This window comes from Buttiauxella ferragutiae (genome assembly GCF_022637515.1).
Classification (GTDB): domain Bacteria; phylum Pseudomonadota; class Gammaproteobacteria; order Enterobacterales; family Enterobacteriaceae; genus Buttiauxella; species Buttiauxella ferragutiae.
This window is the reverse complement of the sequence record NZ_CP093332.1, coordinates 1,384,116-1,614,801: the sequence shown is the minus strand read 5'-3', so window position 1 is coordinate 1,614,801 and position 230,686 is coordinate 1,384,116. Positions and strand designations below refer to the sequence as shown.

The 230,686-nt window shown below is 50.8% G+C and carries 206 protein-coding genes, 13 tRNA genes, 2 other RNA genes and 6 pseudogenes (1 of these 227 running past the window's edge); 77 read left to right on the top strand and 150 right to left on the bottom strand.

All coding sequences use genetic code 11. From position 1 onward, the window contains the following. The first annotated feature begins 165 nt into the window (after window positions 1-165). Window positions 166-1,347, top strand: a complete 1,182-nt coding sequence (gene setB, locus MNO13_RS07375) for a sugar efflux transporter SetB (RefSeq protein WP_064544979.1) — start codon at window positions 166-168, stop codon at window positions 1,345-1,347. Window positions 1,348-1,360: 13 nt separating this feature from the next. On the opposite strand, the gene MNO13_RS07370 is transcribed toward setB, so the two are convergent. Further along, complete coding sequence (locus MNO13_RS07370; protein ID WP_241939692.1) at window positions 1,361-2,968, bottom strand: ABC transporter substrate-binding protein; 1,608 nt, start codon at window positions 2,966-2,968, stop codon at window positions 1,361-1,363. A 138-nt stretch (window positions 2,969-3,106) separates the two neighbouring features. Beyond that, window positions 3,107-3,361, bottom strand: a complete 255-nt coding sequence (locus MNO13_RS07365; RefSeq protein WP_241939691.1) for a YkgJ family cysteine cluster protein — start codon at window positions 3,359-3,361, stop codon at window positions 3,107-3,109. A 166-nt stretch (window positions 3,362-3,527) separates the two neighbouring features. On the opposite strand from MNO13_RS07365, the gene yeiP reads away from it, so the two are divergent. Next, window positions 3,528-4,100 (top strand): elongation factor P-like protein YeiP, encoded by a 573-nt coding sequence (gene yeiP / locus MNO13_RS07360; protein WP_064544972.1) that lies wholly within the window; start codon window positions 3,528-3,530, stop codon window positions 4,098-4,100. A gap of 113 nt (window positions 4,101-4,213) precedes the next feature. Here the strand turns inward: yeiP and uxuA are convergent, their stop codons facing one another. Next, entirely contained in the window at window positions 4,214-5,407 is a 1,194-nt protein-coding gene (uxuA, locus tag MNO13_RS07355; RefSeq protein ID WP_064544970.1) for a mannonate dehydratase, read from the bottom strand. Between the two features lie 208 nt (window positions 5,408-5,615). Between uxuA and MNO13_RS07350 the strand changes: the two genes are divergently transcribed. The 9 genes from MNO13_RS07350 to yejF all read left to right on the top strand — a co-directional run bounded on the left by MNO13_RS07350 (window position 5,616) and on the right by yejF (window position 17,435). Next, window positions 5,616-7,079, top strand: a complete 1,464-nt coding sequence (locus MNO13_RS07350) for a mannitol dehydrogenase family protein (RefSeq protein ID WP_121815215.1) — start codon at window positions 5,616-5,618, stop codon at window positions 7,077-7,079. 132 nt (window positions 7,080-7,211) lie between these two features. Beyond that, window positions 7,212-8,192: a CobW family GTP-binding protein gene (locus MNO13_RS07345; protein WP_133521939.1), complete on the top strand. Its 981-nt coding sequence runs from the start codon at window positions 7,212-7,214 to the stop codon at window positions 8,190-8,192. Between the two features lie 42 nt (window positions 8,193-8,234). Further along, the gene (locus tag MNO13_RS07340) at window positions 8,235-8,942 is read left to right on the top strand and encodes a phosphatase PAP2 family protein (RefSeq protein ID WP_064544964.1); all 708 of its coding nucleotides are present in this window, start codon (window positions 8,235-8,237) and stop codon (window positions 8,940-8,942) included. Window positions 8,943-9,363: 421 nt separating this feature from the next. After that, complete coding sequence (gene mepS / locus MNO13_RS07335; protein WP_064544962.1) at window positions 9,364-9,930, top strand: bifunctional murein DD-endopeptidase/murein LD-carboxypeptidase; 567 nt, start codon at window positions 9,364-9,366, stop codon at window positions 9,928-9,930. A 242-nt stretch (window positions 9,931-10,172) separates the two neighbouring features. Next, window positions 10,173-11,750, top strand: a complete 1,578-nt coding sequence (locus MNO13_RS07330; protein WP_064544960.1) for a cyclic di-GMP phosphodiesterase — start codon at window positions 10,173-10,175, stop codon at window positions 11,748-11,750. A gap of 157 nt (window positions 11,751-11,907) precedes the next feature. After that, complete coding sequence (locus MNO13_RS07325; RefSeq protein ID WP_241939690.1) at window positions 11,908-13,716, top strand: extracellular solute-binding protein; 1,809 nt, start codon at window positions 11,908-11,910, stop codon at window positions 13,714-13,716. A gap of 8 nt (window positions 13,717-13,724) precedes the next feature. Continuing rightward, window positions 13,725-14,822: a microcin C ABC transporter permease YejB gene (locus MNO13_RS07320; RefSeq protein ID WP_064544956.1), complete on the top strand. Its 1,098-nt coding sequence runs from the start codon at window positions 13,725-13,727 to the stop codon at window positions 14,820-14,822. Next, window positions 14,819-15,844, top strand: a complete 1,026-nt coding sequence (locus MNO13_RS07315) for a microcin C ABC transporter permease (protein ID WP_121815211.1) — start codon at window positions 14,819-14,821, stop codon at window positions 15,842-15,844. Before MNO13_RS07320 ends, MNO13_RS07315 begins: the two co-directional genes overlap by 4 nt. 1 nt (window position 15,845) lies before the next feature. Continuing rightward, the gene (gene yejF / locus MNO13_RS07310; protein ID WP_241939689.1) at window positions 15,846-17,435 is read left to right on the top strand and encodes a microcin C ABC transporter ATP-binding protein YejF; all 1,590 of its coding nucleotides are present in this window, start codon (window positions 15,846-15,848) and stop codon (window positions 17,433-17,435) included. A gap of 16 nt (window positions 17,436-17,451) precedes the next feature. Here yejF and MNO13_RS07305 read toward each other — a convergent pair whose 3' ends face one another. The 3 genes from MNO13_RS07305 to rsuA form a co-directional block, all read right to left on the bottom strand. Next, entirely contained in the window at window positions 17,452-17,796 is a 345-nt protein-coding gene (locus MNO13_RS07305; RefSeq protein WP_064544949.1) for a YejG family protein, read from the bottom strand. Window positions 17,797-18,137: 341 nt separating this feature from the next. Next, on the bottom strand, window positions 18,138-19,340 hold the full coding sequence (locus tag MNO13_RS07300) for a Bcr/CflA family multidrug efflux MFS transporter (protein ID WP_064544947.1): 1,203 nt from the start codon (window positions 19,338-19,340) through the stop codon (window positions 18,138-18,140). Window positions 19,341-19,355: 15 nt separating this feature from the next. Next, on the bottom strand, window positions 19,356-20,063 hold the full coding sequence (gene rsuA / locus MNO13_RS07295; RefSeq protein ID WP_064544945.1) for a 16S rRNA pseudouridine(516) synthase RsuA: 708 nt from the start codon (window positions 20,061-20,063) through the stop codon (window positions 19,356-19,358). Between the two features lie 188 nt (window positions 20,064-20,251). Here rsuA and radD point away from each other — a divergent pair, with 188 nt between their 5' ends. Both radD and rplY read left to right on the top strand, forming a co-directional pair. Next, entirely contained in the window at window positions 20,252-22,012 is a 1,761-nt protein-coding gene (radD, locus tag MNO13_RS07290) for a DNA repair helicase RadD (RefSeq protein WP_241939688.1), read from the top strand. A 126-nt stretch (window positions 22,013-22,138) separates the two neighbouring features. After that, window positions 22,139-22,423 carry a 50S ribosomal protein L25 gene (gene rplY / locus MNO13_RS07285; RefSeq protein WP_064544941.1) on the top strand — a complete coding sequence of 95 codons (285 nt, stop codon included), beginning with the start codon at window positions 22,139-22,141 and terminating at the stop codon, window positions 22,421-22,423. Window positions 22,424-22,472: 49 nt separating this feature from the next. Here the strand turns inward: rplY and yejK are convergent, their stop codons facing one another. Beyond that, window positions 22,473-23,480 carry a nucleoid-associated protein YejK gene (yejK, locus tag MNO13_RS07280; RefSeq protein ID WP_064544939.1) on the bottom strand — a complete coding sequence of 336 codons (1,008 nt, stop codon included), beginning with the start codon at window positions 23,478-23,480 and terminating at the stop codon, window positions 22,473-22,475. Window positions 23,481-23,616: 136 nt separating this feature from the next. On the opposite strand from yejK, the gene MNO13_RS07275 reads away from it, so the two are divergent. The 3 genes from MNO13_RS07275 to MNO13_RS07265 all read left to right on the top strand — a co-directional run bounded on the left by MNO13_RS07275 (window position 23,617) and on the right by MNO13_RS07265 (window position 25,778). Continuing rightward, window positions 23,617-23,844, top strand: a complete 228-nt coding sequence (locus MNO13_RS07275) for a YejL family protein (protein WP_064544937.1) — start codon at window positions 23,617-23,619, stop codon at window positions 23,842-23,844. 19 nt (window positions 23,845-23,863) lie between these two features. Beyond that, window positions 23,864-25,627 carry an LPS biosynthesis-modulating metalloenzyme YejM gene (yejM, locus tag MNO13_RS07270; RefSeq protein WP_064544935.1) on the top strand — a complete coding sequence of 588 codons (1,764 nt, stop codon included), beginning with the start codon at window positions 23,864-23,866 and terminating at the stop codon, window positions 25,625-25,627. Window positions 25,628-25,701: 74 nt separating this feature from the next. Continuing rightward, window positions 25,702-25,778 (top strand) — tRNA-Pro (locus MNO13_RS07265). Between the two features lie 77 nt (window positions 25,779-25,855). On the opposite strand, the gene rcnR is transcribed toward MNO13_RS07265, so the two are convergent. After that, window positions 25,856-26,128, bottom strand: a complete 273-nt coding sequence (rcnR, locus tag MNO13_RS07260) for a Ni(II)/Co(II)-binding transcriptional repressor RcnR (protein WP_064544933.1) — start codon at window positions 26,126-26,128, stop codon at window positions 25,856-25,858. Between the two features lie 125 nt (window positions 26,129-26,253). Here rcnR and MNO13_RS07255 point away from each other — a divergent pair, with 125 nt between their 5' ends. After that, entirely contained in the window at window positions 26,254-27,354 is a 1,101-nt protein-coding gene (locus tag MNO13_RS07255) for a nickel/cobalt efflux protein RcnA (RefSeq protein ID WP_064544931.1), read from the top strand. A 79-nt stretch (window positions 27,355-27,433) separates the two neighbouring features. On the opposite strand, the gene MNO13_RS07250 is transcribed toward MNO13_RS07255, so the two are convergent. After that, window positions 27,434-28,702 carry a Y-family DNA polymerase gene (locus tag MNO13_RS07250; RefSeq protein ID WP_241939687.1) on the bottom strand — a complete coding sequence of 423 codons (1,269 nt, stop codon included), beginning with the start codon at window positions 28,700-28,702 and terminating at the stop codon, window positions 27,434-27,436. A 2-nt stretch (window positions 28,703-28,704) separates the two neighbouring features. Beyond that, window positions 28,705-29,055: a translesion error-prone DNA polymerase V autoproteolytic subunit gene (gene umuD / locus MNO13_RS07245; RefSeq protein WP_064544926.1), complete on the bottom strand. Its 351-nt coding sequence runs from the start codon at window positions 29,053-29,055 to the stop codon at window positions 28,705-28,707. 257 nt (window positions 29,056-29,312) lie between these two features. Between umuD and MNO13_RS07240 the strand changes: the two genes are divergently transcribed. Further along, window positions 29,313-30,593, top strand: coding sequence for a DUF445 domain-containing protein (locus tag MNO13_RS07240; RefSeq protein ID WP_064544924.1), 1,281 nt, complete (start codon window positions 29,313-29,315; stop codon window positions 30,591-30,593). 57 nt (window positions 30,594-30,650) lie between these two features. Here MNO13_RS07240 and MNO13_RS07235 read toward each other — a convergent pair whose 3' ends face one another. Continuing rightward, window positions 30,651-30,800 carry an AcrZ family multidrug efflux pump-associated protein gene (locus MNO13_RS07235; protein ID WP_064544922.1) on the bottom strand — a complete coding sequence of 50 codons (150 nt, stop codon included), beginning with the start codon at window positions 30,798-30,800 and terminating at the stop codon, window positions 30,651-30,653. Between the two features lie 128 nt (window positions 30,801-30,928). On the opposite strand from MNO13_RS07235, the gene modE reads away from it, so the two are divergent. The 11 genes and pseudogenes from modE to gpmA all read left to right on the top strand — a co-directional run bounded on the left by modE (window position 30,929) and on the right by gpmA (window position 41,093). After that, complete coding sequence (gene modE, locus MNO13_RS07230) at window positions 30,929-31,720, top strand: molybdenum-dependent transcriptional regulator (protein ID WP_064544920.1); 792 nt, start codon at window positions 30,929-30,931, stop codon at window positions 31,718-31,720. Between the two features lie 76 nt (window positions 31,721-31,796). After that, window positions 31,797-33,278, top strand: coding sequence for a molybdate ABC transporter ATP-binding protein ModF (gene modF / locus MNO13_RS07225; RefSeq protein ID WP_064544917.1), 1,482 nt, complete (start codon window positions 31,797-31,799; stop codon window positions 33,276-33,278). 482 nt (window positions 33,279-33,760) lie between these two features. Beyond that, window positions 33,761-33,883, top strand: a complete 123-nt coding sequence (locus MNO13_RS24315; RefSeq protein WP_277881150.1) for a hypothetical protein — start codon at window positions 33,761-33,763, stop codon at window positions 33,881-33,883. Between the two features lie 189 nt (window positions 33,884-34,072). Further along, a pseudogene (locus tag MNO13_RS24310) lies at window positions 34,073-34,213 on the top strand (bacteriophage T4 gp5 trimerisation domain-containing protein); the annotation flags it as partial. Between the two features lie 503 nt (window positions 34,214-34,716). Beyond that, window positions 34,717-34,965 (top strand): annotated as a pseudogene (locus tag MNO13_RS07220) (type VI secretion system PAAR protein); the annotation flags it as partial. Between the two features lie 148 nt (window positions 34,966-35,113). After that, on the top strand, window positions 35,114-35,656 hold the full coding sequence (locus MNO13_RS07215) for a M949_RS01915 family surface polysaccharide biosynthesis protein (protein ID WP_241939686.1): 543 nt from the start codon (window positions 35,114-35,116) through the stop codon (window positions 35,654-35,656). Window positions 35,657-35,873: 217 nt separating this feature from the next. Beyond that, window positions 35,874-36,890, top strand: coding sequence for a UDP-glucose 4-epimerase GalE (gene galE / locus MNO13_RS07210; RefSeq protein ID WP_064544914.1), 1,017 nt, complete (start codon window positions 35,874-35,876; stop codon window positions 36,888-36,890). A 9-nt stretch (window positions 36,891-36,899) separates the two neighbouring features. Then, a complete protein-coding gene (galT, locus tag MNO13_RS07205; RefSeq protein WP_064544913.1) occupies window positions 36,900-37,946 on the top strand; it encodes a galactose-1-phosphate uridylyltransferase in 1,047 nt (348 codons plus the stop codon). A gap of 2 nt (window positions 37,947-37,948) precedes the next feature. After that, the gene (gene galK, locus MNO13_RS07200; RefSeq protein WP_064544911.1) at window positions 37,949-39,097 is read left to right on the top strand and encodes a galactokinase; all 1,149 of its coding nucleotides are present in this window, start codon (window positions 37,949-37,951) and stop codon (window positions 39,095-39,097) included. Then, window positions 39,091-40,131, top strand: a complete 1,041-nt coding sequence (galM, locus tag MNO13_RS07195; RefSeq protein WP_064544909.1) for a galactose-1-epimerase — start codon at window positions 39,091-39,093, stop codon at window positions 40,129-40,131. Before galK ends, galM begins: the two co-directional genes overlap by 7 nt. A gap of 209 nt (window positions 40,132-40,340) precedes the next feature. After that, window positions 40,341-41,093: a 2,3-diphosphoglycerate-dependent phosphoglycerate mutase gene (gene gpmA / locus MNO13_RS07190; protein ID WP_133521945.1), complete on the top strand. Its 753-nt coding sequence runs from the start codon at window positions 40,341-40,343 to the stop codon at window positions 41,091-41,093. 63 nt (window positions 41,094-41,156) lie between these two features. Here gpmA and aroG read toward each other — a convergent pair whose 3' ends face one another. Beyond that, complete coding sequence (gene aroG, locus MNO13_RS07185) at window positions 41,157-42,209, bottom strand: 3-deoxy-7-phosphoheptulonate synthase AroG (RefSeq protein ID WP_064544904.1); 1,053 nt, start codon at window positions 42,207-42,209, stop codon at window positions 41,157-41,159. Window positions 42,210-42,529: 320 nt separating this feature from the next. Between aroG and MNO13_RS07180 the strand changes: the two genes are divergently transcribed. Both MNO13_RS07180 and zitB read left to right on the top strand, forming a co-directional pair. Further along, window positions 42,530-42,907: a YbgS-like family protein gene (locus MNO13_RS07180; protein ID WP_064545107.1), complete on the top strand. Its 378-nt coding sequence runs from the start codon at window positions 42,530-42,532 to the stop codon at window positions 42,905-42,907. 123 nt (window positions 42,908-43,030) lie between these two features. Further along, on the top strand, window positions 43,031-43,963 hold the full coding sequence (zitB, locus tag MNO13_RS07175) for a CDF family zinc transporter ZitB (RefSeq protein ID WP_064544902.1): 933 nt from the start codon (window positions 43,031-43,033) through the stop codon (window positions 43,961-43,963). Here the strand turns inward: zitB and pnuC are convergent, their stop codons facing one another. The 22 genes from pnuC to mngA form a co-directional block, all read right to left on the bottom strand. After that, a complete protein-coding gene (gene pnuC / locus MNO13_RS07170) occupies window positions 43,964-44,680 on the bottom strand; it encodes a nicotinamide riboside transporter PnuC (protein ID WP_121815202.1) in 717 nt (238 codons plus the stop codon). A gap of 24 nt (window positions 44,681-44,704) precedes the next feature. Next, on the bottom strand, window positions 44,705-45,766 hold the full coding sequence (nadA, locus tag MNO13_RS07165) for a quinolinate synthase NadA (RefSeq protein WP_241939685.1): 1,062 nt from the start codon (window positions 45,764-45,766) through the stop codon (window positions 44,705-44,707). A gap of 167 nt (window positions 45,767-45,933) precedes the next feature. Next, window positions 45,934-46,070, bottom strand: a non-coding RNA gene (locus MNO13_RS07160) — RtT sRNA. A gap of 31 nt (window positions 46,071-46,101) precedes the next feature. Then, window positions 46,102-46,177, bottom strand: a tRNA-Lys gene (locus MNO13_RS07155). 3 nt (window positions 46,178-46,180) lie between these two features. Next, window positions 46,181-46,256 (bottom strand) — tRNA-Val (locus tag MNO13_RS07150). A gap of 24 nt (window positions 46,257-46,280) precedes the next feature. Next, a non-coding RNA gene (locus MNO13_RS07145) (RtT sRNA) lies at window positions 46,281-46,407 on the bottom strand. A 16-nt stretch (window positions 46,408-46,423) separates the two neighbouring features. After that, window positions 46,424-46,499 (bottom strand) — tRNA-Lys (locus MNO13_RS07140). Between the two features lie 64 nt (window positions 46,500-46,563). Then, window positions 46,564-46,639: transfer RNA gene (locus tag MNO13_RS07135), tRNA-Lys, on the bottom strand. A 63-nt stretch (window positions 46,640-46,702) separates the two neighbouring features. Next, a tRNA-Lys gene (locus MNO13_RS07130) sits at window positions 46,703-46,778 on the bottom strand. 164 nt (window positions 46,779-46,942) lie between these two features. Next, entirely contained in the window at window positions 46,943-47,740 is a 798-nt protein-coding gene (cpoB, locus tag MNO13_RS07125) for a cell division protein CpoB (RefSeq protein WP_064544888.1), read from the bottom strand. 9 nt (window positions 47,741-47,749) lie between these two features. Continuing rightward, window positions 47,750-48,271 carry a peptidoglycan-associated lipoprotein Pal gene (gene pal, locus MNO13_RS07120; RefSeq protein ID WP_064544887.1) on the bottom strand — a complete coding sequence of 174 codons (522 nt, stop codon included), beginning with the start codon at window positions 48,269-48,271 and terminating at the stop codon, window positions 47,750-47,752. 26 nt (window positions 48,272-48,297) lie between these two features. Beyond that, a complete protein-coding gene (gene tolB / locus MNO13_RS07115) occupies window positions 48,298-49,590 on the bottom strand; it encodes a Tol-Pal system beta propeller repeat protein TolB (protein ID WP_064544885.1) in 1,293 nt (430 codons plus the stop codon). 131 nt (window positions 49,591-49,721) lie between these two features. Then, window positions 49,722-51,002, bottom strand: coding sequence for a cell envelope integrity protein TolA (gene tolA / locus MNO13_RS07110; RefSeq protein WP_241939684.1), 1,281 nt, complete (start codon window positions 51,000-51,002; stop codon window positions 49,722-49,724). Between the two features lie 28 nt (window positions 51,003-51,030). After that, a complete protein-coding gene (tolR, locus tag MNO13_RS07105) occupies window positions 51,031-51,462 on the bottom strand; it encodes a colicin uptake protein TolR (protein ID WP_064544880.1) in 432 nt (143 codons plus the stop codon). 10 nt (window positions 51,463-51,472) lie between these two features. Then, on the bottom strand, window positions 51,473-52,159 hold the full coding sequence (gene tolQ / locus MNO13_RS07100; protein ID WP_072009447.1) for a Tol-Pal system protein TolQ: 687 nt from the start codon (window positions 52,157-52,159) through the stop codon (window positions 51,473-51,475). Continuing rightward, window positions 52,156-52,560: a tol-pal system-associated acyl-CoA thioesterase gene (gene ybgC / locus MNO13_RS07095; RefSeq protein WP_064544878.1), complete on the bottom strand. Its 405-nt coding sequence runs from the start codon at window positions 52,558-52,560 to the stop codon at window positions 52,156-52,158. Before ybgC ends, tolQ begins: the two co-directional genes overlap by 4 nt. 147 nt (window positions 52,561-52,707) lie before the next feature. Then, window positions 52,708-53,001, bottom strand: a complete 294-nt coding sequence (gene ybgE, locus MNO13_RS07090; protein ID WP_133521948.1) for a cyd operon protein YbgE — start codon at window positions 52,999-53,001, stop codon at window positions 52,708-52,710. Beyond that, on the bottom strand, window positions 53,001-53,114 hold the full coding sequence (gene cydX, locus MNO13_RS07085; protein ID WP_064544874.1) for a cytochrome bd-I oxidase subunit CydX: 114 nt from the start codon (window positions 53,112-53,114) through the stop codon (window positions 53,001-53,003). The genes ybgE and cydX overlap by 1 nt, the downstream gene beginning before the upstream one ends. 14 nt (window positions 53,115-53,128) lie before the next feature. Then, window positions 53,129-54,268, bottom strand: a complete 1,140-nt coding sequence (gene cydB, locus MNO13_RS07080) for a cytochrome d ubiquinol oxidase subunit II (protein WP_064544872.1) — start codon at window positions 54,266-54,268, stop codon at window positions 53,129-53,131. A 15-nt stretch (window positions 54,269-54,283) separates the two neighbouring features. Then, on the bottom strand, window positions 54,284-55,852 hold the full coding sequence (gene cydA / locus MNO13_RS07075) for a cytochrome ubiquinol oxidase subunit I (RefSeq protein ID WP_064544870.1): 1,569 nt from the start codon (window positions 55,850-55,852) through the stop codon (window positions 54,284-54,286). A 719-nt stretch (window positions 55,853-56,571) separates the two neighbouring features. After that, on the bottom strand, window positions 56,572-59,214 hold the full coding sequence (gene mngB, locus MNO13_RS07070; RefSeq protein WP_241939683.1) for a mannosylglycerate hydrolase: 2,643 nt from the start codon (window positions 59,212-59,214) through the stop codon (window positions 56,572-56,574). Window positions 59,215-59,239: 25 nt separating this feature from the next. After that, a complete protein-coding gene (gene mngA, locus MNO13_RS07065) occupies window positions 59,240-61,159 on the bottom strand; it encodes a PTS 2-O-a-mannosyl-D-glycerate transporter subunit IIABC (RefSeq protein ID WP_241939682.1) in 1,920 nt (639 codons plus the stop codon). Window positions 61,160-61,343: 184 nt separating this feature from the next. On the opposite strand from mngA, the gene MNO13_RS07060 reads away from it, so the two are divergent. Beyond that, on the top strand, window positions 61,344-62,060 hold the full coding sequence (locus MNO13_RS07060) for a GntR family transcriptional regulator (protein WP_167558320.1): 717 nt from the start codon (window positions 61,344-61,346) through the stop codon (window positions 62,058-62,060). A gap of 678 nt (window positions 62,061-62,738) precedes the next feature. Here MNO13_RS07060 and sucD read toward each other — a convergent pair. From sucD to sdhC, 8 genes are all read right to left on the bottom strand, one after another. Continuing rightward, window positions 62,739-63,611, bottom strand: coding sequence for a succinate--CoA ligase subunit alpha (gene sucD / locus MNO13_RS07055; RefSeq protein WP_064544863.1), 873 nt, complete (start codon window positions 63,609-63,611; stop codon window positions 62,739-62,741). Beyond that, entirely contained in the window at window positions 63,611-64,777 is a 1,167-nt protein-coding gene (sucC, locus tag MNO13_RS07050) for an ADP-forming succinate--CoA ligase subunit beta (RefSeq protein ID WP_064544861.1), read from the bottom strand. The genes sucD and sucC overlap by 1 nt, the downstream gene beginning before the upstream one ends. A 133-nt stretch (window positions 64,778-64,910) precedes the next feature. After that, entirely contained in the window at window positions 64,911-66,137 is a 1,227-nt protein-coding gene (gene odhB / locus MNO13_RS07045) for a 2-oxoglutarate dehydrogenase complex dihydrolipoyllysine-residue succinyltransferase (RefSeq protein WP_064544859.1), read from the bottom strand. 14 nt (window positions 66,138-66,151) lie between these two features. Further along, window positions 66,152-68,959, bottom strand: coding sequence for a 2-oxoglutarate dehydrogenase E1 component (gene sucA, locus MNO13_RS07040; RefSeq protein ID WP_064544857.1), 2,808 nt, complete (start codon window positions 68,957-68,959; stop codon window positions 66,152-66,154). A gap of 275 nt (window positions 68,960-69,234) precedes the next feature. After that, on the bottom strand, window positions 69,235-69,951 hold the full coding sequence (locus tag MNO13_RS07035; RefSeq protein WP_121815193.1) for a succinate dehydrogenase iron-sulfur subunit: 717 nt from the start codon (window positions 69,949-69,951) through the stop codon (window positions 69,235-69,237). Window positions 69,952-69,966: 15 nt separating this feature from the next. Further along, entirely contained in the window at window positions 69,967-71,733 is a 1,767-nt protein-coding gene (gene sdhA / locus MNO13_RS07030) for a succinate dehydrogenase flavoprotein subunit (RefSeq protein ID WP_121815192.1), read from the bottom strand. Continuing rightward, entirely contained in the window at window positions 71,733-72,080 is a 348-nt protein-coding gene (sdhD, locus tag MNO13_RS07025) for a succinate dehydrogenase membrane anchor subunit (RefSeq protein ID WP_064544851.1), read from the bottom strand. Before sdhD ends, sdhA begins: the two co-directional genes overlap by 1 nt. After that, window positions 72,074-72,478 carry a succinate dehydrogenase cytochrome b556 subunit gene (gene sdhC, locus MNO13_RS07020; protein WP_064544849.1) on the bottom strand — a complete coding sequence of 135 codons (405 nt, stop codon included), beginning with the start codon at window positions 72,476-72,478 and terminating at the stop codon, window positions 72,074-72,076. The genes sdhD and sdhC overlap by 7 nt, the downstream gene beginning before the upstream one ends. A 278-nt stretch (window positions 72,479-72,756) precedes the next feature. Between sdhC and MNO13_RS24445 the strand changes: the two genes are divergently transcribed. Together MNO13_RS24445 and MNO13_RS07015 are read left to right on the top strand one after the other, a co-directional pair. Next, window positions 72,757-72,915, top strand: coding sequence for a hypothetical protein (locus MNO13_RS24445; RefSeq protein WP_422387208.1), 159 nt, complete (start codon window positions 72,757-72,759; stop codon window positions 72,913-72,915). Between the two features lie 205 nt (window positions 72,916-73,120). Continuing rightward, a complete protein-coding gene (locus tag MNO13_RS07015; RefSeq protein ID WP_064544847.1) occupies window positions 73,121-74,407 on the top strand; it encodes a citrate synthase in 1,287 nt (428 codons plus the stop codon). Between the two features lie 116 nt (window positions 74,408-74,523). On the opposite strand, the gene MNO13_RS07010 is transcribed toward MNO13_RS07015, so the two are convergent. The 7 genes from MNO13_RS07010 to MNO13_RS06980 all read right to left on the bottom strand — a co-directional run bounded on the left by MNO13_RS07010 (window position 74,524) and on the right by MNO13_RS06980 (window position 80,697). Further along, window positions 74,524-75,051 (bottom strand): hypothetical protein, encoded by a 528-nt coding sequence (locus MNO13_RS07010; RefSeq protein WP_237932419.1) that lies wholly within the window; start codon window positions 75,049-75,051, stop codon window positions 74,524-74,526. 92 nt (window positions 75,052-75,143) lie between these two features. Continuing rightward, window positions 75,144-75,935 (bottom strand): endonuclease VIII, encoded by a 792-nt coding sequence (gene nei, locus MNO13_RS07005; RefSeq protein WP_241939681.1) that lies wholly within the window; start codon window positions 75,933-75,935, stop codon window positions 75,144-75,146. 17 nt (window positions 75,936-75,952) lie between these two features. After that, window positions 75,953-76,885, bottom strand: coding sequence for a 5-oxoprolinase subunit PxpC (gene pxpC / locus MNO13_RS07000; protein WP_064544844.1), 933 nt, complete (start codon window positions 76,883-76,885; stop codon window positions 75,953-75,955). After that, the gene (gene pxpB / locus MNO13_RS06995) at window positions 76,879-77,535 is read right to left on the bottom strand and encodes a 5-oxoprolinase subunit PxpB (protein WP_121815190.1); all 657 of its coding nucleotides are present in this window, start codon (window positions 77,533-77,535) and stop codon (window positions 76,879-76,881) included. The genes pxpC and pxpB overlap by 7 nt, the downstream gene beginning before the upstream one ends. Window positions 77,536-77,555: 20 nt before the next feature. Continuing rightward, entirely contained in the window at window positions 77,556-78,299 is a 744-nt protein-coding gene (locus MNO13_RS06990; protein ID WP_064544840.1) for a type 2 GTP cyclohydrolase I, read from the bottom strand. A gap of 10 nt (window positions 78,300-78,309) precedes the next feature. Continuing rightward, entirely contained in the window at window positions 78,310-79,728 is a 1,419-nt protein-coding gene (gene phrB / locus MNO13_RS06985) for a deoxyribodipyrimidine photo-lyase (protein ID WP_241939680.1), read from the bottom strand. A gap of 12 nt (window positions 79,729-79,740) precedes the next feature. Further along, window positions 79,741-80,697 (bottom strand): YbgA family protein, encoded by a 957-nt coding sequence (locus tag MNO13_RS06980; protein ID WP_241939679.1) that lies wholly within the window; start codon window positions 80,695-80,697, stop codon window positions 79,741-79,743. A 382-nt stretch (window positions 80,698-81,079) separates the two neighbouring features. Here MNO13_RS06980 and MNO13_RS06975 point away from each other — a divergent pair, with 382 nt between their 5' ends. Then, the gene (locus MNO13_RS06975; RefSeq protein ID WP_064544834.1) at window positions 81,080-82,867 is read left to right on the top strand and encodes a methyl-accepting chemotaxis protein; all 1,788 of its coding nucleotides are present in this window, start codon (window positions 81,080-81,082) and stop codon (window positions 82,865-82,867) included. 126 nt (window positions 82,868-82,993) lie between these two features. On the opposite strand, the gene nuoN is transcribed toward MNO13_RS06975, so the two are convergent. From nuoN to lrhA, 14 genes are all read right to left on the bottom strand, one after another. Beyond that, window positions 82,994-84,451: an NADH-quinone oxidoreductase subunit NuoN gene (gene nuoN / locus MNO13_RS06970; RefSeq protein ID WP_064544832.1), complete on the bottom strand. Its 1,458-nt coding sequence runs from the start codon at window positions 84,449-84,451 to the stop codon at window positions 82,994-82,996. Window positions 84,452-84,457: 6 nt separating this feature from the next. Next, entirely contained in the window at window positions 84,458-85,987 is a 1,530-nt protein-coding gene (gene nuoM, locus MNO13_RS06965) for an NADH-quinone oxidoreductase subunit M (RefSeq protein WP_064544830.1), read from the bottom strand. 129 nt (window positions 85,988-86,116) lie between these two features. Next, window positions 86,117-87,958, bottom strand: a complete 1,842-nt coding sequence (nuoL, locus tag MNO13_RS06960; RefSeq protein WP_121815186.1) for an NADH-quinone oxidoreductase subunit L — start codon at window positions 87,956-87,958, stop codon at window positions 86,117-86,119. Further along, a complete protein-coding gene (nuoK, locus tag MNO13_RS06955; RefSeq protein WP_034458791.1) occupies window positions 87,955-88,257 on the bottom strand; it encodes an NADH-quinone oxidoreductase subunit NuoK in 303 nt (100 codons plus the stop codon). The genes nuoL and nuoK overlap by 4 nt, the downstream gene beginning before the upstream one ends. Continuing rightward, window positions 88,254-88,811: an NADH-quinone oxidoreductase subunit J gene (nuoJ, locus tag MNO13_RS06950; protein WP_064544827.1), complete on the bottom strand. Its 558-nt coding sequence runs from the start codon at window positions 88,809-88,811 to the stop codon at window positions 88,254-88,256. Before nuoJ ends, nuoK begins: the two co-directional genes overlap by 4 nt. A gap of 12 nt (window positions 88,812-88,823) precedes the next feature. After that, window positions 88,824-89,366, bottom strand: a complete 543-nt coding sequence (gene nuoI, locus MNO13_RS06945; RefSeq protein WP_064544825.1) for an NADH-quinone oxidoreductase subunit NuoI — start codon at window positions 89,364-89,366, stop codon at window positions 88,824-88,826. Window positions 89,367-89,380: 14 nt separating this feature from the next. Further along, window positions 89,381-90,358, bottom strand: coding sequence for an NADH-quinone oxidoreductase subunit NuoH (gene nuoH / locus MNO13_RS06940; protein ID WP_064512669.1), 978 nt, complete (start codon window positions 90,356-90,358; stop codon window positions 89,381-89,383). Continuing rightward, the gene (gene nuoG / locus MNO13_RS06935; RefSeq protein ID WP_133521958.1) at window positions 90,355-93,078 is read right to left on the bottom strand and encodes an NADH-quinone oxidoreductase subunit NuoG; all 2,724 of its coding nucleotides are present in this window, start codon (window positions 93,076-93,078) and stop codon (window positions 90,355-90,357) included. The genes nuoH and nuoG overlap by 4 nt, the downstream gene beginning before the upstream one ends. 202 nt (window positions 93,079-93,280) lie before the next feature. Next, window positions 93,281-94,621, bottom strand: coding sequence for an NADH-quinone oxidoreductase subunit NuoF (gene nuoF, locus MNO13_RS06930; RefSeq protein ID WP_133521959.1), 1,341 nt, complete (start codon window positions 94,619-94,621; stop codon window positions 93,281-93,283). Next, window positions 94,618-95,118: an NADH-quinone oxidoreductase subunit NuoE gene (gene nuoE, locus MNO13_RS06925; RefSeq protein WP_064544821.1), complete on the bottom strand. Its 501-nt coding sequence runs from the start codon at window positions 95,116-95,118 to the stop codon at window positions 94,618-94,620. The genes nuoF and nuoE overlap by 4 nt, the downstream gene beginning before the upstream one ends. Window positions 95,119-95,120: 2 nt before the next feature. Next, the gene (nuoC, locus tag MNO13_RS06920) at window positions 95,121-96,932 is read right to left on the bottom strand and encodes an NADH-quinone oxidoreductase subunit C/D (protein WP_121815184.1); all 1,812 of its coding nucleotides are present in this window, start codon (window positions 96,930-96,932) and stop codon (window positions 95,121-95,123) included. Between the two features lie 89 nt (window positions 96,933-97,021). After that, a complete protein-coding gene (nuoB, locus tag MNO13_RS06915; protein WP_034458804.1) occupies window positions 97,022-97,696 on the bottom strand; it encodes an NADH-quinone oxidoreductase subunit NuoB in 675 nt (224 codons plus the stop codon). 15 nt (window positions 97,697-97,711) lie between these two features. Then, window positions 97,712-98,158 carry an NADH-quinone oxidoreductase subunit NuoA gene (gene nuoA / locus MNO13_RS06910; RefSeq protein ID WP_064544817.1) on the bottom strand — a complete coding sequence of 149 codons (447 nt, stop codon included), beginning with the start codon at window positions 98,156-98,158 and terminating at the stop codon, window positions 97,712-97,714. 747 nt (window positions 98,159-98,905) lie between these two features. After that, window positions 98,906-99,841 (bottom strand): transcriptional regulator LrhA, encoded by a 936-nt coding sequence (gene lrhA, locus MNO13_RS06905; RefSeq protein WP_064544815.1) that lies wholly within the window; start codon window positions 99,839-99,841, stop codon window positions 98,906-98,908. 1,010 nt (window positions 99,842-100,851) lie between these two features. Between lrhA and alaA the strand changes: the two genes are divergently transcribed. Continuing rightward, the gene (gene alaA / locus MNO13_RS06900; protein ID WP_064544813.1) at window positions 100,852-102,066 is read left to right on the top strand and encodes an alanine transaminase AlaA; all 1,215 of its coding nucleotides are present in this window, start codon (window positions 100,852-100,854) and stop codon (window positions 102,064-102,066) included. A gap of 80 nt (window positions 102,067-102,146) precedes the next feature. Further along, window positions 102,147-102,746 (top strand): 5'-deoxynucleotidase, encoded by a 600-nt coding sequence (gene yfbR, locus MNO13_RS06895; protein WP_064544811.1) that lies wholly within the window; start codon window positions 102,147-102,149, stop codon window positions 102,744-102,746. A 570-nt stretch (window positions 102,747-103,316) separates the two neighbouring features. On the opposite strand, the gene MNO13_RS06890 is transcribed toward yfbR, so the two are convergent. The 4 genes from MNO13_RS06890 to yfbV form a co-directional block, all read right to left on the bottom strand. Then, window positions 103,317-105,149, bottom strand: coding sequence for an SLC13 family permease (locus MNO13_RS06890; RefSeq protein WP_064544809.1), 1,833 nt, complete (start codon window positions 105,147-105,149; stop codon window positions 103,317-103,319). 81 nt (window positions 105,150-105,230) lie between these two features. Continuing rightward, window positions 105,231-105,911, bottom strand: coding sequence for a sugar phosphatase (locus MNO13_RS06885; protein ID WP_121815183.1), 681 nt, complete (start codon window positions 105,909-105,911; stop codon window positions 105,231-105,233). Then, window positions 105,904-106,398: a YfbU family protein gene (locus MNO13_RS06880; protein ID WP_064544804.1), complete on the bottom strand. Its 495-nt coding sequence runs from the start codon at window positions 106,396-106,398 to the stop codon at window positions 105,904-105,906. The genes MNO13_RS06885 and MNO13_RS06880 overlap by 8 nt, the downstream gene beginning before the upstream one ends. Before the next feature lie 72 nt (window positions 106,399-106,470). After that, on the bottom strand, window positions 106,471-106,926 hold the full coding sequence (gene yfbV, locus MNO13_RS06875) for a terminus macrodomain insulation protein YfbV (protein ID WP_064544802.1): 456 nt from the start codon (window positions 106,924-106,926) through the stop codon (window positions 106,471-106,473). Between the two features lie 337 nt (window positions 106,927-107,263). Between yfbV and ackA the strand changes: the two genes are divergently transcribed. The 3 genes from ackA to MNO13_RS06860 all read left to right on the top strand — a co-directional run bounded on the left by ackA (window position 107,264) and on the right by MNO13_RS06860 (window position 111,629). Continuing rightward, window positions 107,264-108,466 (top strand): acetate kinase, encoded by a 1,203-nt coding sequence (ackA, locus tag MNO13_RS06870; RefSeq protein WP_121815181.1) that lies wholly within the window; start codon window positions 107,264-107,266, stop codon window positions 108,464-108,466. A gap of 134 nt (window positions 108,467-108,600) precedes the next feature. Then, the gene (gene pta, locus MNO13_RS06865; protein ID WP_064544798.1) at window positions 108,601-110,742 is read left to right on the top strand and encodes a phosphate acetyltransferase; all 2,142 of its coding nucleotides are present in this window, start codon (window positions 108,601-108,603) and stop codon (window positions 110,740-110,742) included. Window positions 110,743-111,239: 497 nt separating this feature from the next. Next, window positions 111,240-111,629 (top strand): hypothetical protein, encoded by a 390-nt coding sequence (locus tag MNO13_RS06860; RefSeq protein WP_241939678.1) that lies wholly within the window; start codon window positions 111,240-111,242, stop codon window positions 111,627-111,629. Window positions 111,630-111,762: 133 nt separating this feature from the next. Here MNO13_RS06860 and yfcD read toward each other — a convergent pair whose 3' ends face one another. The 3 genes from yfcD to yfcF all read right to left on the bottom strand — a co-directional run bounded on the left by yfcD (window position 111,763) and on the right by yfcF (window position 113,678). Then, the gene (gene yfcD, locus MNO13_RS06855) at window positions 111,763-112,308 is read right to left on the bottom strand and encodes an NUDIX hydrolase YfcD (protein ID WP_064544792.1); all 546 of its coding nucleotides are present in this window, start codon (window positions 112,306-112,308) and stop codon (window positions 111,763-111,765) included. 117 nt (window positions 112,309-112,425) lie between these two features. After that, window positions 112,426-112,977 (bottom strand): phosphodiesterase, encoded by a 552-nt coding sequence (gene yfcE / locus MNO13_RS06850; protein WP_064544790.1) that lies wholly within the window; start codon window positions 112,975-112,977, stop codon window positions 112,426-112,428. A gap of 56 nt (window positions 112,978-113,033) precedes the next feature. Then, window positions 113,034-113,678 carry a glutathione transferase gene (gene yfcF / locus MNO13_RS06845; protein ID WP_064544787.1) on the bottom strand — a complete coding sequence of 215 codons (645 nt, stop codon included), beginning with the start codon at window positions 113,676-113,678 and terminating at the stop codon, window positions 113,034-113,036. 150 nt (window positions 113,679-113,828) lie between these two features. On the opposite strand from yfcF, the gene yfcG reads away from it, so the two are divergent. The 3 genes from yfcG to MNO13_RS06830 all read left to right on the top strand — a co-directional run bounded on the left by yfcG (window position 113,829) and on the right by MNO13_RS06830 (window position 115,834). Further along, entirely contained in the window at window positions 113,829-114,458 is a 630-nt protein-coding gene (yfcG, locus tag MNO13_RS06840; protein ID WP_241939677.1) for a GSH-dependent disulfide bond oxidoreductase, read from the top strand. A gap of 91 nt (window positions 114,459-114,549) precedes the next feature. Then, a complete protein-coding gene (folX, locus tag MNO13_RS06835) occupies window positions 114,550-114,924 on the top strand; it encodes a dihydroneopterin triphosphate 2'-epimerase (RefSeq protein ID WP_064544783.1) in 375 nt (124 codons plus the stop codon). Between the two features lie 16 nt (window positions 114,925-114,940). Then, entirely contained in the window at window positions 114,941-115,834 is an 894-nt protein-coding gene (locus MNO13_RS06830) for a TIGR01777 family oxidoreductase (RefSeq protein WP_064544781.1), read from the top strand. Window positions 115,835-115,912: 78 nt separating this feature from the next. Here MNO13_RS06830 and hisP read toward each other — a convergent pair whose 3' ends face one another. The 15 genes from hisP to pdxB all read right to left on the bottom strand — a co-directional run bounded on the left by hisP (window position 115,913) and on the right by pdxB (window position 130,903). Beyond that, on the bottom strand, window positions 115,913-116,686 hold the full coding sequence (hisP, locus tag MNO13_RS06825; RefSeq protein ID WP_034497324.1) for a histidine ABC transporter ATP-binding protein HisP: 774 nt from the start codon (window positions 116,684-116,686) through the stop codon (window positions 115,913-115,915). A gap of 10 nt (window positions 116,687-116,696) precedes the next feature. Further along, window positions 116,697-117,413, bottom strand: a complete 717-nt coding sequence (locus tag MNO13_RS06820) for an ABC transporter permease (RefSeq protein ID WP_064544779.1) — start codon at window positions 117,411-117,413, stop codon at window positions 116,697-116,699. Beyond that, window positions 117,410-118,096, bottom strand: a complete 687-nt coding sequence (locus tag MNO13_RS06815; protein ID WP_064544777.1) for a histidine ABC transporter permease HisQ — start codon at window positions 118,094-118,096, stop codon at window positions 117,410-117,412. Before MNO13_RS06815 ends, MNO13_RS06820 begins: the two co-directional genes overlap by 4 nt. A gap of 74 nt (window positions 118,097-118,170) precedes the next feature. Then, window positions 118,171-118,953 carry a histidine ABC transporter substrate-binding protein HisJ gene (gene hisJ / locus MNO13_RS06810; protein ID WP_064544775.1) on the bottom strand — a complete coding sequence of 261 codons (783 nt, stop codon included), beginning with the start codon at window positions 118,951-118,953 and terminating at the stop codon, window positions 118,171-118,173. A 327-nt stretch (window positions 118,954-119,280) separates the two neighbouring features. Continuing rightward, window positions 119,281-120,063 carry a lysine/arginine/ornithine ABC transporter substrate-binding protein ArgT gene (gene argT / locus MNO13_RS06805; protein ID WP_241939676.1) on the bottom strand — a complete coding sequence of 261 codons (783 nt, stop codon included), beginning with the start codon at window positions 120,061-120,063 and terminating at the stop codon, window positions 119,281-119,283. Window positions 120,064-120,358: 295 nt separating this feature from the next. After that, the gene (locus MNO13_RS06800; protein ID WP_064544771.1) at window positions 120,359-120,928 is read right to left on the bottom strand and encodes a UbiX family flavin prenyltransferase; all 570 of its coding nucleotides are present in this window, start codon (window positions 120,926-120,928) and stop codon (window positions 120,359-120,361) included. Between the two features lie 839 nt (window positions 120,929-121,767). After that, complete coding sequence (gene purF / locus MNO13_RS06795; RefSeq protein ID WP_064544769.1) at window positions 121,768-123,285, bottom strand: amidophosphoribosyltransferase; 1,518 nt, start codon at window positions 123,283-123,285, stop codon at window positions 121,768-121,770. A 39-nt stretch (window positions 123,286-123,324) separates the two neighbouring features. Continuing rightward, on the bottom strand, window positions 123,325-123,810 hold the full coding sequence (cvpA, locus tag MNO13_RS06790; RefSeq protein ID WP_064544767.1) for a colicin V production protein: 486 nt from the start codon (window positions 123,808-123,810) through the stop codon (window positions 123,325-123,327). A gap of 268 nt (window positions 123,811-124,078) precedes the next feature. Beyond that, a complete protein-coding gene (gene dedD, locus MNO13_RS06785) occupies window positions 124,079-124,807 on the bottom strand; it encodes a cell division protein DedD (RefSeq protein WP_121815179.1) in 729 nt (242 codons plus the stop codon). Continuing rightward, the gene (gene folC / locus MNO13_RS06780) at window positions 124,797-126,065 is read right to left on the bottom strand and encodes a bifunctional tetrahydrofolate synthase/dihydrofolate synthase (RefSeq protein ID WP_241939675.1); all 1,269 of its coding nucleotides are present in this window, start codon (window positions 126,063-126,065) and stop codon (window positions 124,797-124,799) included. The genes dedD and folC overlap by 11 nt, the downstream gene beginning before the upstream one ends. Before the next feature lie 66 nt (window positions 126,066-126,131). Beyond that, entirely contained in the window at window positions 126,132-127,052 is a 921-nt protein-coding gene (gene accD / locus MNO13_RS06775; protein ID WP_064544761.1) for an acetyl-CoA carboxylase, carboxyltransferase subunit beta, read from the bottom strand. Between the two features lie 138 nt (window positions 127,053-127,190). Beyond that, window positions 127,191-127,850: a DedA family protein gene (locus tag MNO13_RS06770; protein WP_064544758.1), complete on the bottom strand. Its 660-nt coding sequence runs from the start codon at window positions 127,848-127,850 to the stop codon at window positions 127,191-127,193. 24 nt (window positions 127,851-127,874) lie between these two features. Further along, a complete protein-coding gene (truA, locus tag MNO13_RS06765) occupies window positions 127,875-128,690 on the bottom strand; it encodes a tRNA pseudouridine(38-40) synthase TruA (RefSeq protein WP_064544755.1) in 816 nt (271 codons plus the stop codon). Beyond that, a complete protein-coding gene (locus MNO13_RS06760) occupies window positions 128,690-129,703 on the bottom strand; it encodes an aspartate-semialdehyde dehydrogenase (protein ID WP_133521967.1) in 1,014 nt (337 codons plus the stop codon). Before MNO13_RS06760 ends, truA begins: the two co-directional genes overlap by 1 nt. A gap of 69 nt (window positions 129,704-129,772) precedes the next feature. Then, window positions 129,773-130,903 carry a 4-phosphoerythronate dehydrogenase PdxB gene (gene pdxB, locus MNO13_RS06755; RefSeq protein WP_064544751.1) on the bottom strand — a complete coding sequence of 377 codons (1,131 nt, stop codon included), beginning with the start codon at window positions 130,901-130,903 and terminating at the stop codon, window positions 129,773-129,775. A 104-nt stretch (window positions 130,904-131,007) separates the two neighbouring features. Between pdxB and flk the strand changes: the two genes are divergently transcribed. Continuing rightward, window positions 131,008-132,012 (top strand): flagella biosynthesis regulator Flk, encoded by a 1,005-nt coding sequence (gene flk, locus MNO13_RS06750; protein ID WP_064544748.1) that lies wholly within the window; start codon window positions 131,008-131,010, stop codon window positions 132,010-132,012. A gap of 41 nt (window positions 132,013-132,053) precedes the next feature. Here flk and MNO13_RS24440 read toward each other — a convergent pair. The 10 genes and pseudogenes from MNO13_RS24440 to fabB all read right to left on the bottom strand — a co-directional run. Continuing rightward, a pseudogene (locus tag MNO13_RS24440) lies at window positions 132,054-132,206 on the bottom strand (hypothetical protein); the annotation flags it as partial. A gap of 37 nt (window positions 132,207-132,243) precedes the next feature. Next, a complete protein-coding gene (locus tag MNO13_RS06740; protein ID WP_241939674.1) occupies window positions 132,244-132,642 on the bottom strand; it encodes a type IV secretion protein Rhs in 399 nt (132 codons plus the stop codon). Window positions 132,643-132,653: 11 nt separating this feature from the next. Continuing rightward, window positions 132,654-133,465 (bottom strand): annotated as a pseudogene (locus tag MNO13_RS06735) (RHS repeat-associated core domain-containing protein); the annotation flags it as partial. 30 nt (window positions 133,466-133,495) lie between these two features. Next, entirely contained in the window at window positions 133,496-133,930 is a 435-nt protein-coding gene (locus MNO13_RS06730; protein WP_241939673.1) for a hypothetical protein, read from the bottom strand. A 1-nt stretch (window position 133,931) separates the two neighbouring features. Then, window positions 133,932-134,729 (bottom strand): annotated as a pseudogene (locus MNO13_RS06725) (RHS repeat-associated core domain-containing protein); the annotation flags it as partial. Between the two features lie 30 nt (window positions 134,730-134,759). After that, window positions 134,760-135,212: a sugar tyrosine-protein kinase gene (locus MNO13_RS06720; protein WP_133521969.1), complete on the bottom strand. Its 453-nt coding sequence runs from the start codon at window positions 135,210-135,212 to the stop codon at window positions 134,760-134,762. Between the two features lie 2 nt (window positions 135,213-135,214). Further along, window positions 135,215-139,426, bottom strand: a complete 4,212-nt coding sequence (locus MNO13_RS06715) for an RHS element core protein (protein WP_241939672.1) — start codon at window positions 139,424-139,426, stop codon at window positions 135,215-135,217. A 56-nt stretch (window positions 139,427-139,482) separates the two neighbouring features. Beyond that, complete coding sequence (locus MNO13_RS06710; protein ID WP_241939671.1) at window positions 139,483-141,591, bottom strand: type VI secretion system Vgr family protein; 2,109 nt, start codon at window positions 141,589-141,591, stop codon at window positions 139,483-139,485. A gap of 469 nt (window positions 141,592-142,060) precedes the next feature. After that, window positions 142,061-143,242: an MFS transporter gene (locus MNO13_RS06705; protein WP_121815170.1), complete on the bottom strand. Its 1,182-nt coding sequence runs from the start codon at window positions 143,240-143,242 to the stop codon at window positions 142,061-142,063. Between the two features lie 231 nt (window positions 143,243-143,473). Then, window positions 143,474-144,691: a beta-ketoacyl-ACP synthase I gene (gene fabB, locus MNO13_RS06700; protein WP_064544726.1), complete on the bottom strand. Its 1,218-nt coding sequence runs from the start codon at window positions 144,689-144,691 to the stop codon at window positions 143,474-143,476. A 157-nt stretch (window positions 144,692-144,848) separates the two neighbouring features. On the opposite strand from fabB, the gene mnmC reads away from it, so the two are divergent. After that, complete coding sequence (gene mnmC / locus MNO13_RS06695; RefSeq protein WP_241939670.1) at window positions 144,849-146,849, top strand: bifunctional tRNA (5-methylaminomethyl-2-thiouridine)(34)-methyltransferase MnmC2/FAD-dependent 5-carboxymethylaminomethyl-2-thiouridine(34) oxidoreductase MnmC1; 2,001 nt, start codon at window positions 144,849-144,851, stop codon at window positions 146,847-146,849. Window positions 146,850-146,955: 106 nt separating this feature from the next. On the opposite strand, the gene MNO13_RS06690 is transcribed toward mnmC, so the two are convergent. The 6 genes from MNO13_RS06690 to prmB form a co-directional block, all read right to left on the bottom strand. Beyond that, window positions 146,956-147,231 carry a YfcL family protein gene (locus tag MNO13_RS06690; RefSeq protein WP_237932059.1) on the bottom strand — a complete coding sequence of 92 codons (276 nt, stop codon included), beginning with the start codon at window positions 147,229-147,231 and terminating at the stop codon, window positions 146,956-146,958. 26 nt (window positions 147,232-147,257) lie between these two features. Next, a complete protein-coding gene (locus MNO13_RS06685) occupies window positions 147,258-147,812 on the bottom strand; it encodes an elongation factor P hydroxylase (RefSeq protein ID WP_277881157.1) in 555 nt (184 codons plus the stop codon). A gap of 16 nt (window positions 147,813-147,828) precedes the next feature. Further along, entirely contained in the window at window positions 147,829-148,626 is a 798-nt protein-coding gene (locus tag MNO13_RS06680; protein ID WP_121815168.1) for a sulfite exporter TauE/SafE family protein, read from the bottom strand. 11 nt (window positions 148,627-148,637) lie between these two features. Further along, on the bottom strand, window positions 148,638-149,462 hold the full coding sequence (mepA, locus tag MNO13_RS06675) for a penicillin-insensitive murein endopeptidase (RefSeq protein WP_121815167.1): 825 nt from the start codon (window positions 149,460-149,462) through the stop codon (window positions 148,638-148,640). A 4-nt stretch (window positions 149,463-149,466) separates the two neighbouring features. Continuing rightward, a complete protein-coding gene (gene aroC / locus MNO13_RS06670) occupies window positions 149,467-150,552 on the bottom strand; it encodes a chorismate synthase (RefSeq protein ID WP_064544718.1) in 1,086 nt (361 codons plus the stop codon). Between the two features lie 79 nt (window positions 150,553-150,631). Further along, window positions 150,632-151,564, bottom strand: a complete 933-nt coding sequence (gene prmB, locus MNO13_RS06665) for a 50S ribosomal protein L3 N(5)-glutamine methyltransferase (RefSeq protein ID WP_064544717.1) — start codon at window positions 151,562-151,564, stop codon at window positions 150,632-150,634. Window positions 151,565-151,734: 170 nt separating this feature from the next. On the opposite strand from prmB, the gene smrB reads away from it, so the two are divergent. Then, window positions 151,735-152,286 carry an endonuclease SmrB gene (gene smrB, locus MNO13_RS06660; protein WP_121815757.1) on the top strand — a complete coding sequence of 184 codons (552 nt, stop codon included), beginning with the start codon at window positions 151,735-151,737 and terminating at the stop codon, window positions 152,284-152,286. Between the two features lie 150 nt (window positions 152,287-152,436). Here the strand turns inward: smrB and sixA are convergent, their stop codons facing one another. The 4 genes from sixA to MNO13_RS06640 form a co-directional block, all read right to left on the bottom strand. Next, window positions 152,437-152,925 (bottom strand): phosphohistidine phosphatase SixA, encoded by a 489-nt coding sequence (gene sixA / locus MNO13_RS06655; protein WP_064544715.1) that lies wholly within the window; start codon window positions 152,923-152,925, stop codon window positions 152,437-152,439. A gap of 221 nt (window positions 152,926-153,146) precedes the next feature. Next, a complete protein-coding gene (gene fadJ / locus MNO13_RS06650; RefSeq protein ID WP_241939669.1) occupies window positions 153,147-155,270 on the bottom strand; it encodes a fatty acid oxidation complex subunit alpha FadJ in 2,124 nt (707 codons plus the stop codon). Further along, on the bottom strand, window positions 155,270-156,580 hold the full coding sequence (gene fadI, locus MNO13_RS06645) for an acetyl-CoA C-acyltransferase FadI (RefSeq protein WP_133521975.1): 1,311 nt from the start codon (window positions 156,578-156,580) through the stop codon (window positions 155,270-155,272). Before fadI ends, fadJ begins: the two co-directional genes overlap by 1 nt. 281 nt (window positions 156,581-156,861) lie before the next feature. Further along, complete coding sequence (locus MNO13_RS06640) at window positions 156,862-157,146, bottom strand: YfcZ/YiiS family protein (RefSeq protein WP_064544709.1); 285 nt, start codon at window positions 157,144-157,146, stop codon at window positions 156,862-156,864. A gap of 375 nt (window positions 157,147-157,521) precedes the next feature. Here MNO13_RS06640 and fadL point away from each other — a divergent pair, with 375 nt between their 5' ends. Both fadL and MNO13_RS06630 read left to right on the top strand, forming a co-directional pair. Next, the gene (fadL, locus tag MNO13_RS06635) at window positions 157,522-158,844 is read left to right on the top strand and encodes a long-chain fatty acid transporter FadL (RefSeq protein WP_064544706.1); all 1,323 of its coding nucleotides are present in this window, start codon (window positions 157,522-157,524) and stop codon (window positions 158,842-158,844) included. 107 nt (window positions 158,845-158,951) lie between these two features. Next, window positions 158,952-160,188, top strand: a pseudogene (locus MNO13_RS06630) (IS3 family transposase). A gap of 28 nt (window positions 160,189-160,216) precedes the next feature. On the opposite strand, the gene mlaA reads toward MNO13_RS06630, so the two are convergent. The 9 genes from mlaA to ccmA all read right to left on the bottom strand — a co-directional run bounded on the left by mlaA (window position 160,217) and on the right by ccmA (window position 167,375). Further along, window positions 160,217-160,975, bottom strand: coding sequence for a phospholipid-binding lipoprotein MlaA (gene mlaA, locus MNO13_RS06625; RefSeq protein ID WP_064544704.1), 759 nt, complete (start codon window positions 160,973-160,975; stop codon window positions 160,217-160,219). Between the two features lie 13 nt (window positions 160,976-160,988). Then, the gene (locus MNO13_RS06620; RefSeq protein WP_064544703.1) at window positions 160,989-162,071 is read right to left on the bottom strand and encodes a cytochrome c-type biogenesis protein CcmH; all 1,083 of its coding nucleotides are present in this window, start codon (window positions 162,069-162,071) and stop codon (window positions 160,989-160,991) included. Continuing rightward, on the bottom strand, window positions 162,068-162,625 hold the full coding sequence (gene dsbE, locus MNO13_RS06615) for a thiol:disulfide interchange protein DsbE (protein ID WP_064544701.1): 558 nt from the start codon (window positions 162,623-162,625) through the stop codon (window positions 162,068-162,070). Before dsbE ends, MNO13_RS06620 begins: the two co-directional genes overlap by 4 nt. Beyond that, window positions 162,622-164,574, bottom strand: a complete 1,953-nt coding sequence (locus tag MNO13_RS06610) for a heme lyase CcmF/NrfE family subunit (RefSeq protein WP_064544699.1) — start codon at window positions 164,572-164,574, stop codon at window positions 162,622-162,624. Before MNO13_RS06610 ends, dsbE begins: the two co-directional genes overlap by 4 nt. Further along, on the bottom strand, window positions 164,571-165,050 hold the full coding sequence (ccmE, locus tag MNO13_RS06605) for a cytochrome c maturation protein CcmE (protein WP_064544697.1): 480 nt from the start codon (window positions 165,048-165,050) through the stop codon (window positions 164,571-164,573). The genes MNO13_RS06610 and ccmE overlap by 4 nt, the downstream gene beginning before the upstream one ends. Then, window positions 165,047-165,259 carry a heme exporter protein CcmD gene (gene ccmD, locus MNO13_RS06600; RefSeq protein WP_133521976.1) on the bottom strand — a complete coding sequence of 71 codons (213 nt, stop codon included), beginning with the start codon at window positions 165,257-165,259 and terminating at the stop codon, window positions 165,047-165,049. The genes ccmE and ccmD overlap by 4 nt, the downstream gene beginning before the upstream one ends. Continuing rightward, window positions 165,256-165,993, bottom strand: coding sequence for a heme ABC transporter permease (locus MNO13_RS06595; protein ID WP_064544693.1), 738 nt, complete (start codon window positions 165,991-165,993; stop codon window positions 165,256-165,258). Before MNO13_RS06595 ends, ccmD begins: the two co-directional genes overlap by 4 nt. 117 nt (window positions 165,994-166,110) lie before the next feature. Continuing rightward, a complete protein-coding gene (ccmB, locus tag MNO13_RS06590; RefSeq protein WP_237931618.1) occupies window positions 166,111-166,770 on the bottom strand; it encodes a heme exporter protein CcmB in 660 nt (219 codons plus the stop codon). After that, complete coding sequence (gene ccmA, locus MNO13_RS06585) at window positions 166,767-167,375, bottom strand: cytochrome c biogenesis heme-transporting ATPase CcmA (RefSeq protein ID WP_237931616.1); 609 nt, start codon at window positions 167,373-167,375, stop codon at window positions 166,767-166,769. The genes ccmB and ccmA overlap by 4 nt, the downstream gene beginning before the upstream one ends. Window positions 167,376-167,580: 205 nt before the next feature. On the opposite strand from ccmA, the gene MNO13_RS06580 reads away from it, so the two are divergent. The 3 genes from MNO13_RS06580 (at window position 167,581) to MNO13_RS24305 (ending at window position 169,907) form a co-directional block, all read left to right on the top strand. Continuing rightward, complete coding sequence (locus tag MNO13_RS06580) at window positions 167,581-168,534, top strand: formate/nitrite transporter family protein (RefSeq protein WP_121815159.1); 954 nt, start codon at window positions 167,581-167,583, stop codon at window positions 168,532-168,534. 202 nt (window positions 168,535-168,736) lie between these two features. Then, window positions 168,737-168,811 (top strand) — tRNA-Arg (locus MNO13_RS06575). A 517-nt stretch (window positions 168,812-169,328) separates the two neighbouring features. Next, window positions 169,329-169,907 carry a GNAT family N-acetyltransferase gene (locus tag MNO13_RS24305; RefSeq protein ID WP_277881147.1) on the top strand — a complete coding sequence of 193 codons (579 nt, stop codon included), beginning with the start codon at window positions 169,329-169,331 and terminating at the stop codon, window positions 169,905-169,907. Between the two features lie 149 nt (window positions 169,908-170,056). On the opposite strand, the gene MNO13_RS06560 is transcribed toward MNO13_RS24305, so the two are convergent. Together MNO13_RS06560 and MNO13_RS06555 are read right to left on the bottom strand one after the other, a co-directional pair. Beyond that, complete coding sequence (locus tag MNO13_RS06560) at window positions 170,057-170,512, bottom strand: type II 3-dehydroquinate dehydratase (RefSeq protein WP_064544685.1); 456 nt, start codon at window positions 170,510-170,512, stop codon at window positions 170,057-170,059. Then, the gene (locus MNO13_RS06555; RefSeq protein ID WP_064544683.1) at window positions 170,509-171,882 is read right to left on the bottom strand and encodes an MFS transporter; all 1,374 of its coding nucleotides are present in this window, start codon (window positions 171,880-171,882) and stop codon (window positions 170,509-170,511) included. The genes MNO13_RS06560 and MNO13_RS06555 overlap by 4 nt, the downstream gene beginning before the upstream one ends. Window positions 171,883-172,050: 168 nt before the next feature. Here MNO13_RS06555 and MNO13_RS06550 point away from each other — a divergent pair, with 168 nt between their 5' ends. Further along, window positions 172,051-172,977 carry a LysR family transcriptional regulator gene (locus MNO13_RS06550; protein WP_064544681.1) on the top strand — a complete coding sequence of 309 codons (927 nt, stop codon included), beginning with the start codon at window positions 172,051-172,053 and terminating at the stop codon, window positions 172,975-172,977. A gap of 23 nt (window positions 172,978-173,000) precedes the next feature. Here MNO13_RS06550 and MNO13_RS24435 read toward each other — a convergent pair whose 3' ends face one another. Continuing rightward, window positions 173,001-173,231 carry a hypothetical protein gene (locus tag MNO13_RS24435; protein ID WP_064544679.1) on the bottom strand — a complete coding sequence of 77 codons (231 nt, stop codon included), beginning with the start codon at window positions 173,229-173,231 and terminating at the stop codon, window positions 173,001-173,003. Between the two features lie 248 nt (window positions 173,232-173,479). Between MNO13_RS24435 and MNO13_RS06545 the strand changes: the two genes are divergently transcribed. After that, on the top strand, window positions 173,480-174,019 hold the full coding sequence (locus MNO13_RS06545; protein WP_064544677.1) for a DUF2058 domain-containing protein: 540 nt from the start codon (window positions 173,480-173,482) through the stop codon (window positions 174,017-174,019). Window positions 174,020-174,481: 462 nt separating this feature from the next. Beyond that, window positions 174,482-174,913, top strand: a complete 432-nt coding sequence (locus MNO13_RS06540; protein WP_237932701.1) for a hypothetical protein — start codon at window positions 174,482-174,484, stop codon at window positions 174,911-174,913. A 111-nt stretch (window positions 174,914-175,024) separates the two neighbouring features. Here MNO13_RS06540 and catA read toward each other — a convergent pair whose 3' ends face one another. The 13 genes from catA to MNO13_RS06475 all read right to left on the bottom strand — a co-directional run bounded on the left by catA (window position 175,025) and on the right by MNO13_RS06475 (window position 186,482). Beyond that, the gene (catA, locus tag MNO13_RS06535) at window positions 175,025-175,951 is read right to left on the bottom strand and encodes a catechol 1,2-dioxygenase (protein ID WP_232886254.1); all 927 of its coding nucleotides are present in this window, start codon (window positions 175,949-175,951) and stop codon (window positions 175,025-175,027) included. 33 nt (window positions 175,952-175,984) lie between these two features. Next, window positions 175,985-177,100, bottom strand: coding sequence for a muconate/chloromuconate family cycloisomerase (locus tag MNO13_RS06530; protein ID WP_241939668.1), 1,116 nt, complete (start codon window positions 177,098-177,100; stop codon window positions 175,985-175,987). Beyond that, window positions 177,084-178,424, bottom strand: coding sequence for an MFS transporter (locus tag MNO13_RS06525; RefSeq protein ID WP_064544670.1), 1,341 nt, complete (start codon window positions 178,422-178,424; stop codon window positions 177,084-177,086). The genes MNO13_RS06530 and MNO13_RS06525 overlap by 17 nt, the downstream gene beginning before the upstream one ends. Before the next feature lie 44 nt (window positions 178,425-178,468). After that, window positions 178,469-178,963 (bottom strand): flavin reductase, encoded by a 495-nt coding sequence (locus MNO13_RS06520; protein WP_064544667.1) that lies wholly within the window; start codon window positions 178,961-178,963, stop codon window positions 178,469-178,471. Between the two features lie 10 nt (window positions 178,964-178,973). After that, window positions 178,974-179,906 carry a PDR/VanB family oxidoreductase gene (locus MNO13_RS06515; protein ID WP_232886256.1) on the bottom strand — a complete coding sequence of 311 codons (933 nt, stop codon included), beginning with the start codon at window positions 179,904-179,906 and terminating at the stop codon, window positions 178,974-178,976. 9 nt (window positions 179,907-179,915) lie between these two features. Beyond that, window positions 179,916-180,656 (bottom strand): SDR family NAD(P)-dependent oxidoreductase, encoded by a 741-nt coding sequence (locus tag MNO13_RS06510; protein ID WP_232886257.1) that lies wholly within the window; start codon window positions 180,654-180,656, stop codon window positions 179,916-179,918. A gap of 10 nt (window positions 180,657-180,666) precedes the next feature. Continuing rightward, a complete protein-coding gene (locus tag MNO13_RS06505; protein WP_338423832.1) occupies window positions 180,667-181,146 on the bottom strand; it encodes an aromatic-ring-hydroxylating dioxygenase subunit beta in 480 nt (159 codons plus the stop codon). 3 nt (window positions 181,147-181,149) lie between these two features. Continuing rightward, window positions 181,150-182,460: an aromatic ring-hydroxylating oxygenase subunit alpha gene (locus tag MNO13_RS06500; protein ID WP_064544661.1), complete on the bottom strand. Its 1,311-nt coding sequence runs from the start codon at window positions 182,458-182,460 to the stop codon at window positions 181,150-181,152. A 28-nt stretch (window positions 182,461-182,488) separates the two neighbouring features. Beyond that, window positions 182,489-183,004 carry a nuclear transport factor 2 family protein gene (locus MNO13_RS06495; protein ID WP_238392787.1) on the bottom strand — a complete coding sequence of 172 codons (516 nt, stop codon included), beginning with the start codon at window positions 183,002-183,004 and terminating at the stop codon, window positions 182,489-182,491. Between the two features lie 8 nt (window positions 183,005-183,012). After that, entirely contained in the window at window positions 183,013-183,372 is a 360-nt protein-coding gene (locus MNO13_RS06490) for a hypothetical protein (protein WP_064544657.1), read from the bottom strand. A 22-nt stretch (window positions 183,373-183,394) separates the two neighbouring features. Then, window positions 183,395-184,522, bottom strand: coding sequence for an acyl-CoA dehydrogenase family protein (locus MNO13_RS06485; protein ID WP_064544655.1), 1,128 nt, complete (start codon window positions 184,520-184,522; stop codon window positions 183,395-183,397). A 42-nt stretch (window positions 184,523-184,564) separates the two neighbouring features. Next, the gene (locus MNO13_RS06480) at window positions 184,565-185,686 is read right to left on the bottom strand and encodes an amidase (protein ID WP_241940045.1); all 1,122 of its coding nucleotides are present in this window, start codon (window positions 185,684-185,686) and stop codon (window positions 184,565-184,567) included. 331 nt (window positions 185,687-186,017) lie between these two features. Next, window positions 186,018-186,482 carry a MarR family winged helix-turn-helix transcriptional regulator gene (locus MNO13_RS06475; RefSeq protein WP_064544651.1) on the bottom strand — a complete coding sequence of 155 codons (465 nt, stop codon included), beginning with the start codon at window positions 186,480-186,482 and terminating at the stop codon, window positions 186,018-186,020. A gap of 299 nt (window positions 186,483-186,781) precedes the next feature. On the opposite strand from MNO13_RS06475, the gene hpaX reads away from it, so the two are divergent. From hpaX to MNO13_RS06460, 3 genes are all read left to right on the top strand, one after another. After that, window positions 186,782-188,170: a 4-hydroxyphenylacetate permease gene (gene hpaX / locus MNO13_RS06470; RefSeq protein ID WP_133521984.1), complete on the top strand. Its 1,389-nt coding sequence runs from the start codon at window positions 186,782-186,784 to the stop codon at window positions 188,168-188,170. A 260-nt stretch (window positions 188,171-188,430) separates the two neighbouring features. Further along, window positions 188,431-189,231 carry a MipA/OmpV family protein gene (locus MNO13_RS06465; protein WP_064544730.1) on the top strand — a complete coding sequence of 267 codons (801 nt, stop codon included), beginning with the start codon at window positions 188,431-188,433 and terminating at the stop codon, window positions 189,229-189,231. A 4-nt stretch (window positions 189,232-189,235) separates the two neighbouring features. Further along, on the top strand, window positions 189,236-190,129 hold the full coding sequence (locus tag MNO13_RS06460) for a LysR family transcriptional regulator (protein ID WP_064544648.1): 894 nt from the start codon (window positions 189,236-189,238) through the stop codon (window positions 190,127-190,129). A gap of 61 nt (window positions 190,130-190,190) precedes the next feature. Here the strand turns inward: MNO13_RS06460 and MNO13_RS06455 are convergent, their stop codons facing one another. The 5 genes from MNO13_RS06455 to MNO13_RS06435 all read right to left on the bottom strand — a co-directional run bounded on the left by MNO13_RS06455 (window position 190,191) and on the right by MNO13_RS06435 (window position 194,718). Next, window positions 190,191-191,180 carry an aldo/keto reductase gene (locus MNO13_RS06455; RefSeq protein ID WP_241939666.1) on the bottom strand — a complete coding sequence of 330 codons (990 nt, stop codon included), beginning with the start codon at window positions 191,178-191,180 and terminating at the stop codon, window positions 190,191-190,193. A 26-nt stretch (window positions 191,181-191,206) separates the two neighbouring features. Continuing rightward, entirely contained in the window at window positions 191,207-192,058 is an 852-nt protein-coding gene (locus MNO13_RS06450) for an aldo/keto reductase (protein ID WP_121815141.1), read from the bottom strand. A gap of 119 nt (window positions 192,059-192,177) precedes the next feature. Then, window positions 192,178-192,624 carry a DUF421 domain-containing protein gene (locus MNO13_RS06445; RefSeq protein ID WP_064544641.1) on the bottom strand — a complete coding sequence of 149 codons (447 nt, stop codon included), beginning with the start codon at window positions 192,622-192,624 and terminating at the stop codon, window positions 192,178-192,180. A 12-nt stretch (window positions 192,625-192,636) separates the two neighbouring features. Beyond that, window positions 192,637-193,143, bottom strand: coding sequence for a hypothetical protein (locus MNO13_RS06440; protein WP_241939665.1), 507 nt, complete (start codon window positions 193,141-193,143; stop codon window positions 192,637-192,639). 75 nt (window positions 193,144-193,218) lie between these two features. Then, complete coding sequence (locus MNO13_RS06435; protein ID WP_241939664.1) at window positions 193,219-194,718, bottom strand: MDR family MFS transporter; 1,500 nt, start codon at window positions 194,716-194,718, stop codon at window positions 193,219-193,221. Window positions 194,719-195,037: 319 nt separating this feature from the next. Between MNO13_RS06435 and MNO13_RS06430 the strand changes: the two genes are divergently transcribed. Together MNO13_RS06430 and ypdK are read left to right on the top strand one after the other, a co-directional pair. Further along, window positions 195,038-195,229, top strand: a complete 192-nt coding sequence (locus MNO13_RS06430; protein WP_064544635.1) for a hypothetical protein — start codon at window positions 195,038-195,040, stop codon at window positions 195,227-195,229. Window positions 195,230-195,584: 355 nt separating this feature from the next. Beyond that, window positions 195,585-195,647: a membrane protein YpdK gene (ypdK, locus tag MNO13_RS24430; RefSeq protein WP_154152584.1), complete on the top strand. Its 63-nt coding sequence runs from the start codon at window positions 195,585-195,587 to the stop codon at window positions 195,645-195,647. Window positions 195,648-195,698: 51 nt separating this feature from the next. On the opposite strand, the gene alaC is transcribed toward ypdK, so the two are convergent. Continuing rightward, a complete protein-coding gene (gene alaC, locus MNO13_RS06425; protein WP_241939663.1) occupies window positions 195,699-196,904 on the bottom strand; it encodes an alanine transaminase in 1,206 nt (401 codons plus the stop codon). A gap of 241 nt (window positions 196,905-197,145) precedes the next feature. Here alaC and MNO13_RS06420 point away from each other — a divergent pair, with 241 nt between their 5' ends. The 3 genes from MNO13_RS06420 to MNO13_RS06410 all read left to right on the top strand — a co-directional run bounded on the left by MNO13_RS06420 (window position 197,146) and on the right by MNO13_RS06410 (window position 201,618). Further along, window positions 197,146-198,387 carry a DUF1479 domain-containing protein gene (locus MNO13_RS06420; RefSeq protein WP_241939662.1) on the top strand — a complete coding sequence of 414 codons (1,242 nt, stop codon included), beginning with the start codon at window positions 197,146-197,148 and terminating at the stop codon, window positions 198,385-198,387. 796 nt (window positions 198,388-199,183) lie between these two features. Next, window positions 199,184-200,890: a sensor histidine kinase gene (locus tag MNO13_RS06415; protein ID WP_232886266.1), complete on the top strand. Its 1,707-nt coding sequence runs from the start codon at window positions 199,184-199,186 to the stop codon at window positions 200,888-200,890. Continuing rightward, window positions 200,887-201,618, top strand: a complete 732-nt coding sequence (locus MNO13_RS06410) for a LytR/AlgR family response regulator transcription factor (RefSeq protein WP_064544627.1) — start codon at window positions 200,887-200,889, stop codon at window positions 201,616-201,618. The genes MNO13_RS06415 and MNO13_RS06410 overlap by 4 nt, the downstream gene beginning before the upstream one ends. Before the next feature lie 30 nt (window positions 201,619-201,648). Here MNO13_RS06410 and glk read toward each other — a convergent pair whose 3' ends face one another. Continuing rightward, window positions 201,649-202,614, bottom strand: a complete 966-nt coding sequence (gene glk / locus MNO13_RS06405) for a glucokinase (protein ID WP_064544626.1) — start codon at window positions 202,612-202,614, stop codon at window positions 201,649-201,651. A gap of 220 nt (window positions 202,615-202,834) precedes the next feature. On the opposite strand from glk, the gene MNO13_RS06400 reads away from it, so the two are divergent. After that, a complete protein-coding gene (locus MNO13_RS06400) occupies window positions 202,835-204,067 on the top strand; it encodes an ion channel protein (RefSeq protein WP_121815138.1) in 1,233 nt (410 codons plus the stop codon). A gap of 63 nt (window positions 204,068-204,130) precedes the next feature. Here the strand turns inward: MNO13_RS06400 and MNO13_RS06395 are convergent, their stop codons facing one another. Beyond that, the gene (locus MNO13_RS06395; RefSeq protein ID WP_241939661.1) at window positions 204,131-205,789 is read right to left on the bottom strand and encodes an alpha-keto acid decarboxylase family protein; all 1,659 of its coding nucleotides are present in this window, start codon (window positions 205,787-205,789) and stop codon (window positions 204,131-204,133) included. A 182-nt stretch (window positions 205,790-205,971) separates the two neighbouring features. Here MNO13_RS06395 and mgrA point away from each other — a divergent pair, with 182 nt between their 5' ends. After that, complete coding sequence (mgrA, locus tag MNO13_RS06390; protein ID WP_241939660.1) at window positions 205,972-206,961, top strand: L-glyceraldehyde 3-phosphate reductase; 990 nt, start codon at window positions 205,972-205,974, stop codon at window positions 206,959-206,961. A 152-nt stretch (window positions 206,962-207,113) separates the two neighbouring features. Beyond that, window positions 207,114-207,470: a DUF2502 domain-containing protein gene (locus MNO13_RS06385; RefSeq protein WP_064544618.1), complete on the top strand. Its 357-nt coding sequence runs from the start codon at window positions 207,114-207,116 to the stop codon at window positions 207,468-207,470. 41 nt (window positions 207,471-207,511) lie between these two features. Here MNO13_RS06385 and MNO13_RS06380 read toward each other — a convergent pair whose 3' ends face one another. Next, a complete protein-coding gene (locus tag MNO13_RS06380; protein WP_064544616.1) occupies window positions 207,512-208,750 on the bottom strand; it encodes an Nramp family divalent metal transporter in 1,239 nt (412 codons plus the stop codon). Next, on the bottom strand, window positions 208,743-208,820 hold the full coding sequence (locus tag MNO13_RS24425) for a hypothetical protein (RefSeq protein WP_422387212.1): 78 nt from the start codon (window positions 208,818-208,820) through the stop codon (window positions 208,743-208,745). Before MNO13_RS24425 ends, MNO13_RS06380 begins: the two co-directional genes overlap by 8 nt. Window positions 208,821-209,100: 280 nt before the next feature. Between MNO13_RS24425 and MNO13_RS06375 the strand changes: the two genes are divergently transcribed. After that, window positions 209,101-210,288 carry a NupC/NupG family nucleoside CNT transporter gene (locus MNO13_RS06375; protein ID WP_064544614.1) on the top strand — a complete coding sequence of 396 codons (1,188 nt, stop codon included), beginning with the start codon at window positions 209,101-209,103 and terminating at the stop codon, window positions 210,286-210,288. Between the two features lie 44 nt (window positions 210,289-210,332). On the opposite strand, the gene MNO13_RS06370 is transcribed toward MNO13_RS06375, so the two are convergent. The 4 genes from MNO13_RS06370 to MNO13_RS06355 form a co-directional block, all read right to left on the bottom strand. Then, a complete protein-coding gene (locus MNO13_RS06370) occupies window positions 210,333-211,973 on the bottom strand; it encodes a diguanylate cyclase (protein WP_133521993.1) in 1,641 nt (546 codons plus the stop codon). A 41-nt stretch (window positions 211,974-212,014) separates the two neighbouring features. Next, window positions 212,015-214,207 (bottom strand): EAL domain-containing protein, encoded by a 2,193-nt coding sequence (locus tag MNO13_RS06365; RefSeq protein WP_241939659.1) that lies wholly within the window; start codon window positions 214,205-214,207, stop codon window positions 212,015-212,017. A 263-nt stretch (window positions 214,208-214,470) separates the two neighbouring features. After that, window positions 214,471-214,546: transfer RNA gene (locus MNO13_RS06360), tRNA-Ala, on the bottom strand. A 48-nt stretch (window positions 214,547-214,594) separates the two neighbouring features. Next, window positions 214,595-214,670: transfer RNA gene (locus MNO13_RS06355), tRNA-Ala, on the bottom strand. A 221-nt stretch (window positions 214,671-214,891) separates the two neighbouring features. Here MNO13_RS06355 and MNO13_RS06350 point away from each other — a divergent pair. Further along, on the top strand, window positions 214,892-215,245 hold the full coding sequence (locus MNO13_RS06350) for a YfeC-like transcriptional regulator (protein WP_064544608.1): 354 nt from the start codon (window positions 214,892-214,894) through the stop codon (window positions 215,243-215,245). Between the two features lie 65 nt (window positions 215,246-215,310). Here MNO13_RS06350 and gltX read toward each other — a convergent pair whose 3' ends face one another. Continuing rightward, window positions 215,311-216,726: a glutamate--tRNA ligase gene (gene gltX / locus MNO13_RS06345; protein WP_064544606.1), complete on the bottom strand. Its 1,416-nt coding sequence runs from the start codon at window positions 216,724-216,726 to the stop codon at window positions 215,311-215,313. Between the two features lie 260 nt (window positions 216,727-216,986). Here gltX and MNO13_RS06340 point away from each other — a divergent pair. The 4 genes from MNO13_RS06340 (at window position 216,987) to MNO13_RS06325 (ending at window position 217,387) form a co-directional block, all read left to right on the top strand. After that, window positions 216,987-217,062: transfer RNA gene (locus tag MNO13_RS06340), tRNA-Val, on the top strand. A gap of 61 nt (window positions 217,063-217,123) precedes the next feature. Continuing rightward, window positions 217,124-217,199 (top strand) — tRNA-Val (locus MNO13_RS06335). A 33-nt stretch (window positions 217,200-217,232) separates the two neighbouring features. Beyond that, window positions 217,233-217,308, top strand: a tRNA-Val gene (locus tag MNO13_RS06330). Window positions 217,309-217,311: 3 nt separating this feature from the next. Continuing rightward, window positions 217,312-217,387 (top strand) — tRNA-Lys (locus MNO13_RS06325). A gap of 119 nt (window positions 217,388-217,506) precedes the next feature. Here MNO13_RS06325 and MNO13_RS06320 read toward each other — a convergent pair. Beyond that, window positions 217,507-218,445, bottom strand: coding sequence for a LysR family transcriptional regulator (locus MNO13_RS06320; RefSeq protein WP_241939658.1), 939 nt, complete (start codon window positions 218,443-218,445; stop codon window positions 217,507-217,509). Window positions 218,446-218,535: 90 nt separating this feature from the next. Between MNO13_RS06320 and MNO13_RS06315 the strand changes: the two genes are divergently transcribed. Next, window positions 218,536-219,525, top strand: a complete 990-nt coding sequence (locus MNO13_RS06315) for a bile acid:sodium symporter family protein (RefSeq protein WP_064544596.1) — start codon at window positions 218,536-218,538, stop codon at window positions 219,523-219,525. Here MNO13_RS06315 and MNO13_RS06310 read toward each other — a convergent pair whose 3' ends face one another. The 3 genes from MNO13_RS06310 to zipA all read right to left on the bottom strand — a co-directional run bounded on the left by MNO13_RS06310 (window position 219,526) and on the right by zipA (window position 222,840). After that, the gene (locus MNO13_RS06310) at window positions 219,526-219,741 is read right to left on the bottom strand and encodes a DUF3820 family protein (protein ID WP_034459012.1); all 216 of its coding nucleotides are present in this window, start codon (window positions 219,739-219,741) and stop codon (window positions 219,526-219,528) included. It lies immediately after the preceding gene. A 1-nt stretch (window position 219,742) separates the two neighbouring features. After that, a complete protein-coding gene (gene ligA, locus MNO13_RS06305; protein ID WP_241939657.1) occupies window positions 219,743-221,761 on the bottom strand; it encodes an NAD-dependent DNA ligase LigA in 2,019 nt (672 codons plus the stop codon). Window positions 221,762-221,829: 68 nt separating this feature from the next. Beyond that, window positions 221,830-222,840: a cell division protein ZipA gene (gene zipA / locus MNO13_RS06300; RefSeq protein WP_064544592.1), complete on the bottom strand. Its 1,011-nt coding sequence runs from the start codon at window positions 222,838-222,840 to the stop codon at window positions 221,830-221,832. A 231-nt stretch (window positions 222,841-223,071) separates the two neighbouring features. Between zipA and cysZ the strand changes: the two genes are divergently transcribed. The 5 genes from cysZ (at window position 223,072) to crr (ending at window position 227,944) form a co-directional block, all read left to right on the top strand. Beyond that, window positions 223,072-223,833: a sulfate transporter CysZ gene (cysZ, locus tag MNO13_RS06295; protein ID WP_064544590.1), complete on the top strand. Its 762-nt coding sequence runs from the start codon at window positions 223,072-223,074 to the stop codon at window positions 223,831-223,833. Window positions 223,834-223,997: 164 nt separating this feature from the next. Continuing rightward, window positions 223,998-224,969: a cysteine synthase A gene (gene cysK / locus MNO13_RS06290; protein ID WP_064544589.1), complete on the top strand. Its 972-nt coding sequence runs from the start codon at window positions 223,998-224,000 to the stop codon at window positions 224,967-224,969. A 395-nt stretch (window positions 224,970-225,364) separates the two neighbouring features. Next, entirely contained in the window at window positions 225,365-225,622 is a 258-nt protein-coding gene (gene ptsH, locus MNO13_RS06285) for a phosphocarrier protein Hpr (RefSeq protein ID WP_034459025.1), read from the top strand. A gap of 44 nt (window positions 225,623-225,666) precedes the next feature. Beyond that, entirely contained in the window at window positions 225,667-227,394 is a 1,728-nt protein-coding gene (gene ptsI / locus MNO13_RS06280; protein ID WP_064544588.1) for a phosphoenolpyruvate-protein phosphotransferase PtsI, read from the top strand. 40 nt (window positions 227,395-227,434) lie between these two features. Then, the gene (gene crr / locus MNO13_RS06275; protein ID WP_034459029.1) at window positions 227,435-227,944 is read left to right on the top strand and encodes a PTS glucose transporter subunit IIA; all 510 of its coding nucleotides are present in this window, start codon (window positions 227,435-227,437) and stop codon (window positions 227,942-227,944) included. Window positions 227,945-228,037: 93 nt separating this feature from the next. Here crr and MNO13_RS06270 read toward each other — a convergent pair whose 3' ends face one another. Next, window positions 228,038-230,686, bottom strand: partial view of an alpha-L-rhamnosidase gene (locus MNO13_RS06270; RefSeq protein ID WP_241939656.1) — the 3' portion only. The gene runs 6 nt beyond the window's last position; the window shows 2,649 of its 2,655 coding nt (coding positions 7-2,655); its start codon lies beyond the right edge, outside the window — the gene reads right to left on this strand; it ends in the stop codon at window positions 228,038-228,040.

The window sequence follows — 230,686 nt, the reverse complement described above, 5'->3', positions numbered from 1 at the left end:
CAACGACACGGTACGTTCAGCACTCAATGTAGAAACTTCAGCTTTTGCTGAACCTAAACAGGAACAGCGTTTTAACTTTTCGGGCTGCTTTTGATTTGAACAACTGTTTATTTCCTGACAAGGCGCGTAAACTCCGCGCGTTCATTGATAAGCGACACTGAGAGCATGCAAAACTCCCCGATAGCAGCAACCCGCAAGCCCCTTGATATCACTTCTTCTGCCTTTTTGATTGTAGCTTTTTTGACCGGAATTGCGGGTGCATTACAAACCCCGACTCTGAGCCTGTTTCTGACTGAAGAAGTTCATGTCCGTCCGGCGATGGTAGGTTTCTTTTTTACCGGCAGCGCGGTTATCGGTATTTTGGTCAGCCAGTTTCTTGCTGGCCGCTCCGATCGCAAAGGCGATCGTAAATCGCTCATTTTTGTTTGCTGTTTATTGGGCGCTTTAGCCTGCGTGCTGTTTGCCTGGAACCGTAACTATTTCGTGTTGCTGTTTGTCGGGGTTTTCCTCAGTAGCTTTGGCTCTACCGCGAACCCACAAATGTTTGCCCTGGCGCGCGAACATGCAGACCGCACTGGTCGCGAGGCCGTGATGTTCAGCTCTATTTTGCGTGCGCAGGTATCGCTCGCCTGGGTTATTGGCCCGCCAATCGCTTACGCACTGGCTCTTGGGTTTGGCTTTACCGCGATGTATCTCAGTGCCGCACTGGCGTTTGTGGTGTGCAGTGTGATGGTGCGAATGCTGTTACCGTCGATGCGCAAAGAATTGGCAGTGAAAACCACCACACTTGAAGCCCCCCGCCGTAACCGTCGTGACGCCTTACTGCTGTTTGTTGCTTGCACCATGATGTGGGGCTGTAACAGCCTGTACATCATTAATATGCCGCTTTACATCATTCATGAATTACATCTGCCGGAGAAACTAGCGGGTGTGATGATGGGGACAGCCGCCGGGCTTGAGATCCCAACGATGCTGATTGCCGGTTACTACGCCAAACGCTTCGGTAAGCGCTTCCTGATGCGTATTGCAGGCGTTGCAGGACTGCTGTTTTACATTGGTATGCTAACGCTGCATAACGAATTTATGCTGCTGGCTTTGCAGCTGCTGAACGCGATTTTCATCGGCATTTTGGCGGGTATCGGCATGCTCTATTTTCAGGATTTAATGCCAGGCCAGGCAGGAGCTGCAACCACGCTGTATACCAATACCACGCGTGTCGGCTGGATTATTGCCGGGTCGATGGCCGGTGTGGTAGCTGAAATCTGGAACTACCACACCGTGTTTTATATCGCGCTGGGCATGATTGGCATCACAGCCTGGTGCATGGTACGCATCAAAGACATTTAGCCTGGTCGCTTATTTAGTGCTGCTTGATATACAGCTCCTTGCTATAGACGTAATCCTGCGGGTTATGCAGTGGGAAACCGCCGACATAAGGCTTTAGCACTTTGATCATTGGCTGATAATACAGCGGGATAAGCGGAGCTTGTTGATTGATTCTGCGTTCGGCTTCGGCGTACAACTCGTTGCGTTTTTTGGCATCAGTGCTGCTGGCAGCCTGCGTAATCAGTTGATTATACTGAGCATCCTGCCAGTGCCCGACATTTTCAGGGTTGTTTGCCAGTAGCGTATTCAAAAAGGTAGAAGGTTCGTTATAAGTAGCATCCCAGGACTGACGCGATAACATAAAATCCCCGCTCCGCCGGGAATCGAGATAGGTTTTCCACTCCATGTTACGCAGAGTGACGTTAGCTCGTAGATTTTTCTGCCAAATTGAAGCCAACGCTATCGCCGTTTTTTCATGCAGATCGTATTTGTTGTAAAAAATCTCAAACGACAGTGGATGCTCTGCATCATATCCAGCCTCCTTTAACAACGCTTGTGCCTCGGCGATACGCGTTCGCATGGGTTGCGACAGATCGGGTAATGCAGGAGGCATGAAATCCGCGACCTGAGCAGGCGTCAAAGTTGTAGCAGGCACGCGCAGACCTAGCACTTTTTCAGCAATCAGCTCCCGGTCTGCTGTCAGGTATAACGCACGGCGGACTCGCACATCGTTAAACGGTGCTTTCATGGTATTGAAGGTGTAAAACTCGGTATTCAGGCGTGGAAGAGTCAGCAACTCTTGTGGCGTTTGTCGTTGAATCGCAGAGATTTGCTGGGCGGGAACCCAGGTTAAATCAACATCCCCAGCCCGGTAGCGGTTATAACCTGAAACAGCATTGTCGATGACCAGATACTCAACCTGCTCCAGCACTGTTTTCTGATTATTCCAGTAATGTGGATTACGTTTCGCGATAATTTTCTCATTCACTATCCAGCGCTCCAACACGAACGCCCCGTTGGTCACAATATTCTCTGGCCGCGTCCAACGGTCGCCATACTGTGCCACCTGGCGGTGCGGTACCGGGAATGTCGTGGGCCATGCCAGCATGGAAATAAACCATGGCGTAGCCTGGTCGAGCTTGATCTCCAGCGTATGTTGGTCCACAGCACGGATACCCAGTTCCTGAGGAGCGAGTTTTCCGCTGACAATCTGTTGGGCATTAACAACGTGTGCCGCGGCTAAATAGTCAGCAAAGGGGCTGGCAATCGCCGGGTTAACTGCCCGCTGCCAGCCGGTGACAAAATCTTGCGCCGTCAGCGCCGATCCGTCTGACCACGTTAGCCCGGGGCGTAAGCTGAAAATGTAAGTTTTTCCATCGTCACTTTTTTGCCAACTCTGTGCCTGCGCGGGTTGGGGATTCCCTTCGCCATCCAGCCATATCAGCCCTTCAAAAAGATCCAGTGCCACCTGCGCGGCAGTATTTTCCTCCACTCTTTGCGGATCAATGCTGTTCGGATCGCTGTGATTGTTATAGCGGAAAATTTGCTGGGGGGAGAGCACGGTTCCTGGTGGGATTTCAGCGGCCTGCAGAGGCAGCACTGCCATCAGGCTGACCAGCCATAACAGTAGATTTTTACTCATGGTATTTCCTTTTCCCAATGATTGATTCCTGCTGATAGATTCAGACAGGCAAAGGCAAGGAATTTATATCATGATCAACATGTTAAATATTTGACCCTATTCTGGTTATGGTAGAATAAACGGCCAGGATATGGGCCGTTAAGGGGCCGTCGCCGCTTCGAGATATATCAGATAATCCATGGCTTGCTGGCGCGTGGTGCCACACATTTCACGCGTGGATTGCAGACTGGCGCAGACCTTCGGCCTGAGCGGAGAAAGAAAAATTTTACAACGCATGTCAGCGCCAAGTTGAATGCAGGATGTATTGGCCGGCTTGCCATGCGGCATGCCAGGGATTGGGCTTGATACGGAAGGCGCGGTACAACATGCGCCGCAATCGGGACGACAGTCCATCTGCAATGCTCCGGTGGGCTGACAAGGATCTGGACTGTAGCAGTAGTCACGTGGCTTTACTATGTGCATTTATCGGCTTTCAGCAGTGAATCCGCTTGCCTGAAACTCGCCCCGCGAGTAATTTGTCGCAATATTTTCGACTCTCAATTTTTTACAGGAAACATCGATGGCAAGAGCTAACGAAGTCAAAAAAGGTATGGTACTGAATTACAACGGCAAACTGCTGATTGTTAAAGATATTGATATTCAGGCACCGAGCGCACGTGGCGCTGCAACCCTCTATAAAATGCGTTTTTCTGATGTCCGTACTGGCCAGAAAGTTGAAGAGCGCTTTAAAGGTGACGATATCGTCGACACCATTACCCTGACCCGCCGTTACGTTGATTTCTCTTACATCGATGGCAACGAATACGTGTTCATGGATAAAGAAGATTACACCCCGTATATCTTCTCTAAAGATCAGATTGAAGACGAGTTGCAGTTCATTCCAGAAGGCGGCATGCCAGACATGCAGGTTCTGACCTGGGATGGCCAACTGCTGGCACTTGAACTGCCACAGACTGTGGATCTGGAAATTGTTGAAACCGCACCAGGCATCAAAGGCGCGTCAGCAAGCTCCCGTACCAAGCCCGCAACGATGTCGACTGGCCTGGTGATTCAGGTTCCAGAATATATGGTGACCGGTGAAAAGATCCGCATCCATATCGCTGAAAAGCGTTCTATGGGTCGTGCAGATTAATTGCTGTTTAGAATGCAAAAACGCGCCAATTGGCGCGTTTTTTTATGTCTGTAAAACCCCCTCATCCCGACCTTCACCCTGAGGGAGAAGGAGACAATCAGGGTATTTTCAGCTTACTTCAGCAAGTCCGGGAACAGGGTCTGTTTCAGAGCCAGTTCCACACCGCGTACTTCAGCCAGACCTTTCAGGCGGCCAATTGCTGAATAACCAGGGTTGGTTTTCTTGTGCAGGTCGTCAAGCATCTGGTGGCCGTGATCCGGACGCATTGGGATCGGACGCACATCACCGGCATTTTTACGACGCTGTTCTTCAGTCAGAATCGCTTTCACCACCGCAACCATGTTCACATCACCTTGCAGGTGCGCGCCTTCATGGAAGGTTTTCGGGTTATCTTCGCGGCAAGTTGCGCGCAGATGGGTAAAGTGAATGCGATCGCCGAAGGTTTCAATCATCCGCACCAGGTCGTTATCAGCGCGAACGCCATAAGAACCGGTACACATGGTGAAGCCGTTATAAATGCTGTTGACGGTTTCTTTCAGCCACTGCATATCTTCAATGGTAGAAACGATACGCGGCAAGCCAAGAATTGGACGCGGTGGATCGTCCGGGTGAACTGCCAGACGCACGCCAACTTCTTCTGCTACGGCAACAATCGCACGCAGGAAGTACGCCATGTTTTCGCGTAATTGATCTTTGCTGATGCCGTCATATTCCGCCAGACGCGCACGGAATTGGTCCAGGGTGTAACCCTCTTCCGCACCGGGTAAACCGGCAATGATATTGCGGGTCAGTTTTTCTTTTTCGGCATCAGACATATTGTTGAAGTAGTCCAGCGCCTGACGCTGCTCTTCTTCGCTGTAATCCGCTTCAGCGCCTTTGCGCTTCAGGATGTGCAGCTCAAATGCCGCAAAGGCAATCTGGTCAAAACGCAGGGCTTTTGAGCCATCTGGCAATTCATATTCCAGGTCGGTGCGCGTCCAGTCCAGAATTGGCATGAAGTTGTAGCACACGGTGTCGATGCCACATTCTGCCAGGTTACGAATGCTTTGTTGGTAGTTTGCGATATGCTTATCGTAGTCACCGGAGTGAGTTTTAATTTCTTCGTGCACCGGGATACTTTCTACTACAGACCAGGTCAGCCCTTTCGCTGCCAACACGGCTTGACGCTCTTTAATGTCAGCAACCGGCCACACTTCGCCATTTGGGATGTGATGCAGAGCAGTAACGACACCGGTCGCGCCCGCTTGACGCACATCATCCAGAGATACCGGGTCTTTTGGGCCATACCAACGCCATGTTTGTTCCATCGACAGTTCCTCAGTTAAGTTGTCATACCAATTATAAATGCTGTATTGACTACTACCATACCGGATTCTTCTTTTCGGTCAATTTTTGCGGTGATATTGGTTGATCCAGCTCACATTAAAGGGATAAAGCCAGCACACCAATTTAATTTGTTGTCATATAACTTTAGACTGCGCAATGTTACTAATTCGTTAATCAGGATTTACAATTATGAATACAATTGCTTCGGTCACGCTCCCCGCCAGCGTTCAGCAGCCACGCTATGATCGCAAAGCGTTAAAAACCCGCATCGTCCATTTTGGTTTTGGCGCATTTCATCGTGCACATCAGGCGCTGTTAACCGATCGGGTACTCAATAAATTGGCGGGCGATTGGGGCATTTGTGAAATTAGCTTGTTCAGTGGCGACAAACTGATGAGCGCGCTGCGGGCCCAGGATCATTTATATACCGTGCTGGAAAAAGGCCGTGACGGTAACCAGGCAATTATTATTGGTGCGGTGAATGAGTGCCTGAACGCAAAACTTGATGGCCTTGATGCAATCATTGAGAAGTTCTGCGAACCGCAGGTGGCGATTGTTTCCCTGACTGTGACTGAAAAGGGTTATTGCATCGACCCGGCGACCGGAAAACTCGACAATAGTAACGAACGAATTATTCACGATTTGCAAAATCCTGCCGAGCCCCATTCTGCACCAGGCATTCTGGTGGAAGCACTTAATCGCCGTCGCGAGCGCGGGTTGTGTCCCTTTACCGTACTTTCCTGCGACAACATTCCCGACAACGGCCATGTCGTTCGCAACGCGGTGATTGGCATGGCAGAAACGCGCAGCCAGGAGTTAGCCGACTGGATCCGTGAGCACGTGACCTTCCCAAGCACCATGGTCGACAGAATTGTCCCTGCGGCAACGCCGGAATCACTGCAAGAAATCACCGATGCCTTAGGCGTAGAAGATCCGTGTGCGATTTCAGGCGAACCGTTTATCCAGTGGGTGATTGAAGATAACTTTGTCGCTGGCCGCCCGGCATGGGAAGAAGTGGGTGTTGAGATGGTCGACGACGTGATGCCATGGGAACAAATGAAGCTGCGCATGCTTAACGGCAGCCACTCTTTCCTCGCGTATCTCGGCTATCTGGCGGGCTATCAGCACGTCAATGATTGTATGGCTGATAACAATTTCCGCCTGGCTGCGCATCGCTTAATGATGCAGGAACAAGCGCCGACACTGCGCGTGACTGGCGTCGATTTGCAGCAGTATGCACATAAGTTACTCGACCGTTTCGAAAACCCGGCGCTGAAACATCGCACGTGGCAAATCGCGATGGACGGTAGCCAGAAACTGCCGCAACGTATGCTGGAAAGTGTGCGCTGGCATCTCCAGCAAGGTGATGAATGGCCTTGTCTTGCACTGGGCATCGCAGGCTGGATGCGTTATGTCAGCGGCACTGATGACGCTGGCAATGAGATTGATATTCGTGATCCGCTGGCCGGAAAAATAAAAATGCTGGTTGAAGGCAGCACTGCTGAAGAACGGGTACTCGCCCTACTCAACCTGCATGAAATCTTTGGTAGCGACCTGCCTGTTGATGAACAATTTGTTGCCCGTATCCAAATTGCGTGGAGCGAATTATGCAACCTCGGCGCGCGCGAAGCAGTAGCAAAACTGGTCGATTAATTTAACGATCTATGCCCTTAAACGCGCTGAACAAGGAAGCGAGGCGCGTTCAGTCTTCCTTTTTTCATCAATATTGTTCAGGATTGTGATCATTCAATCACGTAAGGTTTACTAAACCTGTCCGGAGCACCTGTGACTAAAACCAACCTTATTACCGGCTTTCTCGGTAGCGGCAAAACCACCACCATTCTGCATTTGCTGGCCAATAAACCTGAGCATGAAAAATGGGCTGTGCTGGTGAACGAATTTGGCGAAGTCGGCATCGATGGTGCATTGTTAGCTGACAGTGGCGCATTGTTAAAAGAAATCCCCGGCGGTTGCATGTGTTGCGTGAATGGTTTGCCAATGCAAGTTGGCCTGAACACGTTGCTACGCCAGGGTAAACCCGACCGTTTGCTGATTGAACCAACCGGCCTCGGGCATCCCAAACAAATCCTTGATATGCTGACCGCTGAAGTTTACCAACCGTGGATAGAGCTCAACGCCACGCTCTGCTTGCTGGATCCTCGCCAATTGCTTGATGAACGCGCAATTAATAATGATAACTTCCGCGATCAGCTGGCTGCCGCCGATATTATTATTGCCAATAAAGAAGACCGGGCCTGCGATGAAAGCCGCAATGCATTGGCCGAATGGCAACAGCGCGAAGCTGCGGGGCGTGAAATTATTGCAGCGAGTAACGGCAACATCGACATCCGTCTTCTCGATAGACCACGTATAAATCTCCGCGAGCTTCCTTCCAGCCCTGAACACAGTCACAGCCACGCCGCATCAAAGGGGCTTGCCGCGTTAAGCCTGCCGGAGCATCAACGCTGGCGACGCAGCATTAATAGTGGCCAGGGTTATGTTGGTTGCGGTTGGATTTTTGATGCCGATACACTTTTTGACACTGTCGGGATTCTGGAATGGGCCAGACTTGCCCCCGTCGACCGCGTGAAAGGTGTGCTGCGAATTGCGGAAGGTCTGGTGCGCATTAACCGCCAGGGACTTGATTTCCATATTGAAACGCAAAATGTCGCACCACCGGACAGCCGCATCGAGTTAATTCATAGCGGTGAAGTTGACTGGAACGCACTGCAAACTTCCCTGTTGAAGTTACGTTTAAGTTTGTAAGTCTACCCTTTCGCCCTTTGTTAAAATGCCTCGTGATATTGTATGAAAAATCTTCGATTATCGGCAATCCTGGCGCTGAACGCGCTGGGTTTAGCCCTATTTTTTAGTTGGTATCTACCCCCAGGCCACGGCTATTGGTTCGTAATCGATTCAAACATTTTCCATTTCTTTAACCAGGCGCTGGTTAAGAGCCATACCTTTTTGTTACTTGTTGCTGTGACCAATAATCGGGTGTTTGATGGTATTTCGTTATTAGCGATGGGTTCACTGTTTTTCAGCTTCTGGCGTAAAGAATCAGCCACCGGTCGCCGCCGCATGTTCATCATGGGGATTGTGATGCTATTTTGCGCAGTGATTATTAATCAGCTCGGCCATTTGATTCCGGAATCTCACGTCAGCCCTTCGCTGTATTTCACCGATATTTATCGCGTCAGTGAATTGCTGCATTTCCCGACGAAGGATGCTTCCAAAGACAGTTTCCCTGGCGATCACGGGTTAATGTTGCTGATTTTCACTGGCTTCATGCTGCGCTATTTCGGCAAAAAAGCGTTTGGTATTGCCGTTATTATTTTCCTGATTTTCATGATGCCACGCATGATGATTGGCGCACATTGGTTTACTGATATCTTCGTAGGCTCGCTCTCTATTGCGCTTGTTTGTTTGCCATGGGTGCTATTAACCCCAATAAGCGACGGGTTAATTAGTCTGTTGGATCGCTATTTACCGGAACGCTCCAATACAAATAATTAACATCTGAAAAACACGAATGAATCCCAATCATCAGAGAATGGAATGAACTCTGATGATTTTTCATCTCGCCATCAAAAAAGGCTAATATTTAACCTTTACATTTCCCCACAAAAATGAAGTGATTGCACATATAAACACCAATTACGATTAACAAATGAGCAATATTCTTTATCGTTTATTAACATCACAATTTCTTATAAAAAATCAGTGAAAACCACTCGCCACGTCTGTGTTGATAGGGTACCCTCGGATACGTTTTGTGCTTAAAGCCAAATCATTCTCAGTGTGAATAAATTTGTGCGTCATGCCACAGTTTTGCGTATAAGCAATTGTTTCATGGCGTTCAGGTAATTAGTCTCGTCACGTTGGCATTTTGCATAACGATATTTATCGTTAAGGACTTCAAGGGATAACAAACATAATGGTCAAATCTCAGCCTATTTTGAGATATATCTTGCGGGCGATTCCCGCAATTGCTGTGGCAGTAATGCTGTCAGCATGTAGTTCGACAAACACCGCAAATATGCATTCTGAGACGCATGCAGTCGGCAATAAAGATGGTTTTTTACTGCAAGCTTCTCAGGATGAATTCGAAGAGATGGTCCGTAATGTAGATGTGAAAACACGTCTCATGGATCAATATGCAAGCTGGAAAGGCGTTCGTTATCGTCTTGGCGGCAGCAATAAAAGCGGTATTGATTGTTCAGCATTTGTACAACGCACATTCCGCGAACAATTTGGTTTAGAGTTGCCTCGTTCAACTTCTGAACAACAGGACTCAGGTAAATCGATTTCACGTAATAAATTACGTACTGGTGATTTAGTTCTGTTCCGTGCAGGTTCGACCGGTCGACATGTTGGTATTTATATCGGCAACAATCAGTTTGTACATGCTTCCACCAGCAGTGGTGTGACGATTTCAAGCATGGACGAACCGTACTGGAAGAAGCGTTATAACGAAGCCCGACGCGTACTGAGCCGCAGTTGATGCGGTTCTTGCAGACAGTTAATCCCTTGGCTGTTTGCAAGAAAACAATTCGACGAGACAAGAAGCGCTGCCCAGGCAGCGTTTTTTATTGTCTGAAATTCAGTAAGTTCTAACAGTAAACGATTCCAAAATGATCATAATTTCCGTTAGAAACTTTATGACGCAATGGCAGTTTTTGCGTTATAGTCCAAAAAAACGCAAATAAACCATAAGTCTCTTGCGCTTGCAGGAACCCGTTATCCATGTTTTCGAAGAATATATTTTCACGCTACTTTACCTCTATCCGGCAAATTGCCGCCTTCAGTATTTTGGCGGGTATCCTTGCTGCGCTATTGATTGGTGGAATAACCAGCCTCACGCTACACAGTAAGCGTGAAGCCAGTTATGACATGCTGACGCAAGATATACGTGACTATCTAAGCCGCTTTTTCAATGAACTTCAGTCCACCACCAGCAGTATCCAGCCGTTAACGCTTTCTGATTGCCATCAAGTTGCGGGTGAACTCACCTCGCGAGCCGCCTTTAACGCCAACGTCCGCGCCTTTGTGTTAGTGCGAAATGGTGAAGCTTACTGCTCTTCCGCAACGGGCAGCATGCTGATGGATATGCACCAAATCGTCCCTGACATCGATCTTAATCAAAGCGTCGATATTGATATCCTGCACGGCACGCCAATGATGCCCGGCAAACCGACAGTTACCGCATGGTTTAAAAACCCGGTGATTGCTGGCCGCGGCGTTTTCGCTACTCTGAATGTTGACCTCACGCCTTATTTATTATTCAGCACTCGTCAAAGCGATTTGGTTTCGATGGCGATTATCGTCGGCAATAAAGCACTAACCACGCAATCCAACAACGTAATGAATGTGTCAGAGTTGCCAACGCACCCTACACGCATCATTACTCTTCAGAATTACCCCATCAAATTAGCGCTATATGGTGAAACCTGGCCTGCTGAAGACATTCAAATATCCATTCTTACAGGTTTAGTTTTCGGCATACTGAGCAGTGCGTTATGTGCCTGGTTGCTTACTGTGCGCCTACGTTCAGGAAAAGAGATTCTGACCGGCATTAAACGCGGGCAATTCTCTGTGGTGTATCAACCCGTCGTGAATGCCAAAGAGCTTAAGATGTCCGGGGTTGAAGTGTTGATGCGCTGGAACCATCCTATTGCCGGCCCCATTCCTCCAGATGCATTTATCGCCTTTGCAGAAGCCCAGCAATTGATTGTTCCCCTCACCCGCCACTTGTTTGAACTGATCGCGCGGGATGCCAAAAAACTCCAGCATGTTTTACCGCCCGGTGCACGACTTGGTATCAATCTCGCGCCCAGCCATTTGCACTCGCCAACCTTCAAAGAAGATATTCAAGCTTTTGCCGCCTCGATGCCCCCTCATCACTTCCAGTTGATTTTTGAAATCACCGAACGCGATATGGTTAAAGAAAATGAAGCCAGTTGCCTGTTTACCTGGATGCACGAGCAGGGATATGAAATTGCTGTCGATGATTTTGGAACAGGACACAGTGCACTAATCTATCTCGAACGCTTTAAACTGGACTATCTCAAGATTGATCGTGGCTTTGTTAACTCGATCGGCTTTGAAACCGTCACCTCTCCGGTGCTCGACGCCGTGCTTACTCTGGCACGTAAACTCAGTATGACCACCGTCGCCGAAGGGGTTGAAACCCGTGAGCAAGCCAAATGGTTGATTGACCAGGGGGTGAATTACTTACAGGGTTACTACTTCTCCCGCCCTCTCACCTTTGAGCAATTGCAGGAATGGGAAGGCCAGCAAAAAGAGTACCAAGAGCTTACATAAGAAAGGACAGCACAGATGCAGCTTGAAGTCTGACGGGTATAACTTATGATTCATCATCATGAAGTTATTATGCGGTGGCGTGTTACCTGAGAATTGATATTATTTTGGGATAAAATAATGAGGTAATATCTCCGCTCTGACAAGGATAGGCCCATAGATGTTTGCCCGCGCCTTTGCTTTGCTAAGCCTTTGCCTGATTGCGACCTCAAGCCAGGCTGAAAACATCAAGGAAAGCTATTCCTTCGCCGTGTTAGGTGAACCTAAGTACGCCATTAACTTCACGCAGTTTGATTACGTCAACCCCGCAGCCCCAAAGGGCGGAAACATCACACTGTCGGCGATTGGCACCTTTGATAACTTCAACCGTTATGCGCTACGCGGCAATCCTGGCGTGCGTACCGAATCCTTGTACGACACGCTTTTTACCACCTCAGATGATGAGCCTGGCAGCTATTACCCGTTAATCGGTGAAATGGCGCGCTATCCCAGCAATTTTGCCTGGGCTGAAATTGAAATTAATCCCCGCGCACGTTTTCATGATGGGACGCCCATCAAAGCCAGCGATGTCGCTTTCACTTTCAATAAATTCATGACTGAAGGTGTGCCGCAGTTTCGCCTGATTTATAAGGGCGCAAAAGTTAAAGCCATCGCGCCGTTAACGGTGCGCATCGAGCTGGCGGACCCCAGTAAAGAACGGATGCTGGGGCTATTCTCGCTCCCGGTGTTCCCTGAAAAATTCTGGAAAGATCATAAGCTCAGCGACCCGCTTTCTGCTCCTCCGCTGGCCAGTGGCCCTTATAAAATAACGGCATGGCGCATGGGGCAATATATTACCTACTCCCGCGTCAGAGACTATTGGGCTGCCAATTTACCGGTAAACCGTGGTCGCTGGAATTTCGACTCCATCCGTTACGACTACTACCTTGATGATAATGTCGCTTTTGAAGCTTTTAAGGCCGGAGCCTACGATTTTCACATCGAAGCAAGCGCAAAGAATTGGGCGACACGCTATACCGGAAAGAACTTTACGAATCATTTCATTATAAAAGAAGAACGGCCCAACGATGCCGCTCAGGACACACGCTGGCTGGCATTTAATATCCAGCGCCCGATCTTCGAAGACCGAAAAGTCCGCGAAGCGATTGGCCTGGCGTTCGATTTTGAATGGATGAATAAAGCGCTGTTTTATGGGGCCTACAATCGGGCGAATAGTTATTTCCAGAACACAGAATATGCCGCGCGGGATTACCCGAATGCCGATGAATTGACGATCCTGGCCCCCATGAAAGAGGACTTACCGCCAGAGGTGTTTACCACTATCTACAACCCACCAAAATCCCGCGGTGATGGCTTTGACCGTGACAACCTGCTCAAAGCGCTGAACTTGTTGAAAGATGCTGGGTGGGAACTCAAAGACCAGAAGCTCATCAATATGAAAACTGGGAAACCGTTTAGCTTCGAGTTGTTGATTGGCACCACCGGCAACACCCAGTGGGTTTTACCGTTCCAGCATAATTTACAACGCCTGGGGATCACAATGGAGGTGCGTCAGGTGGATAACTCGCAGCTCACCAATCGCCTGCGCAGCCGTGACTACGACATGATGCCGAGGGTTTACAGCGCCATGCCTTACCCTAGTGCGGATGTGCAAATTTCATGGGCCTCAGAATACATCGACTCCTCTTACAATGCGCCGGGAGTAAAAAGCCCGGTAGTCGATAAACTGGTCTCTCAAATTGTGGCGCATCAAGGTGACAAACAAAAACTGCTGCCATTGGGGCGTGCACTGGATCGTGTGTTGACATGGAATAATTACATGATTCCGATGTGGTACATGGCAGCAGACCGCTTCGCCTGGTGGGGAAAACTCTCCAAACCTGCCATCCATCCGTTATACACAACCGGCTTTGACACCTGGTGGTATGACGTCAATAAAGCCACTCAATTACCAGAAAACCGGCGTTAAGGGAACCCATGGGAAGTTATCTGTTACGTCGCTTGCTGCTGATAATCCCGACACTGTGGGCGATTATCACCATCAATTTTTTCATCGTACAGATTGCACCTGGTGGCCCAGTGGATCAGGCTATCGCAGCGATTCAATTTGGCCGCGACGCAGGGGTCCCGGGTTTGACGACGGATAACATGGGGAGCGGTCATGCTCGAGTCGGTGTGGGTAACGTTGGCGACAGCCAGTACCGTGGCGCGCGTGGCCTCGACCCGGAAGTGATTGCTGAAATCACTCACCGCTACGGTTTCGATAAACCGATTCATGAACGCTACTTCAAAATGCTCGGCGATTATCTGCGTTTTGACTTCGGCGACAGTCTGTTCCGCAGCGCTTCGGTTTTGCATCTGATCAAAGAAAGCTTGCCGGTTTCTATCTCGATTGGTTTGTGGAGCACCTTAATTATCTACATGGTGTCGATCCCACTGGGGATCCGCAAAGCCGTTAGCAACGGCAGCAGTTTTGATATCTGGAGCAGTACATTAATTATTATTGGTTACGCCATCCCCGCATTCCTGTTCGCTATCTTGCTGATTGTTTTGTTTGCTGGTGGGAGTTACCTGGATTGGTTCCCGCTGCGTGGCCTGGTATCGACAAATTTCGATACCCTGCCGTGGTATGGCAAAATCATTGATTATCTCTGGCACATCACATTACCAGTATTGGCAACAGTGGTGGGTGGCTTTGCGACCTTGACGATGCTGACGAAAAACTCGTTCCTTGATGAAATTCGCAAGCAGTATGTGGTCACTGCACGAGCCAAAGGGTTGGATGAAAGTAAAATTCTCTACCGCCATGTGTTCCGCAACGCGATGCTGCTGGTGATTGCAGGTTTTCCTGCCACGTTCATCAGTATGTTTTTTACCGGCTCGCTGCTTATCGAAGTGATGTTCTCACTAAACGGGCTGGGTTTATTGGGCTATGACTCCACCATTTCCCGCGACTACCCGGTGATGTTTGGCACCTTATACATTTTTACCTTAATAGGTTTGCTGCTCAATATTCTGAGCGATATCACTTACACGCTGGTTGATCCGCGTATTGATTTCGAGGGCCGTGGATGAGCCATTTAAGTCCTGTCAATCAAGCCCGCTGGGCACGGTTTCGGCAAAATAAGCGCGGCTATTGGTCACTATGGATTTTCACGTTTCTCTTTTTGCTCACGTTAGGTTCCGAACTGATAGCCAACGATCGCCCGTTGATTGTGCATTATCAGGAACGGCTTTATTTCCCGTTTATCGCCAGCTACAGCGAAAGCGATTTCGGCGGCCCTCTGGCAACACCTGCCGATTATCAGGATCCGTGGCTTACGCAGCAGCTGAGTCAAAAAGGGTGGGTGCTGTGGGCACCGATCCGCTTTGGCTACAATGCGATTAACTTTGCCACTTCTGTCCCCTTTCCTTCACCACCGAGTAGCCAAAACTGGCTGGGGACGGATGCCAACGGCGGAGATGTGCTGGCGCGGATCCTCTATGGCACCCGCATTTCTATCCTGTTCGGGCTGATGCTGACACTGTTTTCCAGTGTCATTGGGATACTTGCCGGTGCGGTTCAGGGCTATTACGGCGGGCGTGTGGATTTGTGGGGCCAGCGGTTTATCGAGGTTTGGTCAGGCATGCCGACGCTATTTCTGATAATCCTGCTTTCAAGCGTTATCCAGCCGAATTTCTGGTGGCTACTCGGCATTACCGTACTGTTTGGCTGGATGAGTCTGGTCGGCGTGGTGCGCGCTGAATTTTTAAGGACCCGAAACTTTGATTACATTCGTGCCGCTCAGGCGATGGGTGTGAGTGACTGGTCGATAATCACGCGCCATATGTTGCCAAACGCCATGGTCGCCACGCTGACATTCCTGCCATTTATTCTGTGCGGTTCGATTACCACCCTCACCTCACTGGATTTCCTCGGCTTTGGGCTACCGCTTGGCTCACCGTCACTCGGTGAGCTGTTGTTGCAGGGGAAAAATAATCTTCAGGCTCCGTGGCTTGGCATCACTGCATTCCTCTCGTTGGCCATCTTGCTGACACTCCTTATTTTTATCGGTGAAGCAGTGCGCGACGCCTTCGACCCGAGCAAGGTGTACTGATATGACAACCCCGCTGCTTTCCATCAGTCATCTGTCTGTCGCTTTCCGTAGCGGCGATACCGTCCGGCAAGTGGTGGACGATTTATCCCTTGAGGTGAATGCCGGTGAAACGCTGGCGCTAGTTGGGGAATCGGGTTCCGGAAAAAGCGTTACCGCGTTATCGGTGCTGCGTTTATTGCCAGCCCCTCCGGTTGTCTACCCTGCGGGTGAGATTTTCTTTAAGGGTCAGGAGCTACTCCACGCACCTGAACGCACACTTCGCGGTGTGCGTGGCAATAAAATCGCCATGATTTTTCAGGAACCAATGGTTTCGCTCAATCCACTTCACAATATTGAAAAGCAGCTATATGAAGTGTTATCGCTGCATCGTGGCATGCGCCGTGAAGCCGCTCGCGCGGAAATGCTGACCTGCCTGGATAGAGTAGGGATTCGTAACGCGGCAAACCGTTTATCCGATTTCCCCCACCAGCTTTCCGGCGGAGAACGCCAGCGCGTGATGATTGCCATGGCGTTGTTAACCCGCCCGGAATTGCTGATTGCCGACGAACCGACAACGGCGCTGGATGTCACGGTGCAGGCTCAAATTCTGCAATTACTGAAAGAGCTCAAGCAAGAGCTGAATATGGGACTGCTGTTCATCACCCATAATCTGAATATCGTCAAAAAGCTGGCGGATAACGTCGCCGTAATGCGTAACGGAAAATGTGTTGAGCAAAACTCGACGATGAGATTGTTAGCCTCACCGCAGCATCCTTACACCCAACAATTGCTAGCCGCAGAACCAGGGGGAAACCCGCGACCCGTCGATGAAACCAGCACGCCACTGTTAACGGTTCGTGATTTACAGGTTGCCTTCCCGATTCGCCGTGGGCTACTCAGGAAAACCGTCGGCCACCACTATGGGATTAAAAATCTGAGCTTTGCGCTGCGCGCGGGTGAAAGCATCGGTCTGGTTGGGGAATCCGGTTCGGGGAAAAGCACCACGGGGCTTGCGCTGTTGCGCCTGATCCACTCCAGCGGAGAGATCTGGTTTGACGGAAAACCGCTGCACTCTCTCAATCGCAAAAAGCTGCTACCACTGCGTAACCGCATCCAGGTCGTCTTTCAGGACCCAAATTCGTCGCTTAATCCACGGCTCGATGTTTTGCAGATCATTGAAGAGGGTTTGCGCGTCCATCAGCCTGCGTTAAGTGCAGCCGAACGTGAGCAGAAAGTGAGCGTTGCCATGCAGGAAGTGGGGTTAGATCCACAAACGATGCATCGCTATCCAGCAGAATTTTCTGGCGGGCAAAGACAGCGGATTGCGATTGCCAGAGCGCTCATTTTACAACCGGAATTGATGATTCTTGATGAACCGACATCATCTCTGGATCGTTCGGTACAAGCGCAAATTCTGGCACTGCTGAAGTCGTTACAAGAGAAGCATCAGTTGGCCTACATTTTTATCAGCCATGATTTGCGCGTGGTGAAATCGTTATGCCATCAGATTGTGGTATTGCGACAGGGAGAGGTGGTCGAGCAAGGAGCCTGCCAGCAAATTTTTGCTGCACCCCAGGCGGAATACACACGCCAGTTACTTGCACTTGCCTGACTCGCAGATTTTAGAGTCAAAAAGGATTCGCGCTGGAGAAAGACTCAGCAATAGCAACACCAAAATTTTTCAGTCGGCAAGTTGCTGCAAGCTCATCCTGACGATTCACAAATAAGCACGGCTCACCTTCACATTCCACGACCGAAGAATCTACTTCGATATCTCGCAATGCGAGGCTTAATTTATGCATTGTTGGCCATGCAGAATCGCTGTTATCGCTCAACAATTTGAGACCAATCAGGCAATTTTCAGCGCTCTGCCCGCTTTGCGGAATCGGTTCAACTCGGGAACCTGCAAAACCCGCCAACCAACGATAGCGGTGTGGTAAGCGATGAACGATGGAAAGTTGTAACGTATTCACTGTGGTATCCCCAAAAGAATCCAAAATTATTTCACAAACGATTTACATAAAAGGTTAACACAATGTTGATGTTTTGTGTGTAAACAACCTCGAAACCGCTTACATCCGTTGTAATTATTTGTCTACCATTTCATATTTAACGTTTAATTTTTGTGGTGCTGCACACGTTTCGGCGCTATATGTAACGCTTTCCACGATGTAACTCAACCTTTTTAACCACAAAGCTGTGACTTTTTATTGTCGATGCGTTTACATTTGAGAAACAAATTGTAGGCGCTTATGGGAGAATTTCGTTGATTTGGATTAAAGAACGGGTATCTGGCGATACCCGTTTTTGGACTTTAGGATTTTGTCGCGGCGAGTCGAGGACGGCTGGCGTAGAGATAAAAAACGATTGAGCATGTGGCGCACACCGCAATCGACCAAATCATTGGCCATGCGGAGTTAAAGCTTGCGATTGATAACAGCGCGCCGGTTAACGCACCAATACCAAAACGGAACGTGCCAGCCAGCGACGACGCCGTTCCTGCCATATGTGGGAATTCATCGAGAATAACCGCCATCGCATTTGACGACACCATCGAAACACAGCCAACAAACACCGCAATGCCCAACACCATTGACCAAAAACCTAGCCCCAGCCCGGTGCTTAGCACCAGCCAAATTGCCATGGCAAATTGCACGAACAACCCGAAGCGGAACATCGCCAGTGGGCCAAAACGGCGCACAAAGCGACTGTTAATCAGGGTCATCACAATCAAGAACACGATGTTAAGCGCGAAGTAATAACCAAAGTGCTGCGGCGCAACGTGATTGAGTTCGATGTAAACAAACGGCCCAGCGCTCAAAAATGAGAACATCGCCGCAAAGCTAAAACCACTTGCCAGCATATAGCTCAAAACGCGTTTGTGGCGGAACAAAGTCGCGAAGTTGCCTATCGTGGTGCGCAAATGGAACTTCTGACGCCGCTCAACCGGCAACGTTTCATGAATCATGAAGAAGATCATCGCCGATGCCAGCAGAGCCGCTAACGCCAGAATCCAGAAGATAGCGTGCCAGCTAAACCACACCAGCACTGCCCCGCCAACCATTGGCGCAACCAGCGGCGCAATGGTGGTTATCAGCATGACGAATGACATCATGCGCGAGAACTCTTCTTTCGGGTAAATATCGCGCATCAGCGCGTTAATCACCACACTGGCCGCTGCCGCTGACAGACCATGCAGAAAACGCATGGCAATCAGATGGTCAATCGTTTGGGAGAGCGCGCAAGCAATCGCCGCCGCCGCAAAGATTAGCGTACCGCCAAGCACCACCGGCTTACGCCCAATGCTGTCCGCCATCGGGCCATAAAAGAGCTGGCCTATCGCGAAACCAAGAATATAAGTACTCAGCGTCATTTGCGCGCTGCCTGCTGGCACGCCAAATTCCGAGGCGATGACCGGCAAAGCCGGTAAGTACATATCGATTGATAGCGGCATCAACATGGCCAGCAGGCCAAGGATAACCACGATACCAATTGACGAATTTTGCTTACTACTCAACGCATCCTCCCGGAATCAACGCGGCGGCATGCCTACGCTGGCAATTTCTTCTTCGGTTAATGGGCGATATTCACCCGGTGCAAGATCCGCATCCATCGCGATGGCGCCAATGCGTTCACGGTGCAAACCAACCACATGGTTACCCACGGCGGCAAACATACGTTTTACCTGGTGATAACGCCCTTCGCTGATGGTCAAACGCACTTCCAGCGGAGTAATCACTTCAAGTACCGCAGGCAGCGTCAAATCTTTTTCATTATGCAGTTGAACACCCGCGGTGAATTGTTCTGCTGTGTCATCGGAAACTGGATTCTCAAGCGTCACCAGATAGGTTTTTTCACAATGATGGCGCGGAGAAGTAATACGGTGTGACCATTGGCCATCGTCGGTCATCAGCACCAGTCCGGTGGTGTCAATATCCAGACGCCCGGCGGCATGCAGTTTGTGCGCCATTGGCTCATCAAGGAAATACAGCACGGTTGGATGGTCCGGATCTTCGGTGGAACAAACGTAACCCTGTGGCTTATTCAGCATAAAATAGCGAGGGCCGTTTTGCTGGGTCAACGAGCGTCCGTCGAACTCAACCTGATGTTCAGGGTTCAGTTTGAAAGAGGCATCACGCACCACTTCGCCATCAATAGTGACACGGCTGGCACGGATTTCACGGCCAGAAATAGCGCGGCTCACGCCAAGCTGCTGAGAGATAAATTTATCGAGTCGCATTAAAATATTGCCTGTTTCATAGAGGTGCCAGCACAAAACGGCTGACAGGGCATTCGCCCATTTTATAAGGGTATAAATCGTTTGCCTGTTAATTAGTTTGCCAGTATAGCGGGATAGAAAAGTCTCTCAAGGTAAAACCCCGATTCATGCCATAATTGAGCGCGTTATTTCCCTAAATCAGAGTCACGATGTCTTTTACACTCCGCCCCTACCAACAAGAAGCCGTTGAGGCCACCCTCGCCCATTTCCGCAAACACATCACACCAGCGGTGATTGTATTGCCGACGGGTGCGGGAAAAAGCCTGGTGATTGCTGAGCTTGCCCGAGTCGCTCGCGGACGGGTGCTGGTGCTGGCACACGTCAAAGAACTCGTGGCGCAAAACCATGCGAAATATCGTGCACTTGGTCTGGAAGCCGACATTTTTGCCGCGGGTCTGCAACGTAAAGAGAGCCACGGCAAAGTTGTTTTCGGTAGCGTACAGTCAGTGGCGCGCAATCTTGAGCAATTCCACGGCGAGTTTTCATTACTTATTGTCGATGAATGCCACCGTATTGGTGATTCTGACGATAGCCAATATCAGCAAATCCTCACCCATTTACGCACCGCCAATCCTAAGCTACGCCTGTTGGGGTTGACCGCTACACCTTACCGTCTGGGGAAAGGCTGGATTTATCATTTTCACTATCACGGTATGGTGCGCGGCAACGAAAATGCGCTGTTCCGCGACTGCATTTACGAATTACCGCTGCGCTACATGATTAAGCACGGCTATTTAACACCGCCGGAACGCCTGGATATGCCGGTGGTGCAGTACGATTTCAGCCGTTTACAGTCGCAATCCAATGGTTTGTTCAGCGAAGCGGATCTTAACCGCGAGCTCAAACAGCAAAAACGGATTACGCCGCACATCATCAGCCAGATTATAGAATTTGCCGCCGACAGGCGCGGTGTGATGGTTTTTGCCGCAACCGTTGAACACGCCAAAGAAGTCACGGCTCTGTTACCCGTAAATGATGCGGCACTGATTACCGCAGATACCCCAGGCCCTGCCCGCGATACATTAATAGAAGCGTTTAAAAACCAGCAATTCCGTTTTCTGGTCAACGTTTCAGTGCTTACTACCGGATTTGACGCACCGCATGTCGATTTAATTGCCATTCTGCGCCCAACGGAATCGGTCAGTCTTTATCAGCAAATTGTCGGTCGCGGGTTGCGCCTGGCGCCCGGTAAAAAGGATTGTTTGATTCTGGACTACGCCGGGAATCCTCATGATTTGTTCACACCGGAAGTGGGTGCGGCGAAAGGCAAAAGCGACAATGTGCCGGTACAAGTTTTTTGCCCTTCCTGTGGTTTTGCCAACACCTTCTGGGGAAAAACCACCAGCGACGGCAAATTGATTGAGCACTTTGGTCGCCGCTGCCAGGGCTGGTTTGAAGATGATGACGGTACGCGCGAACAGTGCGATTACCGTTTCCGCTTTAAAAATTGCCCGCAATGTAACGCGGAAAATGATATTGCCGCGCGGCGCTGCCACCAGTGCGCGAGTGTTCTGGTCGACCCGGACGATATGTTAAAAGCCGCGCTGAAATTAAAAGACGCGCTGGTTCTGCGCTGCGGCGGCATGACGCTGCAACACGGTGGCGATGAAAAAGGCGACTGGCTGAAGATTACCTATTTTGATGAAGACGGCGCCGATGTCAGCGAACGGTTCCGCCTGCAAACACCCGCCCAGCGTATGGCGTTTGAACAGCTGTTTATTCGCCCTCACAGCCGTGCGCCTGGCGTGCCGCTGCGCTGGATAAACGCCGCCGATGTGGTCGCTCAGCAATCAGCGCTTCGCCACCCGGACTTTGTCGTGGCACGCAAGAACGGAAACTTCTGGAACGTGCGGGAAAAGGTATTTGATTACGAAGGACGCTTCCGTCGCGCGAATGAATTGCGTGGCTAAAGGTTCTTTTCATTGAAGCCAGAGCCAGATATGGCTATAATCCCGCCCGCTTTTGCATCCGCAAAGCAGAACGTTTACCTGTTGCTGGGTCGCCTGTAACAGGATTATTTAAGAGAGAAACAGTTAATGTTTACTATCAATGCAGTAGAACGCAAAGAGCAGGGCAAGGGTGCGAGCCGCCGCCTGCGTGCAGCTAACAAATTCCCGGCAATCATCTATGGTGGTTCCGAAGCTGCGATCTCTATCGAACTGGATCACGACAACGTAATGAACCTGCAAACTAAACCAGGTTTCTACGAAGAAGTTCTGACTCTGGTTGTAGACGGTAAAGAAGTTAAGGTTAAAGTTCAGGCTGTTCAGCGTCACCCGTTCAAGCCAAAACTGAACCACATCGACTTCGTTCGCGCTTAATCGCGAATTTAGCTCGAAAAAAAACCCGCTTCGGCGGGTTTTTTTATGACTATTTGCCAGAGCTGCGACGCTGTAACTGATCGCGCAGATTAGGCGGCGTGCCTTTAATGGTCAGCGTATCGGTCGCAGGATCCCAATAAATGCGCTCGCCCAATAACATGGCGTCAAAGCTAATCGTTAACCCACCACCGCTACCGGCGAATTTGGTTAACTGGCGCAGCGTACTGCGGTCGGCCGGGAAACTCTCTTCAAGTTCATAGCCTTTATCCGCGGTGAACTGCTGGAAGTTTTTGTCATCGACAGCCCATGGTAACTCATCCGCAAGCGAAGAAAGTTCAATCTCTTCACCTGCCTGAAGTTGCTCGTTGCAGTAAGCATAAACCTGCTGACGCGCGGCCTGACGATCGTTTTTATCCAGTTGCGCTTCGTTGGTAAAGTCGTCCAGCGCTTGCAACAAACCTTTGTTCTGCGCTTTGGCGTTTAAACCTTCGCTGGCTCCCAGGAAATCCATGAAGAAATCGGCAACTTTGCGCCCGACTCGCCCTTTCAGGAAAGTCAGGTAACGAGTCGATTCCGGATTGGTTTCCCATTCGGTCAAATCAATACGCGCCACGATATCGGCGTGGTTGATGTCCAGATGGTGCGTGGAACTGATATCCAGCTCTTCGTTGACGCGCATGCTGCTTAAATTATTAAGCACGGCGACCAGTAAATATTCCACCGCCAAATAACGGTATTGGCAAAACAGCACAATGCCGCCATCAGCAAACGGATATTTGGCCAGTTCATCACGCAAGCGACCGGTCGCTGCACGGCTGAACGCCAGGAAATCCTCGTCGCCTTTACGCTGTGAACGTAACGCTTCGGCTAATTCACTCTCTTCGCTGAACAGGCCATATGCTTTATTTTTCGCACTGTAGACACGGTGCAATTCGGCCATCATTTCTTCTACGGCGCCGTTCGTTGCCAACAGAGAATCGCGCAGCACAACTTCAAGTGTCTCTTCGCCGCGCTTGATCAACTGGTGTAAGGCAATCTGGTTGATATCCAGACTCATGATAAACTCTCCTTTTAGACTCGGCGGTATTCAACCATTGCCGGAAGCCTTGTGCAATAGAAGATAAAAAAGCAGAAAACCAAGTCTTCCTACGGTAAGATAACGCCCTTTCCTGAATCTAACTGATTGTTAATTTATGCCACAAATATCCCGTTATAGTGACGAACGCGTCGAAGAACTGTTGAGTGAACTGGCTAGCGTACTGGAAAAGCACCAAACGCCAACCGATCTTTCCCTGATGGTGCTGGGAAATATGGTCACCAACCTGATTAATACCAGCGTGGCTTCAGCTCAACGCCGCTCGCTGGCTCGCTCTTTCGCAGAGGCGTTGCAAGCCTCCGTGAGCGAAGACAAAGCTCAATAAGGGATTCTAGTTACACGTTATGGTGACTAACCGTCAGCGCTACCGCGAAAAAGTTTCCCAGATGGTCAGTTGGGGACATTGGTTCGCCCTGTTCAATATCCTGCTGGCAACGCTGCTGGGTAGCCGCTATCTGTTTGTCGCCGACTGGCCGACAACGCTCACGGGTCGTATTTATTCCTGGCTGAGTGTTATCGGCCATTTCAGTTTTGTGGTTTTCGCCACCTATTTGCTGATCCTCTTCCCGCTGACATTCATTGTCATGTCGCAACGTTTGATGCGATTTTTCTCGGCAGCACTTGCCACCGCTGGCATGACGCTGCTACTCATCGACAGTGAAGTCTTTACTCGCTTCCATCTCCACCTTAATCCGATTGTCTGGGAACTGGTGATTAACCCCGACCAGAGTGAGATGGCGCGTGACTGGCAGCTGATGTTTATCAGCGTGCCGGTGATTTTATTGATAGAGATGCTGTTTGCAACCTGGAGCTGGCAAAAACTGCGCAGCCTCGGGCGGCGCAAGCATTATGCTAAACCCGTCGTTACGCTGTTTTTTGTCGCCTTCTTTAGCAGCCACATTATGTATATCTGGGCGGATGCGAACTTCTATCGCCCGATTACTATGCAGCGCGCCAACCTGCCGCTCTCTTACCCGATGACGGCCCGCCGATTCCTTGAAAAACATGGCCTGCTGGATGCGAAAGAGTACCAGCGTCGCCTCGTGGAACAGGGTAATCCTGAAGCCGTTTCGGTACAGTATCCGCTGAGTGACCTGCAATTCCGCGATATGGGAACGGGCAATAATGTCTTGCTGATCACCGTCGACGGCCTGAATGCCGAAAGTGTGCAGAAAACTCTGCCGAATCTGAGCCAGTTCGCCAGCAACAATATTAACTTCACTCAGCATATGAGCGCGGGTAATGGCACCGATAACGGCATCTTTGGCCTGTTCTACGGTATCTCACCGGCCTATATGGACGGTGTTTTATCTGCCCGCGTCCCTGCCGCATTAATTACTGCATTGAACCAGCAGGGCTATCAATTGGGGCTTTTCGCCTCCGATGGCTTCGACTCTTCAATGTATCGCCAGGCGTTGTTGTCCGACTTCTCTTTGCCTTCTGCGCAAAGCCAGTCTGACACACAAACCGCCTCGCAATGGATTAACTGGCTGACGCAATACGCATCTGATGACAACCGCTGGTTCTCCTGGGTTGCCTTTAATGGCACAAACATCACGGCAGACAGTAATCAGCAAGCCTTTACTCGTCGCTATTCTCGCGCAGCAGGCAACGTTGATGAGCAAATTAAGCGCGTACTTGACGCACTTGATGCGGCCGGGAAACTCCAGAATACGGTAGTGATTATTACCGCAGGTCACGGTGTGCCGCTGGGTCAAGAGCAGGATTCCTTCGCCTGGTCACGCTCACGCATTCAGGTGCCACTGGTTATCCATTGGCCTGGTACTCCGGCACAAACCATCGCCAAACTCACCGATCATCAGGATGTGATGACCACGCTGATGCAGCGCCTGCTACACGTCAAAAACCCGGCAAATGAGTACTCACAGGGTGAAGACCTGTTTGCAGCAACTCGACGCAATAACTGGGTCGTGGGTGCTGACAATAACAGCCTCGCGATTACGTTACCGACCATGACGCTGGTGCTGGATAACAACGGCAACTATCGGATGTACAATTTGAAAGGCGAAGCGATTAAAGAAACCAAGCCGCAGCTGGGATTATTACTGCAAGTACTGACCGACGAGAAACGCTTCATCGCCAATTGATTGCTTATTTATTAGCCAGTTAGCAAAAAGCTGGCTTGCAAACAATCATGAAATAAGTAGTATTATTTGGCAGTCGGCACGTAGCGCAGCCTGGTAGCGCACTGTCATGGGGTGTCAGGGGTCGGAGGTTCAAATCCTCTCGTGCCGACCAGAATACTTTGATAGGTCAAGGGGTTAATCGAAAGATTAGCCCCTTTTCTTTATCTGCAATACTTCCGGCAACCAGGGTCACTTAATATAGGAATCCAGCACTTTCAATATCACCTCAAGATCTTCCTCGCGCTTCACCTCGTCACTCTCATGAACAATGTGTTCAGCAAGATGACCTTTGATCACCTCTCGCATTAAACCGTTAACTGCGCCACGTATAGCCGCAATCTGTTGTAGTACGGCGGCGCATTCATGCGGTTCATCAAGCATTTTTTTTAGTGCTACAACCTGGCCCTGAATTTTATTTGTACGTGCTTTTAGTTTTTGTTTATCCCGGATGGTATGCGACATACAAAGGCCTCAATAAGTGAAGTACAGATAAGATTGTATCATTGCCAATCTACTGGGGGGTAGTATTCGGTACTGGGGGGGAGTAGAATCGCAGCGCTTATAATAAATGACTAAGAAACATTCTCATGAACGATTTCTCAACACTGATTCAGCAAGGTAACGCCTGGTTTTTCATCCCCAGCGCGATTTTACTAGGCGCATTACATGGCCTTGAACCCGGTCATTCCAAAACTATGATGGCGGCTTTCATCATTGCGATTAAAGGGAGTATCAAGCAGGCTGTGATGCTGGGAGTGGCAGCGACCGTTTCGCACACCGCTATCGTCTGGCTAATCGCGTTTGGTGGGATGTATCTCAGCAAGCAGTTTACCGCTGAATCTGTTGAACCATGGTTACAGTTAATCTCCGCGTTTATTATTCTGGGAACAGCAATCTGGATGTTCTGGCGCACCTGGAAAGGAGAACAACTCTGGAAACTTGAGCAACAGACAGAGCACCACTCGCATGATGAATCCAGAATCATCAATACGGGTCACGGGCGCGTTGAGCTTTCAATTTTTGAGGAAAATCAGCCCCCGCAATGGCGTTTACGCACGTTGTCTGGCAACAAATGGCAAGCGAATGAGGTTTCACTGACAACTCATCGTGGTGCAGGAACATTTTCGCAAGTGTTCGATTTTGTTGATAAAGGCGACTTCTTAGAATCTAAGCACCCTATCCCTGAGCCCCACAACTTTACTGTTCGCCTGTCTTTAGGTCATCAAGGCCATGTGCATGATTACAACGTCGCGTTTCATGAACACGATCATTCAGCACTGGAAGGCCTGGATGTGGGCTCTAAAGAGTATCAGGACGCGCACGAACTGGCCCATGCGAACGACATTAAACGCCGCTTTACCGGCCAGGAAGTGACAAACTGGCAAATATTATTATTCGGACTCACTGGCGGCTTAATTCCCTGCCCTGCTGCTATTACCGTGCTACTTATTTGTATCCAGTTAAAGGCATTCACTCTGGGAGCGGCAATGGTGGTCTGTTTCAGTATTGGCCTTGCATTAACTCTGGTCACTGTAGGTGTTGCCGCTGCGGTGAGCGTGCAACAAGCAACGAAACGCTGGAGCGGTTTTAGCACCATAGCCAGAAGAGCGCCTTATTTCTCAAGCGCCCTGATAGCAATGGTTGGCCTGTATATGGGCATACACGGTTACGCCGGGATCACAAACTGATGTTGATCGGGAAAAACGTTTTGCTCGCCACAACGCTTTTCCACTTACCTGAAGGACGTTGTCTAATGCCAGCTATGCCCTATTTGACCATCCGCAAATCTGACCAACGCGTGGTATAGCGCGGCGAAAGCATCGCTCTTTTCATTTTCCACGGTTGCTCAATTCCTTGCCCTGCAAAATAGAGCGCTCCTTTACCTGCCTTCTTATTAATACTGTCTATCGCCTGCATCAGTGCTTCGCTATTGACCCTTGGCGGGTTTTCATCGAACAGATTGAGCTGCGCAACCCCCTGGCTAAAAAAGTCGCAGAGCATAATCCCGGCTTTTTGATAGTGATAGCCGTTTCTCCAGATAACGTTCAGGCAACGTGTAGCCGCGGCGATAATATCGCGGGTGTCCTGCGTGGGGGTTAGCAGTTTGACCGTAGCCCGGTTGCTGTAGTAGGGCTCATTGACTGAGAAAGGTGACGTTTTGACAAAAGCAGAAATGTGGCGGCAATACTGGTGCTCGGCTCTGAGTTTTTCTGCGGCGCGCACTGCATAACTGCAAATCGCCTGACGCATGTATTCGTACTCCGTCACCCGTTCACCAAACGAGCGAGAACAGATAATTTCTTGTTTCGTCGGCATAAACTCTTCAAACCCCAGACACGATTCCCCCCGTAGTTCGCGTACCGTGCGCTCAAGCACCACACTGAAATGTTTGCGGATAAAACGCGTGTCAGTCTCCGCCAATTGCAACGTATTCTTGATCCCCATCGCGTCGAGTTTTTTACTGATTCGACGGCCAACTCCCCAAACTTCATTAACCGGTAATTTCGCCATCAGTTTGCGCTGGTGTTCAACACTGGATAGGTCAACCACGCCATCCGTTTGCAGTTGCCACCGCTTAGCCGCGTAATTGGCTAGCTTAGCCAGTGTTTTTGTCTGGGCTATCCCCACACCAACAGTTAAATGCGTACGCTGTAAAAGAGTGGTACGTATTTCTCGGCCAAATTCCGCTAGATTGAGACAATGGCTTACGCCCGAAAAATCACAGAACGCTTCGTCAATAGAGTAAATCTCCACGCGTGGGCAAATTTCTTCCAGCGTCGTCATAACCCTTTCAGACATATCAGCGTACAGCTCGTAATTGCTGCTGAAAACAATAACCCCATTTTGCCGGAAGAGCTCTCTGTGCTTAAAGTAAGCGCCCCCCATTTGTACACCACAGTTTTTGGCCTCGGCGTTACGAGCAATAACGCATCCATCGTTGTTGCTTAAAACAACCACCGGTTTACCTTTCAGATCCGGCCTGAATATGGTTTCACAACTGGCGTAAAAACTATTCACATCAACCAGGGCAAACATTATTAGCTCATCGACTTCACGATGAAAGTGACAACACCGAATACCTCAAGCGCCTCATCAGTACCGAGGTGAATAGGTTTGCAGCCACGATTGCGTGGAATTAATTGCCTGGAGGGCCGGAGTTGTAATTGCCTGACAAAAAACTCACCGTTAATCGCCGCAATCACAATATCGCCATGCGCCGCCGTTCGCGCACTGTCGACCACCAGTAAATCGCCATTAGCGATGCCGCCCTCAATCATCGAATCGTCAGAGGCCCGCATGTAATAGGTGGCAGGATGCTTCATCAGCAATTGGTAAATATCAATGCTCTGTTCTGCATAATCCTGCGCCGGTGATGGAAATCCCCCCATAGTCATGCCCCCGATGTCGTTGATTGACAATAATTAATAGAAACAAACGGAGCCATAAATCCCCACCAACAAATACTGTATATAAACACAGTATTATTTAAATAAGCATCCCGATCAAGTTGCTTACAGGAAGATTCTTATAACAAACTGAAGTCGCGGAAAATTTAGGTGGTAAAAATAAGCGCGCTTCTCTACGGAAGAAATCACCATACAAACTTGCCCTACCGCTTCCGCCCTCACCGTTCTATGCTTAGCGAATGGAGAAAATAGCTGAACTAAAACGTACCAAGCGCCTTGCGCTGTCCTTACTGCTGGTTGCCGCTGTAACGTTTGTGGCCACCCTCTTTTTGCCACCGGGATTTTGGGTTAGCGGTTTAAAAGCTATCGCCGAAGCGGCCATGGTGGGCGCACTGGCTGACTGGTTTGCCGTTGCAGCACTGTTTCATCGCGTACCGATTCCCTTTATCTCCCGCCATACGGCGATTATCCCGCGCAATAAAGACAGAATTGGCGAGAATCTGGGTATCTTCGTGCAAGAAAAGTTCCTCGATACCCAATCCCTTATTGCGCTAATTCGTCGCCATGAACCGGCACAGATGATTGGCCAGTGGTTCAGCAAACCCGACAACGCACAGCGTGTCGGGCAACATCTGTTGCAAGTGATGAGCGGTTTTTTAGACCTGACGGATGACACCCGTATTCAGCGTTTAATCCGCCAGGCCGTTCACAAGGCCATCGATAAAGTCGATTTGACACATTCAAGTGCCCTGCTGCTGGAAAGCCTGACTAAAAATAACCGCCATCAGGAACTGCTCGACTCGGTTATTGCCCAGATGCTGACGCTGATAAAACGTGAAAGCACGCGGGCTTTTATTGCCCGCCAGATTGTACGTTGGCTGGAAACAGAGCATCCACGTAAGGCCAAACTCCTGCCAACAGAATGGCTGGGGGAACATAGCGCCGATCTGGTTTCCAGTGCAGTTAATTCGTTTCTGGATGACGTGAGCCATGATCAGGGGCATCAGATCCGCCAGGCTTTTGATCGCGCGACGTTAAAGCTCATCGACAATCTTAAAAACTCGCCACAAATGGCTGAAAAAGCCGACAGCATCAAAAATTATCTGAAAGAAGATGAGGCGTTCAATCGCTATCTGGGCGAACTGTGGGGGGATTTGCGCCAATGGCTGAAAGTGGACGTCAATTCTGAAGATTCGCGCGTGAAGCAGCGAATTGCAGAGGCCGGGCAGTGGTTGGGCGAAACGCTGATTGCTGACAGTGCGCTACGCACTTCACTGAATGAGCATCTGGAGCAGGCAGTGCAAAAAATGGCACCGGAGTTCGCCATCTTCCTGACTCGCCATATTAGCGACACGGTCAAAAGCTGGGATGCTCAGGATATGTCACGGCAAATTGAACTGAATATCGGTAAGGATTTACAGTTTATCCGCATTAACGGCACGCTGGTTGGCGGTTCAATCGGGTTGGTGTTGTACCTGCTGTCGCAGATACCTGCGGCGCTACCGTTGCTGAATTTATGAAGGGAAGATAAAAAAGCAAACGCCCGCTGATGCGGGCGTTAGGGAAATCTTAGAAAATCAATGGTGTTGTTTCGGCTGGTCGTTGTGACCGACTTTTGAGAAGACGTTAAAGACTTCACCCAATCCATAGATAAGACCGAGGATCACCGCCATAACGATTGGCACCATGACCACGGCAAACACCAAGCTTTTTAGTAACTCTAACATGGATGCCTCCAACAAAAGTGAGAACGAGTATTCTAACGACCTGACAGAAAAACGCACTCTCCTTTTGTGCCATTTGCTCATCCCGCCGCAATAGAAGAAAATGACGTTTTTACTATTGCGGAGCGGTTATGCAGGCTGAAATTTTACTCACGCTGAAACTCCAACAGCGGCTGTTCGCCGATCCACGTCGTATCGCGCTGCTTAAACAAATACAACATACCGGCTCAATTAGCCAGGGTGCCAAACTCGCAGGTATTAGCTACAAAAGTGCCTGGGATGCTATCAACGAGATGAATCAGTTAAGCGACGAGACATTAGTTGAGCGAGCGACCGGCGGTAAAGGCGGCGGTGGTGCAATATTGACGCGTTACGGCGAACGCCTGATTCAGTTGTATGAATTGCTCGCGCAGATCCAGCAAAAAGCGTTCGATGTGCTGCGTGATGACGCATTACCGCTCGATAGCCTGCTCGCCGCGATTTCCCGCTTTTCTTTGCAAACCAGCGCCCGTAACCAGCTTTTCGGCACCGTATTGCATCGCGATAGCGAACAAGTGCAGCAACATGTCGATATTTTACTGGCGGATGGTGCCACACGTTTGCAAGCCGCCATTACGCGCCAGAGCGCCGAACGCCTGGGTTTGAGCGAAGGCAAAGAAGTGCTGGTGTTAATTAAAGCGCCGTGGGTTGAAATCACTACGGATCCTCAACGCGCCAGCGGCGCCGATAACCAACTCACTGGCATTATCAGCAATATTCAGCAAGGTGGCGAACAGAGCGAAGTTCTGGTGCGATTGCCGGACGGACAAACGCTGTGCGCCACGGTTCCTAATAGCGTGGTAGAAATTCAGAGTCTGGTAGAAGGTGCTAAAGTCATAGCATTTTTTAATGCCGATCGCGTGATTATCGCCACTCTGTGCTAAAACCAAACGGTGAATTGACAACAACACAGGCAATCCGTAAATCTGAGTTTAATCACTGCAAAAACTGGGATGGTATATGTCTGTGTTGCAAATATCGCAAGGGGTCTTCCACCTTAGCGACACCCGAACTCTTGCCCTCAATGATTTAACCATTAACGCCGGTGAAAGCTGGGCGTTTGTCGGCGCCAACGGTAGCGGAAAATCAGCGCTGGCCCGCGCACTTGCAGGATCCCTGCCCGTGCAAAAAGGCGAGCGCCAGTGCTCGTTTGCCCGTATTGCTCACCTTTCGTTTGAACAACTACAAAAGTTAGTTAGCGATGAATGGCAGCGTAATAACACTGATTTGTTGAGCCCTGACGAAGACGATACCGGCCGCACCACGGCAGAAATTATTCAGGATGAAATTAAAGATGAAGCTCGCTGCCAGAAACTGGCGCAACTGTTTGGTATTACTCCGTTATTAACCCGCCGTTTTAAGTACCTTTCGACCGGTGAAACGCGCAAAACGCTGCTCTGTCAGGCGCTGATGCCGCAACCTGATTTGCTTATTCTTGATGAGCCGTTTGACGGGCTGGATGTGCAGTCCCGTGAGCAACTCGCTGGGTTATTAGGTGAACTGAGCACCCAGGGCTACACCGTGGTGCTGGTACTTAACCGCTTCGATGAAATTCCTGATTTTGTGCAATTTGCGGGCGTGCTGGCCGATTGTGCGCTGATTGAAGTAGGCAAAAAGCAAAAACTGCTCGAACAAGCGCTGATTGCACAACTGGCCCATAGTGAAAAACTGGTGGGCGTCGCACTGCCGGAAGCAGACGACCCGAGTGCTCGCTACACACTTCCTGTGGATCAGGCGCGTATTATTCTGCGTGACGGCGTGGTGGAATATAACGACAGGCCAATCCTGCACAAACTGTCCTGGACGGTAAATCCTGGCGAACACTGGCAAATAGTCGGCCCAAATGGCGCAGGTAAATCGACGTTATTAAGCCTGGTGACCGGCGATCATCCTCAAGGTTACAGCAACGATCTGACTCTGTTTGGCCGCCGTCGTGGCAGCGGTGAAACCATCTGGGACATCAAAAAGCATATCGGGTATGTCAGCAGTAATCTGCATCTTGATTACCGTGTTAGTACCACGGTGCGCAACGTGGTGCTTTCCGGCTATTTTGATTCGATTGGCATTTACCAGGCTGTTTCTGACCGCCAGCAAAAACTGGCTCGCCAATGGCTGAACATGCTCGGTATGGACAACGCCATTGCCGACGCACCGTTCCATAGCCTTTCCTGGGGCCAACAGCGCCTTGCATTGATCGCTCGGGCGTTAGTGAAACACCCGACGGTCTTAATCCTCGACGAACCTCTGCAAGGGCTGGATCCGCTGAATCGCCAGCTAGTACGCCGTTTCATTGATATTCTGATTGGTGAAGGGGAAACCCAGTTGCTGTTTGTCTCTCACCACGCCGAAGACGCGCCAGAGTGCATCACTAAACGGCTCACTTTTGTGGCTGATGGCGAGGAATATCGCTATCAAATTGACGATTTAGCACCAGCTCAATAACACGACAGGATGATCTTTAAGGTTATGAGCGCGACATGATCCATACAACAAAACACCGGAAACAACTGTTCCGGTGGAAGTAAAAATGGTGTATTGCTTTCGCTATTAAGGCCCGACTTATATTTTCATATCCGCATTAAATATTTTTAAAATCTTTTTGCGAACCGGATAGAAGTATTCCCAGTTTAAAATAGGCACCAGAATCAGCACTCATCATGAAAAATAAAAACACGACAGAAATGAAATAATCAAGCAATGGTAAATATCATATTTACCCACAATTAAATACCAACAGTCAGAAATCAAATAATTAAAAATAAACACTGACTTCTGCCTGTATTTATTTAAACATGTATTTTAGCCTGGGTTTAAATCTGACCTAGCGTTTTTCACGGGAGATGGCAGACGCCGGAAACTTCGGCGGTAGCGTGCCTGAACACAGGCATCTGCCTGTTTTTCCCGCATATATCAGGGAGGTAAATATGTCATTAAAAGGTCTTCGCTTTACCCTGAGCATCGACGGCATCATTGATATGACCGTGGCGGTGACGAAATTCAGTCTGTACCAGCATTTTTCCACCCCCTTCACCCAGGAGGCAGGGTGAGAGCATGAAAAGTATGTTTTTTGTACATCCATAAGTGAAGGATAAATTACAGTCAAATAACGTGTGTTTTATGTGAAAAATTCAATATTTTAGATTTAATTTCCTGCTAAATTTTACATGGAAATACTTTGTTATTATTAAATTCGTAAAGTAATGTTTGAATTATAGTTATCATGGCCTTTCCCTGGGGTGTATATCCATGCACAGAAGAACATGGATACCGAGGTGCTCAACAACCGCACCACCGATGTAAAGGTTGACCACATCGAAACGATTGGTAATAACCAGAGCATTACCGTCGGGCTGGAGCAGACGGTGACGGTAGGTACCCTGGCGATTTAAATCTCGATGAATGGCTTGAAATGCACCCTAGAAAAGGTTTGGCATTTACTACGAAAATTAATGATTATCTTTACTTCATGTCTGGAAAGAGGGATTACAATATCAAATCATCTGACTTCATTATTGTTACCGATAATGGTTTATAGAAAAATCCATTAATAAAATTTTATTTTCCATTTCCCCTCTGATTCGTGGCAATGTCAGATAAGAGAAAATATTCATTTTGTATCTCATAAAAATTAAATATGCGAATCTGATTATGTATCTGATGAATTGAAATCCTTCATGTAACGATTCTATTTTACAGGTAAAAATGGGAATTATAGTTTTGAAATCAGAACCAACGAAGTCAGTATTGTCATAAATGGAGATCATCTTCATTCGCTGTATGACAAAAGTTTAAACAACGGGTTGCCAGCGGATTGAGAATATAACTCCGTATTCTAATCAGAAATAAACCGAAAAATCGCAGATAAATGTAGGAATCACATATGCCTTTCGCCGCAAAACTCACCGACAAAGGAACCCAGCACGATGGTTATCATGAAACCGTCATTACTGCAGGTTCACCAACAGTATTGATTGACGGATTACCTGCCGCTCGTCTGGGAGACCCACTGACTCCCCATGATAAACCCGAATACCCTCTTCATCCCCGTAAAATAGCCAGCGGTTCAGGTGCCGTGTTTATTGATGGTTTGCCCGCTGCCAGAACCGGTGATGCTATTGACTGTGGCGGTGACGAGTTTCAGTCTGTATTTAAGGCAACATTTTATCTTCCAGTAAGTTACAAAGGAAAGTATGAAGTTAAGATTTCCAAAAACATCGAAAACTATAATACTCAAGATAATCGAGTTCGTTAATATAATGCATTAATCAGGAATTTATATGAAAAAGAACACTCTTATAGTTATCATATTTTGTCTTACGTGGCCTGTACTTAATGCTTTTGCAAGTGATGCAGTAGATGTTAAATATAAAATCAACTGGCGTAGTGGAAGTGAGAATTATCAGTCAATGGCTATAGTGAAAAAAAATGAGTTAATGGTTTATAGCGATAACTTAAATAAAAAGACCAGACTTTGGTCTTTCAAAGATGGTGTTTATGATTGTCCTGTAGATGTTGTTTTAGAAGTGGTTGAAAAATCTCTTGAAGCAGTTGATTTGTTTAAAAACGGAGATAGCGTGGTTTTGTTCGCCTACCGGATAGGTTGTGTAGGAGATCCTAGCCCAGTTGACTTTAATTATTTTGCTTATTACAAGGGTGTTCAATACTCTCTCCGCGGTTCGGAAACTATTATTTTTGACGGGCAGCCAATGCTTCGTGATGATGATAAAGGGCCTCAACCAGATTCAAATCTTAAAAATCAGCCATTGATTTATAAATACATGTTGAGTAAGTGGTCACAGATTTCCACCACTCAAAATTAAAAATATCTTGCCCTGCGGGGCAGAGGGATTAGCGCAGCGACTTTCGGATAACCCGCAGCACCCTCGCTATGACCATTTGATTTATAATCATTTTTTCAGCTAATGATTGTCGATGAAACATTAGTGTAAGCGATTCCACTAATTTAGCGCATGTCACACTTTTGACATCTCTGTTATGCTATGTTTATTACATACCATACGCGTAATGGAGCGAAAAATGAGAGTATTGGTAACAGGTGGTAGCGGTTACATTGGCAGTCATACCTGTGTACAACTGCTACAAAATGGCCACGACGTAGTCATTCTGGATAATCTGTGCAACAGCAAACGCAGCGTTCTGCCAGTGATTGAACGCCTCAGCGGTAAACACCCTATGTTCATTGATGGTGATATTCGCGATGAAGCGCTACTGGCAGAAATTTTCCACGATCACCAGATTGATGCCGTGATCCATTTTGCTGGCCTGAAAGCGGTCGGCGAATCGGTTAACAAACCGCTGGAATACTACGACAACAACGTGACCGGCACGTTACGCCTGATTTCAGCGATGCGCGCCGCCAATGTCACCAATTTCATCTTCAGTTCTTCCGCGACAGTTTATGGCGACCAGCCGCAAATCCCTTACGTTGAAAGCTTCCCAACCGGCACGCCTGCCAGCCCATATGGCCGCAGCAAGTTAATGGTTGAACAGATTCTGGCTGACTTACAAAAGGCCCAGCCGAACTGGAGCGTGGCGCTATTGCGTTACTTCAACCCGGTCGGTGCGCATCCATCTGGTGATATGGGTGAAGACCCGCAAGGTATCCCAAACAATCTGATGCCATACATCGCACAGGTTGCGGTAGGACGCCGTGATTCACTGGCGGTCTTCGGGAATGATTATCCAACCGAAGACGGCACTGGCGTTCGCGACTACATTCACGTTATGGATCTCGCTGAAGGCCACGTTGCCGCCATGCAAACACTGCAAGGCAAGCCTGGCGTGCATATCTATAACCTCGGCGCAGGCATTGGTAGCAGCGTGTTGGATGTGATCAATGCTTTCAGCACCGCTTGCGGAAAACCGGTGAATTATCACTTCGCCCCGCGTCGAGATGGCGATCTCCCAGCTTACTGGGCAGATGCCACCAAAGCCGATCAACAACTTAACTGGCGTGTCAGCCGTACTCTGCAAGAAATGGCAGATGATACCTGGCGCTGGCAGTCTCGCCACCCTCAAGGTTATCCAGACTAAGGAAATGTGATGGAGCAGTTTAACCCGGTGGATCATCCACATCGCCGTTTTAACCCACTGACAGGACAATGGATTCTGGTGTCCCCGCACCGCGCTAAGCGCCCGTGGCAAGGGGCGCAGGAAACTCCGTCCAATGAAACTTTACCGGCCCACGATCCGGATTGCTTCTTGTGCCCAGGCAACACACGCGTTACTGGTGACAAAAATCCGCAATATACCGGCACTTTTGTTTTTACTAATGATTTTGCCGCGTTGATGACGGATACCCCAGATGCACCAGCGAGCAACGACCCACTTTTACGTTGTGAAAGCGCTCGCGGCACCAGCCGGGTTATCTGTTTCTCACCAGATCACAGTAAAACCCTGCCACAGCTTTCCGTAAATGCGCTGGAAGAAGTGGTGAAAACCTGGCAAGAACAGACTGCGGATTTAGGCAAAACTTACCCGTGGGTGCAGGTTTTTGAGAATAAAGGCGCGGCGATGGGCTGCTCCAACCCGCATCCGCACGGCCAGGTTTGGGCGAACAGTTTCCTGCCTAATGAAGTGGCGCGTGAAGATGTATTGCAGCGCGAATACTTTGCAGAAAATGGCTCGCCAATGCTGGTCGATTACGCACAACGCGAGCTTAAAGATGGCAGCCGCACAGTCGTCGAAACTGAACACTGGATTGCAGTAGTGCCTTACTGGGCCGCCTGGCCGTTTGAAACGCTACTGCTGCCGAAAACTCATGTACTGCGTATCACTGACCTGACGGCTGAACAGAGCAGTGATTTAGCACTCGCGCTGAAAAAACTGACCAGCCGTTATGACAACCTTTTCCAGTGCTCATTCCCTTATTCCATGGGTTGGCACGGCGCACCGTTTAATGACGAGGAAAATGGTCACTGGCAGTTGCATGCTCACTTCTATCCACCACTATTGCGTAGCGCAACCGTGCGTAAATTTATGGTCGGCTATGAAATGCTGGCTGAAACCCAACGTGATTTAACCGCAGAGCAAGCCGCAGAACGCTTGCGTGCCGTTTCCGATATTCACTTTCGCCAATCCGGAGAATAAAAATGAGTCTGAAAGATAACACCCAACACCTCTTCGCCGAACACTTTGGTTATCCGGCAACCCATACTATTCAGGCTCCTGGCCGCGTTAACCTGATTGGCGAGCACACCGATTACAACGACGGTTTTGTGCTTCCTTGTGCTATCGATTACCAGACGGTCATTAGCTGTGCAAAACGTGATGACCGCATGGTACGCGTGATCGCCGCGGATTATGACAATCAAAGCGACGAGTTTTCACTCGACAAACCGATTCTGAGCCACGACACGCAGCAATGGTCCAACTATGTTCGCGGTGTGGTTAAGCATCTGCAAAAGCGTGATAAAAACTTTGCCGGCGCCGATTTAGTGATCAGCGGCAACGTGCCACAAGGTGCGGGCTTGAGTTCATCGGCATCGCTGGAAGTCGCAGTGGGTACCGTGTTCCAGAAGCTTTATCATCTGGCGCTGGACGGCTCGCAAATTGCCCTAAATGGCCAGGAAGCAGAGAACCAGTTCGTCGGCTGTAACTGCGGCATTATGGATCAGCTGATTTCTGCGTTAGGTAAAAAAGATCATGCGTTGCTGATTGATTGCCGCACGCTGGGTACCAAAGCGGTTTCGATGCCAAAAGGCGTGGCCGTGGTCATCATCAACAGTAACTTCAAACGCACGCTGGTGGGCAGCGAATACAATACCCGCCGCCAGCAATGCGAAACCGGCGCGCGCTTCTTTACGCAGAAAGCGCTGCGTGATGTTGAGTTGTCAAAATTCAACGCTGTGGCACATGAACTTGATCCGGTTGTCGCTAAGCGTGTGCGCCATGTCCTGACCGAAAATATTCGTACCGTAGAAGCTGCCGATGCGCTGGCAAAAGGCGATTTGCAACGTATGGGCGAACTGATGGCTGAATCTCACGCGTCAATGCGCGATGATTTCGAAATCACCGTGCCACAAATCGATACGTTAGTTGAAATCGTGAAAGCCACAATCGGTGATAAAGGCGGCGTGCGTATGACAGGTGGCGGCTTCGGCGGTTGTATCGTTGCATTGATCCCGGAAGATTTGGTTCCTGCGGTACAACAAGCGGTCGCCAAACAGTACGAAGCCAAAACCGGCATAAAAGAAACCTTTTATGTCTGCAAACCTTCGGAGGGCGCGGGCCAATGCTAAAAGAAACACCACAGCTTGCACCGGACGGGCAACCGTTCCGTATCTCCACCCTGCGCAACAGCGCGGGGTTGGTTGTCTCAGTCATGGATTGGGGCGCTACCCTGTTGTCGTGTCGTGTGCCGATGAAAGACGGAAGCGTACGCGAAACGCTGCTTGGCTGCGAAACACCGGAAGATTATCTGAATCAGTCAGCTTATCTGGGAGCAACTGTCGGGCGCTACGCAAACCGGATTGCCAACAGCCAGTTTGAGCGCGATGGCGTCACCATCAACGTGACAGCAAACCAGGGCGCACATCAGCTACATGGCGGGCCAGATGGCTTCGACAAACGTCGCTGGCGTATTGTGCGCCAGAACGAACATGAAGTGCTGTACACTCTCGATTCACAAGATGGCGATCAAGGCTTCCCTGGCGAATTACGTGCAACCGCGCGTTATGCTCTCACCGAAGATAACTGCATTACTGTTGAGTTCCGCGCCAAAACCAGCAAAGCATGCCCGGTGAACCTGACCAATCACGCCTACTTTAATCTCGACGGTAAGCAGAACGATATTCGTCAACATCGCCTGCAACTGCTGGCCGATAGCTACTTGCCAGTCGATAGCAACGGTATTCCACAGGCCGGGCTTAAAGATGTGGCAGGTACCAGCTTTGATTTCCGCACAGTGAAAACCATCGCTGATGATTTCCTGTCTGATAACGACCAGGTGCTGGTTAAAGGCTACGATCATGCGTTCTTGTTACAAGCACAGGGCGATGCCAGCCTGCCAGCAGCACACCTTTGGTCGAGCGACAATCAACTGCAAATGACGGTCTACACCACCGCACCGGCATTGCAGTTTTACAGCGGGAATTATCTGGACGGTACACCGGCAAGGGAACAAGGAACGTACAATGCGTACCAGGGCCTGGCGCTGGAAAGCGAATTCCTGCCAGACAGCCCTAATCATCCGGAATGGCCACAACCTGATTGCTGGTTACAGCCACATGAAGAGTACTTAAGCATTACGGAATACGAGTTCATTCCACTCTAAGTGCCTTGCCCTCCTCCACGGAGGGCAATTCTTCTGCGAATCGCTGGATTTCCCGCCGTTTAGCGACAAAAATATAACAACCATTCACATCCAACTTACACTCCACACTCTTTTTCGCTATGTTAAACGTTTAGCATTGCCGCTCGCCCCTTTGCGGCAATATAATGATAATCGTTATCATTAATCACAGGCTCATTAAGGAGTAAACTATGGCTGTTACTAAGCTGGTTCTGGTTCGTCACGGTGAAAGCCAGTGGAACAACGAAAACCGCTTCACCGGTTGGTATGACGTTGATCTGTCTGAGAAAGGTCAAACTGAAGCGAAAGCAGCAGGTAAGTTGCTGAAAGACGAAGGCTACTCTTTCGACTTTGCTTACACTTCTGTGCTGAAACGTGCCATCCATACTCTGTGGAACATCCTCGATGAACTGGACCAGGCCTGGTTGCCAGTTGAAAAATCCTGGAAGCTGAATGAGCGTCATTACGGGGCGCTGCAGGGTCTGAACAAAGCAGAAACCGCAGAAAAATACGGCGATGAGCAAGTTAAACAATGGCGTCGTGGCTTTGCGATAACACCTCCAGAATTGACGCGTGATGACGAACGCTTCCCAGGCCATGACCCACGTTATGCAAGCCTGACCGATAAAGAGCTGCCGGTAACTGAAAGCCTGGCGTTAACTATCGAGCGCGTAATCCCTTACTGGAATGAAACCATTCTGCCACGCATGAAAAGCGGCGAGCGCGTGATTGTTGCCGCACACGGTAACTCCCTGCGTGCCTTGGTTAAATTCCTTGATAACCTGGGCGAAGACGAAATTCTTGAGCTGAATATCCCAACTGGCGTACCGTTGGTGTATGAGTTTGACGAGAACTTCAAACCGCTGAAGCGCTACTATCTGGGCAATGCTGATGAAATCGCAGCAAAAGCCGCAGCGGTAGCAAACCAGGGTAAAGCGAAGTAATTCGTTAGATGTGAAAAAGGCGTGGTGAAAACCACGCCTTTTTTATTGTTACTGCGTCAAGACTTAGCCGCGACGCGTTTTCACTGCATCAGCCAACTGGCGCAACACAACTTCAGTATCTTCCCAGCCGATACAAGCATCGGTCACGCTCTTGCCGTAGACCAATGGTTCGCCGCTTTCCAGGTTCTGATTGCCTTCAATAAGGTGACTTTCGATCATCACACCGGTGATGGCTTTATCGCCACCAGCGATTTGCTGGCAAACATCGGCGCCAACTTCCATTTGTTTCTTAAACTGCTTGCTGCTGTTGGCATGACTGAAATCGATCATCACCTGTGCAGGCAGGCCTGCCTTCACTAAATCCGCTTTAACCTGAGCGACGTGCTCCGCGCTGTAGTTTGGCTCTTTACCGCCGCGCAGAATGATATGGCAGTCACCATTTCCGCTGGTCGTCACAATGGCAGAATGACCCCATTTCGTCACAGACAGGAAGCTGTGTGGCGCGCCAGCGGCATTAATAGCATCAATCGCCACTTTCATCGTGCCGTCGGTACCATTTTTGAAGCCGACCGGACATGACAGACCCGACGCCAGTTCACGGTGAACCTGAGATTCTGTGGTTCGTGCGCCAATAGCCCCCCAGCTCATCAAGTCCGCCAGATACTGCGGAGTAATCATATCCAAGAACTCACCCGCTGCTGGCAGGCCGGAGTCATTGATATCTAACAACAGCTTACGAGCAATGCGCAGGCCATCGTTGATTTGGAAACTGTTATCCATTTGCGGATCGTTGATGAGGCCTTTCCAGCCCACCGTCGTGCGTGGTTTTTCGAAGTAAACACGCATAACGATTTCCAGCTCACCTTGCAGTTCTTCACGCAATGTCAGTAAACGCGCGCCATACTCTTTCGCCGCTTTGATATCGTGAATGGAGCAAGGGCCGATGACAACCAGCAGACGATCATCATTTCCTTTAAGGATTTTATGAATCGCTTTGCGCGCGCCAGATACCGTTGCAGCTGCTTTTTCAGTGGCAGGGAATTTTTCGAGCAGCGCTACTGGAGGCAAAAGTTCGTTGATTTCTTTGATGCGTAAGTCGTCGTTCTGATAATTCATGATATTTCCGGAAATGGCCTTTAGATTTAGCTTAGTTGCAATCCCTTCAATCTATCGCTTCAAGCCTGAAGTGTAAACGGGCTTTTACACTTCAGGCAGAATATTCCTGAAAACGACCTAAAAGCGGTCAATAAATGGTAAAAGCTCGGTATGACGCTACAATTTTTAATTGTTAACACCAAAAAGTATCATTTTGGCAAAATTGTATTCTGATTAGATTATTAAAGTTGGCAGGTATCACCGATAGAAATAATTTAATCCGAATAGGACCTGTGCACTGTTGGAAGAAGTTATCCAGCAATAACGACCATAACAGGAGCATCATGATGAATAAATTAACCACTCTTTTCCTGACAGCAACCCTCACTCTTGCCAGCGGCGCAGCTTTGGCTGCCGACACCAGCGGCATGAATAACGGCCAGGCTAATGCTGGCGCTGAAGCAGGCCAGGTTGCACCTGGCGCGAATCAGAACATAGCCCCGAAAGGCGTTGATAACAGCAATATCAACAATAGCGGCACCATGCTCCATCCAAATGGCTCAACCAGTAATAGCGGTTTGACCAGTGATGGAATGAGCAAGGATGAAATTCATAAAAATTCGATGTGTAAAGACGGTAAATGCCCGGATACCAACCAAAAGGTTGAAACCGGCAGCGGCAATGATGTGAACAGCAAAGTGGACGGGACTTCACAGTAAAATCAGCCAGCTGAAAAAACCAGGGGAGCTTAGGCTCTCCTTTTTTATAGGTTTTATTCAATAAGTTGATCAGCTTTAGTGGTTATAATTAGCGCATTGTTGCTTTTCAAATACTGAGAAATCATGGCGCATACACATCAACATTCTTCGGGTGATTCCAACTCCAAACGTCTGTTCTGGGCATTTTCCATCACGGCGCTATTTATGGTGGCGGAAGTCATCGGTGGGGTGATATCAGGGTCACTTGCCTTACTTGCTGATGCAGGGCATATGCTGACTGATGCGGCAGCGCTGCTGGTCGCGCTAATGGCGGTGAAATTTGCCCGTCGTCCGCCGAATGCCCGTCATACCTTCGGTTGGCTGAGGCTGACCACGCTTGCCGCATTTGTGAATGCGATTGCCTTAGTGGTGATAACGATCTTGATCGTCTGGGAGGCGATAGAGCGTTTTTATCAGCCGCAGCCGATTGCTGGCTGGACCATGCTGATCATCGCTTTTGCCGGGTTACTGGCGAATCTATTTTCGTTCTGGATTTTGCATCGCGGAAATGAAGAAAAAAATATCAACGTGCGTGCTGCTGCTCTGCACGTTATGGGAGATTTGTTAGGTTCGGTGGGAGCTATCGCTGCGGCGCTTATTATTTTGTGGACCGGTTGGACGCCAATTGACCCTATTCTCTCAATACTGGTGTCATGCCTGGTGTTGCGCAGCGCGTGGAATTTACTAAAAGAGAGCGTTAATGAGTTGCTCGAAGGCGCACCAAACGCCATTGATATCCCCGTTTTGCAGCGCAAGTTAATCAGAACGATTCCCGAAGTCCGCAACGTTCACCACGTGCATATCTGGCTGGTCGGTGAAAAACCGTTAATGACGTTGCATGTTCAGGTGGTGCCACCGCACGATCACGACGCCCTGCTGGAACGCATCCACCATTTTCTGAAAGATGAATATCAGATTGAACATGCCACGGTACAAATGGAGTATCAGGTTTGCCACGGTCAGGACTGTGATTTACATGAGCATGACCATCACGGCCATGCTCATCACCACCACTAATTAAGACAGTGCGCGTGAGCCGCGTTCACGCGCGCTGTTGATCCACATGCGGCTACCGTTGAGCGCAATAAACGTCAGAATCAAATATTCGAGTGACATCGCATAGACGCCTTGCAAGGCAAAGATAACCACACTGATCATGTTAATGATTACCCACAGCAGCCAGTTTTCGACGTATTTGCGGGTCATCAGAATCATCGCCACAATCGACAGTACCATCATGCAGGAGTCCCAGAATGGGAACGCATCGGGCTGAAGCTCTGGCATCGTCACATTCAGGCCCATGGCCTGCATCGCGGTAACCGCAGTTCGGGTCAGGACAGCAAAGACCGGATCGATAAATACCGTCATCAACCCAATCGCCCCCACACAAATTGCAATCCAGGCAAATGCTTTGGGCAGAGGTAACCAACGAATATGGAGAGCGGTTTGATTTTCACTCGTCTGTCTCGACCAGGCATACCAACCGTAAATATTAGCCGCAAAGAAAAACAACTGTAGTAACAGGCTTGCGTAGAGTTGGATTTGGAAGAAAATAATCGCAAATAGCGTAACGTTAATTAAACCGAATGCGTAATTGCTGATTTTTTCTAAACTAGCCAACCAGATACATAGCAAACCCGCCACGGTTCCAATCGCTTCAATCCACGATAAATCATACCCACCCGTTCCGATGGGAATGTGGACCAAAATATTCTGCGTGCTTAAAAAATCCATATTCGCTCCTTGGGGTTAAATTCCTTACGCGTTACCCTTAATATTACGTCGTAATTCAGCAGCAAAATCGAGCATTCGATTTAAAGGCACCAGTGCGCCCTCACGCAACGCAGCATCAACATGAATCTCATGTTCTGCTCCACCCTGCTCCAGCCCTTCAGCGATGGCTTTAAGGCCGTTCATCGCCATCCACGGGCAATGTGCACAAGTACGACAGGTTGCGCCTTCACCTGCGGTAGGCGCTTCAAACAATTCTTTATCCGGACATTCCTGCTGCATTTTGTAGAAAATACCGCGGTCAGTGGCCACGATCAGTTGTTTATTTGGCAATGTTTGAGCGGCGGCGATGAGCTGACTGGTTGAACCGACAGCATCTGCCAAATCCACTATGGCTTGCGGCGATTCGGGGTGTACCAGAATAGCGGCATCCGGATAGAGTGCTTTCATGCGCGTTAGCGCCTGGGTTTTAAACTCGTCATGTACAATACATGCCCCCTGCCAACACAACACGTCTGCGCCAGTTTGCTTCTGTACATAACTTCCCAGATGTTTATCCGGTGCCCAAATAATTTTCTCGCCAAGACTGTCGAGATGCTCAATTAATTCGACTGCAATACTCGATGTCACGACCCAATCAGCACGCGCTTTTACCGCTGCGGAAGTATTAGCATAGACCACCACTGTGCGATCAGGATGTTGATCGCAGAAGGCGTTAAATTCTTCGATTGGGCAGCCGAGATCCAAAGAGCACTCGGCGTTCAGCGTTGGCATCAGGATAGTTTTTTCTGGGCTCAGGATTTTCGCGGTTTCACCCATGAAGCGAACCCCTGCCACCAACAACGTGGTAGCAGGATGATTTGCTCCAAAACGTGCCATCTCGAGGGAGTCAGAAATGCAACCGCCAGTCTCTTCAGCCAGAGCCTGGATTTCGGGGTCGGTATAGTAGTGAGCCACCATCACAGCATTCCGCTCTTTCAGCAGACGCTTGATTTTCTCACGGTAAAATTGCTTTTCATCCGCGCTCAAAGGCTGTGGTTTAGGTGGGAAGGGATAAATTGCTGTTTCTGGATCGAACATTACGCTCATAGTGCTTTCTCGTTTGCCTGACTTAACCAAATTAGCACTATTCTGATAAAGACTGACCAGAAATGGCTAAGGTTGTTTTATATGCTAAACAAGATAGCGAATTATAGGTGAATTGTCGTGGGGAATTTATTTTCAACTCGGAATTGCAGATAGCAAAAAGGCGCCTTTGGTGGGGCGTGCAGGATATCACTCGCCTTATCCAGAGACTCGCCCTTCGGGTCACCGCAAGCGGTGATGCAAAATCGTTCCCGACGATTTTGTCGAACCTGCAGCAGGTTCAAATCCTGCCCGAATCGCGTATAGCAGAAAGGCGCCTTTAGGGCGCCTTTCTACATTGGTGGGGCGTGCAGGATTCGAACCTGCGACCAATTGATTAAAAGTCAACTGCTCTACCAACTGAGCTAACGCCCCGAATGGTGGGTGATGACGGGCTCGAACCGCCGACCCCCTCCGTGTAAAGGAGGTGCTCTACCAACTGAGCTAATCACCCAAACTTCGGTACTACTTTAAAAATTGGTGGGGCGTGCAGGATGACTCGGCCTTTGGCCTCACCCTTCGGGTCGTTGCTAAAACAACGCTGTTTCGCTTTCGCTCAACTCGAACCTGCTGCAGGTTCAAACCCTTCACGACTCACTGACTTCGCACTACATCCATAATTGGTGGGGCGTGCAGGATTCGAACCTGCGACCAATTGATTAAAAGTCAACTGCTCTACCAACTGAGCTAACGCCCCGCAATGCGGTTTACTACTTCTTCAAACTCTTCACGACTCACTGACTTCGCACTACATCCATAATTGGTGGGGCGTGCAGGATTCGAACCTGCGACCAATTGATTAAAAGTCAACTGCTCTACCAACTGAGCTAACGCCCCGCAATGCGGTTTACTGCTTCTTCAAACTCTTCACGATTCACTTACTTCGTACTGCTTCGAAATTGGTGGGGCGTGCAGGATTCGAACCTGCGACCAATTGATTAAAAGTCAACTGCTCTACCAACTGAGCTAACGCCCCAATTTCGTGTCACTTTCGGTTTGTTTGATATCCCTTGGCAACGGCGGCATATATTACTGATTTAAGATTTTGACGCAACAAGAATTTCGATCAAGATCACCTAATGGCTCGCGTTTCGTTCGGCTTGACCAGAAAAACAGCAATATCTGGTCAGGCCGCACTCACTACATCGCATTCAGACGTTTTTGCGCCTGCTTTGCGCCGTCGGTATTTGGGAACTGTTTGATCACTTGTTGGTAGACAGCTTTCGCTTTGGCGGTATCGCCTTTGTCTTGCATGATCACACCGACTTTAAACATTGCATCCGGGGCCTTAGGAGATTTTGGGTAATTTTTCACCACAGAGGCAAAATAAAACGCCGCATCATCCTTTTTCCCCTTGTTGTAATTCAACTGACCGAGCCAGTAATTAGCATTTGGCTGATAAGTTGAATCTGGGTACTTCTTAATAAAACTTTGAAATGCCGCGATAGCTTCGTCCTGGCGGGACTTATCCTGCACCATGGCAATAGCTGCATTGTAGTCACTGTTAGCGTCACCACCTTGCGCAGGGGCTGCTGCTGCAGGTGTCTGAGCTGCCGCACCGGCATCAGGTGTTGCCGCTGCAGCGGCACCCTGATCGGTACTGCCTGCCGCTTGTCCTGCCGCAGCACCACTGCCGAGGCTGTCTATCTGCAATAAAATTTGCTTCTGACGCTCCACAACCTGATTCAACTGGTACTGGTTTTCCTGAATTTGACCACGCAGGGAATCAATATCATTTTGGTTATCAGAGAGTTGTTGCTGAAGTTGGGTTAAGAGTTGACTGTGAGCGTTAGAAATACGCTCGAGTTGAGTGACACGGTCTTCGACCGAGCCTGAGCCGACACTACTGATTGGCGCCTGAGCAGTAGCGGCCCAAGGGGCCGCTATGCCAACCAGTAACGACAGACTCAACAAGTGATGTCTGAGGTTACTGTTCATACTGTTCTCTTAGTAAACCAGAACGGCACGACGGTTTTTAGCGTAAGCCGCTTCGTCATGACCCAGTACTGCTGGTTTTTCTTTACCGTAAGAAACGATGGAGATCTGGTCTGCAGAAACGCCTTTACCTTGCAGGTACATCTTAACAGCGCTAGCACGACGCTCACCCAGGGAAATGTTGTATTCCGGAGTACCACGTTCGTCCGCATGACCTTCTACAGTCACTTTGTAAGATGGGTTGCTACGCAGGAAGTTAGCGTGCGCATCCAGCATTGCAGCGAATTCAGAAGAAACATCATATTTGTCCAGACCGAAGTATACGATGTTGTTCTGTTGCAGCTGTTGCATCTGCAGGCGAGCCTGTTCTTCAGATGACATGTTGCCATTGCTACCGTTAGCGTCCATACCAGTGCCGGCGCCCAGCATACCTTCGCCGCTCTCGTTGTTGGCGCTCTTGTTAGAACTACACGCAGCGATTGCCATAACAGGCAGTGCCAGCATCAGCCCTTTCAGCACTTTGTTCAGTTGCATTTCTTTGATCCTTTAATATTTTATTATCACAGATACGGCGACCAGGCAGGGAATTTAACCTGACCATCGGTTGCCGGAAGACGCGCTTTGAAACGCCCATCTGTTGAGACCAGATTCAGCACAGATCCCATCCCCTGAGAAGAGCTGTAGATTACCATCGTGCCGTTAGGTGCCAGACTTGGCGTTTCATCCAGGAACGTTGACGATAAAGTTTGTACGCCACCCGCTACCAGATCCTGTTTGGCGATATGTTGTTGCCCACCATTGGAGCTCACCATCACCATAAACTTACCGTCGGAACTCACATCTGAATCCTGGTTCTGAGAACCTTCCCAGGAAATACGTTGTGGAGCACCGCCATTTACATTCACTTTGTAAATCTGAGGACGACCAGCCTGATCGGAGGTGTAAGCCAGGTTCTGGCTATCCGGGAACCAGGTTGGTTCAGTGTTATTGCTACGTCCATCAGTCACCTGACGAATCTGGCCAGAGCCAATATCCATTACATACAGGTTCAAGCTACCGGTTTTCGACAATGCGAACGCCAGTTTGCTGCCATCTGGAGAGAAGGCTGGCGCACCGTTATGACGTGGGAAAGAAGCTACCTGACGCACTGCGCCATTTGCCAGAGTCTGGATAACCAGCGCTGAACGGCCACTTTCAAACGTTACATAAGCCAGTTTGCTACCATCTGGAGACCAGGCTGGTGACATCAACGGCTGCGGAGAACGGTGAACCACAAACTGGTTGTAGCCATCGTAATCAGACACGCGCAGTTCGTATGGGAACTGGCCGCCGTTAGTCTGCACAACGTAAGCGATACGCGTACGGAATGCACCTTTGATACCTGAAAGCTTCTCAAACACTTCGTCGCTGGCGGTATGACCGGCATAGCGAAGCCACTGTTTGTTCACTTTGTAGGAGTTCTGAGCCAGTACAGTACCCGGTGCGCCAGAGGTATCAACCAACTGGTAAGCAACGGTATAGCTGCCATCACCGTTTGGTGTGACCTGGCCGACGACAACGGCATCAATACCCAGAGCGGTCCACGCTGCCGGTTGCACTTCCTGGGCGGAGCCAGGCTGCTGCGGTAAACGTGAACGATCCAATGGATTGAATTTGCCACTGTTACGTAAATCAGCAGCAACGATGCCACCAATATCTTCTGGTGCAGCACCTGGGCCTGCCCATTTGAACGGCGCAACACCAATTGGACGTGCTGAGTCAACCCCTTGGGTTATCTCAATACGAACTTCTGCGTGCAGTACTGCTGCCCACAGCATTAAAAAACTTAATGCAACTCGAAATGCCTGCTTCATCATATCTCCCTTATCTGGACCCACAGCCCACGATAATTTAGCAGAATGTTAACAAACTCAAATACACAAAACTACCAAAACTCTGTGACACAGCCTGGTTAGTTTTCCCCACTTTCGCGAGGAAAATTTTACTATGGCTTAAAGTCGATAGGCGCGTTTTTGAAAACTTCATAAACGTCCTGGCTAGGCGGTTTCGGAATCTTCGCCAGTCGTGCCGCCGCAATGGCAGCCTGACAAAGTGCCGGATCGCCACCTTCTGATTTGATATCAAGTAATAGGCCATCAGGAGCCAGTTTTATGCGCAATGTGCAAGTCTTGCCGCTAAAGGCAGGATCCTGGTAAAACTTGCTTTCAATTGCTGCTTTTATCTGCCCTGCGTAACCATTGATCTCAGCACCAGTAGCGCCATTTTTTTTATTATTCCCTTTTCCGGCAGCCGCAGCGCTATTACCTTGCGCCCCAGCACCCGTTTTCGGTGCATTCTTACCTGAGCTCAGGTCGCCGAACAGATCGTCAACGCCTGCAGCTGCTGCTTTATCGGCAGCGGCCTTATCAGAAGCTGCTTTTTTCTTAGCATCCGCAGCGGCTTTCTTATCAGAAGCGGCTTTTGCAGCAGCAGCCTTTTCAGCCGCGGCTTTATCCGACGCCGCTTTTTCTGCAGCGGCAGTTGCTGCAGCTTCTTTTTTGGCAGCCTCAGCAGCGGCTTTCTTCTCTGCATCTTGCTGAGCTTTCTTCTCTGCATCTTGCTGAGCTTTCTTCGCTGCTTCTTCCGCAGTTTTCTTCTCAGCTTCTTGCTGCGCTTTTTTAGCCGCAGCCACAGCTACTGCAGCAGCTTTCTTCTCAGCATCAGCCGCTTTTTTAGCAGCCTCTTCAGTCGCTTTCTTCTGTGCATCCGCAGCCGCTTTCTTCGCTGCGTCTTCCGCAACCTTCGCCTGAGCATCAGCTTGAGCTTTGGCATCTGCTTTAGCTTTCGCTGCCGCGGCTTCTGCTTGTTTCTGTTGCTCTTGCGCTTCTTTGGCTGCTTCTTGCGCTTGTTTCTGCTGTTCTGTTTGCTGCTTCGCTTGTTCCTGCGCTTCCAGGCGTTCTTTCTCCAGAGCTTTCAGACGCTGTTGTTCAGCAGCCTGTTTTTCCTGAAGTTCTTCAGCCTGTTGTTGCGCTTGTTTCTCGCGTTGCTCTGCTGCACGTTTGCTACTCGCCTGCTGTTGCTGTTCACGATTGTACTGCTGAACAACTGCACCTGGGTCGACCATGACCGCGTCAATAGCCGAACCCCCACCGCCACCAGCACTACTGGCGTCGATGTTCTCGTCAAACGAACTCCAAATCAGGACTGCAACCAAAATGATATGCAGGATCACTGAGACGATTATCGCGCGCTTGAGCTTATCGTTTTCTATGGTTGCCTTTGACACTATCGGTTCCCAAATATCGCGAGATGGATCAGATTGGCTGCGTCATCAGACCGACGGATTTCACCCCTGCACTATGCAGCAGGTTAAGCGCCTTGATGATTTCCTCGTAAGGAACATCTTTAGCACCACCGATCAAAAAGACCGTTTTTGGATTTGCCTGTAAACGACGTTGTGCTTCCGCAACAACCTGCTCAGACGGCAACTGGTCCATACGATCTTTCTCAACCACCACGCTGTACTGCCCTACCCCGGACACTTCAATAATGACCGGCGGTTCATCATTACTGCTTACCGTTTGCGAATCTGTCGCATCAGGTAAATCAACCTCAACGCTTTGCGTGATAATAGGAGCCGTTGCCATAAAAATGAGCAACAACACTAACAGCACGTCTAGCAGAGGAACGATGTTAATTTCGGACTTTAATTCCCGACGACCACGCCCACGTCCACGTCTGGCCATGACTTACCCCTTACTGCTTATCGCTGCTGGTAAAAGCCTGACGGTGCAGGATAGCCGTGAACTCTTCCATGAAGTTGTCGTAATTCAATTCCAGTTTGTTCACACGTTGGTTCAGGCGGTTATACGCCATAACCGCAGGGATTGCAGCAAACAGGCCGATTGCGGTTGCAATCAGAGCTTCTGCGATACCTGGCGCAACCATCTGTAGGGTTGCTTGTTTTACCGCACCGAGTGCGATAAAGGCATGCATGATCCCCCAAACCGTACCAAACAGGCCGATGTATGGGCTGATGGAACCGACCGTTCCGAGGAATGGAATGTGCGTTTCAAGCGTTTCCAGCTCACGGCTCATGGAAATACGCATGGCACGAGATGCCCCTTCGACGACCGCTTCCGGCGCATGTGTGTTAGCACGGTGCAGTCGGGCAAACTCTTTAAAGCCTGAATAGAAAATTTGTTCAGAGCCAGCAAGATTGTCACGGCGGCCCTGGCTTTCTTGATAAAGACGGGACAATTCAATGCCCGACCAGAACTTATCTTCAAACGCTTCTGCTTCACGAGTAGCAGCATTGAGGATTCGCGTACGCTGAATAATGATTGCCCATGATGCAATGGAAAAACCAATCAAAATCAACATGATAAATTTGACCAGAAGGCTAGCCTTCAGGAACAAATCAAGGATATTCATGTCAGTCACTGCTTGAACTCCGCGACAATAGACTTGGGAAGCGCACGAGGCTTCATTGAGAGAAGATCAACACAAACGATCAGGACCTCAGCTTCATTGAGTACCCTGCCATCGGCATTGACTATTCGCTGCGTAAACACCAAAGATGTGCCACGCATTGATGTAATTTCACTTTGGATTTCGAGTAAATCGTCGAGTCGGGCAGGCGCAAGATAATCCACTGTCATCTTGCGTACGACGAAGGCGATGCTCGCTGCCAACAAATCCTGCTGGTTAAAGTGGTGTTGGCGCAGCATCTCTGTGCGTGCTCTTTCATAAAAAGCAACATAACTGGCGTGGTATACCACACCACCGGCGTCAGTATCTTCGTAGTAGACACGAACCGGCCATCGAAACAACGTTGTACTCACTTTACATCCCGGTAATGCAATTAAACGTTGCTACTATACGCAAGAGGATGGGGGTTGGGAATGGGTAGCACTAAACGTTAGGTAAATATTTATGGGCTTGTTAATGCCCATAAATATTAAGGAAAAATCTTAGCGGTTAAAGAAGCATCAGAAGAAGAAAATAGCCAATCCGGCCAGCAAAACTAATTGCGCAGGTAACGGGCTAAAAACGCCCTGCCACAGCACTTTGCGCGGGCGAAAGCCCACGCCATGTATCACACCGGTGCACACCGCCCACATCAGCAAAAAACCATGCCAGATTTCCAGACCACTGGTTTTCGCTGCGAAACGTGACGGGTCCCAAAACATACATCCGGCCAGAACTAATGCCATGATCAAGGAAAGAGCCCTTAAAGGGCTCTTATCCATTACCGCATACAACTTTGCGATAATTCCGTCCATTAATGTTCTTCTTTACCCGCTTTAGCAGCTTCTACGTGCTCAAGTGCCAGGGCGGTAATGATGCCGAAAGCACAAGCCAGCAGCGTCCCCAGAATCCATGCAAAGTACCACATAATCAGCTCCTTACTTAGTACAGAGAGTGGGTGTTGCTTTCGATATGCTCTTTGGTGATTCGACCGAACATTTTCCAGTAACACCAGATGGTGTAGATGAGAACGATCGGCACAAATACCGCAGCAACAAAGGTCATCACGTTCAGCGTCAGCTGGCTGGATGTTGCATCCCACATGGTCAGGCTAGCGTTCAGCATGGTGCTCGAAGGCATCACGAACGGGAACATCGCCACACCAGCAGTCAGAATCACACAAGCCAGAGTCAGTGAGGAGAACAGGAATGCCATCGCACCTTTCTCCAGACGGGACATCAACACAGTCAACAGCGGCAATACCACACCCAATGCAGGGATGAGCCACAGAATCGGCATGTTATTGAAGTTCACCATCCAGGCACCCGCCTGACGTGCCACTTCTTTAGTCAACGGATTCGATGCTGCGTGGTGGTTCAACTCTGAAGTCACAACGTAGCCATCGATACCGTAGATTACCCAAACACCCGCCAGTGCAAAGCACACCATCATCACCAGCGCTGAGATTTGCGCCGCCGCTTTGGTACGCAGATGTAGTTCACCTACGGTACGCATTTGCAGGTAAGTTGCCCCCTGAGCAAGAATCATCGATACGCTCACGACACCTGCCAACAGGCCAAACGGATTCAGCAACTGGAAGAAGTTACCGGTGTAGTACAGGCGCAGATATTCATCAACGTGGAACGGCACGCCTTGCAGCAAGTTGCCGAACGCCACACCGATAACCAACGGCGGCACGAAGCTACCGATGAAAATGCCCCAGTCCCACATACCACGCCAGCGCATGTCTTCAATCTTCGAACGGTAGTCAAAACCTACCGGACGGAAGAACAATGAAGCCAGCACCAGAATCATCGCTACATAGAAGCCGGAGAACGCAGCCGCGTAAACCATCGGCCAGGCAGCAAATAGCGCACCACCTGCGGTAATGAGCCATACCTGGTTACCGTCCCAGTGAGGGGCGATGGAGTTCACCATGATGCGGCGTTCAACGTCATTACGGCCAATGATGCGGGACAGCATACCTACGCCCATATCAAAGCCATCGGTGACTGCAAAACCAATCAGCAGAATGCCAACCAGCAGCCACCAGATAAAACGCAATACTTCATAATCGATCATTTGACGACTCCTGTCTTAGCGTGCCGGCTGAGAAGCCACATTGGACTGCTCAAAGTGATAGCGACCTGTTTTCAGACTGCTCGGCCCAAGGCGAGCAAATTTGAACATCAGGAACAGTTCCGCCACCATAAACAGCGTGTAAAGGCCGCAAATCAGTACCATGGAGAAGATCAGATCGCCCACGGTCAGAGAGGAGTTGGCAACCGCAGTCGGCAATACCTCACCAACAGCCCATGGCTGACGACCGTATTCAGCAACAAACCAGCCAGATTCAATCGCAATCCACGGCAGTGGGATACCATACAGCGCAGCGCGCAGCAGCCACGTTTTCGAGCCGATGGCATTACGCGTTACGGTCCAGAAGGAAGCCGCAATGATGAACAGCATCAGGAAGCCACAACCCACCATGATACGGAATGCAAAGTACAGCGGAGCAACACGTGGAATCGAGTCTTTGGTTGCTTTCTGAATCTGATCTTCCGTCGCATCAGCAACATTCGGGGTATAGCGTTTCAGCAGCAAGCCATAACCCAGGTCTTTCTTGACGGACTCAAAGTTATCGCGAACGGCCTGGTCTTTCGAACCAGCTCGAAGTTGTTCCAGCAGGCTATAAGCCTTCATGCCATTACGAATACGCTCTTCGTGTTGCACCATAAGGTCTTTCAGACCGATAACCGGTGTATCCACTGAACGAGTGGCAATGATGCCCAGCGCGTAAGGAATTTGAATTGCGAAGTGGTTTTCTTGCTTATCCTGATCCGGGATACCAAACAGCGTAAAGGCTGCCGGAGCTGGTTGAGTTTCCCACTCGGCTTCAATGGCAGCCAGCTTGGTTTTCTGCACATCACCCATTTCGTAACCAGACTCATCACCCAGCACGATAACAGACAGGATTGCCGCCATACCGAAGCTTGCAGCGATGGCAAATGAACGTTTCGCAAATGCGACGTCACGGCCTTTGAGCAAGTAGTAAGAACTGACACCGAGGATGAACATCGCACCGCACACGTAGCCAGAAGCCACGGTGTGAACGAATTTAACCTGAGCAACCGGGTTCAGTACCAGTTCGGAGAAGCTCACCATCTCCATACGCATGGTTTCGAAATTGAAGTCGGAAGCAATTGGGTTCTGCATCCAGCCGTTGGCGACCAGAATCCACAGAGCAGAAAGGTTGGAGCCAAGAGCCACCAGCCAGGTTACCGCCATGTGTTGAACTTTACCCAGGCGATCCCAACCAAAGAAGAACAGACCTACAAAGGTGGATTCAAGGAAGAACGCCATCAGACCTTCGATGGCCAGCGGGGCACCAAAAATGTCACCCACGTAGTGTGAGTAGTAAGACCAGTTTGTGCCGAACTGGAACTCCATGGTTAAACCAGTGGCCACACCCAAAGCAAAGTTGATACCAAACAACTTGCCCCAGAACTTGGTCATATCTTTATAAATTTGCTTACCTGACAGAACGTACACGGTTTCCATAATGGCCAACAGGAACGCCATACCGAGCGTTAGTGGCACAAACAGAAAGTGGTACATCGCGGTCAAGGCAAACTGTAAGCGCGACAGTTCGACAATATCAAACATCTTGACTCCTTGCTCTTCGCATGAAGACTCCGACCGTGGTTCGCCGTAGGGAAAACCACAACGCATGCCCTAATACAAAAACATTCGCTTCCAGACTTCATCCCTTCGTCATTTTATTTACATGTAACGAAGAAAGATGAAAGGTTACAAACACGTTAATAAAAACCAAAAATAATCCGCAAATATATTACCCTGCAATTTCCCTACGATAAACAGGTAATTGCTTAGTGTTATTTACGTTTCTCGACAGTGATCAATTTATAGCGAAAATGTCGTCTTACCGCCATCTTGATCTGCAACAATTTACGCCCTTTCCCACACCATTTGCTAGTTTTACATATTGATCTAGCGCAATTTTCCCTTCTTTTGTTAATTTAGTTTCTCATTGAGCTTAATGGTAAACCTATTGTTAATGATGTGTTTTATAAAACGCACTGTCGTTAATGAAAGGATGATATCTATAAACAAAAGTTATTTATTTGAAGTCAGGTTTGGAAATTAAACTTTCACGAAGTAGTGACGTATTGTGTTAATCACCTCACGGTATTTCTCTGAATTCGTTTCTTTTCTGGCTTGAAATTAACAAATATTTCACCTTTAATAATTATTAATTTAACAAAACATTATTTTTGATAGGGTTAGCAGGTCGTGATGAAGTCAAAAAAAACAAAAAAGCCACGTAAAAACGTGGCTTTAAAACACCGATGATGACAATGAAACTATCTTGAGCGGTCTGGTGCCAGGCTAAATGTGCGTGACTGGCAAGGTTGAAGCCGCGCAAAGTGCCCTGCCCTTTCTGATTGTTGTTGCAGCGGATTTTCATCCATTCCTGTTTCCATCCACCCCACGACAGGCAGTGTGCAAGCCACCATGCCTTCCCCACAATGCTGCTCATCAGGGTTAAAAATACGCATAATCAACTCATCACGATCTTCGGCTTTTTTGAGTGCACTGAGCATACAACCGACTGAAGGCATCGTAAGCAGGCTAAATGTGCCCGGTGTGGAAAAATCTACCCGGTTAAGCTTCATCGCATCAAACGGAATTTTGTTATAGCACTGAACCGGTGTCAGCCAGGTACGAGCGTGCTGAGCAATGCCCGCAGTCGTTGGCGAACCGCAAAATGCCATCAGGCTAAAGCGACAACATAATTTTCCGCGCAGTTGTGAATCTGGCGTCGGCAGTTTGATGCCTGATGGCCTTCCAGGGCGTAATACCAGTTCTTCTTTACCTAATACTCCCACCGAACGGAATAACGTCAGTGCGAAAGTGTCTTTTCTCTCACCGACGATTTCAAATTCACGCAGCCCGTCAGTAAACAGAGCCACTCCATTCTTACCGTCATGCAATGCAGCGTAATTCAACAAATTCCACACCGGGATTGGCGCTTCTTTCCAGCCTTCCTCCTGCCAGTTTTGCATTGCCACATCCTCTACCGGACGCGTGATAGTGCCGAACTGGTTATCCGCCAGCACCGTTGACGAGGCAAATGGCGTTGGGATCAGGACTCGCACACGATGATCGCAGGCCTGGTTATCAAGGCACATTTCGATATCAATGCGGCGGCTGTGATGCGCCAGCGTAACGTGGCATTCCACATCCAGATAACCGCTAGTTTGCCGTTGAGCCCGTTGTTGCAGATTATCAGGCAGCACCATGCGCAATTTCAGCGTTGCGATGCTTTGCCAGGCTTCATGCTTCACCTCACACTGGTGAGCACTCTCTGTCGAGTAAATCAGCCACTCCTCTTTGGCAGGTGAGTAATCGTACTCATCGCCATCATCTGACCCCTCTTCCAGCTGCAAAACCTGGTCGTAACTCAGCCCGCTTTGCTTATCGGTAATATGCAGCGTGCCGTTTTGATTGAGATTGATACGATAGAAATTGTTTTCCAGCAGCGCTTCACCCACTTCAGGCAGTACACGTTGCAGTCCTGGTTTTTGCCCTTCAACATACAACGTGCAATACCCCATCGCTGGCAGTACCTGGTTAAGCTGAATATCGTATTCCATGAAGGGATCGTAATTGCCGTAATGGACGATTTGCCTGTCGACCAGGCCTGGGTCAATTTCCCGCGCTTCGCGAATGAAGTACTCCACTTCATTGCCATGTTCATCTTTCAGGGAAAACTCACGGGCACGGATACGAATCGTGGTGTTAATCACCTCTTCGCGTGGATAAGGCATCATGTTGAAAAATGTCAGCTTATCGGCACTTGTTGTCGGCATATTGTCGACAATTTTACGCATATAAAAACGAATCAAATTTTCAGCCATGTCGTCCGCCAGCACAAAGCGGGTCATGATTTCCTGATGCACCTTATCACTACAGCAGCAACCGATGCTGTCGTGAGCGTGGTTTTTGAGGATCTCTTTCCACATTTTCTCCAGCAGGCCATGGTGGTACTCAAAACCTAGTGACCAAGCGATAGACGCCAGCGGCTCAAGAATATTGACGATTTTGTTTTCAATCTGCGCATGAGCAATTTTGATATCCATGCGAGTAGAGCTGATAGTGCGGTGCACTCGCATGTACTTACCATCAATGAACTCCCCTTCCAGCGTGGCAAGTTTGTCGCGTAACGCTTCAATTTTTTCGAATACGTCTTCATAGCGGCTCATGACAAATTCACGTTGCGGGTAAATCTCGCGCAGTTTATCGATAACCGCGAAGATATTTTGTTGCAGTGGCATTTGGTCATGCCCGTTTGGCAGCAAGATTTCCTGCGTGGCGGAAGCGTTTTCCAGCACCTCAAAATAACTGTCGAGGCGTTTACGCAGGCCGACTTCATCTTCTGGCAAATATTTACCAATCGCATAACCTAACGGCAGTACCTGAGTGACCACTTCACTGCCGTCTTTGCTTTTCCATAAGAATTCGGTTCGGTCTGTTCCGTGACGCTCGGAACAACCTCGCCAGAACATCGCGCGTTTAATACCAAAACCGTTAAAAATATGCGGCAGTTGTGCCGACATGCCAAACGAATCGGGCAAATAACCAATCTTCATCGACTCGCCAAACGCCATGCAATCACGCATGCCGTACATCAGGTTGCGCACAATCGACTCGCCAGAAACGATGGTGGTGTCAGTTTGCGTATACCACGGGCCGATAATCAGCTTGCCCGCTTCTACCATCGCTTTAACACGTGCTTTATTTTCCGGCTTAATCGCGAAGTAATCTTCCAGTACCGCCGTTTGTCCATCGAGCACGTAATATTTATAGTCAGGGTCACACTCAAGGCGTGCCAGAATCTCCTCCATGTTATTAATCAACAGGATGCGGGATTCCTCAGTGGTGAAATACCATTCACGGTCCCAATGCATATGGGGAGTAATATGAACACGAGATACAGCTTTCATTCTTGTTTGCCTTACTTCTGAGTGATTACGATAGAGCGCTTTCTGGGGAATATTTGCCCTGCTTAACGGCGTGCTTACGCCACAAAATCAATACCGATGTTGAAATGACCGTGCCAACCAATGCCGCACCGAACCATCCCGCAGCGGCAGTCAGGCCACTGAAGTCACCGGAATGCAGCAGGAATAAAGAAAAGATGCCCGCACCCGGCGTCGATAAGCCAATATTCATCGCACCAACCATCGCACCAGTGACTACCGATCCCACCAGGAATGAACCAATCACACGGATCGGATCTTCAATTGCCATTGGGATCGCGCCTTCGGTGATCCCTGCCAGCCCGAGCAGCCAGGTTGATTTACCGGTTTCAATCTCAAAATCTTTGAAAAGACGAGGAGCGATTAACGTAGAAGCGGTGACCGTAAAGGCCGATACCATTTTAACCGAGGCGAAAATGGCGTATGGGCCAAACACGCCGTTCGCCATCGCGCCGAGACAAAATGCGTATGAAGCCTTATTCACCGGGCCGCCGAGGTCAAACGAACACATAAAGCCGATAATTGCGCCCAGCAATAAGGCATTGCTGCCGGATAATCCGTTCAACCAGTGGGTGAGCGAAGTGTTGAGCCACGCAACAGGTTCGCCAATGACAAACAGCATCAGGCTGCCCGCGACCAGCGTGCCAATCACCGGATAGAGATAGAAGGTTAAAAAGCCGTTGAAGTTAGGGCTGAGGCGAATGTGTTTTTTCACCCAGCGCATCAGGTAGCCTGCGATTAAGCCACCCACTACCCCACCGAGAAAACCAGAACCAATCATGTTGGCCGCAAGGCCCGCTGCAAAACCAGGCCCGAGCGCGGGTTTATCAGCCAAAGAGTAAGCGGTATAAGCCGCCAGAACCGGCACCATCAGCGTGCCCAGCATTCCACCGCCAAGTTTGCGGTACATCCACAACCACGAGTTTTCGAGTTCGAACAAATGCTGCAAACCAAAAATCTGCGCCAGCAAAACAGCGACCGCTAACACGGTGCCTCCCGCAACAATCAGCGGAACGGCAAAAGAAATGCCGCTGAGTAGCGCCTGCTTTAACTCAGTTTTAAAACCTGGTGCAGATTGCGTTTCATCTTGCTGTTGCAGGCGTTCATCAGAAATGGGTTCCAGCGCCAGCGCCTGCTGCAAAATGCGCTCGGCGTGTTTAATCGGTTCGGCAACAGGGGTACGAATAGCAGGAATACCTTTGAAGCGTTCGGCTTCTTTAATTGCCACTTCTGCCGCAAACACGCAGGCATGTGCCTGATTAATCTGCCGGGCCGTTAAGCGCCCTTCAACGCCGTTCGCCCCTTGCTTTTCGACGTAAACATTGATGCCAAGCTTACGCCCGGCTTTTTCCAGATATTCAGCCGCCATATAAGTATGAGCAATCCCTGCCGGACAAGCGGTTACACAAACAATGGTCGGGCGTGTCGTATCTTCATCCCGCGCCACAATTTCTGGCTCACTATTTAGCAACGCCATAAACTCATTCACCGTCGTGGCACGCATCGCTTTCTCGCGCACCTCGTCATCCACCAATGCAGTGGTCAACGCGGTCAGAAGCTGCATATGTGTTGATCCAGCCTCCCCTTCAGGGATTGCCAGCAAGAAGATCATCTGTACCGATTCCGGCCCATCGATTCCTTCCCAGTCAATCGGTGACGTCAGCGTCGCGGCAGCAAAAGCCGCTTCTTTTACGGCATTCGTTTTACCGTGAGGGACTGCCAGCCCTTCGCCCAAAGCGGTTGGACCTTGCGCTTCTCGGGAAAATACTTCGGCCAGGAATTGCTCCAGATTATGTAATTTCCCCAATGCCGCCAGTTGGCCTGCCATGGCACGAATCGCATCATCACGGCTGTTAAACGTGGTTTGCAGCGTGATCAAATCCGGGTGAGTTAACGCCGTCAGCTTCATTATTTCCTCGTCGGGAATGAGTTTTGATGTTGCGCAGTGTATCGATATAAATAATACCTTTATGTGATCAATTTAACTTTATCGATAATTTGTATTTAATTTGTATTAATACTTATCGATTAACAGCTGCCATGATTGGGGCTATCATCTGGTGAGATTTCTAACGTTCTAAGAGGACTATGTGGTGGGTAAAAAACCGATGTACCGTCAGATTGCCGATGCTATCCGCTTGCAGGTGGAAAACGGTGAATTGAAAGCGGGTGACGCACTGCCCACAGAATCAGCGCTTCAGGCACAGTTTGCGGTGAGCCGGGTGACTGTCCGTCAGGCGCTCAAACAACTCACCGAACAGCAAATCATCGAGAGCATTCAAGGCAGCGGTTCATACGTTAAAGAGGAAAAGGTCAATTACGACATTTACCAGTTGACCAGCCTCTATGAAAAACTGGCCGACAGAAATGTCGAAACCCACAGCGAAGTGCAGATTTTTGAAGTTGCTAAAGCGGATGACATTCTGGCCGCCCACCTGCAACTGGCGGTCGACGACAAAGTCTGGCATGTGAAACGCGTGCGTTTCATTAAACAGAAACCCGTTACGCTGGAAGAAACCTGGATGCCACTCACGCTGTTCCCCGATCTCACCTGGGAGGTGATGGAGAATTCGAAATATCACTTCATCGAGAACGTGAAGAAGATGGTTATCGACCGCAGCGAACAAGAGATAATTCCGGTGATGCCATCTGAAGACGTCGTTAAAGCGTTGGGAGTTGATGCCAGCAAACCGGTTCTGGAAAAGGTGTCGCGTGGCTATTTAAGGGACGGACGGGTGTTTGAGTTCAGCCGTAACGTATTCAAAAGTGACGATTACAAATTTACGTTAGTGGCGCGGCGTAAGCATTAAATTTGTTAAAGCCCTTCCACTTATTTCCCTCATATTATTTCCCTCATAGCATCATTGAATTCACTACATCAAATGGTGCTATAAACAGCAATCAGTGAGCAAGAGCGCATTCGTATGCAAACTGTGGAATCGATTTGGGTCTGAATGACTTCATCACTCAAAGAGTGGCAATGCTGAAAATAACAATGATGATATTGCGTTTAATTCACAACACGAATCCCTTCATCACACCTATCCATGAAATCAATTAATTAATTGATATATAGAATATATATTTACACGCCCTCTGATTTTCAACCTAAAAAGTTGATGTCTTTCACATAATAAAAAACCAGACAGATTATTCTTCTCCCCCTGTTCACGGTGTTTATTCTTTGCCCGCTACGGCGTTGATGTCGTCCGCAGGCAAGCGCCTGAAGCCAATCAATTTTCAGTTCATGTAAACAAAAGGATTTGTATATGACCGGTAAACCCGCGGCACGGATGGGTGACATGACGGCAACAGCCGCGCTGGAATTGAGATCATGACCGAGTTTTAATGACTCGTTCATACGAACGAAATATGCCAATCATAAAAAAGGCCACTCAATAGAGCGGCCAACCATGTCGAACATTATCCCCTTCCCATTTGAAACTACAGCTTCAACTGCTTAGGGGATTTACTCTTATTTCTTTTACTTACTGAGGCAAAATAGCTTTCAGTGCGTCGCCGATGTCAGCCAGGCTGCGAACGGTTTTCACGCCAGCGGCTTCCAGTGCTGCGAATTTCTCATCCGCGGTACCTTTACCACCTGCAATGATTGCCCCCGCGTGACCCATACGCTTGCCTTTCGGCGCAGTCACACCTGCGATGTAACCAACAACTGGCTTGGTGACATGCTCTTTGATGTAAGCAGCAGCTTCTTCTTCGGCACTACCACCGATCTCACCGATCATCACGATAGCTTCAGTTTTCGGATCTTCCTCGAACATCTTCAGGATATCGATGAAGTTAGATCCAGGGATTGGGTCACCACCGATGCCCACACAAGTGGACTGGCCCAGACCGATATCAGTAGTCTGTTTAACCGCTTCATAAGTCAGCGTACCAGAGCGGGAAACGATGCCCACTTTGCCTGGCAGATGGATGTGACCTGGCATGATACCGATTTTGCACTCGCCTGGGGTGATAACGCCTGGGCAGTTTGGCCCAATCATGCGCACGCCTGCTTCGTCCAGTTTCACTTTCACAGTCAGCATATCCAGCGTCGGGATGCCTTCTGTGATGGTGATAATCAGCTTAATGCCTGCATCGATAGCTTCCAGAATGGAGTCTTTGCAGAACGGAGCTGGAACGTAGATTACCGTTGCAGTTGCACCAGTAGCTTCTACTGCTTCGCGTACGGTGTTAAATACTGGCAGACCCAGATGCTCGGTGCCGCCTTTACCTGGCGTTACACCGCCAACCATTTGCGTACCGTATGCAATCGCCTGCTCGGAGTGGAAAGTCCCCTGGCTGCCGGTGAAACCCTGGCAAATCACCTTGGTGTTTTTATCGATCAAAATGGACATTATTTCCCCTCCACGGCAGCAACAACCTGCTGTGCTGCATCCGTCAGACTTTTCGCTGCAATAATATTCAGGCCACTATCTGCCAGTTTCTTCGCACCCAGTTCCGCGTTGTTACCTTCCAGACGTACTACCACTGGAACGTTAACACCCACTTCTGCAACCGCGCCGATGATGCCGTCTGCGATCAGGTCGCAACGCACGATACCGCCGAAGATGTTAACCAGAACGGCTTTCACTTTGTCGTCAGACAGAATGATTTTGAATGCTTCGGTTACGCGCTCTTTCGTTGCGCCGCCGCCAACGTCCAGGAAGTTAGCTGGTTCGCCGCCGTGCAGTTTAACGATGTCCATGGTGCCCATTGCCAGGCCTGCACCGTTAACCATGCAACCGATGTTACCATCAAGCGCAACGTAGTTCAGTTCCCACTGTGCAGCCTGAGATTCACGTGCATCTTCCTGGCTTGGGTCACGCATTTCACGCAGCTCTGGCTGGCGGAACAGTGCGTTACCATCGGCACCCAGCTTGCCATCAAGACAAATCAGGTCACCCTGCCTGGTGATAACCAGCGGGTTGATTTCAATCAGCGCCAGGTCGCGCTCAAGGAAGATGTTCGCCAGACCCATAAAGATTTTGGTGAACTGCTGAACTTGCTTACCTTCCAGACCCAGTTTGAACGCCAGTTCACGGCCCTGGTAAGGCATTGGGCCTGCCAGCGGATCCAGGGCAACTTTGTGGATCAGGTGCGGGGTTTCTTCCGCAACTTTCTCAATTTCAACGCCACCTTCGGTGGACGCCATAAACACTACGCGACGGGAACTACGATCAACCACCGCGCCAAGATACAGTTCTTTATCAATGTCAGTTGCAGCTTCAACCAGAATCTGGTGAACCGGCTGGCCGCCTGCATCTGTTTGATAGGTCACCAGGCGTTTGCCCAGCCAGTGTTCAGCAAAAGTACGGATGTCTTCTTTGCTGTTAACCACTTTCACGCCACCCGCTTTACCGCGGCCACCAGCATGAACCTGACATTTTACTACCCACGGGCCTGCACCAATTTTGGATGCCGCTTCTTCCGCTTCACGCGGTGTGTTACAGGCGTAACCGACTGGAGCCGGTAGGCCATATCGAGCAAACAACTGTTTCGCCTGATACTCGTGTAAGTTCATGAGTTCTATCCATCCTTCATAAAAACATGTAGGTCAGTTGTCGCAATTCTCATCGGATGACGCTTCGCTTATCCGACCTACAAGGCAGGTGATAATTGTAGGCCCGGTAGCTTTAACTACCGGGCGTAGGGTACTAAACGTCCAGCAGCAGACGAGTTGGGTCTTCCAGCAGCTCTTTAATTGCCACCAGGTAGCCCACAGACTCGCGGCCATCGATCAGACGGTGATCGTAAGACAGTGCCAGATACATCATTGGCAGGATCTCAACTTTACCGTCGACCGCCATTGGTCGGTCTTTAATAGCGTGCATGCCGAGGATCGCGCTCTGCGGCGGGTTGATGATCGGCGTAGACATCAGTGAACCAAACACACCACCGTTGGTGATGGTGAAGTTACCGCCGGTCAAATCTTCCACGGTCAGCTTGCCGTCACGGCCTTTAACAGCCAGTTCTTTAATACGTTTTTCGATGTCAGCCATACCCAGGGTATCAACATCACGCAGTACTGGCGTTACCAGACCACGCGGTGTGGAAACCGCGATGCTCACGTCGAAATAGTTGTGGTAAACCACGTCTTCGCCATCGATAGAAGCGTTAACTTCTGGGTAGCGTTTCAGTGCTTCAACCACCGCTTTGATGTAGAAGGACATGAAGCCCAGACGTACACCGTGGCGTTTTTCGAAAGATTCACCGTACTGCTTACGCAGTTCCATGATTGGCTTCATGTTCACTTCGTTAAACGTGGTGAGCATGGCGGTGGAGTTTTTCGCTTCCAGCAAACGCTCAGCAACACGCTTACGCAGGCGAGTCATCGGCACGCGTTTTTCGCTGCGGCCAGCCAGTGGAGCAACCGGTGCTTTAGTTTCTGCCGCCGCTTTAGCTTGAGCAGGTTGAGCTGATTTCGCCTGAGTCAGATGTTTATCAACATCTTCACGGGTGATACGACCACCGACACCGCTACCTTTAATGGCATTAGCGTCCAGGGAATGCTCGGCAATCAGGCGGCGAATCGCCGGGCTGAGTGCGTCATTGCTCTGCTCTTCCAAAGAAGCCTGCTGGCGCTGTGCCGGAGTAGACTCTTTGGTTTCAGCTTTCGCAGAAGTCTCTTTACCAGAGCTGTTGCCTTCACGCAGGCGGCCAAGGATTTGACGAGAGGTTACGGTTGTCCCTTCATCTTCCAGTACAGCATCCAGAACACCATCTGCAGACGCCGGTACTTCCAGTACCACTTTGTCAGTTTCGATTTCTACCAGCACTTCGTCACGGGTAACGGTGTCACCCGGTTTTTTATGCCAGGTTGCAACTGTCGCATCGGCAACGGACTCAGGCAGGTCAGGAACTAGAATATCTACGCTACTCATTTTTTATCCTTTAATTAATCGACGTTCAGCGCGTCATTAACCAGATCTTGCTGCTGTTTCTGGTGAACGGACAAGTACCCTACCGCAGGTGATGCGGAGGCTGGGCGACCTGCATAACGCAGGGCTGATCCAAATGGAACGACTTCACGGAAGTGATGCTGGCTGCAGTACCATGCGCCCTGGTTAAGCGGCTCTTCCTGGCACCAGACAAAATCATGTACGTGAGCAAATGGTTTCAATGCTTCCTGCACCGCCTGGTGCGGGAATGGATACAACTGTTCGATGCGCACAATTGCGACATCTTTTTGATCATTCTTACGACGCTGTTCCAGCAAATCGTAATAAACCTTACCAGAACACATTACCACGCGTTTCACGCCTGCCGGGTCCAGCTCGTCAACTTCGCCAATCGCTGGCAGGAAGCTGCCGTTAGCCAGTTCATCCATAGTGGAAACGGCCAGTGGGTGGCGCAGTAAAGATTTCGGTGACATGACGACCAGAGGACGACGCATCCCGCGCAGCGCCTGACGACGCAGCATGTGGTAAACCTGCGCTGGAGTAGAAGGCACGCAAACCTGCATGTTTTGCTCTGCACACAGTTGGAGATAACGCTCAAGACGTGCGGATGAGTGTTCCGGGCCCTGGCCTTCGTAACCGTGCGGCAGCAACATCACCAGGCCACACATACGGCCCCATTTCTGCTCGCCAGAACTAATGAACTGGTCGATAACAACCTGAGCACCGTTAGCGAAGTCGCCAAACTGAGCTTCCCAGATAGTCAGCGTACGTGGTTCCGCCGTGGCATAACCGTATTCAAACGCCAGTACCGCTTCTTCAGACAGGACGGAGTCCCAAACTTTGAACTGGCCCTGGCTGTTGTGAACGTGTTGCAGTGGGGTGTAAGTCGAACCGTTAGTCTGGTTGTGAATCACAGCGTGACGGTGGAAGAAGGTTCCACGGCCAACGTCTTCGCCAGACAGACGCACAGAAACACCTTCATCAACCAGGGTTGCATACGCCAGGTTTTCAGCCGCGCCCCAATCGAATTTCTTGGCGCCGTTAGCCATTTCCATGCGGTCGCTGTAGATTTTCGCCACACGTGACTGCATTTCCACGGTTTCAGGCGCGCTGCTAATACGCTTAGCCAGCTCCTGTAAACGCTTCATTTCTACCTTGTTCGGATAGCTCTCATCCCACTCGTGGTTGAGGTATGGCGACCAGGTAAAGGAATGCATGTTCATCGGGCGGTATTCTTTCACCACACATTCGCCAGCATCCAGCGCGTCACGATAGAGATTCACCATTTCGGTAGCATCTTCTAACGTGGCCAGCTTTTGCTGCTCCAGACGGTCTGCGTAGATTTTACGTGGCGTCGGGTGTTTCTTGATTTTCTGGTACATCACTGGCTGAGTGGCACTTGGCTCATCAGCTTCGTTATGACCATGGCGACGGTAGCAAACCAGGTCGATAAACACGTCGCGCTTAAAGGTGTTACGGAAATCCAGTGCCAGACGGGTGACAAACGCCACCGCTTCAGGGTCATCAGCATTCACGTGGAAAATCGGTGCCATCACCATCTTACCGATATCAGTACAGTACGGTGTAGAACGCGCATCCAGCGGGTTGGACGTGGTGAAACCAATCTGGTTGTTGATAACGATGCGAACAGTACCGCCCACTTCGTAACCACGCGCTTTGGACATGTTCAGGGTTTCCTGAACTACGCCCTGCCCGGCTACCGCTGCGTCACCGTGAATGGTGATTGGCAGAACCTGATTAATACCTGGTTTTTCCAGACGATCCAGACGCGCACGCACTGAACCGATAACCACAGGGCTGACGATTTCAAGGTGCGATGGGTTAAACGCCAGCGCCAGGTGAACCAGGCCACCTTCGGTTTCAACGTCAGATGAGAAGCCCATGTGGTACTTCACATCACCGGTGCCGAGGTGCTCTTTATGTTTACCCGCGAACTCGTCGAACAGTTCCTGTGGTTTTTTACCCAGCACGTTGATGAGCACGTTCAGGCGGCCACGGTGTGCCATGCCCAGAACCACTTCACGTGTGCCGCTCTTACCCGCATGGCGGATCATCTCTTTGAGCATTGGCACCAGTGCGTCACCGCCTTCCAGCGAGAAGCGTTTAGCTCCTGGGAATTTCGCGCCCAGGTAACGCTCAAGGCCTTCTGCTGCGGTCAGTTCGCTCAGGAAGCGTTTTTTCTCTTCAACAGTAAATGTTGAGTGACCGACAACCGATTCAATACGCTGCTGAATCCAGCGTTTCTCTTCGGTGCTGGTGATGTGCATATATTCCGCACCGATTGAACCGCCGTAAGTCTGTTCGAGCGCATCAATCAGGTCAGCCAGCTTCATGGTTTCTTTGCCGCTGGCAAAAGAACCCACGTTGAAGGTTTCCTGAAGATCAGCATCAGTCAGATTATGGAAGGCTGGGTCCAGATCGGGAACCGCATCCTGCTTCCACAGGCCAAGCGGGTCAAGATTTGCAGCTTGATGCCCGCGGAAACGCCAGGCGTTGATCAGCTGCAACACTTTGACTTGCTTAACGTCAGTGTCAGGGTCGGTAATTGCGGTGGAATAACGTGAGGCATCCTTCGCCAGACGACGGAAATAATCACGTGTTTTGGAATGGAATTGATCCGGTCTGGCCCCGGTTCCAGGTAATTGCTGGAACATTGAGCGCCAGTGCGCATCAACAGAGTCAGGATCGGTTAAGAAGTCTTCATAGAGCTGCTCTATCCAGGACTGGTTTGCACCTGCCAGGTAAGAGGAATCCAGCCAGGCTTTCATTTCGCCGTTCTGCATCGTGATCCCTTAAGCATTTATATGCTTATTTCGCCGTGAATAACTATTACGTACAGAATACAGAAGTTGTACGCATTACCGGGGTTCACAACAACGAGCCATTAACTTGTCAGGCAGCTCGCGAAGGAACCTTTAAAAACTGTCGCAACAGGGCAGTTTTTAAAGATTTCCTGCATTTTTATTACTCCCTCTCCCTCAGGGAGAGGGTCGGGGTGAAGGCTGTGTTCAGCATCGATTGCCCTCACCCTAACCCTCTCCCCCAGGAGAGGGGACTATCATGCGCTTCTTTGCAGCAACATCGACTTAATGTGGCCGATGGCTTTCGTCGGGTTCAGCCCCTTAGGACAAACACTGACGCAGTTCATGATGCCATGACAGCGGAATACGCTGAAAGCATCACTGATACCGTCAAGACGACTGGCGGTTTCAGTATCACGGCTATCGATCAGGAAACGATATGCCGCCAGTAAACCTGCAGGCCCGATGAACTTATCTGGGTTCCACCAGAAGGACGGACAGGAAGTCGAGCAACATGCGCAAAGAATACACTCGTACAGGCCGTCCAGTTTTTCACGCTGCTCAGGTGACTGTAAATGCTCACGAGCAGGTGGATTTTGTCCATTATTCAACAGGTAAGGCTTAATCTTCTCATATTGAGCATAGAATTGTCCCATGTCCACCACCAGATCTCTCACAACTGGCAATCCAGGTAGTGGCCGGATCACAATCTTTTGCTTTCCATTACCTAATGCGGAGATTGGGGTGATACAGGCCAGACCATTTTTGCCATTCATGTTCACACCATCGGAGCCACAAACCCCTTCACGGCATGAACGACGAAACGACAACGACGGATCTTTTTCTTTCAACTGCATCAGCGCGTCAAGCAACATCATGTCGCGCCCTTCTTCCCCTTCCAGGGTGTACTCCTGCATACGCGGAGCATCGTCAACATCCGGGTTGTAGCGATAAATAGAGAATTCGAGTTTCATCACTTTGCTCCGCTATTAATAAGTACGCACTTTCGGCGGGAATGCCGGACGCAGTTTCGGTTGCATGTTGACCTCACGGCGCGTCATGCTTTCCGACTCAGGCAAATACAAGCTGTGGCACAGCCAGTTCGCATCGTCACGGTCCGGATAGTCGAAGCGGCTATGTGCGCCACGGCTTTCGGTGCGGAAGTTAGCGGAAACAGCGGTAGCAAAAGCGGTTTCCATCAGGTTATCCAGCTCCAGGCACTCAACACGCTGGGTGTTGAACTCGCTTGAAGTGTCATCCAGACGGGCATTTTTCAGGCGTTCGCGGATGAGTTTCAGTTGCTCAAGGCCTTTCGCCATCGCATCACCTTCACGGAATACCGAGAAGTTATGCTGCATACATTCCTGAAGCGCTTTGCGGATTTGCACGGGATCTTCACCGTCACGGTTGTTGTTCCAGCGGTTCAGGCGTTCCAGAGCGACATTAATTTCGTCTTCGCTGGCATCACGCAGTTCGCCTTGCTCAGCGATACACTCCAGCAGATGCAGACCAGCTGCACGACCAAACACCACCAGATCCAGCAGCGAGTTACCGCCCAGACGGTTAGCACCGTGAACCGATACGCAGGCAATTTCACCTACCGCAAACAGGCCCGGAATGACGACGTCTTCGCCCTGCTCGTTCACCGTCAGTGCCTGACCAGTCACTTTGGTTGGAACGCCGCCCATCATGTAGTGGCAAGTTGGGATAACCGGAATCGGTTCTTTAACCGGGTCAACGTGTGCAAAGGTACGCGAAAGCTCAAGGATACCCGGCAGACGAGATTCCAGAACTTCTTTACCCAGGTGGTCGAGTTTCAGTTTAGCGTGTGGACCCCATGGGCCATCGCAACCGCGACCTTCACGGATTTCAATCATGATGGAACGCGCAACAACGTCACGGCCCGCCAGGTCTTTGGCGTTTGGCGCATAACGCTCCATGAAACGCTCGCCGTGTTTGTTCAGCAGATAACCGCCTTCACCACGGCAACCTTCTGTGACCAGTACACCTGCGCCAGCAATGCCGGTTGGGTGGAACTGCCACATTTCCATATCTTGTACTGGCACGCCTGCACGCAGCGCCATGCCAACACCGTCACCGGTATTAATGTGCGCGTTAGTGGTGGACTGATAAATACGGCCCGCACCACCGGTTGCCAGAATGGTCGCTTTCGCTTTGAAGTACACCACTTCGCCGGTTTCGATACACAGCGCGGTAGTACCGACCACAGCGCCATCGGCGTTTTTCACCAGATCAAGCGCATACCATTCGGAGAAGATCGTGGTTTTGTTTTTCAGGTTTTGTTGATACAGCGTGTGCAACAGTGCGTGACCGGTACGGTCAGCCGCAGCCGCTGTACGTGCCGCTTGCTCGCCGCCGAAGTTTTTCGACTGGCCACCAAACGGACGCTGGTAAATAGTGCCATCATCAAGACGGGAGAACGGCAGACCCATGTGCTCCAGTTCCAGAATCGCTTCCGGGCCGGTTTTGCACATATATTCAATGGCGTCCTGGTCACCGATGTAATCGGAACCTTTTACCGTGTCATACATATGCCATTCCCAGTTGTCTTCGTGGGTATTACCGAGTGCTACGGTAATACCACCCTGCGCAGACACGGTATGGGAACGGGTTGGGAAAACTTTGGACAGTAAGGCGCAAGTTTGGCCTGACTGGGAGATTTGCAATGCGGCGCGCATACCTGCACCACCCGCACCGACAACAACTGCATCAAACTCTCTGACCGGTAACTTCATTACACACCCCACACCACAACGAATCCATAAATGACGTAAACCAACAGTGCAACAACAATCAGCAGTTGCAGCCCAAGGCGAATCGCCACTGGTTTAACGTAGTCGGTCAACACCTGCCACATGCCAATCCAGGCATGGATCAAAATCGAGAACAATGTCAGCAGGGTGAACACTTTGGTGAAGGCGGAGCCGAAGAAGCCACTCCAGACCTCGTAGGTTAAATCGCCAGCGGTGGCGAAGAACCCAATCATATAAATGATGTACAGGGTGATTACGATGGCGGATGCACGAACCAGAATATAGTCATGCACACCATTGCGACCCAATGCGGAGGCATTGCTTACCATACGAGGACTCCTGCGAGAAGTGAAAGCACGACAGTAATAACAAAGGAAATCATCGCGGATCGTTTGCCCGCTATCAGGGTTTCTTCCAGCAAACCGGTGTCCATCATGATGTGGCGAATACCCACAACAACGTGATAAGCCAGTGCTGTGAGGATGCCCCACATAATGAATTTAACAAAGAAGCTGCCCATTATTGCTGACGCAACAAGGAAGCCTTCTGGAGACGAGAGTGACTGGCCTAACAACCACAGTAGGATGCCTACAGCCACAAAGGTGATCACGCCGGATACACGATGGAGGATGGAAGCGATTGCAGTGACGGGGAACCTCATTGTAGTGAGATCGAGGTTTACAGGTCTTTCTTTTTTCGCATTTTTTATCATGAATAGCGCCCACATGCTGTTCTTATTGTTTCCTTCCTCCGGGTCTGCAGGCGGGGTCAGACAGCGTGAACTTTCTATAACTGTGCGTCATGCAAAAACAGCTACATCCAGATGCCAAAAAACTGGCTACAACGCTGGGTGGCTCCCGGTGGCAGGGTATTCCGGAGACCTGGCGGCAGTATAGGCGCTTCACAAATTCATTACAATTAACCTACATATAGTTTGAAGGGTTTTAGTCGGAACAGTGAGCAGGATCACGATAACAACATTATTTTAAATTTTAATCATCTGATTTGACAAAAGTTAAACATTATTGTTACAAACGGAGCCAGAAAAGCCGTATAATTCGTAAAAGTTATAGGGTCAGCCTTTCACCTGATAATAAGTTATGTAACAGTGTGTCAGTCTTGACCCAGTCAATTAGGACGGTTATTAGTGGTATACAGGTTTGAATGATATGGACTGCTAACACCTTGATTTGCTGATTTTTCGCCTGCGTGGCATATGTTACCTGCAAGCGCCCATCGCTCTGTACCCTGGCAGTACACAATCAAAACAGAGCCACGAGCGAACAAAAAACGGGTAACGAACACGATGTGTTTGAACGCAAATCAGGTATCCCGCAGTCTGATAAAATGAGGCGCTAAGGAGACCGTAATGGCTGATAAGAAAGCAACTCTCACCTACAACGGTGATGATGCTCTGGAACTGAATGTGCTAAAAGGCACACTCGGCCAGGATGTAATTGATATTCGTAGTCTTGGTTCTAAAGGTGTGTTTACTTTTGACCCGGGTTTCACCTCTACGGCTTCATGTGAGTCAAAAATCACCTTTATCGACGGTGATGAAGGCATCTTGTTGCACCGTGGTTTCCCAATCGATCAGTTGGCAACCCACTCCAATTATCTGGAAGTCTGCTATATCCTGCTGAACGGCGAAAAACCGACTCAGGAACAATACGAAGAATTCAAAACTACCGTTACCCGTCACACCATGATCCACGAACAAATCACCCGTTTGTTCCACGGTTTCCGTCGTGACTCCCATCCGATGGCGGTAATGTGTGGTGTAACCGGCGCGCTGGCTGCGTTTTACCATGACTCCATGGACGTGAATAACCCACGCCACCGTGAGATCGCCGCGTTCCGTCTGCTGTCCAAAATGCCAACGATGGCAGCAATGTGTTACAAATATTCTATTGGCCAGCCGTTCGTTTATCCACGTAACGACCTGTCCTACTCCGGTAACTTCCTGAACATGATGTTCTCCACGCCGTGCGAGAAATACGAAGTTAACCCGATTCTTGAGCGCGCAATGGACCGTATTCTGATCCTGCACGCCGACCACGAGCAAAACGCCTCTACTTCTACCGTCCGTACCGCAGGCTCTTCTGGCGCTAACCCGTTCGCCTGTATTGCTGCCGGTATCGCATCCCTGTGGGGGCCAGCACACGGTGGTGCTAACGAAGCTGCACTGAAAATGCTCGAAGAAATCAGCAGCGTTGAGCACATTCCAGAATTCATCCGTCGCGCGAAAGACAAAAATGACTCTTTCCGCCTGATGGGCTTTGGTCACCGCGTGTACAAAAACTACGACCCGCGTGCCACTGTAATGCGTGAAACCTGCCATGAAGTTCTCAAAGAGCTGAATCTGAAAGATAACAGCCTGCTGGAAGTGGCGATGGAGCTTGAGCATATCGCGCTTAACGACCCGTACTTCATCGAGAAGAAACTCTACCCGAACGTGGACTTCTACTCAGGCATTATCTTGAAAGCAATGGGTATTCCATCGTCCATGTTTACCGTTATCTTCGCGATGGCGCGTACCGTTGGCTGGATTGCTCACTGGAACGAAATGCATGATGACGGCATTAAAATTGCCCGCCCACGTCAGTTGTATACTGGCTACGCGCAGCGTGATTTCGAATCTGATTTGAAAAAATAAGTTCGATGCTGGAAACAAAAACGCGCCAATCGGCGCGTTTTTTTTATGCTTAAAACCGCTGGCATCCCCATGTTTTACATGGGCTTTGTCTTTTCGGCGCGGGGAGTTGGCCAGCATTATACCTGCGGCGTTTCCGGCGTTACTACTGGCGCAGCAGGTGCTTCAGCTTGCGCCGGTTCGGCAGTGACTGGGGCTTCAATTTGCTGCGGCATAACCGGAACGGGTTCTGCGGGAATCGATTCTGACTTCGGTTGCGGAACCGGGGTTGCGGCACGGACGATAAATATCGGTTTGCCGTTCGTAACAGAATAGGTCACATGGCTGATAACATCGCGCGATGACGACACTTCGACAGGCGCTATGGTCACACGGCCAATCAGCGTACGGGCATAGCCGCCGACTTTGTGTTTGCCCTCTGGAAGTTGTACCTCAAGGCTCTCACCCGTCCCCAGCACACCGGCATCCTTGTTATCAATGGTCACGTGTATAGCGGTGCCATCGTCGGTTTTTGTCGGGATATGCGTCACGGTCACCCGCGAGGAGCCGAAATCAAATGCTGGCGCCGGGTCGGTGCTTTTCGATTTTGCACACCCTGTCAGGGCTAAAACGGCTGCCACGGCAGCAATGGCGAAACGATAACTCATAGTGCAACATCTTCCTTTAAGACTTTTTTGTGATCTGCATCTCAATATACTCGATTTCCGCCCTATGAAATAAACGCAATCTTCAGGATTCTTTAATGCTGGCAGCCAGGGCACCAATAAAACGGCCTCGAAGAGAGCATAGTTTTCTCGATTACCCCACCGCAGCGTCCGCATTTCTCCCCTGCCCGATGAAAAACCTTGAAGCTGAAAATCGCCCCATGGTGTTTGTTTTCATCCACAGTGCCACGCGTGTTGTATGAAAACCGTGGAATATCCAGCAGCGCGTAAGACAGTTTTTCGAGTTGTTCAGGGGTTAAATCCTGTGCTTTATGATGCGCCAGTAACCCAACGGCCCAGAGAATTTCAACCCGCAGGTAGTTTCCCAAACCCGCCAGAAAAGCCTGGTCCAACAGAAGACCACTAAACTGCCGCTTACGAAAGCGTGACGACAATAAACGATCTTTTACCTGCTGTGGCGTCAGCGTCATATCAAGCACATCCGGCCCCACACGTAGCAAGAAAGGATGGTTCGATAGCTGATTTGCATCGAGCATTTCGATATCTGACGCGCTGTAGAGCAGAATGGCTTTATCCGCAGTCTGTAATTTCACGCGTAAGATTCGTGTGGTTTGCGGCATTTCACCGGCATTAACCACGCGCCATACCCCATAAAGCTGATTGTGGCTGTACAGGGTTAAGCCACTGGAAAAGTGTGTCAGTAAGGCTTTGCCGCGCGTTTCTATCCGCGCGACTTTTTGACCAACCAACTCAGTTTCAAACGCCTTCAGTTCCGGAAACGCAAACCAGGCACCCGTTAACGATTTGCCTAAAACGGCGTCCTCGAGTTTATCTGCTGCGCGCCGGATTTCTGGGCCTTCTGGCATCACATCATCCTTAATAATCAGTCTTCGTTATTCAGCCGCCAGGCCAACTGTTCAAGATAGATTTGCTGTTCGCGTCGTGCTTTGAGCGCCTCTTCCAGAGTGCAGTGCACAAAATGGATCGGTTCACCAAGCCGTAATTGTGCCAGATTAAACATATCCGCTTCGATAACACAGGCAATCCTTGGATAGCCACCTGTGGTCTGCGCATCATTCATCAATACGATGGGCTGACCGTTATGGGGGACTTGAACCACTCCCGGCAACAGCCCGTGTGACAGCAATTCGCGGTCGGTGGTGCGCTCCAGACGCTGCCCCTGCAAGCGATAACCCATCCGGTTACTTTGCGGGCTTAGCTGCCATGGTAAACGCCAGAACGCATCCTGCGAGGTTTGCGTAAACTCGTGATATTCCGGCCCTTCCAGTGCGCGTATGCGGTTTCCCCACAGCAGTTGCTTCACCCCACGCGCTTCGCGGAAATGCCGCGTTGCAGGCAGCTGTGGGATTTCATCGCCATCTTTAATTAACCGCCCTTCCAGACCGCCAACCTGTGCTTTCAAATCGGTGCTGTAAGAACCCAGCACTTCAGGAATATCTAACCCGCCCGCCACAGCAAGATAGCTTCGCATCCCACGTTCCGGTGCTTTCAGGCGTAGTTGTTGGCCTGCTTTCACTGCCAGGCGCCAGCCTGTCCACACGGCATGACCATCCAGCTCAGCGTGGCAGCCCGCCCCGGTTAAGGCAAACCAACCATCCTGGGTGAACTCAATGACACAATTGCCCAGGGTGATTTCTAGCGCCGCACTTTCTGGTGCATTGCCCACCAGTAAATTCGCCATTTGCAGTGCCGGTGCATCCAACGCACCACAACGGCTCACGCCCAATTGCCGATAACCATAACGTCCGGTGTCCTGCACCGACATGTGCATTCCTGCACGAATTATTTTCAGCACACACCCTCCTTTTGAGGCACGAAGCGTACGGTATCACCCGGCGTTAACAACGTTGGCATTTCAGCTGTCGGATTGAATAATTGCACCGGGGTCTGGCCGATAAGCTGCCATCCACCCGGTGTCGCGAGCGGATAAATCCCTGTCTGGCTGCCACCAATCCCCACCGAACCGGCAGGAACCATCAAACGCGGTTCAGCACGACGCGGAGTCTCAAGCCTTTGTGCCAGACCGCCGAGATAGGCGAAACCAGGCTGGAAGCCAAGGAAGTAGACGATGTAGTCAACCGAGGAGTGCAACTCCACAACCTGACGCGGCGATAATCCACAATGCCCGGCCACTTCGTCGAGATCGGGGCCGAAACTACCGCCATAAATCACCGGGATCTCAATGCGCCTGGATTCCGGTACCATCGCCTCACTCTCTTCCCACCAGCGCTGAATCCGCTCAATGCCATCCAGTGCCAGGCTTTGTGGTTCACGCAGAACCACAGTGATGTTGTTCATCCCAGGAATCACTTCCGAAACCGCTGGTGATTCCAATAGTCGTTGAGTTAATCCCCAGATGCGTTGCTGACTTTCTAGCGATAAAGGGGGTTCCAGCTCAAGAACCACTGCGCTTTCGCCTAACAGATAACACCGTGCTCTTTGCACTTTTGCTCCTTGGTTTGGCGCTATGCCGGATTAGGGATATCGATAAAGGTTACGTCCAAATCTGTTTCGCTATTCAGCCAGTCGCTCAGTGCCTGAATGCCGCCGCGTTCAGTGGCGTGATGCCCGGCCGCATAGAAATGCAGCCCTTGTTCGCGTGCCGAATGGATCGTTTGTTCGGACACTTCGCCAGTGATAAACGCATCAACACCGAAACGAGCCGCACTATCGATAAAGCTTTGCCCACCACCAGTACACCAGGCGACACGGCGAATTTGCTCAGGACCGGTATCACCGCTCCACAGCGGTGTACGCCCAAGGCGCATCTCAATCCATGATGCCAGTTCGACACCGGAAAGCGGCGTCGGAAACTCACCCCACGGCACCAGCGGCTCAACCTCACCTTTGGTTTCAATCCCCAGCAGCGCCCCGAGTTGCGCGTTGTTGCCAAGCTGTGGATGAGCATCGAGCGGCAAATGCCAGCCGTAGAGATTGATGTCGTGACTCAGCAACGCTTTCAGGCGATTGCGCTTCATGCCACGAATCACCGGTGACTCGCCTTTCCAGAAGTAACCGTGGTGAACAATCACCGCATCCGCTTGCTGGCGTATCGCTTCATCTATCAACGCCTGACTTGCCGTCACGCCAGTGATAATTTTGCGCACTTCTTCGCGCCCTTCAACCTGCAAACCATTTGGCGCATAGTCGCTGATTGCGGCGCTGTTGAGTTTTTCGTTAATCAGGCGTTCCAGTTCGCTATTTTTCATTTTCTTTCTCTCAAGATTTACGCGCCGCTTCATAAGCCGCGAGTGTCGTTATACGTGCTTGTTTATGGTCAACAATGGGACGGGGATAGTCCAGCGTCAGTGACTGCTTCACGGCCCAAACCCATGGGGTATGAATGTGTTTATCAGGCACCCTACTCAGTTCTGGCAACCACTGGCGGATAAATTCACCTTTCCCATCGAATCGCTCGCCTTGGGTGGTCGGGTTAAAGATACGAAAATAGGGTGCGGCATCAGTCCCCGTCGAGGCAGCCCACTGCCAGCCACCGTTGTTTGCGGCCAGATCGCCATCAATCAGTTGTGACATAAAGTAGCGTTCACCCTGCCGCCAGTCGACCAATAAATCTTTGACCAGAAAACTGGCCACCACCATTCGTAAGCGGTTGTGCATCCAGCCCGTGGAGCTCAACTGCCGCATCGCCGCATCGACAATTGGAAAACCGGTTCTGCCTTGCTGCCAGGCAACAAACTGAGCGTCATCTTGTCGCCAGGTGACGTTGTCTGTCCATGAGATAAACGGCTGATGACGGCAAAGTTTTGGGTATGCCACCAGCAAATGGCGATAAAACTCACGCCAGATTAACTCGTTTAACCAGACGGCCCCGCCCCCCCCTTCCAGCGCCTGAGGATGCTCTTTCAATAATCTATGCAGGCACTGGCGCGGCGACAACACCCCAACAGCCAAATAAGCCGACAGACGGCTGGTGCCGTCGATGGCGGGAAAATCTCGCTGTTGCGCGTAATCCACGACCGACTGGCGGCAAAACAGGCGCAACTGGTTAATCGCCTGTTTTTCACCACAGGGGAAAAGATTCGGGTCAATGGGCTGGCACGGGTAATCAAATACGGTGAGTTTTTGTGGTTCAGGCATAGTGGTTTTGCGCACTTGCGGCGCTGAAACACATTCAGGCAGACCTTCATTAAGGCGTTTGATAAATGCTCTGCTAAACGGCGTAAACACTTTGTACATCTCGTGATTACCCGTCGTCACACTACCTGGCGGCAATAAAACGCTGTCATCAAAACCCTGGCAAACCACGCCTGGGGATAACACCTTTTCTACTGCGGCATCGCGCTGGCGCTCATTCAGCTCGTATTGATAGTTATAAAAAAGCGCGTCCACCTTCTGCGTTTCACAGAAGTTTTGCAGGAAACCGACGCAGTCATCAAAACCATCAGCTTGCCGAACAAACAGCTCAATTCCCCTTTCCGCAAGCGCGGCATGCAAGCTTTGCAAATGCTGCCAGATGAATTCAGCCTGACGAGGCGACATCTCATGTTTACGCCATTGCAGCGGAGTGGCGATAAATATGCCAATCACTCGGGCACCAGGGTCACGGCAGGCCGCTGCCAACGCCAGGTTATCGTTCACCCGTAAATCATTGCGAAACCAGACCAAATGCGTGGTCATACAACTCCATGATTAATTGCCCAAACGTAAGCGTAACGTTTCAGGATAAGGCTCAAAGTAGCGCTGCTGCGCCAGATAAGCGTCAGGATATTCTGCCATATAGTGTTTTAACAAGGTGATGGGTGCCAGTAAAGGCTGGGTTCCCTGGCGATATCTGTCGATAAGCCCTGATAGCTCCTGGCGCTGGCGCGAATTTAACTGGCGGCGGAAATATCCCTGAACGTGCATCAGCACATTAGTGTGGTTACGACGTGTCGCCTGATGGGCAAGCAAATCCATCAAGCGCTGACGGTATTCAATGAAAAAAGCATCCAGTGAATCCCAGCTTTCTATATCGGCAACAAAGCGCCCCAGTTCGCGGTATTGCGGCTGAGAATGAGCGAGGAGCAATAATTTGTATCGGCTATGAAAACCAATGAGTCCGCCTCGTGTCAGACCAGACTGGCGTAAAATATTAAGTTCATGAAGTGTATAAATGCGCTCGACAAAGTTCTCGCGAATTGCCGGATCGTACAAACGCCCATCTTCTTCAACCGGAAGCCACGGCAATTGTCGTTTCAGTTCCGCGGTAAATATCCCGGTGCCACTTTTTCGGTTATTACTTCCCTCGGGGTCGTAAACTCTTACCCGTTCCATGCCACAGCTTGGAGATTTAGCACAAACAATATAACCGCACAGATGATCGAGACTGGCTACACGACGTGTGGAAAATTGTTGCATCGCCAGGGTTAAATCCCCTTCGTGATGATTGCTAAAGCGCAAGGCTACTTGCCCCTCATCTAGTTTGACTAGCCGCAAAGCAGGCCTTGGTGTCGGTAAACCAATCGCCATTTCAGGGCATACAGGTTCGAAATGCACCCACGGCGCTAATTCATTGACGGCAAATGCCAGCCGTTTATGCCCGCCATCAAAGCGGACATTTTCCCCGAGTAAACAAGCGCTGATGCCAATGGGAATTTTATCGCTCATGACGTACTCCTTTGAATGTGTCCCGTTAAGTGTAGCAAGCCCAACAGATAATCTTTGCTGCATCGGGATGACTTCTCTTGCCATCTCAATACAACCAGAATTATTTTTTAAAGGATAACTCTATGACAAGCCAACGTATTTTAAACAAAGCCAATGTTTTCCCGCCTTTTGACTCATTAATACTACGAGAATTTGAAGCTCAGCTCATAAGATATATTAACAACCCTTTTGGATTGGGATTGTAGCGTTTTAACACAGCAACAACTTGCGTATATATTGACTATATTCAGCCACCCTTTATCGGTATAAATAATTAAAGTTATCCCCATTCCGGTCGTTAATAGCCACTAATGAATTTATAATTAACCCGGAAGGTTACAGCATGTTTAACTCCATCCGCAGTAGGGTTTTAGTTGCGACTACATTAATTGTCGTCGGCGCATTATGTGTAAATACCTCTATTAATTATCTAATTAGCCATTCGGCAAACAATAATTCAATCAATAGTACGCTTACCGCCCTGGCGCAGAGTCACTCGGCAACCGTGAATCAGTGGACTGAAACCAAAGTCGCACAAATTAGTTCTCTGACACCCCATGTCAGCGATACCGATCCGGTTCCACTGTTAACCCTGGTTGCCACTTCAGGGAATTTTATTAATGTGGATATTGGTTATCCGGACAAACGAGATATTTCCTCCGATGCATCGGGTATTCCTGAAGGTTACGATCCCACTTCTCGTCCGTGGTATATCCAGGCTGCTCAAGCGAAAAAACCCATTGTGACGAATCCTTATCAGGATGCCGGTACGCGAAAACTTATTGTCACCGTGGCAGCTCCGCGTATTGAAAACGGAGAACTACTGGGTGTGGTGGAAGGCGACATCAATATGGATGCGGTGATAGCCAACGTTCGGGCTATTCATCCAACCGCAGGCAGCTTCGGCATGTTGATGGATGCTAATGGAACGATCATCGCGCACCCGGACGAATCGCTCACCCTCAAACCCCTGTCCGGCATCGCACAGGCACTCAGCCTGCCAGAGTTGCTGAATTCTTCAGTACCGATTCAGGCTGATGTTTTGGGACGCCCAACCTTTATGATTGCCATGCCGGTTAAAAGCACCAACTGGTACATCGTTGTGGCGATGGATAAAGCAGAGGCTACCGCAAGTATGCGTTCACTGCTCTGGACTTCAACTGTCTCTATGTTCGTACTAATTGCGCTCGCCGCACTGATCGTCAGCTTTATCACTAAACGCAGCCTTGGCCCGCTGATCCGCATTCGCGAGGCAATGGATTCCATCGCTCAGGGTACGGAGGACTTAACCCAGCGCTTAGCGGTAGACGGCAAAGATGAAGTGGCACAGATTGCCAGCGCGTTTAACCGGTTTGTCGACAAACTCGCGGTGGTGATGAAATCTATTCGTAGCAGCAGCGAGTCGGTGCGCATTGCTTCCGAGGAAATATCCTCCGGGAATATCGATCTTTCTGCACGGACAGAATCTGCCGCCGCAAGCCTGCAAGAAACCTCAGCGGCACTAGAACAGATCGCCTCAACAGTCGCGCACTCTGCCAGTTCATCTCATGAAGCAAACAAGGCCGTTCTTTCTGCCGCTGAGGTGGCACGTCGTGGTGGTAACTCAGTGCGCGAAGTGATTCAGACTATGAACACCATAGAAGCTGCCTCCGAGAAGATCGGCAATATTATCGGCGTCATTGATGGCATTGCGTTCCAGACAAATATTCTGGCACTCAATGCCTCGGTAGAGGCCGCTCGCGCAGGTGAACAAGGAAGAGGATTCGCGGTTGTGGCAAATGAAGTACGAAACCTGGCAAGTCGTAGTGCCCAGGCAGCTAAAGAGATAAGAGTGCTTATCGACTCGACAGTGACGAGTGTGTCATCGGGTGCAAAGCAGGTTCACCATACCGGTAATACCATGCAGGAAATTGTCACCAGTGTTTCTTCAGTCACGACGATGATGGCGGAGATTAACCAGGCTGCGGATGAGCAAATGAAAGGCATTGCAGAGATCAATACTGCGGTAGCGCAACTCGATACCATGGTGCAGCAGAACGCCGCCCTGGTTGAGGAATCAACCACCGCTTCGGCGGCACTCCAGGATCAGGCAAGTGAACTGACTCTTGCGGTGAATCAGTTCCGTCTGTAAGGCGGCAGGAAAAACCCGGCTTCGGCTCCCCAGTAAACTCAGAGCAAAAAAAAGGCTACCCGATTCGGTAGCCTTTATATTTGGGGATTTAGCAGGGGTCGCGGGCGCTAACCCGACCAAAACCACTTACATCATCGGTGTTGCCAAACGCACCAGGCTGATCAACGGTTGCGGATAAACACCCAGCAACAACACCAGCACGGCGGAGATCAACACCACCACACCGCCAGCAGTGAACGCCCAGTTAGTCGGAGCATCACGGTTTGGCTGTTGCGGTGCATTCAGATACAAACTCACCGTCACGCGCAGGTAGTAGTACAAACCAATCGCACTACCCAGTACCACAGCGCCAGTCAACCACCACAGGTGAGACTGAACACCGACCGCAATGATGTAGAACTTACCAATAAAGCCCAGTGTCATTGGGATACCTGCCAGTGACAACATCATCACCGTCATGACCGCAGACAAAATTGGTTTGTGCCAGAACAGACCACGGTAAGAATACAGCGAATCTGCATCCGGGCCACGGTACGGGCTGGACATCAGGCTCACCACGCCGAACGCACCAAGGCTGCTGAACAGGTAGCCTGCCAGATAAACACCAACCGATTCCATCGACATGTCGCCGCTTTGCAGCGCAATCAATGCCACCATCAAATAACCAAGGTGTGAGATAGACGAGTAACCAAGCAGACGCTTGATATTGGTCTGGCTCAACGCCATCAGGTTACCGAAGATGATAGAGATGAAGGCGATAATACCGAGCACCACGCGTACCGCTTCGCTATCGCCCACTGGCGCGTAGAGGAACAGACGCATCACCACACCAAAAATGGCGATTTTGCTGGCGGTTGCCAGGAAAGTGGAAACCGGAGCCGGAGCGCCCTGATACACATCTGGCGTCCACAGGTGGAATGGAACCAGTGACAGTTTAAAGCCGAGGCCGACAATCATCAGACCAAAACCTGCCAGCAGCAGCGGTTCGTGTAGCATGTTGTCAGCGAGGCTCTTACCGAGCGTTACAAACGACAAGTCGCCAGACTCTGCGTACACCAGCGCCATACCGAACAGCAGGAATGAAGAGGCTGCGGCAGACAAAATGGTGTACTTGATACTGGCTTCCAGCGAACGTTTCTGTCGGAAGGCGTAACCAATCAGGCCGAACAGCGGCAGTGAAATTAACTCAATGCCGAGGAACAGTGCCGCCAGGTGATTGGCGTTTGCCAGCAGAATACCGCCGAGGGCTGCAATCAGCACCAGCAGGTAAAACTCTTCGCGGTTGTCGGTGTAACCCTCGAGCCACGGGTAAGCAAAGGTACAAGTCGCGAGGCTCGCCAGCAAAACCAAACCGGTGTAAAGCATCGCATAGCCATCGACGCGCATCAGCGGCGTGACGTCCATTGCGCCAGCCTGGCCAACAAACCACAGTGAAACGAGTGCGGCGTTCAGGCCGATTACTGCCAGTGTTGCATTGACAAAATGGTCGCGTCGCCACGCTATGGAGAGCATCACAACCACCACCGTCAATCCGACGACGAGCAGCGGTAGCAGCGCGATCAATTGTTGAGGAGTTATAGTCATGGCGAATTACGGCCTTGTAGTTGGAATTGAACTGGTAAACCACTGCTGAATATTGCTCATCGCGGCATGCGAAGTATCCAGAATTGGCTGCGGGTAGAAGCCCAACAGGACTAACAACACCACCAGCAACAGGATGATAAAGAACTCGCGCGGCGACATGCCTGGCAGTTGCTTATCACTGATTTCGCTTTTTGCTTTACCGAAGTAAGCACGATGAATCATCGCCAGAGAATAAACAGAGGCAAAGACCAAGCCGAAGGTAGAGATAATGGTAATCACTGGCACGACATGGTAGCTGCCGAACAGAATCATAAATTCGCCAACGAAGTTACCGGTACCCGGCATCCCCAGAGTTGCCACCGCAAAGAACAACGACAGACCCGGCAGCCATTTAATTTTGTTCCACAGGCCGCCCATCAGGCGCATATCACGGGTATGCAGACGCTCGTAAATCTGACCACAGATGATGAACATACCGGCCGCAGACAGACCGTGCGCAATCATCTGAATCACCGCACCCTGGTAAGCCAGTTGGCTGCCGGTATAAATGGCAATCAACACGAAGCCCATGTGGGAAACGGAGGTATAAGCAATCAGACGTTTGATATCGGTTTGTGCGAAGGCCATCCACGCGCCGTAGAAGATACCGATGACACCCAGCCACATAGCGATTGGGGCAAATTCAGCGGAAGCTTCCGGGAACAGTGGCAGCGCGAAACGCAACAGGCCGTAGGCTGCTGTTTTCAGCAAGATACCTGCGAGGTCAACAGAACCCGCCGTTGGTGCCTGGGAGTGCGCATCCGGCAGCCAACCGTGCAAGGGAACCACTGGCATTTTCACCGCAAACGCAATGAAGAAGCCCAGCATCAGCAACCATTGAACGCTGCTGGACATTTCAGTGTGTAGCAATTGTTCGTAGTTAAATGTCCAGACGCCGGTTGAGTTGTAATGCACAAACACCAGACCAAGAATGGCAATCAACATCACCAGGCCACTTGCCTGGGTATAGATGAAGAACTTGGTTGCAGCGGTGATACGCGTCTTCCCGTCGGAGGCTTTGTGGCCCCACAGTGCAATCAGGAAGTACATTGGCACCAGCATCATTTCCCAGAAGAAGAAGAACAGGAACATGTCGATGGCAAGGAACACGCCGATAACGCCACCGAGGATCCACATCAGGTTGAGGTGGAAGAAGCCCTGATATTTTTCGATTTCATTCCAGGAACAGAGTACCGCCAGCACGCCGAGCAGGCCGGTCAGGACCACCATCAGCAGTGACAGGCCATCCAACGCCAGGTGGATTTCAATCCCAAAACGTGGGATCCACGGCAGGATAAATTCAGACTGCCACTGCGGCAAACCTGCAGATTGCGTTAGCGTGTAGCCACCGGCTAACCACAGTTGCATCGAGAGAGCCAGTGTCAGTCCCATCGTTATCAGCGCAATCCAACGCGGCACTTTTACGCCGAAGCGTTCAGTCTGCCAGCAGAAGAAGCCGCCAATAAAGGGGATGAGTATCAGCCAGGGTAATAGCATGGCATTTGTGTCCCTAAGTCAAAATAAACCAAAACATCACTCACTTTCCCATCTGTATTAAGACGCCGGGGAAGGTAAACCACCCTCACCCCGACCCTCTCCCTGATGGAGAGGGGGAGTTGTATGGAGTTAGCGCAAGACCAGCAGCAAGCCCAGAATCACGACTGCACCGATACTCATTGATGCCACATACCAGCGAAGATAACCGTTCTCGCTCACCAACAGGCCGCGACCTGCAAAGCGGGAAAGAACTGCCGGAATGTTCATCAGTGAATTCAGCGGATCGCTCTTAATCAACCAGGCGATACCCAGGAATGGCTTAACGAAGACTTTATCGTACAGCCAATCGAAGCCCCAGGCATGGAACCACCAGGTACCGAAGAAGCGGCCCGGTGCGCTGTTGGCAATGGCGGTCACCAGAGTGCGTTTGCCCAGCCACAACCAGGCAGCAATCAGGATACCGGCGATAGCCACAACGCCTGAAGTAATCTCCAGGGTCAGCACGCTACCGTGCGCAAGCTCAGTGGTTGCTGGCAGGACGCCCGCCAATGGCGGAACAATCATGGCACCCACGAAAGTGGACAACACCAGCAGCACAATCAGCGGCAAGTGGTGAGTAATGCCTTTAAGTGCATGCGCGTGAATCTGCTCTTTACCGTGGAAGACGATGAAGATCATACGGAAGGTATACAGTGAGGTCATAAACGCACCGACCAGACCTGCAACCATCAGGTTCACATGACCATTCGCCATCGCACCGGCCAGAATCTCATCTTTACTGAAGAAGCCAGCAGTAATGAGTGGTAACGCAGACAAGGCTGCACCACCGACCAGGAAGCAGATATACACCAGCGGAATGGACTTACGCAGGCCACCCATTTTGAAGATGTTTTGTTCGTGGTGGCAGGCAAGAATCACCGAACCAGACGACAGGAACAGCAGCGCTTTGAAGAACGCGTGCGTCATCAGGTGGAAAATCGCCGCATCCCACGCTTGTACGCCGAGTGCCAGGAACATGTAGCCAATCTGGCTCATGGTCGAGTACGCGAGCACACGTTTGATATCGGTTTGCACCAGCGCCGCAAAGCCTGCCATTACCAGCGTCACTGCACCGACGATGCCCACTAAATGCAGCACTTCAGGCGTTAACAGGAACAGGCCGTGAGTACGGGCAATCAGGTAGACACCGGCGGTAACCATGGTTGCCGCGTGGATCAGCGCTGAAACTGGCGTTGGGCCAGCCATCGCATCCGCAAGCCAGGTCTGCAATGGCAACTGAGCAGATTTACCTACCGCGCCGCCTAACAGCATCAGGGTTGCCCACATCAGCATTTGGTTACCAGCCGCAAAGTGCTGCGGTGCCAGTTCAACCATTTCGCGGAAGTTCAGCGTGCCCAGTTCGTTGTAAAGAATGAACAGTGCGAAAGCGAGGAACACGTCGCCCACGCGGGTTACCACGAACGCTTTCATGGCCGCCGCGCCGTTCTTCGGATCGGTGTAGTAGAAACCAATCAGCAGATACGAGCACAGACCCACGCCTTCCCAGCCGAGATACATCAGCAGCAGGTTATCGCCCAGCACCAGAACAACCATGCTTGCGATAAACAGGTTGGTGTAGGCGAAGAAGCGGGAATAGCCCTCTTCCCCACGCATATACCAGGAAGCGTACATGTGGATCAGGAAGCCAACACCCGTGACCACAGAAAGCATGGTCAGTGACAAACCGTCGAGGATCAGATTGAAGCCGATATTAAAATCGCCCACTGACATCCACGTCCACAACGGCTGGGTAAAGGCTTGTTGCCCGTTATTGAAGAAGTCGAACCCAACAATCGCCGTGACTAACGCGGACAGCCCAATCGAGCCGACCCCAACCGTGGCAGAAAGGTTTTCTGACCAACGACCACGCGAGAACGCCAACAACAAAAAGCCAATAAAAGGCAAAAGAATGGTTAACCAGAGAAGGTTCATCCACGCATCTCACTTACTGAATCGATATTCAGGCTCTGGCGACGACGATGGAGCTGCAGTAACAGTGCGAGGCCGATACTGGCTTCGGCAGCAGCTAAGCTAATCGCGAGTATATACATCACCTGACCATCAGCCTGGCCCCAATAACTGCCCGCGACCACAAAGGCGAGAGCCGCGGCGTTAATCATCACTTCCAGGCTAATCAGCATGAAAAGCAGGTTGCGACGAATCACCAGGCCAGTCAGCCCCAGTACGAACAAGATAGCCGCGAGGATAAGTCCATGTTGCAGCGGAATCATACGTGCTCCTCCGTTTTTCTTTTCACAGCCTGGTCAGCCTGGCGGTTGCTCAGCACTTCACCCGGACGGTCTTCACGACCCAGGTGGAATGCCACAACCAGACCCGCCAACAACAGCATCGAGGCTAATTCCACTGCCAGAACGTACGGTCCAAACAGTGCGATACCCACTTGTTTAGCACTGACGGAGGTACCGTCGATCCCCTGGTCATTAAGACTCAGAATCGCGTACACCAGCACCGAAAGCAGAATGGCTGATAAAATGCCAGGACCAATCCACAACTGCGGTTTCAGCCAGTTGCGCTCTTGTTCAACGACCGCACCACCGAGGTTCAGCATCATGACCACGAAAACGAACAACACCATGATGGCACCGGCGTAGACGATAATCTCAAGCGCTGCGGCAAAGTACGCTCCCAGCGCGAAGAACACGCCGGAGATAGCCAACAACGAGATGATCAGATACAGCAAGGCATGCACCGGATTGGTATGCGTGATCACCCGTAAGGTGGTCCCAACCGCGATGATTGCGCAAATATAAAAAGCGAATTCCATTGCCTTGCTCCTTTAAGGTAATAGGCCTTTGACGTCGATAGGCTTGGCTTCGTTTTCCGCTTCGCCCTTATCTTTGCCGTCGATTGCCATACCCGCCATCCGGTAGAAGTTATATTCCGGGTATTTGCCCGGACCGGAAATCAGCAGATCCTCTTTTTCGTAGACCAAATCCTGGCGCTTAAACTCACCCAGTTCGAAATCTGGTGTCAGCTGAATCGCCGTGGTTGGGCACGCTTCTTCGCACAAACCACAGAAAATGCAGCGCGAGAAGTTGATACGGAAGAACTCTGGATACCAGCGGCCGTCTTTGGTTTCTGCTTTTTGCAAAGAGATACAGGCTACCGGGCAGGCTACCGCACACAGGTTACAGGCAACGCAACGCTCGGAGCCGTCCGGATCGCGCGTTAACACGATGCGGCCACGATAGCGCGGCGGTAAATAGACTGGCTCTTCCGGATACATCTGCGTTTCGCGTTTGGCAAACGCGTGCAGACCAATCATCCAGATACTGCGTACCTGGGTGCCGAAACCAACCACTAACTCTTTCAATGTCATGGTTTTTTCACCCCTTATGGTGCCTGATAGAGAATGACCGCGGCGGTCACCAGCAGATTGACCAGTGTCAACGGCAGGCAAATTTTCCAGCCGAAGGACATTACCTGGTCATAACGTGGACGCGGTAATGCTGCACGGATCAAAATGAACATCATCATGAAGAACGCGGTTTTCAGCGCGAACCAGATGAACGGCGGTAACCACGGGCCATGCCAGCCACCAAAGAACAGGGTCACAATCAGGGCAGAAACAGTCACGATACCGATGTATTCACCCACGAAGAACAGGCCAAATTTCATGCCTGAATATTCGATGTGATAACCATCGGCCAGCTCTTGCTCGGCTTCTGGTTGGTCAAACGGGTGACGGTGACAAACCGCGACGCCTGCGATAGCGAAGGTCACAAAACCGAAGAACTGTGGGATCACGTTCCACAGGTTCGCCTGGTTATCCACGATATCGCCCATATTGAACGAACCCGCCTGCGCCACAACGCCCATCAAAGACAGACCGAGGAACACTTCGTAGCTGAGTGTCTGCGCAGAAGCACGCATTGCACCCAACAGTGAGTATTTGTTGTTACTTGACCAACCGGCGAACAGCACGGCGTAAACCGCCAGACCCGCCAGCATCAGGAAGAACAAAATACCAATGTTCAGGTCGGCAACCACCCAGCTTGGGCTGACCGGCACAATAGCAAAGGCCAGCAACAGCGAGGTGAAAGCAATCATCGGTGCCAGAGTAAAGATGACGCGGTCCGCAAAGCGCGGAGTCCAGTCTTCTTTAAAGAACATCTTGATCATGTCCGCGACTAACTGGAGCGAACCGCCCCAGCCCACACGGTTTGGCCCGTAACGGTTCTGGAACAGGCCCAGCAAACGACGCTCACCAAAGCTCATGAACGCGCCGCATGTCACCACGACCAGCAGGATTACGACCGCTTTGAGAATGCTCAGCAGAATGTCGATAACATCCGGTGTTAACCAACTCATTGGCCAGCCTCCTGAAGATTTTCAAGACAAGCACCCGCCAGTACCGGAGCGATGCCAGGCATCCCCATCGGTAAACCTACCTGCCCTGCCGCCAGTCCTTCGGAAAGTTGCAGCGGCAGACTTAGCGTCTGGCCTTCATAGCTAAACGAAATCAGGCTACCCGCATTAACACCGAGTTTTGCAGCATCAGACGGATTAAGCTTGATGTACGGCTCAGTCATACGGCTCTGGAACACCGGAGAACGCTGGGACATTTCATCACTACCAAACAGATGGTAGTACGGCGCGATACGCCATTTCCCGTCTTCAGCGTGGAAGATTTCCGGCACATCAGTGAAGAAATCCATACCCGTTTCGGAGGCTTCAATCAGGCGCACACCCGGATCGCCGTGACGCAGATTGCCCCCCACTTCGGCCTGGAATTTGTTCCATGCTTGCGGTGAGTTCCAGCCTGGTGCCCATGCGAATGGAATTTGCTGACGATTAGCCGTCGGGCTGTTGTTCCCTTCCATAGAGAAGGCGAACATGGTGTCTTTATCCTGCGGCTGACGCGGTTCATGCACGCTAATATTGGCGCGCATCGCGGTACGGCCACTGGAGCGGATTGGAGAACGCGACAGTTTCTGACCACGAATACGGAAGCTGGCATCCGGTGCCGCATCTTTAATTCCGGCCAGTTGTGGCAACGCTTTCACGCATGCATCGATAACATCATCTAACTGCGTCCAGTCCACTTCACGGCTTTCAACTGTGCTGTGCAGGGAATGCAGCCAGCGCCAGCTTTCGAGCATCACCACGGAGTGGTCATAGTAAGACGGGTCATAAACCTGGAAGAAACGCTGTGCGCGACCTTCGTTGTTAATCACCGTACCGTCACTCTCAGCGAAGCTTGCGGTGGACAGCACCAGATGGGCTTTGTCCATAATTGCCGTGCGTTGGTGGTCAATAACCATCACCAACGGCGCTTTGCTCAGTGCTGCATCAACGCGAGTTGCAGAAGCATGGCGATGCAGATCGTTTTCCAGCACCACTACCGCATCGGCAGCACCGCTTTCCAGTTCACTCAACGCTTCTTCAAGCGAGCCGCCGCCAATCAGACCGAGGCCAACGCTGTTTACCGCACGAGCCACCATGGTGATACCGACATCGGCACCACGGTCTTTCAGCGCTTTAGCCACGTTGGCTGCCGCCTGAATGACCGCTTCGCTACCGGCGTTAGTACCGGAAACGATCAATGGTTTCTTCGCACCCGCCAGCGCTTGCACAATCACGTCGACTTTGTTTTTCAGGTCGCGATCGAGTTCAACGGCTGGGGAATTGCTATCCAGCGCGTGAGCAACCGCAAAGCCCAGACGAGCCTGATCTTCAACCGGAGCGCGGTAAGTCCATGCTGCGATGTCGTCCAGACGAGTGCTGTCTATATTGGTGACAAACAGTGGGTGTTTAGCGTGCTGACCAATGTTGAGGATTGCGGCAATCTGCCAGTCAGCCACTTTCTGTGCCGCTGCCATTTCACGCGCTTTGCCTTTCACGGCCTGACGCACAGCCAGCGCAACACGCGCACCGGTCTGAGTAATGTCTTCTCCGAGTACCAAAACCGCATCGTAAGATTCGATTTCACGCAGGGCCGGAGTATGAATGCCGCTTTCTTGCAGCACTTTGAGCATCAGTTCCAGACGTGCTTGCTCACCGGTTGCGATACCGGTGTAGAAGTTGTCCGCACCGACCAGCTCGCGCAGCGCAAAGTTGCTTTCTACGCTGGCGCGTGGGGATCCGATACCGATCACTTTCTTCGACTGGCGCAGAATATCTGCCGCGCCCTGCATTGCCTGATCGGCATTCAGCGTGATCAGATCGTCGCCACGACGTTGGATCGGCTGACGTGGACGATCCTTCAGGTTGACGTAGCCATAACCGAAGCGGCCACGGTCACACAGGAAGTAATGGTTCACGGTGCCGTTGTAACGGTTTTCGATACGACGCAGTTCACCGTAGCGCTCACCCGGGCTGGTGTTACAGCCGATGCTGCACTGCTGGCAGATGCTTGGTGCAAACTGCATGTCCCACTTACGGTTATAACGCTCGGAGTGCGTTTTATCTGTGAATACGCCGGTCGGGCAGATTTCTACCAGGTTACCGGAGAATTCACTTTCCAGCGTACCGTCTTCAGGACGACCGAAGTAGACGTTATCGTGCGCGCCGTAAACACCCAAATCGGTGCCATCAGCGTAATCTTTGTAATAACGCACACAGCGGTAGCAGGCGATACAGCGGTTCATTTCGTGAGAGATGAATGGGCCGAGATCCTGATTGCGGTGAGTACGTTTAGTGAAGCGGTAGCGACGGAAGCTATGGCCGGTCATCACCGTCATATCTTGCAGATGGCAGTTGCCACCTTCTTCACAAACCGGGCAGTCGTGCGGGTGGTTAGTCATTAACCACTCAACCACGCTTTCACGGAATTCTTTCGCTTCGCTATCGTCAATGGAGATAAACGTGCCGTCAGAGGCGGGTGTCATACAAGACATCACCAGGCGGCCACGGAGATCTTCTGCGTTTTGATATTGCTTCACCGCGCACTGGCGGCAAGCACCGACGCTGCCTAGCGCCGGGTGCCAGCAAAAATAAGGAATATCGAGGCCGAGAGACAGACATGCTTGTAGCAGGTTGTCTGACCCGTTTACCTCATATTCTTTGCCGTCTACATGAATCGTAGCCATAGTCAGCATGCTTCCAGTTGGCCTGAATAATCTTCGTCTTTCACACTGCGACTGCGTTGGCTTCTCTCGCTCACCCTGGTCATTTAGTTAACTAAACTCCCAGGGATTCACTCCTTTGCCGCCTTGCCTCAGTGCGAAATTCTTGATTACTTTTCAGGCATTAATTATAAAATTTTATAACCTGCAAACTTGTTGTCAGGTGTTACCAGCGCGCTTTTAACAAGTTCGGTTGAATCCCGCTAATCGCGCGGGTGTTCCCGAAATCTTGTTTGGCAATGCCCGCTTCGAATTCGTCGCGGAAATATTTAATCGCACTCTGCAATGGCTCAACCGCACCTGGCGCATGCGCACAGAAGGTTTTACCTGGCCCAAGGAAACGACACAGTTGCTCAAGTGTCTCGATGTCCCCAGGCTGGCCTTCGCCACGTTCCAGCGCACGCAGAATTTTCACACTCCACGGCAGACCGTCACGGCAAGGTGTACACCAGCCGCACGATTCACGGGAGAAGAACTCTTCCAGGTTACGAACCAGCGGCACCATACCAATTTCATGGTCTACGGCCATCGCCAGTGCGGTACCTAAACGGCTACCCGCTTTACCAATGCTTTCGAATTCCATCGGCAGATCAAGGTGTGATTCGGTCAGGAAATCCGTCCCTGCCCCACCCGGCTGCCAGGCTTTGAATTTCAGGCCATCGCGCATGCCACCAGCGTAATCTTCGAGAATTTCACGCGCGGTGGTACCGAACGGTAACTCCCAAACGCCTGGGTTTTTCACACGACCAGAGAAGCCCATCAGCTTGGTGCCAGCATCTTTGCTGGTCGAAATGCCTTGATACCACTCCACGCCGTTGGCCAGAATCGCTGGCACGTTGCACAGGGTTTCAACGTTGTTTACACACGTTGGTTTACCCCACACGCCGCTTGAAGCAGGGAATGGGGGTTTTGAACGTGGGTTGGCACGGCGGCCTTCCAGGGAGTTAATCAGCGCGGTTTCTTCACCACAGATATAACGCCCGGCACCGGTGTGCACGATCAGCTCAAAATCAAAACCAGAACCGAGAATGTTTTTGCCCAGCAAGCCCGCTTCGGTCGCCTCAGCAATCGCGCGGCGCAGATGCACAGCCGCTTCGATATACTCGCCGCGCAGGAAGATGTAACCGCGGTAAGCTTTCAGGGCGAATGCAGAAATCAGCATGCCTTCCACCAACAGGTGTGGCAGTTGCTCCATCAGCAAACGGTCTTTATAAGTACCCGGTTCCATTTCATCGGCATTACACAGCAGGTAACGGATGTTCATGGACTCGTCTTTCGGCATCAGGCTCCACTTCAGACCGGTGGAGAAGCCCGCACCGCCGCGCCCTTTCAGGCCAGAGTCTTTAACACGATTAACGACTTCATCCGGTGCCAGGCCAGTCAGCGCAAGACGAGCACCCTCGTAGCCGTTTTTGCTGCGATATTCATCCAGCCAGACCGGCTGTTTGTCATCACGCAGCCGCCAGGTCAGCGGATGGGTTTCGGCAGTACGAATAACGGTTTTCATTTGTACTGCTCCAGCAAGTCAGGGATCGCTTCCGGCGTCAGATGGCTGTGAGTGTCCTCATCAATCATCATGGTCGGCCCTTTATCGCAGTTACCCAGACAGCAGGTTGGCAGCAGGGTAAAGCGACCATCAAACGTGGTTTGACCCGGTTTGATGTCCAGTTTTGCTTCGATTGCCGACTGAATGCCCTGGTAGCCCGTAATGTGGCAAACCACGCTATCGCAATAGCGAATAACGTGGCGGCCTACCGGCTGGCGGAAAATCTGGCTGTAGAATGTGGCAACACCTTCTACGTCGCTGGCTGGAATGCCCAGAACTTCAGCGATGGCATAAATCGCGCCGTCAGGCACCCAGCCACGCTGCTTCTGAACAATCTTCAGCGCTTCGATAGACGCTGCGCGAGCATCTTCGTAATGATGTTTTTCGTGCTCAATCGCATCACGCTCGAATTGACTCAGCTCAAAGGCTTCTGCCTGGGGTTGTTGTTTATCGTGCATAGTTAGCGATCCACATCAGACATTACAAAATCGATACTACCCAGATAGACAATCAGGTCAGAAACCAGGCTGCCGCGAATCGCCGACGGGATTTGCTGCAAGTGCGCAAAGCTCGGAGTACGGATGCGGGTGCGGTAGCTCATGGTGCTGCCGTCGCTGGTCAGGTAGTAACTGTTAATCCCTTTCGTCGCTTCAATCATCTGGAAGGATTCGTTAGCCGGCATCACCGGGCCCCACGAAACTTGCAGGAAGTGAGTGATCAGGGTTTCGATATGCTGCAGCGTGCGCTCTTTCGGCGGCGGCGTTGTCAGCGGATGGTCAGCTTTGAACGGGCCAGCAGGCATGTTTTTCAGACACTGGTCAAGAATGCGCAAGCTCTGGCGAAGCTCTTCAACTTTCAACATCACGCGGGTGTAGCAGTCACTGACGCCACCGCCGACCGGGATTTCGAAGTCGAAGTTTTCATAACCAGAGTAAGGGCGAGCTTTACGGATATCGAAGTCAACGCCCGTTGCGCGCAAGCCAGCACCGGTGGTGCCCCACTCCAGCGCTTCTTTCTTGCCATAGGCAGCAACGCCCTGAGAACGACCTTTCAGGATGGTGTTACGCAGCGCAGCTTTCTCGTAGGAATCCAGACGTTTTGGCATCCAGTCGAGGAACTCTTTGAGCAGACGTTCCCAACCGTTTGGTAAGTCGTGAGCCACACCGCCGATACGGAACCAGGCCGGGTGCATACGGAAACCGGTAATCGCTTCAACCAGGTCATAAATTTTCTGACGGTCGGTAAAGGCGAAGAACACCGGAGTCATCGCGCCCACGTCCTGAATAAACGTGGAGATGTACAGCAGGTGGCTGTTGATACGGAACAGTTCAGACAGCATGACGCGGATAACGTCTACACGTTCAGGAACCTTGATACCCGCCAGTTTTTCAACCGCTAACACGTATGGCATTTCGTTTACGCAACCGCCGAGATATTCGATACGGTCGGTATACGGAATGTAGCTGTGCCAGGACTGACGCTCGCCCATTTTCTCAGCACCACGGTGGTGGTAACCGATGTCCGGTACGCAGTCGACAATCTCTTCACCGTCGAGTTGCAGAACGATACGGAATGCACCGTGCGCGGATGGGTGGTTTGGACCGAGGTTCAGGAACATGAAATCTTCATGCTCGCTGCTGCGCTTCATGCCCCACTCTTCAGGCTTGAAGGTCAGCGCTTCCATCTCGAGGTCTTCTTTCTGTTTGGTCAATTCAAACGGATCGAATTCGGTGGCACGCGCCGGATAATCTTTACGCAGCGGATGGCCTTCCCACGTTGGCGGCATCATGATGCGCGTCAGGTGCGGGTGACCATTAAAGGTAATGCCAAACATTTCCCAGGTTTCACGCTCATACCAGTTGGCATTCGGGAAAAGTTTGGTGATTGTCGGTACATTCAGATCGTTTTCAGACAGCGCCACCTTGAGCATGATATCGCGGTTGCGATCGATAGAAATCAGGTGGTAGAAAACGGAAAAATCCGCAGCCGGTAAACCGTTGCGGTGAGTACGAAGGCGTTCATCCATGCCGTGTAAGTCGAACAACATGACATAGGGCTTCGGAAGTTTCTTTAAGAAATCGACTGCTTCGAGTAATTGCTCTCGCTTAACCCAGACCACCGGAACACCAGTGCGGGTTGGCTGAACAGTGAAGGCATCCGGCCCAAAACGGTTACGCAGTTCGCCAATTACCGGATCATCTAAATGGTCACGGGTTTGCCAGGCTTCCTGGTTGGCATCATGCGCAGTTAAATCGGTCATAATTCTCACCATTGCAAATGGTACTGTGGTGACTGTCAGCAGTGGCTTCGCGCTAGTATTATTGATATGCGAAGTAAACTCACACTGCCCACAGGCGCATATTAAATCTCGTCTGGTGTCCGCAAGTTGGTGACAGCGATACGCTCGCCACGTTTACGTTCACGTTCTGACTGCATGTTGGCGCGATAAACACCTTGATCGCCAACAACCCAGGACAATGGACGACGCTCTTTGCCAATGGATTCTTGCAGCAGCATCAGAGCCTGCATGTAAGCTTCCGGGCGCGGTGGGCAACCAGGGATGTAAACATCCACAGGCAGGAATTTATCCACGCCCTGTACCACAGAGTAGATGTCGTACATGCCGCCGGAGTTAGCGCAGGCACCCATCGAGATCACCCATTTTGGCTCAAGCATTTGATCGTAAAGGCGCTGAATAACGGGAGCCATTTTGGTAAAGCAGGTTCCTGCAATCACCATCAGGTCGGCCTGACGCGGAGATGCACGCAGTACTTCGGCACCAAAACGTGCCACGTCATGAACCGCGGTAAACGAGGTCACCATCTCAACGTAGCAGCAAGAAAGGCCAAAGTTATAAGGCCAAATTGAGTTTTTACGCCCCCAGTTCACCATATCGTGCATGGCATGTTCGAGCTTGCCCATGTACACGCTACGGTTGATTTCTTGATCAAGAGGATCGGTTACGATCTCCTGTTTTTGCAGGGGGTAACGGTCGTTCTCACCGTCGGGGTCTATGCGGGTGAGCGTATAGTCCATCTTATTGCCTCATTTTTACTGCGTATGACGGTTAGTAATACTGTCGGTTTCTGGGTTGATATGGGCGCGACGCGAACGCGCGGGAGTCCAATCAAGCGCGCCAATGCGCACGAGATACACCAGGCCTGCCAGTAGCACAAAAATGAAAATTGCGGCCTCGACGAAGCCTACCCATCCGCTTTCACGAATAGACACTGACCACGCGTAGAGATACAAGGCTTCCACGTCGAAGATGACGAAGAACATGGCAACCAAGTAGAACTTAGCGGATAGGCGTAAGCGCGCTGTACCAACTGAGTCGATACCTGACTCGAAGGGAGTGTTTTTGTGCCGACCCTTAGCTCTCCCGCCAAGGAACCAGGCCCCGAGAAGCATTACGCAACACAGGCCTATGGCAACAATAAGAAAGACTGCGAACGCCCAATGGTGAGCGATAACTTCAGTGGATGTTGACATACTCATTGCTTACTCATCAAAAGTGGCGCCAAAGTCTCTGCTCTTGCTGGCAGATGAACACCACATCGATTCATGGGGAGGAACAATAAACCTTACAATAACTGCCGGAATCAAAACTTTACCAGCACATTGATGGGGTTTTTTACTCCTTTCTATAACCTTTTGTCAACTTTAACAAAAGTATCCACACATTAATTTACATGAAGCCAACTTCATTAACATTAAGTGCCTTAAAAGCTAGTAACGCCGAGTTATTAACTCGGTTTTAATGAAGGTGAATCGTGTCCGTTAAGGAGGAAAAAATTAACTGCTGCTCTATTTTGGCAGGATTTCTCAACTATTCATCCCCCCTATAGGGAGTATTTTCTTGATCTGAGACACGCTTCTGTTAATTCATATCAAAAAATGACAACATTGCAGCGTATTTTTTAACAATTAAACACGAGTTGATTAGTAGGCTAGCAGGAGAAGACAGGTGACAAAGAGGAGGTAAAGTAGATTGTTTTAAAACGTGTTTTTACAAAACCCCCGTCAATTTAACGTTCACTGATTAAAAAACAAGCCATTGAGACCCAAAAAGTGCTCAATGACCTGTTTTCGAATTTCATAAATTGTTACTAACAAACCCGTATGACGGCTACATCCCCTAAATAATTCGAGTTGCAGGTAGGCGGCCCCAAAGGGGTGAGGCTCATGGATGAGCCGAATAGTGCAGCCAACACCCCTGCTACTCGAATTATGACGGGGAATGCGTTACTCGAAATCGCCTTCCATCAACATGGTATCGCCGTCCTCGTCTGAGGAAACCACGTAACGATATGGATTCGGGTTGTTTTCCAGCGCACTGAAAATAGCCTGAGCTAAATCATTAGTGGTTTGCAAATTACGGCACAGCATGTATTGCGTATCAGGCATCGCTGGCAAACCATCGGCACCTCCAAGCACGCGCAGTTCTGGGCTCATCATTTCTACAGGCCGTGATGTAATCCCCAACCCGGCTTTTACCGCAGCGCGTACAGCAGAAAGTGTTGACGCAACATAAGCAATACGCCACGGAATGCGTGCAGCGTTGAGTTGTTCAATCATCATGTCACGGTACGGGCTAGGGTTATCGAGCACCACTAAAGGCACCGTTTCACCTTTCTGGAACACGTAATCAGCGGCGCAGTACCATAAAGTTGGCGAAGTCCGTAACACAATGGATTCAAAATGCGCAGGTTTCGAGGTCGTGACGACGAGATCCACTTCCTGCTGATTAAGCATTTCAACCATAAACGGATTACGTTTAACACGCACATCCAACGCCAATTTAGGGTACACCGAGCTTATCCGGTTAAGCAGAAACGGCAGGATGGTATCTGCAGTTTCATCAGATGCTCCAATCGTTAATACGCCCTGCAAATTACTAAACATTAGCGAAGTACAAGCTTCATCATTAAAACGCAGAATCTTTCGCGCATAACCAAGGAGCTGGATACCGTGCTCGGTCAGCAGTTTATTACGGCCATGACGGGCAAAAAGCTCTTTTCCTACTAACTGTTCAAGGCGCTGCATCTGCTGGCTTACAGCCGATTGAGTGCGGCAAACCGCAACGGCTGCAGCGGCAAAAGTATTCAGATCCGCTACGGCAACAAAAGTCCTGAGCAGATCGAGGTCGAGATTGAGTATCGGACGATTTGCGTTAATCATAATTTTTTCACTATCAGGTTGCTCTTACGAGTCTGCCTTAGTTTTATTGCTGTGATTTATCAAAAAGATAAAGCAATTCCCTTTTACAGAACGCCTCCCGAAGGGGAGCACCGTCATCCTGACAGCCGTTCTGACTTATTTATTTTTCATACTGCCAGAGGTACGCGAAGCAATAATGCAAAGCACGTATTTCTGGGATATTATACTGTCGTTAACAACATACAAACATTCGTCTTAACGTACTAGTCACTGAAATTAAAACTGAGTAATTATTGTAAATCCACTTCAGTACTGAGCTTTATTTATTCAACTCATAGCAGAAACAAGTGTAAACAGGATGGGGATTTTCTTTAAGTCACTTCATTGTACTGGCAATTGACACACTACAACGCAGACAAACCAACCCACCATAAAACATGGAGTTGCGTTATTTATACCGAAAACCACCTACCATTTTCAGTAGTGTATCTTACCGCAAAACACGCCATCCCATAACTTTTGTTGCGAATTATCCGATCTCATTCTCTTTTTTAATTCATTCATCAGTAGCTTATTCGCAGAAATGTCCAAAATTCTACAAGCTAAAAGAGAAGCAATTTAACTATATTCCTTGTTTATATTAATCACATACTCGGTTATTTTTATATACATATTATTAACTCGCACTAATGCACTTCATTTAACCATAAGCATGAATATTCAATTTTCCTTAACTATTACTCAATATAATTCGCATTTCGGTCAGCATGACTGACTGCACTCTATGCATTAACGCAGTGACTACCATGGCAAGCAACTCAATAACCTATATTTTCGGTCAATATTGATATGATCATCAACATATAATCCTGCAAAATCACTATTCAACAGCAATTTACTACCACTCTCAAAATTGAAGATTTATTACTATTTGGCGCTTCGATAACCTTCAAATCTGTGCGGCGCAGGAGTACATTGTTCCCTGGTCGCTTCCACGGCAGGAAGTGGCGCTAACATTTAAGGTCAGGTTCATGTCCCCAATCGAAAAATCCAGCAAACTTGATAACGTCTGTTACGACATCCGTGGCCCGGTTCTCAAAGAGGCGAAACGCCTCGAAGAAGAAGGAAACAAAGTCCTCAAACTGAATATTGGCAACCCAGCGCCATTCGGCTTTGATGCCCCTGATGAGATCCTTGTCGATGTGATTCGTAACCTGCCTACAGCGCAAGGGTATTGCGACTCGAAAGGACTCTACTCCGCACGTAAAGCCATCATGCAGCATTATCAGGCACGTGAAATGCGGGATGTGACGGTTGAAGACATCTACATCGGTAACGGTGTATCTGAACTTATTGTTCAATCTATGCAGGCATTGCTTAACAGCGGTGATGAGATGCTGGTCCCTGCGCCTGATTATCCTTTATGGACCGCCGCAGTTTCACTATCGAGTGGCAAAGCTGTTCACTATTTATGTGATGAGTCGTCCGACTGGTTCCCGGACCTTGATGATATTCGTTCTAAAATCACACCTCGTACCCGCGGTATTGTGATTATTAACCCGAACAACCCTACCGGTGCGGTCTATTCCAAAGAACTGCTGCTGGAAATTGTTGAAATCGCCCGCCAGCATAATTTGATTATTTTTGCGGATGAAATTTACGACAAGATTCTGTACGACGAAGCCCAGCACCATTCAATTGCAGCACTCGCGCCAGATCTGCTGACAATTACCTTTAATGGTTTGTCGAAAACTTACCGTGTTGCCGGTTTCCGCCAGGGCTGGATGGTTCTGAATGGGCCGAAGAAACACGCGAAAGGTTATATTGAAGGGCTGGAGATGCTGGCGTCAATGCGCCTGTGTGCCAACGTTCCGGCACAGCATTCCATTCAAACCGCACTTGGCGGTTATCAAAGCATCAGCGAATTTATTGCACCGGGTGGGCGTCTGTATGAACAACGTAACCGGGCATGGGAATTGCTAAACGATATTCCCGGGGTGTCATGCGTGAAACCACGCGGTGCGCTGTATATGTTCCCTAAAATTGACGCTAAGCGCTTTAATATCCATGACGACCAAAAAATGGTGCTGGATTTCTTGTTGCAAGAAAAAGTGCTGTTAGTTCAAGGAACAGCGTTTAACTGGCCGTGGCCTGATCATGTGCGTATCGTGACTTTACCGCGCGTTGATGAGCTGGATATGGCTATCAATAAGTTTGGTCGCTTCCTCGGTCATTACCACCAGTAATACCCACGGGGGGAGATGTTTGCATCTTCCCCCGACTCCCCGCACAATGGTTTTCTTTGCAGTAGACCCCGAGTGTACCCATGAGCCAGAGCCATTTCTTTGCCCACCTTTCACGTCTGAAATTAATCAATCGTTGGCCACTGATGCGCAATGTGCGTACCGAAAATGTTTCGGAGCATAGTCTACAAGTCGCGATGGTTGCTCATGCCTTAGCCGTGATCAAGAACCGAAAATTTAACGGGCAGGTTAACGCTGAGCATGTCGCACTCTTAGCGATGTATCACGACGCCAGTGAAGTGCTGACCGGTGACCTGCCGACTCCGGTGAAATATTTCAACACGCAAATAGCCCACGAATACAAAGCTATCGAGAAAATTGCGCAGCAGAAATTGATCGATATGGTGCCAGAAGAGTTACGCGATATTTGGGCACCGCTAATTGATGAACATCAGAGCAGCGAAGAAGATCGCGCCATCGTCAAACAGGCTGATGCGCTATGTGCGTATCTGAAATGCCTCGAAGAACTCTCTGCGGGTAACAATGAATTCTTGCTGGCAAAAAGCCGACTCGAAAAAACGCTGGCGGATCGCCACAGCGAAGAGATGGATTACTTCATGAATGTGTTTGTGCCAAGTTTCCAGCTTTCGCTCGATGAGATTAGCCAGGATTCGCCGCTTTAACTCTGGATATTGCGCCCTCACCCTAACCCTCTCCCCCAGGAGAGGGAATTGTCCGGATTGGTGTTCCCCCTCTCCCTCAGGGCTGTCTCTTATACACAACTCACTCTGGCAATTTTGTCAGGGTAAGATCTGTTAGCCTCGCAGGTTTTCCGTTCACCCGTGTGTTCAGTTATCTCTTTAATTCCCGAAAACGGTGCGATGGAAGCCGGGAACAAGGTCAAAACCGCTCGGGCCTTTGACTTTGACCTTGAATTTCTGGTCCGGCTTAAATCGCCTCCATTTTGACTCCAGGTGGCAGGGTCCAGTCGTCGGGAACGACTGGAGGGCGCGATCGTAGGGAACGAATCGCAACCGACCCTGACACGGAGGCAAAATGGAGGTTTACCGCTTGCGGCGATTTATTTGCCGGGAGTCCGGGTTCTTAGGGTGACGACGGTGGTCACCCTAAGACGTTCACCGGTTCAGTGGCTATGTGAAACACTGAACATCGGGTGAACGGAACTGTCTCCCGACTCACGCAGAAGTGACTAAGAGACAGCCCTCAGGGAGAGGGTCGGGGTGAGGGTTGTTTTAGAATGGAAACAGCATCGGCACCATCACCACACTCACCACCATCACGATGACGGTAAATGGCACGCCCATCTTCACAAAATCACTGAACTTATAGTTCCCCGGCCCCAGGACCAGAGTATTCACCGGTGAAGAAACAGGTGTCATAAATGCCGCAGAGGCTGCAAGCGCCACAATCATCGCAAATGGATAAGGCGAGACGCCCATCGTTTTTGCCGCCGCTAACGCAATCGGTGCCATCAGAACCGCCGTTGCCGTGTTCGAGATAAACAGACCAATCGCGGCGCACATAACGAACAGGCAAACCAACATCAGGTATGGGCCATAACCCCCACCCATCTGCATCAGCCCGTTAACTATCAAATCCACGCCACCGGTTTTTTGCAGCGCAAGTGCAAACGGCATCATCCCGACAATCAAGATAATGCTTGGCCAATGCACCGCTTTATAAGCACTTTCCATGTCGATGCAGCGGAATTTGCCCATCAACAAACAAGCGATAATCGCCGCAATGGTATTAGGGATTTCGTCAGTCAGCATCAGGGCAACCATCAGCGCCAGGCAGAAAATCGCGTGGGGAGCCTGGCTGTGAGCAGGTGATGCCTCCCCCTCTTCCACTGGCAAATTGAGTACCAGAAAATCTCGGCCTTTTAGTTGCAGCTGGCTAATCAGTTTCCAGTCACCGACCACCAGCAAAATATCGCCCAATTGCAAAGCTTCATCTACCAGCAGACCTTCCAGCGCTGCGCCATTGCGACGCAACCCGACAACGTTCAATCCGTAGCGTGTACGGAAACCTATTTCGCGCAGCGTTTGCCCAATTAATTCTGATTCCGGGATAAGCGACACTTCCGCCATGCCAACATCCAGCGCCTGGTCCGAGAAATACTCGCCGCGCAGTATCATCGGCTCCAGCATTTGCTCGCTACAAAACTCACGCAGATCGACTTCAGAAGCCGACATATCGATTAGCAAAACGTCGCGAGCGCGGAATTCGGTGACGCCCGTAACATTAACGATAACCTTGCGGAATTTGCGCCAACGCTCAAGGCCAATCACGTTTGCGCCATAGCGCTCACGCAGCTTTAAATCATCAAGACGGCGACCAACCATCGGTGAGCCAGGGCGAATCGCCAGACGACGCGCGCGTCCGGTTAGCCGATAATCTTTAATCAGATCGCGAAACGTGCGGCGTCGCCAGTGTTGTTTGCCGTCGTCTTTTTTCTGCCCGTTTAACGCAAAGCGTGCGATAAGCATGTAGCCGATGCCCAACAGCAAAATAACCAGACCGATTGGCGTAACACTAAAGAATTGAAAGCCCTGCAAACCTTCGCGCAACAGTTCGCTGTTCACCACCAGGTTTGGCGGAGTCGCGACCAGCGTCATCATGCCGCTTATCAGCCCCGCAAAACTCAGGGGCATCATTAAGCGCGACGGTGAAATTTTCATGCGCATTGAAACGCTGAGTACTACGGGGATAAAGATCGCCACCACACCCGTCGAGCTCATAAATGCGCCCAGTCCGGCAACGGTTAGCATCAGCAAAACCAGCATTTTGGTTTCACTGCTGCCCGCCACATCCACCAGCCAGGAGCCCATTTTGGTGGCAACGCCGGTGCGCACCAGGCCATCGCCAATAATAAATAACGCAGCAATCAGAATAACGTTGGGGTCGCTAAAGCCCGAGAAGGCTTCGCTAAGAGTGAGTGTCCCGCTAAGGACAAAAGCGATGATAACCAGTAATGCGACCGCATCCATACGTACTTTACCAGTGGCGAACATCACCACTGCAATCGCTAAGAGTGATAAAACCCAAACCAGTTCTGAGTTCAAAACAATTCCTTATGTAGTTGTCTCAGGGGGATAAAATTTTGCCATAAAAAAGCCCCGCTATCGCAGGGCTAAATCATGTGTTCAGTGTTTTCTAAACACTTCGACGGTGCCATCAGACAACTTTTGAACCAGAAGCTCAGTCAGTGAATGCAACACATAATCGACATGCTCAAGGCGTGGCGTATCTACTGGAGCATTAACGGCTATCACATGGCAGCCCGCGGCTAAACCCGACAACACGCCAGCTGGCGCGTCTTCAACCACTACGCACTCTTCTGGCTCGAGGCCAAGCAGTTGCGCACCGAGCAAGTAGGCATCAGGCTCTGGCTTCCCACGAGCAACACGTTCAGCGGTGACCAGCACTTCGGGCTTAGGTAAACCACCCGCAGCACGACGAGCAGACGCTACCGGGTATGAACCCGAAGTCACGATAGCCCACGGAATGCCCGCTTCGTTCAAATGAGCCAGCAGCTCAACGGCACCAGGCAGCGCCACAATGCCGTCGGTGTCTTCAGACTCGATTTTTTCAAGACGCAAAAACTCCTGCTGAATCTCTTCTTCAGGCGCGCCCGCCATAAAGTGACGTAACGAAGTGATCGCCTGTTTACCATGAATGAAACCTAAAACTTCCTGTGGCGAAATATCGAAGCGCTTTGCCCAGTTAATCCAGGCTCGTTCGACGGCTGGCAGAGAATCAACCAGCGTCCCATCCAAATCAAACAAGAAACCTTTGCACTTCACTACGCTTCTCCCCTCAGGCATTAATAATTTGCGCGATCTCGTTCGCACTTAAATGGTACTGACGTGGGCAAGACTGCCAGACTTTCAACATACGCTGATATTTTTCCCACATTGGGGTCTGCGCATTGAAGCCATGAGTGCCCGCATCAAAATGAGCATAACGGCCTTCAATGTTCACCATAAAGCGAACATAGCCCAGGAAACGCGCTTCAGTTGCTGCATCAAAACCAAGGAAAGTCACACGACGCTCGTCGATTTCCTGGTTGTCTTTCAGGTTAGTCCAGGAGACATGCAGAGCGTGATACATCTCCATGATATCGATAACTGTGCGGCAGGTTTCTTCCGTCAGCTCACCGAACTCCCGATCCAGTTCGCGCATTTGTAGGCCGTAACCGCGCTCGATGATCGTTTGCAGGCGACGATAACGCTCGGCGTTGTCCGGGTCGAGCATGGTCATCATTTTGTACTGATTAGATAAAATCAGACGCTGGGCGTTAGTCATTTCCATTTCTTAGCTCCTGTTGCGCAGGATTAATCCTGCGAAAAAATATCCTTCTTTATATGCGTAACGGCAGGGACTTTACAAATCATCCAGAAAAGTTTTATCCAACTGCTTGAACGCACGTTTCAAAACTTCTGCCAGCGCCTGGTAGTCTGGCTTGCCTTCGATTGGCGCCAGCGCCTGCCCTGCTTCCTGCAATTTGCCACGGACTTCGTAGAACCAGCTCAAAATGGATGGCGGAAGTGGCGTCACGGAACGTTTACCTAACCACCATAACCCCTGCATCGGCAGACTACAGGCGAATAAAGCGGTGGCAACGGCGGGGCCAAGTTGGCCGCCAAGGGCAATTTGCCAGGTCAGCGTAAACACAGCGAGTGGAGGCATAAAGCGGATGGCAAAACGCGTGGCGCGGATCACACGGTTTTCTACAAAGATAGGCGCGAGGCGTTTATCAACAGGCCAGGTCTTTGAATAGTGTTGTCCACGGCTGAACAGACTAAACCAACTTACATGGCTATTTTGGGGTGTTGACATGGCTTTACCTCAACTTCACATATAAAAAATAAAATTTTTGTGCAACTTAACAACTCTAAATTACATGGTTCAAAAACTTTTGTCTTTAGCCATCGCAATCAGGTATCCTGTGCCGGCCTTTGACGGCCATAGAAGGGAAACCGCAGGTTGTCAAATTTTTGCTCTGTTAGCCATCGCCGAATAAACGTGCAAGATGGCGTAAACATTAGAGTATTTATTCGCCATGCCAAAAAAAACGCTTCTGGCATGACGTTAATCATAAATGTCAGGCTCATCATGCGCTACGCTGAGAGACTCACTGACGTTTTTTTAGCCACGTATAAAAGTAGGTACTTCCATGTCGAGTAAGCTAGTACTGGTTCTGAACTGCGGTAGCTCTTCACTGAAATTCGCAATTATTGATGCGTTAAACGGTGATGAGTACCTCTCTGGTTTAGCCGAATGTTTCCATCTTCCTGAAGCACGTATCAAGTGGAAAATGGATGGCGGTAAACAAGAAGCGGCTTTGGGCGCAGGCGCCGCTCACAGCGAAGCTCTGAACTTTATGGTTAATACCATTTTGGCACAAAAACCTGAATTGTCCGAGCAGCTGACTGCTATCGGTCACCGTGTTGTTCACGGCGGCGAGAAGTACACCAGCTCCGTTGTTATCGACGAGACCGTGATTCAGGGTATCAAAGATACTGCTTCTTTTGCACCACTGCATAACCCGGCGCACCTGATCGGTATCGCAGAAGCACTGAAATCCTTCCCTAAACTGGCTGATAAAAACGTTGCTGTGTTTGACACCGCGTTCCATCAGACCATGCCAGAAGAATCTTACCTCTATGCTCTGCCGTACAAACTGTACAAAGAGCACGGCGTTCGTCGCTACGGCGCACACGGCACCAGCCACTTCTATGTGACTCAAGAAGCCGCAAAAATGCTGAACAAGCCAGTGGAAGAAGTGAACATCATCACTTGCCACCTGGGCAACGGCGGTTCTGTTTCTGCTATCCGTAACGGCCAGTGTGTTGACACCTCTATGGGTCTGACTCCACTGGAAGGCCTGGTAATGGGTACTCGTTCTGGTGACATAGATCCTGCGATTATCTTCCACCTGCATGACTCCCTGGGCATGAGCGTTGATGACATCAACAAAATGCTGACTAAAGAATCTGGCCTGTTGGGTCTGACTGAAGTCACCAGCGACTGCCGTTATGTTGAAGATAACTACACCACTAAAGAAGATGCTAAACGTGCAATGGACGTGTTCTGCCATCGCCTGGCGAAATACATCGGCTCTTACACTGCGCTGATGGAAGGTCGTCTGGACGGCGTTGTGTTCACTGGTGGTATTGGTGAAAACGCAGCAATGGTACGTGAACTGTCTCTGGGCAAACTGGGCGTTCTGGGCTTTGAAGTTGACCACGAACGCAACCTGGCTGCTCGTTTCGGCAAATCAGGCTACATCAACAAAGAGGGTACCGTTCCTGCGATGGTCATTCCGACCAACGAAGAACTGGTTATCGCTCAGGATGCATCTCGCCTGACCGCTTGATTCTCCTTACCGCCAGCCTTCGCTGGCGGTGTTGTTTTCTGAACCCTGAAAAGGGCTATACCCAAAATAATTCGAGTTGCAGCCAACACCCCTGCAACTTGAAGTATGAAGGGTAAAGACAAAGAGGTTATACCGTGTCCCGTACTATTATGTTGATCCCTACCGGAACCAGCGTCGGCCTGACCAGCGTCAGCCTTGGTGTTATCCGTGCTATGGAACAAAAAGGCGTTCGCCTTAGCGTTTTCAAACCTATCGCCCAACCGCGTACCGGTGACGATACTCCAGATCAAACCACCAGCATCGTGCGTGCAAACTCCAGCATCCCTACTGCTGAACCGCTGCACATGAACCACGTTGAGTCGCTGTTGTCCAGCAACCAACAAGACGTGCTGATGGAAGAGATCATCGCCAACTTCCACACCAGCAGCAAAGACGCTGAAGTGGTTCTGGTTGAAGGTCTGGTTCCGACTCGTAAACATCAGTTTGCGCAGTCTCTGAACTACGAAATCGCAAAAACACTGAACGCTGAAATCGTCTTCGTCATGTCCCTGGGTAACAACTCCCCAGAGCAGATGAAAGAGCGTATCGAACTGGCTCGTAGCAGCTTCGGTGGCAGCAAGAACACCAACATCACTGGCGTTATCATTAACAAACTGAATGCCCCAGTTGATGAGCAGGGTCGTACCCGTCCCGATCTGTCCGAAATTTTTGATGACTCCACAAAAGCGAGCATCGCTAATATCGATCCTAAATCCCTGTTTGCTGACAGCCCGCTGCCAGTTCTGGGTTGTGTGCCGTGGAGCTTCGATCTGATTGCCACACGTGCAATCGATATGGCGCGTCACCTGAACGCAACCATCATCAACGAAGGCGACATCAAAACTCGTCGCGTGAAGTCTGTAACCTTCTGCGCGCGCAGCATCCCGCACATGCTGGAACACTTCCGTCCGGGTTCTCTGCTGGTCACTTCTGCAGACCGTCCAGACGTGCTGGTTGCCGCGTGCCTGGCCGCCATGAACGGTGTAGACATCGGTGCAGTTCTGCTGACTGGTGGCTACGAAATGGACCCACGCGTCACCAAACTGTGTGAGCGTGCATTTGCCACTGGCCTGCCGCTGTTCATGGTTGATACCAACACCTGGCAGACTTCCCTGAGCCTGCAAAGCTTCAACCTGGAAGTCCCAACTGATGACCATCAGCGTATCGAGAAAGTGCAGGAATATGTGGCAAGCCACATCGATGCAGACTGGATCGAGTCTCTGACTGCAACTTCAGAGCGCAGCCGTCGTCTGTCTCCTCCAGCGTTCCGCTACCAGCTGACTGAACTGGCGCGTAAAGCCGGTAAACGTGTTGTGCTGCCGGAAGGCGAAGAGCCACGTACCGTGAAAGCGGCATCTATCTGTGCTGAACGTGGTATCGCAACTTGCGTACTGTTGGGTAACCCGGATGAAATCACCCGTGTTGCAGCAGCACAAGGCGTTGAGTTGAGTGCAGGCATCGAAATCGTTGACCCTGAAGTGGTTCGCGAAAGCTACGTTGCACGTCTGGTTGAGCTGCGTAAGAGCAAAGGCATGACCGAAGCCGTTGCGCGTGAGCAACTGGAAGACAACGTAGTGCTGGGTACGTTGATGCTTGAGCAAGACGAAGTTGACGGTCTGGTTTCCGGTGCTGTTCACACCACCGCGAACACCATTCGTCCACCGTTGCAGCTGATCAAAACTGCACCAGGTAGCTCTTTGGTTTCTTCTGTGTTCTTCATGCTGCTGCCAGAACAGGTTTACGTTTACGGCGACTGCGCGATCAACCCGGATCCAACTGCTGAGCAACTGGCAGAAATCGCCATTCAGTCTGCGGATTCCGCTGCTGCATTCGGTATCGACCCACGCGTTGCAATGCTGTCCTACTCCACCGGGACTTCTGGTGCAGGTAGCGATGTTGAAAAAGTACGTGAAGCTACACGTATTGCTCAAGAAAAACGTCCTGACCTGGTTATCGATGGTCCGTTGCAGTACGACGCCGCAGTGATGGCTGACGTTGCTAAGTCCAAAGCGCCAAACTCACCGGTTGCGGGTCGCGCTACCGTGTTCATCTTCCCAGACCTGAACACCGGTAACACCACCTATAAAGCGGTACAGCGCTCAGCAGACCTGATCTCCATCGGGCCAATGCTGCAAGGTATGCGTAAACCAGTCAACGACCTGTCTCGTGGCGCACTGGTAGACGATATCGTTTACACCATCGCTCTGACGGCGATTCAGTCTTCTCAACAAGACTAAGTCTTTAAGAGAAGCAAAAAGGCCGCATTGATATGCGGCCTTTTTTATTGGTTCTTCCCCACTGCACATCACATACAACGACTGTCCATTCGTTTCATCTCGCGCAAATTTACAAAAAATTACATATTAATTCTACTAATACACTTTTATAGTATGGATATTGTAATAGCACTTTTTGCACAAAAAAGAAATTTCAGGCTTTTAAAGCAAAGTGCCACTCATTGCTAATCACCAATTCTTACCCATCACTATTTATGACAAAAGGACATTGTGACTATGCGGAAAAAATACAACGACAATATTTTATTGTTATATTTGACCTATGTCATTTCGAGCTTAACATTTTCAGGTTGGTACTCCTTTACGCCAGGCGTTGAGAATCCAAAACTAACGTTTATTGCCCTGTTTTTTATAATAGGTGTTTTTTACACAATCAAAAACATCATAAAATTTACCCTCTGGATGTTCACAGACTAATAAACCAGGAATAGAACCATATGGAAAACAGCAACCGAATGACGAAAATATGTGTTGTTTGCACACCCAGTTTTTCAATATGTTTTAACCCTATCATGATGCAAGGCAACGCGTTATCTCATTTTATCGTCGACCACAATGAATACATATATTCATTACGTAAACAGGTTGAAAGCCTTGGTCTGCCATGGCTAGTCGAGTCAGACACGACCTATGCTGACGCAAAAGAAATCGAGCTTCAGGGCTTCGATATTATCGTCGTCATTCCAGGTTTGAAATTTATGTTTGCCCGCAGAGGGTTTGATAAGAAAAAGATAATCCATCTGGACTATTTTAGTTACTCGACAAAAAACGTGCATGTGGCAATCAGAAGAATTAAAGAAGTTATTAATTCGAGCGGAGCACTGTAGTGTTATTGTAAATACGGGGAAGAGGTAATAAGTAAAAAAACATTCGTACCATTAACGTAATGTGTATTTTTCTCCACTCACCCCGGAATTAACTTCCGGGGCAGGTCTCGCAGAAAACAATATCAGAAATGAATTATTCCGCAGCAGCGGTGTGCTGAGATTCATTCTTAGCGTTGCGGGTCATCCATAATGCCAGTGCTTTTAAAGAGTCTGGCGTGAAGTCGTCACAGCGAGCAGTAATCTCTTCTGGCGACATCCAGCACACTTCGCTGACTTCTTCTTCCTGCAACGCGAACGGGCCATGCGAAACGCAGCTAAACAGGCTTCCCCATACGCGGCAATTGGCATCTTCAAAGTAAAACTGACCATGCTCGGCAAACGGCACACCCGCAATACCCAGTTCTTCTTCAGCCTCGCGGCGAGCAGAGTCCAGTAATTGCTCGTCGGCCTGAACCACCCCACCTGCAGTGGCATCCAGCATACCAGGCATAAAATCTTTAGTTTCGGTGCGTCGCTGCACCAAAATTTTACCCATACCATCATGCACAACGATATAGGTCGCGCGATGACGTAAACGCTGTGCGCGCATTTGCTCACGGCTTGATTGCGCAATGACTTCATTGTCTTCATTGACAATGTCTACCCATTCCGTGCCAACAAAATGACTCTGTTCCACCATCGGGGAAACCTTATTCAGGGCGCTCTTATGGCGCGTAATGGTTATACCCGTCATCCTTCAAGCTGCAGGGGTGTTGGCTGCAACTCGAATGCTAACGGGTCTAATTTTTAAGGTAAGTTACGGGGTAATCTCCACCTGTGCAATAACCCCATCGTTATTCAGTGCGTGAACGCTCAGAACACCATCGTTTAGCATGCCGTAACTCGCTTCGAACCCACCTTTTGGGATACTTACCGAACCTGGATTGAATAGATAAACCGTGTCTTGTTTTTCAGCCAATGGTAAATGAGTGTGGCCAAAAACCAGCACGTCATTTTCTGCCAGCGGCGGCAGTTTGTCAGGATTATATAAATGACCATGCGTCACAAATAAACGCTGGTCAGCCATTAAAATCTGTTGCCAGGGGGCGGTAATCGGAAAATGTAGCAGCATCTGATCGACTTCGCTGTCACAGTTCCCGCGTACCGCAATAATTTTATCCGCAATGCTGTTAAATCTCTCAGCAACAGCACCTGGATTATAGCCCGCCGGTAAGGCATTACGCGGCCCGTGATTCAACACGTCACCGAGTAATATCAGCCATTTAGCACCGCTACGTTCAAAGTGCATCAACACTTGTTCTGTCGCGGGTAGCGAACCATGAATATCCGAGGCAAACATTAGCTTCATAAAACCACATTCCTGTTAATGATAAGCAAATTTATCATAACGAATTATGGGACGAATCAGCCAGAATGCTTTGCGGAAAGTGCCAGAAAACGCTGAACCGAAGCCCGCTGCCATTGGAATGTTGCGTATTCTTCTAAGCGCTCAGGCACTTCATCACCATTTAAGATCAAACGGTTCAGCATCAATGCCAGATCCAGGTCGGCAATTGACCATTCACCAAACAAATTTTGCTGGCCGATGGGCAATAATCCCTCGACGGTAGCCAGAAGTTTTTGTGCCGCACCCTGCCCACGCTCTGTTAATGGTGGCTTCTTCACTCCTGCGAAAACAACGTCGGTAGAACGCTCTTCGCGAATCGGCATTAAATCGCTACGGATCCAGGCCTGAATTTGGCGGGCCCTGGCACGTTTTTCCAGATCGTGTGGATAAATGCGCTCCCATGTCGGTGGAGCAAAACGTTCTTCGAGATATTCAGTAATGGCCGAAGACTCACTCAGTACAAAATCATCGACCGCAATGACAGGGACACGGCGAGTCAGGTCATACCCTTTCCAGCCAGGTTGCAGATTTTGGCCGCTATTCAGGTCGATAGTTTGCAACGTGAAGTTTAGACCTTTCTCTCTCAAGGCAACATAAACAGACATGACATACGGGCTAAAGTAGTTGCTATCGGACCAAAGCGTTATTGTCGGCTGACTCATAATATCCCCATGATTTAGTTACCCAGGCTATTGAACATATAGCGGAAAATCACGCCTGTCACTTGAGCAAAACTCATCTACAGAGCAGTTTTTTCAAAAAGTCTATACTCCATAGGTTTATAAGAAAACTGATGTCAGGATGGTAATGAGATGATCGACCTTTACTACGCACCCACACCAAACGGCCACAAAATCACGCTGTTTCTGGAAGAGGCAGGTCTGGAGTACACCATTCATCGTATTGATATTGGCAAAGGAGATCAGTTTCAGCCTGCCTTTTTGGCGATTTCCCCGAACAATAAAATTCCGGCAATTATCGACAGGAATCCTAGCGATGGTGGCGGCCCATTGAGCCTGTTTGAGTCAGGCGAAATCCTGCTTTATCTGGCCGAAAAGACCAACGAGCTATTGAGTAAAGATTTGCGTGAGCGCGCCCACACCCTGCAATGGCTGTTCTGGCAAGTCGGTGGTTTTGGCCCAATGCTCGGCCAGAACCACCACTTTAATCATTTCGCCCCCCAGCCTGTCCCCTACGCCATTGAGCGTTACCAGGTGGAAACTCAACGCTTATATGGCGTTCTCAATAAGCAACTGGAGAAAACCCCGTGGCTTGGCGGCGATGAGTACAGCATCGCCGATATTGCGACTTACCCGTGGACGGTTTCCCATGAGCGCCAACGCATAAACCTGGCGCACTTCCCTGCTGTTCAAAACTGGTTTGAGAGAATCCGCTCACGCCCGGCAACCGAACGCGCCTATGAGAAAGCGCAACAAAACTAAACCCTGCGCGCCCGACAAGGCGCGCAATTTTTTTCCTCATGCATTTTGGGTATAGTCTAGGTCGGAAATTACTACATGGAGGCAACCTGCAATGTCATCCCCACAACCAGACGCGATTATTCGAATTAAAAATTTACGCCTGCGCACTTTCATTGGCATCAAAGAAGAAGAAATTGCCAATCGCCAGGATATTGTCGTTAACGTCGCGATTCATTATCCGGCAGATAAAGCGCGTGCCAGCGAAGACATCAACGATGCGCTGAACTACCGCACCATTACCAAACAAATCATCCAGTTGGTTGAAAATCATCGCTTCTCATTGTTAGAAAAATTAACTCAGGATGTGCTCGATATCGCATGCGACCATCCGTGGGTGTCTTATGCTGAAGTGGAAATCGATAAACTTCACGCGCTGCGTTATGCCGACTCGGTATCCATGACGATGAGTTGGCGTCGCCAGGCGTAATAAGCTGGAGACGACCATGCAGATACTGATTACCGGCGGAACCGGATTGATTGGCCGCCATTTGGTGCCGCGCTTGCTGGAATTAGGGCACGATGTCACCGTCGTCACTCGAAACCCTGAGAAAGCCCGCGTACTTTTTGATCAAAAAGTCATGCTTTGGAAAGGGTTAAGTGAGAACTCCAGTCTTGATGGCTTTGATGCCGTCATCAATCTGGCGGGCGAACCTATTGCTGACAAACGCTGGACCGAAGCGCAAAAACAACGGTTGTGTAACAGCCGCTGGCAAATCACCGAACGTCTGGTCGAGATGTTTAAAACCAGTCAAACGCCGCCGTCAGTATTTATCTCCGGCTCAGCCGCAGGCTATTACGGCGATCTCGGCGAAGTGGTCGTCAACGAAGATGAGCCGCCGCACAATGAATTTACCCATAAACTCTGCGCCCGCTGGGAACAAATCGCCTGTGGCGCGCAGAGCGAGCACACACGTGTCTGCCTGCTGCGTACCGGCGTGGTTCTGGCTCCAAAAGGCGGGATTCTGGCGAAACTACTGCCGATTTTCCGCTTAGGCCTGGGCGGGCCGATGGGCGATGGGCGGCAATATCTGGCATGGATTCATATCGACGATATGGTCAACGGCATTCTGTGGTTGCTGGATAACGATCTACGCGGGCCTTTCAACATGGTTTCGCCCTACCCGGTTCGCAATGAACAATTTTCTCATGCACTCGGCCACGTACTCAATCGCCCGGCGTTTATGCGAGCACCGGCAACTGCGGTAAGAATGATGATGGGTGAATCTTCGGTATTGGTGTTAGGCGGGCAACGCGCATTGCCAAAGCGGCTTGAGGAGTCCGGGTTTGGTTTTCGTTGGTATGACCTTGAGGAAGCGCTTGGGGATGTGGTGCGGTAGGAAACGCCCTCATCCAACCTTCTCCCCAGGAGAAGGGGAAAGCGAGCACCCTCTCCCTGGGGAGAGGGTGAGGGGGAATTATTTCAGCGATCCCGACAAGAACTGCTGCAAACGCGCACTTTTCGGGTTACCAAACAACTCTTCTGGCGTCCCTTCTTCTTCGATTAAGCCCTGATGCAGGAAAATTACATGGTTTGAAACGTGGCGCGCAAAGTCCATCTCATGCGTGACCACCACCATGGTTTTCCCCTCTTCGGCCAGTTTCTGCATGATACGCAATACTTCGCCTACCAGCTCAGGGTCGAGCGCGGAAGTCGGTTCATCGAACAGCAACACTTCCGGTTCCATCGCCAGCGCACGGGCAATAGAAACACGTTGTTGCTGGCCGCCGGACAGATGCACCGGATACTTCACCTGCTGGCGCTCGTCAATGCCGACTTTCGCCAGATACTTAACCGCACGTTCTTTCGCTTCTTGCTTGCTCAGGCCAAGCACCTGAATCGGCGCTTCCATGACGTTTTCCAGCACCGTCATATGGCTCCACAAGTTGAAATGCTGGAACACCATCGTCAGGCGTGTGCGCAGCAAACGGAGCTGGTTTTTATCGGCAACTTTCAGTTGCCCATCAGTATCGCGCACCAGGTTTATGTTCTGGTTATTGACGACAATCGTCCCTTCACTCGGTTTTTCGAGGAAGTTAATGCAGCGTAAAAAGGTACTTTTACCGGAACCCGATGAGCCAATGATGCTTATGACATCGCCAGCGTTGGCTTGTAAAGAAACCCCTTTCAGCACTTCATGTTGCCCATAGCGCTTATGAAGGTCGGTAACGCTTAATTTTTTATCAGTCATCATTGCACACTCAATGTGTTGAGCTTGGTTTAACATGCTGCAACCAGCGTTGCTCAGCCTTGCGGAACAATCTAATCAGCACATAGGAAATACACAGGTACAGCACCGCAGCAATCCCGAAGGCCGTAAACGGCTGGTAGGTTGCGGAGTTGATATCGCGGGCGATCTTCAGCAAATCAGGCACTGTAGCGGTAAATGCCAGCGCCGTAGAATGCAGCATCAAAATCACTTCGTTGCTGTACGCAGGCAGCGCGATACGCAGCGCCGATGGCAAAATAATGCAACGATACAATTTGAATGGCGAGAAACCATAAGCACGAGCCGCTTCAATTTCACCGTGCGGCACAGAGCGAATCGCCCCGGCAAAGATTTCTGTAGTGTAGGCACAGGTATTTAGCGTCAGCGCCAGCACCGTACAGTTCAGGCCGCTGCGGAAAAACTCATTGAGCAACACCGTGCCTTTTACTACTTCCAGCGTGTACATCCCGGAGTAGAACACCAGCAACTGCACATACAGCGGTGTGCCACGGAAAATGTAGGTAAACAGCCAGATAGGGAACGCGATAAACTTATTGCTTGAGACACGGCCAATTGCCAGGAACAGCGCCAGAATCCCGCCCATCACGACCGAAGAAATCAGCAGCCACAGCGTGATAGCCACACCGGTGAGGCGATAACCGTCTGTCCACAGCAGCGCTTTCCAGTACTCCTGAATAATTTCGATCATAGATCAGCCCTCTTCACGCCAACCGAGTAACGGCGTTCAAGCCAGAGCAGCACACCGTTCGATACCGTGGTAAAGAACAGGTAGATAAGCCCAGCGACAATCGCAAAGTAGAACGGCTGCCAGGTGCTTTTCCCGGCCAGTTGAGTAGCTTTAACCACATCTTCCAGGCCTAGTAACGACACCAGCGCAGTGGACTTTAAAATGACCTGCCAGTTATTACCGATGCCCGGAAGCGCATAACGCATCATGGCTGGGAAGAGAATACGGCGGAAAGTTTGCGAACCGGTGAAGCCAAAAGCGGTTGCCGCTTCGATATGGCCTTTCGGTACCGCCATAAAAGCGCCACGGAAGGTTTCGGTAAAATAGGCTCCGTAGATAAAACCGAGTGTAATGATACCAGCCACCATCGGGTCGATATCAAACTGAGACGCGCCCAGCCAGTCGGTTAACACATTGAGTGCCATTTGCAGGCCGTAGAAAATCAGCAGCATCAGCACCAGATCAGGAACACCACGAATCAAGGTGGTATATCCTTCAAACAGCATGGCTAACGGGCGATTTTTGGATAACTTAGCACCAGCTCCCGCCAGGCCAATAATAACGGCGAGGATAACGGAGCTTAACGCCAGTTCCAGCGTGACGATCGCCCCTTTAAAAATGACTTCTGAAAAACCGTACAGCATGGTGCGTATCCTGTCGTCAGTGTTTGCACAAACCTAACCTGCCCTTTACGGGCAGGTTGAACCACTGGTGACTGTTAACCACCGTAAACATCGAAGTCGAAGTATTTCTTCGCTAACTTCTCGTAAGTTCCATCTTTGCGCATTTCTGCAAACGCTTTGTTCAGCGCCTGGCGTAACTCGGTATCGTCTTTACGCAGACCCATACCGGTACCCACGCCGAACAGCTTTTCGTCTTTAATTGATGGGCCACCAAACTGGTAATTGGCACCAACAGGTTGTTTCAGGAAACCTTCGCTGGCGGCCACTTCATCCTGGAATGCCGCATCAATACGGCCAGCGGTTAAGTCGGCGTAAATAGAGTCCTGACCCTGATAAGAGACAATTTCAATGCCTTTAGGTGCCCAGTGCTCGTTACCAAAGGTTTCTTGCGTGGTGCCTTGCAGCACACCAACACGCTTACCTTTCAGCGACTCAAGCGTTGGCTGAATTGGCGAACCTTTAGCGACCACTAAACGCGAATCTGCCGCGTACAGTTTGTCGGTGAAGGCAATTTCTTGTTGGCGTTTTTCAGTGATGGAAAGTGACGACATAATCGCGTCGATTTTTTTCGCTTTCAACGAAGGGATCAGCGCATCCAGTGGATTTTCCACGAAGGTGCAGTTGGTTTCGATGCGTTTACAAAGTTCTTTTGCCAGATCGATGTCAAAACCGATCAATTCCCCTTGAGCATTTTTCGACTCAAACGGAGCATAAGTTGGGTCAGTGCCGATACGTAAATTCTTAGGAATTGCGGCGAAAGCTGTGGATACACTGGAAAATGCCAGTACTAAAGAAAGAGCAATGATCTGCTTGTTCATAATTATCCTCGAATAGACTGCACCCGTCGCCCTTCAAGATGCTCGGGTAAATTTTATGTGCGATGGCTTTTTAACCGTATAAAATTGCATGTTCTATGCCAATTTATGCATCTTAATATAGTGTTTTTCCTGGGTGTAAGCTCGCCATGCTACTCCGGCACTTTCACTCAAAAAAGACACTGCACCAACAGGATGCAAGGAAATTGCCATTCTGGTGCACCCGAAAAAATTTGCACTAAATCAGTGCAAACAATTCAGCGCTAGTTTGCAATTCTATTCAGCCCGGCCATGAAGAATCATAACCGGGCTACAGACTACGGGATAACGTTATTCACCGTAAACATTAAAATCGAAGTACTTCTTCGCAAATTTGTCGTAAGTGCCGTCTTTACGCATTTCAGCCAGTGCTTTATCAAAGGCCGCTTTCAGCTCAGTGTCCTCTTTGCGCAAGCCAATACCGGTGCCATTACCAAAGTACTGTTTGTTTTTCACCGCTGGGCCAGCAAACGCATAACCGCTACCGGCAGGCAGTTTCAGGAAGCCTTCGCTCGCCGCGGTTTCATCCTGGAAAGCAGCATCCAGACGACCCGCTGCAAGGTCAGAATAAATCAGATCCTGGTTAGCATAAGGCACCACATCGATACCTTTGCTACGCCATTCAGCGTTGGCATACGCTTCTTGCGTAGAGCCTTGCAACACACCGATGTGCTTGCCTTTGAGGGAATCAAGAGTCGGTTGAACTGGGGAGCCTTTAACGGCAATCAGGCGGGAGTCAGCAGCATAAAGTTTGTCTGAGAAGGCGATTTCTTTCTGGCGCTTTTCGGTGATGGAAAGTGAGGAGATGATACCGTCGATTTTCTTCGCTTTAAGCGATGGAATCAGCGCATCAAAGTCACTGGCAACCCACGTACATTTAGTATTAATGCGCTTACAGAGCTCATTGCCGAGATCAATATCGAAACCAACAAAATCCCCTTTCGCGTCTTTAGAAGAAAACGGCGCGTATGTCGTGTCCGTACCAAGACGAAGACTCTGTGGAATGGCTGCGAAAACGCTGGCGGTGGCACTCAGGCCTAGCAGTAAAGACAGAGCAAGAACTTGCTTTTTCATACGGTACCCTCAAGTAACTGGTCTTATTATGTGTAATGTCGTGTTGTATTTGTTTTGTGTTGCGAAGCAGAGTTGCAGTTCTCATGCCACTTTTTCTTGCGTGAAAGAAAGTGCGCACTAGCGTGTTAAATAAAAGTTACAACCCTGTCACGAGATTGAAAGATAGCAGGTCTGGTATGAGGAAAAAGCATTAACGGAGGAAAATAGCGGATAAATGTTCTGGAAGTGATCGAGGTTACAAAATCGCCCCATTTTGAGGCGAAGGGTTTTGTGATGCACCACACTGGGACAGTGTTTAGGCCCCACTCCAGCGTGTGAACAGATCTTGCGGAAGCTCAATATCAAACTGATCGATGACCCGATTCACTGTCTGGTCGATGATATCCTGCACGCTCTGCGGGCGATGATAGAACGCCGGCATCGGCGGCATAATCACCGCGCCCATTTCAGCCGCCTGGGTCATCAAGCGCAAATGGCCAAGGTGCAGCGGGGTTTCACGTACGCAAAGCACCAACGGACGACGTTCTTTCAGCACCACATCGGCGGCTCGTGTCAGCAGGCCATCTGTATAGCTATGAACGATGCCAGAAAGGGTTTTGATTGAGCAGGGCAATATGACCATGCCGTGGGTCTTAAAAGAGCCTGAGGAGAGGCTGGCGGCGATATCACGCGAGTCGTGAACTACATCAGCAAATGCCTGAACTTCTCTTAAGGAAATATCGGTTTCCAGCGCGAGTGTCTGGCGAGCGGCATTGCTGAGGATGAGATGAGTTTCGACATCCGGCAATTGTTGCAGCACCTGAAGCAGTCGCACACCATAAGTCGCGCCACTGGCACCTGAAATCCCAACAATTAACCGTTTCATAATTTACGTTCGCCCGAGGAGTTTATCTGGGCTGACTTTGCCGCAAGATGGGGCGGGATGCAAGCAGTGGTCACCCTCTCCTTCAAGGCTGTCTCTTAGTCACATCTGCGTGAGTCGGGAGACAGTTCCGTTCACCCGGTGTTCAGTGTTTTATATAGCCACTGAACTGGTGAACGTCTTAGGGTGGTCACCGTCGCCACCCTAAGAACCCGGACTCCCGGCAAATCAATCGCCGCAAGCGGTAAACCTCCATTTTGCCTCCGTGTCAGGGTCGGTTGCGATTCGTTCCCGACGATCGCGCCCTCCAGCCGTTCCCGACGGCTGGACCCTGCCACCAGGAGTCAAAATGGAGGCGATTTAAGCCGGAACCCAAGGTCAACGTCAAAACCCAAAGGCTACACCGAGCCGGTTTTGACCTTGTTCCCGGCTTCAGTCGCACCGTTTTTTACCCTTCAGTCGGGGTCACGTGGTCGGGAACCACGTGAGAGAGCGATCGTCGGACTAAAAATGTCAGGAACATTTTTGAACAACGCTTGCGTTGGCCACGAAGTGGTTCGGCACAGGGATGTGCCGAATAAACGAATCGCGAACGACCCCAAATGTTGGATGAAAAACGGTGTTTACCGCAAAGCGGCGATTGATTTGCCGGGCGCCTGGATTATCAAGGGGTTGGCGTTAACCCCTTGATTCGATCACCATTTTCTGGAATTAAAGAGATAACTGAACGCACGGGTGAACGGAAAATCAGCGAGGCTTAAAGATCTCACCCTGATAAAATTACCAGGGCGAGTTGTGTATAAGAGACAGCCTTCAAGAAGAGGGTTAGGGTGAGGATGGTGTTAACCCTCGTTATGCATCTCTAAGTTTTCCACTTCGTTCTGACGCTGGATCGCTTTCGAATCGTCATTACGCAGTGACTCAAGATACTCAAGGTATTCGTGATCAACATCTTTGGTGACGTAGATACCATTGAATACCGAGCACTCAAACTGAGTGATGTCCGGATTCTCAATGCGAACCGCTTCAATCAGATCGTCCAGATCCTGGAAAATCAAACCGTCTGCACCGATTAGCTGACGAATTTCATCCACTTCACGACCATGAGCAATCAGTTCGTTGGCGCTTGGCATATCGATGCCATACACGTTCGGGAAGCGAATCTCAGGTGCCGCAGAAGCCAGGTAAACTTTCTTCGCACCCGCTTCACGTGCCATCTCGATAATCTGCTCGGAAGTGGTACCGCGCACGATGGAATCATCCACCAGCAGCACGTTTTTATCGCGGAATTCAGCGCGGTTGGCGTTGAGTTTACGACGCACAGATTTACGACGCAGTTGCTGGCCAGGCATGATAAAGGTACGGCCAACGTAGCGGTTCTTCACGAAGCCCTGACGATATGGCTTGTCGAGAATACGGGCGATTTCCAGCGCGATGTCGCAGGAAGTTTCTGGAATCGGGATAACCACGTCGATGTCCAAATCTTCCCACTCACGGGCAATTTTCTCACCGAGTTTTTTACCCATTTCAACGCGAGCGCTGTAAACGGAAATCTTGTCGATGAACGAGTCCGGACGCGCGAAGTAAACGTATTCGAACAGGCAAGGGTTGCTGGTTGGGTTGTCGGCACACTGGCGGGTGAACAACTGCCCTTTCTCAGTGATGTAAACCGCCTCGCCCGGTGCGATATCACGCAGGAACTCAAAGCCCAGTGTATCAAGCGCCACGCTTTCAGAGGCCACCATGTATTCGGTACGGCCATCACCCAAATCACGCTTGCCCATCACCAACGGACGAATACCGTTCGGATCACGGAAAGCCACCATGCCGTGGCCGATAATCATTGCCACACACGCATATGCGCCGCGGATTTGGCGGTTAGTCGCAGCAATGGCAGCAAAAATGTTGTCGGCTTCCAGCGGATAGTTGCGGAAGTTATCCAGCTCGCTGGCGAAAATATTGAGCAGGATTTCGGAATCAGAGGTGGTGTTAATATGACGACGCTTTTCTTCGAACAGCTTTTGGCGCAGTTCGTGCGCGTTCGTCAGATTACCGTTGTGTGCAAGAGTAATGCCGTACGGGGAGTTCACATAGAATGGCTGAGCTTCTGAAGCGCTTGAGCTACCCGCTGTCGGGTAACGCACATGGCCGATGCCCATATTTCCCTGCAAGCGCTGCATGTGAATGGCACCAAATACATCGCTCACCAGACCATTAGCTTTACGCAGACGAAAACAGTTTAAAGCATCAATGGTGACGATGCCTGCGGCATCCTGCCCACGATGCTGAAGCACCGTTAACGCGTCATAAATCGACTGGTTGACCGGCATAAAACCGGCGATACCGACAATACCGCACATGTTGTCTTTTCCTCATTAAGCCACAACCCCCCGATACGATTACCGGGGCAAGAAACTTGACGAGCTTTGCAGATAGTCAAAGAACCATCTGATGATGAAACTGAATTGCGGGATAAGCTGCGACTTTTGCCAGTCGTCACTCTTAGAAAAACCAGTAAACGTATCAAGAAAGAACAGAATGGCGGCGACGATCAGCGCTCCACGTAACGCACCGAAACAGATCCCCAACACCCTGTCTGTACCCGACAGGCCGGTTTTCTCAACCAGTGCGCTAATCACATAATTGACTATCGCACCGACGATGAGTGTCGCGATAAACAGTATCGCGATAGCTATTCCATTACGTACCAGTTCGTCTTCAAAGCCAGTGAACCAGACTGACAGGTAAGTGTAGTAATGACTGGCAACAAAGAAAGCACAACCCCATGTCACCAGCGACAACGCTTCACGCACAAACCCACGAATAACACTAATCAGAGCCGAAAAACCGATGACTCCAATGATGGCGTAATCTATCCAGACCATGAACAAATCTCACGACAAATCGCCCTGACGTCCAGTTCGGGGCGCATTCTAACAGAAAAAGAAAACGTTTGCGTAGGGATTTCCTTCCCTCGCGTAAATAAATAATGGCGTTGAAAAAATGCTCAACGCCATTAAAAGTTTGCCCTAAAACAACCCTCACCCTGGCCCACTCCCTGAGGGAGAGGGGATGAGATCAGTGCCACTTTTCCCCCTCTCCTGGGGGAGAGGGTCGGGGTGAGGGCGACCTGAACTCAAATCGGGCTAATTTCTATCTCGCCGTATAATTCATCACCACACCGTTCAGCCCGGAAAGCGAATTCAGCTCGCCCAGTGAAGACTTAAGCTTGTCTTTCGAGGCATCCGGCCCCACCAGAATACGGGTGACTTTTCCTTGTACCGGTGTTGATGGTGACGTGTAAACACGGAACCCTGCGCCGCGTAGTTTACCAACAATTTCATTCACTTTGTCGGCATTCTTCAATGCACCAAGTTGCACAACGTAAGCTTTCCCGGTTGGTGCTTGTTCGGTCGTCTCTTGCTTCGCAGGCTTTTCTGGCACTGGCGGTTCTTCGTTCATCATCGCCAGGCGCTCTTCCGTTTGAGAAGCCTCGACCTTGCTCTGCGGTTTCTCTACCGGCTTCGGTTTTGGTTTCTCAGCGACGGGCTTCGGTTTCGGCTGTTCACGGGAAACAGGGACTTCATCAATGCCCGCCCCGCTATCACCAGGCAGCGAAGCGATATCCAGCCCTGGCGCTGCCGCCGTACCGGCACGCACTTCTTCAGCTGCACCTTCCGGTGGTTGTGAAGGGAGTGCCTGAGTCGCCGCGGGTAGCATATCTGGCTCATCGGTATCACCTGGTTTTGGAACCAGAGGAATAGCTGCAAACTCATCCTGATAATGCTTTTTCTGACCATCAAGCAACCCTGGCAGGATAATGACCCCCAGTGCGACCAGAATGATGGTTCCGACTAATCGATTTTGAAACTTACTCGCCACCTGCTTTCTCCGCGTCCAGCGCTTCCATTACGTGGGCTACTGTATGAAATGAACCACACACCAGCACGGTATCATTTTCCGTTGCTGCGTTCATGGCAGCATACCAGGCCTCAGCCACTGTGTCGTAGACTTCACCCTGACCGAGATGTTCAATCAGTTGTTCAGCACTCGCACCGCGTGGCCCTTCTAATGGAGCACAATACCAGCTATCGACTTGCGGGGACAAACATGCCAGCGTCCCGGCGATGTCTTTATCATGCAGCATTCCGATGACCGCCAGCACGCGGCCACGTTTCGGCAACTCTGCCAGCCGCCCGGCAAGATAAGCCGCCGCATGGGGATTGTGCGCCACATCCAGAATAACCAATGGCGTTTGCGAAATGACCTGGAATCGCCCTGGTAGAGTCGCCTCTTTAATTCCTTGAATGATAGCGTCATCGCTAACATTCAGCGCGCTTGCGCGCAATGCTGCCAGCGCCGTTGCCGCATTTGGCTGCGGCACCAGTGGCAACGGCAGCCCACTCAACTCGCCCTGCCCGTCTTTGAAGCTCCAGCTATTCTCTTCAACGCTGTAAGACCAGTCCACACCACGGCGCAGCAAATGAGCGCCTTTTTCAGCCGCCACATCAGCGATGGTCTGCGGCATATCCGGCTCACCGACGACAGCAGGTTTTCCACCACGGAAGACCCCGGCTTTTTCACGCCCGATGCTTTCGCGATCTGGCCCCAGCCAGTCAGTGTGATCAAGCGCGATACTGGTGATGACAGCGACATCGGCATCGACGATATTGGTCGCATCCAGGCGCCCGCCCAGACCCACTTCAAGAATCACAACATCAACCGCCAGTTGCTTAAACAGCAACAGGGCCGACAAGGTGCTGTATTCGAAATAGGTCAGTGATGTCTCGCCACGCGCCGCTTCAATCTGCGCAAAGGCCGCCGTGTGGTAAGCCTCGTCCAGCTCTTCGCTTTGTACGCGTACGCGCTCGGTGTAACGCACCAGATGCGGTGAACTGTACACACCAACGCTGTAACCCGCCGCCATCAACACCTTTTCCAGGGTACGGCAAGTTGTGCCTTTGCCATTTGTCCCGGCAACCGTAAACACCGTTGGCGCAGGTTTCAGGACATCAAGCGTAGCCGCCACTTTTTTGACGCGCTCAAGGCCAAGCTCGATGGTTTTAGAATGGAGGTTTTCCAGATAACAAAGCCACGTGGCAAGGGGCGACGTGGCTTGAGGTGTTTGAGTTTTTTCCATGATGCCCGCTCTACGCTACGGTTCAAGAAAAAGGGCAGAACCTGTGCGGCCTGCCCTTATTAACAATCAGGCCTCGTGACCTTCTTCCGGTGCTGCCGGAACCACTAGCGGTTCACGCGGCGCATCAGGATTTGGTGCAGGCTGATTTGTCAGTTTTGCCAGAACGCTTGCCAGTTTCAGACGCATTTCCGGACGGCGAACGATCATGTCGATCGCCCCTTTCTCAATCAGGAACTCACTGCGCTGGAAGCCCGGCGGCAGTTTTTCACGAACGGTCTGTTCGATAACGCGTGGGCCTGCAAAGCCGATCAACGCTTTTGGCTCAGCAATGTTGAGATCGCCAAGCATCGCAAAGCTTGCAGAAACACCACCCATCGTTGGGTCAGTCAGAACCGAAATATACGGCAAACCGCGTTCTTGCATTTTTGCCAGTGCGGCACTGGTTTTCGCCATTTGCATCAGCGACATCAGCGCTTCCTGCATACGTGCACCACCAGATGCGGAGAAGCAAATCATCGGGCAATTATCTTCCAGAGCCTGTTCAACGGCACGCACAAAACGCGCGCCCACAACAGAACCCATAGAACCGCCCATAAAGGCAAACTCAAACGCCACAGCAACAACCGGCATGTTATAGAGCGTGCCTTTCATCACCACCAGCGCATCTTTCTCGCCAGTTTCTTTCTGGGCTGATGCCAGACGATCTTTATATTTTTTGGAGTCTTTAAACTTGAGGATATCTTTTGGCTCAAGTTCACTACCCAACTCAAACAGCGAGCCTTCATCTAACAGGCTGTGCAGGCGATCGCGCGCAGACATGCGCATGTGGTGATCGCATTTTGGGCAGACTTCAAGATTGCGTTCCAGTTCGGCACGGTACAAAACCTGGCCACAGCTGTCGCATTTAGTCCACACCCCTTCAGGGATACTCGCCTTGCGGGTAGGGGTGACGTTGCTCTTATTGAGAATTCGTTCAATCCAGCTCATTGATGACCTTTCTGCTTGAACCTGGTCGATGCCAGTTTTTCTGTGGCAGCAATAGCTGCCCCAGACCATAAATGGTGCTCATTAAAACATAACGGCCCGCGACTTTGGATAAAAAAGTGGTCGAACCGCGCGATGGGGTTACTTTTGTAGGCGTTTAGCCGCATACCTTTGACGGAGAACTTCGATGACACCCGGCAGAATTGACAGGACGATAATCGCCACTATCAGTAATTTCAAGTTTTCCTGCACAATCGGGAAGTTTCCAAACCAGTAACCTGCGTAGGTAAATAACAGTACCCACAGCAACGCACCGGCCACGTTATACATCGCAAAATGACGATAGGACATATGCCCCATCCCGGCGACGAACGGTGCGAAAGTTCGCACAATCGGTACGAAGCGCGCGAGGATAATCGTTTTTCCGCCGTGACGCTCGTAAAAAGCGTGGGTTTTATCAAGATAACTGCGGCGGAAGATTTTTGAATCCGGATTACTGAACAGCTTTTCTCCAAACAACCGCCCGATAGTGTAGTTCACGGCATCGCCAATAATGGCGGCGATGACCATTAAAATCACCATGGTATGGACGTTCAGATCGTTGGTTGGCAAGGCAGCCAGCGTACCGGCAACAAACAATAAAGAGTCGCCAGGCAAGAATGGTGTCACCACCAGGCCGGTTTCACAGAACAAAATCAAAAACAGAATGGCGTAAACCCAAACACCATACTGCGCAACCAACTCCGCCAAATGCACATCAATGTGCAATATAAAATCAATAATAAAGCGGATAAATTCCATAGTTATCTACCTTTTCGACAAGGGTCAGTCAGCTAAAAAAAGTGGACCCATCGGGGGTTTAGGTAACGCAAAATGTTCAGGATAATCAACGCAGACTAAGTACAGACCTTCTGCTTTACCGGTGGCTGCTGCCAGCTTGCGGTCTTTCGCCGCCAGCAATTGCGCCATCCAGTTTTCGTCCTGATTCCCACAACCAATTTCCATCAAGCTGCCAACAATGTTACGCACCATATGATGCACAAATGCGTTCGCTTTGATATCCACCACCACGTATGAGCCATAACGGGTCACGGTGATGTGCATCAGGTTACGCCACGGTGTGCGCGACTGGCACTGCACCGCACGGAACGAGGTAAAATCGTTCTCGCCCAACAGACACTGCGCTGCACGGTGCATCTTATCGGCGTCAAGCGGGTGATAAAAGTGCGTCACACCCTGCCCCATCACAGCCGGACGCAGCCGTTCGTTATAGATGACATAACGGTAGCGACGCGCCGTGGCGCTGAATCGGGCATGGAAATCGTCCGGCACAGCTTTAACCCAACGCACCGCAATGTCTCCAGGTAAATTCGCATTTGCACCCAGAGTCCATGCGGCATCTTTACGATCCATACGGGTTTCGAAATGCACGACCTGACCGGTGGCATGCACACCAGCATCCGTTCGTCCTGCGCAGAACACGTGAATCGGCTCATTCGCCACTTTAGAGAGCGCTTTTTCGAGCTTCTCCTGCACGCTGCGCACTTCGTTCTGGCGCTGCCAGCCATAATATTTACTGCCGTCATACTCAATGCCGAGCGCAATTTTACGCCGCGGTATTTCAGGTAACACGTCGGACATTAGTACATATACTCCTGCACTAATTTTTCAGCTGTTTTCACCGCCATCAACGCGCCACCGAAACGCACGTTATCGGCAACAGACCAGAATTGAATCTGCTCAGGCATACCGTAATCATTATGAATACAACCAATAGAAAGATGTGAGCTGCCGGAAGCATCGGAAACCTGAGTCGGGAACTGCCCTTCTTCAGAAAGCTCGATATCTTCAAACTGGCCAAACGCATCACGCGCTTCTTCAGCGGCCAGCGGGCGCATCGCTTCGAAGTTGACCATTTGTGCGTGACCGTAAAATACCGGAGCCTGAACCATGCTCGCAGAAATCATCACGCCTTCGTCCTGCAACACTTTACGCACTTCATTCACCAGGCGGCGTTCAGCAGGCACGCTGCCTTCCGCATCTGGCACTAATGGCAGCATGTTGAAGGCCAACTGGCGACCAAACAAATCGGTATCTTCGATTGGCAAACCATTCAGCAAACGCGCACTTTGCCCGGCCAGCGCATCGACTGCACTTTTGCCACGCCCAGAAGCCGCCAGTAAATTGGTCACCTGAATGCGCGACAAACCGCCTTGTTCAATCAGCGGTTTCAGCGCGGTCAGCAATTGGCTGGTCAGGCTATCGGCAACAGCCACCAGGTTGCGATTGCGGTATTCACCCAACACAAAAGGATTCACGTCAGGCACCACTAACGGCACATCGTGTTCCATGGCGAACAGGCCGCTGGAGTCAATCACCAGGCAACCGGCGTTAGTGGCTTCTTCTGCGTAACGCGCCGTGGCTTCAACGCCTGCCACGAAGAACGCGAGCTGAACCTGAGTCCAGTCAAATGATTCAGCATCCTGAACCATCACCGTTTTGCCTTCATAACGAATGTTTTCACCCGCGCTATCATTACGCGCCAGGGCATACAATTCACCAACCGGGAACTGGCGTTCGGCAAGCAGTTCAATCACAGCTGCGCCTACGGCACCCGTGGCACCTAAAACGGCAATATTCCAGCCTTCAGACATGTTGGTTTACTCCAGACTTGATAAAACAGCGTCCCACCGGACATTCGCCCGATGGGACAAAGATTAGGGCTAGCGGGTATAAACTGCGCTAAAACCGAGATTTTGCAGTGTTTGTGCCGCAGATTCATCATCACACTGAATATACAGCGATGACCATTCACGGCGTTCCAGGTAGTTTTTGCGTAACTTGTCAAACTCACCAGGTATTCCCGCCACTTTACGCAACGGGGCATCATCGCGGCGCACATCATACACCAGATGAACCAGTCTTTTGAGTGTCGGCTGATCGAGCGGACCATGCAGGGTAATGCGACCGAATTCAGGGGCGGGCAATAAAGTGTCTAACGCCACTTGTTGTTTCTGCCCAATAAACTCACTGAATGCTTCAAACACCTGCGTGGTGCCGCGTGCTTTGCCTTCCAGCGTGTAGCCGGCAATGTGTGAGGTGCCAATATCGACTTTATCGAGCAACGCCACATTGAGGTCTGGCTCTGGTTCCCAGACATCCAGCACCACGCTAAGATCCTGGCCATTTTCCAGACACTTCAGCAGCGCGGCGTTATCGACCACCGGGCCACGACAGGCGTTAATCAGAATGCTGCCTGGTTTAAGGCTTGAGATCAGTTTTTCATCGGCAAGATGCAGCGATTTGTATGGGCCATCTTTGAACAATGGCGTGTGGAATGTCAGCACATCCGCTTCGCGCACCAGCGTTTCCAGCGGCTGGAAATCGCCTGTGTCGCCACGATCCGCGCGAGGTGGATCGCAAAGTAGTGTACGAACGCCGAAGGCTTCAAGGCGTGCCCGCAAGCGTGAACCGACGTTACCGACGCCAACAATCCCCACCGTGCGGTCGGCCAACTCGAAACCATCACGTTCAGCTAACATTAACAGTGAAGAAAAGACGTATTCGACAACGGCGATAGCGTTGCAACCAGGGGCTGCAGAAAACGCGATACCCGCGCGCTCAAGGTAGTTCTCGTCAACGTGGTCAGTACCCGCCGTTGCCGTACCGACAAATTTAATCCCTTTGCCATCAAGCAAATCGGCATTTACTTTGGTGACCGAGCGCACCATTAATGCCTCGGCATCCGCCAGTTCACAGACTGGGATCGGGCGCCCGGGAACAGCAGTCACATCACCAAGGCGACTGAACAATTCGCGTGCATAGGGCATATTTTCGTCAACGAGGATTTTCACTTTACGCTACCTGTTTGTTAAACGTCGAGAATAAGCCCGATAGTGTGCCATAATCTTGCGGCCTGGCATACTTGAGCCGGGGAACGACAAAGGATTTTTAGACTATGCAACCCATTCAAGGGGCGGCTACGCGTCCTTCGGGGGAACCTCCCTCCACACCTTCTGCGGCAGGCGAATTTCCGCTTTCCTCCAAACAACGTACCGTTCTGGAACGATTGATCACGCGAATTGTTGCGCTAAACCAGCAACAAAGTGCTGAAGTGTGGGCGGGACTCAAGCATGATCTCGGGCTAAAAAGTGAAACACCACTGTTGTCGCGCCACTTCCCGGCAGCCGAACAAAATCTTAATCAGCGAGTTAGCGTGGCTCAAACCAGCCACGCCACACGCCAGGTGGTTCAGCAGCTCAGCGAATTGCTGGCGCAGGGCAATAATCGCCAGGCTGTCAGCGACTACATTCGCCAGCAATTTGGCCAGACTGCGCTAAGTCAGCTCACCCCAGAGCAGCTCAAAAGCGTGCTGACGTTATTGCAAAATAACCAACTGGCGATCCCACAACCGCAACAGCGCCAGGCCACCGACCGCCCGCTGCTTCCGGCAGAGCATAACTCGTTAAATAAACAGGTCGCCAAACTGACCGCCGCGACGGGCGAATCCGGAAAATTAATCTGGCAATCGATGCTTGAGCTTTCTGGCGTGAAAACAGGCGAACTGATTCCAGCCAAACACTTCACTTTGCTGACCACCTGGCTGCAAGCGCGCCAGACATTGAGTCAGCAAAATGCGCCTACCCTGCATACCATTCAGGCCGCACTGAAGCAGCCACTGGAACCGGCTGAATGGCAAGAGATGACCGATTACTCCCAGCAACGCTTCCAGGCGACGCCACAGACGTTACTGTCCGCAGCACAAGTGCAGGATATTTTGAATCAGGTGTTTTTAAAGCGGGCGCAACGCCAGCCAGCGGCGCTTGAGACACATCATATTCAGCCTATAGCCAGCCCAATCTGGGCACCGTTTATCGAGCCGATGAAAGTCGTGAGTGCGCGACCAGGCATGGCGCTGGTTGCGCTGGTTGTGGTCATGGCACTGCTGTGGATTGTGTTGTAGTGGTGCGTGATGCTGCCGTGCGGGTGAATGCGCCGTTCATCCTTTTCCGTCAGCCTGCCGTAGCGATCGTAATGGTAAAAACAGTGCGCATCTTCGCTGCGGATGCGCTGCCCGGTGGGGCCGTAGTGGTAACGCTGTGTTCTGCCGTCAAAGCCGCTTTCCTGCGTCAGCCGGTCCAGGGTATCGTAGACAAAGTACATTAAAGGATAATACTACATAATATACGACGCATTAATTAATAGAATCATAATGATATCCTTTTAATTTCATTGCGCCATTAACTATTTCATAGACAAAAACCTCATAAACATTTCTTTTTGTATACTCTGAGATATATGTCAATACAATCTCATTATTACTAAATAAATAATATGATTTTTTTTTACTTTTCAATGTCGATTTTTTGAATACCCCCAAATTTTTATTCTCAGCTTCAGTTAAAACACTTACAAATTGCTCTTCCGTTGCTTCAATTTTAAGTACACTAGATGTTTCGGCATAAATTTCAGCATACTCTTTTTTTTCATACATAGAATGAAATCTATCAACACATTTTTGTGCCAAATCCACATCTATTGGAGTACAGGCGCATACAACGAGCATAATTACTAAAATATTCAAAGATCGCATAAATATTCCTTTTAATTAACCAAGCAGATTTGAGGTGTTTGACAAACAAGGCTTCCTGAATAATAACCAGCGCCGACACCAATACTAGCTGATGTTAAAGGTGAACCTGGATTGTCTAAATCATCCTGTATCGCAATGCCAAATCGTCCAAAAGCCCCACCACTTGCGCCAATCCCACCTGAGCGTCCTACCCCTGTCGACGGTTGAGCACCTGAGGTTGTTACGGTCAGAACTGCTCCAACATTACCTCCTGAACCCATATGTCCACATGCAGCCAGATAGAAGCAAATATCTGAAATCCAATCACCTTTCTTTTTACTAAACGCAACACCAAAGCCAGCATTTCCGCCTAATGTAACAATATCAAGTGATCCTGTTAGATCAATAGAAGTTGTTCCTTCAATTTCATCAACCCAAATTATGTCAAATAGGTTAACCAAACCCAGTGGATCAACCTCCTGCACTGGATTATTCGTATATTTATATAAATTCCCCCCCTCAACCCAATCGGATCCTGGGTAATATACCGCCCCTGCTGCGGGTCATAATAACGATGGCGGTTGTAATACAATCCTGTCTCTTCATCAGCCTGCTGACTCGGCAGACGAATGAGTTGTTGCAGATGATGCGGGTTTTCTTCTGTCAGCTGATTGCCCCATTCATCGTATTCTGCCTGCCAGGTTATCGCTCCTGCTTCATCAATCAGCGCCAGCGGCAGTCCCCGGTGGTCACAGTGGTAAAGATGGATTTTTCTCTCCGGGATGTGTTCCGGCTCCAGTTGGTTTTCCATCTGTTCCACGTTCAGCCCGCACTTCGCCAGCCACTACAGTGCCATAATTAAGTATTAACTGAATTATTTCTCTTTGAGTGTTACAACATGAATATCGTCATAAACTATTTGTTTTATTTTATCCCGACCATCTTCTTTCTTTATTATAAACATCTCATTCAATTCATAATTAGAGTATATCGAATGATAAGTCAATCTTATATTACCATCCCCAATCAATACCTTTACCTGATCGCTTTTTAATAACCTCCCATATTGATAACTTCCAAGCACAGAAGCATTTTTGTTCATAAGGGAAAAATAATCTGACTTTGTCATTGAATCTTTAAATTCTTTAGAAACTATATCTACATAAATTTTTTCAAAATCTTTTAAATTGAATTGCTCGTGAAACGCCTCGACTGTAAGCATTGCATCACGGGAACCTTCATCGCTGCAGCCAATCAATACTTGGGTGCTTAACATAACCCCAACAATATAGAATTTATATTTTCTCATGTTAATTCACTATGCATTTAGTATATTGCTGACAAGTAAGAACACCATTAAAACTCCCACCACCAAGCCCACCTATGCCGATTGCCGATGCATCAAACACGATTCCTTTGGCATAAGTATTCCCTGGATTCCAACCATTAGCACCTATACACATATTGTGATTAGCTTGTGCTACTTCATAGGGTGATGCTCCATTCTGTGTCATTAAAATATCTAAGCTACTAATATTTCTACCATAACCCTCAAACCCTGTACCTAAGTTGATTTGGCTGCTCAACCCCTTCGGATCTCTATATTGAACTGGATTTAGCGGATAAACATAAGCAGTCCACCCACCCCTTAGCCCAATAGGATCCTGGGTAATATACCGCCCCTGTTGCGGGTCATAATAACGGTGGCGGTTGTAGTACAGCCCCGACTCTTCATCCGCCTGCTGCCCCGGCAGCCGGATGAGCTGTTGCAGAGCCTGCGGGTTATCCTCTGACAGCAGGTTTCCCCATTCATCGTATTCCGCACGCCACGCAATAGCTCCCCCTTCATCAATCAGTGCCAGCGGCAGTCCACGGTGGTCGCAGTGGTACAGGTGGAGTTTTCTCTCCGGTGTGTGCTCCGCCTCCAGCTGGCTTTTCATCTGTTCTGCCGTCAGCCCACACTGCATCAGCCACTGGCGGCTTTGTTCACTGACCTGGTCAGTCCGCAGCTCCCGCTCCAGGTTATCCAGCAGGCTCACCAGTTCCGGCCTGAACGCCATCCCTGCATCCTGATGCAGTTTCTCCGCCAAGGTACGACGGGGGGTACGTACAGTTTATCTGTGTACTGAGTAATAGTCCTATTTCAGTTTAATTACATTACCTCGTTTACCTGAATCATCGATATAAAAGCTTTGCAGGCATAAGTCTTTTTTATCATTATAATTGTAGATAAACTCCTCAATTAAAGAGTAGTGTTTATAAGTTGTTCGGTAACTTAAAATTATTTTTTTTGAGTTGATAACATTACTATGCAATAAAGTTGAATGTTCAAACTCACCGAACACCTCCATCTTTCCATTCATAATTGATAGAAATTCATCTCGGGGTGTTGCTTGCTGAAAATCATCACAGGATTCATTGTATATCTTATCTAAATGCTGGCTGTTATAAAGAGATTGAAATAAAGAAACCTTATTTTCAGCTTCCTTCCTTAAAGGTTTATCGTTTTTAAAGATAACACTAAACATGTATCTGAATAATATAAAAGCCATTACAACAATGATCAGTATTGTCAATTTATTTTTGTTCATCATTACCCCAACAACTCTGATAAACATTTTGCATATTGTGAGCAATTACTCAACTCACCGACCCAGGCTCCAATACCAGGACCTACACTTAAAATTCCAGTAAGATTACCCGAGGAGTCTTTTGTTCCTGCAATAGAGAACTTACCCAATAAACCGCCTCCCATCATTGCCCCTTTTGAGTCTGTCTGTCCTGGTGACACACCCGCTTCAGAAACGGAAAGTGATGCTGCAAATCCCATCGCCAGACCAACTCCACTATGGTCGCATTGAGCGTAATACGTACAAACATCTTTATTACCAGAAGCTTTATCATTTGTTCCAACTGCGATTCCCACAACTAAACTCCCCCCACTAAAAACATCCAGTGATATTCCAGCATCAAGTGAAATAGAACCTGATGGGGGTTCATAATATGGTCCATTTGCCGCATCTATTGTTGCCGATGCTTCTTCGTATGACATATAGCCTTTGGAAGCAGCATTTACTGCTGAACCAGCCTCCTTACCAAATGCACCACCAAATGTAATCAGCCCTAATGGATCTACTCCCTTAACTGGATTCAACGGATAAACATACGAATTCATCCCCCCCTTCAGCCCTATCGGATCCTGGGTAATATACCGCCCCTGTTGCGGATCATAATAACGGTGGCGGTTGTAATACAATCCCGTCTCTTCATCAGCCTGCTGGCCCGGCAGACGAATGAGCTGTTGCAGATGATGCGGGTTTTCTTCTGTCAGCTGATTGCCCCATTCATCGTATTCTGCCTGCCAGGCTATCGCTCCTGCTTCATCAATCAGCGCCAGCGGCAGTCCCCGGTGGTCACAGTGGTAAAGATGGATTTTTCTCTCCGGCGTGTGTTCCGGCTCCAGCTGCTTTTCCATCTGCTCCACGCTCAGCCCGCACTGCGTCAGCCACTGGCGGCTCTGGTCACTGAGCTGGCCGCTGCGCAGCTCCCGCTCCAGGTTATCCAGCAGGGTCACCAGCTCCGGCATCAGCACCAGTCCCGCGTCCTGCTGCAGTTTCTCCGCCAGCGTGCGGCGGGTGGTGGTGCTCAGCGCGGCTGTCGCCGTCTCCACCCGCAGCAGGGGCGTAAAACTCCCCGGCAGGTACACCGTCTGGATACGCGATTTATCCGTCTGCGTGGTGGTCAGGCGGTCGCCCTCCTGGCCGTACCACACGCTTTCCGCGGGCTCTGTCGGCACGTACCAGCCGCCATCATATGCCTCTCCCTGCCACACCTGTTTGCGGATGCGGCGGCCCAGCGGATCATAAGCATAACGGCTCTCCGTCAGCATGTTGCCGCTCTGCATCCGGCGGTAATGCGTCAGCCGGTGCTGGTGGTCATAGCCGTAGTGGTGCGTGATGCTGCCGCGCGGGTGGATGCGCCGTTCGTCCTTTTCCGTCAGCCTGCCGTAGCTATCGTAATGGTAAAAACAGTGCGCATCTTCGCTGATGCGGTTAGCCGGCCAGTTCTGCGGCAGTGCCGGGAAGGCCTTCCTGTCCGCCACCCGGTTGCCCGCCGGGTCGCTCAGGGTCAGTTGCGACAGCGTATGCTGCGCGGAGGTTATCTGTGTGCTGAGTAACCGTCCGGCCCCGTCATACCGGTAATCGCGCTGCTCATGCGGCCCGCGGATACCGGTCAGCTGCCCGTCTGCATTCCAGCCGTAATCGCGGTTAAGCTGAGGGAGGCTCAGGTGATGGTGCTGTAACTGCCCGGCGGGGGTCCAGGCCGTCGTCAGTTCATAATCCCCGAAGGTGCGCTGTGTCTCGCGGTGCAGGCGGTCACGGGTGAAGTCCATCAGCGGTGTGTCACCGAACTTCATGCCCGCCAGATACCCGCTGCCGTAGGTCAGCCACGCCACCGGCGGCAGGTTATCCGGCTTAAACCGGTTCATCAGCCCCTGCTCGTTGTACGCCTGTTTCGTTTCATGCTGCCAGAGCAGTGCCTGCGTTGCCGGATCATGCACCGTCTGGCGCTCACTGATAAGCCGCCCCCGGCTGTCATAGCTGTAGTGAACCGCAATCCGCTGGCCGGCGCTGAGATGGCTGATGTCCGCCAGCCAGCCCCGTTCGTTGTAGCCCCACTGTTCTGCCGGTTCGTCATTCACCGTGCGGTGCGTCAGGCGGTCTGCCTCATCGTAATGCCAGTGCGTGACAAGCTGTGTATCTTCGCTGCGGATGAGCTGCCCGGTGGGGCCGTAGTGGTAACGCTGCGTTCTGCCGTCAAAGCCGCTTTCCTGCGTCAGCCGGTCCCGCACATCGTACCCAAAGGTGGTGGTGGCACCGTTCTCGTTTATCAGTGCCGTGACACGCCCGGCCGGGTCGTGCTCAATCCGGCGTGTCAGCCCGCCCTGGGTGGTGCTGACCACGTTACCCCACGCATCATACGCCGTGGTGGTGCGGCGGCCGTCCGGGGACATCACGGCGGTGAGGTCGCCGGCAGCGTTGTATTCATAACGCGTCTGCCTGCCCTGCGCATCCTGCTGACTGACCAGCCGGCCGCGCGCATCGTAAGTCCGGTAGCGGCTGAGGCCTTCTTCCTGATGCACGGCACTCAGTTGCCCGAACCGGTCATATTCATAGCGGGTTTCATCGCCCGAGCAGTCGGTGTACGTCAGAAGCTGGCCGTAGCGACTCCAGCTCATCTGGCGGCTGCCGGTGGCATCGTCGCGGGTGGTCGGATATTCGCTGTGCGGATCATCATAACCATAACGCGTCTGAGTGCCGTCCCGCTGCACTTCGCCGGTCAGCCTGCCGTGCTCATCATAGTCACGCCGGCTTTTCAGGCCGTCCGGGTGAACCGTGCTGGTCAGCTGCTGCTGGCGGTTGTAGTAAAACGCCGTGCGGCGGCCATCCGGGGCGACGGTCTCCGTCAGCTGGCCGCTGCCGGGGCTCAGCCGGTACTGCGTTGTGCGTCCCGCCGCATCCGTCTGCGCCACCAGTCTGCCGGCCGGATCGAACTCGCTGCGGGTGAGGCTGCCGTCGGCAAACTCCTGTTTGACCACCCGTTTCATGCCGCCTTCACCGTCGGTGTGCAGCACCTCGCGGCGGTTCAGGCTGTCGGTGGTGGTGACGCGATTCTGCTCATAGCGGTAGGTGTAGCTTAGCCCTGCGGGGTTGCGCTGTTCCGTCACCCGCCCGTCAGCGTCATAGACATAACGCATCTCCGGGCGACCGGCGTAACGGTGCGCCACCATCCTTCCGGAATGCAGTGCATCATACGTGAAGGCGCGCACGGCGGTGCCGCTGCGGTCGTCCACCCCGGCCAGCTCGCCCCGCGGGGAATAGTGATAGCGCACCAGCGGCTCAGCCGGCAGGTTATCCGGGTAAAGCGGGTCTCGGGTGAGCCACACTTCCGCCAGGCGCACGCCGGTGTCGGTGCCGTAACCGGTGGCAGGCAACGCCTCCGGGAAAGGTGGCTGTTTTTGTTTCCGGGCCTGTTCTGCACGCTGTGCCTGCGTGGTCAGCACCAGCCGGAAGCGGCGGCCTGCGCCATCGGTGACACCGGTGATGTCACCGCTGAATTCACCGGCAACCTCGCGGTGAAAGGTCATCCTGTGCCCGACATTATCCACCAGTCCGGTCAGTATCCGGTACGGCGGCAGCGGCGCGGGCAGCACCTCATCGACGGCGGGGATGCGCTCACACCCGCCGAGCACCCACCACGGCCCCTGCGGGCTGCTGGTGGCGAGGTAGCGATGGGGGCTCAGGCGAAGGTCTTCCGGGAGTGCCCGCCAGAGGGCATACAGCGGGTGGTTATCCTGCAGGGCGGCCACGCCCCCCCGCGCCAGCCAGAGGGATTCACTGCGGCTGAGCGCCACCTCCCCCGGGAACAACGGAGTAAAATGCAGGCTTCTGCCGCCGTTGTCATTGAGTATCAGGGCGTTATCGCGTATCTGCAGATGCACATCAAAAGGCGCTTTCCAGCCGGGGCCAAACACGCCCACCGGTGCCGGCGTCCGGGTCTGATAACTGCTGTAGGTACGGGAAAGCACCAGCGGCAGCGGCCCCGGCAGGGCAAGGTCGGTTTCACCGGGCAGCACCTTGGCCCCCAGCAGCGGGTTCACCGGGTGGCCGGAGGTTCTGCCGCCCGGGCACACCGAGCAGGCCACCCCGGTTGGTGCGCCAATCATCACCCCTGCGGAGCCCTGAACTATCGGGCCGCCCATCGCCGTCATGTCACCCATCCGTGCCGCGGGTTTACCGGTCATACACAAATCCTTCTGTTTACATGAACTGAAAATTGATGGTTACGCGGGGCTGCCGTTCAGAACTGCCGCATGTCCGGCGGCTGGGTGCTGTCCGCCTCCGGTGCTTCCGGCGGATTGTCCGTCAGACCGCAGTTCCAGTTAATCATCAGGGCATCGCCGCTGACGCTCTGCACACCCTGCAGATTAATGGCGGTGCCGTTGAGGAAGATTTTCCCGTCCTTCGTCAGCACCAGCCTCGCCATCCCGCAGCGCAGTTCCAGATGCTCACCTGCGGAATACACCGCCACTTTGCCGGTGCTCTCGGTGCGGTTTTTACCCACCGTGAAGGTGACATTCTCCCCGACGCTGACGTGATACCCCTTACCGACCACCAGCGATTTCTGTATCCCCACCTGTGAGGACTGCGTCAGCGCCACCGAGGTGTTCATCACGCCCCCGACGGTGGTCTGGTAAGCCAGCCCCACGGTCAGCGCGCGGACAATACCCACCGTCTCCGACTGGTTCTGGCCGACGGTGATACTCTGGTTTTGCCCCACGATTTCTTTCTGGTTTTGCACCACCGTCTGCAGCTGGTTTTGCTTCACGGTGATGACCTGGTTGCCACCGATGGTTTCGCTATGGTTGACTTTCACATCGGTGGTGCGGTTATTGAGCACTTCAGTGTCCATGTTCTTCTGCGCATGGAGGTACAGCTGCTCCGCTGAGGTCGCGTCATCAAAGCGCAGTTCGTTAAACCCGCTGCCCTTGTAGGTTTTTGAGCGGAGGGTCATCTGCGTTTTCGTTCCCGGCAGGTCTCCCGGTGAACCGTTAAATTCATGATAAGTCCGCCCCATCACTATCGGCTGGTCCGGGTCACCGTTGAGGAAATCGACTATCACTTCCTGGCCGACACGCGGTATCGCCAGGTGACCAAACCCGGCACCGGCCCACCCCTGCGACACCCGTATCCAGCACGAGCTGTCTTCCGTGCCGCCGTGATAACGGTCCCAGCGGAATTTCACCCGCACCCGCCCGTGTTCGTCGCAGAAAATCTCCTCCCCCGGCGGGCCGGTCACCACCGCACTCTGCGGGCCATCGACTTTCGGTTTGAAGCGCGGGGCCGGACGCCAGGTGCGTGTAGCGGGCATCACACTGAACTGGTTGATGAGGGTGGTGCCCTCGCCGCGACTGCCATGCAGCGCCTGCGGCTGGTCACCGGTCAGGATACTGCTCACCACCTGCCATTCCCGGTTCTGGGCCTTTATCGGGTGACCGGAAAGGGTGAAACGCCCCCCCGGCCATAACGTCGCTGACGTGCTGGTCCCCGTGGCAGTTTCCGCCTGATTGCGGCAGCCCTCGGTTTTGTAACGGGTAAAATCCCGGCCGTGCTGCTCATCCTTGAAACGCCCCGGATAATCATAAATTTCATACTGTGCGCGCTGGCCGTTCAGGCTGTCGGCCTTGTGGTTATACCTCCCCGGCCAGTCCGGTACCTTAAAGGTGTAATCCTGGCTCATGACCGAAGACGGCAGCACGTTCGCTTCGTAACGAAACACGCTGATGCACTCCCTGGTCACGTCCGGGGTATTCGGGTTAAAGGGAAAGGTATTTTCTGCGCGGACCAGGCCAGCTGCGTCATCACACAGCGTCAGTTTCTGCGCCTGCGCTGAGGCGTCATCGAAGAAGCTGATGCCTTCCTCGGCCCACAGTCTTGCCAGAAAATCCAGGTCAGTTTCCCCGTACTGAACGCAGAATTCCCGTGCCGGATGGCTCTCATAAAAGGAGGAGGTCCAGTCCGTGACGCCGTTTTCCGCCAGCAACGTGGCGGTGATGGTTCGGATATCCTGCTGCTGAAAAATACGGAAGTTCTGGCGCAGGCCGCAGCGCCACAGGGGAGGATGAATGCGGAAACGGTAGCGCATCTGCCAGCCGTTGTTCTCGCTCATGCCGAAGGTGGCAATAATGCCGCTGACATGGCGCACGGCGGTGGCACCCTGCCAGACCGTCAGCGTGGCATTCTGCTCGAGTAACTGTTCGGCAGTCTGGCGGAAGGAGTCGCTGGCAACATCGACGTCGAGGATAAAGGAGGAGGAATAATGCTGGCGGAGGAAGAAACTCACCACCGCAAAGGTGTCCGGCTCAAGCCCCGCCACCTGTAGCGTAAAACGCAGTCCTTTTACTGACATAATTCTTCCCTGTGCCGACGCGCTGCCGGACAAATGATAAACATGGTTAACAGGTGAAGAAGAATAAGCAGTCTGTTTTTTTATAGTGTGACCGCGGTCAGTTTTTCAGGTTGAAAATCAGAAAATTGATAAATATATTATTTATATATCAACTATTTAATTAATTTTGCGTATGGTTACCCTAAAGGGATTTACACTGTGAATTAATCGTTCTGACTCAAAGCAAATTGGTGGGGAATAAGAGAAATAAAAACAAATCTACAAGATCTAACTTTTGGAATATTGACTTACAACGATCACTACCTCCATAGGAGATCGTGTAAGGATGGCAAAAAAACGGGGCACCCTTTATGGGCCGATGAAGATAGTGAGTGCGCGACCAGGCATGGCGCTGGTTGCGCTGGTTGTGGTCATGGCACTGCTGTGGATTGTGTTGTAGCAATTTGCCACCCATAACGGGTGGCAGACATTATTTACGGAAAGCGATTAATGTCACGACAATCCCCATGGCCGCAGAAATCGCTCCAGCAAGGAACACCGATGGATAGCCCATCGATGTGGCTAACAGCCCGGTTAGCGGGCCAGCGATACCGTAAGAGATATCCTGAAATGCCGCATAACCGCCGAGTGCTGTGCCGCGCACTTGCGCCGGAACGCGTTTCACGACTTCAACACCCAGCGCCGGGAAGATCAGTGAACAGCCGCAACCGGTGAGCGCCGCGCCCATTAGCGCAACGCTCGCTTCCGGCGCTTGCCATAACAAAACCAACCCGACAGTTTCTATCGCCAGCGAAATCAGAGCCACACGCACACCACCAAAACGGTCTGGCATCCAGCCAAAAAACACACGCATCAGGACAAAAGCGCCACCAAATGCGGTGAGCGTGAAACCCGCCCAGGCCCAGCCTTTAGCAGCAAAGTAGAGCGAAACAAAAGTACCGATAACAGCAAAACCAACACCCTGCAATGCCAGACCGACTCCGGGTTTCCAGATAAGCCCAATCACGGCAAACAGCGCAGGACGCTCACCATTATGCGCCGGTACTGCACGAACGCGCCCATTGAACGCCCAGGCGACCAATGGCAGTGCAATGGTCGACACACCCAACGCGACAAATCCCCAATGGCTATTTAACAACAAACCCAGCGGTGCGCCAGCAGCTAATGCGCCATAAATCGCCATCCCATTCCAGGACATTACTTTGCCGGAACGCGCCGGGCCCACTAAACCCATTCCCCAGGTAAGATTGCCAGTCAGCAGTTGGCTTTCGCCAAAACCGAGAATCAAACGACCGACAATCAGTAACCCGAATTTAGCCATTGCATCAACCGGCAACAATGCTGCCAACAGATAAGCAACTCCCGCAAAGGCGCAGGCACACATGCCTTGTAAGGTCGAGCGCTTTGCACCTTGCTGATCCGCCAGGCGCCCTGCGTAACCACGTGTTAAAACCGTTGCCAGGAATTGAATCCCCACGGCAATCCCCACCATGGTGTTGCCATAGCCGAGTTGGTGGTGCACAAAAAGCGGGATAACAGGCAGCGGTAAGCCAACTGTCATATAGGTAAGAAACACCGCAAAGGTGATATTAAATAAAGACTTATTTCCTGATTTGGTATTTTTTAGCTGAGAATCAATCAATGCAGACATGCTGCTTACTCCATTTATTGCAGAGTAAGGCGAGGAAACCACCACGCCCTTTCCCTCTGAACGTTCAGATTAAGGGTGCGTTGGTTGACGTTGAACGCTTACGCATTATCAAATTGATAATGTTATGGCGAGATAGTGCCTTCAGTGATTGATGCTGTCAATAATTGTAAATGGCAAAAAAAACGGGGCGCCAAAGGCACCCCGTTAGAAATAATCGCTGTTTGCGATGAATTACGCGTTAACTTTGCGCATCACCAGCGTGGCGTTAGTCCCACCGAAACCGAAGCTGTTAGACATAACAGTATTCAGTTGACGCTCGGTAGTTTCAGTCACGATGTTCAGACCAGCAGCCTGCTCATCCAGCTCTTCAATGTTAATGCTTGGCGCGATAAAACCGTGTTCCAGCATCAGCAGAGAGTAGATAGCTTCCTGAACGCCAGCGGCACCCAGAGAGTGGCCAGTCATCGCTTTGGTCGCGGACATAGCTGGTGAGTTGTCACCGAAGACTTCTTTGATTGCGCCCAGTTCTTTCACATCGCCAACCGGCGTAGAAGTCCCGTGGGTGTTCAGGTAGTCAATCGGGGTATCCACACCATGCATTGCCATCTTCATGCAGCGCACTGCGCCTTCGCCAGATGGAGCAACCATGTCTGCGCCATCAGAAGTCGCGCCGTAGCCAACGATTTCAGCGTAGATGTGTGCGCCACGAGCCAGAGCGTGCTCCAGTTCTTCAACTACAACCATACCGCCGCCGCCTGCGATGATGAAACCGTCACGGCTCGCATCATAGGTACGGGACGCTTTGTCCGGCGTTTCGTTGTATTTGGTCGACAGTGCGCCCATTGCATCAAACTCACAGGCCATTTCCCAGCACAGCTCTTCGCCGCCGCCAGCAAAAACGATGTCCTGCTTGCCAAGCTGAATTTGCTCAACAGCATTACCGATACAGTGCGCAGAAGTCGCACATGCGGAGCTGATTGAGTAGTTCACGCCGTGAATTTTGAACGGAGTCGCGAGACATGCGGAAACCGCAGAACCCATCGCTTTGGTCACAACATAAGGACCAACCGCTTTCAGGCCGCGCGGGCTACGCATTGCGTCTGCACCGAACACCTGAGATTTGGAAGAACCACCGGAACCTGCAATCAGGCCAACACGCGGGTTGCTTTGATAAACTTCTTCTTTCAAACCAGCATCTTCAATAGCTTGCTGCATTGAAAGATAAGCATAGACAGAGGCATCGTTCATGAAACGGACAACTTTACGGTCAATCAGGCCGGTGGTGTCCAGTTTAACGTTACCCCACACGTGGCTGCGCATTCCAGAATCTTTGAACTCTTGAGAGAAAGTGATCCCCGAGCGACCTTCACGCAGAGATGCCAGGACTTCCTGCTGGTTGTTACCGATGCTGGAAACAATGCCCAGACCAGTAATCACTGCACGTTTCATTCAATACCTCTTCCACTGCACTATTTAGGATTTCGACAGGCACAATAGCGTACACTTGTACGCCGAACAAGTCCGATCAGACAAAACGGCCTGAAATTTGCGCCGCTTCGCACACATCGTTACTATCCTTTCACTGCCTGCCAGACGAGTAACTTACGTGAAACACTCCCCAATACAATCGGCCAATCTGGGCTTTAACGAAGAGGGTACACCTGTATCCCGAGAGTTCGACGATGTTTACTTCTCTAATGATAATGGACTGGAGGAAACTCGTTATGTCTTTCTTGGTGGAAATCGTTTGTCAGAACGTTTTGCGACCCACGACCGCTCACTGTTTATCGTCGGTGAAAGCGGATTTGGCACTGGACTTAACTTCCTGACTTTATGGGAAGCTTTTGAACAATTCTGCCAAAAACAGCCGAATTCTACCCTACAGCGCCTGCACTTTATTAGTTTTGAAAAATTCCCGCTGACAGCGAAAGATTTACACGCTGCTCATGCGCACTGGCCCGAACTGGCGTCTTTTGCTCAGCAATTGCAGCAGCAATGGCCGCTGCCTGTCGCCGGTTGTCATCGCCTTTTACTGGCTGGCGGACGCGTCACTCTGGACCTCTGGTTTGGGGATATTAACGAGCTAATACCGCAGTTAGATGACACGTTAAATAATCAGGTCGACGCCTGGTTCCTTGATGGTTTTGCCCCGGCAAAAAATCCAGACATGTGGACGCCGCAACTATTTAACGCAATGGCAAAACTGGCTCGCCCAGGTGGCACGCTGGCGACATTCACCTCCGCAGGATTTGTGCGTCGTGGTTTGATTGATGCCGGTTTCACGATGACCAAAAGCAAAGGCTTTGGCCGCAAGCGGGAAATGCTGACGGGAGTGATGGAAAACGCCCTCGAATCGCCACCCCGCGCGCCCTGGTATGCTCGCCCCGCAGCCCGAGGCAACGAAGTCGCGATTATTGGCGGCGGTATTGCCAGCGCCCTGCTGTCACTCGCTTTGCTGCGTCGTGGCTGGCAGGTCACGCTGTACTGCGAAGATAGTGCTCCGGCCCTTGGCGCTTCCGGCAACCGCCAGGGCGCGCTTTACCCGTTGCTCAATACCCACAGCGCCACACTCACCCGCTTTTTCAGCGCTGCATTTACCTTTGCCCGCCGTTTATATGACTCATTGCCAGTAGAGTTTGATTATGACTGGTGTGGCGTCACGCAACTGGGCTGGGACGAAAAGAGCCAGCATAAAATCGAGCAACTGCTGAGCCTCGAATTTCCAGAATTACTTGCCAGAGCGGTGAGTGCCGAAACGGTGGCAGAACTGTGTGGCGTTGAAACAGGCCATGGCGGAGTCACTTACCCGCTCGGTGGCTGGCTATGCCCGGCACAACTGACAGCCGGAGCATTGGCGTGCGCTGAAAAGATGGGATTAAAAACGCATTATCAGCATCGTGTTGAATCCTTAAGCAAGGCATCTGATGCGTGGCAATTAACCTTCGCTGACAACACCGTTCAGCAGCATGCCGCAGTGGTGTTAGCCAACGGCTATAAAATCAATAAATTCCCGCAAACCGAGAAGTTACCGATTTCCGCCGTCGGTGGACAGGTGAGCCATATTCCCACCACGCCATCACTTTCAGAGTTACGCCAGGTGTTGTGTTACGACGGTTATCTGACGCCGCAAAACCCGAGCAATCAGCAGCATTGCATCGGGGCGAGCTATCATCGGGGCGATGAGGAGATGCGCTATAACGATGAAGATCAGCAGCATAATCGCCAGCGTTTGCTTAACTGCCTGCCGGATGTGCAATGGCCTCAGGAAGTCGATGTCAGTGCCGGAGAAGCTCGTTGTGGAGTCCGCTGCGCGTCACGCGATCATATGCCGATGATTGGATCTGTTCCTGACTACAACGCCACACTTGAAGCTTACGCAACGCTGGTTGAAAGCCATGAAAATGCCGAAACCGCACCGGTGTACCCAAATCTGTTTATGCTGGCATCCCTCGGTTCGAGAGGGCTTTGCAGTGCGCCACTGGCGGCAGAGATTCTGGCAGCACAAATGAGTGATGAACCCGTTCCGATGGATGGTGAAACACTGGCAGCGTTAAATCCGAATCGATTTTGGGTGAGAAAATTGCTGAAGGGCAAAGAAGTTAAATAATGGAAGGTTAGCGCCCTCACCCCGGCCCTCTCCCCCAGGAGAGGGAGAAAAGCATACCGAACAGTTCCCTCTCCCTGGGGAGAGGGTTAGGGTGAGGGGGAATATCTTAAAACTTCGCCTGCTGGTACAAATTGTCCCACATACCCAGCACTAAAGACTGGTCACGCGGTGAAAGTTCACCTGCCTGAATAGCTTTTTCCAGGCTGCCGGATACCGCAGTGTGGAGCGCTTCTGGGCTATGGTCTTCACCGTGTTCCAGTTCCGCTACCGCAAGTGTCAGGTGGCCACGCAGATAACCGCTGGCAAACAGCTCGTCATCACTGGCTGTCTCAACCATTTCATCAATTAGCGCCAGTATGCGTGTCTCAAATTCCGCGATCATCGTACTTCCTCTTTTTTTGCAGGTAATTAATTTAAATCTTCCGGCCACGGGAATTGTTCTGCGGCCAGCGGCGGGGTTTTGTAATAGTCCCGCAGTGCTTCAATCAGTTTTGCCGTGCGAGCCGGTATGCCCTCTTGCAGGTAAATCATCACCTGCGCATGCACCCGACGCTGGAAGGCGATTCTGTCCGGGTCGACATCGCCGCTCAGGTTGTCGCAACTGACATTGAACGGGAAGTTGGCTGCCACGCACAGTAACCATTCCTGCGCCTGGGGTTTAACTTCCACATCCTCGAATTTACTTTGTGTCTCGGCATCACGCCCATCAGGGCAATACCAGTAACCAAAATCCACCAGTTCACGGCGCGCTTTGCCAGCGATAAGCCAGTGGGAAATCTCGTGCATCCCGCTGGCGTAATAACCGTGGGCAAACACTACACGGTGATAAGGAATTTCCGCATCTGCTGGAAGATAGATCGGTTCGTCGTCGCCTTTAATCAGACGTGTATTAAAATCGTCTTTAAAGCAGCTATCGAAAATATCGATAAGTTCCTGATAATGGTGTTCTGTTTTTATTGTCATCATTGCTGTTGTCATCTCAAGCTATCCCCAACCAATGGAGGATCTCCGTTCCGTGGCTATCAAATAAGAGTTTGGCACTCATCACCGCCGAGACAATCACTATCATCGGGCGGATCAGTTTTTGGCCTTTACTCAATACCAGACGCGATCCCATTCGCGCCCCTATAAATTGCCCGGCCATCATCACAAAACCGGTTCCCCAAATCACTTTCCCGCCAATGATAAACAGCAGTAAGCCACCGAGGTTAGACGCGGCGTTTAACACTTTGGCGTGAGCGGTAGCTTTGGCGAGGTTAAAGCCACATAACGTGACAAATGCCAGCGCGTAAAAAGAACCCGCACCAGGGCCAAAGAAACCGTCGTAGAACCCGACACACCCGCCAGCGACCAGCGCAAATGGCAGGCCGTATAAGCGACGCTGCCGGTCTTCGGCACCCAGTTTTGGCATCAATAAGAAGTACAGACCGATGCTAATGACCAGTATTGGCAGAATTTGGCGCAGCACGTCTGATTTTACATGCTGAACCAGTAACGCACCGGTCATTGAGCCGATCAACGTCATCAGAATATTGAGTTTCTGATCTTGCAGGCTGACCACTTTGCGGCGAATAAAATAGATCGAGGATGAAACTGAACCGCCGCAGGCCTGCAACTTGTTGGTCGCCAGAGCTTGAGCCGGTGACATTCCTGTCGCTAACAATGCGGGTATAGTAATCAAACCGCCCCCACCCGCCAGAGCATCGATAAACCCTGCACCCATGGCGACAAAAAACAGCACCGCCAGCATCAGGGGGGAAACCATAAACCATTCCATGATTTTATCCGTTAGAGAACGTGCTCATCCAGTAAGGCCTGACATGAGGCCGGAATTGGGGGTGGAGTTTTCTTTTTCGGTGCACTACTCCCAGGAGGCGGTGGTGCAAACCAGCTTTGCAATTCAGCCCCGCAACCGTCGCCTGGCGGCGGTAAGGGTTGATCTTCGCATTCAAGGCTATCAGCCGGGCAACGCAGACGCACGTGCATATGCGCACGATGAGCAAACCACGGGCGAACTTTGCGTAGCCAGTCACGATCGGCTCCGGCATCCAGACACAATTGTTGCTTAATCGCCGGATTGACGAAGATCCGCGTGACGTCGTTATCTTTCGCCGCAAGTTTGATCAGGCTGCTAATTTCAGGTTGCCACAAACGCGGTACCACATGCTGATTATCGCTGCCGACTAAATCCAGCGCCTGCGGTTTAAGTAACTGTGCAGACGTCCAGCGTGTTTTAGGTAACTGCAAAAAGATGTCTACATCCAGCCCGCTTTGGTGGCTGGCGTGGCCTGAGCTAAAACGCCCACCTGCCGCCATGCCCATATCACCAATCAACACCGTACCAAGACCAAGCTGTGTGGACTGATTACTCAGACGCTGAATAAACATCACTAAATCGGGGTGACCGAAATAGCGACGTTGATCCTGACGCATCACCTGATAGCGCGGATCGTTTAGCGGCAACTCGTGGGCACCAACGATACAGCCGTTAGAAAAAGCACCAATAGATTGCGCACTACCCGCAATCGGATGACTAATTTTCTGCCACGGAGTGGCTGCAAAAGTAGCGGTGCTGGCAAGTAACGCCAGCAGCCCGACGAGCATTTTTTTCATCGCATTACCAACGCGGAAGAGGGAACGTCACGTCGCCGTTTTGAGCACGTTGACGCAGCATATGATCCATCAAAACAATCGCTAACATGGCTTCGGCGATAGGAACAGCACGAATACCGACGCAAGGATCGTGGCGGCCACGGGTGACCATCTCAACTTCTTCGCCTTCGCGGTTAATCGTACGGCCCGGCACCATAATGCTTGAGGTCGGCTTCAGCGCCATATTGGCGATAATTTGCTGGCCACTGCTGATACCACCCAAAATGCCGCCAGCGTGGTTGCTCTGGAAACCTTGTTTAGTGATTTCGTCACGGTTCTGGCTACCGCGCAGATTGACTACGCCAAAGCCATCACCGATTTCGACACCTTTCACCGCGTTGATGCTCATCAGCGCATGGGCAATATCGGCATCTAAACGATCAAATACCGGTTCGCCAAGGCCTGGTGGCACGTTGTCCGCCACCACGGTGACTTTCGCACCAATGGAGTCGCCTTCTTTTTTCAGCGCGCGCATCAGTTCATCAAGCGTTTCAATTTTATCCGGATCCGGGCAGAAGAACGGGTTCTGCTCAACTTGATCCCAGTCTTTGATTTCCAGCGGCACGTCGCCCATTTGCGTCAGGCAGCCACGAATGGTAATGCCGTATTTGTGCGCCAGATATTTTTTAGCAATTGCACCAGCGGCTACACGCATCGCGGTTTCGCGGGCGGAAGAACGACCACCGCCGCGGTAATCGCGCAGGCCGTATTTTTGTTCGTAGGTGTAATCAGCGTGGCCCGGACGGAACACGTCTTTGATTGCGCTGTAATCTTGCGAACGCTGATCGGTGTTTTCAATCAACAGACCGATGCTGGTACCGGTGGTCATGCCTTCAAATACACCAGAAAGAATTTTGACCTGGTCAGGTTCACGACGTTGCGTGGTATAGCGGGACGTCCCTGGGCGGCGGCGATCGAGGTCGTGTTGTAAATCAGCTTCGGTAAGCGGAATGCCGGGCGGCACACCATCAACGATACAACCCAACGCCACACCGTGGGATTCACCAAATGTCGTTACGCGAAATACTTGTCCGATAGAATTTCCTGCCATTTGTCACGGCTCCTTACCGTTGTCATTTTCGTTGTGTTGTCAGCAAAAGAAGACGGGCCAAAAGGCCCGCCTGCACAGATTAATCTTTGTAAATGCTGAAATGTTCACGCGCGTCAATCAACTGCGATTTAGTCAGCATAAACACGCCGTCACCGCCGTTGTCGAACTCAAGCCAGGTGAACGGCACATCCGGATACTGATCCATCAGATGTACCATGCTGTTCCCGACTTCACAGATCAGGATGCCGCCATCAGCGAGGTAGTCCGGGGCACACGCCAGAATACGACGCGCCAGTTTCAGGCCGTCCGTCCCCGCAGCTAAACCTAATTCCGGCTCGAAGCGGAATTCGCCTGGTAGGTCAGACATATCTTCCGCATCCACATACGGCGGGTTAGTGACGATAATGTCGTACTGAACTTTCGGCAGGTCGCGGAACAGGTCGGAACGAATCGGTGTTACCTGGTTTTCCAGACCGTGTTCAGCGATGTTTTGCTCGGCAACTGCCAGCGCATCCAAAGAAATATCGACCGCATCCACTTCCGCATTCTGGAATTCATAAGCACAAGCGATGGCGATACAGCCACTGCCGGTGCACATATCCAGAATATGGTGTGGTTCCTGGTCGAAAAGACCGGCGAAACGGTTGGTGATAAGCTCGCCAATCGGGGAACGTGGCACCAGCACACGCTCATCAACATAAAACTCATGGCCGCAGAACCAGGCTTTGTTAGTCAGATAAGCGACCGGAATGCGCTCGTTTACGCGGCGAATCACGCGCTCAACAATACGATGACGCTCGCTAGGAGTCAGGCGTGCTGTACGCATATCTTCTGGAATATCCAGCGGCAGATAGAGGCTTGGCAGCACTAGCTGAACGGCTTCGTCCCACGGGTTATCGGTACCGTGACCATACCAGACGTTGGCGGCGCTAAAACGACTTACTGCCCAGCGCAGCATATCCTGAATGGTGTGCAGCTCATTCACTGCCTCATCGACGAAAATTTTATCCACGTTGCCCTCCGCAGGCCGTTCGCGCTAATTCAATAATCGATTAGTTTGCCATGAAGACCGCGACAAATCAGCATATCAATTACGCTCACCGTCGGGAAAATTGCGTTTTATTTAGTGATGGACGGCAAACCAGGTAAACTAGCGGCAATAACGAATGCGAGATGAGCCAGATGAAAAAGAAAACTCCGCTCAGCGTTGATGATCAGAACCTTTTCCGTGGTTTGATGAGCGGTACCAAAAAACTGACTCAGGACACGATTGTTCATCGTCCAATGCGCAAGAAAATACAGCAAGTCCCGGTGAAACGGCTATTACAGGAACAAGCCGATGCCAGTCATTATTTTTCTGATGAATTCCAGCCACGCCTGGCGACAGAAGGCCCTACGCGCTATGTGCGCGAAGATGTCAGCCACTTTGAGCTGAAAAAAATTCGTCGTGGTGATTATTCGCCAGAGTTATTCCTCGACTTACATGGCCTGACGCAGTTACAAGCCAAACAAGAATTAGGTGCGTTAATCGCCGCTTGTCGTCGTGAACACGTATTTTGTGCCTGTGTGATGCACGGGCATGGAAAACATGTATTGAAACAGCAAACACCGCTGTGGCTGGCGCAACACCCGCACATTATGGCATTTCACCAGGCGCCGAAAGAGTATGGCGGTGATGCCGCATTGCTGGTGTTGATTGAAATCGAAGAGTGGATGCCGCCGGAATTGCCTTAAGATTTTATGTCGGATGACGCTGCGCTTATCCGACCTACGATTTTGATTTTGTAGGGTGGATAAGCGCAGCGTCATCCACCAAACTTATCGTATGATCGCACAAATAAGAAGAGCCGCATTTCGCGGCTCTTTTTTTCATGCTTACGGCTTTCAGATAGCTTTAGCGACCTTGAGATTGCACGGACTCATCTGCCAGTTGAACACCCCTTTCCCGGTTTCGGGATCAAGTGTGACATTAGCAATAGCCGAAGTGCTGAACATCGGAGGTGTCTCTTGTGGACAGAGCTCAGACACCAGGTAGCCGACCAACGGCAAATGGGAAATCACCAACGCTGATTCAACCCCTTCATTTGCCAGAGCTTGCAGGTAATCACCCACCAGGCCCACATCGCCGCACGGTGTCAATTCCGGCAGAATGTCTTCTTTACCTGGAAGACTCAGTGCTTCCCGCACTACATCCAGGGTTTGTTCGGCTCGCAGGTAAGGGCTCACCAGAACACGTTCGATATCCGCTACTTGACCTTTCAACCAAGTCGCCATGACTCGGGATTCATCACAACCACACTGGGTGAGTGGACGTACCGAGTCGCTGGCGGCATCGAGTGCTGCGTCGCCGTGACGCATGATAAAAACTTGCATATTGCACCGCTTTTGTTAACCAGGAATGCTTGAATTCCCCTGAAACTTGAGAGGAGAATTCAGCAGCCGGGCATTGTGCCTTATCCGTACATCGAATGAAACGCTGTTTTTTACCTCAATGGTGCAAGTATAGTCAATCACTGTTTATTAAATGACCGACCAGCATCCATTCACCGAGCCATATGTTTATGTTTCTTTGACTACAGTTTCATTTCTGAGGTTCACTTTCCCCAGAAATTTCGTTGTTCTTCCACCATTTGTAAAAGTCGGTCGCAAGGAGCAAAACGCTCCCCGTACTGACTAGCCAGGCGTTGCAACTGCGCGACGACTTCACCCGCTCCCAGTGTATCCATATAACGGAACGGGCCACCGAGGAACGGTGGGAAACCAATACCAAATACGCCGCCGATGTCACCATCGCGAGCACTGCGAACCACGCCCTCATCGAGACAGCGAGCCGCCTCATTGAGCATCATCATCACGCAGCGTTGTGCGATCTCTTTTTCAGCCAGCGCGCCTTTTGGCGAAACGCCCAGCAGGGTATAAATTGCAGCATCAACCTGCTTTTTGCTTCTACTCCCTTTCCCTGGATAAAGATAGAAACCACGCCCATTTTTTCTACCTTTGCGATCGTCATTCAATATTGCTGCAATACTTTGTGGTGCGGCAAAACGATCGCCATAAGCATGCTGAAGTATAGGACTAATTTTAGTCCCTACATCGATTCCCACCTCATCCAAAAGTTGGATTGGGCCGACCGGAAAACCAAACGCCACCAGCGCATTATCAATTTTATCGACAGGCTCCCCTTCCACCAGGCAACGCATCGCTTCATTAACGTAAGGCGCCAAAATACGGTTGACGTAGAAGCCTGCGCTATCGCCCACCACAATCGGTGTTTTGCCCTGTTTTTTAGCCAATGCAACGGTTGTGGAAATGGTTTCCGCACTGGTTCCAGCGTGTGGGATAACTTCAACCAATGGCATTTTATCTACCGGACTAAAGTAATGCAGACCGATGACAAGTTCAGGGTGTGCGGCGTTTGCCGCAATATCGGCGATCGGCAGCGAGGAAGTATTAGAAGCAAAAATAGTATGCGGTGCGGAGTTTTGTTCGATTTCCGCAACCATCTTTTGCTTAAGCGCCAGATCTTCATAAACGGCTTCCACAACGATGTCACGGTTATGGAAACCATGATAATCAGTACCGCCGGAGATCCGCGCCATTTCACGCTGGCGCTCCGCCGCTTTCAGATGGCGACGACGCACTTTTTTATCCAGCAAATCCCAACTGTATTTCAGCGCATGGTTAATGCCGTCGTTATTAATGTCTTTGATGCGCACCGGTAATTTGCCTTTGGTGGCAGTGACAAAGGCAATCCCGCCGCCCATCAAGCCACCGCCCAACACGCCAACCGCATTTATCGGCCGTGGAGGTGCATCAGCACCGTGCTCTTTTTTAAGCTCTGTGCTGGCAAAAAACAACCCGCGTAATGCCGCTGATTGTGGCGTCATCGCCAGTTCGCCAAAGGCTTTCGCCTCCGACTCATAACCACTAAAACTGCCCTGCCCAAGCCCGATTTTTATCACTTCGATAATGCGCAACGTGGCAGGATAATTACCGCGCGTTTTTTGCTCGGTTTTTTTCTCCACCATGCTAAACAACAGTGAACGGCCAAGCGGGCCTGCAAGAATACGTTCTCTAACCGGCAAAATGCGCGATGGCTGGCGGCCTTTTGCCACCAGTTCAACTGCCGCCTTCAGCAAAATCGACTGCGGCACCACTTCATCGACCAGCCCCAGTTTCAGCGCCTGACGCGGGCGCAATTGTTTCCCGGTCAGGATCATGTCCAGCGCATGGCTGACGCCAATCAAACGCGGCAAACGCTGTGTGCCACCAGAACCCGGCAACAGACCCAACTGCACTTCAGGTAAGCCGAGTTTAGTTTTTTCATCATCGGTGCAGATACGCGAATGACAGGCCAGCGCCAGTTCCAGCCCGCCGCCGAGACACGCGCCATGAATAGCCGCAACCACCGGAATCGGAAGCGCTGCAATTTCCGCCATGATTTGCTGGCCCTGCTGCGCCAGCGTTTGGGCTTCAAGCGCAGTCTGGCAACTGGCAATCATGTTGATGTCAGCACCGGCAATAAAGTTATCAGGCTTTCCTGAGATAAATATCAAGCCTTGCAGGGCCGTGTTATCGCGAACCTGTTTAATAATGTTGTGCACGTCAGGCCCGAAAGAGGCTTTCAGGGTATTCATCTTTTCGCCCGGCACATCAATTGTCACAACGGCGATATTGTCGAGGCGGACATGCAAGTTGAAAGCAGAAGTCTGTTCCATTATTCGACCTCCAGAACCATTGCAGCACCCAGGCCACCTGCCGCGCAGGCGGTAACCAAACCAAATCCACCGCCACGGCGCCGCAGTTCATGCAGCGTTTGCGTGATCATGCGCGCCCCCGTTGCAGCAAACGGGTGTCCGTAAGCAATCGAGCCGCCTAAAACGTTAAATTTAGAGTCGTCCACTTCGCCGGTCGCATGAGCGCGGCCTAATACATCGCGAGCAAAACGCTCGCTGGCGAGCATTTTCAGGTTAGCCAGCGTCTGTGCAGCAAAGGCTTCGTGCATATCGAATAAGGTCAGATCATTCAATGTGATGCCTGCTCTTTCAAGCGCCAGCGGTGTTGCCCATGCGGGGCCGAGCAGCATGTCCTGCCAGACATCAACCGCAGTGAAAGCGTAACTGCGCAAATAGCCCAGCGGCTTCAAACCCAATTCTTTGGCGCGTGATTCGGTCATCAGAATAACCGCTGCCGCCCCGTCGGTTAACGGAGTGCTGTTTGCCGCAGTCACCGTACCGTGTTTGCGGTCAAACGCCGGACGCAGTTTCGCATAATCGGCAATCGACGAATTTTGGCGAACGTTATTATCTTCGCTGAAAGGCTGGCGATAAGGCGGGATAAAGGCAGTCATGACCTCTTCGCTCAGTTTGCCTTCTTGCCATGCAATCGCTGCTTTGGTGTGGGAGCGATGCGCCAGCGCATCTTGTTGTTCACGAGTAATTCCATGAGTTTTCGCCATTTGCTCGGCGGTGTCGCCCATCCGTAAACCGGTTGAGTATTCCGCAACGGCTGGTGGAACAGGTAATAAATCGCGCGGGCGCAAACGTGAAAACAGTTTCAGCTTCTGCCCCAGCGTGCGCGCTTTATTGGCATCCACCAGTACGCGCCCCAGTTTTTTACTGACGCCAATGGGCAAAACGGATGATGAATCAGCACCACCGGCAATCCCCGCGCGAATGGTGCCTGCCATCAGACTTTCGGCGACGTTCGCCACCGCCTGGAAGCTGGTCGCACAAGCACGGCTGACGCTGTAGGCATCGGTATGCACGCTCATTCCTGTCCCCAGGACAATCTCACGGGCAATGTTTGGCGCTTCCGGCATCTGGACAACCTGGCCGAAAACCAATTGTTCAATGATTTCTGGGGGAATTTCGCTGCGGGCCAACAATTCGCTGACCACCATGTTGCCGAGATCGACGGCAGGTATACCGTGAAATGCCGTAGCCTGGCGAGCAAACGGTGTGCGTAACCCACTGACGATGGCAATGCGGTCGCCCTGACGGGTGACCAGCGGAAGTGCCTGACTCATAACGCTCCCCTGTTTTTCCCTTTGTCTATGAAACAACAGCCGTATTGCTGTAACTGCATATTTCCAGGAATAAAATTGTAAATGACCAATAGTGGTCTGACCTGATCACAGTTTTAACCAAAAAGTTACAATCAGCCAACCGGTGGACTAAAGAATTGGGAGGGGGGACACGCTTTAAAGAAGGATATTAAAGTGAAAGAAGGTGGATGACGCTTTCGCTTATCCACCCACGATTGGCACTTGTAGGTCGGATAAGCTTGCGCCATCCGACATTTTTACATTTAACGCAGGCCGAGCTGGAAGATCATAGTTTCAGCCTGGCAGCTGAAAGTGAAGTCGATATCCAGACGTACGCCATCAGCTTCTTCGGTATAACGCGGAACAATCTGGCAAGGTTCAGATTCTGCGGCACGTGCTTTTTCGGTCAGCGCAGCCAGAGTTTCTTCAGCTTCAGCACGGGTTGCAAACACGCGGCTGTATGTTGCTGTGCAATCGGTGTTATCGATGATGGAACCAACATCAATACAGCAGCAAACCGGGGTTTCATCAGCAGTGTTCTTACTCATTTTATGATTTCCTCTGTATTTCGCATTGAATAGGATTAAACAATTCCTGCTTATTTTACGCTCCCTGTTGAAGCGACTCCAGTCGTTAATCTTGTCAAAATCCGCAAGTGACCCAAATCACACTTAAAAATGATCTAAAACAAGATTCACCTATTTTGCGTAGTGACGAAGAACCCGATTTTGCCAGGCAGATCTCGTTTCTACGATCAAATTTGAAAATTCTTAGATACAAACTTGCAACATTCCATCTGGTCAGACCTATACTCTCGCCACTGGTCTGATTTCTCTGTAACAGATCAGCCCCTACTATTCGCGCTCCTGTTACGGTATGTAACATTGTTTGTATAAAAATAAATCTACGATGAGGTTTTGGTCATGAGCCAGAAAAACCTGTTTACAAAGTCAGCCCTCGCGGTTGCAGTGGCAATAGTCTCTTCGCAGGCGTACTCGGCCGGCTTTCAATTAAACGAGTTCTCTTCCTCTGGCCTGGGCCGAGCTTATTCGGGGGAAGGTGCAGTTGCAGATAATGCGGGCTCTGCCAGCCGTAACCCTGCAACAATTATGATGTTTGACCGCCCTTCTTTCTCTGGCGGTGCCGTCTTTATTGATCCCGACGTCAATATTTCCGGAACCTCACCAACAGGCCGCAGCACCGATGCGAATAACATCGCACCGACCGCCTGGGTGCCAAACATCCACTTCGTTGCACCGATTAACGAACAGTTTGGTTGGGGTGCTTCTGTTACCTCTAACTACGGTTTGGCGACAGAATTTGCCGACGATTACACCGCAGGTTCGATGGGTGGTAAGACCGATCTGACCACGATGAACCTGAATCTGAGCGGCGCATACCGCCTGAACAGCAACTGGAGCTTCGGTCTTGGCTTTGATGCGGTTTACGCTAAAGCTAAAATCGAGCGCTACGCAGGTGATTTAGGCCAAATCGTTGCCGGTTCTGGCGCATTGCCTCCGTCACTGGCAGGCCCGGTTTCCCGTATTCCTGGCGATACTCAAATCGCGCACCTGAAAGGTGACGAGTGGGGTTATGGCTGGAACGCCGGTATTCTTTATGAAATCGATAAGAACAACCGTTACGGCTTAACGTATCGCTCAGAAATCAAAATCGATTTCGACGGCGACTATAAGAGCAACCTGCCTTCTGCGTATAACCCACTGCTGTCCAGATTTGGCTTGCCTGCTGGTACCAACGGGCAAACCGTTCCAGGTTCTCTGACGCTGAACCTGCCAGAAATGTGGGAACTGTCCGGTTATAACAAAGTTGATCCACAGTGGGCGATTCACTACAGCATCGCTTACACCAGCTGGAGCCAGTTCCAGGAGCTGAAAGCCACTGGCACCAACGGCCAGACTTTGTTCTATAAAGATGAAAGCTTTAAAGATGCGTACCGTATTGCTTTAGGTACCACCTACTTTATGGATAAGAACTGGACCTTCCGTACCGGTATTGCATTTGACGATAGCCCAGTTCCGGCAGACCATCGTTCAATCTCTATCCCGGATCAGGACCGCTTCTGGATCAGTGCGGGTACCACCTACGCATTTAACGAAGATGCGTCTGTCGATGTCGGTGTTTCCTACATGCACGGCCAGAACGTTGAGATCAAAGAAGGTCCATACACCTTCCAGTCTGCAGGTAAAGCCTGGCTGTACGGCATGAACTTTAACTACGCATTCTAATAGTTAACGGTGAAAAAAAAGGCGAAACCTCAGTTTCGCCTTTTTTATGTCTCTGACCCGTCCTAAATAGCGTTGACACATTTAACTCGCAGGCAGAGGAAAATGTGATGAACCAATATGTTAAACGCACACAACGCGATTACCCTCTATCCTTTAAACTGGCCGTTGTCGAACAGGTCGAAAAAGGGGAAATGACTTACCGTCAGGCGCAAGACCGCTACGGTATTCAGGGTAGCCACACCGTCATGACGTGGTTGCGCAGATACGGTCAACTCGACTGGCACTCCCCCTCTCTCGCAAGAAAGTGCGGAGCTACTATGCCCAAAATACCTCTTACTCCCGAACAACGGATCAAAGAACTCGAGCAGCAACTGGCTGAATCAGAAATAAAAGCCCAGTTTTTTGAAGCTGTCGTGAAGGTAATGAATACCGAGTTCGGAGCCACACTGACAAAAAAGCAGTTGGCCACCTTATCACGCAAGCACAAACGCCGGGACTCACAGTAATGCGTGCTTGCCGGTTCATGGGGATCAGCCGACAGGCATGGTATCAATCCCTGCAACGTGAGCGCGGAAGAGAAAGACAGGCGCAGCATATCGTTGAACAGGTGACGACCATCCGGCTACACCAGCCCCGGCTGGGGACACGTAAACTGCATTATTTATTGCGACAGCAACCAGAGCCGGCACTCCATGTCGGTCGGGATCGTTTGTTCCAGATACTGCGTGGCGCACGATTACTGGTAATACCGAAACGGGCGTATCACAAAACGACTCAAAGCCATCATCGCTTTTATCGTCATCCTAACTTATTGAAGGCGGGAGAAAATCAGGTTGTTGCCAGCCGCCCGGAGCAGGTGTGGGTCGCGGATATCACGTACATTCCCCTGCGTAAGGGAACGGCGTACCTCAGTCTGATAACAGACGTCTGGTCGAGAAAAATCGTGGGATATCATGTGCATGAAAGTCTGCATACCCATCATGTGGCTAAGGCGTTCAGAATGGCGCTGGTCAGCAGGCGTACAGCACATCCACTGGTGCATCACTCAGATCGGGGTGTGCAGTACTGTTCAACAGAATATCAGGCACTACACCAACGCCATGGGGTCATCTGCTCGATGACAGACGGGTATGACTGTTATCAGAATGCGCTGGCGGAACGGGTAAACGGGATATTAAAAATGGAATATCTGCTCGGGAAGCCAGAAGATATCGGACAGGCAAGAAAGATGGTCAGGGAGTCGGTGGAAATCTACAACACGCGGCGGCCACATCTGTCGCTAAAATACAAAACGCCCGATGAAGTTCATCGGGCGTTGTAAGGCCGAAAAGTGTCAACCTATAGCAGGACTAGTCACTCTCATTCCAGAAGGTTACTGAGAGTCGATATCTTTTAGATCATCCTGAATAGCTGATGCGTTCGGATTCTCTTGTGGCGTGAGTTTCCCGCCGTTGGCCTGGAAATCATGGCGCTGGAAGTAGGCTTCACGCACCAAAATATAGGGGTCTGAAGATTGCTTCAGCAAGCCTTCGGAATCCAACAATTGCGCACGAGTTTCGATACCTTCAAGCGTCCATTTACCCAGTGACATCCACCAGGTCAGCCAGGACAGTGGCGCATACAAATCATCGACCAACTCACCGCCATCTTCACGGAGCGTGAAGCTACCGTATGCCGGTAAATGCACATATGGGCCATAACCCACGCCATAATGCCCAAGCGTAGTACCGAAACGGTTCGGCTCAAGACGTTGTAACTTCGGATTCGCCATCCCCGCAACATCGATTAAACCACCCATCCCCAACAAGCTGTTCAGGAAGAAACGAGTGAAATGCACCATCCCCTGATACGGGTCGCCCTGGATAAAGTTGTTCACCATAGAGGCAGGTTCTTCGAGGTTACTGGTGAAGTTACTTATCCCATTACGTGCCGGTTGCGGCATATAATCACGCCATACCACAGCCACCGGGCGCACCACATACGGGTCCAACACATTAAAGTTGAAGTCGTACATCGTGCGGTTGAACCCTTCTAGCGGGTCCGAACGCCCTTGCGGTTGTGTATCGCCCGAGCTGGCACAGCCGACCAAAACAGTCACAGCCAATGCCAGCCCAGTGAGGCGGAAATTCATAATTCTCTCCCTGTTATTGCTGTTCTACGCTCTCAGGTTTGGTGCCGCCCCCGCCAGCAAGCGCTGCGGTCGCCTGCTCAATACTTCTTTGCACCACAGCGCGACGCGAGTCATTTGCTGGCAGAACTCGCAACATGATTTGCCATGCACCTATTGCCTCAGAGTAATGTTGCTGCTCAAAAGCGTTAAACGCCAACAAGCTTAGAACGCGAACATTTGTATGATCCGATTTGAGCAACTCTCGCAACAGATCACCACCCAGTTGGTTATCCTGCGGGTCGCCGCTACGGGTCAATACTTCAGCATAGCCCAGCTTTACATTATCGTTAGTGGGCGACAGTTTATACGCATGAGCAAAGGCTTGTGTAGCGGTTGATGCATTATTAAGAACCATACCAATACGTCCGAGCATCATCCAGCCCTCAATATTGTTAGGTTCATGCTGTAATTGCGTGCGTAATCCAAGACCGAGATTGGCCATTTCCGGCATATTCAGCGGCCTGGCTTGCGGGTCTAAAGCACGTTGCAATAGTTGAGGTGTCTGATTTGAGACTTTTTGCCAGGCTCGAACCTGCTTTATATCCGACGTTTTCAGATAAACGCCCGAACTCACGACCAGCAAAATCACCGCTCCCGGTGCAAAAAACCAAAAATGGGCTTTTTTACTGACGGTAGGCAGCGCTGCTTTTTCAGGCTCGTCACTAAAATGCACCCGCCGCTTGCGGCTGCGCCTCACAATCACACCCGCACCGCCCAGCACAAACAACACCGGAAGTACCCATAAAATCAGCGTTGCGGGCGTCATTGGCGGTTCGTAAGTCACGAAATTACCGTAACGTTCCACCATATAGTCGATGATCTGCTGCTTGGTTTTCCCCTGCTGTTGCAGTTCATAAACTTTCAAACGCATGTCTGAAGCGATCATGGCGTTAGAATCGGCAATGCTATTGTTCTGGCATTTCGGGCAGCGCAGTTGCTCTGTGAGCTGGCGGAACTGCTGTTCTTGCGCTTCGTCTTTAAACTGGAAAGTATCGATCGCCGCCAGAACATTAAAGGAGAACAGGAATGCGATGAGAATTAGCCAACCGCGTTTCATGCGCCAGCCTCCTTATTGTATTTTTCCCACAGCGGTTTCAGCTCCTGTTGCCAGACGCGATCGTTAAGATCACCGGCATGGCGATAACGGATGATCCCTTTGCCGTCGATCAGGAAGGTTTCCGGCGCGCCATAAACGCCCAGATCTAACCCCAGCATCCCGTTGCCATCAAACAGGCTCAGCGCGTAAGGATTACCTAATTCATTCAGCCAGGTAATGGCTTTGCGGCGATCGTCTTTATAGTTCATGCCGACCACCCGCACGCCCTGCGCTTTCAGGCCGTTAAGGTATTGATGTTCGGCGCGGCAAGTTGGGCACCAGGTCGCCCAGACGTTAAGCAACAACGGTTTGCCATCAGTCAGCACAGACTGGTCGTAAATCTTGCCAGGATTTTCAAGCGATTCGAGACGAAACACCGGCACTGGCTTGCCAATCAACGCCGATTCCAGATTGGTTGGGTCATCGCCCTGCGCATTACGCGCCAGTTGCCACAGCAGCATCGCAGCCAGCAGTAAAAACAGTACCAGCGGGATAAATAAGACTTTGCGATTCATGCGGCCTCCGGCATGTTTTTGCGTTGGCGATAACGCGGGTCGAATAAGCAGAACAGCCCGCCGAGCGTCATCAAAATTCCGCCCATCCAAATCCAGCGCACGAAAGGTTTGTAATAGAGGCGAACCGCCCAACTGCCGTCATCCAGCTCTTCACCGAGCGCGGCGTACAGGTCACGCGTCACGCCGCCATCAATCGCCGCTTCGGTCATCATGGCGCGGTTGCTGTTGTAGAAACGCTTTTCAGCGTGCAGCGTGGCTTCAGGTTTGCCATTGCGTGTGACGTCGATAATCCCCACGCCGCCACGGTAATTTGGGCCGTTCAGTTCGTGAACATCGCGGAACACAAAGTGATACTGGTGGATGTCGATGCTGTCGCCGACTTTCATGCGCACATCGCGCTCGATGCTGTAATTCTGGCTAAACGCGATACCCACCACCGTCACCGCCAGCCCCAGATGGCCAAACACCATGCCCCAGTGGCTGCGTGGCAATTTCCATAAGCCTTTCAGCAAACCATGGCGATACGTAGCACGCTCGTAGACTTCGGTTAACGCCAGCACAAACACCCATACCGCCATCAGCAAACCGACCACAGTCATCGCTTCGATGCGGTCTTGCATTAGCCACGGCAAAGTTAACGCCAGCGCCACGGTCACCACCACGGCAACCACCAACCTGCGCACCAGCTTTTGTGGTTCATCACGACGCCAGCGCACTAGTGGGCCAATGCCGAGCAACAATGCAAACGGCGCCATCAGCGCGGTAAACATGGTGTTGAAGAACGGTTCACCGATAGAAATACTGCCCAGCCCCAGTTGCTTGTGCACCAAAGGCAGCAGCGTGCCCAGCAACACCACCAGCATGGCGGCGATCAACAGCACGTTATTGCCGAGTAAAAAGGATTCCCGCGACCACAGACTATTTCCGACGCGTGAACGGACTTTGCTGCCTTTCACCGCATACAGCAGCAGCGAGCCGCCAATCACAATCACCAGGAAAGCGAGGATAAACATGCCGCGTGCCGGATCGGATGCAAACGAATGTACCGAAACCAACACGCCCGAACGCACCAGGAAAGTGCCGAGTAAACACAGAGAGAACGCGGTAATCGCCAGCAACACCGTCCAGGCTTTGAAACTGCCACGTTTTTCCGTCACTGAAAGGGAGTGGATCAGCGCCGTTCCCGCCAGCCACGGCATAAACGATGCGTTCTCAACCGGGTCCCAGAACCACCAGCCGCCCCAGCCCAGCTCGTAATAAGCCCAGGCCGAACCTAACACAATGCCGATGGTTAAAAATGACCACGCCGCTAAAGTCCACGGGCGTGTCCAGCGCGCCCAGGCCGAATCGAGTTTCCCGGCCATCAGTGCGGCAATCGAAAATGCAAATGCCACCGAGAAACCGACATACCCCATATACAGTAAAGGCGGGTGGAAAATCAGCCCGATGTCTTGCAGCAGAGGATTCAGGTCGCGCCCTTCGATAGGGAAATCCGGTAGCGTGCGGGTAAATGGGTTAGAAGTGAAAATGATAAACAGCAGGAAGCCGAAATTAATCATCCCCATCACTGCCAACACCCGTGCGACAGCATCTTGCGGCATGCTGCGGCTAAACAACGCCACCGCAAACGTCCATCCGCTCAGCAGCAAAACCCACAGCAGCAGCGAACCTTCATGTGCGCCCCAGGTGGCGGCAACGCGATACCATACCGGCAACTCGCTGTTGGAGTTATTCGCCACATACAGCACGGTAAAATCGTTCACCACAAAGGCATTCACCAGCACCAGGAAACTGGCGCACAGCGTGATAAACAGCGCCCAGGCCAACGGACGCGAAGAGGCCATCAGGCGCGAGTCATTACGCTTTACGCCCCACAACGGATAAACACTGAGTAACAATGACCAGCCAAGTGCCAGACAAAGCAAAAAACTGCCAATTTCTGGCATCATGAGGCGTTATCCTTATAGGCCTGCGGGGCGCGTTGGTGGTTCTTATCCATCGCTTCTTTCACTTCCGGCGGGGTGTAATTTTCGTCATGCTTTGCCAGCACTTCTTTGGCGGCAATCTTATTACCAGCCTCAAACTCGCCTTGTGCGACCACACCCTGCCCCTCGCGGAACAAGTCTGGCAAAATGCCATCGAAACTGACGTCAACTACGCCGCTGGCATCGTAAAGTTTGAAGGTGACTTTTAGCGTATCTTTATCACGCTTCACACTGCCCGGTTGCACCATGCCGCCAACGCGCAAACGTTGCCCCACTTCAGGCAACTGATGGCTTTCACCTTTGCCATACAGGATTTCGCTCGGCGTATAAAACAGGTCGATATTGCTGCGCAGCGCATACAACACCAGCGTGATAGTGAGCCCTAACCCCACCAGCACAGACAGCGCCAGATAGAGTCGATTTTTGCGACGAGTATTCATTCAGTTCCCTCTGCATGTTGTGCCGCCTGTATGCGCCTTTCCCGCGCATGTTGGCGTCTGACCGCATTTAAAATGGCACGACGCTGCACACGAGTGTGTACCAGCAAAAGCAGCAACGGGATAAAGGTCAGCGCGACAGCTAGCCAGACGTAAAACGCGTAGCCGCCCATGGCAAAAAAATCACCCCAATTCAAAAATGCCCTGGTCATGAGTTTCTCCCTTTATTCGCCAGTTCCATCACCCACGGGCGGCGCTGCTCCTGAAGCAAAATAAGGTTACGCAAACGCATCAGCGTCAGCGTGGCAAACAGCATCAGAAAACCGAAAATGGTCAGGCGCAACGGAGTGCGCATTGAAGGGTCGATACTTTGCTGCATGTTAGTTGAACCTTGATGCAACGTGTTCCACCACTCCACCGAGTAGTGAATAATCGGCAAGTTCACCACGCCGACCAGTACCAGAATCCCTGCCGCGCGCCCGGCCAGGCGGCGGTCATCAAAGGCGTTATACAGCGCAATCACGCCAATATAGAGAAACAGCAACACCAGCTCGGATGTCAGCCGCGCGTCCCATACCCACCAGGTTCCCCACATCGGTTTACCCCATGCAGAACCGGTCACCAGCGCGATAAAGGTAAACACCGCGCCCACTGGCGCCATCGCCGCCACGGCAAGGTCAGACATTTTCATCTGCCAGACAAGGCCAATAAAAGCCGCCACCGCCATCGAGCCATAAATGCCCATCGACCAGATCGCCGCAGGTACGTGAAGATACATAATGCGATAGCTCTGGCCTTGTTGATAATCCGCAGGCGCAAATCCAAAACCCCAGACACAACCTGCCACTAACAGCACCGCGCTGAACATCGCAAACCACGGCACAAACAGCCCGCAAAGCTGGTAAAGGCGCTCGGGTTTAGCGAGCTGATGTAACCATTTCCACATAATTATTTGCTCACGAAATCAAAACAATGGTGGATGATGCTGCGCTTATCCACCCTACAAAATATTGATATGTTATGTTTCACGTAGGTCGGATAAGCGCAGCGTCATCCGACAAATCTATTGCACACTCACACGCAGCGCCGCCGCCGTAGCAAACGGGCTTAATGTCGCGCTGGCCGCCAAAAATGCACCAAGAATAGCCATATAACCGTCAACCGGCAGATGCATAGAGGCTGCGTCCATAGCGGCGGTCGCAAAAATTAACAGCGGAATAGTCAGCGGCAGCACCAGCAAACTCAGCAGCACACCGCTACGCCGCAACCCCACCGTCAGCCCCACGCCTGGGGCGCCCAAAAAACTCAACGTTGGCGTCCCCAACAACAGCGTCAACGCCATCACTTTCCAGGCGTAAAAATCCTGCCCGAGCAACAAAGCGGCAAGCGGCGAGAGGATCAGCAATGGCAAACCGGTCACCACCCAGTGAGCGGTCACTTTCGCTAACACCACCATCGGTAAAGGGATGGGTAGCAACATCAGTTGCTCAAGCGAACCGTCCTGAAAATCATCACGAAACAGCCTGTCCATCGCCAGCAACGACGCCAACAGCGCCGCAACCCAAATCACACCCGGCGCAATGCGCGCCAGTAATTGCGGCTCAGGGCCAATCCCCAGCGGAAACAGCGTGATAACGATCAGAAAAAACCACAACGGGTTGGCGATTTCTGCCCCTTTGCGGAACACCACTCGCAGTTCATGCAGAAAAATCCGGCGCATCATGCCCGTTTCTCCTGCAAATGAATCTGGCGCAGATTGTCGACCGCCAGCGGCTGATGCGTAGTAAGAATGACCATGCCGCCATTTTCGGTATGGCGCAGGAGCTGATGCGTGAGTTTTTCTACACCCGCGGCATCAATGGCGGTGAAAGGCTCATCCAGAATCCACAGTTTGTGTGCGCTTAACCACAAACGGGCCAACGCCACTCGCCGTTGTTGCCCGGCCGAAAGCTGGTGAACCGGGACATCTTCAAACCCCAGTAAACCCACTTCAGTAAGTGCTTGCCAACGTAGTGATTCCGCACCTTGCGCGTGATAAAAGCTGAGATTTTCAAAAGCGGTGAGAACCGTTTTGATACCGGGCTGATGCCCGAGCCACAGCAAATCCTGATGATAGTGTTCGCGCGCGCGGGATAACGTTTCCCCTTGCCACTTCACTTCGCCATCCTCAGCTTGTGCCAGCCCCGCCAAAATCCGCAACAGCGACGTTTTCCCGGCACCATTTTTCCCGGCGATTTGCACCATTTCACCTGGGCGTACGCTAAACGACAACTCGCTAAATAACACGCGGTCATCACGTACGCAGGTCAGGTTAATCGCATCAAGCATTTGAGGAGTCACTCCTTGTCTCGGGATGCAAAATCATAACACATCATAGGCTTTGCTCCAGATTGGCTCGCGCCGTTGCGGTACTCCAAAAGAGGTAATCCTTACCCCCAGGATCAAAATTAAGTCGAATTAGCTGACACCAGGAGGCACAGAGCTAAAAACCGCTACGCTTAAAGAAACAAACACTCCGTGAGTGCCCCGAAATATGGATGAATTAAAAGAAGACAAAATCGATAAATCCACCGATGCCATCGAGGTCGAAAGTGATGAGAAAGATCACGGCGAAAAGATAGAAGTCGATGAGGAACGCCTACCCTCGCGGGCGATGGCCATCCACGAACATATCCGTCAGGACGGTGAAAAAGAGTTAGAACGGGACGCGATGGCATTGCTGTGGTCGGCGATTGCGGCGGGTTTATCGATGGGTGCATCGCTGCTGGCGAAAGGGGTATTTCACGTCAATCTCGAAGGTGTACCCGGCAGCTTTTTACTGGAAAACCTCGGCTACACCTTTGGGTTTATTATCGTCATCATGGCGCGCCAACAGTTGTTCACCGAAAACACCGTCACCGCCGTACTGCCTGTCATGCACAAACCCAACGGGGCAAACCTCCTGCTGTTGCTGCGCTTATGGGGCGTGGTGCTACTGGGTAATATTATCGGCACCGGGCTTGCCGCGTTTGCGTTTGAATATATGCCAATATTCGACGAAGAAACGCGGGATGCTTTTGTCACCATCGGCATGGAAGTCATGCACAACACCGCAGGTGAAATGTTTGCCAACGCCATTATTTCCGGCTGGATTATCGCCACCATGGTGTGGATGTTCCCGGCGGCGGGTGCGGCAAAAATAGTGGTGATCATCATCATGACCTGGCTGGTCGCACTGGGTGATTTAACCCACATCGTGGTCGGCTCTGTAGAAATTCTCTACCTGGTCTTTAACGGCACCATCCACTGGAGCGATTTCTTCTGGCCATTCGCATTACCCACGCTTGCAGGCAACATTTGCGGCGGAACATTTATCTTCGCGCTGATCAGCCACGCACAAATCCGTAACGATATGAGCAATAAGAAAAAAGCCGAGGCGAAAGCTGAAGCAAAACGCAAACAGGAAGTGGAAGACGGCAAAAGCGGAAAACAGGCGCAACGCAGATAAAACTGGTTACGTTTCAGGCAATCAGCCTGTTTGCCCCTTAACTCCGCTCTAAAAGCGGGTATACTACTGCCCGCAATACCCAAAATAATTTGAATTGTGGGTAGGCGGCAAGAGAACAAAGTCCCAGGAGCTTACTTGAGTAAGTGACTGGGATTTGTGAATGCAGCCAACACCTCCACAATTTAAAGTATGAAGGGTATGAGTCCTCTTAGTTAAATGGATATAACGAGCCCCTCCTAAGGGCTAGTTGCAGGTTCGATTCCTGCAGGGGACACCATTTCAATACAACCTTCCGTTTATTCAAATCTATAAAACCCCAATAAATCAGCCTACATAACCACATTTCCGTATCTCAACGTCTTCTCACATCCGCTTTTTGTAGGTCGGAAAAGCGAAGTGTCTTCCGACAATATGCAGCAAATGGTGGATGACGCTGCCGCTTATCCACCCTACTAATCCAGTCTTAATTTGTTGTTTGCGAGCCCCTTCGCACATCAAAAATGCAACGCTGTAACTCCCATTATTCTACTTGTCACCTGAAAACCAGCGAGCGTAAGATAAGCTAATTAAACACGTTATTCACCTCTGAGTTAGCTGTGGTATTGGCGTCTCCAGAACACATTCACGGGGTCCGGAACTCATAATTTAAAAATGACGAGTTGAATGATTTGTCGACGATTTCTATAGTTGACGTACGGAATTAAGCCGTACAATTCAGATGAGTTTAAATCTCTTTGAATAACTGAAGCGAAGAGAATGACTGCCGCATAGCGTGAACAGGCAAGGAGCACGTAATGTCAGCATTGAAGAAACAGCGCATCGATCTCAGATTAACCGATGACGACAAGAGCATGATCGAAGAAGCGGCAGCCATGTCCAACCAGACGATTACCCAGTTTATGGTTGCCAGTGCCTCAGAACGAGCAGCGGAAATTATTGAGCAGCATCGTCGTCTGCTCCTCAACAAAGAATCATGGAACCTTGTGATGGATGCCATCAGCAATCCGCCTGCTCCGAATGAGAGGCTGAATCGAGCTGTTAAGCGTCTACAAAACATGAAGGAAACGCTTCCATCGAATTCACTGAAGCGGAAAGTGCCTTATGCCAATGTTCCAGGTGTCACATTGGGTCGTCTGGCCGTTCACAAATCCCTTCAGGGACAAGAATGGGGAAGCACACTCGTCACGCATGCGATGAACGTCGTTTATCTGGCTTCCCTGGCGGTTGGTGTACATGGAATGTTTGTTGAAGCTATAAATGCGCGGGCAAAACAATTCTACTTAAAACTAGGTTTCATTACCCTTACAGGAAGTAACGAAAATTCGCTTTTCTATCCAACGAAGTCCATCGAAAAGCTGTTTGAAGACCAATAACGAGAAGTCCCAATACATCCCGTCTCCTCCAGACTCTATTCCCCAATCGCTGACGTTTTGCTTCCTAAGCTTGCAACTGAAAACATGAAAAGGCGGCCCCGGCACTTATCTGCCTCTGGACCGCCCTGCATGCATCCGTCGAAAAAGGATCAGTTGTTAACCACCTGCCTGCGCAGCAAATCATCTATGGCGCGGATCGCCAAAGGATAACCGTCGGCCCCCATGCCACAAATCACGGCATTGACCACGCCCGACATAATTGAGTGTCGATGCAGTTCATCACGGGCATGGATGTTCGACAGATGCAGTTCAATCAGCGGTGTGTCGAGCATCTTCAGGGCATCGAGCACCGGAATCGAATGAAACGAAAAGCCGGCCGGGTTGATGATTACCGCAGCGCCCTGCTCGAAGGCTTCCTGAATCCAGTCGACCATCACGCCCTCGTGGTTGGTCTGGCGAAAATCGCATACCAGGTCAAGTTCTCCGGCGAGCCGTTCGCTGCGTTGGCGTATCTGCTCGAGCGTAGTGTGTCCGTAAATGTGCGGCTCACGACGACCCAACAGGTTCAGGTTTGGGCCGTTAAGGATGAAGACGGTGCGGTTCATGGTCGTCCTATTGTGTTATTTGAAAAGAGAGCTGAAGCAGCATTTGCTTCCGTGTCAGGTGCTGCGACGGTATTCAGGTCGATGCCGCGGGTTTCTGGGCCAATGAGGATCATGGCAAGCGAGATCAGGTTGATAGCAGCGCACAGCGTCACCAGAGGCCATGGCGAGTTGTTCGACTGGCTCATCAACCACACGGCGATCATCGGCATCGGGCCACCGATCACCAGGTTTGCGCCGGTGTAGGCCAGTGCGGAACCCGAATAACGCACCTGGGTTGGAAACGCTTCGGCGAAGGCCACGGGCTGGATGCCGCTCTGAAACTGGGTGAAGCCAAGGAACAACCCCATAACAGCCATGATCGCCGCGACGTTTAATGTATTGAGGATCGGGAAGTAGACGAACAGGATCAGCAGGGTCATGCACGAACCAAAGGCCAGTGCTTTTTTGCGCCCCCAACGATCGGACAAATACCCTCCCGCCAGCGCACCAAAAATCGCGCACATGTTTGCCACCATCAGTGACATAAAGCCTGTCGACTGGCTAAAGCCGAGGTGCTTGGTCAGGTAGCTGAGGGAGAAAATCACAATCAGATAGAACAGCGCCGCTGGCGAGCAGAAGAAGAACATCAGGCGCAGGATGGTTTTGTAGTGGCTGCCTACCGCGGTCTTGAGCGGACTTTTTTCCTGCTTGACCGGCGTCTTTTTCAGGGCGACAAACGCAGGGGTTTCGTCGACTTTCAGCCGGATAAAGATGGCGACCACCACCAGCACGAAACTCATGACGAAGGGAATGCGCCAGCCGAAGCTTTCGAATTGCGCGGTTGATAGTGTCGCGGCAAGCCCCATCAACACGCCGTTGGCCAGTATCTGACTGAGTGGTGAACACAGGCCGAGTAAGCCGGAATAACGCCCGCGTCGGTCTGGAGAAGCGTGCTCCAGCGCCATCAGTTGTGCCCCGGTGGACTCACCGCCCAGCGCGAAACCTTGAATAATTCGCAGGATAACCAGCAATATGGGTGCCCAAATACCGACCTGGGCATAGGTCGGCAACAGGCCCATCAGTACTGATGCCAGACCCATCAGTGTCACGGTTGCCAACATCAGGTTGCGACGACCCAATTTGTCACCGAGATAACCGCAGGTGATCGCGCCCACAGGGCGAGCGGCCAGACCCACACCGAAGGTTGCAAGCGAGGCGAGCAAACCGGCGGTCGGCTCCATCGCCGGGAAAAACAATTTAGGCAGAATGGTTGCTGACACCGCGCCATACAGCGTGAAATCAAACCATTCCAGGGCAGTACCTATGGTCGCGGCGGTGACCGCTTTGCGGGGCATGCGTAGGTCATGACTCGCGTGAGTTGTTGTATTCATTGAGGTAGTGGTCCTTTAATTATTATGGTTGCAGGATATCCATACCACTCCGCTCCGGCACAGGTGCACGCAGGAAACGTCGAAGTCAGTAGACATTAGCGCATCCCCTCTGCAGAATAATTATCAAAATTACGATAAATAGATAAGCTCAACTTATCACTGAGGATTATGGAACTACGTCATTTGAAAGCCTTCGTTGTCGCCGCAGATTTGCAGCATTTCAGCCGGGCGGCCGAACAACTGGGCATTGCGCAACCCGCACTGAGCCAGTTAATGCGTACTCTTGAGTCTGAGCTTGGGCTGGCACTGTTTCGGCGGGAAAACCGTGGCGTGGTGTTGACCGCGGCGGGCGAGGCATTTTTGCCCCATGCGCGGCAATCCATCGAGTCCGGTAAGCTGGCGATTGCCGCAGCACGGCGTGCCCGGCGTGGCGAGGTGGGTGAGATAAACATCGGCTATCACTCGGCGTTATTCGAGGCCAACCTGCCGCAATTACTGCGGCACTACTTCAGCACCTTCCCCGACGTCAAAGTCTCGCTGGTGGATGCGGGAATTAGCGCGCAGTTCGAAATGTTGATCGACCATAAACTGGATCTGGCCTTTGCCAGGGTGTTTAAAGATCACCTGCCGGACCGTCTGCGCATTCATCAATTCAGCAAGTCGAGACTGGTGTTGCTGATCCCGGATAACCACGAGCTGGCAGATAGTTTTACCGGTGACCTGTCGACGCTGCGCCACGAGAAATTCGTGTTTTTGCAAGACGCTGCCGGTATCGGCTTGACCTCACATACTCTTCAGGCGTGCCGACAAAACCATTTGCACCCTGAGAACATTATGTATGTCCCGTCGCTGATGAGTATTCCCGGCCTGGTCGCTGCAGGCATTGGGCTGAGCATCGTGCCAGAAACCATCACCCACTTAACCATGCCTGGGATAAGGATTGTGCCGCTGGATCAACCGGAAATGGTGAGTGAGCTGTTGTTGATTTCAAGGATTGATGAGCGTTCAAGCGCAGTGCTGCACTTTATCAATGAAGCCCACGGTTGGGATGAGGCTGCTGAGATGAAAAAGACAGGAACTAAACCCCAGCCATGAGATGACTGGGGGAAGACCGAGTTTTAATAATCAGGGACACAATTTACACCGGGCTGATGCTCCGGCTTCGGTAAGCTGTAACACTCCGTATCAAGCTCCAATACTCCCGGTCCGAAAGACTGGGCGTGTTGGAGCTGATACTCGCTGGTGCTGGTCCTTTTAGGGACAGGTTGATTACTCTCGGTCTCCACAGTTTGCGAATAACAAGGTGCGGCAATGGCAGATAACAACAAAGCAGCAAAATAATATTTCATTTCTGACCACCTTATCTGGTTGTGTCACGATGTGTTCACAAGGAACACCTCACCATGAACGTGATCTGCATCACATAAAATCATGCATTCGGGTGATTTTTACTCGTGCAACACATCAGGTACCGCCAAACCACAGCCTTACAAGGCGTTAAACCAAACTGATGCACTCTGGCTCCTACAACCTCGCACAGCCTCGAAAATTAAAGGTATAATCCCCTCAACATTTTTTATTGGTTTTAGACACGAACATGACAAAACTCACATTACAAGAACAGATGCTTAAAGCTGGCTTAGTCAGCAGTAAAAAAGTAGCGAAAGTACAAAGAACGGCTAAAAAATCGCGGGTTCAGGCTCGTGAGGCAAGAGAGGCTGTGGAAGAAAATAAAAAGGCACAGATCGAACGTGATAAACAGTTAAGCGAGCAACAAAAGCAAGCTACTTTATCTAAAGAATTAAAAGCGCAGATAAAGCAACTCATTGAAATGAACAGAATTGTTATTTCAAAAGGTGATATTGGTTACAACTTCACAGATAATAATTTAATTAAAAAAGTCTATGTGGATAAGGTAACGCAAACTCAATTAACTAATGGCCGCCTCGCCATCGCTCGTCTGGTTACAGACAGTAACCCTGACGGTGAATACGCGATTATCCCCGCGAGTGTCGCCGATAAAATTGCCCAGCGTGATGCGAGCTATATTGTATTGAATAGCGCGCTCAGCCAGGAAGCGCAGGACGAAGAAGATCCATACGCAGATTTCATCGTTCCTGATGATTTGATGTGGTAGTCAAGATTTCCAGGTGTTTAGCTGGTCAGAATCTCTTAGGGCAACGGGCTGACTCCGTTGCCCTCATCTCAATAAATCGTATCACTGTTCGTAGCCCTGAATTTCATTAACACTAAATTCCCCTTTTGCGAGCAGTCTCGCATCGCACAAATGCAACGCTGAAAACCCAACAATCTGACTTGTCACCTGCAAACCTTAGGTCGTATTCTTTCTGCGCACCAGCAAAATCTGGTGTCGGGCGTAGGAACCTGGTTTTCTCAAAGAAGATATCAAAGACTTAGAAAGTTTTTGATTGTCGCAGCACCTGCACACCTTTATTCTTATCAACGGTGGCGCTGGTGGGGCAACCTTCGGGTTGACCGATATCCTTTGAGGTCGGTTTCCTACCCTCATTAGCGCCACCACCACGAGTGTAGGAACTCCGATGGTGGTAATATTTATAACTCATCGGAGACAATCATCATGATGTCAGCTCAAAATTTTTCTCAACTGCACTCCAGCAACGCCCTGCTTTCCCCCATTACCGCCAGCATGGATTTATTCCAGATCCTCAATGTCTGCGAATTGCTTGCCGATGAGCTGATCGAATGCAAAACAGTAACCGAACAACAAGCGCTTTGCGGGCGAATTGCGCACTGTCTGGAAGTGATGAAAACCACCTTTGAGCAGCCGCTGCCTGCTTATCTGGTGGAATGCCTCACCGTCGAAAAAGAAGTCAAAATACAGGTGAATCGCGATTCAGAAATACAGCGCCAGTATTGCCACGCGCTCACCCAAACATTATTAAGCCGCGCCCATTCGGCGGATGTGAACCGCGCATTAACTGGCATGTTATTTGAGTTAATCAATGAACTGGTCGAGGATTTGCAGGCACCGCGATTTTTGCACGGTTAGATGATTTTGTCGGGTGGCGCTACGCTTACCCGACCTACGAAATAGGTTTTGTAGGGTGGATAAGCGATAGCGCCATCCACCATTTATACTCTGTTATTAACGCTAAAAGCGTTATTCCATCACGCGCATTCTTTTAATTTTGGCTTCATCGCTATTATCGCTTGCCGCCACCAGCGTGAAGTCGAAATTCACTTCGGTGTGCGGCTGGTTAATTTTGCGCTGTTCTGCAATGTGCGTGTCGGTAATTTTAAGCGGGTCGGCAATTAATTCTTCACGGGTGGCAAAAGCAAAGTCATCCCATAAATAAGCATCGCCATTCAGGTTAATCTGGGTGGTTAAATGTTTATAACCAGGCGCTGAGACAAAGAAGTGGATATGCGCCGGGCGGTTGCCATGGCGACCCACTGCAGTCAGCAGTTTTTGCGTTGGGCCATCTGGCGGGCAACCATAGCCGCACGGTACAATACTGCGCACGGCATAGCTGCCATCGGCACCGGTCTGGATGCGGCGACGCAAGTTATACTGGCTTTGCGACTGGTCAAAGAATGAATATCCCCCCAACGTGTTGGCATGCCAGATATCAACAACCGCCCCAGCAACTGGCTTGCCGTTGGAGTCCGTCACTTTGCCTTGTAACCACATGATTTCAGCCTGCTCTGTGCCGTCATCCATGCGCGCGTAATTCTGGCTTAATGGCGCATTTGCCACATACAGCGGGCCTTCGATGGTGCGAGGGGTTCCCACCTCAATTCCGGCTGCCGCTTCTTTTTCATCAGCACGGATATCCAGATAATGTTCCAGCCCTAAACCCGCCGCTAATAATGCCGCTTCTTTACGCTCGCCTAATTCATTCAGGTAATTAACCGCCAGCCAGAATTCTTCATCGGTAATATCGTATTTTTTGATGGTCTGGCAAATATCACCCAGCACTTGATGCAGAATGACTTTTAAGCGCTCGTTGCCTTGCTGTGAAACTAACCCGCAGCTGATAGCAAGTAACTTTTCTAATTCAGATGTTTTTACTGGATTCACTGTCATTTTATATTCCTCACTGTAGGGTAAGAGTCTGTCTTATTTTCTGGCGTAAAAATTCAGTTTATCTGCGTCAATTTCAATGCCCAGCCCTGGCCCCTGCGGTAATGTGACCTGCCCGTCGCTGAAATCCAGCGGGCGTACCACAATGTCGTCCTTAAGCAGTAACGGGCCGAACATTTCGGTTCCCCACTGCATGTTGATTGTCGACCAGGCGTGCAATGAGGCGACGCTGCCCATCGTTCCTTCCAGCATGGTGCCGCCATACAGCCCAATGCCCGCCGCCTGTGCCACATGCGCCAGTTTCAGCGCCTGCACTGGCCCGCCTGCTTTGGCAATTTTCAGGGCAAAAGCACCGCTGAACCCGTTGCTCGCCAGGGCGTAGCCATCGTGGCTGGTTGCCACGGATTCATCAGCGAGGATCGGTACCGCAAAACGCTGGCTTAGCGTGATCAAAGCTTGTCGGTCCCACTGCGGCGTCGGCTGTTCCACCAGGTCGATACCGCCGTCCTGCAACTGCGTCATGCCTTTTATGGCGGTGGTCAGATCCCACGCCTGGTTAACGTCAACACGGATACTGACATCACCGCCAAGAGCAGATTTAATTGCCAGCGCGTGGCGCATATCCACTTCCAGAGCGCGCGCACCAATCTTCAGTTTGAAGGTATTGTGTCGCCCTTCGGCCAGCAGGCGTTTTCCCTCTTCGATATCTTTTTCGGTATCGCCACTCGCCAGCGTCCACAGCACCGGCAGGCGCTCAGTTAATGCACCGCCCAGCAAGTCACTGACCGGCAATCCCAGCACTTTTCCCTGCGCATCAAGAAACGCGGTTTCCAGTGCCGATTTTGCAAAGGTGTTTCCCTTCACGCTGGCGTTCATCACGTCCGCCAGCGCGGCCACGCCGTTAAAGGTTTTGCCGCACAATAACGGTGCCAGGTAGCACTCAATGGCTGATTTAATCGCCTCCGGGCTTTCCGAGCCGTAGCTCAAACCGCCGATGGTGGTCGCCTCTCCCCAGCCGATAACGCCCTGCGCACAGGTCATGCGAATGATAGTCAGCGTCTGGCAGCCCATGGTTGCCATGGAAAGCTTGTGTGGACGAATGGTCGGGATATCCACCAGCCAGCAAGCAACTGACTCAATTGTGAGACTCATTAACAGCTCCTTCGGTTAAACGCGGCAACGCCGGTGATTTTTTCTGTGAAGGCAGGCTCCACAGCGCAATCAGCGCCAGCAGGGCATAGCCCATCAGTAATAATGAAACCGGCCAGTAAGCATCAAATTCAATCAGCAACGCCACCGCCAGCATCGGCCCTAAACCACCGGAAAATATCGATCCCACTTCATGCCCCAGCGCCAGGCCTGAGTAACGTACCCGCACCGGGAAGAGATCGCTCATGATGCACGGCTGAGTACCGATCATCGCCCCGTGGCACACCGGTAAACCAAGGATCATCGCGACCATGATCCAGCCATAATCGCCGGTCGACAGCAGCCAGAAGAACGGGAAAGCCATCACCAGCAAGCCAATCACGCCGACGTAATACACCGGTTTGAGGCCGATACGGTCAGACAATGCGCCCCAGAACAGAATCGAGAACAGCTCCACCACCATCGCAAGCGTCACCGCGCTAATGATGACGCCGGTGCTGATACCAATGTGTTTGGCATACACCACCGAGAAGGTGAAAAAGATGTAGGACGCGCCATTCTCTGGCAACCGCAGCGCGATGGCCTGCAACAGCGCTTTCGGGTGCTCTTTAATCAGCACCAGCAATGGCAGTTTTTCGTGTTGGTCTTGTGGCTTAGCCTGTTGAAAGACCTGGCTTTCACGGATGTTTTTACGGATATAAACCCCGACCAGAAAAATCAGCAGACTCAGCAGGAACGGCACCCGCCAGCCCCAACTCATGAAGGCCGCTTCCGGGAGTTTCTGCACCAGCCAGAAGGCAAATGCCGATAACACAAAGCCCCCGGAAACCCCCATCTGGCTCCAGGCGGTAAAGAATCCACGGCGTGATGTCGGCGCATTTTCGCTCAACATCAGCACACCACCGCCCCACTCGCCACCGGATGCCACGCCTTGTAAGAAGCGCAGGCTGATCAGTGAAATCGGCGCCCAAATGCCAATCTGTGCGTAAACCGGCAGCAGACCAATCACAAAGGTGGTCGCGCCCATTAACGACAGCGTCATCACCAGCGTCATTTTGCGGCTGTATCGGTCACCCAAATGCCCAAACACAATCCCACCCAGCGGGCGAGCCAGGAAACCGACCGCAAAGCCTGAAAACGCTAATAACGTTCCCTGTAGCGGATCGCCGCCCACCGGGAAGAACAACGGGCCAAACACCAGTGCGGCGGCCGTCCCATAGAGGAAAAAGTCGTACCATTCCAGCGCATTACCGAGCACCGATGCGATAACAAGCTTGCGCATTTGCCGGGCATCGTGCGGTGCATTTTCTTTCGCGATGTCACTCATGGAGCGTTTCCTCGTGGATAAAAGATGCGCTAAACCGTTGGCGGCTACACTTCAACATCGTCGCCGATGGTGTGGTAACGGCGGTTAAAGTAGACCAGGCCACGTGGCTGTTCGCTGACACGAATCGCCTGCACCTGGCAATAAAACACCGTGTGGCTGCCGACTTCATGGCAGGTATCAATAACGCAGTCGAAGCTGGCGACTGATGAGCTGAGAACCGGCGCGCCGCTGGCCATTACCTGCCAGTTATCGTGCAGAAAACGTTGCTCAGAACGCAGGTTGGCATTAGCAAAAACACCGGACAAATCCTGATGCTCGCCGGACAACACGTTGACGCATAACGCGCCGTTTTGTTTGAAATGGTCGTTAGCGAAGGAGTTGCGGTTCATACACACCAGCAAGGTTGGCGGCTGGTCGGTCACGCTGCATACCGCAGACGCTGTGAAGCCGAATTTTCCCGCCGGGCCATCGGTGGTGATGACAGAAACCGCGCTCCCCAGTTGCGCCATCGCATTACGAAAATCTGTTTGCAGAGTCATGGGATATTCCTTACAAATCGATGATTAAACGCGCGCCTTTGGCGCGGGAACAGCACAACAGGATTTGATCGCCATCGGCTTTCTCTTCATCCGTCAGATAGCTGTCGCGGTGGTCCGGTTCGCCTTCCAGCACATCGGTCAGGCAGCTGCCGCAAATCCCTTGTTTACAGGAAACGCAGACTTTCAAACCCGCCAGTGCCAGTGCTTCGACGATGCTTTGGTTTTCAGCCACCTGCACGGTGATCCCGCTGGCCGCCGCCACCACTTCAAATGCCTTGCCCTGAATCTGGACATCGGCACTAAAACATTCCTGATGAATCTGTTGCGCCTGGTAATTCAGGGTTTTGGCCGTCTCATTGACCGCATCCATTAATCGCGTCGGGCCGCAGACATACACATGGGTATTCGGTGGTACATCGCTGAGCACCGCTGAAAGATTCAGGCGCTGCTCGTCGCTAAAATGCAGCTGAACTTTTTCGGCATACGGCGCGCTTTCCAGTTGCGCGACAAACGCCGCACCAGAGCGTGAACGGCAAGCGTAATGCAGAGTAAAAGCACGCCCGGCGGCGTGCAGTTCTGCGGCCATCGCCAGCATCGGCGTGATGCCAATCCCGCCGCCAATCAGCAGGCTATGTGCCGCACAGGCTTCAAGAGCAAACAGATTTCGTGGCACGCTGACCTGCACTTCATCGCCTTCACGCAGGGTATGCACCGCCAGCGATCCGCCCTGAGATTGACTGTCTTTCAGAATGCCCAGTTGGTAATGCTGGCGGTTTTTTGGGTCGCCACACAGCGAGTACGGGCGTACCAGATCTTCACTCAGATGCAGGTCGATATGCGCACCTGCACCGTATTCCGGAAGCTCAAGGCCGTCGGCGTGGGCGAGCGTGAGTAGCACAACATCGCCCTGCAATTCGCGCTTAATAATTTGCAAAGTCAGCATGTCCACTCCTTAGCGCATAAACAGGCCACCGTTGATGTCCCAGGTTGCCCCGGTAACAAACGATGCCTGTGGTGAAGCCAGTAATGCCACGGCCTGAGCAACAAACTCGGCCTCGCCCAGCTTGCCGACCGGGATCATCTGCAACAGTCCGGCCATTTTTTCTTCCGGCACCAGCGCATGAACCGAAGGCAAATCCATCGGCCCTGGGGCGATGGCATTAACCGTGACGCCGGATTTGCTCAGCTCGCGGGCAAAGATTTTGGTCAGCGTCAAAATGCCGCCTTTTGACGCGGCGTAATGCGCGCCGGAAGCGGTGCCACCGTTCTGCCCTGCCAGCGAAGCGAGGTTGATAATCCGCCCGTAGCCACGCTTAGCGAAGTAGCGCCCCATCGTCTGGCAACCAACAAACGTGCCGCGCAGATTAGTGGAGATCACCAGGTCAAATTCATCGACAGTGATGTCCATTACCGGGGTTGCCAACGTCAGCGCGGCGTTGTTAACCAGCACATCCAGGCTGCCAAAACGCTCAACGGTTGCCGCCAGCGCGAGTTCAAAATCCTGCGGCTGGCGAATATCCAGCCCGACCGCCAGCACCTTGCCCTGGCCGTTATCCAGGTTGTCTGCCGCCTGCTGCGCACGTTCGCGGTTCACGTCCGACAACACCACCTGGAATCCCTGCTCCAGCAGGTATTTGGCGATGACATTTCCCAGTCCGGCAGCAGCACCTGTGACTAATACGGTTTGTGTCATAAATAGCCCCTTAAAGGATGTAACCGATGCTGTGCAGCACATCGTCGCTGTTGATCAAGCGGATCACTTTTTGTTTGATAAGCAGTTGATCACCCTGACGTTGTAACTGCCAGGTAATGTCTGCGGCGTAGTGGCGGCTGTGGCCTTTGCGGTGTTCCCACAGCGACAGCGCCCCACGCACCACAATCACGTCATCCTGCGATTCCAGCAGGCGAAAACGCGACAAGGTGCGCAACGTCCTGGCGCGCGGCGTAGTGGAGATCGACTCGCCGCTATACAGGCGTTTCACGCGGCGGGCGCGCATTTCATGGTCGTCGCAGGCGTAGTTCAGGGTGTTTTTAAAATCAGTTTCCTGTGGGTCAATCGGCACCACATACAAGCCGTCGCGCTGCCATAACTCCAGCCAGGCGTTGAATTCGCCTTGATCAAGCAGATCGCCTTCGAGGTTAATCAGCGACATCGCCGCAAACAGATCAGAATCTGGCTTCATCATTTATTCCGCCTCCGTCATCAGTTTTTTCCACATCTGGTAAGCCGCTCGCATGCCGGTTTCAGCACTGACATCGCTGCGCAAACCATCGTCTGTACGGTATTCCCCCGCCAGCCCGCGGTTGAGCATGATCCACAGATCGTTGCCGGAGGTTGCGCCGCGCTGCACGCGTTCCCACGCTTCGGAGTCGTCCGGTGTGCCAAAGCCCATCGGCCCCTGGAAGTGTTCATGCAGGCGCAATCTGGCCTGGTTGGCGATTTCTGGCCCGCCGTCCATCATGATCACCGCATGGTGAATTTCAGTTTCCTTGACCGAAACCGGCTGTAACACGCGGAAGAACGCCATCGAGCAGGCAATGTTCGGGAAGATATTGAGGTTAAAGCCGGAACCGCCGACGGCGCGGACAATACGGCGCACTTGCTGTTCGTCGTGCTCCAGACGCAGCGCATCAGCCAGTTCGCTAAAGCGTTCCGGGATCGGCGCGTCGAGATTAGCGTCCAAATCCACCAGTTCCGGGATCATCACCATCACGCTGTGGCCATTACCCAAATCTTCGACATAACCGCTGCCATCGACGAAGTTGAGCATCTCTTCGGTCTGCTTATCGACAGAGCTAAGGAACGAGCGATGCACCACCGGGAAGTGATAGCCGTCCGTGGTGTTTTCGAGCTGGATTTTCCAGTTACCCGGGAAGCGGAAACGGTGTGCAGGCCCGGTTTTAATCGGGAAGCCCGCGCCCTGTTTCATAAACAGATCCATCCATTTTTTGGCAGCACCGAGGAAATCTTCCAACGGTTCAATCTGTTCATTGAAGGTGGCAAAAATCATTCCGGCGTATTGTTCGGTACGCAGTGACACCAGCCCTAACTCGCCCTTTTCCAGCTGGTCGGCATAACTTTCCGGGTGCGGAACACCGCGCAGAGTGCCGTCCAGCGCATAACCCCAGCCGTGGTACGGGCAGACGAAGCTGTTGGTTTTGCCGCTGCGGTGTTCGCAAACGGTGGCGGCGCGGTGGCGGCAACGGTTCAGTAAGGTATGAACGGTGCCTTTACGGTCACGCACCACAATCACCGGCTGGGTGCCGATTTCGGTGGTTTTAAAGCTGCCGGTTTCCGGGATTTCGCTGGCATGTGCCACCCAAACCCAGGTTTTGCTGAAAATTCTGTCCAGCTCGAGCTGGAATAATTGCTCTGAGTTATACAGCGAGGTGTGCACGCGATCGTGTTGCACTAAGGCGGCAATTTCCGCGCAATCAGGCACCGCTGGCGCTGTGGTATCAATATTTTTTATGTTGATGATGTTGTCGCAATTCATGTCCAATCTCCTGCACGTCTTCGGCTGTCTATTTTTTATCCGGCACCGGGAGTTCATCCGCTGCATGCCAGTGGTTTACCGGGCGGCTGAACAGGTTGCGCGTCGTAAAACGGTGGATACGCATACCGCTGGCTTCGCGGCAAAATTCCACGTTAATTTCCGCCGCGTTGAGATGAGCGCCTCCGGCGGAAAACTCGGAGGTTTGCAACATCAGCCAGCGGCCACAGAGCTTGCCGTCGGGCTGCTGGCTGAGCGCTTCAGAGCAAAGAAAATGGGCGTTCATGGCAAAATGCGCCGGGGTTCGCACATAACCTGCCATCATCGCCACAATCGCTTCACGCCCAAGATGTCTTCCCAGGCGCGCGGCATACGGCTCGCCGACACCTTCCCAGCAGGCGTCTGCGGTAAACAGTTCGCCGATAGCCTGTACCGTTTCTGCCGTGTCGAGTTTGTCGCACAACCACATGTACTGGCTGATACAAACCCTGGCGGCTTGCTGGTCTTCAAGCTGCTGTAAACGCTGCGCGTCCGGTGAATTCATCATCGACTCCGTTAGCCCTGAATAATCAGTTCACGCCCAACACGCGCTTCGATTTTGCAGTACTTCCACAGCTTGCTGCCGCTATCGCCCACCGGCGTGGTGCGGAACAAGTTGCATACTGCCGCGACGTTTTCCAGCGCGTCGGCATCGGCCAGAATGTAAGTCGTCCACGGTGCGGTGGTGGACGGGCCAACCATTAACTGGTCGTCATCCATATTGCCAATCACGCGGATGCCCGGGGTTTCTTCAACACCTTTCATCATCACGCCAAAAGCGCCCCACACTTGCTTCGCTTCCGTTGGGCTGGCATCGAAAAAGTTCTGATTAACCCCGATGCAGAACAGCACACGTAATTTGTTTGTCTGGCTCATTTATTGCTCCTTTAGAAAAGAATCACAGGTAACCCGGCAGCGGTTTGCCACCGAAAAAGACCGTACCGGCGTTGAGATAAGAGAGGTCGCCCATAAAGGCGTGTTGCGTAATCACCATGGTGTCGCGCACATAACGTTGCAGCGGGCTGGTCATCGCAACGCCGCCCATGCCGTTGAGTGCCAGCGCCTGGCGTGCCACTTCTGCTGCCACGCGGGTAACGTGCGTCGAAGAAAGACGCAAGGCATTAATTTGTTCTGGGCTGGCTTCGTCACCGGCGAGCAATTTTTGCCACACTTCGTCGATAGCTTCGTAGAACCAGGCGCGGGCCGAGCGCAGATCCGCTTCACAACGGGCAATTTGCATCTGTGCCTGTGGCCTTTCAGCAAGCTTCGGCGCACCTGTGACAGACTGCTGACGATGGGCAATCTGGTAGATTTCATTGAGTGCCGCGCGAGCCACACCCAACGCCACCACTGACAGCACTTGCGTGGCGAGGGAAAGCACCGGATAGCGATACAGCGCCCCTTCCAGATTCAGTGCGCCACCGCGAATAAACGTCCACTCCTGCGGAACATACGCGTCGTTAACCAGCAGATCGTGGCTGCCGGTTCCGGCCAGCCCGACGGTGTTCCACACCGGATCAATCTGCACATATTCCCGTGGCAGCACCGCCATACGCGGCAGCGCTTTTTCTTCATCTGGCTGGATACCCACGCCAAACACCGATGCGCCCATGCTGCCGCTGGCAAAACTCCAGCGCCCGCTAACGCGATAACCCCCATCGGCCCGCATGGCTTTGTGTGTCGGGTAAATTCCACCGGCAAACACCACGTCTGGCCCATCGCGGTATAGCTCTTTCAGGGTGTCCGGCGGCAACGCCCCAAGGTAGAACGGGCTCATGCCAAAACTTGCCACCCAACCTGCCGAACCGTCTGCTGTCGCAATTTGCTCAATCAGTTCGCAAAACTGCGCGGGTGAGCATTCGTCGCCGCCGTAAATTTTCGGCACCAGTGCGCGATACACACCGACCTGTTTGAAGCGGGTAATAATGTCTTCAGAAATATGGCGTTGATGTTCAAAATCGGCGCTACGAGTCGTCACTTCACTCAGTAACGGAACCAGCTCTTCACGAACGTTGACGACAGACATGGCTAACTCCCGAAGTAATGGGGTGCAAATGGTGGATGGCGCTTACGCTAATCCCCGACAAAACCACTCGGCGGCCTGAACCAACAAGCCTTCACGCCCTTTGGCCGCCACTAATTGCAAGGCGACCGGACGACCGCGTAGTTCGCCCATCGGCAGGGTGATTGCCGGATGTCCACTGAGATTGAAAGGCCGCACCAGGCGAGTCAGGTTGACGACGCTAAGCGGGTCTTGTGCTTCTTGTAGCGTTGGAGGAAGTTCCGGCAAGGTTGCCAGCGCCAGCAAAGGTGTTTGCTCAAGTAACGCATCCACCTCGGCGGTGAATTTGATGCGCACACGTTCGGCGTTAGCCAAAGCGGCAGCGTCCACATCTTTGCCCGCCCGAATACGGCTCGCGACATCTGGCGAAACCTCTTCACTGCTGAGCAATGAGTTAAACGCCTGCCAGTTTTCGTGGCTAATAATCGCCAGCCCGGCGCGGTGTGCGTCGGCAAGCGCAGGAAGTTGTGAATGGTGCGGACGAATGCCCTGTTGTTCGAGTTGCCCCAGCAGAAGCGCGTCAATTTCTGGGATTGCCGCCGCCACAAAGGCCACTTCAGGCAACGCAGTGATTGGCTCGCCGACAGGAATCGAAAGGTGCGTCAGAACCTGGCGCAGCACGGTAGCGTTACGGGCAAAAATGCCGACGCAATCCAGCGAGCTGTGTGCCGGTAAAACCCCATCGCGGCTGATGACTCCGTAACCGGGTTTCAGCCCCAACACTGCGCAACAAGCGGCAGGCATACGCACCGAACCACCAGTGTCAGTACCCAGTGAAAAATCGACTTCACCTGATGCGACAACCGCCGCAGAACCACTTGATGAACCGCCAGGGATCAGCGCCGGAAACAACGGATTCACCGGGGTGCCGCTCCAGGCGTTAATGCCCGTCACCCCGAATGCCAGTTCGTGCAGTGTGGTTTTGCCGGTCAGCACGCAGCGGTTGTTGAGTAACGTCGCCACGACGCCAGCATGATGCTGCGCAACAGGTGCTGCTGCGAGCGCCGGACATCCGGCACGAGTACGGTAACCAGCGATATCCAGGGTGTCTTTTACCGCAAAGCGCAGTTCACCCTCGCCGAGGACAAACTGCTCTACATAACCATTGCTCTCACAAATAGACTTCATCATTAAGGCCTTAATCAGATAATGTGAATCACATTAGGTAAGCAGTCATCGCTGCTTTTTCGTTCTGAGTAAATATGAATCAATCATGGAATATTTAGATGAAAATTCAAGTAATATTTCACGTAAATTTCACGAACAATTAACATGGAATTAACCAGATTTAACAAATGAATTTTTGATTATGCTGATGAATTGATAAGGAAATATTTGGCGAATGCCAAAAAGTCGTCATGAGAACTCAGGACGACGAGCGGATAAAAAATATTTATTTTACAGTGGGTTGGAAGAGATTTTTAACGCGATCACAAATTTGTCATTCTGTCGATCAGGATCAAATTTCGTTCAGGTTATCGAGCACTTTAGCCAGTGAAAGATTCATTTTTTCCACCTGCGCCACACTCATGCCCTTAAACCCTTTCTCGAAAACTTTACCTGCCAGACGGTACGCTTCTTCCACTTTTTGCTGTCCTTTGGCAGTCAACATCACTTCGGTGACTCGCGCATCTTGTTCACTGCTGGCGGTGGTGACTAAACCTTCATCGCGCAGGCGGCCAACAATTTTGGTTACCGTCGGCATTTTGACCATCGCGTATTCGGAGATTTGCGAAATGCTGGCCTTGCCATATTGCTGCGTCACCATTAAGACCCGGAAGCCAGAGACATCCAGTTGCACCTTTTTCAGCGTCACTTCCATGATTTGGGTGTAGCGCGCATAGACGTTGACTATCCAGTAAAACGGGAACTCCTCACGGTGAAATTCGGCATCCACATCCGGTGTTTTCTTTAGGTTACTCATGAGGTTCCTTAGCAAGACAGTTGTCAATTGGGCGATTATACCTGCTTAAACCTGGCGGCTATAGCGCTTCGGACAACGCTATTGTTCAATTCTGAATTTTGGGCGATTACCGCACACTTAATGATTCAAAAATGCCACATGAACAACATTTTTGTATCATTTTCACAACACCGCATTGACATCCAATCTTCCTCTTTCCTATACGTTAGCGCACGGGTTTGCGTTGGCTGGGACGGGCAGTGCTCAATCCATGACAACACCGGACTAACAATACTAATAAACGCAATGTGGAGCTCTTCATGAACGAAAGTCCTTCTCTGGAACAGGCTCGCTCCGAGGTGCTGGCACCGCCATCACCAGGCGAAATAGCACTGGATCCCCGGCAACAGGCGGTGATTAAAAAACTGTTTCGTCGGTTGATTATCTTCTTGTTTGTGCTGTTTGTTTTTTCGTATCTGGACCGCATCAACATTGGCTTTGCCGGTTTGACAATGGGCAAAGATCTGGGCCTCACCAGCACCATGTTTGGCCTGGCGACCACGCTGTTTTATGTGATGTATGTTATCTGCGGCGTGCCGAGTAACATCATGCTGAGTATTGTCGGTGCACGCCGCTGGATTGCCGTTTTGATGGTGGTCTGGGGGATTGCTTCCACCGCGACGATGTTTGCCACCGGCCCTGGCAGCCTTTACGTGTTGCGTATGCTGGTGGGGATTGCTGAAGCCGGATTCTTACCGGGTTTGTTGCTCTATTTAACATACTGGTTCCCTGCGCAATATCGCGCTCGGGCGAATGCGCTGTTCATGATTGCGATGCCCGTCACCATGGCGCTGGGCTCGCTCGCTTCCGGCTATATTCTTAACCTTGATGGCTTGCTCAACCTGAAAGGCTGGCAATGGCTGTTCCTGCTCGAAGGGTTCCCGTCGGTGTTGTTAGGTCTGGTGGTGTGGTTCTGGCTGGATGACTCACCGTCGAAAGCCAAATGGCTGACCGACGATGATAAAGCCTGCCTGAACGAGATGATGGAAGCCGATAAACTGGCGATTCAGAAATCACAACAAGGCACCAATATCGGCCCGACATCCCAACGCGGCATGCTGCGGGAATTATTTACGCCGGTGATTATGCTTTATACGCTGGCCTATTTTTGCCTCACCAACACATTAAGCGCCTTGAGCGTCTGGACGCCGCTTATCCTGCGCAGTTTTAACCAGGAAAGTAATAACATCACCATTGGTTTACTCAGCGCGATTCCGCAAGTTTGTACTATTGTCGGGATGATTTGGTGGAGTAAGCGTTCTGACCGCTTTAATGAACGTAAAATTCACACTCTGTTGCCGTATCTGTTTGCCGCCGCAGGCTGGGTTTTAACAGCTTCAAGCAGCAATCCGATGCTGCAATTTACCGGCATTGTGATGGCCTCGTCAGGTGCATTTGCCGCGATGGTCATTTTCTGGACCACGCCGGATCAATCCATCTCTTTGCAAGCCCGCGCCCTGGGTATTGCGGTGATCAACGCCACCGGTATGACTGGTGCCGCGTTAGGGCCATTGTTGATGGGCTGGATGAAAGATGTCACCGGTAATTTCAACGCCGGTATTTATATGGTTGCTGGGTTCCTGGTGTTGGGCGCAATTGTTATTTCATTGATTCCGATGAAGAAGATGGCGCAAAGAAGCAGTTTGTAACACTGAAAATAGCCTCTTTGAATGATGAAAGCCCGGAATGCACATCGCTATTCTGGGCTTTTTTTATCCAGAAAATGCTCCGCAAAATGAAACAAGTCACCTTTAGTGATCTTCTCGGTCTTTGGGCTAAACTATGCGAGTAGCCGCCAGGTAGAAAGTCCATCATTTATATAATGAAATCATCAGCAATGATTAGAACAGGACGGACATTGTGGCAGAAATTAAAATACCCGACGCGCTCACCATTTTTGGGAAACCCGATGAGACTAAACCGACATTTAGCCACAGCACTCAGCCCCCTGTTGCTGCTTAGTGCCTCTGTTCACGCCGAGGTCGATCTTGGCTCCTTAGAGCTATTCGCGAAAGACAATGACACCAGCCCCATCCCCAAGGGGTTGATTTTGGGCGGCGCGGTGATTAGCGGCACGGCACGTTACGAAGCGCAAAAAGATGAAACTTATGTCATCCCCGGCGCGCTCTATTTTGGCGATCAATTCATGTATCTCGGCGACCGTGGTCGCTACTATTTTCATCTTGATGACAACACCGCCGCTTATGCGTATGGCAGGTTCCGCTTTGGTAACCTGGATCCCGATGATGAAGATGCTTTCGATGGGATGCACAAGCGAAAGTCAGAATTTGAAGCGGGCGTCGGCGGCACTATTATTACCCCGTATGCACTGCTTAGCGCCCGTGTCAGTTCTGATGTCACCGGGCGCAGTAATGGCCAGGAACTACTGTTGTGGGCGGATTTCCCTATCGTAAAAGGGAATTTGCTGGTGATGCCAGGCATGGGGATGATGATTCGCAGCGATAAGATGGCGAACTATTACTTTGGTGGCGTTTCGAAAAGTGAGGCCACCGCCCAACGGCCAGAATGGGATACCGGAACCACCTTCTCGCCTATGGCTGCGGTGATTACTAGTTACCGTTTCAGCCCAAAATGGGTAGGGATGCTGGCGGCCAACTACGAGTTTTATGATAAAGATATTGCCGACAGCCCTATCGTGCAGCATAACGGTGAGTTGTATGGGATTTTGGCCGTAGGTTATATCTGGTAGCGAGATGCTTAAAGAAAATTTCAATGAGCTGCAAATCTTTCTGGTGGTGGCAAAAGAAAGGAGTTTTACCAAAGCCGCAGGGAAACTGGGCGTTTCACAATCCGCGTTAAGTCATGCGGTGAAAGCCCTGGAAGAACGTTTAAATGTGAGGTTGCTGACCCGCACCACCCGCAGTGTTGCCCCCACCGAAACCGGTGAGCGACTCATTGCCAGCCTCGAGCCTCGCCTGGCGGAACTTGAGAGCGAACTGGAAAGCATTCTGCAATTAAATGGCGGTGCATCAGGCAATATCCGGCTTTCTGCCGGTGAACATTCCGCGCGTAAACTACTGTGGCCGAAGCTAAAACCGTTCCTCAAACAGTACCCGGATATTAATGTCGAGCTGGTGGTCGATAACGGTTTTGTCAATATTGTTGAGGGTCGTTTCGATGCCGGAATTCGGCTGGGGGAAAGTGTCGATAAAGACATGGTGGCGGTGAGAATCGGGCCGGATTTGCGCATGGTGGTTGTCGGTTCGCCGCAATATCTACAGGCGCAAGGTATTCCGCAAACGCCGCATGAATTACAACATCATCGTTGTATTAATATGCGTTTACCCACCGCAGGCGGTTTGTATCACTGGGAATTTGAAAAAGACGCTAAACCCCTGCGCGTGCGCGTGGAAGGCCAGCTGATTTTTAATCTGCTTTCCGAACGGATTGATGCCGTGCTGGCTGGGTTTGGCCTGGCCTGCGTCCCTGATGATATGGTTCAGGATGAGCTGAAATCGGGGGAGCTGGTGCAGGTTCTTGCCGACTGGTGCCCAACATTTCCGGGCTATTACCTTTATTATCCCAGCCGTAAACAACACCCACCTGCCTTTGCATTACTTATCGATTCGTTGCGTTATTCAGAATAAAAAACGGTGGATGACGCTAACGCTTATCCACCCTACAAAACCCAACCCGACATTTTCAGGATTAACGCCCGACGCGAGCCTGCAATGCCGCCGGATAACGTTCACCGACGATTTTCACCGTTTCCAGTGCCAGGGTGATTTTACGCAAATCATCCTGCGCAAGGGTTAAATCCGCCGCCGCCAGGTTCTCTTCCAGACGATGTAGCTTCGTGGTTCCCGGAATCGGTACAATCCACGGTTCCTGTGCCAGCAACCACGCCAGTGCGATTTGCGCCGGGGTTACCCCTTTTTCTGCGGCCAGTTCACTGAGCAAAGAAACCAGTTTTTCGTTGTCTTCCAGTGCATCAGCAGCAAAACGCGGTACTTTGCTACGGAAATCATCCGCGCCGAAGGTGGTGCCAGACTTAATTGAGCCGGTCAAGAAGCCTTTGCCTAACGGACTAAACGGCACAAACCCAATCCCCAGTTCTTTTAGCACCGGCAGAATTTCTTGCTCCGGCTCACGCCACCACATCGAATATTCACTTTGCAGCGCGGTGACCGGTTGCACAGCATGGGCGCGGCGAATGGTTTGCGCCCCCGCTTCGGACAAACCAAAGTGCTTCACTTTCCCTTCAGCAATCAGGTCTTTTACTACACCTGCGACGTCTTCAATCGGCACATCGGGATCCACACGATGCTGATACAACAGGTCGATAACGTCGGTTTTCAAACGGCGTAACGACCCTTCCACCGCCAGGCGAATATGTTCCGGACGGCTGTTTAAAATTTGCTGCTTATTATCCTCACCAAAAGTGAAGCCGAATTTGGTGGCAATAACTACGCGGTCGCGGAACGGTTTTAATGCTTCGCCGACAACATCTTCATTGAGATACGGGCCATACACTTCGGCGGTGTCGAAAAATGTCACGCCACGCTCGACGGCAGCACGAATCAATTCCACGGCCTGGCGGATATCCGTTGCCGGGCCATAGCCGTGGCTTAGCCCCATACAACCCAGACCCAGTGCGGAAACTTCAAGACCAGAATGACCGAGATAACGCTTTTGCATAATGATTCCTCGTGAATGGGTGGAAGTTATACGTCTAGTTTGCGGCCGGTTAGCCACTCAACCCTCGCCGGATCACGATGCGAGAAGAAGGCACTGGTCGCAGTATCCAGCGCGGTAATTTGCAGAAAATCGTCGCGGCTCAGTTCGAAATCCAGAATATTGAGGTTCTCTGCCATGCGAGTTTGGCGCACGGTTTTCGCCAGCGAAACGATGCCACGCTGGAAGATCCAGCGCAGGACGACTTGCCCGATGCTCTTACCGTGTTTTGCCGCAATCGCCGCTAATAGCGGATGCTGGAACAGATTGTTGCGCCCTTCAGCAAACGGAGCCCAGGCCTCTGGCTGAATGCCACGGCTTTGCATCCACGGCGCGGCATGCAGTTGCTGATGGAACGGGTTCACCTCCACCTGGTTGACGGCGGGAACCACGCTGTTAAAAGCGATAAGATCAGCCAGTCGATCAGGCTGGAAGTTACTGACGCCAATGGCGCGGATTTTCCCGGCTTGCTGCAACTCTTCCATCGCACGCCACGCGCCATGCACATCACCGTACGGCTGGTGAATCAGATACAAATCGACATAATCCATTTGCAGGCGGTTGAGGGAACGTTCGAACTGCGCTTTCGCGCCTTCGTAGTTGGCGTCTTGCAACCATAGTTTGGTGGTGATAAACAACTCTTCACGGGCAATGCCACTGTTTTTTAAAGCATTACCGACTTGCGTTTCGTTCTGATAAGAGGCGGCGGTATCAATCAAACGGTAGCCGGTTTCAATGGCGTCAATAACCGCACGTTCGCATTCTGCGGCCTCTGTCATCTGAAAGACGCCAAAGCCCAGCAGTGGCATTTCGATACCGTTGTTCAATGTGACGGTTTGCATAGCGTTCCCCCTAATCTGTGGTGTGGGAAAAAGCATAACGCAAACAGGTTTATCTGATTAGGCACCCTAATTCGCTAGGGTTTATTAGCAGGATTCATTAATGAATACGAGCGGCGGGATTATTTGCTTTCCGGGACAATCGAGATATGCCCGTTGCGTTCGAGAATGGCGAATTTAATTTCTGCCAGTTGGGTGATTCCGTGATCAACACGGGCTGTTTGTAAAATATCATCACAGGAAATATCGACTTTTTTCATTTTCTCCTGAAACAAATAGCCGCTTTCAACCAAAATGACTGGCGTATTATCAAGAAAATCATCAGCTCCCGGTAAATGTTTCTTTATCAAACCAAACAGCATATCCACCACGATCAAGGTGACAATGGTCAGCATGGCTCCGGTGACGGAAAAGTCATTGCCTAATAACGCTTGTTGCGTGGCCTCGCTAATAATTAATAGCAATATCAAATCAAAGGAGGTCATCTGTAATAGCGTACGGCGGCCAGCAATCTTGAACACCACCATCAATATCAGATAAATGGCCAGCGCCCTTATTACCATATCCATTGTCTGGTTACCTTAGGGATAAATAAATTGTTGGAAAGGGATTTCAGCGCCGTTATCAATCGCGACGGTGCTTTTCATGGCCCCGAATTTCATCGGCGTCAGACTTAACCACAATGTTTGCTTAACGCCAGGTGCTATCGGTTGATATTCCAGAATCATCTCGCCATTCAGGCTGTACATTTTATCCGGCTGCGGTTGCAGCGTATCAATGCGAAAGCCCTCCATAAAATCACCGCCCAGCACAATACGGTTACGTTTCCCAGGCGGGGTAACCGAGGTGATTTTCATGTCCATGTCGCTCATCAGGCGATTGAATTTTTCGTAATCAAGAGTGAGGGAATGGTCGTCGTTCGAACGGGTGGCCTCACTGAGATAGCCGCGTGAAAATAGCCCCGCCAGAGCGGCCGCAACAATCAGCAGCAACAGCACAAAACCGACACGCCGCAGCTGAAATTCAAAGTTCAGCCAGAACGGTTTTTCGGCCACGGGTGAAGATTGTTTGGCGGGCGTTGTTTTCATTTATTGATCCGGCCAATGCAGAGTAAGTGGCTGTTTTGAAGTCTAGTCAACAGCGGCAACACTAGCCAGCCTGGATTATTTACGCAACGGTACATCCTTCATCAGCAATGACAGGATGAACGCAAACACCACCACTGCCGCAGAAATCAGGTACACCGAGTGCAATGCCGAGCCAAAGGCTTGCAGATAATCATTTTGCAGCGCCGCCGGAAGTTCATGCACCGCCTTTGCACCCAGTTGACGGGGCAATTGAGTATCAGGTGGGAGCAATTCGCTCAGTTTGTTTTGCAGCACATTGGTGAAAATTGCGCCGAAGGCCGCCACGCCAATCGAGCCACCAATCTGGCGGAACAGCGTGGTGCTGGAGGTCGCAACACCAATCATTTTTTGCTCCACGCTATTTTGCACCGCCAGCACCAACACCTGCATCACCATGCCCAAACCAAAGCCCAACAACGCGATGTAGAGATAGAGCATGTGAATAGGTGAGTCGATTTTAAGCGTGCCGAGCAATAACATGGCGATAAACGTCAGCAAGGTGCCAACGATCGGGAAGATGCGATAGCGCCCTATTTTGCTGATGATGCGGCCACTGATAATTGAGGTCAGCATCAGCCCACCCATCAGCGGTAGTAACTGAATCCCGGCTTCGGTCGGCGTGGACGATTTCACCACCTGCAAGTAAAGCGGCAAGAAAGTCATCGAACCAAACAGCGACATGCCGATAATAAAACCAATCAGGCAACTCAATAAGAAAGTGTGGTCACGGAACAGGCCGAGGGGAATGATCGGCTCAAATGCCCGCCGCTCCTCATAAATAAAGCCGCCGAGCGTCACCACAAAAAAGGCAAAAATGCACCACAGTTGCGGGTCAGACCACGCCATTACGGTGCCGCCCTGGCTGGTGAACAGGATTAAACAGGTCAGCGAGGCGGCGAGATAACCCGCGCCAAGAAAATCGATTTGGTGGCGAATACGCGCGGTTTGCGGTTTGAGCACCGCGCCAATCACCAGCAGCGCGAAGACACCGAGCGGCAGGTTGATGTAGAAAATCCAGCGCCAGGAGAAATGCTCAACCAGGAAACCGCCAATCAGCGGGCCAATTACGGTGGCAAGGCCAAACACCCCGCCAAACAAGCCCTGATATTTGCCGCGATCCGCAGGCGGGATAACATCGCCCACCGCCGCCATAGTGACCACCATCAGCCCGCCGCCACCCAACCCTTGCAAGGCACGCATCAGAATTAACTGCGTCATATTTTGCGCCAGCCCGCATAACGCGGAGCCAAGCAAGAAAATCACGATAGCCGTTTGCAGCACGATCTTGCGCCCCAGCAGATCGCCAAATTTACCGTATAGCGGCACCACAATAGTGGAAGAAAGCAGATAAGCGGTGACCACCCAGGAGAGTTTTTCCAGCCCACCCAGCTCACTGACAATGGTCGGCAAGGCGGTGGAAACGATGGTCTGATCCAGTGCGGCGAGCAGCATGACCAGCATCAGCGCACAGAACAATAAACGAATTGAAGTTGCCTGCTGATGCGTTTCTGCCTGAGGTGTTTCGGTGACTGTCATGTTACCTGTCAGCTTGGGATTAATTAATTTGGTAATTAATGTAGGGTGAATAGTTTCACCCGGTCAATGGATGGCGCACGAAACGCCCCTAAAAACGGCTGTGATAAATCCGAAATCACACCATTGCCCGCCTTGTAGTATCGAGTCGCTGGAGATTCACCGGCCATTTAGCAATTTGTGATCTGGAAATAAATACATTTTCCGCATCAATGATTAAGCTTTTTCCTAATTTACCCATACCAAAAATAATGGATTATGCCAGCGCCAGAAACGGCGTTTCCGCTGCGGCGGCTTCTTCTTAATTTTGGGTTAAACAGCAATGAAAAAAATAATGTTGATGATGGTTGTAGGTATGGCTGGAACATTGGTTGGCTGTAGTACTCCGGCGCAGCGCCAGGCAGAATGCCAGGCTCAGGGAGTCAGCAAAGATGCCTGTTATATGGCCGAGCAAAACAGACAAAACGTAGCCTTAAAGCAGGCGATGGAAAATGCCCACGACGCGGTGAAATAACCCAACGGCTTCGTCATTAATCCAGGCTCGCAAGGGCCTGTTCCTGCTTTCCCCTTCCAAAATACACCCCACATAATTCATTGAATTATGGCGACTTTGTCACAGTCGATTCGCACGAAATGTAAAGTTTAAAAAATGATGCTTTTCTCAGTTTGCTGGCTCTTGTATTCACTCTGAAAGGGAGAGTACATTAGCGCCGGCGAATCGATTCATTAGCCAAAAAAATACAATATGCAGCGGCCATATGGTGAAGTTAATCCCAAAAGTCATGAATGGCGGTTTCATCTTTCTATACTGAATTTTTTAGCAAAATTGCGCGGCAGCACGCGCGGAGCAATGTAACGTGAAATATTTCATGATGGGCTTGTCGTTTATTTTGTTGGTTTGGGTCGGTACGTTTGTGATGATGGTTGAATGATGAAAAACAGGAGCCATTGGCTCCTGTTTTTCATCATTCAACCATTAAACGTTAACCCAATACCCCATCGGCACGGAACATCGCTTTGATGCCACGTACCGCCTGGCGAATACGGTCACGGTTTTCAATCAGCGCAAAGCGCACATGCGTGTCACCGTAATCCCCAAAACCCACGCCTGGCGAAACGCAGACTTTCGCATCCTGAAGCAGTTTTTTGGCAAATTCCAGCGACCCCATTTGTGCATAGTGCTCAGGGATTTTCGCCCACACATACATCGACGCTTTCGGGCATTCCACCATCCAGCCCGCTTCGTGCAAGCCTTTTACTAACACATCACGCCGGCGCTTGTACTGCTCGGCTATATCGCGCACACATTGTTGATCACCTTCTAGTGCAGCAATGGCCGCGACTTGTAGCGGCGTAAATGTGCCGTAGTCGTGGTAACTTTTGATTCTCGCCAGTGCGTTCACCAGCTCTTTATTGCCCACCATAAACCCGATGCGCCATCCCGCCATGTTGTAGCTTTTTGACAGGGTAAAGAATTCAACCGCGACATCGCGAGCGCCAGGGACTTCCATAATTGACGGGGCTTTCCAGCCGTCATAAACGATATCGGCGTAGGCCAAATCATGCACCACCAGCACGTCGTAACGTTTTGCCAATGCCACCACACGTTCGAAAAATTCCAGTTCTACGCACTGCGCGGTTGGGTTCGATGGGAAGCCGAGGATCATCATTTTCGGTTTCGGGTAGCTTTCGCGAATCGCACGTTCCAGTTCGGCGAAGAAATCAACGCCTTCCACCAGCGGCACCGAGCGCACTTGCGCTCCGGCAATGACCGCGCCGTAAATATGAATCGGGTAACTTGGGTTCGGCACCAGCACCGTGTCGCCGTGGTCGAGGGTTGCCAGCATCAGGTGCGCCAGGCCTTCCTTCGAGCCAATGGTGACAATGGCTTCGCTTTCCGGATCAATCTCGACGTCGTAACGATCTTTATACCAGCGCGAAATAGCGCGGCGTAAACGCGGAATACCTCGGGAGGTGGAGTAACCGTGGGTATCTTCACGCTGCGCAACGGTGCAGAGTTTTTCAACGATGTGCGGCGGAGTTGGCCCATCAGGGTTGCCCATGCTGAAATCGATTATATCTTCGCCACGGCGACGCGCCGCCATTTTCAGCTCAGCGGTGATATTAAATACATACGGCGGGAGGCGATCGATACGCGAAAAACGACGTTTTGGACTGGAGTCAACCATAAATTCCTCAGATTAACGTTAGCGCCCGGACCGTCCGAGCGACGCTGCCACGCGATGTGGCTTGTTTAGAAAATAGCCTGAATAAAAATCATCTGTCGAGAGGGAAAGAGAAATATTTTTATCCCACCAAAAAGAGGATGCTTCATTCGAAGCTTATCCCTATTTTATTTGATGCAAGTGGATTACATTAACCATGTCGCAACAATCCAATAACCTTCTTTAAAAGACGTGGAGTATCACCATGACCCTACAGATTGATGACTTACCGCGTGCAATCCGTGAGATAAAACAAAAACTTCGCCACGAACTGCCAAATTACCAAACCGCTTTTGAGCAACTCGAAGGTGATATGAAGCGCCAGATCGACGAGATCCGCGCTGAGCTGGCGCGTGGGGAAAACCCAGTGCCACAAATTAATGCTGACGATATCGTGAATCATCGCGTTAGCGAGCAGCAAAAAGCACTGATTCGCCAGCGGGGTTGTTGCACCGTGAAAGGGGTATTCCCGCAATATCAGGCGCAAGCCTGGAATGAGGAAGTCGGGAATTATCTGGAGCGCAATAACTTTGTCGAGAAACTGAAGAACGCTGCAGAAGATAACTATTTTGGCACACTTGCCGCCAGTAAGCCGCAAATTTACGGCATCTACTGGTCGAAGCCGCAGGTTGAAGCGCGCCAACATGCCCGCATGAAAGCGGTGCAGGTGTTTCTGAATAATTTATGGGAAACCGAAAGCAACGGTAAGCAGCATTTCGACCCGGACCGTGTGGTGAGCTATGCCGACCGTACCCGCCGCCGCCCGCCGCGTTCCAACTCTTTGGGCCTATCTCCACATGTGGATGGCGGTTCAGTTGAACGCTGGCTGGATGAGAATTTCCGCCATGTTTATCGCCATGTGTTTTCTGGTGAATGGCAGAAATACAGCCCGTTTGCTGCTGAAGGGCGTACCGAAGTGCGTGAATTCCCATCGCCAGCGGTGTGTTCGATGTTCCGTACTTTCCAGGGTTGGACGGCGCTTAGCCCGCAGCGTAAACATGGCGGCACACTAACCTTGCTGCCGGTAGCGAATGCGATGGCCTACATTTTACTGCGCGCTTTGCAGGATGATGTGCCGGAAGAATCGCTGTGCGAAGCGAAGCCTGGCCGCGCACTTTCTATTAACGAGCAGTGGCATCCCCTTTTATTAACAGGGATTTCCTCAATTCCGGATATGGAAGCGGGCGATACGGTTTTCTGGCACTGCGATGTGATCCATGCTGTTGAAAATGAACATCTTGGTGAATTTGATAGCAACGTGATGTATATCGCCGCCGCACCATGGTGTGAGAAGAACGCCGCTTACCTTGAGCGCCAGTGGTCATCCTTTGTTGAAGGTAAATCGCCACCTGATTTTGCCGCCGATGATTTCGAGGTTGATTTCACCGGACGTGCGATGCCAGCGGATATGACAGTCGCTGGGCGCGAGCAGTTAGGTGGGAAGTAATCCCCTCACCCTACCCCTCTCCCCAGGGGGGTGTCTCTTAGTCACAACTTTGAGGGGCGGTTCCTGCCGATCCGGAGAAGGTTCCGTTCACCAGGCGATAGCGTGTTTATGTCGCGACTGAACCGGTGAACGTCTTAGGGTGACCACCGTCGTCACCCTAAGAACCCTGACTCCCGGCAAATAAATCGCCGCAAGCGGTAAACCTCCATTTTGCCTCCGTGTCAGGGTCGGTTGCGATTCGTTCCCGACGATCGCGCCCTCCAGCCGTTCCCGACGGCTGGACCCTGCCACCTGGAGTCAAAATGGAGGCGAGTTAAGCCGGACCCGAAATTCAAGGTCAAAGTCAAAAGCCAGAGCGGTTTTGACCTTGTTCTCGGCTTCAATCGCACCGTTTTTCACCCTTCAGTTGGGGTCACGTGGTCGGGAACCACGTGAGAGAGCGATCGCCTGGAGCGAGTCGCGAACGACCGCGAATGTTGGGTAAAAAACGGTGTTTACCGCGCAGCGGCGATTGATTTGCCGGGCGCCTGGATTATCAAGGGGTTGGCGTTAACCCCTTGATACGTTCACCGTTTGCGGGAATTAAAGAGATAACTGAACACACGGGTGAACGGAAAACCTGCAGGGCTTACAGATCTCACCCTGACAAGATAACCAGGATGAGTTGTGTATAAGAGACAGCTCCCCAGGGAGAAGGGATAGTCCAGTTTGCCATGTCCCAAAAATCCACGTTTCTGGTAACCACTCAGTAATTTCCTTATCATTGCCCTTCCATTCCTGGTCACGCGAGTTACCCGTGCACGAAATTTTTAATATGCTGCTGGCGGTGTTTGACCGAGCGGCGCTGATGCTTATTTGCCTGTTCTTTTTAATCCGCATCCGCCTGTTCCGCGAGTTGTTGCATAAGAACGCCCACACGCCGAAAGAGTTACTGGCCGTCACCGCTATTTTCTCAATGTTTGCCCTGTTCAGCACCTGGTCCGGCGTGCATGTTGAAGGTTCGCTGGTTAACGTGCGGATTATCGCCGTGATGGCGGGCGGGATCTTATTTGGGCCGTGGGTCGGCATTATTACCGGTATTATCGCCGGGCTTCATCGTTATCTGATTGATATCGGTGGAATTACCGCCGTTCCTTGCCTGATAACCAGTATTGTCGCCGGTTGTATTGCCGGTTGGATAAACCGCAAAATACCGAAAGCTCAGCATTGGCGGGTGGGGATTATTGCCGGGATGTTGTGCGAAACCATGACCATGGTTTTAGTGGTGCTGTGGGCGCCGTCTGTTTCACTGGGCATCGATATTGTGTCGAAAATCGGTATTCCGATGATTGTCGGCACCGTTTCCATCGGCTTTATTGTGTTGCTGGTGCAAAGTGTTGAAGGTGAGAAAGAGGCCAGTGCCGCGCGTCAGGCTAAGCTGGCGCTGGATATTGCCAATAAAACGCTGCCGTTGTTCCGCAAGGTGAACAGCGAATCGCTGCGCCAGGTTTGTAATATTATCCGCGAGGATATTAACGCCGACGCGGTAGCCATTACCGATAAAGAGAAAGTGTTAGCCTACGTGGGTTTTGGGGAAAGCAATTATAAACAGAATGATAACGGGATTAGCCCCCGCACCCAACTGGCGCTGCGCGAAGGAAAAATCATTATCCGCAACGATGATGAAGCTTATCGCACCCCGGAAATTCACTCGCTGATTATTATTCCGTTATGGGAAAAAGGTGTCGTCACCGGCACGCTGAAAATCTATTACCGCCATGCTCATCAAATTACCTCTACTTTGCAGGAGATGGCGGTCGGGCTTTCGCAGATTATTTCCACCCAACTGGAAGTTTCCCGTGCCGAGCAGTTGCGCGAAATGGCAAATAAAGCCGAACTACGCGCGCTGCAAAGCAAAATTAATCCTCATTTTCTGTTCAATGCCCTGAACGCGATATCCTCGTCTATTCGCATGAATCCCGATACCGCACGCCAGTTGATTTATAACTTGTCGCGCTATTTGCGCTACAACATTGAATTAAAAGACGATGAACAGATCGATATTAAAAGAGAGCTGTATCAGATAAAGGATTACATCGCCATTGAGCAGGCACGTTTTGGCGACAAGCTGACGGTGATTTATCACATTGATGAAGAGGTGAATTGCCTGATCCCCAGCCTGCTGATCCAACCGCTGGTTGAGAATGCGATTGTCCACGGGATACAGCCATGTAAAGGCAAAGGCGTGGTGACCATCAGCGTTGAGGAGAGCGGTAATCGCGTGCGAATTGCGGTGCGCGACACCGGTAACGGTATTGATCCGCTGGTGATTGAACGCGTGGAGGCCAACGAAATGCCGGGCAATAAAATCGGCCTGTTGAATGTGCATCACCGCGTAAAATTACTCTACGGTGAAGGTCTGCATATTCGTCGACTTGAGCCAGGCACTGAGATTGCATTTTATGTGCCTCACGCCGCCAGTACCGTTCCACCTTTATTGCCGCAACAAGGAGGTAATCTATGAAAGTCCTCATCGTAGAAGATGAAGTCCTGGCTCAGCAGGAGCTTAACTGGCTTATCAAAGAGCACAGCCAGATGGAAGTGGTGGGCACCTTTGATGACGGCATGGATGTGCTGCGTTATCTGCAACATCATGAAGTTGATGCTATTTTTCTCGACATCAACATCCCCTCTTTAGATGGCGTGTTGCTGGCGCAAAACATCAGTAAGTTTGCCCATAAGCCGTTTATTGTGTTTATCACCGCCTGGAAAGAACATGCAGTGGAGGCGTTTGAGCTGGAGGCTTTCGACTACATTCTGAAGCCGTATCAAGAGTCGCGCATTATTGGGATGCTGCAAAAACTGGAAGCCGCTTTCCAGCAACAAAACGCCCCTGCCGCTGCTAACACCCCGGGGCGTGAAGCGTTGACGGTTAATTTGGTGAAAGATGAGCGGATTATCGTTACCGATGTTAACGATATTTATTACGCCGAAGCGCACGAGAAAATGACCTTTGTGTACACGCGACGTGAAGCGTATGTCATGTCGATGAACATCACTGAGTTTTGCCATCGCCTGCCGGAAAGCCATTTCTTCCGTTGCCATCGCTCATATTGCGTTAACCTGAGTAAAATCCGTGAGATAGAACCGTGGTTTAACAATACCTATATTTTGCGTTTGCAGGATTTGGAATTTCAGGTGCCGGTGAGTCGTAGCAAAGTGAAAGAGTTTCGCCAGTTGATGCGTTTGTAAAACGGGCGCAAGAATTTGCGCCCGATGGGATTACAGAACCTGCCCCAGCGTTTGGCGCAAATGCGCGCCAGCGCCCAGCAATCCTGGTTGATCGTGAACAATCAAATACACCGGAATGTTGTGCACGTATTCTTTGAAACGCCCTTTGTCTTCAAAACCGCCACGGAAACCGGAAGCTTTAAAGAATTCGAGGAAACGTGGCACGATACCGCCCGCAATGTACACGCCGCCAAACGTCCCAAGGTTTAACGCAAGGTTACCGCCAAAGCGCCCGAGGATGACGCAGAACAGCGACAAGGCACGACGGCAGTCGGTGCACGTGTCTTCAACAGCCTTTTCGGTAATGTCTTTCGGTTTATAGTTTTCTGGTTCACGCCCGTCTGATTTAACAATCGCGCGATACAAATTCACTAAACCGGGGCCAGAAAGCACACGTTCTGCAGAAACGTGGCCGATTTCGGTACGCAGTTCTTCGAGGATAATCCCCTCTTCTTCGCTGTTTGGCGCAAAGTCGACGTGACCGCCTTCACCCGGCAGGCTCACCCAGCGTTTATCGACGTGAACAAGATGTGCGACGCCAAGCCCGGTGCCAGCACCATAAACCGCAATCGGTTTGCCTTCGACTGGCTCATCGCCACCAAACTTGATCAGGTGCTCTTTTTTGAGCGCCGGAATAGCCATGGAAACGGCGGTAAAGTCGTTGATAATCTCCAGATGTTCAAAGCCGAGGTTCTTTTTCATCTCGGCGGTAGAGAATGCCCAGGTATGGTTGGTCATTGCCACCCAATCGCCAGTAATCGGGCATGCAATGGCGATACAACCGTCAGTCACGGCGACATTGTGCTCTTTGAGATAATGCGCCACCACCGCTTCCAGGCTTGGGAAATCGAGGCCCGAATAGGTTTTTGCCTGGGTGATGTCACCATTTTCAACGTTGCACAGTGCCAGACGCGCATTGGTGCCGCCTACATCTCCCACCAAAGCATATTTTGTCATTCTTTCACTGCTCCGCTAAAGTCAAAATAAGATCTGGCATCACTGTAAAATTAGCTAGCCTAAACAACAACGACCAGATGAGAAGTGCCTTGGGATTATCGATCTTCGTCACAGATTAGCTTGAGCGTTTCAGCCCGTATTGCACAGTGGCTTAAAACTAATCAGGCAGAGGGTTTGCCGCGACGATTTGCGCTGAATAAATTTAGAGTAAGGAAAATTTATGCTCCATCCGCGAGCCAGAACCATGCTGGTTCTTTCTGTCCCAGCGTTAATCATTGGGGTTTGTTCCAGTCTGGTATTGATTGTAGTGATGAAAGTCGCTGCGGTTTTGCAAAAATACCTGTGGGTTACCCTGCCCGCCAATTTCGACCTCAATATGAACTCCCCGATGTGGATTCTTTTGATGCTGACCGTCACCGGCATCGCGGTTGGGTTGGTGGTGCGCTATATGCCAGGCCACGCGGGGCCCGATCCGGCAACAGAGCCGTTGATTGGCTCGCCGGTACCGGTGATGGTGCTACCAGGTCTGATTATTGCGCTGCTGCTGGGGCTTGCCGGTGGGGTTAGCCTCGGGCCGGAACACCCTATTATGTCGGTGAATATTGCGCTGGCGGTGGCGATTGGTGCGCGTTTATTGCCTAAAGTCGCCGCGCTCGACTGGACTATTCTCGCCGCAGCAGGAACCATCGGTGCGCTATTTGGTACGCCAGTTGCGGCAGCGTTAGTGTTTTCGCAAACGCTGAACAGCAGCAACGATGTACCGTTGTGGGACCGGCTTTTCGCCCCGCTGATGGCCGCCGCTGCCGGAGCCATGACCACCGATTTGTTCTTCCAGCCTGATTTCTCGATACCGGTGCTGCAATATACGGAATTGCGCGTGGTGGATATCTTCAGTGGAGCCGTGGTAGCGACTATCGCGATTGCATTGGGGATGGTCGCCGTCTGGTGTTTGCCGCGTGCGCATCGCATGATTCACCAGCTCAAACACCCGGTGTTTATTCTTGGCACCGGCGGTTTTCTGTTAGGGGTATTAGGGCTGATTGGCGGCGAAGTCACACTGTTCAAGGGGCTGGATGAAATGCGCCAGCTGACCGCCGGGAGTTTTTCCGTGGCAACCCTGTTCATGTTTGTGGTGGTAAAACTGGCCGCGCTGGTGGTTGCCTCAGCCTGCGGATTCCGTGGCGGACGGATTTTCCCGGTGGTGTTTGTCGGGGTTGCGCTGGGGATGATGCTCCATCAGCATGTCGAAGCGGTTCCGGCAGCAATTACCCTGTCATGTGCCGTCCTTGGCCTGGTGTTGGTGGTCACGCGTGACGGCTGGCTTAGCCTGTTTATGGCAATGGCAATCGTACCAGATATCAAGTTGCTGCCGCTGCTGTGCATCGTGATGTTACCCGCCTGGCTGCTGCTGGCGGGTAAACCGGTGATGATGGCCGAGAAACCGAAAGTGTAGCTCTGCGTTACCTGTTTTGTCGGATGACGCTATCGCTTATCAGACCTACGAAGAGGCCAGTCATCAGTCTCGTGCGGCATTGCGTTTTGCCAGCGATGTTGTGATGGCATGCAACAATTCGGGTATATCCTGTTTCGGCAGGACGACTTCCACAAGCGTAAGTCGTTCTGCTTTTGCCACCTTCTGCATCACTTCTTCTAACTGCATCGGTTCTGTTACTCGCCAGCATTGCGCCGGATTGTGAACATTCATCGCTTGCGGGATTTGCGTCCAGTTCCATGGCGCAATGTCGTTATAGCGCTGCTCCGCGCCATGTATCGCCCGCTCAACCGTGTAACCATCATTATTAAGCAAGAAGATCACTGGCCGCTGCTGGTCACGCAGCATCGACCCCATTTCCTGAATAGTCAGTTGTGCCGAACCGTCCCCTACCAGCAATATCACTCGCCGATTTGGGCAGGCAGTTTGTGCGCCAAATGCAGCCGGGAGGGTAAAACCAATCGAGCCCCAGAGCGGCTGAGCGATAAAGGTCACACCTGCAGGCAAGGTCAGCGTCGCGGCACCAAAAGCGGCGGTTCCCTGGTCGGCCAGCACAATGTCCCCCGCTTGCAGGAAGTTTTGCATTAATTGCCAGAAGGCGTGCTGGTCCAGCGTTCCGTTGGTGGTGGAGGGTAACGCAGGCGGCTTTTGTTGTGGCACCGGCCAACCGGAAACCTGGTGTTTACACAGCTGATGCAGCACCTCAACGGCTTGCGCCATCGCAATGCCACTGAACCAACGGTCACCAATGCGTGTGGCGTGTGGCTGAATGTCGATAGTTTGTTGTTCGGTGAGGTGTTGCGTGAACCCGGCGGTGAGCGTGTCGGTGAATTTGACGCCGGCGCAGATGACCAGCTCAGCGCGTTCAATAGCGTGCTTCACTTTTTCATCGCTGGCCGAGGCGCTGTAGGTTCCGACAAACCCTTGCTGGCCTTCATCAAATAACCCTTTGCCCATCAGCATGGTGGCATGAGGCATCGGGGTGTCGTCCATCCATTGCTGCAGCGCTTTTTGTTGCCCAAAGCGCAGCGCCAGGAAATCAGCCAATAACGCCACGCTTCGGCTTTCTGCGAGGCGTTCCTGGGCACAGGCGCGGAATTCGGACAGCAATGCCGGATCGCAGCCTGATTGCACAGCGAACAGAGGTTGAGTCGGGCGAATGGCTGGAGCCTGGGAGACATCGCTGGGGAGCAGCAAATAACCCGGACGGCGTTGCGTGAGGGCTTGTTGTAAAACACGGTCAATTTCGTAACAGGCGTTTTCCGGTGTGAGCGAAGCCTGAGCCACCGTCACCTCCTGCGCCATTCTGGCAAAATGGCAGAAATCGCCGTCACCTAATGTGTGGTGCAGCAATTCGCCGCGCCGTTGTGCCCCAAGGCAGGGCGCGCCCACCACATGGATAACCGGTAAGTATTCGGCGTAACTTCCGGCGATGCCGTTTATTGCGCTTAATTCACCCACGCCAAAGGTGGTGAGTAACGCGGCGGCACCATTACAACGCGCATAACCGTCAGCGGCGTAAGCGGCGTTCAGTTCGTTGGCACATCCAACCCAGGCTAGAGTCGGGTTTTCAATCACGCTATCCAAAAACTGTAGGTTGTAGTCACCTGGGACACCAAATAAATGGTTGATCCCGGCTTCGGTGAATCGGTCGAGAATATAGTCCGCTACACGGTAAGTCATGACGCATTCCTTCTCAGAGGGCTTACAGTGAGTATTGGGCATATGTGATCGCTGTCGAGAATCCACGCGAATAAGGCCATGGAAAGAAGGATTTACACTTAACTGCGGTGTAGTCTGATAGCCAGAAACCTTGTGAAAACGTATACACTAAATTGGGTATTTTTACTGACGAAGGAACCAACATGGTCTATCAGGCAAATTCTGCACGTTATGAATCAATGGAATATCGTCGTTGTGGACGCAGCGGTTTAAAACTCCCGGCGATTTCGCTGGGCCTGTGGCACAACTTTGGCGACACCACGCTTCTGGCTAACAGCCGCCAGTTATTACACCGTGCTTTTGATTGCGGTATTACCCATCTGGACTTGGCGAATAACTACGGGCCGCCTCCAGGTTCGGCAGAAGAAAACTTTGGCCGCATCCTGCGTGAAGATTTCCTTCCATATCGTGACGAACTGATTATTTCGTCAAAAGCGGGATACACCATGTGGGATGGGCCTTACGGTGACTGGGGTTCTCGTAAGTATCTGATTTCAAGCCTTGATCAGAGCCTGAAGCGCATGGGGCTTGAGTATGTCGATATCTTCTATCATCACCGTCCGGACCCGGAAACCCCGCTTGAAGAGACGATGCGCGCGCTGGATAGCATAGTGCGCCAGGGCAAAGCGCTGTATGTCGGCATTTCAAACTATCCGGCAGAACTGGCTGCTCAAGCCATTGATATTTTGAATGATCTGGGTACACCATGCCTGATCCACCAGCCTCGTTATTCGATGTTTGAGCGTTGGGTTGAAGGCGGTTTGCTGGATGTGCTGCAAGAGAATGGCGTCGGCAGTATCGCGTTTTCGCCTCTCGCAGGCGGCCAGTTGACCGATCGTTATTTGGACGGCATCCCTGCCGATTCCCGCGCAGCCAGTGACAGCAAGTTCCTTAATGCTGAGCAACTCACCGAGGTAAAACTGGAAAAAGTGCGTAAATTGAATGCGATAGCACAACGTCGTGGGCAGAAGCTTTCGCAGATGGCGCTGGCGTGGGTACTGCGTGGTGACACAGTGACATCGGTTCTGATTGGTGCAAGTAAGACCAGCCAAATTGATGATGCGGTGGGGATGTTAGCAAATCGTCATTTCAGCGCCGCAGAGCTTGCCGAGATCGAAGAAATTTTAGTGTAACCGCTAACATTGAATGGTCAATTGTTAAACTAAATTAGCAAAAAGTGCTCTACCCTGCGAATTAGGAGTTGTGGCGATGAAACACTTAGTTACCACAACTTACTATACGGATAACAAGCCGCCCTGGCGGTTACCGTGTATGAGGAGAGAGTATGTTCAGGTCACTGATTCTTGCGATTGCATTACTGGCATCTGTACCGATGATGGCGAATGCGGGCGAAATCACCCTGCTGCCGTCGGTGAAGCTTCAAATTGGCGATCAGGATTATCGCGGTAATTACTGGGATGGTGGCGGCTGGAGGGACCGCGATTACTGGCATCGTAACTATGAATGGCGCGATCGCGGTTGGCACCGTCATGACAATGGTTACCATCGTGGCTGGTATAAAGACCGTGGCCGTAGCAGCTTTGAGAAGGGCTACCGCGCGGGCTGGAATGACCGGGATGACCATCGCGGCCCAGGACGTGGTGGCCGTGGACATGGTCACGGCGGCGGTCATCGCCACTAATACTTAACGGTGGGGGATTATCACCCCCACCGTTTTCACTGTTACAGCCCCAACACCGTCCCAATCAGCAGCCACAAATTCAACGCAACCACTATCGCCACAATCACCCACCCCGTTGTTTTCACGACGCGTGTATTGACTAAATCGCCCATCAGTTTGTCATTGCTGGTAAAAATCAGCAGTGGAACCAGTGCCAGGGCAATCCCGAAACTGAGTAATACCTGGCTCATCACCAGGATGCGAGTGGGATCAAGCCCCATCAGAATCACAATGAATGACGGTGCCATGGTCACGGAGCGGCGAACCCATAGCGGGATATAAAAACGCACGAAGCCCTGCATCACCACTTGCCCGGCTAACGTCCCCACCACAGTAGACGACAAGCCCGCAGCAACTAAGCTTAAACCAAAGATGGTAGCCGCCGAGTGACTGAGCAACGGTTGCAGTGTGAGATAAGCTTCGTCGAGGTCAGCAACACCGGTATGGCCCGTGAAGTGAAATGCCGCGGCGGCGGTGGCCATCATCGCCAGGTTAACAAATCCGGCGATGGTCATTGCTATCGCCACATCCCATTTGGTCGCTGAATAGCGTTCGGCCCGATTGCCACCATGTAAATGTTGGGTGAGCGACGAGTGCAGATAGATAACGTGCGGCATGATGGTGGCGCCAAGCACACCCGCCGCCAGAAATACCGCTTCGCTGTTTGGCAGGCTCGGGATCAACATACCCTTGCCCAGTTCCACCAGTTTAGGCTGTGAGAAAATGAGTTCGACAATGTAAGCGGCTGCGACAAATAGCAATAACCCGCCAATCACTTTTTCGAGTGGTTTTTGGCCGCGCCGTTGCAGCATCAAGATTAAGAACGTGGCAATACCTGTCAGCACCGCGCCCTGCAATAAAGAAACACCGAGGATTAATTTAAAACCAATCGCCGCACCAATGAATTCGGCGAGATCTGTCGCCATGGCAATAATTTCGGCTTGTACCCAGTAAAGCCAGACGACCGGGCGCGGATAATGGTCGCGAATCTGTTCGGCAAGATTTTTACCGGTCGCGATGCCGAGTTTTGCAGACAAGATTTGGATGAGCATCGCCATCAGGTTGGCCCAGACCACCACCCACAGCAATTTATAGCCAAAGCTGGCCCCCGCCTGGATGTTGGTGGCAAAGTTACCAGGGTCGATATAACCAATGGCAGCAATAAAAGCCGGCCCCATCAACGCCAGGCGTAATCTGCGCGCTGTGCGAGTACCACTATTTTCAACGCGAGTATTAGTCATCATCTGCCTCTGAGATATAGCCTTTGCTATGTTTCAAGCTAGCAAAAGTGAGAATGATTATCAAATTCATTTAAGGGACAAAAACTGATTTCTTCTATAGTTTGAAACAATGAGGGATTTTTAGGCGCCGATTAACGAACCACAATGAAGACAACAACTATTATGAAGATATGTGCATTGACGCAACTTTTACCTTCTTTACTTAACATAGCAGAAATGTATGGTTGATCACTAATTTTGAGATTGGTCACATGTCATTACTATAGTGTGCGATTGCTCTCGTTTTCTTATTGCTTGTTACATAGAATGTGCAACGAAATTAAACCTGCCTCATAATATTTGGAGCAAATATGTCCCGCGTTCTGCATTTTGTTTTAGCGCTTGCCGTGGTTGCGTTGCTTGCTTTGTTGCTCAGCAGCAATCGTAAGCAGATCCGTATTCGCTTTATCGTTCAATTGTTAGTGATCGAACTCATTCTCGCCTGGTTCTTCCTGAACTCAGAAGTGGGCCTGGGCTTCGTGAGAGGCTTCTCAGAAATGTTTGAGAAACTCCTGTCGTTCGCTAATGAAGGGACAAACTTTGTATTCGGTAAGATGAATGACGAAGGACTCGCCTTCTTCTTCCTGAAAGTACTTTGCCCAATCGTCTTTATCTCTGCGCTGATTGGTATTTTGCAACACATTCGCGTGCTGCCAATTGTTATCCGCTTTATCGGTACCCTTCTGTCTAAAGTGAATGGTATGGGTAAACTGGAATCCTTTAACGCCGTAAGCTCACTGATTTTGGGACAGTCAGAGAACTTTATCGCCTATAAGGATATTCTCGGTAAGATGTCCCGCAACCGCATGTACACAATGTCCGCTACGGCCATGTCTACTGTGTCCATGTCGATTGTCGGCGCTTATATGACGATGCTCGAACCTAAATATGTGGTCGCAGCGCTGGTATTGAACATGTTCAGTACCTTCATCGTGTTATCTCTTATCAACCCATACCGTGTTGAAGAGAGCGAAGAAAACCTGCAGATGTCTAATCTGCACGAAGGTCAAAGTTTCTTCGAAATGCTCGGTGAATATATCCTGGCAGGTTTTAAAGTTGCGATTATCGTTGCCGCAATGCTGATTGGCTTTATCGCTTTGATCTCTGCATTGAACGCACTGTTTGCAGCTATCTTCGGTATCTCCTTCCAGGGCATTCTGGGTTACATCTTCTATCCAATAGCCTGGGTGATGGGTGTTCCTTCACATGAAGCCCTGCAGGTTGGCAGTATCATGGCAACCAAACTGGTATCGAACGAATTCGTTGCGATGCTGGATCTGCAAAAACTGGCGGGTACGCTCTCCCCACGTGCGGAAGGTATCCTGTCTGTGTTCCTGGTGTCGTTTGCTAACTTCTCTTCTATCGGGATTATCGCTGGTGCGATTAAAGGCCTGAACGAAGAACAAGGTAATGTGGTTTCTCGCTTCGGCTTGAAATTGGTTTATGGCGCAACGCTTGTGAGCATTCTGTCTGCTTCTATTGCAGGCCTGTTCTTGTAATCCTGACGCTACAAACAAAAACCGAGGCTTACGCCTCGGTTTTTTTATGCCTGAAATTTATCTTCACCCAACCAACACACCTGATTTCTTCCGCGTGCTTTGGCCCTGTACATACGCATATCCGCAAGGGATTGGATCTGCTCAAGCATGTATTCAGGATGTTCGCGATACGACGCGACACCCAGCGATGCGGTAACAGGTAACTGCGAGCCATCTTCAAGAATCAGCGCCGATGACTCAAGCTCCCATTTGATACGTGTCGCCACCTTGATCCCGGTTTTAAGGTCAGAGTTTGGCAGGTAAATACAAAACTCCTCACCGCCTATACGCCCCAAAATATCCTGTTTACGTATGGCACGCTGGATACGCCCAGTGGCGTGGATCAACACATTGTCACCGACCTGGTGTCCATACATATCATTGACTTTTTTGAAGTGATCGAGATCCAATAGAACAAGGGTGTAATCGACATAATTAGGGCTGACTTGCGATGTTTTCTCAAAGAAACCACGCCGGTTAAGTACTCCGGTCAAATCATCATGAAGCGCATGATGCTGCATTTCACGTTGTAAATTGCCCATATTGCCCACCAGGCGGCAAATAATGCGATGTGCTCCTAAAAGAGAAAGCACAAAAATCAAAAACATCGTGACGAGAAGTAGACTGAATCGCCCAAAATCTTCGTGCAGCCCCTGGCTCAGGGTTTGGGTGCTCACCAGAACCGAGTGTGTCCCTCTCAGCTTACCAAAAGTGATAAATACCGACCCGGAACGGAAAGTGCCGCGCGGTTTATCAATCAACATCTTGAGAATGGTTTTCTTCTGCTCCACGTTCAGCTGTACGTTGTTTTCCGCACCCACCGCTTTTGTCAGCGGTTTTAACTGCTCATCATATAATCGGTAGGCACTTTGCGTCCCTTCAGGTAATGAAGAGGCAAGAAATTTCTGTACTGACTGATTATCAAATGCAATGCCCAACAACCCGACCCATTCACCACCAAAATCGACTGGTATCGCCGCGTTAATCACTGTCTCATCGCTGTTAGCGATGTTTTGCCGCGTCCAGAATGGTGCGCGCCGGGGATTCAAAAGCGGTGAAGCCAATACGAAACTACCCTGCTTTTCGTGCGGGTTATAACTATTGATCAGTTGCTCGTTAACCTCTTGCGATAAAGAGGCGATAAATTCACCTTCACGCGAGATATAGTACAAATCGGCAAGCAGTTCATGTTCCCCGGTTGCCAGCGGGAAAAGCCCCTGTATTTTACGCAACCCATTGAGTTGATTACGCACTTCCTGTGATTCTTTGCCCTGAAAAGCTTCATCTTCAGTGACAGTATCAGGCAGGGGTAACTCGCCTATCCATAGTGGCCTTTGAATCGCATTCTCATTAACTTCCCAGGGAGCCACCGGGCTACCAGGAAAAATCGGATCATCCATCGCTTCAATAAAAATTCGTTTTAAATAGCGAAGATTATCAACCTTGTATTGTGCTCTGCTTTCAAGCCGCGCAATCACGCTTTCCAGGTGGCTTAACTGCCCGGTGCGATAACCCTGGCTAAACAACTGCCCTTGCTGCCAGAACAATATGGCGGTCAGGACAAAAACAAAAATAAAGCACAGATGAATAACACGCAGTGTGTTGGCCAACGGTAAACGGAATCTATTCGCTCTGGAAGTGCTCACAATAAAGTCCTGTGATCAGATGCTCGCAACATACTGCTACCTTAAAAAGTATGGACTGTATTAAGAGGCTCTGGTTTGCCAATCAGATAACCTTGTAAAAACTCTACGCCAAGGCTAAGCAAAAGGGTGCGCTGTTCTTCAGTTTCAACAAACTCGGCAACGACACTGAGTTGCTTCGCTTGTGCCATGTCACATATTGATTTAACAATCAGCGGATCAAGCGAGTCCGATGTGATGTCTTTGATGAAACACCCATCAATCTTGATAATGTCCGCATGAAGCCGTTTGAGTCTTTCGTAATTGGCATAGCCAGTGCCAAAATCATCAATAGCAATTTTAAAGCCGCTTTCACGCAGCAGCGTGATGTTCTGCATTGAGATTTCTGATTCTGAAAATGCCTGTTCCTCAGTAACTTCAATAATTACACTGCAGGTTGGCACCTGATATTCAGCAAACAAGGAAACAATGTCATGAGCGATATCTTTTTGCATTAACGTCAGTGGCATAAGATTGACAGAAAAACGCGGTTGTTGGCTTTCGACAGCATGTTGCTGCAGGAAACTCACCAGTTTCTTCATGATTAGCATGTCGAAGCGGGTACTGAGGTTAAATTCAGTGATCACAGGAATAAACTTATCCGGCGTAATAACTTCGCCCTCTAATATTAAACGACTGAGTATTTCGTGATAGCCCTTCCCCTGCACATTCATAACGGGTTGGGCATACAGCACAAAAAATTGTTCATCATTCAAAGCATGTTTAATTTTTTGCAGAAGTAAAACGCGATCTGTCGTCTGGCCTGAAACATCTTCAATTCGGGTATTCAGACTTAGCACACGCCTGCTGGCACAAGCCTGTTCAGACAGATAACTTAATTGCCCTAATGTATGGTGTAATTCAACAAGGTCATTATCGATAGCGCTATAAGATGCACTGTACTCAATGTCCAGCATAGTGTTATGCCATTTTATTTGTTTACTATTGAGTGTATCGACCATATTACCGAGTCGTGCAGCAGCATCCTGAGTATGTAAAAATATTAATAATTCACTGCCAGGTAATTGAAATACCTGTTCACCTTGATGTAGCAAAGGGGTTAATTGGCTGGTGATAATACGTTTACAGTCAATACGCATCATCATGCCATAATGGCGACTTAAAAATTCCAGATTAGACATACGCAAGCAACACAACGTCCCTTTTGGATAACATTGCACATGATGTTCCAGCGCACGAATATTCGGTAACTGAGTTAAGGGGTCAGTCAGGGCTTGCGAACGATAAATACGCTTCATCCACTCATTTTTCTTGAACATCGACGTCATATACACCATACAGACGCTAAATGAGATAAATACCGAGAGAATAAAGGACAGAGCAAATTCAGTATTTACCCCATACAGGAAACCATCGTTATAGGTCAGCAATAACCATGCAGAAATCGCCCACATTAGCCCCATGATACGCGGGCCGAAATGGCGGATTCCGAGAGCAAATAGCACGAAGATGACCGGTACCAGATAGCCAGAAACCTGCAGAACCCCCCAGGAGGAACACAAAACCCCCAGCAGAGTTATTAAGCAAAAGACCCAAGTCCAGGAGTAACAACGGCGCGGCCCAACAAAATCACGCACCACACAACGGAGCCAGAATGCGCGCGCATAATAAGGATTCAGGATCATCCTTAATGGGTAATAGAATAAAGGGGTAAAAATAAGCGATGCGGCAACCAGGCTTTGGAAATCGACCACCATGAAAATAAGTGAGTTATCACCGAAATACGCTGCAACCCGAGCAGGAAAATGAATATATATTCCGGAAATATACATCAATATTTTAATAAGGAATGGGACAACAAAACCAAGCAAAAATATCCTGATGCCAATACCTTTATCTGCTAAACCATGACGCCAGCGTGCACCAAGATAATAACGAGCCATCATGCAACAAACTGATATTGCAGAGACCAGACAAAGGACAAATATCACCACCGCAAACCAGGATATTTTCAAGCAGAATGAATATGCGATGATTGAAGCTATTATTAACGGAATAATACCTAACCGCCCATAGATAAGCACCATGGCGATCATGAAACTTATTGGAAGGTATGCGAGATAAATCTGCTTAGATTCAACAACTGTAGCGGGTGAGATGTAGCGAGAAAGAGGAACAAGCAGAAGGCTTAAAACCAGTGCTGTGACGGATTTTTTTATCATTTTTCGGAAAGTCATAAGCTCTGGAGTGAGTATTCTGCATTGTTTGGCAGCGTTATTCGGTGATGAATAATACGTTTATTTATTGCGCAAATCAAGTTTGCGGAATACCACATCTCTTTAATTTACTTCATCTTTTACACATCCCAACAAAGAGAAATAGTTTGATATATTCACCAAGTGAATAGATGTGTAATAAATGTCGCTGGTGTGCGGTGATTTTGAGTTTTTTTGTTATTAAAACGAAAAAACCCCCGCCATCAGGCGAGGGTTTTATATTTTGGTGGAGCTAAGCGGGATCGAACCGCTGACCTCTTGCATGCCATGCAAGCGCTCTCCCAGCTGAGCTATAGCCCCACGAAGGGTCTTACTGTGTAAACGGTTCAAATCTTGCTGGTTAAGATTTGGTGGAGCTAAGCGGGATCGAACCGCTGACCTCTTGCATGCCATGCAAGCGCTCTCCCAGCTGAGCTATAGCCCCATACCGTGAACACCGTGTCGTATCGACGGGCGGCATCATATGAAACCCATTCAACAGTGTCAACGGCAAATTCTTGTTCTGCGGTTGATCGTCGAAAAAGCAAACAATGTGAACAAAGCTAATTGCATATCATGATGCTGTAGTTAATCCTGTCACAGTTTCCAGTAAAATGATCCTCTAAAATGAACCACTAATAACCCCTTTGGACTTAAGGAAAAACTGTGCTCAAGGAACGTATGACCCCAGAAGAGCTGGCGATAATTACCGGTTACAGTCGTCAAACAATCAACAAATGGGTACGTAAAGAATGTTGGCTCACCACGCAAAAACCCGGTGTTCAAGGTGGTAAAGCTCGGCTGATTCATGTTGACGAACGTGTACGCGATTTTATTAATAGTGCAAAACGTGTTTCTGAGAAACACAGCAACTACCACGTTAATGACACTTCCCTGGAAGGCCTTCTGCTTAATTCGATGAAACAGATGTCGATAGTTGAGCAAGAAAAGTTGTCTGCACTGCTTCTTCGGGAAGGAATTGCGGGAGTTTTAAAACGTTTAAGTATTCGTGATGAATAAGACGAGTATTAAAAAGCCGGCATAAGCCGGCTTGTTAGCAAGTACTCTATTTATTACCGTATGCGTTACTGTTGTGCTTCACGCTGTGCAATAAATTCCAGCGCCTGGTTGATACGCGCAATAGAACGTTGTTTACCGATTGCATGAACGGTGACATCCAGACCAGGTGACTGCCCTGCTCCAGTAACCGCTACGCGCAGTGGCATGCCAACTTTGCCCATACCCACTTCCAGTTCATCAGCTGTTGCCTGAATTGCGTTATGCACGTTTTCTGCTGTCCAGTCAGTTAACGCTGCCAGTTTGTCACGCACCACTTCCAGTGGCTGACGCGCAACCGGACGCAGGTGTTTCTTCGCAGCATCCGCATCAAACTCACTGAAGTCTTCGTAGAAGTAGCGGCAAGTTTCAGCCATCTCTTTCAGAGTTTTGCAGCGATCGCCAAGCAGTTTCACCAGTTCAGCCAATTGCGGGCCATTACGGGTATCAATATTTTGCTGCTCGATATGCCATTGCAGATGCGTGGCAACATATTCAGGTGCCAAATGGTTAATGTAGTGGTGGTTCAACCACTGCAATTTTTCCGTGTTAAATGCGCTGGCAGATTTGCTGACTGAATCAAGGGTGAACAGCTTGATCATCTCTTCACGCGTGAAGATCTCTTGATCGCCGTGTGACCAACCCAAGCGCACCAGGTAGTTCAGCAAAGCTTCAGGCAGATAACCATCATCACGATATTGCATGACGCTTACGGCACCGTGGCGTTTAGAAAGCTTTTTACCGTCATCGCCATTAATCATAGAAACGTGCGCATATACCGGAACAGGTGCATTCAACGCTTTCAGGATGTTGATCTGGCGAGGTGTGTTGTTGATATGGTCTTCACCACGAACAACGTGGGTGATTTCCATATCCCAGTCATCGACCACCACACAGAAGTTATAAGTTGGGGAACCGTCGGTACGGCGAATGATCAGATCGTCTAGTTCCTGGTTGCTGAATTCGATTGGGCCACGGATCTGGTCGTCGAAAATCACAGAACCGTCTTGCGGGTTGGCAAAACGCACCACACAAGGTTCGTCTGCCGCGTGATGTTCATGACCGTGACGGCAGCGGCCGTCGTAACGCGGCTTGTCGCCATTCGCCATTTGTTCTTCGCGCAGCGCTTCAAGGCGTTCTTTAGAGCAGTAACATTTATACGCTGTGCCCGCTTCCAGCATTTCATCGATAACCGCGTTGTAGCGATCAAAACGTTTGGTCTGGTAGTACGGGCCTTCGTCCCACTCAAGGCTCAACCAATTCATGCCATCCATAATAGCTTCGATAGCTTCTGGGGTTGAACGCTCAAGATCAGTGTCTTCTATACGCAGCACAAACTCGCCGCCGTGGTTACGAGCAAAAAGCCATGAGTAAAGAGCAGTACGAGCGCCACCAACGTGCAAATAGCCTGTTGGGCTTGGCGCGAAGCGAGTTTTGATTTTCATTAAACGGCCTTAATTACGCAAAAGTGCCGGGAAACCGGCAAATGCCAGGGAATATTTAGTCGAAAACATTCTACCACTGTGTGCTGATTCCTCAATGTCGATACCTTGTGTTCTCAGCAATCCTTATATTCTGGTGATAAATCAATCACCCATGGATATTTGGCGATCGCATTGTTTATTTTTACGACGAACAAACAAAATCTTTAGAAAAGGCGTTGACTCATTTTCAACTCTCCCTATAATGCGACTCCACACAGCGGGGGTGATTAGCTCAGTTGGTAGAGCACCTCCTTTACACGGAGGGGGTCGGCGGTTCGAGCCCGTCATCACCCACCATCCATTAGTGAGTGATACCGCAGTGTGTAGTCATTAAGAAGTACAGTAAGAGATAAGATTTGGGTGATTAGCTCAGTTGGTAGAGCACCTCCTTTACACGGAGGGGGTCGGCGGTTCGAGCCCGTCATCACCCACCATTATCTACTCTTGCGATAGCAGTACCGAAGTTTGGGTGATTAGCTCAGTTGGTAGAGCACCTCCTTTACACGGAGGGGGTCGGCGGTTCGAGCCCGTCATCACCCACCATTCGGGGCGTTAGCTCAGTTGGTAGAGCAGTTGACTTTTAATCAATTGGTCGCAGGTTCGAATCCTGCACGCCCCACCAATGTAGAAAGGCGCCCTAAAGGCGCCTTTTTGCTATGCGCGATTCGGGCGGGATTTGAACCTGCTGCAGGTTCAAGCTGAGTGCTGCGAAACAACATTGCCGCTTACGCTAATTTCCCCCTACAAAACCTCATTATTATCAAATAGCGGATCGCCCTGGCGCGCTGCAGTTAACTGCTGGGCCTGTTGACGGACAACCTGCCAAATCGCCTCCGCTGCACGCGATAGCGAGCGATTTTTGCGCCGTACCAGCATTAATTTCCGCTCCACCACCGGGACAAGTGGCCGCACAACCAATGGTCGGCCTTGCGGTAATGGCAATGCAAGTGCGGGAAGTACACTAATGCCGATTCCAGCTTCAACCATAGGATACAGTGTCGCCGGATGACCTATCTGCTGCACAATATTTGCCTCAATGCCCTGGCGCATTAATGCATCATCGATCAATGGTCGACTGCCCGATGCATAATCCTGCAAAACCAGATTTGTACCTTGTAGATCCTGCCATGGAACCTGTTTGCAGGCAGCAAATGGATGGTCATTACGGCACAGTAATAAAAAAGGCTCAGATAGCACAGCCTCACAATCCAGATCGCTTGCCTGAATGGGGTCGATAACCATGCCAAAATCCACTTCCCCCTGACGAATACTTTGCAGCACCCACTGCTGCGGACGGTCATGTAGCACGAAGCGAATAGCAGGATATTTCAGTGCCGCCGCCGCAATAGATTGTGGCATCAAATGAGCGGAAATAGTCTGGCTTGCCGCAACTCGCACGGTACCGCTTAGTTGGTGGCCGACACTGCGCGTGTCCAGCAATGTACTGGTCAACTCTTCCAGCAACCGCTCAAGCCGTGATGCCAGTTGTTGGCCCGCATCCGTCAGCACAACTTCGCGCGTGGTGCGATCCAACAGTTTTACGCCTATTTCATTTTCCAGCTCTTTCACGCTGTGGCTGACTGCCGATTGGCTCAGGCCAATTTGCTCCCCTGCCCGGCTAAAACTTCCAGCATGAGCCACGGCAACGAAGACTTTTAACTGACGCAGAGAGTAATTCATCTGTTTTTTTCATTAATGTATTCAATAAATCAATTTTATTTCTAAAAACGATAAAAGCACAATGGCGCGATAACAGTTTGAGGAATGATGATGAAACTCTTTCGCGTGCTCGACCCTTTTACGATGACGTTGATTGTTACCGTACTGCTGGCGTCTTTCTTCCCGGCTCAAGGTAGTTTTGTGGGCTTTTTTGAAGGGCTAACAACTGCGGCTATTGCATTGCTATTTTTTATGCACGGCGCAAAGCTTTCGCGTGAGGCAATTATCGCGGGTAGCAGCCACTGGCGGCTGCACTTGTGGGTGATGTGCAGCACCTTTGTACTCTTCCCGGTATTGGGTGTTTTGTTTGCCTGGTGGGCACCAGTTAATGTCAGTCCGGAAATTTACACCGGCTTTTTGTACCTTTGCATTCTGCCTGCCACCGTGCAATCTGCCATTGCCTTCACTTCACTTGCCGGAGGGAATGTTGCTGCGGCCGTATGCGCCGCTTCCGCTTCAAGCCTGCTCGGTATTTTCCTCTCGCCATTGTTAGTTGGCATGGTGATGCACGTCCACGGCGCAAGCGGTAGCCTGCAACAAGTCGGCAGTATTATGTTGCAGCTGCTGGTGCCATTTGTCGCCGGGCATTTATCGCGCCCGTGGATTGGTGATTGGGTTGCGCGCCATAAAAAATGGATAGGTAAGACTGACCAGACATCAATTCTTCTGGTTATCTACACGGCGTTTAGCGAGGCGGTCAGACATGGAATTTGGCACAAAGTCGGTTTAGGTTCACTACTGTTTATCGTTGTTGTGAGCCTGATATTGCTGGCCATTGTTATCAGTATCAATATGTTCGTCGCCAGACGTCTGGGTTTTAGTAAGGCGGACGAAATTACTATCGTGTTCTGCGGTTCAAAAAAGAGCCTGGCGAATGGTATTCCGATGGCAAATATCTTATTCCCGGTCGCCACCGTGGGGATGATGGTGCTGCCACTGATGATCTTCCACCAGTTGCAGCTGATGATTTGTGCTGTTCTGGCAAGGCGTTACCAGAAAGAGACTCAAGTGGCGGCCAAAGCCGCCACCGACAATGCTTAATTAATGCCGTTTGAGGGGCTTAACCAGCCCCTCTAACCCTTCAGTTTTAATCAGCAATGTGAGCCTCATCAACTCACCCAGATGGCCTTGCGGAAACTCATCTTTGCGAGCAAACCACAGCAAATATTCTTCCGGTACATCGATCAACACGCGGCCTTTGTACTTGCCGAACGGCATCACAGTATTGGCTATCTCAATAAGCTGTTCTTTATCCATTTCATTCACCCAATAAGCGAATCATTTCAGCTTCATCAATCACCTCAATACCCAGTTCCTGAGCTTTAACAAGCTTAGAACCCGCCGCTTCGCCCGCGATCACCAGATCCGTTTTCTTCGACACACTACCTGCCACTTTTGCACCTAACGCCACCAGACGAGCTTTCGCATCGTCACGCGACATGATGTTCAGCGAGCCAGTCAGCACCACCGTTTTACCGGCGAAAGGGCTGTCAATTTCTTCGGCTTTGATAACCACGGGAGCTGGCCAGTGGACGCCCGCTTCTTCCGTCAACTGGCGGATCACTTCACGGTTGCTCTCTTCGGCAAAGAAGTTAAACGTATGAGTAGCCACCACAATGCCGACGTCAGGAACTTTTTGTAACTCCTCGATGCTCGCAGCAGACAGCGCATCAAGCGTACCAAAGTGAGCGGCTAAACTAGCAGCTGTCGCTTCGCCGACTTCACGAATACCGAGTGCATATAAGAAACGCGCAAAGGTGGTTTCTTTGGCTTTAACCAACGCATCAACCACGTTTTGCGCAGACTTCGGCCCCATGCGGTCGAGCCCGGTAAGTTTACCCGGCGTCAAAGTAAATAGATCGGCTGGGGTGTGAACGTATTCTTTCTCCACCAGTTGATCGATGATCTTGTCGCCCATCCCGTCAACATCCAGCGCACGGCGCGAGACAAAATGCTTAAGCGCTTCTTTACGCTGCGCACCACAAATCAGGCCTCCGGTGCAACGAGCTACCGCTTCGCCTTCCACACGTTCAACGTCTGACCCACAAACCGGGCAATGAGTCGGGAAAACTATCTCTGCGGTGTTCTCCGGGCGCTCAGATTCCACCACACCAACAACCTGTGGGATAACATCGCCAGCACGACGGATGACCACGCGATCACCGATTCTTAAGCCCAGGCGCTCAATTTCATCCGCATTATGCAGTGTGGCATTACTGACCAACACCCCCGCGACCTGAACAGGTTCAAGACGTGCAACCGGGGTAATAGCGCCAGTACGCCCAACCTGGAATTCAACGTCACGAACAAAGGTCATCTGTTCCTGAGCCGGGAATTTAAACGCCACTGCCCAGCGTGGTGCACGAGCAACAAAGCCGAGTGTTTCTTGCAACGCAAGCGAATCTACTTTGATGACTACACCGTCAATATCAAAGCCGAGTGTTGGGCGGTCGGCCTCAACCTGGTGATAAAACGCCAGTACTTCTTCTGGTGTGTTGCACAGACGAATGCGGTCGCTAACTGGCAGGCCCCACTCTTTGAACTGCTGCAAACGTGCATGATGACTGGCTGGCAATTCACCACCTTCAAGCAAGCCGACGCCATAACAGAAGAAGGTTAATGGGCGTTTTGCCGTAATGCGAGGATCGAGCTGGCGCAATGATCCGGCCGCCGCATTGCGAGGGTTGGCAAAAATTTTTCCGCCCGTACGGCGCGCTTCTTCGTTAATTTTCTCAAAGCCCGCCTGTGGCAGGAACACTTCACCACGTACTTCCAGGCGGCGAGGAAGATTTGTGCCGCGCAATTTGAGTGGAATAGCACGAATGGTACGCACGTTGGCGGTGATATTTTCACCCGTCGTACCGTCGCCACGCGTGGCAGCACGAGTCAATACACCGTCTTCATAGAGCAGGCTTACCGCCAGGCCATCCAGTTTCAGTTCACAGCAAAAAGTCACGGCTTCGGTGCTTTTTAAGCGGTCCTGGACACGCTTGTTAAATGCCAGGTAACTCGCTTCATCAAAGGCGTTATCGAGCGACAACATCGGCACTTCATGGCGAACTTGGGTAAATTCGCTTAAAGGTGCAGCCCCTACGCGCTGTGTCGGTGAATCGGGGGTAATGAGCTCAGGATGCGCTTCTTCAAGTGAGCGCAATTCCCCCATCAGGCGGTCGTATTCCGCATCAGGGATTTCTGGGTTATCAAGCACATGATAAAGGTATTCATGATGGCGAAGCGTGGTTCGCAGTTGAGTAATTTGTTGTTCGATTGTGTCCATATCGCACCATCAATATAAAAAACCCCCGACATGCGGGGGTTTAGGGAGAAACATGTTCAGGATGGGTATCAGTGGGTTGCGTTTGCTTCAACCACTTCGCGGATACGATCCTGATATTCACGCATTTTTTGCGGCGTCATCATGCGACGTTGATCATCAAGCACAACACCACCGACTTCATCAGCAATATGCTGAGCAGACTGAAGCATCAGCTTAAAGTTCTGCGCCGGGTCGCCATAAGATGGTACCTGCATGAAGATTGTCACGCCAGGCGTTGCAAAATTCGTCATGCTTTCTGGGTCAAACGAACCTGGTTTAACCATATTAGCGAGGCTGAACAGAACCGGGCCACTACCATCAGGACTCAGATGACGGTGGAAAATATTCATTTCGCCAAAAATAAAGCCCGCCTGCTGAATACTGTTTAACAGCACATCACCGTTAATCATACTGCCCGCATGAGCCGAGACATTAAGCACAATCACCGTTTCTTTACGACGTTCCGGTGGTTCTGGTGTCGGAGCCGGTTGAGCAACAGCCGGTTCAACCGCAGGTTCTACGTGCTGAACTGTTGGCTGTTGAATCGGAGCTTGCGGTGCCACTGGCGGTACAACAGGCTGTTGTAGCGCCGGTTGTGGGGCTTGATGGACCGCCGGCTGCACATGCTGTTGAGGTGCTGGCTGGTGATTCGTCGGTGCGACTGGCACTTCCTGACGCGGCATGACCGGTTCAGGCTGACGCACAGGCGAACTCTGACGTGGTTCAGCAGAAGCGTAAGGTGGCTCGTATTGGTGTTGAGGTGCTTGCGGCTGACGAGGCATTTCTGGCTCGCGAGTCACTGTTTCTGGCGCAGGAGTTACCCGACGCACACGCACCTCACCTACTCCATCATCTTGCTCATCGTCAGCCTCGTCGCCATCCGGCTCGTATTCGTCACGCTTAGACTTCATGCGCTTCAATGGACGATCACGAAAAACGGATGAACGTTCCTTACGACTCGTCCACAGACCGTGAACCAGTAAGGCTATTATGGCGATCGCGCCAACAATGATTAATATCAGACGCAAATCCTGCATCATTATATTCTCTGTTGTTCTAACACCTTGCCACCGCGGCAAACATTTACTCACTAAGAGTATTTGCCCATCTGCTCAAGTGCAAGTCCGCACAGAGTTTTCTCAGCATAAAGATGGACTGAAATCGACTTTTTGCTGTTTTTTCGACCATTTCCTAATAAGTTTTTCTGCTGACACTCAGTTATGATGGATATGCATGTCAAAGCAAAGCCCAAAAAGGAGTTCGTTCAGATTATGGTTTCACCATCAGGAAGCGTGCCACGCAGTGGCGTTTATTATTTTTCGCAGGGCTGGAAGTTGGTCCGTGAGCCTGGAATCAAACGTTTCGTGCTCATGCCGCTATTGGTCAATATTTTACTGATGGGTGGCGCATTCTGGTGGCTATTTTCACGCCTGGATGTGTGGGTTCCAACCCTACTTTCATACGTTCCAGACTGGTTGCAGTGGTTAAGCTATTTGATTTGGCCTGTGGCAGTGGTCTCTATCCTGTTGGTATTTGGTTATTTCTTCTCGACCATTGCGAACGTGATTGCCGCACCATTCAACGGATTGCTGGCAGAGCAACTTGAAGCGCGTCTGACAGGGAGCACCCCGCCAGATACCGGCGTGTTGGGCATCATGAAAGATGTCCCACGGATTATGAAACGCGAATGGCAGAAGCTGTCCTGGTATTTACCGCGTGCTTTGGTGCTGCTGGTGCTCTACTTCATACCGGGCATCGGCCAAACTGTTGCACCCGTTTTATGGTTCTTATTTAGCGCCTGGATGCTAGCTATCCAGTATTGCGACTATCCGTTTGATAACCATAAAGTGCCATTCAAGGAGATGCGCATTTCGTTGCGTGAGAAGAAAGGTATTAACATGCAGTTTGGTTCGCTGATCAGTCTGTTCACACTGATTCCTTTCCTGAACCTGGTCATCATGCCGGTTGCGGTCTGCGGCGCGACCGCGATGTGGGTGGATTGCTATCGCCCAAAACACGCCATGTGGAAGTAGTTTTTTCTGGAGCGGTTTCTACCGCTCCTTATTCCTTGTTATTCCTTCTTGCTACAGCTTATTACCCTTCTACATATAGATATACGATTTCTTTACTTCCGCATAACTTCTAAGCAGGTATGCTGAAGAGGTTTCCCAAATTTCATACAGTTAAAGGACAGGCTATGAGCAAGATCTATGAAGACAACTCTCTGACAATCGGTCATACGCCGCTGGTTCGCCTGAACCGTATCGGTAATGGACGCATCCTGGCAAAGGTAGAGTCCCGCAACCCGAGCTTTAGCGTCAAATGCCGTATCGGAGCCAATATGATTTGGGATGCCGAGAAACGCGGTGTACTCAAGCCGGGAGTCGAGTTAGTTGAGCCTACCAGTGGTAACACAGGTATCGCCCTGGCTTACGTTGCTGCAGCGCGTGGCTACAAGTTAACGCTAACCATGCCTGAAACCATGAGTATTGAACGTCGTAAACTGTTGAAAGCACTTGGCGCTAATCTGGTACTAACTGAAGGCGCGAAAGGCATGAAAGGTGCAATTCAGAAAGCTGAAGAAATCGTTGCCAGCGATCCAGAAAAATTCCTGTTGTTGCAGCAGTTCAGTAACCCGGCCAACCCAGAAATCCACGAAAAAACCACAGGCCCAGAAATCTGGGAAGATACTGACGGCGAAGTCGATGTCTTCATTGCCGGCGTAGGTACTGGCGGTACGCTGACCGGCGTGAGCCGCTATATCAAAAACACCAAAGGCAAAACGGATCTGATAAGCGTGGCCGTTGAGCCAACGGATTCTCCAGTCATTGCTCAGGCGTTAGCAGGTGAAGAAATCAAGCCTGGGCCGCACAAAATTCAGGGTATTGGTGCAGGCTTCATTCCTGGCAACCTCGACCTCAAACTGATCGACAAAGTTATCGCCATCACTAACGACGAAGCTATTTCTACTGCGCGCCGTCTGATGGAAGAAGAAGGCATACTTGCTGGGATTTCATCCGGTGCGGCAGTGGCTGCAGCATTAAAACTTCAGGAAGATGAAGCATTTACCAATAAAAATATTGTGGTTATACTGCCATCCTCCGGGGAGCGTTATCTGAGTACCGCCCTGTTTGCCGATCTTTTCACTGAAAAAGAACTGCAACAGTGATGCCAACCAGGTAGGTTTGAGTAAAAAAGCACCCAAATGGGTGCTTTTTTGTGGCGTCCGTCAAACTTTTAGCTACCCTGGCATTGCGTCACCCTTTCAGGTCTGGTATCTATCCAGCAAATTATTTTGATGCGCGAAATTAATCGAAGTGTGAGATACGTCTGCTGAATCGATTTATCGATTTGGTGCAAAATCACATTTCACGGCATAATGATTAATGACGAGCGAGCCGCGAAGCGCATGGTAAATGTCAGAGCACATTTCGTGGTTCCCGAAAGCATCCTGTGTCGCGTAAAGTCTTCAGTTAACGTCGACGCTAACTATACAGGCTAAAGTTTTGCCACCAGGCTAGACTTTAGTTCCACAACACAAAACCTATAAGTTGGGGAAATACAATGTTCCAGCAAGAAGTTACCATTACCGCTCCAAACGGTCTGCATACCCGCCCTGCTGCTCAGTTTGTTAAAGAAGCTAAAGGCTTCACTTCTGAGATCACTGTGACCTCCAACGGCAAAAGCGCAAGCGCCAAAAGCCTGTTCAAACTGCAAACTCTGGGCCTGACTCAAGGGACTGTAGTGACCATCTCCGCTGAAGGTGAAGATGATCAGAAAGCAGTTGAGCATCTGGTAAAACTGATGGCTGAACTCGAGTAAGTTCTGGGTTCTTCGTAAATATCAGTCACAAGTAAGGTAGGGTTATGATTTCAGGCATTTTAGCATCCCCGGGTATCGCTTTCGGCAAGGCACTTTTGCTGAAGGAAGATGAAATTGTCATCGACCGGAAGAAAATTTCTGCCGACAAAGTTGCGCAGGAAGTTGAACGTTTCTTAAGCGGGCGCGCGAAAGCGTCAGCACAGCTGGAAACGATCAAAATTAAAGCTGGCGAGACCTTCGGTGAAGAAAAGGAAGCTATCTTCGAAGGGCACATTATGTTGCTGGAAGACGAAGAGCTTGAGCAGGAAATCATAGCCCTCATCAAAGATAAATTAGTGACTGCTGATGCAGCGGCTCACGAAATTATCGAAGGCCAGGCGGTCGCGCTGGAAGAGCTAGACGATGAATACCTGAAAGAACGTGCGGCTGACGTACGCGACATCGGTAAGCGTCTGCTGCGCAATATCCTCGGTCTGGCAATTATCGACCTTAGCTCCATTCAGGATGAAGTTATCCTGGTGGCTAAAGATTTGACTCCGTCTGAAACTGCACAGCTGAACCTGCAAAAGGTGCTGGGTTTCATCACCGATATCGGCGGCCGTACTTCCCATACCTCCATCATGGCGCGTTCTCTTGAACTGCCAGCGATCGTCGGTACCGGTAGCGTGACCAGCCAGGTGAAGAACGGCGATTACCTGATCCTCGATGCTGTTAACAATAAAGTTTACGTTAACCCAACCAACGACGAGATCGAAGCCCTGCGCGCTGTACAGCAGCAAGAAGCTTCTGAGAAAGCTGAACTGGCAAAACTGAAAGACCTGCCAGCAATCACTCTCGATGGTCATCAGGTAGAAGTATGCGCAAACATCGGTACTGTTCGTGATGTCGACGGTGCTGAGCGCAATGGTGCAGAAGGTGTAGGTCTGTATCGTACAGAATTCCTGTTCATGGACCGTGATTCACTGCCAACTGAAGATGAGCAGTTCGCGGCGTACAAAGCTGTTGCTGAAGCCTGTGGCTCGCAAGCAGTTATCGTACGTACCATGGATATCGGTGGCGACAAAGAGCTGCCGTACATGAACTTCCCGAAAGAAGAAAACCCGTTCCTGGGCTGGCGTGCTGTGCGTATCGCAATGGATCGTAAAGAGATCCTGCATGACCAGGTACGCGCTATCCTGCGTGCTTCCGCTTTCGGTAAATTGCGCATCATGTTCCCAATGATTATCTCTGTTGAAGAAGTGCGTGCACTGAAAGCTGAGATTGAAATCATGAAGGCGCAGCTGCGTGAAGAAGGCAAAGCGTTTGACGAAACTATTGAAGTCGGTGTGATGGTTGAGACTCCGGCTGCGGCCACGATTGCTCGCCATCTGGCAAAAGAAGTCGACTTCTTTAGTATCGGTACCAATGATTTAACTCAGTACACCCTGGCAGTTGACCGTGGTAATGATATGATTTCACATCTTTACCAGCCAATGTCACCGTCCGTACTGACTCTGATTAAGCAAGTTATTGATGCTTCTCATGCAGAAGGTAAATGGACCGGTATGTGTGGTGAGCTTGCAGGCGACGAACGTGCTACACTTCTGTTGCTGGGTATGGGTCTGGACGAATTTAGTATGAGTGCCATTTCTATCCCGCGCATTAAGAAGATTATTCGTAACACGAACTTCGAAGATGCGAAGGTGTTAGCAGAGCAAGCTCTTGCTCAACCGACAACGGACGAGTTAATGATGCTGGTTAACAAGTTCATTGAAGAAAAAACAATCTGCTAATCCACCGGATGCGGCCCAATTTACTGCTTAGGAGAAGATCATGGGTTTGTTTGATAAACTGAAATCTCTGGTTTCTGATGATAAAAAAGACACCGGAACCATTGAGATTGTTGCCCCACTTTCTGGCGAAATCGTCAATATTGAAGATGTTCCAGATGTGGTGTTCGCCGAGAAGATCGTTGGTGATGGCATTGCAATTAAACCGACTGGCAACAAAATGGTTGCTCCGGTTGACGGCACCATCGGTAAAATCTTCGAAACTAACCATGCTTTCTCTATCGAATCCGATAGCGGCATTGAGCTGTTCGTTCACTTCGGTATCGATACTGTTGAACTGAAAGGCGAAGGCTTCAAGCGTATCGCAGAAGAAGGCCAGCGTGTTAAGAAAGGCGACGTAGTTATCGAGTTCGATTTGGCCCTGCTGGAAGAGAAAGCGAAGTCTACCCTGACTCCAGTTGTTATCTCCAACATGGACGAAATCAAAGAGCTGATCAAACTGACTGGTAGCGTGACTGTGGGCGAAACCCCGGTAATCCGCATCAAGAAGTAATTATTAGATACAGGATTAACCGTCCTGTATTTAAAGAAAAAAACCGGGAATGTCAGCATTCCCGGTTTTTTTTCGTCTGTCGCTAATTCGATTCTATGCGCGCAGATATTCGACTGTGTAATTCCCCGATCCTACGTTGGCAACCCCGCTGGTTCCCTGCTGTTTGAGGTCCACGTCCTGAGCTGAAAGCAGTTCTCCCAGGCTCGAAAGTTTGATGGTGGCATGCGTGTTATGCGGCACCGTAACATTTAGCGTCACTCTTTCATCCAGTACCTTCCAGCCAACCGCAATTTCGCCGTAAATAGACTGATAAGTCGCATCAACAAAAGACAAACCACCACCGATAGTCGGCTCGATAATCACATGCTTAAAGCCCGGCTCATCGGCGTCAGCCTCAATCCCCGCTACAGAGCGATATAGCCACTCCCCCACCGCGCCATACGCGTAATGGTTAAACGAGTTCATATCTGCGCTCCACATTGTGCCATCGGGTTTCAGGCCATCCCAGTGCTCCCAAATGGTCGTCGCGCCAGCTTTTACTTGATATAACCAGGAAGGGAAATCCTCTTTTAGCAACAGCTCCCACGCCTCTTTTTCTCGCCCATTCTGGCTTAGTGCATGGCAAAAATAAGGTGTCCCGACAAAACCCGTCACCAAATGCCCATCATGTTCACGCAGCAGTTCAACCAGCGTATTCACCGTGCGTTCGCGGAACGGTTCCGGCACCAGGTTAAAATAGAGCGCCAGAATATGCGCAGTCTGGGTTCTCGCCGCCAGCCTGCCTGATGGCGTGAAAAATTCCTCCTGAAAACGCTGGACGATTTGCTGGTGCAAGGCACTGTAGCGCTCAAAATCTTCTGTTCGATTCAACGCTTTGGCAGCCCGGCTGAATAACTCGGTGGAATGGGCAAAATAGGCCGTGCAGACAAGATCCGTCGGCGTCGCGCCAAAATAGCTCCCTTCTTTGGCATCCAGCGCCACCCAATCGCCAAATTGCAATTTATAGCGCCATATCAGGTTCTCTGAATGAGTAAGCATGAAATCCACCCAGCCTTTCATGCTCTGATACTGGTTTTCCAGAATCCGCGTGTCGCCGTACATCAGGTACATCGTCCACGGATTAATCACCGCAGCATCCGCCCATGCCGCCGCAGAGTGCGTCCCACCTGCGGCCAGGTTGATATCATTCGCGCAATGCCCGGTGAGGATATCAGGTACCACATGCGGTACGCCGCCTTCTGGCGTCTGGTCATGTCTCAGATCCCTGAGCCATTTAGCGAAGAAGTTACGCGTGTGCATCAGATAGCTGGCAGTACGGCAAAATATCTGCGCATCACCGGTCCACCCCAGCCGTTCATCACGCTGCGGGCAGTCGGTTGGGACATCAACAAAATTGCCTTTTAATCCCCACAAAATATTGTGGTGTAGCTGGTTTAAGTCTTCATTTGAGCAGTTGAAATGCCCGGTATGTGCCATGTCAGAATGGAGTACCAGCGCTCTGAAATTCTCAGGCAATATCTTGCCAGGGTAGCTTTCGACTTTAACGTAACGGAACCCCTGGTAAGTAAACTGAGGATGATAGACCTCCTCCGCATCGCCTTTTAACACATACTCCACGCGCTGTTTCGCAGAACGCAGATTATCCAGATAGACATTGCCCTCAGCATCCAATGTCTCGAAATGGCGCAAGATAACTTTGTCACCGAGCTTGCCACTCACTTTAAATTCGACCCAGCCACTGAGATTTTGCCCAAAGTCGATAACCGTATCGCCTTGCGCAGTAGTGATAATGGCAACCGGCTCAAGTGCAGATATTTTTTCCACCTTGCAGGCACTCTGCGCGGTAAGCACTTTTTTATCATAAGGAATAAGGCTGACAGGCCGCCAGTAAGAGGCATCATAACCGGTATTATTCCAGCCTTCCCGCTCAAGGCTTGCGTCGCAAATTTCACCGTCATAGATTTCCGAGAACAGAATTGGTGAATCTTCCCCATGCCAGGAATCATCTGTCACGACAATCTGCTGGGTTCCATCCAGGTAGTGAATGACTAACTGGCAGATCAGTGCGGTTTGTTCACCATAATAATTTCTGTCACGGGTAAAACCCATATCGCCTTTAAACCAGCCCGCCGCTAGCTCCGCGCCAATAACGTTATCGTCACGCTGGAGTTGCTCACTCAAATCATAAGTTTGATAAAGCAGATGGTGATGATAGCTAGTCCAGCCTGGCGTCAGCACATCATCACCGACTTTTTGACCATTGAGATAGAACTGATAAAGCCCTAATGCGGAGACATGTAAATAAGCAGAAGCAACTGCACTGCCTTTATTGAGTGAAAATGGTTTTCTCACTAATGTGACTTTAGAATTATCTTTATCAGCGGAATTCTCAGCAGAAATAAAATCACCTGACCACGGGGTATCCATCATCCCGGTAATAAACTCAGCGACTGCACTCCACGGGCTTTCCTCTCCGTGGTTATCGTTAATTCTCACCCGTACAAAATAACGCGTTGAAGGATGCAGCAAAATGTCATTAATATTAACATTCGCCGAAGCATCACTATTTATCAATCCACTATCAAATAAAATAACGTCGAAATATTTATCATGACTAACCTGTAACTGATAGCAAATTTGCTTAACACTCTGTTGATCACTGGCAATTTCCCAACCGATAACCGGAAAGTTATCGACTCCCGATAAAGACAATTCATAGTCAAGCGTGATCTTTTTTACTGA

Coding starts and splice junctions, on each gene's coding strand:
- setB (WP_064544979.1), top strand. CDS start 166: ATGCAAAACTCCCCGATAGCAGCAACCCGCAAGCCCCTTGATATCACT.
- MNO13_RS07370 (WP_241939692.1), bottom strand. CDS start 2,968: ATGAGTAAAAATCTACTGTTATGGCTGGTCAGCCTGATGGCAGTGCTG.
- MNO13_RS07365 (WP_241939691.1), bottom strand. CDS start 3,361: ATGGACTGTCGTCCCGATTGCGGCGCATGTTGTACCGCGCCTTCCGTA.
- yeiP (WP_064544972.1), top strand. CDS start 3,528: ATGGCAAGAGCTAACGAAGTCAAAAAAGGTATGGTACTGAATTACAAC.
- uxuA (WP_064544970.1), bottom strand. CDS start 5,407: ATGGAACAAACATGGCGTTGGTATGGCCCAAAAGACCCGGTATCTCTG.
- MNO13_RS07350 (WP_121815215.1), top strand. CDS start 5,616: ATGAATACAATTGCTTCGGTCACGCTCCCCGCCAGCGTTCAGCAGCCA.
- MNO13_RS07340 (WP_064544964.1), top strand. CDS start 8,235: ATGAAAAATCTTCGATTATCGGCAATCCTGGCGCTGAACGCGCTGGGT.
- mepS (WP_064544962.1), top strand. CDS start 9,364: ATGGTCAAATCTCAGCCTATTTTGAGATATATCTTGCGGGCGATTCCC.
- MNO13_RS07330 (WP_064544960.1), top strand. CDS start 10,173: ATGTTTTCGAAGAATATATTTTCACGCTACTTTACCTCTATCCGGCAA.
- MNO13_RS07325 (WP_241939690.1), top strand. CDS start 11,908: ATGTTTGCCCGCGCCTTTGCTTTGCTAAGCCTTTGCCTGATTGCGACC.
- MNO13_RS07320 (WP_064544956.1), top strand. CDS start 13,725: ATGGGAAGTTATCTGTTACGTCGCTTGCTGCTGATAATCCCGACACTG.
- MNO13_RS07315 (WP_121815211.1), top strand. CDS start 14,819: ATGAGCCATTTAAGTCCTGTCAATCAAGCCCGCTGGGCACGGTTTCGG.
- yejF (WP_241939689.1), top strand. CDS start 15,846: ATGACAACCCCGCTGCTTTCCATCAGTCATCTGTCTGTCGCTTTCCGT.
- rsuA (WP_064544945.1), bottom strand. CDS start 20,063: ATGCGACTCGATAAATTTATCTCTCAGCAGCTTGGCGTGAGCCGCGCT.
- radD (WP_241939688.1), top strand. CDS start 20,252: ATGTCTTTTACACTCCGCCCCTACCAACAAGAAGCCGTTGAGGCCACC.
- rplY (WP_064544941.1), top strand. CDS start 22,139: ATGTTTACTATCAATGCAGTAGAACGCAAAGAGCAGGGCAAGGGTGCG.
- yejK (WP_064544939.1), bottom strand. CDS start 23,480: ATGAGTCTGGATATCAACCAGATTGCCTTACACCAGTTGATCAAGCGC.
- MNO13_RS07275 (WP_064544937.1), top strand. CDS start 23,617: ATGCCACAAATATCCCGTTATAGTGACGAACGCGTCGAAGAACTGTTG.
- yejM (WP_064544935.1), top strand. CDS start 23,864: ATGGTGACTAACCGTCAGCGCTACCGCGAAAAAGTTTCCCAGATGGTC.
- rcnR (WP_064544933.1), bottom strand. CDS start 26,128: ATGTCGCATACCATCCGGGATAAACAAAAACTAAAAGCACGTACAAAT.
- MNO13_RS07255 (WP_064544931.1), top strand. CDS start 26,254: ATGAACGATTTCTCAACACTGATTCAGCAAGGTAACGCCTGGTTTTTC.
- MNO13_RS07250 (WP_241939687.1), bottom strand. CDS start 28,702: ATGTTTGCCCTGGTTGATGTGAATAGTTTTTACGCCAGTTGTGAAACC.
- umuD (WP_064544926.1), bottom strand. CDS start 29,055: ATGGGGGGATTTCCATCACCGGCGCAGGATTATGCAGAACAGAGCATT.
- MNO13_RS07240 (WP_064544924.1), top strand. CDS start 29,313: ATGGAGAAAATAGCTGAACTAAAACGTACCAAGCGCCTTGCGCTGTCC.
- MNO13_RS07235 (WP_064544922.1), bottom strand. CDS start 30,800: ATGTTAGAGTTACTAAAAAGCTTGGTGTTTGCCGTGGTCATGGTGCCA.
- modE (WP_064544920.1), top strand. CDS start 30,929: ATGCAGGCTGAAATTTTACTCACGCTGAAACTCCAACAGCGGCTGTTC.
- modF (WP_064544917.1), top strand. CDS start 31,797: ATGTCTGTGTTGCAAATATCGCAAGGGGTCTTCCACCTTAGCGACACC.
- MNO13_RS24315 (WP_277881150.1), top strand. CDS start 33,761: ATGTCATTAAAAGGTCTTCGCTTTACCCTGAGCATCGACGGCATCATT.
- MNO13_RS07215 (WP_241939686.1), top strand. CDS start 35,114: ATGAAAAAGAACACTCTTATAGTTATCATATTTTGTCTTACGTGGCCT.
- galE (WP_064544914.1), top strand. CDS start 35,874: ATGAGAGTATTGGTAACAGGTGGTAGCGGTTACATTGGCAGTCATACC.
- galT (WP_064544913.1), top strand. CDS start 36,900: ATGGAGCAGTTTAACCCGGTGGATCATCCACATCGCCGTTTTAACCCA.
- galK (WP_064544911.1), top strand. CDS start 37,949: ATGAGTCTGAAAGATAACACCCAACACCTCTTCGCCGAACACTTTGGT.
- galM (WP_064544909.1), top strand. CDS start 39,091: ATGCTAAAAGAAACACCACAGCTTGCACCGGACGGGCAACCGTTCCGT.
- gpmA (WP_133521945.1), top strand. CDS start 40,341: ATGGCTGTTACTAAGCTGGTTCTGGTTCGTCACGGTGAAAGCCAGTGG.
- aroG (WP_064544904.1), bottom strand. CDS start 42,209: ATGAATTATCAGAACGACGACTTACGCATCAAAGAAATCAACGAACTT.
- zitB (WP_064544902.1), top strand. CDS start 43,031: ATGGCGCATACACATCAACATTCTTCGGGTGATTCCAACTCCAAACGT.
- pnuC (WP_121815202.1), bottom strand. CDS start 44,680: ATGGATTTTTTAAGCACGCAGAATATTTTGGTCCACATTCCCATCGGA.
- nadA (WP_241939685.1), bottom strand. CDS start 45,766: ATGAGCGTAATGTTCGATCCAGAAACAGCAATTTATCCCTTCCCACCT.
- cpoB (WP_064544888.1), bottom strand. CDS start 47,740: ATGAACAGTAACCTCAGACATCACTTGTTGAGTCTGTCGTTACTGGTT.
- pal (WP_064544887.1), bottom strand. CDS start 48,271: ATGCAACTGAACAAAGTGCTGAAAGGGCTGATGCTGGCACTGCCTGTT.
- tolB (WP_064544885.1), bottom strand. CDS start 49,590: ATGAAGCAGGCATTTCGAGTTGCATTAAGTTTTTTAATGCTGTGGGCA.
- tolR (WP_064544880.1), bottom strand. CDS start 51,462: ATGGCCAGACGTGGACGTGGGCGTGGTCGTCGGGAATTAAAGTCCGAA.
- ybgE (WP_133521948.1), bottom strand. CDS start 53,001: ATGGACGGAATTATCGCAAAGTTGTATGCGGTAATGGATAAGAGCCCT.
- cydX (WP_064544874.1), bottom strand. CDS start 53,114: ATGTGGTACTTTGCATGGATTCTGGGGACGCTGCTGGCTTGTGCTTTC.
- cydB (WP_064544872.1), bottom strand. CDS start 54,268: ATGATCGATTATGAAGTATTGCGTTTTATCTGGTGGCTGCTGGTTGGC.
- cydA (WP_064544870.1), bottom strand. CDS start 55,852: ATGTTTGATATTGTCGAACTGTCGCGCTTACAGTTTGCCTTGACCGCG.
- mngB (WP_241939683.1), bottom strand. CDS start 59,214: ATGAAAGCTGTATCTCGTGTTCATATTACTCCCCATATGCATTGGGAC.
- mngA (WP_241939682.1), bottom strand. CDS start 61,159: ATGAAGCTGACGGCGTTAACTCACCCGGATTTGATCACGCTGCAAACC.
- sucD (WP_064544863.1), bottom strand. CDS start 63,611: ATGTCCATTTTGATCGATAAAAACACCAAGGTGATTTGCCAGGGTTTC.
- sucC (WP_064544861.1), bottom strand. CDS start 64,777: ATGAACTTACACGAGTATCAGGCGAAACAGTTGTTTGCTCGATATGGC.
- odhB (WP_064544859.1), bottom strand. CDS start 66,137: ATGAGTAGCGTAGATATTCTAGTTCCTGACCTGCCTGAGTCCGTTGCC.
- sucA (WP_064544857.1), bottom strand. CDS start 68,959: ATGCAGAACGGCGAAATGAAAGCCTGGCTGGATTCCTCTTACCTGGCA.
- MNO13_RS07035 (WP_121815193.1), bottom strand. CDS start 69,951: ATGAAACTCGAATTCTCTATTTATCGCTACAACCCGGATGTTGACGAT.
- sdhA (WP_121815192.1), bottom strand. CDS start 71,733: ATGAAGTTACCGGTCAGAGAGTTTGATGCAGTTGTTGTCGGTGCGGGT.
- sdhD (WP_064544851.1), bottom strand. CDS start 72,080: ATGGTAAGCAATGCCTCCGCATTGGGTCGCAATGGTGTGCATGACTAT.
- sdhC (WP_064544849.1), bottom strand. CDS start 72,478: ATGTGGGCGCTATTCATGATAAAAAATGCGAAAAAAGAAAGACCTGTA.
- MNO13_RS07015 (WP_064544847.1), top strand. CDS start 73,121: ATGGCTGATAAGAAAGCAACTCTCACCTACAACGGTGATGATGCTCTG.
- MNO13_RS07010 (WP_237932419.1), bottom strand. CDS start 75,051: ATGAGTTATCGTTTCGCCATTGCTGCCGTGGCAGCCGTTTTAGCCCTG.
- nei (WP_241939681.1), bottom strand. CDS start 75,935: ATGCCAGAAGGCCCAGAAATCCGGCGCGCAGCAGATAAACTCGAGGAC.
- MNO13_RS06990 (WP_064544840.1), bottom strand. CDS start 78,299: ATGAAAAATAGCGAACTGGAACGCCTGATTAACGAAAAACTCAACAGC.
- phrB (WP_241939680.1), bottom strand. CDS start 79,728: ATGACCACGCATTTGGTCTGGTTTCGCAATGATTTACGGGTGAACGAT.
- MNO13_RS06980 (WP_241939679.1), bottom strand. CDS start 80,697: ATGAGCGATAAAATTCCCATTGGCATCAGCGCTTGTTTACTCGGGGAA.
- MNO13_RS06975 (WP_064544834.1), top strand. CDS start 81,080: ATGTTTAACTCCATCCGCAGTAGGGTTTTAGTTGCGACTACATTAATT.
- nuoN (WP_064544832.1), bottom strand. CDS start 84,451: ATGACTATAACTCCTCAACAATTGATCGCGCTGCTACCGCTGCTCGTC.
- nuoM (WP_064544830.1), bottom strand. CDS start 85,987: ATGCTATTACCCTGGCTGATACTCATCCCCTTTATTGGCGGCTTCTTC.
- nuoL (WP_121815186.1), bottom strand. CDS start 87,958: ATGAACCTTCTCTGGTTAACCATTCTTTTGCCTTTTATTGGCTTTTTG.
- nuoK (WP_034458791.1), bottom strand. CDS start 88,257: ATGATTCCGCTGCAACATGGACTTATCCTCGCGGCTATCTTGTTCGTA.
- nuoJ (WP_064544827.1), bottom strand. CDS start 88,811: ATGGAATTCGCTTTTTATATTTGCGCAATCATCGCGGTTGGGACCACC.
- nuoI (WP_064544825.1), bottom strand. CDS start 89,366: ATGACATTGAAAGAGTTAGTGGTTGGTTTCGGCACCCAGGTACGCAGT.
- nuoH (WP_064512669.1), bottom strand. CDS start 90,358: ATGAGTTGGTTAACACCGGATGTTATCGACATTCTGCTGAGCATTCTC.
- nuoG (WP_133521958.1), bottom strand. CDS start 93,078: ATGGCTACGATTCATGTAGACGGCAAAGAATATGAGGTAAACGGGTCA.
- nuoF (WP_133521959.1), bottom strand. CDS start 94,621: ATGAAAACCGTTATTCGTACTGCCGAAACCCATCCGCTGACCTGGCGG.
- nuoE (WP_064544821.1), bottom strand. CDS start 95,118: ATGCACGATAAACAACAACCCCAGGCAGAAGCCTTTGAGCTGAGTCAA.
- nuoC (WP_121815184.1), bottom strand. CDS start 96,932: ATGGTGAGAATTATGACCGATTTAACTGCGCATGATGCCAACCAGGAA.
- nuoB (WP_034458804.1), bottom strand. CDS start 97,696: ATGGACTATACGCTCACCCGCATAGACCCCGACGGTGAGAACGACCGT.
- nuoA (WP_064544817.1), bottom strand. CDS start 98,158: ATGAGTATGTCAACATCCACTGAAGTTATCGCTCACCATTGGGCGTTC.
- lrhA (WP_064544815.1), bottom strand. CDS start 99,841: ATGATTAACGCAAATCGTCCGATACTCAATCTCGACCTCGATCTGCTC.
- alaA (WP_064544813.1), top strand. CDS start 100,852: ATGTCCCCAATCGAAAAATCCAGCAAACTTGATAACGTCTGTTACGAC.
- yfbR (WP_064544811.1), top strand. CDS start 102,147: ATGAGCCAGAGCCATTTCTTTGCCCACCTTTCACGTCTGAAATTAATC.
- MNO13_RS06885 (WP_121815183.1), bottom strand. CDS start 105,911: ATGCCTGAGGGGAGAAGCGTAGTGAAGTGCAAAGGTTTCTTGTTTGAT.
- MNO13_RS06880 (WP_064544804.1), bottom strand. CDS start 106,398: ATGGAAATGACTAACGCCCAGCGTCTGATTTTATCTAATCAGTACAAA.
- yfbV (WP_064544802.1), bottom strand. CDS start 106,926: ATGTCAACACCCCAAAATAGCCATGTAAGTTGGTTTAGTCTGTTCAGC.
- ackA (WP_121815181.1), top strand. CDS start 107,264: ATGTCGAGTAAGCTAGTACTGGTTCTGAACTGCGGTAGCTCTTCACTG.
- MNO13_RS06860 (WP_241939678.1), top strand. CDS start 111,240: ATGGAAAACAGCAACCGAATGACGAAAATATGTGTTGTTTGCACACCC.
- yfcD (WP_064544792.1), bottom strand. CDS start 112,308: ATGGTGGAACAGAGTCATTTTGTTGGCACGGAATGGGTAGACATTGTC.
- yfcE (WP_064544790.1), bottom strand. CDS start 112,977: ATGAAGCTAATGTTTGCCTCGGATATTCATGGTTCGCTACCCGCGACA.
- yfcF (WP_064544787.1), bottom strand. CDS start 113,678: ATGAGTCAGCCGACAATAACGCTTTGGTCCGATAGCAACTACTTTAGC.
- yfcG (WP_241939677.1), top strand. CDS start 113,829: ATGATCGACCTTTACTACGCACCCACACCAAACGGCCACAAAATCACG.
- folX (WP_064544783.1), top strand. CDS start 114,550: ATGTCATCCCCACAACCAGACGCGATTATTCGAATTAAAAATTTACGC.
- MNO13_RS06830 (WP_064544781.1), top strand. CDS start 114,941: ATGCAGATACTGATTACCGGCGGAACCGGATTGATTGGCCGCCATTTG.
- hisP (WP_034497324.1), bottom strand. CDS start 116,686: ATGACTGATAAAAAATTAAGCGTTACCGACCTTCATAAGCGCTATGGG.
- MNO13_RS06820 (WP_064544779.1), bottom strand. CDS start 117,413: ATGATCGAAATTATTCAGGAGTACTGGAAAGCGCTGCTGTGGACAGAC.
- MNO13_RS06815 (WP_064544777.1), bottom strand. CDS start 118,096: ATGCTGTACGGTTTTTCAGAAGTCATTTTTAAAGGGGCGATCGTCACG.
- hisJ (WP_064544775.1), bottom strand. CDS start 118,953: ATGAACAAGCAGATCATTGCTCTTTCTTTAGTACTGGCATTTTCCAGT.
- argT (WP_241939676.1), bottom strand. CDS start 120,063: ATGAAAAAGCAAGTTCTTGCTCTGTCTTTACTGCTAGGCCTGAGTGCC.
- MNO13_RS06800 (WP_064544771.1), bottom strand. CDS start 120,928: ATGAAACGGTTAATTGTTGGGATTTCAGGTGCCAGTGGCGCGACTTAT.
- purF (WP_064544769.1), bottom strand. CDS start 123,285: ATGTGCGGTATTGTCGGTATCGCCGGTTTTATGCCGGTCAACCAGTCG.
- cvpA (WP_064544767.1), bottom strand. CDS start 123,810: ATGGTCTGGATAGATTACGCCATCATTGGAGTCATCGGTTTTTCGGCT.
- folC (WP_241939675.1), bottom strand. CDS start 126,065: ATGGAAAAAACTCAAACACCTCAAGCCACGTCGCCCCTTGCCACGTGG.
- accD (WP_064544761.1), bottom strand. CDS start 127,052: ATGAGCTGGATTGAACGAATTCTCAATAAGAGCAACGTCACCCCTACC.
- MNO13_RS06770 (WP_064544758.1), bottom strand. CDS start 127,850: ATGGAATTTATCCGCTTTATTATTGATTTTATATTGCACATTGATGTG.
- truA (WP_064544755.1), bottom strand. CDS start 128,690: ATGTCCGACGTGTTACCTGAAATACCGCGGCGTAAAATTGCGCTCGGC.
- MNO13_RS06760 (WP_133521967.1), bottom strand. CDS start 129,703: ATGTCTGAAGGCTGGAATATTGCCGTTTTAGGTGCCACGGGTGCCGTA.
- flk (WP_064544748.1), top strand. CDS start 131,008: ATGCAACCCATTCAAGGGGCGGCTACGCGTCCTTCGGGGGAACCTCCC.
- MNO13_RS06740 (WP_241939674.1), bottom strand. CDS start 132,642: ATGCGATCTTTGAATATTTTAGTAATTATGCTCGTTGTATGCGCCTGT.
- MNO13_RS06730 (WP_241939673.1), bottom strand. CDS start 133,930: ATGAGAAAATATAAATTCTATATTGTTGGGGTTATGTTAAGCACCCAA.
- MNO13_RS06720 (WP_133521969.1), bottom strand. CDS start 135,212: ATGAACAAAAATAAATTGACAATACTGATCATTGTTGTAATGGCTTTT.
- MNO13_RS06715 (WP_241939672.1), bottom strand. CDS start 139,426: ATGACCGGTAAACCCGCGGCACGGATGGGTGACATGACGGCGATGGGC.
- MNO13_RS06710 (WP_241939671.1), bottom strand. CDS start 141,591: ATGTCAGTAAAAGGACTGCGTTTTACGCTACAGGTGGCGGGGCTTGAG.
- MNO13_RS06705 (WP_121815170.1), bottom strand. CDS start 143,242: ATGTCTGCATTGATTGATTCTCAGCTAAAAAATACCAAATCAGGAAAT.
- fabB (WP_064544726.1), bottom strand. CDS start 144,691: ATGAAACGTGCAGTGATTACTGGTCTGGGCATTGTTTCCAGCATCGGT.
- MNO13_RS06690 (WP_237932059.1), bottom strand. CDS start 147,231: ATGATCGCGGAATTTGAGACACGCATACTGGCGCTAATTGATGAAATG.
- MNO13_RS06685 (WP_277881157.1), bottom strand. CDS start 147,812: ATGACAATAAAAACAGAACACCATTATCAGGAACTTATCGATATTTTC.
- MNO13_RS06680 (WP_121815168.1), bottom strand. CDS start 148,626: ATGGAATGGTTTATGGTTTCCCCCCTGATGCTGGCGGTGCTGTTTTTT.
- mepA (WP_121815167.1), bottom strand. CDS start 149,462: ATGAAAAAAATGCTCGTCGGGCTGCTGGCGTTACTTGCCAGCACCGCT.
- aroC (WP_064544718.1), bottom strand. CDS start 150,552: ATGGCAGGAAATTCTATCGGACAAGTATTTCGCGTAACGACATTTGGT.
- smrB (WP_121815757.1), top strand. CDS start 151,735: ATGAAAAAGAAAACTCCGCTCAGCGTTGATGATCAGAACCTTTTCCGT.
- sixA (WP_064544715.1), bottom strand. CDS start 152,925: ATGCAAGTTTTTATCATGCGTCACGGCGACGCAGCACTCGATGCCGCC.
- fadJ (WP_241939669.1), bottom strand. CDS start 155,270: ATGGAACAGACTTCTGCTTTCAACTTGCATGTCCGCCTCGACAATATC.
- fadI (WP_133521975.1), bottom strand. CDS start 156,580: ATGAGTCAGGCACTTCCGCTGGTCACCCGTCAGGGCGACCGCATTGCC.
- MNO13_RS06640 (WP_064544709.1), bottom strand. CDS start 157,146: ATGAGTAAGAACACTGCTGATGAAACCCCGGTTTGCTGCTGTATTGAT.
- fadL (WP_064544706.1), top strand. CDS start 157,522: ATGAGCCAGAAAAACCTGTTTACAAAGTCAGCCCTCGCGGTTGCAGTG.
- mlaA (WP_064544704.1), bottom strand. CDS start 160,975: ATGAATTTCCGCCTCACTGGGCTGGCATTGGCTGTGACTGTTTTGGTC.
- MNO13_RS06620 (WP_064544703.1), bottom strand. CDS start 162,071: ATGAAACGCGGTTGGCTAATTCTCATCGCATTCCTGTTCTCCTTTAAT.
- dsbE (WP_064544701.1), bottom strand. CDS start 162,625: ATGAATCGCAAAGTCTTATTTATCCCGCTGGTACTGTTTTTACTGCTG.
- MNO13_RS06610 (WP_064544699.1), bottom strand. CDS start 164,574: ATGATGCCAGAAATTGGCAGTTTTTTGCTTTGTCTGGCACTTGGCTGG.
- ccmE (WP_064544697.1), bottom strand. CDS start 165,050: ATGAATACTCGTCGCAAAAATCGACTCTATCTGGCGCTGTCTGTGCTG.
- ccmD (WP_133521976.1), bottom strand. CDS start 165,259: ATGACCAGGGCATTTTTGAATTGGGGTGATTTTTTTGCCATGGGCGGC.
- MNO13_RS06595 (WP_064544693.1), bottom strand. CDS start 165,993: ATGTGGAAATGGTTACATCAGCTCGCTAAACCCGAGCGCCTTTACCAG.
- ccmB (WP_237931618.1), bottom strand. CDS start 166,770: ATGATGCGCCGGATTTTTCTGCATGAACTGCGAGTGGTGTTCCGCAAA.
- ccmA (WP_237931616.1), bottom strand. CDS start 167,375: ATGCTTGATGCGATTAACCTGACCTGCGTACGTGATGACCGCGTGTTA.
- MNO13_RS06580 (WP_121815159.1), top strand. CDS start 167,581: ATGGATGAATTAAAAGAAGACAAAATCGATAAATCCACCGATGCCATC.
- MNO13_RS24305 (WP_277881147.1), top strand. CDS start 169,329: ATGTCAGCATTGAAGAAACAGCGCATCGATCTCAGATTAACCGATGAC.
- MNO13_RS06560 (WP_064544685.1), bottom strand. CDS start 170,512: ATGAACCGCACCGTCTTCATCCTTAACGGCCCAAACCTGAACCTGTTG.
- MNO13_RS06555 (WP_064544683.1), bottom strand. CDS start 171,882: ATGAATACAACAACTCACGCGAGTCATGACCTACGCATGCCCCGCAAA.
- MNO13_RS06550 (WP_064544681.1), top strand. CDS start 172,051: ATGGAACTACGTCATTTGAAAGCCTTCGTTGTCGCCGCAGATTTGCAG.
- MNO13_RS24435 (WP_064544679.1), bottom strand. CDS start 173,231: ATGAAATATTATTTTGCTGCTTTGTTGTTATCTGCCATTGCCGCACCT.
- MNO13_RS06545 (WP_064544677.1), top strand. CDS start 173,480: ATGACAAAACTCACATTACAAGAACAGATGCTTAAAGCTGGCTTAGTC.
- MNO13_RS06540 (WP_237932701.1), top strand. CDS start 174,482: ATGATGTCAGCTCAAAATTTTTCTCAACTGCACTCCAGCAACGCCCTG.
- catA (WP_232886254.1), bottom strand. CDS start 175,951: ATGACAGTGAATCCAGTAAAAACATCTGAATTAGAAAAGTTACTTGCT.
- MNO13_RS06530 (WP_241939668.1), bottom strand. CDS start 177,100: ATGAGTCTCACAATTGAGTCAGTTGCTTGCTGGCTGGTGGATATCCCG.
- MNO13_RS06525 (WP_064544670.1), bottom strand. CDS start 178,424: ATGAGTGACATCGCGAAAGAAAATGCACCGCACGATGCCCGGCAAATG.
- MNO13_RS06520 (WP_064544667.1), bottom strand. CDS start 178,963: ATGACTCTGCAAACAGATTTTCGTAATGCGATGGCGCAACTGGGGAGC.
- MNO13_RS06515 (WP_232886256.1), bottom strand. CDS start 179,906: ATGCTGACTTTGCAAATTATTAAGCGCGAATTGCAGGGCGATGTTGTG.
- MNO13_RS06510 (WP_232886257.1), bottom strand. CDS start 180,656: ATGACACAAACCGTATTAGTCACAGGTGCTGCTGCCGGACTGGGAAAT.
- MNO13_RS06505 (WP_338423832.1), bottom strand. CDS start 181,146: ATGAAGCCAGATTCTGATCTGTTTGCGGCGATGTCGCTGATTAACCTC.
- MNO13_RS06500 (WP_064544661.1), bottom strand. CDS start 182,460: ATGAATTGCGACAACATCATCAACATAAAAAATATTGATACCACAGCG.
- MNO13_RS06495 (WP_238392787.1), bottom strand. CDS start 183,004: ATGATGAATTCACCGGACGCGCAGCGTTTACAGCAGCTTGAAGACCAG.
- MNO13_RS06490 (WP_064544657.1), bottom strand. CDS start 183,372: ATGAGCCAGACAAACAAATTACGTGTGCTGTTCTGCATCGGGGTTAAT.
- MNO13_RS06485 (WP_064544655.1), bottom strand. CDS start 184,522: ATGTCTGTCGTCAACGTTCGTGAAGAGCTGGTTCCGTTACTGAGTGAA.
- MNO13_RS06480 (WP_241940045.1), bottom strand. CDS start 185,686: ATGAAGTCTATTTGTGAGAGCAATGGTTATGTAGAGCAGTTTGTCCTC.
- MNO13_RS06475 (WP_064544651.1), bottom strand. CDS start 186,482: ATGAGTAACCTAAAGAAAACACCGGATGTGGATGCCGAATTTCACCGT.
- hpaX (WP_133521984.1), top strand. CDS start 186,782: ATGAACGAAAGTCCTTCTCTGGAACAGGCTCGCTCCGAGGTGCTGGCA.
- MNO13_RS06465 (WP_064544730.1), top strand. CDS start 188,431: ATGAGACTAAACCGACATTTAGCCACAGCACTCAGCCCCCTGTTGCTG.
- MNO13_RS06460 (WP_064544648.1), top strand. CDS start 189,236: ATGCTTAAAGAAAATTTCAATGAGCTGCAAATCTTTCTGGTGGTGGCA.
- MNO13_RS06455 (WP_241939666.1), bottom strand. CDS start 191,180: ATGCAAAAGCGTTATCTCGGTCATTCTGGTCTTGAAGTTTCCGCACTG.
- MNO13_RS06450 (WP_121815141.1), bottom strand. CDS start 192,058: ATGCAAACCGTCACATTGAACAACGGTATCGAAATGCCACTGCTGGGC.
- MNO13_RS06445 (WP_064544641.1), bottom strand. CDS start 192,624: ATGGATATGGTAATAAGGGCGCTGGCCATTTATCTGATATTGATGGTG.
- MNO13_RS06440 (WP_241939665.1), bottom strand. CDS start 193,143: ATGAAAACAACGCCCGCCAAACAATCTTCACCCGTGGCCGAAAAACCG.
- MNO13_RS06435 (WP_241939664.1), bottom strand. CDS start 194,718: ATGACAGTCACCGAAACACCTCAGGCAGAAACGCATCAGCAGGCAACT.
- MNO13_RS06430 (WP_064544635.1), top strand. CDS start 195,038: ATGAAAAAAATAATGTTGATGATGGTTGTAGGTATGGCTGGAACATTG.
- alaC (WP_241939663.1), bottom strand. CDS start 196,904: ATGGTTGACTCCAGTCCAAAACGTCGTTTTTCGCGTATCGATCGCCTC.
- MNO13_RS06420 (WP_241939662.1), top strand. CDS start 197,146: ATGACCCTACAGATTGATGACTTACCGCGTGCAATCCGTGAGATAAAA.
- MNO13_RS06410 (WP_064544627.1), top strand. CDS start 200,887: ATGAAAGTCCTCATCGTAGAAGATGAAGTCCTGGCTCAGCAGGAGCTT.
- glk (WP_064544626.1), bottom strand. CDS start 202,614: ATGACAAAATATGCTTTGGTGGGAGATGTAGGCGGCACCAATGCGCGT.
- MNO13_RS06400 (WP_121815138.1), top strand. CDS start 202,835: ATGCTCCATCCGCGAGCCAGAACCATGCTGGTTCTTTCTGTCCCAGCG.
- MNO13_RS06395 (WP_241939661.1), bottom strand. CDS start 205,789: ATGACTTACCGTGTAGCGGACTATATTCTCGACCGATTCACCGAAGCC.
- mgrA (WP_241939660.1), top strand. CDS start 205,972: ATGGTCTATCAGGCAAATTCTGCACGTTATGAATCAATGGAATATCGT.
- MNO13_RS06385 (WP_064544618.1), top strand. CDS start 207,114: ATGTTCAGGTCACTGATTCTTGCGATTGCATTACTGGCATCTGTACCG.
- MNO13_RS06380 (WP_064544616.1), bottom strand. CDS start 208,750: ATGACTAATACTCGCGTTGAAAATAGTGGTACTCGCACAGCGCGCAGA.
- MNO13_RS24425 (WP_422387212.1), bottom strand. CDS start 208,820: ATGAATTTGATAATCATTCTCACTTTTGCTAGCTTGAAACATAGCAAA.
- MNO13_RS06375 (WP_064544614.1), top strand. CDS start 209,101: ATGTCCCGCGTTCTGCATTTTGTTTTAGCGCTTGCCGTGGTTGCGTTG.
- MNO13_RS06365 (WP_241939659.1), bottom strand. CDS start 214,207: ATGACTTTCCGAAAAATGATAAAAAAATCCGTCACAGCACTGGTTTTA.
- gltX (WP_064544606.1), bottom strand. CDS start 216,726: ATGAAAATCAAAACTCGCTTCGCGCCAAGCCCAACAGGCTATTTGCAC.
- MNO13_RS06320 (WP_241939658.1), bottom strand. CDS start 218,445: ATGAATTACTCTCTGCGTCAGTTAAAAGTCTTCGTTGCCGTGGCTCAT.
- MNO13_RS06315 (WP_064544596.1), top strand. CDS start 218,536: ATGAAACTCTTTCGCGTGCTCGACCCTTTTACGATGACGTTGATTGTT.
- MNO13_RS06310 (WP_034459012.1), bottom strand. CDS start 219,741: ATGGATAAAGAACAGCTTATTGAGATAGCCAATACTGTGATGCCGTTC.
- ligA (WP_241939657.1), bottom strand. CDS start 221,761: ATGGACACAATCGAACAACAAATTACTCAACTGCGAACCACGCTTCGC.
- zipA (WP_064544592.1), bottom strand. CDS start 222,840: ATGATGCAGGATTTGCGTCTGATATTAATCATTGTTGGCGCGATCGCC.
- cysZ (WP_064544590.1), top strand. CDS start 223,072: ATGGTTTCACCATCAGGAAGCGTGCCACGCAGTGGCGTTTATTATTTT.
- cysK (WP_064544589.1), top strand. CDS start 223,998: ATGAGCAAGATCTATGAAGACAACTCTCTGACAATCGGTCATACGCCG.
- ptsH (WP_034459025.1), top strand. CDS start 225,365: ATGTTCCAGCAAGAAGTTACCATTACCGCTCCAAACGGTCTGCATACC.
- ptsI (WP_064544588.1), top strand. CDS start 225,667: ATGATTTCAGGCATTTTAGCATCCCCGGGTATCGCTTTCGGCAAGGCA.
- crr (WP_034459029.1), top strand. CDS start 227,435: ATGGGTTTGTTTGATAAACTGAAATCTCTGGTTTCTGATGATAAAAAA.